Source organism: Massilia sp. LC238 (genome assembly GCF_000735635.1).
Lineage (GTDB): Bacteria > Pseudomonadota > Gammaproteobacteria > Burkholderiales > Burkholderiaceae_D > Telluria > Telluria varians.
In genome coordinates this window covers 1-227800 of record NZ_JNNN01000030.1, presented here as the reverse complement: position 1 = coordinate 227800, position 227800 = coordinate 1, and the positions used below count along the sequence as shown (strand labels likewise).

Sequence of the window (227800 nt, the reverse complement as noted above, 5' to 3'; positions counted from 1 at the left end):
TCCTGGCCGTGGGTGGTGTAGGGATCGAGGGCGACGTCGGTCATGATGCCCAGTTCCGGGAAGCGGCGCTTCAGTTCGCGCACGGCGCGCGGCACCAGGCCTTCCGGATTGGTCGCCTCGACGCCGTCATAGGTCTTGAGCGAGGCATCGACCACCGGGAACAGCGCCAGCATCGGGATGCCCAGCGCCACGCATTCCTCGGCCACCGTCAAGAGCAGGTCTACCGACACCCGCTCCACGCCCGGCATCGAGGCCACCTGCTGGCGCTGGTTCTCGCCCTCGAGGATGAAGACCGGGTAGATCAGGTCGGAGGCGGTGACGACGTTTTCGCGCATCAGGGCGCGCGAGAACGGGTCGCGGCGCATGCGGCGCATGCGGGCAGCAGGATAGGTGGCGGGAGTGATGATGGTCATGTCAGTTCCAAGGTTGTCCCGGTGAGCCCGGGATTATTCCGAATCCGAATCTTCGTCAGCGTCGTCCAGGTCCGCGTCCTCGCGATCGAGTCCCAGCAGCTCGAGGATCTTGGCGTCCGCCTCCTCGATGCCGATGCGCTTGAGCGCCGAGAACAGCTGCACCGTGAAGGGGAAACCTTCGCCGTCCTCGTCGACGTAGCTGTCGAGGATCTTCTGCGCCTGGCGCAGGACGTTGGTCTTTTCGTTCTGGTTGAGCTTGTCGGCCTTGGTCAGGATGCAGTGGATCGGCTTGCCGGTCGGGGCGAACCATTCCAGCATCTGCACGTCGAGGTCGGTGAAGGGGCGGCGCGAGTCCATGATGAGGACCAGCGCGGCCAATTGCTCGCGGCGCTGGACGTAGTCGCCCAGCAGCTTCTGCCAGTGCAGCTTGGCCGTGCCCGACACTTCGGCATAGCCGTAGCCCGGCAGGTCGACCAGCAGGGCGCGGATCTCTTCGACGATGGTCGGGTCCTTGCGGTGCTGGGCCACGTGGGCGCCGCCGATCGAGAAGTAATTGATGTGCTGGGTGCGGCCAGGGGTCTTCGAGGCGAACGCCAGGCCCTTCTGGTTGGTGAGGATGTTGATCGCCGTGGATTTGCCCGCGTTCGAGCGCCCGGCGAAGGCGATTTCGGGCACGTGGGTGCCGGGAAGGTCGCGCAACTGGTTAACGGTCGTGAAGAACCGGGCCTGCCAAAGTTTGGACATAAGGGGAAGGTTTAAATGACAACGAAATGGCGATAGGGAAACAAAGCTATTGTACAATAAGGGGTTGAACCATGCTCCGCCCCGGGGGAGCGCCAGTAAGGCCGCTGCACTGTTTCACTGTAAATTCCAAAATCTGTTTTTGACTTTTTCAGGGTGCTTGTATGAATCGTTTGACGTTTCCGCTTTTGAAGTCCTTGTTGGTTGCAAGCCTGGTCCTGTGCGGTAGTGCCTCTGCGGCGCCGCAAACCGCCGTCGCCAAGGCCGACCCGGCCAAGGGCGGAACCCTCTACGATGCGGGCGATGCCGCGCGCGGCCTGCCGGCCTGCATGTCCTGCCACGGCGCCGCCGGCAACTCGACCATCGTCGCCAACCCCAAGCTGGCCGGCCAGATCGACGCCTATACACACAAGCAGCTGGTCGATTTCACCACCCCGAACCGCCAGAACCCGATCATGACGCCGTACTCGAAGATGCTGACCGAGGACGAGAAGCGCAACATCGCCGCCTACCTCTCCACGCAGAAGGCCAAGCCGGGCGCCGCCAAGAACAAGGACACCGTCGAGCTGGGCCGCAAGATCTACCGCGGCGGCATCGCCGAGAAGGGCGTCGCCGCCTGCGCCAGCTGCCACGGCGCCACCGGCAGCGGCATCCCGGCCCAGTACCCGCGCCTGTCGGGCCAGCACCAGGATTACACCTATGCCCAGCTGGACGCCTTCAAGACCGGCACCCGCAAGAACAGTGTCCAGATGACCACGCTGGCACAGCGCATGTCGCCGGAAGAAATGAAGGCGGTGTCCGACTATATCGCGGGCCTCAAGTAAGCAGCGCCACGATATGAAAAAGAAGGGGCGGCGGCGCTGAGCTGGCTGCCCTTTTTGCTGTATGCTCGGCAGGTTTGCCTGGTTTCCTGGGCGCTGTAGAAGATAGAACATGAGTACCACCGGAATTGAACTGAACACCCGCCGCCGCGGGTTCGCCGAAGCGGTCGAGCTGGTGTCGTCGATGCGCTTCGCCATCAGCCTGCTCACGATCGTCGCCATCGCCTCGGTCATCGGCACCGTTCTCAAGCAGAACGAGCCGATGCCGAACTACGTAAACCAGTTCGGCCCGTTCTGGTTCGAAGTGTTCGCCAAACTCGGCCTGTACAACGTGTACACGAGCTGGTGGTTCCTGCTGATCCTGGTCTTCCTGATCGTGTCCACCGCCCTGTGCGTGGTGCGCAATGCGCCGAAGATGGTGCGCGACATGCGCAGCTGGCGCGAGCACGTGCGCGAAGAATCGCTGCGCAACTTCCATCACAAGGCCGAGTGGACCGCGCCGGTGGCCCGCACCCTTCTTGCCGCCCAGACCGCCGAACGCCTGCGCCACGCCGGGTATGCGGTCAAGCTGGTCGAGAAGGATGGCGGCATGCTGGTGGCGGCGAAGAAGGGCGCCGGCAACAAGTTCGGTTACATCTTCGCGCACACCGCCATCATCGTGATCCTGCTGGGCGGCATGCTCGACTCGGAGATGCCGGTCAAGTTCCAGCAGTGGTTCTTCGGCAAGACGCCGTTCGGCGGCAGCGGCGTGATCGCCGACATCCCGGCCCAGCACCGCCTCGGCATTTCGAACCCGACCTTCCGCGGCAATACCCTGATCGCCGAAGGCCAGACCAGCGATACGGCCCTGCTGCCGCAGGCCTCCGGCGTGCTGGTGCAGGAATTGCCGTTCTCGATCAAGCTCGAAAAATTCCACATCGATTTCTACTCGACCGGCATGCCCAAGCTGTTTGCCAGCGACGTCACGGTGCGCGACCATGAAACCGGCAAGACCTTCCCGGCTTCCATCAGAGTCAACCACCCGCTGATCTACAAGGGCATCGCCGTCTACCAGTCGAGCTTCGACGACGGCGGCAGCAAGCTCAAGCTCACCGGCTTCCCGATGAGCGGCACGGCCGACAAGGCCTTCCAGATCGAAGGCACGGTCGGATCCAGTACCGAGCTCAAGCAGGGGGACGAGACCTGGTCGGTGGAATGGTCGGGCTTCCGTCCCTTCAACGTCGAGAACATCGCGGCCAACCAGGACGCCCGTGCGGTGGCGAAGAACACCTCGTTCAACGAGCAGCTCAGCGCCACCCTCGGCAAGGCCTCCGGTTCGGCGGCCAGGACCGACCATGCCAAGGACCTGAAGAACGTCGGCCCGAGCGTGCAGTACAAGCTGCGCGACAAGACCGGCCAGGCGCGCGAGTTCATGAACTACATGCAGCCGCTCACGCTCGACGGCGCCCAGGTCTACCTGGCCGGCGTGCGCAACAATCCGCAGGAAAACTTCAGCTTCCTGCGCATCCCGGCGGACGCCGACTACAGCGTGCGCACCTGGATGCGCCTGCGCGCGGCGCTGGCCGACGCCTCGCTGCGGCAGGATGCGGCCCGGCGCTACGCGGCGCGTGCGCTGGCGCCGGAACAGCAGGCGGGCCTGGGCGGCCAGCTGGAAGAGTCCGCGGCGCGTACCCTGGCCATCTTCGCCGGCGAGAGCGGGGGGCGCGGCGGCTTCCTCGGCGTGTCGCAGTTCCTGGAAAAGATTCCCCAGGCCGAGCAGGAGAAGGCGGCCAACATCTTCATGAAGATGCTCAACGGCGCCCTGTGGGAGCTGTGGCAGGCCGCCAACGCACGCGCCGGCCTGCCGGCCGTCGAGGCGAGCGAGGCCAACGGCCGCTTCCTGCAGCTGGCCACCAATGCGCTGTCGGACAGCGTGTTCTACGGCGCCCCGGTCTACCTGCAGCTGGAAGAGTTCACCGAAGTGAAAGCCTCGGTGCTGCAGCTGACCCGGTCGCCGGGCAAGAACATCGTCTACCTCGGCTGCCTGCTGCTGGTAGCGGGCGTGTTCGCAATGTTTTATATTCGTGAACGGCGCATGTGGGTGTGGGTGCGCGATACCGAGCATGGCGCGCATGCGCTGATGGCAATGAGCACCCAGCGCAAGACGCTCGACTTCGAGCGCGAATTCGACGATTTGAAAGTAAAACTGCCGCAGCCGGCCTGAGCCCGCGGCAAGGAGACCAAGATGGAACTGTCGCAAGCCGGCCAGCCCAAGGCCTATACCCCGGAGCCGGGCTTTTTCCGCAGCCTGAACGCCTTCGACTGGCTGTACGGCGCCGCTCTCTTGGTGGGGGCGCTGTTTGCGCTGAACCGCTACGCCCACCACATGGACATCTACGAGCAGGTGATCCTGGTGCTCACCGCGCCCACCTTCGCGCTGCTGGGCTGGTACTGGAAACCGATGCGCTGGCTGCTGCCGCTGGTGGCGGTGCTGTCGCTGTGGGCGATTTCCATGTACGGCGGCGCCATCGATGCGGCGAACCAGAAATTCTTCCTGAAGTACATGCTGTCGAGCCAGTCCGCCATCCTGTGGATGAGCGCACTGTTCGTGTTCTCGACCGTGTTCTACTGGCTCGGCCTGGCCGGCCGCTCGGAATTCGGCGGCTCGGTCGGCAGCAAGCTGTGCTGGGCCGGCGTGGTGCTCGGTTCGGTCGGCATGATGGTGCGCTGGTACGAGTCCTACCTGATGGGCCCCGACGTCGGCCACATCCCGGTGTCGAACCTGTATGAAGTGTTCATCCTGTTCGCCATCATCACCGCGCTGTTCTACCTCTACTACGAAGGCCGCTACGCGACCCGCCAGCTGGGCCCCTTCGTGCTGCTGATCATCGCGGCCGCGGTCGCCTTCCTGCTGTGGTACACGGTCTCGCGCGACGCCGCCCAGATCCAGCCGCTGGTGCCGGCCCTGCAGAGCTGGTGGATGAAGATCCACGTGCCGGCCAACTTCATCGGCTACGGCACCTTCGCTCTGGCCGCGATGGTCGGCTGCGCCTATCTGCTGAAATCCCACGGCATCCTGGCCGACCGCCTGCCAAGCCTGGAAGTGCTGGACGACGTGATGTACAAGTCGATCTCGGTCGGCTTCGCCTTCTTCACCGTCGCCACCATCCTCGGCGCGCTGTGGGCGGCCGAAGCCTGGGGCGGCTACTGGTCCTGGGACCCGAAGGAAACCTGGGCCCTGATCGTCTGGCTCAACTACGCGGCCTGGCTGCACATGCGCCTCATGTCGGGCCTGCGCGGCCGCGTGGCGGCCTGGTGGTCGGTGGTGGGCCTGTTGGTCACGACCTTCGCCTTCCTGGGCGTGAACATGTTCCTGTCGGGGCTGCACTCCTACGGCGAGCTGTAAACCTCAATTGCCCCGGTAGGTCGAGTAGCCGAAGGGGCTCAGCAGCAGCGGGACGTGGTAATGCTGCGTGGGCGCATTCACGGTGAACTCGACCGGAATCTGCGGGAAGAAGCTGGCCTGTCCCTTGCGCTTGTAGTGTTCGCCGGTCTTGAACACGATGCGGTAGTCGGCCGGCTTCATCGCTTGACCTTCCGGATACAGGGCAGGGATGCGTCCCTGCTCGTTGGTGACGCCGCGCGCCAGTTCGCGCCACCCGCTGCCGGCGCGCTGTTCCAGCGTGACCTCGATGCCTGCGGTGGGCTGGCCGCTCTGCAGGTCGAGCACGTGGACGCTGAGCGGATTCTGCGCGGCGCTTGCCGCGATGCTGGCGAAGCCCAGCAGGCTGGCAAGGGCGAGTCGGTGGTTGGTGTGCATGGTGTTCTCCTAAGTTAAGGCAACAATATTCAAGGGGTGGGTTGGTCGAGCTCGGGCACGGCGCCGACGGCGCGCTCCGCGCAGGCATGGTCGTTCAGCGGCCCGCCGCCGCCGGCCACGCCGATGGCGCCGACGACCTGTTTGTGCGCCAGCAGCGGTACGCCCCCGCCGAGCAGCAGGAGTTCGGGCAGGGTGGCCAGGTTGCGGGTGTCCGGGGCGGACTGCGCGTCGCGTGCCAGCAGCAGCGTCGGCTTGCGCGTCGACAGCGCGGTATAGGCCTTGCGCCGGCTGGCCTCGGTATTGTGCGGACCGACGCCGTCGTCGCGCTGCACGACCACCAGGTTGCCGCCCTGGTCGACCACGGCCACGACGATCGCGCGGCCTTCACTGCGGCAGGACTGGATGGCGCGCTCCGCCAGGCGCTTGGCCGCTTCCAGGCCGAGTGCCGGCTGCTGGCGCAGCTGTGCGCCGGCAGGGGCCGCGGCCAGCGCTGCGAGAAGCATGATGAGATTTCTGGACATGGTCTTCCTTCGACATGGGATGGCAGCCATCTTGTCATGCGCCTGCCGACGCCAGGCTGACCGCCGGATGACAGTTTCGTCATGTTTGGCCGCATCCCTTCGGCATAGAATGCGCTTATGAGCATTCTCGTAATCGAAGACGAGCCGAAGACCGGCGATTACCTCCAGCGCGGCCTGGCCGAGTCGGGCTTTGCGGTGCGGCTCGCGCGCAATGGACGCGACGGCCTGGCGATCGCCCGCGAGGAAGAGATCGAGCTGGTGGTGCTGGACGTGATGCTGCCGCGCATGGATGGCTGGCAGGTGCTCGCCTCCCTGCGCGCCGACCCGGATACCGAACAGATCCCGGTGCTGTTCCTGACGGCGCGCGACGAGGTCGAGGACCGCGTGCGCGGGCTGGAACTGGGGGCCGACGATTACCTGGTCAAGCCTTTCGCGTTCGTCGAGCTGGTGGCGCGCATCCGCACCCTGTTGCGGCGCGGGCCGGTGCGCGAGGAAGAACTGATCCGCATCGCCGACCTCGAAATCGACGTGCTGCGCCGCCGCGTGCGGCGCGGCGCCGAGACCATTGCGCTCACGGCCCAGGAGTTCGCGCTGCTGCACCTGCTGGCGCGGCGCCAGGGCCAGGTGCTGTCGCGCGCCCTGATCGCATCCCAGGTCTGGGACATGAATTTCGACAGCGATACCAACGTCATCGATGCCGCCGTGCGCCGCCTGCGGCGCAAGATCGACGACCCCTTCACGCAGAAACTGATCCATACCCGGCGCGGCATGGGCTACGTCTGCGAGGCGCAGGCCCCGGCATGAAACCCTCCTGGCGCCATTCCCTGACCCTGCGCGTGACGCTCGCCTTCGTGCTGATCGTCGCGCTTATCGCGGCGGGCCTGGGCATCTACCTGTACCGCGCCTTTGTGGCCGAGATCGCGCGCCGCGACGACCTGCAATTGCTGGGCAAGCTGCGCCAGGTGCAGATCGTGCTAGGCCGTCCGGGCGCGGCCGAACTGCTGGCGGCGCAGCCCGATTTTTTTCGCGACACCATGAGCGGCCAGGAGAACTCGCTGGTGCGCATCGTCGCGCCGGGCGGCGCGGTGCTGGCCGACATCAACCCGCGTGGCGAGCGCTATCCCGTGCCGCCGGAGGCCGGGCCGGCACCTGGCCGCGACGCCATCGCCGGCTGGACGGCGCAGGACGGCACGCCCGGCCGGGTGGTCGCGGGCAGCGCGCGCCTGGGCGCGAATCAGGTGACGGTGGTGGTGGCGCGCGCCTATGCCGAACGCACCGCCATGTTCGCGCGCTATCGCGCCCGTATCCTGGCCGCCTGCGCGGTCGGCGCCCTGCTGGCTGCCGCGCTGGCGGCCCTGATGCTGCGCCGCGGCCTGCGGCCCCTGCGCACGGTCGCCGAGCATGCGGCCCTCATCAAGCCGGGCACCCTGGCGCAACGCCTCGACATCGGCGCTGCGCCGTCCGAGCTGCGGCCGCTGATCGATGCCTTCAACGCCATGCTGCAACGCCTGCAGGATGGCTATGCGCGCCTGTCCGGCTTCTCGGCCGACCTGGCGCACGAGTTCAGGACGCCGGTGACGAACATGATCGGGCAAAGCCAGGTCGCGCTCGGGCAGGGCCGCAGCCGCGAAGAATATGAAACCCTGCTGGCCTCGAACATCGAGGAGCTCGAGCGCCTGGCGCGCATGATCGAGAGCATGCTGTTCCTCGCCCGCGCCGGCCAGGACGAGGTGGTGCTGGCGCGCCAGCCGCTGGCGGCACTGGATGAGCTGGAGCGGGTGGCGGATTTCTTCGAGGGCATGGCCGAGGAACGCGGCCTGCGCCTGGAATGCAGCGGGGAAGGGCGCTTCGCCGCCGATCCCGCGCTGGTGCGGAGGGCACTCGCCAACCTGGTCTCGAACGCGGTGCGCCATGCGGATGCGGGCAGCACCATCAGGCTGCATGCCGAACCGCGCCCCGGCATGCTGGAGCTGAGCGTGAGCAACGTGGGCGCGGCGATTCCACGCGAGCACCTTGACCATTTGTTCGACCGCTTCTACCGCGCCGACAGCGCCCGCAGCGATGCGGAAGGCTCCACGGGACTGGGCCTGTCCATCGTCAGCGCCATCTTGAACCTGCACGGCGGCAAAGCGATCGTGCAGTCGAACGGTCCCGACACCCGTTTCATCCTCGCCTTTCCCACCGGGTAGGGCGCCGGGCGGGGCCTGACGCGCTTTTGTCCAGCATGCCGCGCCCCATCCTTGCCGGACGGCAGCCGGCGCTAACGTGCGCCCAAGCCGTCTGGTGTAACCTGAAGTCTCTCTCTGTAGCGGAGTCAGCCATGCTTTTCAAACGCAGTCCGAACGGGATCGACCTCCCGTATCCGTCCGAGATCACGCCGCGCGAAGTGTATGAAGGCCGGCGCCAGTTTATCGCCCGTATCGCCGCCACGGCAGCCGTGGGCAGCGGTATCTGGGAGATGGCCAACCGCGAGGCTTTCGCACAAGGCGTGAAGCTCGCCGTCACCCGCAATGCGGCCCTGTCGACGCAGGAGCAGCAGACCTCGTTCAAGGACGCCAGCTCGTACAACAACTTCTACGAATTCGGCACCGACAAGGGCGACCCGGTCGAGAACGCGCACACGCTGCGCACCCGGCCGTGGACGGTGACGATCGAGGGCGAGGTGAAAAAACCGGTCACGCTCGACATCGACCGCATCCTCAAGCTGGCGCCGCTGGAAGAGCGCGTCTACCGCCTGCGCTGCGTCGAGGGCTGGTCGATGGTGATTCCCTGGGTCGGCTATTCGCTGTCGAACCTGCTCAAGCAGGTCGAGCCTACCGCCAATGCCAAGTACGTCGAGTTCACCACCCTGGCCGACCGCAAGCAGATGCCGGGCCTGCGCAGCGGCGTGCTCGACTGGCCCTATGTGGAAGGCCTGCGCATGGACGAGGCCATGCATCCGCTCACGCTGCTCACCGTCGGCATGTACGGCCAGGTGCTGCCGAACCAGAACGGCGCGCCGGTGCGCCTGATCGTGCCCTGGAAGTACGGCTTCAAGTCGGCCAAGTCGATCGTCCGGATCCGCCTGGTGAGCCGCCAGCCGCGCACCGCCTGGAACGACTCGGCGCCGAGCGAATACGGTTTTTATTCGAACGTGAACCCGAACGTGGACCACCCGCGCTGGTCGCAGGCCACCGAGCGCCGCATCGGCGAGGACGGCTTCTTCCAGCGCAAGCGCAAGACCCTGATGTTCAACGGCTACGACCAGGTCGCCTCGCTGTACAGCGGCATGGACCTGAAGAAGTTCTACTGATGGCGTTCACTCCGTCCAACAAGCAGGTCGGCGCGATCAAGGCGGTGGTGTTCGTGCTGGCGCTGCTGCCTTTCCTGCGCATGGCCTGGCTGGTATTCCAGGGCGTGCCGGTCGAGCCGCTCGAATTCCTCACCCGCGGCACCGGCGACTGGACCCTGTACTTCCTGTGCATCACGCTGGCGGTGACGCCACTGCGCCGTTTCACCGGCTGGAACTGGGTCGTGCGGCTGCGGCGCATGCTGGGGCTGTTCGCCTTCTTCTATGCGCTGCTGCACTTCACCTGCTTCTTCTGGTTCGACCATTTCTTCGACGTCGCCGGGATGCTCAAGGACGTGGTGAAACGGCCCTTCATCACGGTGGGCTTCATCGCCTTCGTGCTCCTGATTCCGCTGGCGGCGACCAGCACCAATGCGATGGTCAGGCGCCTGGGCGGCAAACGCTGGCAGTGGCTGCACCGCCTGATCTACGTGGTGGCGCCGCTGGGCATCCTGCATTTCTGGTGGATGAAGGCGGGGAAGAACGACTTCCAGGAGCCGATCATTTTTGGGCTGGTCGTGGCGGCGCTGCTGGGATTGCGCGTGTACTGGAGCGCGGCCAGGAAGACGCATAAAGCCGCGGTGTCGTAGGGTGGGCGGGTCTCCCGCCCACGCGGTCAACCAGCAGCAAGATCAGCGCGCGCGGCTTTTCAATCGCTAACTATCACCGCGTGGGCAGGAAACCTGCCCACCCTACAGATTATTTCAGCATCGATTCCAGCGCGAACAGATCGGCCGGATTCTCGCGCTGGCGGATCACGTGGACCTGGCCGCCGTCGATGATCACCTCGGCCGCGCGGCCGCGGGTGTTGTAGTTCGAGGCCATGGTCATGCCGTAGGCGCCGGCGGTCATGATCGCCAGCAGGTCGCCCGGCTCGACGGCGAGATCGCGCTCGCGCGCCAACCAGTCGCCCGATTCGCACACCGGACCCACCACGTCATAGGTCAGCTTGGCGCCTTCGCGCGGGCTGACCGGCTGCACGCCCATCCAGGCCTGGTACAGGGTCGGACGCATCAGGTCGTTCATGGCCGCGTCGACGATGGCGAAGTTCTTTTCCACGCCCGGCTTGAGGTACTCGATTTTGGTCAGCAGCACGCCGGTATCGGCCACGATCGAGCGGCCCGGTTCGAAGATCACCTTGACCGGCTTGCCCTCGTATTTCTCGGCACGCCAGGCGTCGATGCGGGCGAACAGGCGGCCCAGGTAGTCGCCCACCGGCACCGGCGGCTTGTCGCCCTCGGCGCCGTAGTTCACGCCCAGGCCGCCGCCGATGTCGAGGTGGTGCAGCACGATGCCTTCAGCGGCCAGGGTGTCGATCAGCTCGATCAGCTTGTCCAGCGCTTCCAGCAGCGGCGCGTCGTCAAGCAGCTGCGAGCCGATGTGGCAATCGATGCCGACCACGTCCAGGTTCGGCAGCGAGGCCGCGGTGCGGTAGGTGTCCAGGGCATCGTCGAACGCCACGCCGAACTTGTTGGCCTTCAGGCCGGTGGCGATGTAGGGGTGGGTCTTGGCGTCCACGTTCGGGTTCACGCGCAGCGACACCGGTGCGCGCTTGCCCATGCTGCCGGCCACCTCGTTGAGGCGGTGCAGCTCCGGGATCGATTCGACGTTGAAGCACAGGATGCCCTTTTCCAGCGCCAGCTGCATTTCCTCGACGGTCTTGCCGACGCCCGAGAAGATGGTCTTGCCCGGGTCGCCGCCGGCGGCGATCACGCGCAGCAGCTCGCCGCCCGAGACGATGTCGAAGCCGGCGCATTCGCGGTTCAGGAGGTCGAGGATGGCCAGGTTCGAGTTGGCCTTCATCGCGTAGCACACCAGTGCGTCGCGGCCGCGGCAGGCGTCGGAATAGGCGCGGAAGTTTTCCAGCAGCGCCGACTTCGAATAGACATAGGTCGGCGTGCCGAATTGTTCGGCGATGGCGGGCAGGGCAACGCTGTCGGCGTGCAGGACGCCGTTCTGGTACTGGAAGTGCGACATGGGTAAGCTTACTTGGTTGGGGCCGGGGTGGAGGCGTTATTCGATGGAACTGGCTGGGCTGGCTGCGGATTGGCCTCGGCAACGGCGGCTGCGGAGGGCTTGGCCGGCGGGTTCGGCATGTAGAGCGGACCCGTCTGGCCGCAGCCGGCGAGGAGCACGGCCACCAGGCCGGCACCGGAAAGACGTGCGATGGTGGAGTTCACGATTAGAATGGGGGTTTGATTAGCGAACTTTGGAGTGTAGCATGACCGAATCCGAATTTTTGGCGCTGGCCGAAAGCACCCTTGACCGCATCGAGGCCTGCCTCGACAAGCTGAACGACGACGACGTGGTCGACGTCGAGTGCAAGCGCAGCGGCAACGTGCTGGAAGTCGAATTCCTGGACAACGCGTCGAAGATCATCATCAACAGCCAGGCGCCGCTGCAGGAAATGTGGGTGGCGGCGCGCTCGGGCGGCTACCACTACAAGCGCGTCGGCGACCAGTGGCGCAATACCCGCGACGATACCGAGCTGTTCGCCTCGCTGTCGCAGTACGTGACGGAGCAGGGCGGGGCGCCCGTTTCGATGGGCTGATTCCCCTTGCGGCAGACGTAAAAATGGCGACCCGCGGGTCGCCATTTTTTTACCATTCGGTAAAAATCAGAACAGTTCGTTCCTGACCGCATCGCGCTGCTTCTGCTCGGCCGGCGCCGGCGGCGGGCCGACGTCCAGTGTCGCGACACCGGTGCCCGGCGGCATCTCGGCATAGTAGTACTCGCCGTTGGCCAGGATCAGCCCCGGCGGCACGTCGCGCTCGACGTTTTCCTCGCCTTTCAGCGCCTTGCCCATGTAGTTGATCCAGATCGGCAGGGCCAGGCCGCCGCCGGTCTCGCGGTTGCCGAGGTTCTTCGGCTGGTCGTAGCCGATCCAGGCCACGCCCACCAGCTTCGGGTTGTAGCCGGCGAACCAGGCGTCGACCGAATCGTTGGTGGTGCCGGTCTTGCCCGCGAGGTCGGTGCGCTTGAGCGCCATGGCCTTGGTCGCGGTACCGTAGCGCACCACGTCCTTGAGCATGCTGTCGACCAGGAAGGCGTTGCGCGCGTCGATCACGCGGTTGGCCTCGACGCCGGCGCGCTCCGGACGCGCTTCGGACAGCACCTTGCCGTCGCTGTCGGTCACCTTCGAGATGATGTAGGGGCTGATGCGGTAGCCGCCGTTGGCGAACACGGCATAGGCGCCGGCCATCTGCAGCGGCGTGGTCGAGCCGGCGCCCAGGGCCAGCGTCAGGTAGGCCGGGTTGCGCTCGGCGTCGAAGCCGAAGCGGGTCGCGAACTCCTGGCCGTAGCGCGCGCCGATCTTGTTCAGGATGCGGATCGAGACCATGTTCTTCGACTGCGTCAGGCCGCGCCGCATGGTGATTGGGCCCTCGTACCGGTTGTCGTAGTTCTTCGGCACCCAGGCCTGGCCGCCGGTCTGGCCGGCGTCGAAACTGATCGGGGCGTCGTTGACGATGGTCGCCGGCGACAGGCCGCGCTCGAGCGAAGCCGAATAGATGAAGGGCTTGAACGAGGAGCCGGGCTGGCGCCAGGCCTGCGTCACGTGGTTGAACTTGTTGCGGTTGAAGTCGAAGCCGCCGACCAGCGCGCGGATCGCGCCGTCCTCGGTGCTGGTCGCAACGAAGGCCGATTCCACTTCCGGCATCTGGGTGACGACCCATTTCGACTCGTCGTCCTGCATCACGCGGATCACCGCGCCGCGGCGCAGGCGGCGGTTCGGCGCCGCCTTCTCCGACAGCCAGGCCTTGGCGAAGGACAGGCCCGGGCCGGTCATCTTGATGGTCTCGCCCGAGGCGATGGTGGCGGTCACCTCGGTTGGCGAGGCCTTCAGCACGATGGCGGCGACGATGTTGTCGCTGTCCGGATGCTCGGCCAGCTCGGCCTCGATGGCTTCCTCGGCCTCGCCCTTGCTGCTGGGGATGTCGATATACGATTCCGGGCCGCGGTAGGGATGGCGGCGCTCGTACTCCATCACGCCGCGGCGCACCGCCAGGTAGGCCGCGTCCTGGTCGGCCTTGGTGATGGTGGTGAACACGTTCAGGCCGCGGGTGTAGGTGTCTTCCTTGAACTGCTCGTAGACCAGCTGGCGCGCCATCTCGGCCACGTACTCGGCGTGCACGCCGAAGGCGGTGCTGTCGGTCTTGATCGTGAGTCTTTCTTCCTTGGCCTGCGCGTACTGGGCTTCGGTGATGTAGCCGAGATCGCGCATGCGCTGCAGGATGTACTGCTGGCGGGTCTTGGCGCGGGTCGGGTTGACCACCGGGTTATACGCAGATGGCGCCTTCGGCAGGCCGGCCAGCATCGCGGCTTCGGCCACGCTGATGTCGCGCAGGTCCTTGCCGAAGTAGATCTGGGCCGCCGACTGGAAGCCGAAGGCGCGCTGGCCCAGGTAGATCTGGTTCATGTAGAGCTCGAGGATCTGGTCCTTGGAGAGGTTCTTCTCGATCTTCCAGGCCAGCATCGCCTCATAGGCCTTGCGCTTGAAGGTCTGCTCGGACGACAGGAAGAAGTTGCGAGCCACCTGCTGGGTGATGGTCGAGGCGCCCTGGCGCGTCGTCGTGGTGGCGTTGCGGAACGCCGCGCGCAGGATGCCCCAGTAGTCGATTCCGCTGTGCTCGTAGAAGCGGTCGTCCTCGATCGACAGCACTGCCTTCTTCATGACGTCCGGGATGTCCTTGAAACGCACCAGGGTGCGGCGCTCCTCGCCGAATTCGCCGATCAGGACGTTATCGGCGGTGAAGATCCGCAGCGGCATCTTGGGCCGGTAGTCGGTGATGGTGTCGAGCGCGGGCAGGTTCGGGTAGGCCATCGCAAGCGCGAACACGAGCACCAGCACGCCGATGGCGGCCAGGCCGGTGAGGGCCCCGAAGGCCATCAGGATCAGGCGCTTGGGACTGTACTTCGAGGCGCCCGATTTGGGCGATTGTTTCTCTTTCATGCTGGTTTTTACTCCCTTGAACCGTCCCATTATAAGTCAGGGCTTTCGGAGCTGACACACGGACTGCTGAGTCAGAACTTAAGGCTAAGCAAGCGGAACAATGGCAAGCTGGAAACGGTCGTGGCAGGGGTGATAACACTCCATGCCAGAGTGTGGCGCGCACGCGCCGGATTGATGTGTTCCCTCATAGAAATATCTTGTCTGGGTGCATCCTTTTAAGTACGATCTAACGCGGTGCCTCATAAATATGCACCAACTCATTGAGTAAACAGGACATACCCCCAAGCGGGCGTTCAACACAAGATCCTGCTTCAGGCGGGAAGGGCAGCCGAGGAGTACGCTCGTGATCAATCTAGGTTCCTTGTTCGGGAAATCGAGTCCGCCGCTGGCCGGGCTCGATATCAGCACGTCGGGCGTCCGCCTGGTCGAGCTGGAAAACGCCGGCAAGGGTGAACTGCGCCTGGAGCGCTATGCCGCCGAACCGCTGCCGCGTGGCGCGGTCGTGGACGGCAACATCGAAAACATCGAACAGGTGGCCGAGGCCGTGCGCCGCGTCTGGAAAAAGAGCGGCACCAAGGCCAAGCACGTGGCGCTCGGCATGCCGCCGGCCGCGGTCATCACCAAGAAGATCATCCTGCCGGCCGGCCTGTCGGAAGACCAGTTGGAAGTGCAGGTGGAGTCCGAGGCCAGCCAGTACATCCCGTTCGCGCTGGACGAAGTGAGCCTGGATTTCGACGTGATCGGCCAGGCCCCGAATTCGGCCGAAGACATGGAAGTCATGCTGGCTGCCGCGCGCCGCGAAAAGGTCGAGGACCGGGTGGCGATCGCCGAAGCGGCCGGCCTGACGGCCACCGTGATGGACATCGAATCCTATGCCGCGCGCGCCGCGCTGGTCAGAAGCGCGAATGCCAAGCCCGGGCAGATCGTGGCGCTGTTCCAGATCGGCGCCCAGGCCACCCATGTGTCGGTGCTGCAGGACGGCGAGACCATCTACGAGCGCGAGCAGCCCTTTGGCGGCAATACCCTGACCCAGGACATCGTGCGCGCCTACGGCCTGTCCTTCGAGGACGCCGAAACCCGCAAGCGCGCCGACGACCTGCCGGAGAACTACCGCGCCGAGCTGCTCCAGCCTTTCCTGGAAAGCGCCGCGCTGGAAGTCACGCGCGCGATCCAGTTCTTCTTCACCTCCACGCCGTACACCCGGATCGACCAGCTCTACCTGGCCGGCGGCTGCGCCGCACTGCCTGGCCTCCTCGAACTGATCGGCAGCCGCACCCGCATCCCGAGCAGTGTCGTGGCGCCTTTCCAGGGCATGTCCTACGGTCCCCTCGTGCGTGAACAGCAGCTGCGCCAGGAAGGCGCAGCCTACCTGGTTGCCTGCGGCCTGGCCCTGCGGAGGTTCGGCTGATGATCCGCATTAACCTCTTACCCCACCGCGAAGCCAAGCGCAAGCAGAAGCAGGCGGCGTTCGTGGCCATGCTGGCGGCGGGCGGCGTCGCCGGCGCCGCCGTGGTGGTGCTGGTCGGCGCCTGGAACGCCAGCCGCATCTCGGTCCAGAACGAACGCAACCTGGTGCTCAAGCAGGCCAGCGCGGAACTGGACAAGAAGATCGGCCAGATCAAGACCCTGAAGGAAGAAATCGAGGCCCTGAAGGCACGCCAGCAGGCCGTCGAGGACCTGCAGAGCGACCGCAACCAGCCCGTTTACGTGCTCGACGAACTGGTGCGCCAGACGCCGGAGGGCGTCTACCTGAAATCCTTCCGCCAGGACGGCCAGCGGGTGACGCTGAACGGCTATGCGCAGTCGCAGGAGCGGGTCGCCGAACTGCTGCGCAACGTGTCCGGATCCTCGCCCTGGCTGGAACGCCCGAACCTGACCGAGGTGCGGGTCTCCACCCTGGGCCAGGGCAAGGCGACGGCGCGCCGGGTCGTCGAGTTCCAGATGGACGTGGCGATCAAGCGCCCGCGCGAGCAGGAAGCGCAAGGCGACGGCAAGCCGGACGCCAAGTTGGCCAAGGCGGCAGGAACACCATGAATATCGATCTCAAAGACCTCGGCGCCCAGCTCGCCGCCCAGTTCCAGGACCTGCAGGGCCGCCAGCCCGGGCAGTGGCCGCTGGCCCCGCGCCTGCTGTGCGCAGCCGGCGTGATGGCGGCCGTCATCGGCCTCGGCTATTTCTTCTACTGGAGCGAGCAGTTCCAGGAACAGGAAAGGCTCGCCGCCCAGGAAGCCAGCCTGCGCGACGAATACAAGATCAAGATGGCCCAGGCGATCAACCTCGACGCCCTGCAGGCCCAGAAGGCCCAGGTCGACCAGTACGTGGTCCGTCTCGAGAAGCAACTGCCGAGCAAGTCGGAAATGGCGGACCTGCTGTCCGACATCAACCAGGCCGGCGTCGGCCGCGGCCTGCAGTTCGAGCTGTTCAAGCCGGGCCAGGAAGTGATCCGCGACTACTACGCCGAACTGCCGATCGACATCAAGGTGAGCGGCAAGTACAACGACGTCGGCGCCTTCGCCGCCGACATGGCCCATCTGCCGCGCATCGTCACGCTCAACAACATGATCCTCACGACGCGCGACGGCGCTCTGCAGCTGGAAGCGGTGGCCAAGACCTTCCGCTACCTCGACGCCGACGAGATCGGCGCGCAGAAGAAGGCGCGCAAGGACAAGAAGAAGGTCAAGGAAGGAGCGGCGAAATGACGCGCAAGCTGATGCAGACCGTTTGCGCGTTCGGCGCGGCAGCCCTGCTTGCCGGCTGCGGCGACGGCGACGTGCAGGAAGTGCGCGACTGGATGAAGCAGGTCGAGCGCGAGACCGTCCCCAAGGTGAAACCGCTGCCGGAACCGAAGGAATTCGTCCCCTACGCCTACAACCCGGGCGAAGCGGTCGAGCCCTTCAGCGAGGCCAAGCTGCTTAATGAAATGGCGCGAATGGCGGCGACCAGCACCAATCCGCTGCAGCCGGACGAGAGCCGGCCGCGCGAGGTGCTCGAGCATTACCCGCTCGACGTCATGCGCATGGTCGGCACCCTGCAGAAGGGCGGCGCCAGCTACGCGCTGGTGCAGATCGACGCGTCGATCTTCCAGGTCAAGGCGGGCCAGCGCATCGGACAGAATCACGGGTTGGTCACGCGCATCAGCGAAGGCGCGATCGACATCAGGGAAACAGTGCAGGACGCCACCGGCGACTGGGTCGAGCGCAAGGCGACGATCGAGCTGGCGGAAAGCAAGGAGACCGGGAAATGAGCCCAGGCATGAACACGCAAACCATTCGCACCCTCCGCATCACCGTGCCGGCCTGGCTGGCACGCTGCGGCGCTGCTGTCCTGATGACGCTTGCCGCGGGCGCCGCCGCGGCCCAGGGCAACGCCATCGAATCGATCACGGCCAACCAGCAGGGCGCCAACGTGGTCCTGAACATCGCCATGCGCGAAGCGCCGGCCAAGCCGCCGATCGGTTTCTCGATCACCAATCCGGCGCGCATCGCGCTGGACTTCGGCGCCACCAGCAACGCGACCGGCAAGACCTCGCAGGACATCAACCTCGGCGACGTGCGCAGCCTGAACGTGGTGCAGGCCGGCGCGCGCACCCGCCTGGTGCTGAACATGGCGCGCGCGCTGAACTATGCCACCGCCATCGACGGCAAGTCGGTGATCGTCACCGTCGAAGGCTCGGGCGGCGTGGCCCAGGCCGTGAACGCCTCCGGCATGCCGGTCGCATCGAACGCGCCCGCGGTTTCGGCTGGAAAGCACATGTTGCGCGACCTCGACTTCCGCCGCGGCAGCAACGGCGAAGGCCGCGTCGTGGTCGACCTGCCGAACGGCCAGGTCGGCGTCGACGTGCGCCAGGCCGGCAACCAGGTGATCGTCGACTTCCTGCGCACCGGCCTGCCGGAGACGCTGCGCCGCCGCCTCGACGTGACCGACTTCGGCACGCCGGTCTCGCGCATCACCACCGCGGCCCAGGGCGAGAACGTGCGCATGACCATCGATGCCCAAGGAGCATGGGAACAGTCGGTGTACCAGAGCGACACCCAGCTGATCGTCGACGTGCGTCCGGTCAAGGAAGACCCGAACCGTCCGGGCGGCAACGCCAGCGGCTACCGCGGCGAGAAGCTGTCCTTCAACTTCCAGAACGTGGAAGTGCGCGCCGCGCTGCAGGCGATCGCCGACATCTCGGGCCTGAATATCATCACCAGCGATTCCGTCACTGGCAACCTGACCCTGCGCCTGCGCGACGTGCCCTGGGACCAGGCTCTGGACGTGGTCCTGCAGGCCAAGGGCCTGGACATGCGCAAGAACGGCAACGTGCTGTGGATCGCGCCGCGCGAGGAACTGCTGACCAAGGAAAAGCTCGAGCTCGAGCAGCGCGCCCAGATCGCCGACCTCGAGCCGCTGCGCTCCGAGATCTTCCAGCTGAACTACCAGAAGGTCGAGGCCTTCCGCACCGTGTTCGGCCTGGATCCGGACGGCGGCGCTTCCGCCGACACCAGCAACCGGAACCGCGTGCTGTCCAAGCGCGGCAGCGCCATCATCGACCCGCGCACCAACCAGCTGTTCGTGACCGACATCGCCTCCAAGATCGAGGACATCCGCAAGCTGATCCAGAAGACCGACGTCGCCTCCAAGCAGGTGCTGATCGAGGCGCGCCTGGTGGAAGCGAACGACGGCTTCTCGCGCAACCTCGGCGCCAAGCTGGGCTTCGCCGACCTGCGCACCCTGCGCGGCGGCGATTCGGGCTGGCAGGTCAAGGGCAACGAGCGCGTCGCGATCGGCGGCAACCTGACCGGCGTGGGCCAGGTCACCGGCCAGACCCCGGACGAAGGCGACGGCTACACCAACACCACCATGGTCAACCTGCCGGCCGCGCCGATCGGCGGCACGCCGGCGTCCTCGCTGGCCTTCAGCCTGTTCTCCTCGGCCGCCAACCGCTTCCTCAACCTGGAACTGTCGGCGCTCGAAGCCGACGGCAAGGGCAAGATCATCTCGAGCCCGCGCGTGGTCACCGAAGACAAGCAGGTCGCCGTGATCGAGCAGGGCGTCGAGCTGCCGTTCCAGGTCGCCACCAGCAGCGGCGCGACCTCGATCACCTTCAAGAAGGCCAACCTGCGCCTGGAGGTGACGCCGCAGATCACCCCGGACGGCAACGTCGTGCTCGACGTCGACGTCAACAAGGACTCGAAGGGCGAGGAAACCCGCGCCGGCCCGGCGATCAATACGCAGCACGTGAAGACCAAGGTCATGGTCGAGAACGGCGGCACGGTGGTGCTGGGCGGTATCTACCAGCAGACCGAACGCAACAACGAAAGCAAGGTCCCGCTGCTGGGCGACGTGCCGGTGCTCGGCTACCTGTTCAAGACGACCGGACGCGAAAGCACCAAGACCGAACTGCTGGTGTTCATCACGCCGAAGATCGTGACCGACGCGGCGGCGGGACGCTGAGCGCGGCGCCCGAACGAGACATTACAACGACATAACAATAGAAAGAACAGAAGTCATGCCTTACTCTCCACAACATGATGTCCGGAGTACGATCGGCCGCTGGACCGCGATCGGCTTTGCCGCCGCCATGCTCGTTGCCTGCGGCGGCGGAGGCGGCAATCCGGGCGCCACGGGCGGCACCGGCTCGGGCGGCACGGGCACTGGAGGAACCGGTACCCCGACCGCCAGCGAGCCGAAGGTCAGCCTTGCGCTGAATGACGGCAGCGGCGCCGCCATCACCTCGCTGTCCGGCGGCCAGAGCGCCTCGGTCAAGGCGACCGTCCTGACCGCCGCCGGCAAGCCGGCCGCGAACGTCATCGTTCAGTTCAGCGCGAGCGCCGCCAGCCTCGTTACCTTCACTCCGGACACTGGCTCCGCCCTGACCGATGCCAACGGCGTGGCCGTGGTGTCGGTCAAGCCGGCGGGCACCACCTCGGCCGGCGCGACCGGGATCACCGCGACCTCGGTGGTCGAAGGCAAGACCGTGGCTGCTACCAGCAATATCGCCGTCGGCGCCGCGCCCCTGACGGTCGGCACCTTGAGCTTCGGTTCGACCCAGACCGGCCGCCTGCCGGCCTTCAGCACCGTGTCGCTGAACATCCCCGTGACCAGCGGCGGCCAGCCCGCAAGCTCGGTGTCGGGCCTGAACATGAGCTCGCTGTGCGTGGGCATGGGCAGCGCCACCCTGGTGCCGGGCGCCTTCGCCAACGGCGTCCAGGTTGCCACCTACACCAACAACGGCTGCACCCTGGGGCGCGACACCATCACCGTCTCGGTCGGCAACTCGAGCCAGACCATCGGTATCGACGTCGATGCCGCCAACATCGGCGCCATCCAGTTCACCGGCAGCAGCGCCACCGGCAACTCGATCGTCCTGAAGGGTTCGGGAGGCCTGGGCCGCCTGGAAACGGCCCAGCTGAGCTTCCGTGTCGTCGACCAGCAGGGCAACGGCCTGCGCGGCGTGAACGTGGACTTTACCCCGACCACCACCACCGGCGGCCTGGCCGTCTTGCCCAGGAACGCCACCACCGATGCGAGCGGCCTGGTCACGACCATGGTCTCGTCGGGCACGATTCCGACCCCGGTGCGTGTGCTGGCCGAGGCGACGCGCAATGGCGTCAAGATCAGCGGCCTGTCCGACACGCTGACCGTGTCCACCGGCCTGCCGATCCAGAAGTTCATGTCGATGAGCGCCGAGACCTACAACATCGAGGGATGGAACCGCGACGGCGAGGAAACCGAGGTCACGGTGATGATGGCTGACCAGTACGGCAACCCCGTGTCGGACAACACCGCGGTCAACTTCGTGACCGAAGGCGGTTCGATCGGCTCGGCGGCCCAGGGCGCCTGCCTGACCAAGGACGGTGCATGCACCGTGATCCTGCGCTCGCAGGAATTCCGCCCGCTGGACGCCCGCGTCACCGTGCTGGCCTACGCCCAGGGTATCGAGAACTTCGTGGACGCGAACGGCGACGGACAGTACACCTGCCTCTCCCCGGCCGCCACGCCCTACCGTCCGCTGGTCGACAAATGCCTCAGCGGCGGCGAAGAATTCCCGCAGCCCGCGACCGGGCAGCAGGGCGATATGGGCGACCCGTTCCTGGATGCCGACGGTGACGGTGTCTACAACGCGCAGAAGGGCGACCTGCCATTCCCCTACGGCGGTGGCGGCTACAAGGCGGAGGGTAACAAGGAATGGGGCCTGAACTACATCCGCCGCTCGATCGAGCTTGTGTTCAGCGGTTCCCATGCGCGCCTGATCCGGCAGTTCCGCGAAAGCGACGGCACCTGGCGCGACTGGACTGCGGCCGACGGTGAAGCGACTGACCTGAAGGGCAAGAACGGTGCGGCCTGCTCGGCGGTTGATCTGCACTTCCGCCTGACCGACAGCCTGAATAATCCAATGCCGAGGAACACGACGCTCGTGACGACCGATGCCACCAACGTGACGGTCTCAACCGTGGCCCCGGCATCGGTAGTCAATACCACGGCGCGCGGAGGAACGCTGCATGCCATCACGGTGACGCCGGACGCCAGCTGTAGTCCGGGCGCGTTTACCCTGGACGTCAAAACCCCGAGAAATACGGTGACCTCCTACAAGTTCAAGTACATCTAAGGGCGGATTTGACGCAAAAAGAGGCGGCCAGTCTATACTGGCCGTCTTTTTTCATTTCTGCGGACCTGGCAGTGCCTCATCCCAAGAACAACAACATCTTCCTGGTCGGTCTGATGGGGGCGGGAAAGACCACCATCGGCCGCCAGCTGGCGCGCAAGCTCGGCATGCGCTTCGTCGATTCCGACCACGAGATCGAAGCGCGCACCGGGGCTTCGATTCCCTGGATCTTCGAGATCGAGGGCGAGGCCAGTTTCCGCCGGCGCGAAGCGGACATGATCCGCGAGCTGAGCGCCCAGGACGGCCTGGTGCTGGCCACCGGCGGCGGCGCCGTGCTGAATCCCGCCAGCCGCGCGCTGCTGGCCGAGCGCGGCACCGTGGTCTACCTGCGCGCCTCGATCGGCAGCATCCTGCAGCGCACCGCGCACGACAAGAACCGCCCGCTGCTGCAGACCGCCGACCCGCGCGCCAAACTCGAGGAACTGCTGGCCCAGCGCGACCCGCTGTACCGCGAGATCGCGGACCTCGTCATCGATACCGGCCGACCTAACGTACAATCGATGGTACAGATCATTTTGGACCAGCTCGTCGCGCAGGATGCCGCTTATGCGTCCGCCCGCGCGCGCCGGCTGGCAAGCGACCCGATGAACGCAATGAACCAAGCGGCACCCACCATCCTCAACGTCGAACTGGGCGAGCGCAGCTACCCGATCACGATCGGCCCCCGCCTGCTGGACGACGGCGCGCTGCTGGCGCGCCACATCGACGGCGGCAAGGCCGCCATCGTCACCAACACCACCGTCGCGCCGCTGTACCTGGCGCGCGTCGCCGGCGCCCTGCGCGCCGCCGGCCGCGAGGTGGTCGAGATCATCCTGCCGGACGGCGAGGAGCACAAGAACTGGCAATCGCTGAACCTGGTGTTCGACGCGCTGCTCCAGCACAAGTGCGACCGCAAGACCACCGTCGTGGCGCTGGGCGGCGGCGTGATCGGCGACCTGGCCGGCTTCGCAGCAAGCAGCTACATGCGCGGCGTGCCCTTCGTGCAGGTGCCGACCACGCTGCTGTCGCAGGTCGATTCCTCGGTGGGCGGCAAGACCGGCATCAACCACCCGCTCGGCAAGAACATGATCGGCGCGTTCTACCAGCCGCGCGCCGTGATCGCCGACACCGCCACCCTCGACACCCTGCCGCCGCGTGAACTGGCGGCCGGCCTGGCCGAGGTGATCAAGCATGGCGCCATCCTCGATGCTGCCTATTTCGAGTGGATCGAGGCCAACATCGCCAAGCTGGTGGCGCGCGAGCCGGAAGCGATGGCCTACGCGATCGCGCGCTCCTGCGAGATCAAGGCGGAAGTCGTGCGCAAGGACGAGCGCGAAGGTGGCCTGCGCGCGGTGCTGAATTTCGGCCATACCTTCGGCCACGCGATCGAGGCCGGCCTGGGCTTCGGCACCTGGCTGCACGGCGAAGCCGTCGGCTGCGGCATGGTGATGGCGGCCGACCTGTCGGCGCGCCTCGGCCTGATCGACGCGGCGACCGTGGAGCGCGTGCGCAAGCTGGTGCAGGCGGCCGGCCTGCCGACCGTGGCGCCCGACCTCGGCCTTGATCGCTGGATCGAGCTGATGGCGGTGGACAAGAAGAACGAGGGCGGGGAGATCAAGTTCATCCTGCTCAAGCCCCTGGGCAGCCCGTCGATCACGACGGCGCCGCCGGAGGTCCTGCGGGCAACATTGGCCAACTGCGTGGCCGCCTGCCAGGAGTAAACGCCATGGACTTCGACGCACGCCTTGCCCCTTATGCAGCCCATTCGTCGAAGTCGCGCGGCCGGACCCACATCGAGCCGCCGGCAGGATCGCGCAGCGAGTTCCAGCGCGACCGCGACCGCATCATCCACTCGACCGCCTTCCGCCGGCTCGAGTACAAGACCCAGGTCTTCCTGAACCACGAGGGCGACCTGTTCCGCACCCGGCTCACGCACAGCATCGAGGTGGCCCAGATCGGCCGCACGCTGGCGCGCAGCCTGGGGCTGAACGAAGACCTGGTCGAAGCCACCGCGCTGGCGCACGACCTCGGGCACACGCCTTTCGGCCACGTCGGCCAGGACGTGCTCAACGAGTGCATGAAGGACTACGGCGGCTTCGAGCACAACCTGCAGAGCCTGCGCGTGGTGGACGAGCTGGAAGAGCACTACGGCGCCTTCGACGGCCTCAACCTCACCTTCGAAACCCGCGAGGGCATCCTCAAGCACTGCTCGCTGGCGAACGCCCGCCAGCTGGGCGAGCTCGGGCGCCGTTTCATGGAGCGCAGCCAGCCCAGCCTGGAAGCGCAGCTGACCAACCTGGCCGACGAGATCGCCTACAACAACCACGACATCGACGACGGCCTGCGCTCCGGCCTGCTCACGATGGCGCAGATGGAAGAAGTCGAGCTGTTCGCGCGCCACCGCCATACGGTCGAGACCCAGTATCCGGGCCTGCCGGGACGGCGCGCGCTGTACGAGACGATCCGCCTGATGATCACGGCGATGACGGCCGACCTGGTCGAGACCTCAAGGGCCTTGCTGGAGGAAGCGGCGCCGAAGGACATCGACGACGTGCGCGCCTCGCCGCCCCTGATCCGCTTCTCGCCGCAGATGCGCGCGGAGACCACGGCGCTGAAACGCTTCCTGTACGCGAACCTGTACCGGCACTTCCAGGTGAACCGCATGCGCGTGAAGGCCAGCCGCATCGTGCGCGAGCTGTTCGAGGCCTTCCTGAGCGATCCGGTGCTGTTGCCGAACGATTACCAGGTGGAAGGGGATCCGATGCGGCAGGCGAGGAAGATTGCGGATTACATTGCGGGGATGACGGACCGGTATGCGATCCGGGAGCATCGGCGCATCTTCTCGCTCGATCACTTCTGAGTCAACAGCCGCTGATTATCGTAGGGTGGGCGGCTCCACCCGGTCATGCGATCAGCAAGAGCAATATCGCCGCCCACGCGTTCAGCAGGTAGAAGAACAGGCGCACGGGCCGCGTCGCCGTAGTTTGAACGCGTGGGCGGCGCTCATGGAGCGTTCGGCATGTTCCCGGGTGGAGCCGCCCACCCTACGAACTTCTGAGGCCTAGTCGAACAGGCCCGGCGTCCCCAGCTCCTGCAGCAGCTTCTTCACCGGCGCCGGCAGCGGCGCCTCTCCGATCGCATGCAGGTCCCACCACAGGTGCCTGCCGGTTGCACTCCCACGTGCATCCAGCGTCACCTGCCACGGCGCGATATGCAGCTTGTAGTGGGTGAACACATGCACCAGCGGCCTGAGCGCCTGCACCTCGTCCACCGTCCCGAACTGCGCCGCGGCGGCGGCCACCTCCGGCGACGACACGGCATCCACATCCACCCCCAGGTGCCCGTCGACCTCCGGCAGCGACATCAGCCCGCCCCAGATCCCGGTGCCCGGGCGCTGCTCCAGCAGCACCTGCCCGCGGTCGATCACCACCAGCAGTGCGGCGCGCTTTTCCGGCGTGGCCTTCTTCGGCTTGCGTACCGGGAGTTCCGCCGTGCGCCCGGTCGCGTAGGCGACGCATCTCGCCTGCAGCGGGCAGCGCGGGCAATCCGGGCGGCTGCGGGTGCACAGCGTCGCGCCCAGGTCCATCAGGCCCTGCGTGTACGACTCGATCCCTTCCGCCGGCAGCAGCGCATCGGCGCGCCGCCACAGCGCATCCTCGACCCGTTTTTCGCCCGGATACTGGTCGATGCCGAACACCCGCGCGAACACGCGCTTGACGTTGCCGTCCAGGATCGCGGCGCGTGCGCCGCTGGAGAAGGCGGCAATCGCCGCGGCGGTCGAGCGGCCGATGCCGGGCAGCTCGGCCAGCAGCGCCGGGTCGCTCGGGAACACGCCGCCGTAGTCCTGGACCACGCGCTTGGCGCAGGCGTGCAGGTTGCGCGCGCGGGTGTAGTAACCCAGGCCGCTCCAGTGCGCCATCACGTCCTCGCTCGGCGCCTCGGCCAGCGCCTGCACGGTCGGGAAGCGCTCCAGGAAGCGCGCGTAGTAGCCGAGCACTGCCGCTACCTGGGTCTGCTGCAGCATGATCTCGGACAGCCAGATGCGGTAGGCGTCGGTGGTGTTCTGCCAGGGCAGGGTGTGGCGGCCGTGGCTGCGCTGCCAGTCGATTACCGCCTGCGAGAAGGTCGGGTCGGCCAGCTGGTCGAATTCGGTGAGGCGTTTCATGCTGCTTGTTTCTCCAATACTGCGGCGAGCTGCTCCGCCATGCCCGCCAGCTGCGCGCGGGTGCCGTCCCAGGCCTGCTGGCTGCTCTCGAAGGCGGCGATCTTCTGTTCCAGGCTGTCGGTGGCGTCGTGGATGCGCTGGATCGAAGCCTGGCGGTGGCGCAGCTGGTCGCGGTGCTGGCGGATCGCCGTCTCGAGCGGGGCCATGATCACCTTCAGCCAGGCTTCCGCATCGGTGTTGGCGGCGCGGAAGATGTGGCGCACGCGCGAGGCGATCGAGTCGAAGAAGCGCTCGAGCAGGGTGGCGCGGCTGGTCATGAGCAGGGTGGCGGTGCCGAACTGCTTCAGGAACAGCGCTTCCACCTCATCGATTTCGCGCCGGTAGCGCTCCAGCGACAGCGACATCGGGCTGCTCAGGGACAGGCCATGCTCGCTTGAAAACTTGCGGACCATGCTGTCCATCATGGCGCCGATCTCGCCGACCTTGCCCGATGACGCCTCCAGGTTGGCGCGCATCGCCTCGAAATAGCTGCGCACCGGCGCCCGCATGCCGGTCGCGAAGCGCGCCGCCTGCATGGCCGCGCGTACGGCCTCGGTGTGCTCCTGCACGGCGTCCATGCCCAGCGTCGAGTACAGCTCGGTGGACAGGCGCGCGAACACCGCGCGCGTGCCCTGCAGCTTGAACAGGCTGGCGTCGAATTCCTTCTTTTCCAGCTCGACGCGGCGCATCATGTGGGCGATCACGCCCTGGTTCTTGCCGCGCAGGCTTTTCAGTTCCTGCAACTGCTCGACCAGGTCGCGCATGCGCGCCGCGCCCAGCGCCTGCTGGCCGGCTGCCAGCTGCTCGAGGTCTGCGCGCAGCTGGCCCGCGATGATGGCGCGGCGTGCCGGGACCAGGTCGTGGAACAGCGCGGCTTCCAGCAGGCCCAGGCGGCTCTTCTCGAACAGGGCCATGTCGCCGTTGATCTTGCCGACCAGGGCCTTCTGCGCTGACACCGGGTGCACGCGTGCGGCATCCAGGCCGAGCAGCTGGGCGGCATCGTGCTGCTGGCGTGCGATCTCGGCCTCGTTTTCCTGCGGCGAGCGCAGTTCGTCCCACATGGCGTCGATCTTGTTCAGCACCGCCAGGCGTCCCGGCCCGGCGCCGATGTGGGTGCGCCAGACGTCGATGTCGCTCCTGGTCACGCCGGTGTCGGCGGCCAGCACGAACAGCACCGCGTGCGCGTTGGGGATCAGCTTGAGGGTCAGCTCGGGCTCGGTGCCGATCGCGTTCAGGCCGGGCGTGTCGAGGATCACCAGACCCTGTTTCAACAGCGGGTGGGGCAGGTTGATGATGGCGTGGCGCCATTGCGGGATCTCGACCGTGCCGTCCGCGCCCAGGCTAGAAGCGAGGTCCGGGTCTTCCGGATCCCACAGGCCGTATTCCTGCGCCTCGAGAGAGGGCACGCGGCGGGTCTGGCTCACCTGGCGGAAGGCCTCCGTCATGCGCTCCGGGGCGTCCAGTTCGAGCGGCAGCACGGTCCAGGCAGCGGCGTCCTCACGGAAATCGCTGGTGGACAGGTGCTGGCGCCGGGTCTCGATCGGCAGCAGGCGAATGCAGGGCGGCAGCGCCGGGTCGTACAGCAGTTCGGTCGGGCACATGGTGGTGCGCCCGGCACTGGACGGCAGGATGCGCTGGCCGTAGTCGGCGAAGAAGATCGCGTTGATCAGCTCGGTCTTCCCGCGCGAGAACTCGGCCACGAAGGCGACCGACAGGCGGTCGTCGCGCAGGCGCGCCAGGGCGCGCCCGAGCTGCTGCTCGCCGGCGCCGTCGATCAGCGCGGCCTCGCGCAGCGCGGCGCCATAGCCCTCCAGCTGCTGCGCGACGGCGGCGCGCCAGGCGCCATACTGTTGAAAATCCTGCATCTTTGTGGGTTCGTTACGTTCAGCGCTGGCATTGCACGCAGTAGAAGGTCGAACGCTGGCCCTGCTTGATCTGGCGGACCGGCGACCCACAGTTGCGGCAGGGCACTCCAGCACGATCATAGACGAAATATGTCTGCTGGAAATACCCAGATTGCCCGTTTACCGCAATAAAGTCGCGCAGCGTACTGCCGCCCTGCACGATGGCAGCCGCCAGGATGTCCTTGATGGCCTCGGCCAGGCGGTCGTAGCGGGCGCGGCTGATGCGCGCGGCCGGCGTCTTCGGGTTGATCCCGGCGCGGAACAGGCTTTCGCAGGCGTAGATGTTGCCGACGCCGACCACGATGTCGCCCGCCAGCAGCACCTGCTTGATCGGCGCATTGCGCTTGCGCGTCTCGCGCCACAGGAGTTCGCCCGAAAAGCCCTCGCCCAGCGGCTCCACGCCGAGCCCGCGCAGCAGCAGGTGTTCTTCGAGCTCGCCCTCGTCCTTGCCGTGCCAGAGCACGGCGCCGAAGCGGCGCGGGTCGTGCAGGCGCAGCACCTGCCGGCCCTCCGGACCGTTCACCACCAGGTCGAAGTGGTCGTGCTTGCGCGGCTCGATCCCGGGCGGCAGCACGCGCAGGTGGCCGGACATGCCGAGGTGGACGATCAGGGTGCCGTGCTCGAATTCGATCAGCAGGTACTTGCCGCGGCGGCCGGTAGCAAGGATGCGGCGTCCGGCCAGCAGCTCGGACAAGCCGGGCGGGAAGGGCCAGCGCAGGCCTTCGCGGCGCAAGACCGCCCCCTCGACGACGCGGCCTTCGATATGGGGCGCGACACCGCGCCGGGTGACTTCTACTTCTGGCAGTTCAGGCATGGGGTAAGGGGAGTGGTGTAAATTCTTAGGCAGCAATTAAGTAAACGCGCTGCAGTGCACGCGGGCGCATGCTTGAGCGTAGAATCAGAGACAACATCTCAGAATGGAATTGCCTTGAAAAACGCTTTCGTCATTGTAACCCTCTCCAGCATCCTGGCGGCATGCGCTGTCGCGCCCGGACAGCAAACCGCACAACAGGCCGCGCCCGGGGCCGCAAGCGCCACTTCGGACACGCCGCTGGCCGACGCCGAGGCGCAGTCCGGCGACGCCGACACCGCGCAGGCGGACGACGAGGAGGAGGCTGAGGCGAAAGCACGAGCCGAGGTGGAAGCGCGGCTGCCGAAGGTCGAGCTGACCAGCAGCATGCTGAACCAGTTACTTAAGGCCGAGTTTGCATTCCGCAAGGGCGACTGGCAGGGCCCGTATCTCACCATGCTGTCGCTGGCCCAGCAGACGCGCGACCCGCGCCTGGCGCGCCGCGCGGCCGAGATGGCCGTAACCGCGCGCCAGGCCGACGACACCCTGGCCGCCGTGCGCCTGTGGCGCGAGCTCGACCCGAAGTCGGACGAGGCAACCCAGTACTTCGTCGGCATGGTGGTCACCTCGGACAATATCGCCGACGTCGAACCGATCTTCGTGGAGCGCCTGAAGGAAGCGCCTGCGGACAAGCGCGGCGTGCTGCTGTTCCAGATCCAGCAACTGCTCGGCCGCGCCAAGGACAAGGACGCGGCCAATGCGATGCTCGAGCGCGTCATCGCTCCCTACAACGACACGTTCGAAGCGCACATCGTACGCGCCCAGGCGGCCCTGGCGCGCGGCGACCGGGAAGCGGCCCAGCGCGCAGCCCAGGCCGCGCTTGCCGTCAAGCCGGATTCCGAAATCGCGGTGCTCATAATGGCCCAGGTCATCGGGGACGACGCGAAGATCGCCCCGATGCTGGAAGCCTTCCTGAAAACCCATCCGGAGGCGCGCGAGGTGCGCGCCGCGCACGCCCGGGTACTGGTCAACCAGAAGCAGTACCCGCAGGCGCGCGCCCAGTTCGAGACCCTGCTCAAGGGACGCCCGGACGATGCCGGCAACCTGTACGCGCTGGGCGTGCTGGCCACCCAGATGAACGACGCCAAGGCCGCCGAAGGCTATTTCACCCGCTTCGTCGAGGTGCTCGGCCGCAATCCGGACGACGAGCGCGACCCGACCCGGGCGCTCTTGATCCTGGCCCAGATCGCGGACGAGCGCGGCGATGTCCCCGGCGCGCTGGCCTGGCTCGACAAGGTGCCCGCGGGCACCGACCCCGAGCTGCTGCTCAGCGCCCAGCTGCGCCGTGCCCAGTTGATGGCCAAGGGGGGCGACCTGGCGGGCGGGCGCAAGCTGCTGGCCGGCCTGAAACCCATCGAGCCGGCGCAGCAGGCCCAGGTGGCGGTGGCCGAGGTGCAGCTGCTGCGCGATGCCGGCCGCCTGCTGGAAGCCTATACGCTGATGGAAGCCGCCGCCAAGCGCTTCCCGAAGAACCCGGACCTGCTGTACGACTTCGCCCTGCTGGCCGAAAAGGTCGGCCGCGTCGAGGTGATGGAAAAGCTGCTGCGCGAGGTGATGGCGCTGGCGCCGGACAACCACCACGCCTACAACGCCCTCGGCTATTCGCTGGCCGAACGCAATGTCCGCCTGCAGGAAGCCTACACCCTGATCGCCAAGGCGCTCGAGATGGCGCCGGGCGACCCCTTCATCATGGACAGCATGGGCTGGGTCCAGTACCGCCTGGGCAAGCTGGACGAGGCCGAAAAATACCTGCGCAATGCCTATGCGCTGCGGCGCGATCCGGAAATCGCCGTGCACCTGGGCGAGGTGCTGTTCCAGAAGGGGCAGCAGGTCGCCGCGCAGGAGTTGTGGCGCGAGGCGCGCGCCAAGGACCCGCAGAACGACACCCTGCGCAGCACGCTGGCGCGCCTGCGCCAGAGCTTGTGAAATAATCCACGCTTTCGATTCCGACCCATTGCCGATGCCGATTACCCGACGCCTGTCCCTGCTCGCCCTCAGCGCTGCCTTCATCACCCTGGCCGGCTGCGCCACCACCAGCACCAATGTCGCCACCGTGGGCGCCTACCGCGACAGCATCGACCTGGACGGCCGCCTGTCGGTCAACTACCAGAAGAGCGGCAACCGCGAATCGATGACCGTCAATTTCGACTGGGCGCAGCGCCCGGGCCGTGTGGATGTCACCATCGCCAACCCGCTGGGCCAGACGGTCGCGACCATCGAGGTCACGCCCCAGTCGGCCACGCTGACCCAGGCCGGTCGCGCGCCGGTAACGGAAGCCGACGTCGACACCCTGAGCCAGCGCACGCTGGGCTGGCCGCTGCCGGTGTCCGGCCTGCGCGACTGGCTGCAGGGCTATGCCGTGGACGCGCAAGGGCAGCGCTTCAGCGCATCGCCGGCAGGCAACGAGGTCGTCACGCAGGACGGCTGGCGCCTGCGCTTCGTCGAATGGCAGGACCCGAATGCCGCCCAGCCGGCGCCGCGCGTCATTCACGCCACCCGGGCCGCGGTGGGCGACATCCAGGACCTCGAGATCCGCATTGTCATCAATCAGGCAGGGCAGGGATAAGCATCAATGCGTTCGCTTCACCATTGCCCGGCTCCGGCCAAACTGAATCTGTTCCTGCACGTGACCGGCCGCCGCGCCGACGGCTACCACCTGCTGCAAAGCGTGTTCCAGCTGATCGACCACGGCGACACCCTGCATTTCGACCTGCGCGAGGACGAACTCATCGTGCGCACCAACGAGGTGCCGGGCGTGCCGCAGGAGCAGGACCTGATCGTGCGCGCGCTGCGCCTGCTGCAGGCGGAGTACCAACGCCGCCACGGCCGCCTGCCGCCGGGCATCGATGTCGCCATCGAGAAGATCCTGCCGATGGGCGGCGGGCTGGGCGGCGGCTCGTCGGACGCGGCCACCGCGCTGATGGCGGCCAACCACCTGTGGCAGGCCGGATTGACGCAACAGGAACTGATGGACCTGGGTCTGCCGCTCGGCGCCGACATTCCGTTCTTCCTGTTCGGCGAGACCGCGTTTGCCGAAGGCGTGGGCGAAGCCCTGCAGGCCGTGCCGGGCCCGGATTGCTGGTACGTGGTGCTGGAGCCGGGCGTCGCGGTGCCGACCCCAGCAATTTTTTCCGCGCACGATTTGACGAGGGATACGAAGCCCGTTACAATAGCGGACTTTTCCAGCAGCCTCGCTGTTTCAGGCAAGCAGATTGGCTTCGGGAGAAATGATTTGCAGGACGTGGCTGAGCGCCTGTTCCCGCCGGTAGCAGAGGCGGTGAGATGGTTGAGCGGCTACGGCGATGCCAGGATGACTGGCTCTGGGGCATGTGTGTTCTGTGCCTTCTCCGGCGAGCGCGAAGCGGACCAGGTTCTGGCACAGGTGCCGGAGCGGTGGAAAGCCTGGAAAGCGCATTCGCTGGCGAGCCACCCGATGAAATCGCTCTTGCAAATCAACGAGTTGTAGAATAAAATTTTGCCTGTCGCGACGTTAGACGTTAAAATACGTAGAATGTAACGGCAAGCAGTTCAGTCGTGTAGGGGAATCGCCAAGTTGGTTAAGGCACCGGATTTTGATTCCGGCATTCCAAGGTTCGAATCCTTGTTCCCCTGCCAAAGTTTTCCAGGCTGTCGAGGCATGATCCTCCAGCGGGATAAGCAGCGGTGCAGCGTTCGGCCTGCATCCATAAGCTAATCAGCCGGCTCGACCGGCTGATTGTTTTTCCAGATTCAACAACGCATTTCTTGGGACTCCCTCCATGGCTTACGAAAACCTGATGGTTTTTACCGGCAACGCTAATCCGGCACTAGCAGAGGGGGTCGCCAAGAATCTCGGCATTCCTCTCGGTAAAGCAGTCGTCTCGAAATTCTCGGACGGCGAAGTCATGGTCGAGATCAACGAGAACGTGCGTGGCAAGGATGTCTTCGTCCTGCAATCGACCTGCGCACCGACCAACGACAACCTGATGGAAATCATCCTGATGGTTGACGCGCTCAAGCGCGCTTCGGCAGGCCGCATCACCGCCGCCATCCCTTACTTCGGCTACGCCCGCCAGGACCGCCGCCCGCGCTCGGCGCGCGTCGCGATCTCGGCCAAGGTGGTCGCCAACATGCTGGAAGAAGCCGGCGTCGAGCGCGTCCTGATCATGGACCTGCACGCCGACCAGATCCAGGGCTTCTTCGACATCCCGGTCGACAACATCTACGCATCGCCGATCCTGCTGGGCGACCTGCAGAAGCGTAACTACGACGACCTGCTGGTCGTGTCGCCGGACGTCGGCGGCGTGGTGCGCGCCCGTGCGCTGGCCAAGCGCCTCGGCTGCGACCTGGCGATCATCGACAAGCGCCGCCCGAAGGCGAACGTGTCGGAAGTCATGAACATCATCGGTGAAGTCGAAGGCCGCAACTGCGTGATCATGGACGACATGGTCGACACCGCCGGCACCCTGTGCAAGGCCGCCGAAGTGCTGAAAGAGCGCGGCGCCAAGAAAGTCGTCGCTTACTGCACCCACCCGGTCCTGTCGGGTCCGGCAATCGACCGCATCCAGAATTCCCCGCTCGACGAGCTGGTCGTCACCGACACCATCCCGCTGAGCCCGGCCGGCGCCGCCTGCACCAAGATCCGCCAGCTGACCAGCGCACCGCTGCTGGCCGAAACCTTCAAGCGCATCGTGAAGGGTGACTCGGTCATCTCGCTGTTCGCGGAATAAGCAACACATCGTCGTTTTTGACGGCGCGCCTGGCTGACATAGCCGGCGCGCCGTTGTAACATCTTGGGTTTGGTCGTTTGGACGCCGCATGGCGTCCGCCCACAAGTATCTTGAGCGCGCAGCATGGCGCTTGTTCACGACTCCCCTGGTCGCGGGGGAGTCACCACTGGGTTACCGGGCCAGGCGTTCCTGGCATTCGGACCCGTTCATTTTGGAGTTTCACATGAAAGTAGTCGCATTCAACCGCACTCAGCAGGGGACCGGAGCGAGCCGCCGCCTGCGCAACGCTGGCCAGACCCCGGGCATCATCTACGGTGGCGCCGACGCCCCGCAACTGATCGCTCTGGATGGCAACGCGCTGTTCCACGCGCTCAAGAAAGAAGCTTTCCACGGTTCGGTCCTGGACCTCGAAATCGAAGGCAAGACCCAGCAAGTCCTGCTGCGCGACTTCCAGATGCACGCATACAAGCAACTGGTCCTGCACGCTGACTTCCAGCGCGTCGACGCATCGAAGCCGATCCACACCAAGGTCACCCTGCACTTCGTCAACGCCGAGATCTCGCCAGCCGTCAAGCTGAGCAGCGCTGTCATCTCGCACGTCGCCAACGAACTGGAAGTGGCTTGCCTGCCGGGCAAACTGCCGGAGTTCATCGAAGTCGACCTGAGCAAGCTGGAAGCCGGCCAGTCGATCCACGTGAACGACCTGACCCTGCCGGAAGGCGTGACTGCGCTGACCCACGGCCAGAACCTGACCCTGGTGACCACCTCGATCCCGCGTGGCGCTGCTTCGGCTGAAGCCGCTGCTGAGTAATATCTTTCTTTGCCGGCCGCTTCGGCGGCTTGCTGGAATCGAAAACCCGCCGTGGCTTAGCCCGGCGGGTTTTTTGTTTTCCATCCTGGCGCCCTGCAACTCGTAGGGTGGGCGGCTCCACCCGGATGTCGGGATCAGCCGTGACGTCAGTGCCGCCCACGCGTTCAACAAGCGGGTGAGCAGACGCGCAGGCAGCAGCACCGTGATTTGGACGCGTGGGCGGCATTGGCGTACGGGCGGATCACATCGCCAGATGGAGCCGCCCACCCTACGTTTTTCAGCGATAATCCTGTTTTTCCCAGAATCAAAGTAGACAGCGCATGTCCATCCGTCTGATCGTCGGCCTCGGCAACCCGGGCCCGGAGTACGAACAAACCCGCCACAACGCCGGCTTCTGGCTGGTCGACAATCTCGCCAATTCGCTGCCGGGCTGCCGCCTGCAGCGCGAATCGCGCTTCAATGCGATGGTGGCGAAGACCCGGATCGCGGGCAACGAAGTCTGGCTGCTGGAACCGCTGACCTACATGAACCGTTCCGGCCAGTCGGTCGGCGCGCTGGCGCGCTTTTATAAAATCAATCCGGACGAGGTGCTGGTCGTGCACGACGAACTCGACATGCTGCCGGGCGTCGCCAAGCTCAAGAAGGGTGGCTCCTCGGGCGGGCACAACGGCCTGAAGGACATCACGTCCGCGCTCGGCACCCAGGAATACTGGCGCCTGCGCCTCGGCATCGGCCATCCGCGCAGCCTCAACCTCCAACAGGGCGTGGCCGACTTCGTGCTGCACCGCCCGCGCCGCGAAGAGCAGACGCTGATCGAGGAATCGATCGACAAGGCCCTGCGCATCATTCCGCTGTGCTGCGAAGGCAAGATGGACGTGGCGATGATGCAGTTGCATACCGCCTGAACCCGCGCTAGCGTCCCTGCACCACGACCTGTCCACGCAGGTCGCCCATCATGCGCTCGAGCGCGGGCCGCATGCTCCGGTAGTCTTCCGGCGTACAGGTAGCCGCCATATGCCGGAACTGCAGGCGGCGCTTCACCACCACCTCATTTCCCTGCCGCGCATACTGCGAGCGGTAGAAGAACCTGCCGTCATCCACCGTCACCCCTTTGGGCAGCGCCAGCACGCGGGTGCGCGGCGGCAGCGCATAGCGCAGCTCGTCCTCGGCATCGATGGCGGGGCAGACGAATTCCTGGCGCCGTTCCGGCTCGCGTCCCAGCTCGAATACCGCGTCGCCCAGTCCGCCCCAAAAATTGTAGGTGGTGGCCAGTGCGGCCGGACCCGGTAGTCGGACGAAACCGTCTGTCGCGCCCGAGAAACCCAGCGTGTAGTCGTCCCGGGGCGATCCTTTGCCGGCGCTGTCGGTCTCGCCCGGCTCGAACAGGCCGTCGCCCGTCTGCCCAAGCCCTGCCAGCATGCGCCTGACAAAACGCTCGCGCTCGGACTGGGGCGTGCCGTGCACGGCCTGGCGGTAGGGTTCGGCGATGGCGCCGCCGCTGGTGCGCCGGACATGGAAGCGGCTACTGCCGTCGCGCGCGATATCGAAACGCGTCAGGGTGCGGCTGCGTGCCGGCTGGTAGATGGGCGTGACCGCAAACCCGCCGGACTCCGCCAGCAGCACCGGTTTGCCGAGCAGGCTTGGGGGCAGGAAGCCGCCCGCGACCGTGCCGGCGGTCGGATCCAGGAAGAGCTGCAATTCTGGCACGTAGACGATCACGTGGTTCAGCACGCCCAGCGTCGGCACCGCGGGCAGGCGATAGGCATCGTCGCCGTTGACCAGCGCGGCGCTGGAGGGGATGCCGGCGGCGGCCAGCAGGGCCTGCAGCAGCACCGCGTGGTCCTTGCAGTCGCCATAGCGGTTCGCCAGCACCGACGAAGCCGGGTGCGGCACCACGCCGCCCGGCCCCAGGTAAACCGCGACGTAGCGGATGTTTCGCCGGACCCAGTCCGACAGCGCGATTGCGCGCGCCTGCACGTCGTCCAGTCCTTGCGTGAGCTGGCTTGCCAGCGCCGCGATGGCAGCGTCCGGCCTGGCTGCCGCGCTGGCACGCGCATGATAGGCCTGCGCGAAGGCCGGGTAGTCGGGGAAGGTGGAGACCGCCAGCCGCCGGCCATGGTCGAGGTAGCTCACCGAGCCCTGCTCGATGCGTGCGTTGTCGCCGTCCACATAGCGAAAGGCATGGCGGCGGCGGCCCGGCGCGCTGCTGGTGGCCACCGGCACGAAGCCGACGGCGTCCGCCTGCAGTGTCATCGAGGCCGGCAGATCGTAAGTGAGCCGGAAGTCCTTGTGGCGGTAGGGGCCGGCCACGGTGAAATCTTCGAACTGGCCGGGAAACAGGGGCGTATGACGCCGGAGAGAATAGCGCAGGGTGAGCGTGTCGCCGGCCTGCACGCCGGGGAAGATGAGGACTTTCAGGCGCGTGTCCTGGAACATGGGCGCCTCGAGCGAGGCCGCTTCGTGCTGGTCGCGGATCTGTTGCGGTTCAAGCTTCACGCGGCGTCCGTCGGGCTTGGTAGTCCAGGCTTCGATGGATTCCACCTTGTCGAGCGAGCCATTGAAGCTGATGAACTGCTCGGCATGCCGCTCGACGGCGGAGGGCGTGGCGATGGTTTTCACCAGCTCGACATCGAGGGTGTAGGCGCCGTCGGCATCCACCGTGAAGTGCTGGTGATGCCGCTCGATGACGACCGAACGGTCCGTTCCGCTGTCGGCTGCCGCCAGCCGGCCGCAGGAGAACAGCAGCATCAGGAACAAGGCAAGTCGAAAGGGCATGACGGGCTCCGCGAAAGCGAAAGACCCATGTTACGCAGCGCCTCCATGCCACCCTTGAGCCTGCGCAACGACGTTCTTCCTGCCATAATTTCGCCCCATGAAGGCACTTACATTCCATGCCGGGCCGGTGGCCCTGGCCCAGATCGGCGCGCAGGGCTTGCGCGCGCAGGACATTGCCATCGTGCCGGCCGCGGCCGGCGGCCCCAAGGGATTGATCTTCCAGGCGCTCGACCAGTGGATGTTCGGCGAATGGCTCCCTGGCGCGCCGCGCGAGCGCGTGCTCATCGGTTCCTCGATCGGCGCCTGGCGCATGGCCGCCGCCTGCCAGCGCGATCCCGTCAAGGCCTTCGCGCGCCTGGGCGAACTGTACGCCGGCCAGCGCTACACCAGCAAGAAGCCGACCCAGCAGCAGATCGACGAGGTGGTGCAAGGCCTGCTGGGCGAATTCGTGCGCGGCCACGAGGACGACATCGTCAGCCATCCGCACCACCGCCTGCACCTGCTGGCGGTGCGCGGCAAGGGCGGGCTAGCGGCGCCGCAGCACTCGCGCGCCGAGCTACGCGGCTTCGCCACGGCGGCGCTGCACAACGCCTGCTCGCGCGCCTGGCTGGGCCGCATGATGGAGCGTGTGGTGATCGGCGACGCGCGCGCCCAGGCGCCGTGGCTGCGCGAGCGCTTCGACGCCTTTACTACCCATTTTTCGTCGCTGACGCGCCAGAACCTGGCGGCCAGCCTGCTGGCGTCCGGTACGCTGCCGCTCATCATGAAGCCGGTCACCGGCATCGCCGACCTGCCGCCGGGCTGCTACTGGGACGGCGGCATCATCGACTATCACCTGGCCTTGCCCTATGCGAAGGTGGCGGGGGAGGGGAAGGGCGACCTGGTGCTGTACCCGCACTTCACCCAGCACATCGTGCCGGGCTGGCTCGACAAGGGCTTCCCGTGGCGCCGCGCGGGGCGGGCGCACCGCCATTGGCTCGACAACGTGCTGATCGTTTCGCCGTCAAGCGAATTCCTGCGCACCCTGCCGCGCGCCAAGCTGCCGGACCGGGCGGACTTCAAGTTCTATGGCCTCGACCATGACGAGCGCATCCGCAACTGGACGCGTGCGATGGGGGAAGGGCAGCGCCTGCGTGACGAGCTGGCCGCGTTCGTGGCCAAGCCTGACCTGTCGCTGATCAAGCCGATCTAGGACGCGCAGCCCTCGTAATCGGTATCGAACCATCCGTCGGGCGCGCAGCTGCCGAGCAGCAGCGCCTGGATGCGCCCTGCGCGCTCGTCCAGCGCCGCTGCGTTGCGCGAGGGGTGGTAGTGGTTGGGCGCCTTGATCATCGCTACCAGCCGGATGAATTCCTCGTCCGTCGTCGCCTCGAGCGGCTTGCCCAGGTAGCTGCGCGCGGCCTGCGCCAGCCCCTTGAGCTGCTGCCCTTCATGCGTGCCCATGTAGACGGTGGCGCTATAGCGCTGCAGCTGTTCGCGCTTGGACATCCTGGCGTCCAGCACCAGCGCCATCATGTCGCGGCCCAGGTCGATGCGCTTGCAGCAGTCGAACACGCCACGATAAAACGTCTGCATCATGCCGGGCACACCGTCGAGCCGGTCCTTGCCGAGGAATAGTTCACGCGCGAGCGCCGATGAAATGGTGGCCATGCCCTGGCCCTGGCCGAGGCTCAATCCATGATGTCCGTAGAAATCCGGGTCTTCGACGCGCAGCAGGACCGCGGCCTGGCGGTTGGACAGTTCAACTTCGTGCGTCAGCGGGACCAGGCGGCGCGCGTCGTCGAAGGCGCTCCATGCCCAAACGGCGGCCACCGCCAGGTAGGCCAGCAGGAGCAGCGCCAGCAGCATGGGCAGGCGCCACCAGGCCTTGCGCGCGCGGCTCATGGCAGCACTCCCGATGCGGGCAGGGTATCGATGGCGCGTGGCAGCGCGTGGTGTGGCATGGCATTCCAGGAAATGGTGGATTTTTGATCTTATCAGCAATAAACCCGGCAAAAATACGCGCTTTTACACCTATCCACTCTGTAATCGGACACAACAGCACGAGCGGCGCACGCCGTTTTTTTCGGCAACCCGGCCCGTCCGAGGTTACAATGTGGGGTTTTGGAGCAGGCAGCATTCGCGCTCCGCGTTCACCGAATAGAAAGAGTTCCCATGAGCCTCCAATGCGGCATCGTCGGCCTGCCGAACGTCGGCAAGTCCACCCTGTTCAACGCCCTGACCAAGGCCGGCATCCCGGCTGAAAACTACCCGTTCTGCACCATCGAGCCGAACGTCGGCGTGGTCGAGGTGCCGGATCCGCGCATGCAGGCGCTGGCTGACATCGTCAAGCCGGAACGCGTTGTGCCGGCCATCGTCGAATTCGTCGACATCGCAGGCCTGGTCGCCGGTGCGTCGAAGGGTGAAGGCCTGGGCAACCAGTTCCTGGCGCACATCCGCGAGACCGACGCCATCATCAACGTGGTGCGCTGCTTCGAAGACGACAACGTGGTCCACGTAGCGGGCAAAGTCAGCCCGATCGACGACATCGAAGTCATCCAGACCGAGCTGGCGCTGGCCGACCTGGGCGCCGTCGAGAAGGCGATCCACCGCGAGAACAAGAAGGCGCGCTCGGGCGACAAGGATGCCGCCAAGCTGGTGGCAATCTGCGAACGCATGCTGCCGCACCTGAACGAAGGCCAGCCGGTCCGCACCCTGGGCCTGGACGCCGACGAGATGGCCCTGATCCGCGAACTGCACCTGATCACCGCCAAGCCCGCGATGTATGTCGCCAACGTCTCGGACACCGGTTTCACCGACAACCCGCTGCTGGACAAGCTGACCGAGTTCGCGAAGAAGCAGAATGCGCCGATCGTGGCCATCTCCGCCGCAATCGAATCGGAAATTGCCGAGATGGACGACGCCGACAAGAAGGACTTCCTGGCCGACATGGGCATGGAAGAGCCGGGCCTGGACCGTCTGATCCGCGCCGCCTACAAGCTGCTGGGCCTGCAGACCTATTTCACCGCCGGCGTGAAGGAAGTGCGCGCCTGGACCGTGAAGGTCGGCGCTACCGCGCCGCAAGCGGCGGGCGTGATCCACACCGACTTCGAGCGCGGCTTCATCCGTGCCCAGACCATTTCCTACGATGACTACATTACCTACAAGGGTGAGGCGGGCGCCAAGGAAGCGGGCAAGATGCGGGCGGAAGGCAAGGAATACATCGTCAAGGATGGGGATGTGTTGAACTTCCTGTTCAACGTCTGAGCATGCGATCGGAATCTCCAGGATTCCAGTGACAATCAAAGCCCCGGTTTCTCTCCAGAACCGGGGTTTTTCCATGGGGCTGTCGCTCTCTACGGTTCACCGGAGACGGTTCGAGCCAATACAGGCTGGCCGGACTTCACGATGGCCTGGAAGTGCTGCATGAGTTCCTCCGCCACGTTGTCCCAGGTGTTCTCCAGTGCATAGCTTCGCAGCCGCGCCGGGTCCCATGTTTTCTCCAGGGCGAGACTGATAGCGTCAGCGAACGGCCTAGCCTCCCTGGTTTCCACCAGGATTCCCAAGTCCGGCCCGGTAATAATCTCCGGGACGCCCCAGGTACGATGCGCGACCACTGGCGTGGAGCAAGCCATTGCCTCAAGAATGACGTTGGGCCAGCCTTCCTTCTCGCTGGCGAGGCAGAAAACGTCGGCGGCGGAGTACCAGGCATGCAAGTCGGTGTTCAGCACCGCCCCGGCCCACACGACCTCGCCGGCTATCCCGAGTTCGGTTGCCAAGGCGCGAAGCCTGCTCTCGCAGTCGCCTTCCTCACCCCCTTTCCCCACGATGATCAGGCGTAGATCGGTGTGGGACTCGGCCCGCAGCAGGGCCAGGGATCGCAGCAGGATATCGACCCCTTTGCGTGGAACCAGATGGGAAACCGACAGCATATAGCGCTTGGTATGGTCCAAACCGAGCGCGCCGCGCGCCTCCTCCTTCGCGGTCGGGCGAAAGCGCGCCGCGTCCACGCCGTTGGTGGAGGCATAGCCCTTTTCCAAAGGCGCGCCTAGGCGCACGGCGCCGTCCACCAAAGCCCGGGCGACGCCGAAATAGCGCGCACTATTACGGAGGGCAAACAGCACCTGGCGAATCCGCACCGGAAACCGTGGAAGATCGTTGACATCGTGGCCGCGCAAGGTGACGACATAGGGCTTGCCAAGAACGCGGGACAACAAGGCGCCTGCAAACCCTTCCGGAAAGGCTAAATGGCAATCGAGTATATCGATTTTCCCTTTGAGGCCATGCGACCTGACGAAGCTCCAGAGCGCAAAAGCGAGGAATATTCCGTCGAGAGGCTTAAGTACCGCCGGGATGGAAAAGAACTTCGGAAAATAGGTCGGATACGCGTTTGCGCTTGTCTGTGACGGAATCCGGCTCCTGTTGGCATAACGCGGGAAGTACTGCTCGCCAGGGAACCAGGGTATGGGGGAGACCACAATCAGGTCGAGCTTTCTGGACAGCGCGTCCAGTCGTTGTTTCACGAACTGGGCATGCACCGGCATACGCGGATTGGGAAACATCGTGGAGATACAGAGAACACGCACACGGTCGGTCATAGACCCTCCATGACGTCGGACAGGAAGCGTTTGGCCTTCGCATCCCAGCTCTCACCCTGGAGGAAGTTATCGAGGCCAACGTGCACGTGCTTGCGCTTCGCGGAAGCACGCGATGCGATCGTCGTAAGGGCCGATGCCACCGTCCTGGGGAAGGCTTCCGAGTCAGCCAGGGTCAGGTATTCGGCGAGCCTGACCACCTCGGGAAGGGGCGATGCGATGACGGGTTTGCCCGTGGCAAGGTATTCCTTGAGCTTGAGAGGATTGATGCTGCGGGCGGAGTCATCGACCACATAAGGAAGGATGCAGAGGTCGAAGTGACAAACGTGCCCAGGCAAGTCGGAATAAGCTACTGGGCCCAGGAAGCGGAGATTGGGCACATCGCGGAATTCGTCCGGATCCCGGTCCACGACGGGGCCGATGACGACGAAGCTCGCCTGCGGTGACAGAAGGGCTGCGGCCTTGAGCGCCTCGCCGTCGACGCGCCGGTCGAAGAGGCCGAACATCCCGACGATAGGGTGGGGCAGGGCGGCAAGGGGACTGGCGGGGTCGGGAGTAGCCCGAGAGAAATGCGGCAGGTCCACGCCATGGGTAAGCAAGGCGGAGGCGCTCACGAACGCCGAACGTGATTCGAGAATGGAAGTCGAGGTGGCGATCATGAGATCGCAGGCACCCAGTGTTTCCTGCTCCAGGCGATGCATGGCTCGGCCGTTGATGCCGTGCCACTCAGTGAAATCGTCCACACAGTAATAGACCTTGCGCCGGAAGGTTTGATCGCGAAAGAGGCCGGATACCGTGGGCGTTGTACTCACCAGGATTGGATGTTTGTCGGGAGCTACATGCCGGAGGGTCTTGCGCACCGCGCGCGCAAGGAGGCGGTGATTGAGTGCCGAGAACGTGGGGCCCTGGAAAGAGGGCCACATGACCGGACTGAGAATATAGGGCAAAACGGCTTCCTCGCCAGGAGGCGCAGAAAGTGCGTTCATGGAGCGCCTTGCTGGATCTACCCCGGACCTTGCATTGAATCTGGCTTTAAGTCGAACCCACGAGCGGAGTACCTGTACGGATCTCTCGAAGTCATACAGGTTAATGCGAGGCGTTCGCAGTCCAATCGTATTTACCAAAATGACTTGGGCCTTGGGCATAATCCTGCGGAATAAATGTTGGCAGCTTGACGGGTGTCGGCCCCAATCGTCTGCAAACACCACAAACACGTATCGGGAAAGTTGATTTTCAAAGTCTGGCATTCCGGCCATTATTTCTCGCAGTGCGGCTTGGTAGAGAAGGGAATAACCAACAGGGAAGGGTTATGCGAATATCATAGTGTTATATCGAGCACAACAAAGCCTTCGTCATTCATCAGAAGTGACTATCAGATCATAGCATCCTGAGCTGGACTGAATAGCCAGGAATATTTTTGCGATCAGTTTGTTTTCCATCTTTGCTCAGCACGCATTCGCAAACCGGACGCCACTTTGTGGATCTCATCCGTCAATGGATGACCCGTCATCCGCAGCGAGAGATACCACAGACAGGCCAGCGGCAGGGCTGAGACGAGGAGAACGAAAATGGGAGCAAGCGACGCTGGCAGGGCCATTTTCAGCAAAGCTGCCCCGATCAGACAGATAATCGCCACAGCAGTACTAGGCCATAAAGCAGCCAGTACGGCAGTGAAGCCGCAATGAAAATAGATGCGCTGCTGGACAATCAACACTGGCGTCGCGACCAGGGTTGCGGCACAGATCACCCAGGAGAAGCTCCAAATACTGCCGTCAAACAGGGCAAATGCAAAGGCAATGCGCGAAAGAAGGGTGATTGCGGAAGGAAGCGCTGCCAGATATGGTTTGCCTATCGCGGCCATGGCGGCGGGATAGTAATTGAACATGGTTCCCACGGCGCAGGCGACAAGCAATCCATCCATTGCCGGTATTGAAGGCAGCCATTTCTCGCCATACAGCACGAGGATGATCTCCGTAGAGAAAACATACGTCAATGCCAGTGCTGTCCACGCAATACCGGTTAATAGTGCGGTTGCCTTGTTGACTAACGCACCAACGGGTTCGCCGCGATGGTGAGCTTGGGAAATGTAAGACACTGACCCGTAGTTTGCCGTGCTGCCGGCGATATGGAAAAAGATTGTAACGGTCGAGTTGGCGCGACTGAAAAGACCGACCTGGGTGGCATTTCCGAGTTTTCCCAGCAGGATATCGGGAATCGAATTATTGACCGCCCCCAGGCAATTCGTGAGCAGGGAGCTCATCCCAAAGTGCACGACATCGCGCCAATGGCGCAGGGATGGCAGCCACGGAAGATATTTGGGTCTGAAGGGAATAAGAGCAAGACAGCAGGCGATGATATTCGCAAGATAGGCCCAGGCCATGCTCATCGTGCCAAAACCCATGATGGCAAGGCTGATGCAGGTAAGCGATGACGCCACCGTGCTGACCGCGCTTACCCACGCCTGTTTGCCGGCGGCGAATTCCCTGGTGAGTAGCGCACTGCTAATGGATGCAAAGGGGAGAAGCGCAAAGCCAATTGCCAGCACCTTCATCACTGGCGTCATCTGGGGTTCGTTGAACCACCTGCCGAACCAGTCACCGCCGCTATACATGGCCGCAGCAATCAACCATGAGCTTGTAAAAAACACTCCCTTAGCAGCACGCAATTTTTCTTGCGTCAGTTCCTGTTCCCTCTGAAGATAGCTCGCCACGCCAAAATCCTGGAAGATGTGAGCGATATTGACGAACACGATCGTCATGGAATACACGCCAATTTCAGCGGGGCTCAGCAGACGTGCCAGGAATAAGTTGACGGCGAAATTCACCATCGTGCCGCCGCTTGAGGCAAAGAAATTAATGAAGAGGGAACGCCGAATGTCAGCCATAGGGGAGCCAAACTTTTCCAATGCTCAATAGTTCATTATGCCCGGTGTTGAGTGGATGGAAAGAATCTCGAACTACCGACCCATGCGTGAGGCGAGAGTTGCCTCCAGGACGGCTTTCGTCCCACAAGGACAGCAATTCGTCCCACAACAGTTTTCCGACCAAGGCTTCCGTGTTCAACTAATGCCGAGCAAGCAATTCCAACACACTCGATCAGTGAGCGAATCATGAAAACAAGCCTCGTCATTACCGCCCTCCTGCTGGCCGCAAACGGCGCGCTGGCGCAGGACGCAATCAACTGCGGTTCCTGCGCCGAGTGGAACCAGCCCGCCAAGCCCTTCAACATCCACGGCAACACGTACTACGTCGGCACTGCCGGCCTGTCCGCCCTCCTGGTCACCAGCCCGCAAGGCCACGTGCTGCTCGACGGCGCACTGCCCCAATCCGCTCCGCTGATCCAGAAGAACATCGAGTCCCTCGGCTTCAAGATGAAGGACGTCAAGCTGATCCTGAACTCGCACGCCCACTTCGACCACGCCGGCGGCATCGCCGCGCTGCAGAAGGCCAGCGGCGCCACGGTCGCCCACAGCCCGCACGGCGCCCAGGTACTGCGCGACGGCACGCCCGGGACCGACGACCCGCAGTACGACCCGAAAGAACGCGCCTACATTCCGAAGATCGCGCAGGTAAAGGAAGTCGCGGACGGCGAAACCCTCTCGGTAGGCCCGCTGCGTTTCACCGTCCACTACACGCCCGGCCACACGCCCGGCGGCACCACCTGGAGCTGGCAGTCCTGCGAGCAGGGCAAGTGCCTGGACATGGTCTACGCCGACAGCCTGACCGCGGTGTCCACCGATGGCTTCTACTACACCGGCGGCGCCGGCTACCCGGACCGCTCGGCCAGTTTCCGCCAGACGATCGACAAGGTCGCCAAGCTGAAGTGCGACATCGTGATCGCTGCCCATCCAGGCTTCAGCGATGCTTTCGACAAGGCCAAGCGCAAGACTGCGGACACGAACCCCTTCATCGATCCGGAAGGCTGCCGCAAGCTGGCCGCCGGCGCCGCCAAGAGCTTCGAGGCGCGCCTGCAGCGCGAGCGCATCGAAAAGGCCAAGGCCACCAAGGGCTGAGGACAAGGCTCTGGTTTGCTGCCATACTGTCGGCCTTCACTCGCGAGCTCCGACAGCATGGCCATCGTTACCGAACTCCTCATCTACCCGATCAAGTCCTGCGCCGGCATCCAGGTAGAGGAGGCGCAGTTCCTCGTCTCGGGCCTGGTCGCGCAGGGCGTGCACGACCGCGAGTGGATGCTGGTCACCCGCGAGGGCCAGTTCTTGACCCAGCGCGAATACCCGCGCATGGCGCTCCTCACCCCGCGTATCGACGGCGATGCCGTCGAGGTGACTGCACCCGGCATGCCGCCGCTGCGCCTGCCGCTGGCGCACGACCCCGCGGCAGCGAAAATCACCGTCCAGATCTGGGACCACAGCGTGGAAGCCGCCGACTGCGGCGATGCCGCCGCCGGCTGGTTCGCCGATGCCATCCAGGGGCCTTGCCGCCTGGTGCGCTTCCGCCCGGACGTGCAGCGTCCCACCAGCACCAAGTGGACCGGCGGCGTGCCCGCCGAAACCCGCTTCGCCGACGGCTATCCGATCCTGGTCATCGGCCAGGCCTCGCTCGACGACCTCAACGCCAGGTTGCAAGCTGCCGGCCGCACGCCGCTGCCGATGAACCGCTTCCGCCCCAACCTGGTGGTCGACGGCATCGAGGCCTTCGAGGAGGACTACGTGGAATCCTTCGCGCTTGATGCCCTGACGATCCGCCCGGTGAAACCCTGCGCACGCTGCCCGATCCCGGCGATCGACCAGGCCACCGGCATTCCCGGCCCCGACCCGCTCGACATCCTGCAAAGCTACCGCGCCAACCCGCGCATGGAAGGCGCGGTCTGCATGGGCATGAATTGCATCGTCACGAGAGGCGAGGACGCGTCCTTACGCGTCGGCCAGCAGCTCGATACCACCATCGCGTTCTGAACCCGCGCGGCCGCCCGCATGCGGAAAGCATAGGTGTTGCAGTGTCGTTAAATCGCCCACCCGGGCGATTTTTCGTTTCCAAGGCAAGAAAGATGGCGTAATGTTACGGTTATTGCTGAAAGGAATTTTCAATGCACGAGCCGGATGCGCAGACGCGAGAACTGATGCTGGAGAACGAGACCCTGCGTTCCCGCATGGCGTACCTGCTCGAGCAGGCCGAGCGCAACCACTCGATCATGACCCGGCACCAGGCTTTCGACCTGCAGATCGTGGGGGCGAGCTCGTTCCAGGAACTGGTGTCGACCATCTTCGGCACGCTGCCGATTATCTCCGAACTCGATACCGTGACGCTGTCGCTGGTCGATCCGGACGCCGACATCTACACCGTCATGCACAAGCTGGGCGTGGACTACGAACAGCTGCCCAACCTGCTGTTCTGCGAGCATGCCGATGAACTCGGGTTCAGGGCGGCGGAAGGGCGCCGCCCGCGTCCTGTGCTGGGGCCGTATGCGCCTTCGCGCCATGGCGCCATGTTCCCGCAGCCGCCGACCAACCTGCAGAGCGTGGCCCTGGTGCCGCTGCTGCGCAATACGCGGCTGATCGGCAGCCTGAACCTGGGCAGCGCGGACCCGAACCGCTTCACGGCGTCCCTCGGCACCGACTTCATCGAGCACATGGGCTCGATCGTCGCGATCTGCCTCGAGAACGTCATCAGCAACGAGATGCTGAAGTTTATCGGGCTGACCGATTCTCTCACCGGCGTCTACAACCGCCGCTACATCGACCGCCGCCTGGTGGAAGAGATCGCGCGGGCGCGCCGCCAGGGCTACCGCATCTCCTGCATGTACATCGACATCGATTACTTCAAGCAGGTCAACGACAGTGTGGGGCACCAGGGCGGCGACGAGGTGCTGCGCGAAGTGGCCAACCGCATCAAGGCCGAACTGCGCATCTCGGACGCGCTGGCGCGTTTCGGCGGCGAGGAGTTCGTGGTGCTGCTGATCGACGCGGACCTGGAAAGCGCCAGCATGGTGGCGCAGCGCATCCGCGCCAGCGTGGCCCTGAATCCGGTGCACCTGAGCACGGGCGAGGAGGTGCCGGTGACGGTGTCGATCGGCGTGGCCTCGCTGGATGATTTCGAGCGCGATCATGCGATCGAGGGTGTGGCGCAGGATCTGGTGGCGCAGGCGGATACGGCCTTGTATCAGGCGAAGGCCAACGGGCGCAATCGCGTGGTGTCGTTGTCGTAACCGATTACGTTTTTCGTAGGGTGGGCGGGTTCCCCGCCCACGCGGCGATAGTTAAATGCGAGATCATCGAGCACGACAACGGAGTCGGTAACAATCACCGCGTGGGCGGGAGACCCGCCCACCCTACAGTAAGCGGCTCTCGGCACGGCTGACTGCCTCTCCTTCACCCCGCAGCACCAGCACATCCCCCGCCAGCAGGGTCGTCTCCGGATCGAAGTGCAAACTCTGCCCGTTCCTGCGCAGCGTCGTCACCTCCGCCCCCACTTCCTCCAGCGCCAGCTCGCGCAGATGCTGCCCGATCGCCGCCGCGCCGCTGTGCAGGGTCACCGAATGCAGGCGCACGTAGCTGTGCTCCAGGTCGTCCGAGACGTCGCTCGCGCCGTGGAAGTAGCCGCGCAGCGAGGCGTAGCGTTCGTCGCGCGCCGCCTGCACCCGGTGCACCACGCGGCGCAGCGGCACGCCCATGGTCACCAGCGCGTGCGAGGCCAGCATCAGTGAGCTCTCCAGTGCTTCCGGCACCACCTCGGTGGCGCCGGCGCGCTTGAGCACGTCGAGGTCGCTGTCGTCGTGGCTGCGCACGATCACCGCCAGATTCGGGGCCAGCTCGTGCACCAGGTGCAGCACCTTCAGCGCCAGTCTCGTATCGGCGAAGGTGATCACCAGCGCGCTGGCGCGGTTGATGCCGGCCGCGATCAGGCTTTCGCGGCGCGCCGCGTCGCCGTAGGAGACGTTGGCGCCGGCGCGTTGGGCTTCCTGCACGCGCTCCGGGTCCAGGTCGAGGGCGTACCAGGGCAGCTTTTCTTCGCTCAGCAGGGTCGCCAGGCTCTGGCCGCTGCGCCCGAAGCCGGCGATGATCACGTGCTTCTGGGTCTTCATGGTGCGGCTGGCGATCTGGGTCAGCTGCAGCGACTGCATCATCCATTCGTTGGCCGCCAGCTTCATGACGATGCGGTCCATGTTGTCGATGATGAAGGGCGCGAGCAGCATCGACAGCACCATCGAGGCCAGCACCAGCTGGATCAGGAAGGGATCGACCAGCTTCGAGCCCATCGCCAGGTTGAGCAGCACGAAGCCGAACTCGCCCGCCTGCGCCAGCGCCAGGCCGGTGCGCATCGCCACGCCGTCGCTCGAGCCGAAGGCCTTGGCCAAGGCAGCGATGATGGCGAACTTGAGCAGCACCGGGAAGATCACCAGCGCCAGCACTACCCACCAGTGCTGCAGCACCAGCTGCAGGTTGAGCAGCATGCCCACCGTGATGAAGAACAGCCCGAGCAGCACGTCGCGGAAGGGTTTGATGTCTTCTTCTACCTGGTGCTTGTACTGGGTCTCGGAGATCAGCATGCCGGCGACGAAGGCGCCCAGCGCCAGCGACAGGCCGGCCTGCTCGGTGACCCAGGCCAGGCCGAGCGTCACCAGGAGCAGGTTGAGCATGAACAGCTCCTGTGAACGGCGCTTGGCGACGATGGTGAACCAGTTGCGCATCAGCTTCTGGCCGAAGATCAGCAGCAGGGCCAGCACGAAGGCGGCCTTGAGCGCCGCCCAGCCGAGCGTGATCGCCAGTTCCTCGGCCGGGCGTGCCAGCGAGGGAATCATGATCAGGAGCGGCACCACCGCCAGGTCCTGGAACAGCAGGATGCCGATGATGCGACGGCCGTGCTCGCTTTCCAGTTCGAGCCGTTCGGTGAGCATCTTGACCACGATCGCGGTCGAAGACATGGCGAGCGCTCCGCCCAGCGCGAAGGCGGCCTGCCAGCTGACGTGCAGTGCGGGTACCCACCAGGAAATGAACAAACCGAAAGCCATGGCGGCCACGATTGTCAATACGACTTGAGCCAGACCCAAGCCGAACACGATACGGCGCATCGACTTGAGCTGGGCAAGCGAAAATTCGAGCCCGATGGAAAACATCAGGAAGACGACGCCGAATTCTGCCAGCGCATGGGTGGCGGGACTGTCTTCGGCAAGGGCCAGCGCATGGGGGCCGATCAATACGCCGACCGCCAGATAGCCGAGCATCGGCGGCAGGTGCAGCATCCGGAAGGCGACCACGCCCAGCACGGCGCAGCCCAGCAGGAGCAGGGTCAGTTCAAGTCCGGAATGCATCTGCCACGGTTGTTTTTTCGTTATCGTTGTAGTGGTTTGTTACGACTGGCAAGTTTTTTGCTTATCCAATTCGGATATACTGCCACTATGAGTTTAACCGATGAAAAAATAATGCTGAAAAGTTTTGACGCGGACCAGGCCCGCCGTGTGCTGGAGCTGGGCCGCGAGACCCTCGCCATCGAAGCCGACGCGATCCGCGCCCTGCATGCGCGCCTCGGCGACGACGACAGTTTCGTGCGTGCCGTGCAGCTGCTGTACGGCTGCACCGGGCGCGTGGTCGTCTCCGGCATGGGCAAGTCCGGCCACATCGGCCGCAAGATTGCCGCCACCCTGGCCTCGACCGGCACCCCGGCCATGTTCGTGCACCCGGGCGAAGCCGCCCACGGCGACCTGGGCATGGTGACCACGCACGACGTGTTCATCGCCATTTCGAATTCCGGCGAATCGTCCGAGCTGCTCGAGATCCTGCCGGCCATCAAGCGCATGGGCACCCCCGTCATCTCGATGACCGGCAAGCCGCATTCGCGCCTGGCCAAGCTGTCCGAGATCCACCTGGACATCTCGGTGGCCAAGGAAGCCTGCACCCTCAACCTGGCGCCAACCACCAGCACCACCGTCACCCTGGCCATGGGCGACGCGCTGGCCGTGGCGCTGCTCGACGCGCGGGGTTTTCGCGAGGAAGACTTCGCCATGTCGCACCCGGGCGGCGCCCTGGGCCGCCGCCTGCTGACCCACGTGCGCGACGTGATGCGCAGCGGCGACGCCATCCCGGCGGTGTCCCCGGACACCCCGCTGACGCGCGCGTTGCTGGAAATCAGCCAGAAGGGCATGGGCATGACCGCCGTCGTCGACGAAGAGCGCCGCCCGGTCGGCGTGTTCACCGACGGCGACCTGCGCCGCCTGATCGAGCGCGTGACCGATTTTTCGAACATCAGCATCCGCGACGTGATGCACGCCAACCCGCGCCGCGTCCATCCGGAACAGCTGGCGGTGGATGCCGTCGCCGTCATGGAAGAATTCCGCATCAACCAGATGCTGGTCGTCGATGGTGAAGACCGCCTGGTCGGCGCACTGCACATCCACGACCTGACCCGCGCCAAGGTGATCTGATGACGCCAACCGAATTCATGCAGCGCGCGGCGCGCGTCAAAGTGATGATCTTCGACGTCGACGGCGTGCTCACCGACGGCAGCCTCACCTACAGCCCGGACGGCGAAGTCACCAAGACCTTCAACGTGCTCGACGGCCTCGGCATCCAGCTGCTGAACAAGACCGGCGTCAAGACCGCCATCATCAGCGCGCGCAAGTCGCCGATCGTTGTCAAGCGCGCCGCCGACCTCGGCATCTCCCACGTCTACCAGGGCATCCACGACAAGCGCGTCGGCTTCGCCGAGCTGCTTGCCGCCACCGGCGTCACGCCGGAGGAATGCGGCTACATCGGCGACGACGTGATCGACCTGCCGCTGTTCACCCGCGTCGGCTTCGCCGTCACCGTGCCCTCGGGCCACCCGGAAGTGCAGCACCGCGCCCACTACGTCACGAAGAATGCGGGCGGGCGCGGCGCCGTGCGCGAGGTCTGCGACCTCGTCATGCGCGCGCAGGGCACCTACGAACAGGCGCTGGCGCCGTATTTCGCGTAACACGGCGATATCGGACACGGGACACGACATGGTCACCTACAAGCGCACCGCCCACCGCTGGAAGCTCCTGACGATCATGATGATCGCGACCTTCTGCGCCTTCGGCAGCTTCTGGCTGGTGCAGGTGATGGAGCAGGAGGACGCCGGCGCCCGCCTCGGCGGGCCGGGGGACGAGCCGGACTACATCGTCGAGAACTTCTCCTTCGTGCGCATGACGGAAGAGGGCAAGCCGAGCTACGTGGTGTCGGGCAAGCGCCTGGCGCATACGCCGCTGAACGACGTGTCCCAGGTCGAGGCGCCGGTGATGCAGGGCATGACGCCCGGCCGGCCGCGCATGACCATCGTCGCCAACCGCGCCCAGCTCTACCATGAAGAGCACCGCGTCGAACTGCTCGGCAACGTCGACATCCAGCGCCCGGCCACGCCGACCAGCGAAGCGCTGCGCGTGCAGACGCAGGCGCTGACCGTGCTGCCCGACGAAGAAATCCTCAAGACCGACCGGCCGATCGAGATGCAGCTGGGGGCCGCCACCGTGACCGGCACCGGCATGGTGGCCAACAACGCGACCCAGAAGCTGCACCTGGCCAGCCGCGGCCAGATCGTCTATCCGCCACGCGCGCAGCGGCAGTAGCGCCGCGTCAACCCAGGACAAAGCAAGAACATGAAAAAAATCATCGCTGCCGTATTCCTCAGCCTGGCCGCCTTCGGCGCCTCGGCCGAGCGTGCCGATTCGCTCAAGCAGGCCGTGATCAACTTCGATTCCCTCGACGTCGACGAGGTCACGCAGACCCGCATCCTGACCGGCAACGTCGTGCTCACGCGCGGCACCCTGGTGCTGAAATCCGACCGCGCCCTGGTGAAGGAAACGCCGGAGGGCTACATGAGCGTGACCCTGACCGCCAACAACGGCAAGCTGGCGACTTTCCGCCAGAAACGCGACGGCGGTCCCGACCTGTGGGTCGAAGGCCAGGCCCAGCGCATCGAATACGACGAGCGCGCCGAACTGGTCAAGCTGTTCACCAGCGCCGAAGTGCGCGAGCTGGAGGGCGGCCGCATGACCAACGAGATCAAGGGTCCCTTCATCTCCTACGACAACCGCCGCGAGGTCGCGCAGGTGCGCAACGATCCTACCGGCCAGAGCAAGGTGGGCGGCGGCCGCGGCACCCTGATCATCGCGCCGCGCCGTACCACGGCGCCAGCCGAAGGTGCGAAGCAATGACGGCAGCCATGAGCGCAAGTACCGACGCAGCGGCGACCGCGGTCGAAGGCTGCAGCACCCTGATCGTCAAGGGCCTGCAGAAGAGCTACGGCAAGCGCCTGGTGGTGCGCGACGTGTCGCTGCAGGTCGAGTGCGGCGAAGTGGTGGGTCTGCTCGGCCCCAACGGCGCCGGCAAGACCACCTCCTTCTACATGATCGTCGGCCTGGTGCCCTCGGACGCCGGCACCATCGACATCAACGGCACCGACATCTCGAGCCTGCCGATCCACCGCCGTGCGGTGCTGGGCCTGTCCTACCTGCCGCAGGAAGCCTCGGTGTTCCGCAAGCTGACGGTGGAGGAGAACATCCGCGCCGTGCTGGAGCTGCAGCGCGTGGACGGCAAGCCGCTCACCCGCGACCAGATCAGCGAGCGCCTCGACACCCTGCTGGCCGAACTGCAGATCGAGAAGCTGCGCGAGAACCCGGCGCTGTCGCTGTCGGGCGGCGAACGGCGCCGCGTCGAGATCGCGCGCGCGCTCGCGACCAACCCGCGCTTCGTGCTGCTCGACGAACCCTTCGCCGGCGTCGACCCGATCGCGGTGATCGAGATCCAGCGCATCGTGCGCTTCCTGAAGGAGCGCAACATCGGCGTCCTGATCACCGACCACAACGTGCGCGAGACGCTCGGCATCTGCGACCGCGCCTACATCATCAACCAGGGGGCGGTGCTGGCCTCGGGCCGCCCTGACGACATCATCGCCAACGAATCCGTGCGGCGCGTGTACCTCGGCGAGCACTTCAGGATGTAATCAAGAGCACCAGGCATGAAACAGTCTCTCCAGCTACGCACTTCGCAGCACCTGGCGCTCACGCCGCAGCTGCAGCAGTCGATCCGCCTGCTGCAGCTCTCCACGCTCGAACTGCACCAGGAGATCGAGCAGATCCTGCACGACAACCCGCTGCTCGAACGGCTCGACGATCCGCTCGACCGCTCGGTGCGGCTGCTGGCGGACGGCGCGATCAATACCGCGCCGGCGAATGGCGAAGCGCCGGCGCCCCAGCCGGGGCAGGAAGGGCAGGAGGGCGCGAAGGCCGAGCCCGAGGGCGCGGACGGCGAAGACCATGGGGAGCGTGGCGATGCCGATGCGGATTGGGGCGGCGAAGGCGGCGGCGCGCGCAGCGGCGACGACGAGGACGGCCGTCCGCAGCTGGAAGCCGACGGCATCACGCTGCGCGAGCACCTGACGGAACAGATCCGCCTGAGCTGCTGCAGCCTGCGCGACCGCGCGCTGGCCGAGCTGGTGATCGATGCGCTCGACGACAACGGCTACCTGGAAGAGCCGCTCGACGACATCCATGCGCGCCTGCCGGCAGAACTCGAGATCGAGATGGACGAGCTGCGCTGCGCGCTGGCGCTGGTGCAGAGCCTGGACCCGGTGGGCGTGGGCGCGCGCAGCGCGGCCGAATGCCTGGCCCTGCAGATCCGCCGCATGCCGGGCGTGCCCCTGGTGACGCGGCGCCTCGCCTTGAAGATCGTCGAAGGCTACCTGACCTGGTTCGCGCAGCGCGAATACACCAAGCTGAAAAAGGCGCTCGACTGCGACGACGAAGACCTGCGCGAAGTGCAGGCCGTGGTCCGCCAATGCAATCCACATCCCGGCGCGGCCTTCGGCTCGGGCACGTCCGACTACGTGGTGCCGGACGTGATCGTGCGCCGCGCCAAGGACGGCTGGGCCGTCTCGCTGAACCCGGAAGTGATGCCGAAGCTGCGCGTGAACAGCCTGTACGCGAACCTGCTCAAGCAGGGCAAAAGCGAAAGCCAGATGGGCGCGCAGCTGCAGGAAGCCAAGTGGCTCATCAAGAACATGCGCCAGCGCTTCGACACGATCCTGCGTGTTGCCGAGGCAATCGTCGAGCGCCAGCGCAACTTTTTCAGCCACGGCGCGGTTGCCATGCGCCCTCTTGTTTTGCGTGAGATAGCTGATACACTAGGCCTACACGAGAGCACGATCTCGCGTGTAACCACGCAGAAATACATGCTGACCCCGCACGGCATGTTCGAGCTGAAGTACTTCTTCGGAAGCCACGTCGCCACCGAAGCGGGGGGAGAAGCCTCCTCGACGGCGATCCGCGCGCTTATTGCGCAATTGACAGGAGCAGAAGACCCTAGGAATCCTCTATCCGACAGCAAGATCGCGGAGATGCTCGGGGAACAAGGTATGGTCATTGCGCGCCGGACGGTTGCCAAATACCGCGAAGCGCTCAAGATTCCTCCCGTCAGCCTCCGTAAATCCCTGTAAAGCACTGCCCACTCTCACCTTGTGGCGCGGGCAGGGCACCTTCCCAAAGGAGTGTGTATGAACCTCACAATCAGCGGCCACCATCTCGAAGTCACACCCGCCATCCGTGAATACGTTCAGAATAAGCTCGAGCGCATCACCCGCCATTTCGACCACGTGATCGACACCCACGTGTTCCTCGCCATCGATAACCTCACTGAAAAAGAAAAACGGCAAAAGGCCGAGATCAACCTACAGGTATCGGGCAAGATTCTGCATGTGGCGAGTGCTGCGCAAGATCTGTATGCGGCCATCGACACCTTGATGGACAGGTTGGACAGGCAGGTTCTGAAACACAAATCCATGCTGCAAAATCATAATCACGTGGCGCACAAGCGCCTTCCGGACAACGGAGAAGCCGCTGCCGCGTAACTATTACGGGTAGCCGCAAAACACAGCAAGGGCGTCTGAGGGGACGCCCTTTTTGCTTTTGTACAATACCTGTTACTTTTCTACGCTTCCGTTTGTACAAATGTTCTGTAGAATGCATGTCTTTTCGATCACAGAATACCATCATGACCGATACCGTCCTGACCCGCGTTGCCAACCGCACCGGCGTCATCACGCTCGACCGGCCGAAGGCGCTGAACTCCCTCTCGCTCGACATGGTGCGCGCCCTGAGCGCCATCTTGCTGGAATGGAAGGATGACGCGGGCATCGACGCGGTGGTCATCACCAGCAGCAGCGAGAAGGCCTTGTGCGCCGGCGGCGATATCCGCTTCTTCCATGAGATGGGCCACGTCGGCCCGATGGGCGGCAGCGCGCTGCTGGAAGACTTCTTCACCGAAGAATACGCACTGAACCACCTGATCCACTTCTACCCGAAGTCCTACGTCGCCGTGATGGATGGCGTGGTGATGGGCGGCGGCATGGGCATCGCCCAGGGCGGACCTGGCTGCGGCCTGCGCATCGTGACCGACCGCACCAAGATGGCGATGCCCGAGGTGAACATCGGCCTGTTCCCGGACGTCGGCGGCAGCCACTTCCTGTCGCATGCGCCGGGCCAGCTGGGCCAGTACCTGGGCCTGACCGGCCTGACCATCGGCGCGGCAGATGCGCTGTACGTGGGGCTGGCGGACGTGTACGTGCCGGGGGCGGAACTGGCCGGTTTGATGGCGCTGGTCGACACGACCCCGGGCGCGCAGCTGCCGGCGGCGATCCGCAGCTATGCGGCGCAATTCGCGGGCCAACTGGGGCCGAGCGAACTGCAGGCGCAGCGCGGCGTGATCGATGCGCACTTCGGCGCCGCCAGCGTGGCGATGATCATGGCTTCGCTGGGTCGTGACGAGAACCCGTTCGCGCAGAAGGCGCTGAAGGCGATGCGCCAGCGCTCGCCCCTGATGATGTGCGTGACCCACGAACTGCTGCTGCGCGGCGCCTCGCTGGACGTGGCGGACTGCCTGCGCATGGAGCGCAACCTGGTGCGCCGCAATTTCGAGCATGGCGAAGTGCTGGAAGGCGTGCGGGCGCTGGTGATCGACAAGGACAACCAGCCGAAGTGGAATCCGCCGACGCTGGAGGACGTGAAGCCCGAGATGGTGGCGCGCTTCTTCGAGCCGGTGTGGCCGGAGTATGCGCACCCGCTGCGCCACCTCACCTGAGACCTGTTTTTCGTAGGGTGGGCGGGTCTCCCGCCCACGCGGCGATAGTTAACGGTGAATGAGCCGAGCTGGCAAATCTGATGCTAGTTGAACGCGTGGGCGGGGAACCCGCCCACGCTACGATTCGCGGCAGAGCAACAGCCGCGGGCCGTATCACCCCGCAGCGTGCTTCGGCTGCTCGCGGTGACGAATGATCACCCGCTCTGTCTGCCCAAAGTAGGCCCCCAGCCTTTCCGCCATGTAGACCGAACGGTGCTGCCCGCCGGTACAGCCCACCGCCACGGTGAGATAGGACCGGCTGTCCGTCTTGAACGAGGGCAGCCACTTTGCAACAAAAGCGCGGATATCTTCCAGCATCGCCACTGCGCTCGGCTGGGCGTCGAGGAAGGCGATCACCGGCGCGTCCTTGCCCGTGAGCGGGCGCAGCGCCAGGTCGTAGTAGGGGTTGGGAACCGCACGCACGTCGAATACGAAGTCGGCATCCAGCGGCACGCCCACCTTGAAGGCGAAGGATTCGAAGAACAGGGTCAGCGGGGCATGCTCGAGGTCGGCCAGTTCCTTGACCCAGGCGCGCAGCTTGTTGGCGGACAGTTCCGAAGTGTCGATCACGTGGCCCAGGTTCTCGATCGCCGACAGGCGCTCGCGTTCCTCGGCGATGCATTCGATCAGGGTGCGGCGCGAGGCCGGATTCTCGCCCGGGCGCAGCTCGTGCGACAGCGGGTGGCTGCGCCGCGTCTCGGAGAAACGCGCCACCAGCGAGTGCGTGCTCGAGGTCAGGAACATCACCTTGACGTTGTGGCCTTCCTCTTTCAGGTGGCGCACGCTCACCGGCAGTTCGACCAGCGATTCGGCACTGCGCGCATCGACCGCGACGGCGATTTTCTCCGTGCCTTTTTCACTGACCGCATACACCAGGGCCGGCAGCAGGGCCGGCGGCAGGTTGTCGACGCAGTAGTAGCCTGCGTCTTCCATGACATTCAGGGCAACCGACTTGCCCGAGCCGGAAATACCGGTAATGAGGACGATGTGCATGCTTGGGATGATACCCCAAATGGCGAAGTGATCGTACCTCAGTCGCCGCTCATGGCCTGGCGCTGGCGCTCCATGAATTCCTGCAGCGTATCGATGCCGCGCAGCTGCAGGATGGTGTTGCGCACGGCAGCCTCGAGCAGCACCGCGATGTTGCGGCCGGCCGCCACCGGAATGACCACCTTGCGGATCGGCAGGCCCAGCACGTCCTCGGTCGGGTGGTGGAAAGGCAGGCGCTCGACCTCTTCGTCGAGCGCGCCGCGCTTGACCAGGTGGACGATGAGCTTGAGGCGCATCTTGCGGCGCACCGCGGTCTCACCAAAGATCGCCTTGATGTCCAGGAGGCCCAGGCCGCGCACTTCCAGCAGGTTCTGCAGCAGCGGCGGGCAGCGGCCTTCGATCATGTTCGGCGCGATGCGCGAGAATTCCACCGCGTCGTCGGCCACCAGGCCATGCGAACGCGAGATCAGTTCCAGGCCCAGCTCGCTCTTGCCCAGGCCCGAGTCGCCGGTGATCAGGACGCCCACGCCCAGCACGTCCATGAACACGCCGTGCATGATGACGCGCTGCGCCAGCTTCTTGGACAGATATACGCGCAGGAAGTCGATCACCTGCGCCGCCGGCAGCGGGGTCGAGAACAGGGGGATGTTCTGCTCGTCGCAGATGGCGAGGATGTCGGGCGGGGTTTCCAGACCCTGGGCGATGATCAGGGCCGGCGGACCACCACCGATCAGCTCGCCGATCACGTGGGTGCGCGAGCTGGATTTCAGGCGGTGGTAATAGTTCAGTTCCTGGTGTCCAAAGACCTGGATGCGGCCCGGGTGGATCAGGTTCAGGTGGCCGACCTGGTCGGCGGCCGAGGCCGCGTCGCCCGCGATCTGCCGCTCGCCGCCTGGGAAACCCGCGAACCAGCCCAACTGGAGGCTGTCGCGGTTGTCATCGTACAAACGCTGGATGGTCAGCGGAGTCTGCAGCATGGGCATATCGTTCCGTACGCGGCGAATTGCCGCGTAGACAGTTTAGCCCAAAGCTTGCAGGCTTGGCTGCCAGTTGATGATGCGTTCGTGGACCGACTTCGGATCCGGATCGGTGGCCAGCGCGTTGCGCACAGCTTCGTCCGAGAACAGCTCGGCGATTTCCGATAGGATTTCGAGGTGCTGCTGGGTCACGTGATCCGGGATCAGGAGGAAGAACAGCAGGCTGACCGGCTGGCCGTCGGGCGATTCGAAGGGAATCGGTTCCTTCAGTCGCACGAAGGCCGCCAGCGGAGACTTCAGGCTCTTGGAGCCCTTGATCCGCCCGTGCGGCACGGCGACGCCATGGCCGAGACCAGTGGAGCCGAGGCGCTCGCGTGCGAACAGGTTGTCCGACACGGTGGAACGGGCGATGCCGCAGTTGTTCTCGAAAATCAGGCCAGCCTGTTCGAATGCACGCTTTTTGCTGGAAACTTCCAGATCCAACTGCACGTTCTCGAGCGAGAGGATTTTGCTAAGGTTCGTCATAACTTGTATGCCATGCACAGGGTGGGGTGTGCTTGCGAGGCGGAATTATAGGCCTGTTTCAGGACGGTGACATTCGATTTCGCATCTGTACAGGCATACAGTCACCTACATGGGGACGGTATGGCGAAAGCGTAGTGTTTTGCCATGAAATCGGCTTAGCAATTAAACGCAATTTCCTAAGCGAAATCGCAGGGAAAGCGGCGCAAATGGAGGTGCGAAAGCCTTCGCACCATCTTTTCCATGCATTGTGCCCGTTTTTTGAGCACGACGTTCGGATGCCGTTTTTGTATCAAAAACTTGCGCCGAGTGTGGCTGAAAACGCACAGCCGGCTTGCAAGCGTACACGGTTTCAGGTTATTGACGCGCGGTGCGCAGGTTGGACGGCTTGCAGGTGCTGAAATTGGCGCGCCATGGATTGATGTCGAGTCCGCCGCGGCGGGTATAGCGTGCATACACCGCCAGCTTGGTCGGCTTGCACTGGCGCAGCACGTCCATGAAGATGCGCTCGACGCATTGCTCGTGGAATTCGTTGTGCTCGCGGAAGCCGATCAGGTACTTGAGCAGGCCTTCCTGGTCGATCTGCGGACCGACATAGCGGATCTGCACGGTGCCCCAGTCCGGCTGGCCGGTGACGAGGCAGTTCGACTTCAGCAGGTGCGACACCAGGGTTTCCTCGACCGGCGCTTCCGTCTGGTTGGCGCTCAGGAGTTCGGGCGAGGGCACGTACTGGTCGATTTCCACGTCGAGGCGGTCGAGCAGGCTGCCTTCCAGTTCGCCCATTGCCAGGCTGCCGAAGGCGTCGGGCGTGGTGATCGTCACGTGCACCGGCGCGCCGAAAGCTGCGGACAGGTCCTGGCGCAGCAGTTCGGCCAGCGCATCGGTACCCGCCAGGCGGGTCTGGTTGAAGGAATTCAGGTAGAGCTTGAACGACTTCGATTCGACGATGTTGGGCGAATCGGCGGGCGCCGTGATGGTGGCGATCGCCACCTGCGGCTTGCCGCGCATGTTCAGCCACGACAGTTCGTAGGCATTCCAGATGTCGACGCCGAAGAAGGGCAGGGTCTTGCCCGCTCCCAGGCCGATCTCTTCGCGCTTCTGCAGGCGCGGGATCGGGAACAGGAGTTCGGGGGCGTACTGGCTCTGGTACGCGGAGGTTTTGCCAAGTGGCGATTGATCAGGAGTATTCATAGGAAACATGAACGCTTTTGACGTTCGTAGGGTGGGCGGCTTTGCCGCCCACGCGGTCAACTAAAGTTTGCGTACTCGCGGCGTGGATAACACTGCGGTACGAAATTGGGCACCGGCCTTCGCCGGTGCGACGTGCATAAGCTTGGGGTGAAATCAGCCGAATTCTAGGCGCCGAGGAACAGCTTATAAACGGGATTGCTGCTCTCGTCCCAATACCGGTACCCCAGCGTCGCCAGGAACTGCCGGAACTCCTCCATCTCCGCCGCCGGCACCTGCAGGCCGACCAGGATGCGTCCCACGTCGCCGCCCTGGTTCCGGTAGTGGAACAGCGAGATGTTCCAGTTCGGCGCCATGCTGTCGAGGAAGCGCATCAAGGCCCCCGGCCGTTCGGGAAACTCGAAACGATACAGCAATTCGTCCTGGGCCTGTGCGCTTTTCCCGCCCACCAGGTGGCGGATGTGCAGCTTGGCCAGTTCGTCGTGGGTCAGGTCGAGGGTGCGGAAGTCGTGTTCCTCGAAGGTGCGCGCCAAGAGGCCGGACTCGCTGCGGCTGCCCACCTGCACGCCGACGAAAATGTGCGCCTCGCGCGAATCGGCCATGCGGTAGTTGAACTCGGTGACGTTGCGCGGGCCGACCAGGGCGCAGAAGCGGCGGAAGCTCCCGCGCTGCTCGGGGATGGTCACCGCGAACACGGCCTCGCGCGATTCGCCCAGTTCCGCGCGCTCGGCCACGAAGCGCAGGCGGTCGAAGTTCATGTTGGCGCCGCAGGCTACCGCCACCAGGGTCTCGCCCTTGACCGGATTCTTTGCCATCTGCGAGCGTTCCACATAGGCCTTGGCGCCGGCGACCGCCAGCGCGCCGGCCGGCTCTAGGATGCTGCGGGTGTCCTGGAACACGTCCTGGATCGCGGCGCAGATCGCGTCGGTGTCGACGATGATGATCTCGTCCACCACCTGCTGCGCCACGCGGAAGGTTTCCTCGCCCACCAGGCGCACCGCGGTGCCGTCCGAGAACAGGCCGACGTCGTTCAGGGTCACGCGCTGGCCGGCCTTCAGGCTTCTTGCCATCGCATCCGAATCGATGGTCTGCACGCCGATCACCTTGATGTCCGGGCGCACCGCCTTCACGTAGGCGCCCACGCCCGCCACCAGGCCGCCGCCGCCAATGGCGACAAAAATCGCGTGGATCGGGCCGGAATGCTGGCGCAGGATCTCCATGCCGATGGTGCCCTGGCCGGCGATGACGTCGGGATCGTCGAAAGGATGGACGAAAGTCAGGCGCTGTTCCTTTTCCAGCAGCAGCGCGTGGTTGTAGGCGTCGGTGTACGAGTCGCCATGCAGCACCACTTCCACGCTGGCGCCGCCGCGCGCCTTCACCGCGTCGACCTTCACCTGCGGGGTGGTGGTCGGCATCACGACCAGGGCGCGGCAGCCGAGGCGCGCCGCGGACAGAGCCACACCCTGCGCATGGTTGCCGGCCGAAGCGCAGATCACGCCGCGCTTCAGTTGCTCGGGCGTGAGGTTGGCCATCTTGTTGTAGGCGCCGCGCAGCTTGAAGCTGAACACGCTCTGCATGTCTTCGCGTTTGAAGTAGATGCGGTTGCCGAAGCGGTTCGACAGGGTGGGCGCGTATTCGAGCGGGGTTTCTTCGGCGACGTCGTAGACGCGGGCGGTCAGGATTCTCTTGAGGTAGTCGGTAGTCATGGTCGGCAATCGGGTAACTGCAATGCCGGCAATGGATAGGGGCCGGCGGTCCGGACGACGCACACTTTTCCTCGCGGAGGGTGACCGGGGCGGAGTGGCGATACGACGTGCTGGATAGCAGGCTCGGCGTATCGTGTCGTTACGATAGGTGATCCTCATTATAATGGACACCTATCGCAATTGCTCACTGCCCCCTTTCCCGATGATCGAAAACGCCGTCCTCTGGCTGCTGAACGTCCTTGCCGCGCCGACCGTCGGGCTTACTTCCATCTTCATCATCAGCTTCGTCTCGGCCACGCTGCTGCCGCTCGGCTCCGAGCCGGCCGTCTTCGCCGTGGTGAAAGCCAACCCGGCCATGTTCTGGCCGGCCATCCTGGTGGGCACGGTGGGCAATACGCTGGGCGGGGCGGTGGATTATTTCATCGGCTACCGCGCCAAGATCGCCTTCGCCAAGGAGCGCCAGAGCCGCTGGTTCGGCTGGCTCAAGAAGTACGGCGCCAAGACCATGCTGCTGTCCTGGGTGCCGGGCGTGGGCGACCCGCTGTGCACCCTGGCCGGCTGGCTGCACCTGCCGTTCTGGCCGAGCGTGATGTACATGGCAATCGGCAAGTTCGCACGCTATGTCACCATGACCGCGATCCTGCTGTACATCCCGGACGGGTTCTGGAAGACCGTGGGCGACTTCTTCGAGCGCCTGATCGGCTGACGGAAATGGACCGCAGCGAACTGCAAGCCTACCTCGGCGCCAGCACCCATATCGATGCCGACCATCCGGCTGTAGCGGCCACCGCCCGCCGCCTGGCGGCAGGCGCGCGCTCGGAAGCCGACATCGTGCGCGCCTGCTTCGAATTCGTCCGCGACGAGATCGCGCACAGCGCCGATTTCCGGCGCAATCCGGTCACCTGCCGCGCATCAAGCGTGCTGCAACACGGTACCGGCTTCTGCTACGCCAAGAGCCACCTGCTGGCGGCCCTGCTCAGGGCCAATGGCATCCCGGCGGGCCTGTGCTACCAGCGCCTGGCAACCGGGGATAGGGCCGCGCCGTATTGCCTGCACGGGCTGAACGCGGTCTGGCTGGCGGACCTTGGCTGGTACCGGCTCGACCCGCGCGGCAACAAGCCCGGCATCGATGCTCGCTTCGACCCGCCGCGCGAGCTGCTCGCCTTCAGCCTGAGCGATCCGCAGGAGCGCGACTTGCCCGGCGTGCTGGCCGAACCGCTGCCGGTCGTGGTCGAGGTGCTGGAGCGCTGCGACACGGTCGAGCAGGTGCTGGCCGGTCTGCCCGACCTGGCCGGCGATCCGCCCTGACGCCGAGTCGGGTATCATGCGGGCCATGAACAAGCCCCCAAGCCTTCTTTCCCTGCTCCTCGTCCTGGTCGCCCTGGCAGTGTTCGGTGTCATCGGCGCCAAATACATGCTGAGCTCGCACAAGGAGTCCACCAACGAGCAACTCGGCCTGGTCTGGCCGGGCATCGCCGCCATGCCGGAAGGGGACCGCAACTTTCTCGTCGAACTCGCCCATACCTGCAACCTGACCATGCGCGAGCCGGTGCGTGCCGAGGTCGTCGACTGCCTGCGCTCGGTCCAGATGAACGAGGAAGCAAAGGCCCGTCTGGACCGCCTGATCGGCCAGGCGCCGGCGCAGCAGCGCTGAAGCACCCTTATGCAATATGCCGTTTCCGGGCGGGATGCAAACGAATGATGCATCTGGGCAGCTTTTTGCAAACGTAATTTGCATCTTTTGCCCGCTGTTGGAATTTTCTTGCGCACCCTTTCTTTTAATTCTAGCCAGCGTCCAGCGTGGTGCAGCGCAATAAGCTAGAATGAACGTCCTTCGGACCCGTCCGACCGACGCCCTGCATCTCATGAACGCGCCCGCACATATCCATACCCTGCTCGCCGACAATGCTCCTGCACGACTGCGCGAGATCCCCTACAACTACACCTCGTTCTCCGATCGCGAGATCGTGATCCGCCTGCTGGGCGAGTCCTCGTGGCGCCTGCTCGACGAACTGCGCGGGGCGCGCCAGACCGGCCGCTCGGCGCGCATGCTGTACGAAGTGCTGGGCGATATCTGGGTGGTGCGCCGCAACCCCTACCTGCAGGACGACCTGCTGGACAACCCGAAGCGCCGCCAGAAGCTGATCGACGCCTTGCACCACCGCCTGGGCGAAGTCGACAAGCGCCGCCTGAGCGTGGACGCCGCCGAAGGCGATGCCGAAGCCTCCGCGTCGCGCAGCGCCGCGGTCGAACAGCTCCTGGCCGCCGCCCGCAAGGCCGTCGACGATTTCGCGCGCGAGTTCCGCGAGACCTACGACCTGCGCAAGCGCGCAAGGCAGGTGCTCGGCGCCTACACCGACAAGCGCAACATCCGCTTCGACGGCATGCACCGGACCTCGCACGTCACCGACGCCACCGACTGGCGCGTCGAGTACCCCTTCCTGGTCCTGCTGCCCGACAGCGAAGAGGAGATGGCCGGCCTGGTCAAGGGCTGCATCGAACTGGGCCTGACCATCATCCCGCGCGGCGGCGGCACCGGTTACACCGGCGGCGCCATTCCGCTCACGCCGATGTCGGCCGTGATCAACACCGAAAAGCTGATCGGCATCGGTGAAGTCGAATTGAGCCGCCTGCCGGGCGTGGACCGCGAATACGCGACCATCCACACCTACGCCGGCGTGGTCACCCAGCGCGTGTCGCAGGCGGCGGAAAAGGCTGGCTTCGTGTTCGCGGTGGACCCGACCTCGGCCCACGCGTCCTGCATCGGCGGGAACATCGCCATGAACGCGGGCGGCAAGAAGGCCGTCCTGTGGGGCACCGCGCTCGACAACCTGGCTTCCTGGCGCATGGTCGACCCGAACGGCGACTGGCTGGAAGTCACGCGCATGGACCACAACCTGTCGAAGATCCACGACGCCCCGGTCGCCACTTTTAAACTCGAATGGACCCATCCGACGCCGCGCGGCGGCGCCAAGGGCGCGCCGTTCCGCACCGAGACGCTCACCATCGAAGGCCGCCGCTTCCGCAAGGAAGGCCTGGGCAAGGACGTCACCGACAAATTCCTGGCCGGCCTGCCGGGCATCCAGAAAGAGGGCACCGATGGCTTGATCACCTCGGCGCGCTGGATCCTGCACAAGATGCCGAAGTTCACCCGCACCGTGGCGCTGGAATTCTTCGGCCAGGCGCGCGATGCGATTCCGTCGATCGTCGAGATCAAGGACTACCTCGACGGCCTGCCGAAGAACGGCGACCCGGCCTTCTCGACGATCCGCCTGGCGGGCCTGGAGCACCTGGACGAGCGCTACCTGCGCGCGGTCGGCTACGCCACCAAGTCCAAGCGCGGCGTGCTGCCCAAGATGGCGCTGTTCGGCGACATCGTCGGCGACGACGAGAACGCGGTCGCCATCGCCGCTTCGGAAGTGGTGCGCCTGGCGAATACCCGCGTCGGCGAAGGTTTCGTGGCGGTGAGCGCGGAAGCGCGCAAGAAATTCTGGCTCGACCGCGCCCGCACCGCGGCCATCGCGCGCCACACCAACGCCTTCAAGATCAACGAAGACGTGGTGATCCCGCTGAACCGCATGGGCGAGTACACCGACGGCATCGAGCGCATCAACGTCGAGCTGTCGATCAAGAACAAGCTGCAGCTGGCCCGCGAGCTGCGCCAGTACCTCGCCAACGAGCACCTGCCGATCGAGAAGAGCGACGACGCCACCGGCGACACGGTCGACCGCAACGAGATCCTGGGCGACCGCCCGCAACAGGCGGTGGCGCTGGTGGAACTGGTCCATGCACGCTGGGGCTTCATCCTCGCCAACCTCGACCAGAAGCTGGTCGACGTGCGCGGCAAGCTGGACGAGCTGGGCCTGGACGGGCTGTCGTCGACCCTGGACCAGCGCATCGGCGCCCAGCCGGACGCGCTGCTGTTCGACGTGGTGCAGGACCACACCATCCGCGTCTCCTGGAAGCAGGAACTGCGTGCGCAGCTGCGCCAGATCTTCAACGGCGCGGCCTACAAATGCATCCTCGACGAATGCACGGCCATCCACAAGCGCGTGCTGCGCTCGCGCGTGTTCGTGGCCCTGCACATGCACGCCGGCGACGGCAACGTGCACACCAACCTGCCGGTGAACTCGGACGACTATGCGATGCTGCAGGATGCGCATGCCGCGGTCGAGCACATCATGAAGCTCGCCCGTTCGCTGGACGGCGTGATCTCGGGCGAGCACGGCATCGGCATCACCAAGCTCGAATTCCTCACCGACGACGAGATCCGCGAATTCCGCGACTACAAGGAACGGGTCGACCCGGAAGGCCGTTTCAACAAGGGCAAGCTGCTCAACACGACGGCGGTATCGGCCGACCTGCGCAACGCTTACACGCCGTCCTTCGGCCTGATGGGCCACGAATCGCTCATCATGCAGCAGAGCGACATCGGCGAGATCGCCAACAGCATCAAGGACTGCCTGCGCTGCGGCAAGTGCAAGCCGGTCTGCACCACCCACGTGCCGCAGTCGAACCTGCTGTATTCGCCGCGCGACAAGATCCTGGCCACCTCGGCGCTGATCGAAGCCTTTTTGTACGAGGAGCAGACCCGCCGCGGCGTCTCGATCCGCCACTGGGAGGAATTCGAGGACGTGTCCGACCACTGCACCGTGTGTCACAAGTGCGTGACGCCGTGCCCGGTCAACATCGACTTCGGCGACGTCTCGATGAACATGCGTAACCTGCTGCGCAAGATGGACAAGCGCAGCTTCAAGCCGGCCCAGCGCGCTGGCATGTTCTTCCTGAACGCGACCGACCCGACCACCATCAACGCCACCCGCAAGGTGATGGTCGACTGGGGCTACAAGGCCCAGCGCCTGGGCAACCAGCTACTGCGCGGCCTGGCCAAGCCGCAGGTGGAAGCACCGCCCCCGACCACCGGCAAGGCGCCGGTGCGCGAGCAGGTGATCCACTTCATCAACAAGAAAATGCCGGGCAACCTGCCGAAGAAGACGGCGCGCGCGCTGCTCGACATCGAGGACGACAAGGTCATCCCGATCATCCGCAACCCGCAAGCGACCAACGCCGACACCGAAGCCGTGTTCTACTTCCCGGGCTGCGGCTCGGAGCGCCTGTTCTCGCAGGTGGGCCTGGCGACCCAGGCGATGCTGTGGGAGGTGGGCGTGCAGACCGTGCTGCCGCCGGGCTACCTGTGCTGCGGCTATCCCCAGCGCGGCGCCGGCCAGTACGACAAGGCCGACAAGATGGTGACGGACAACCGCGTGCTGTTCCACCGCATGGCCAACACGCTGAACTACCTCGACATCAAGACGGTCGTGGTGTCGTGCGGCACCTGCTACGACTCGCTGGCGAACTACGAGTTCGACAAGATCTTCCCGGGCTGCCGCCTCATCGACATCCACGAATACCTGATGGAGAAAGGGGTGAAGCTGGAAGGCGTCACCGGTACCCGCTACATGTACCACGACCCCTGCCACACCCCGATGAAGATGCAGGATTCGCTCAAGACCGTCAACGCGCTAGTTTCCACCGTGGATAACGTGAAGATCGAGAAGAACGATCGCTGCTGCGGCGAATCCGGTACCTTCGCCGTGAGCCGTCCGGACATCGCTACCCAGGTCCGCTCGCGCAAGCAGGGCGAGATGGAGAAGGGCGCGGATAAACTGCGCGACGACGGCTTCAAGGGCGACGTCAAGATCCTGACCAGCTGCCCATCCTGCCTGCAGGGCCTGTCGCGCTACAACCATGATTCCGGCACCACCGCCGACTACATCGTGGTCGAGATGGCCAGGCACCTGCTGGGCGAGAACTGGATGCCCGACTACGTCGCCCGCGCCAACAACGGCGGCATCGAAAGGGTGCTGGTATGAAGGAAAGAATGAAAGAAGTGCGGCGCGAAACCGGCTGCGAGCTATGCCACCTGACGGTGCCCGTGGTCTGGCAGGACGAGAAGCTCTCGGTCATCCTGGTCGACGACGCCGCCTACCCGGGCTTTTGCCGCGTGATCTGGCGCGAGCACGTGCGCGAGATGAGCGACCTGTCGCATGACGATCGCCAGTTGCTCAATGAGGCGGTGTACCAGGTGGAGCAGGCGGTGCGCGAAGTGATGCAGCCGCTGAAAGTCAACGTGGCCAGCCTCGGCAACGTGGTGCCGCACCTGCACTGGCATATCATTCCGCGCTATGCGGACGATGCGCACTTCCCGGCGCCGGTGTGGGCCCAGGCCGCGCGCGGAACCGACGACGAGGTCCTGGCTGCGCGCCGCGCACTGCTGCCGGACCTGGCTGCAGCGATCGCGAAGCACTTCAACGAATAAGAGGAGACACCATGCCCAACCCACTTGATATCGCCGTGCGCCAGAAATCGCGCGTGCTGGAAATCGCTTTCGATGACGGCAACAGCTTTTCCATTCCCTTCGAACTGATGCGCGTGTATTCGCCCTCGGCCGAAGTCAAAGGCCACGGCCCGGGCCAGGAAGTGCTTCAGGTCGGCAAGCGCGAAGTCGGCATTACCGGCGTGGAGCCGGTCGGCAACTACGCGATCAAGCCGCTGTTCGACGACGGTCACGGCAGCGGCATCTTCACCTGGGATTACCTGTACAAGCTGGGCAGCGAGCAGGCTTCGCTGTGGCAGCAATACCTGGACCGCCTGCATGCGGCCGGCTTCGCGGGCGACAGCGGCCGCGAGCCGGGCACCGAAGTGCCGGGCGCGGCGCCGAAGTCGGGCTGCGGGCATCATCACTGACCGCTGCCTGAATTGGGCCCACAAAAACAAAGAGCACGTCTGTCGACGTGCTCTTTGTTTTTGGCGCGCTCCCTGGGGGAGCGCAGCAGTGGTGTCTCAGGCCTGTGGCTGGATGTTCGCAGCCTGCTTGCCCTTCGGGCCGGCAGTGATGTCGAAGCTCACGCGCTGGTTTTCCGCCAGCGACTTGAAGCCTTGGGTGTTGATGGCCGAGAAGTGTGCAAAGACGTCTTCGCCACCGCCGTCCGGGGTGATGAAGCCGAAACCTTTTGCATCGTTAAACCACTTTACAGTGCCAGTCGCCATGGTAATTCCCTCAATGAAGTTTATCTATGTTATTGCTTTGTCGGACGTCAGGAGGTAGTGGATCCAGCGGCGTGCTCAACATTGCAAAAATGATTATAGAGACAATTTTTTAAAAGGGAAGGAACTTTTTTCAATCGTGCGCCTCCCTTTTTTTAGTGTGGGCCGCCGGTCTCCGGCAGTGGCCCATCAGCTATCAGAAACCTAGTAGAAACCCATCAGAAACTGAGCGGCATCCGTATCGTCAGCGACACGTCCGGGGTATCACGCGTCACGCCGGCGCCGACTGCCACCGACAGCGAGCGCTTCTCATTGAAGCGGTAGGAATAGCCGATCAGCAAGGTGCCGAGCTGGGTCCGCACCGAGCCCGGTACCGTGCGGCCGTTCTGCTTCATGCGCGCCACCGTGCTGTGGTCGTAGCCGAGGCTGAGCGAGGCCTTGTCGTTCAGCGCCAGGCCCATGCCGAAGTTGAAGCCGATGATCGCGCCCGGCGCCAGCTCGCCCAGCGGTTCGCGGATGCCGTTGCGCACCAGGCGCTGCACATTGCTGCGCTTGAAGTTGTGCAGATAGCTGAGGTTGCCGAAGAAGACCGCCGGGTCGGACGGGAACAGCCAGGTCAGGCTGCCCTGCAGCGAGTGGAAGCCCGAGCCGGTCGGCAGCGACAGCGGCAGGCCGGTGCCGGTCACGTTCTCGCCGATGCAGCGGGTCTGGCAGTCGGTGACGACTTCGAACGGGTCCTTGCCGGTGGTCGACTTGTAGCGCAGGCCGCCGATGTAATAGGCCTTGTCCGGGCCGCCGTTGTTCAGCTGGTAGCGGCCGGCGATTTCGACGTCGCCCAGGGCCTTGCCGCTGGTGTCGAACACGCGCTCGACCGCGGTGCCGGTGAAGATCTCGCGGCTGACGGTGGCGTCCGAGCGGTACACATAGGGCACCTTGACCTCGACTTCCATCCGGTTGTTCAGGCCGGTGCGGCCGGTGAGCGAGCCGGTGAAGGTATTGCGCTTGACCTCGCGCACATCGACCAGGCCGATCAGCAGGGCCGGGATCACGGTGTAGCCGACCAGGGCCACCCGGTTGCTCGACGAGTAGCCGAACTGCAGGGCGGGTTCGAGGATGTACTTGCCGCGCGGCGTCAGCACACCCGGGGCTTCGAACAGCGGCGCCACTTCGGGCGGGCGCTGGTCCTTCTGGTTGTTCTGGATACGGCTGGCGGCGACTGCCTGGGCCGGGGGACGGGCGGCCGCCGGGGCCGGGCCGGGCACGACCGGCGCCGGGGTCGAGGGCGGCCGGCCGTTGTTCGGCGCGTTGCCGTTCTGCGCGGTGCGCGGGGCGTTGTTCTGCGCCGGGGCCGGCTGGTTGTTCTGGGTGGTGTTCTGGGGCGCCGGAGTGCCGCCGTTCTGGCCGCCGGTACCGCGCTGCTCGGACAGCAGCAGGTCGTCGACACGCGGGGGCAGTTCCAGGTTCTCGGCCAGCACCGGGCGGGTGTCGTCGCGTCTTTCCTCGATGCGGTCGATCTTGGCGCGCTGCGCCTGCAGTTCGCGCATCAGGCGGTCGACCAGCTCGCGCTGGGCGGCCAGTTCGGCCTTCAGCGTGGCCAGTTCGGCAGCCTTGTCCGGTTCGGCGGCAGGCGTCCCCTGGGCCTGGGCGACAGGGGCCAGCAGCATTGCCGCGAGGCTCGCGGCGCCTAGGCGCGCGACGTGGGTGGGCATGCGTTTCTCCATCGGCAAATTAATAATATTGCAATGTTACAGGCTTCCTGCCGAGCGCACGATTGCATCCCGAATTGTTGAGTGAAAATTGAGGTCTTTGATGAGCGCCATGCTGTTGACCGTCGAGCTGATGGTCGTCTGGGCCATGATGGCCTGGTGGTCCAGGCTGTTCTGGACCAGGGTGGCGCCGCTGCCCAGGCCGATGTCGTTGGGCGCGAAGTTGCTGCCGCCGATCTGGATCAGGCGCGCCGTGCCGAGCGCGTCGCGCGCCTGCATCAGCTGCTCCGCGTTCATCGAGGCCACGTCGGGAATGGCGACGTTGGTGCGCGACAGGATCTCGCCGTTGACGGACACCACGCGCTCGATCCCGAGTGAGATGTTGAGGCCGCCCGGCATCTCGAAGCCGCCGCGGTTGGCGTCGAGCGTCTGTTCGTCGACCGGCGCCCATTCCTCGGCGGCGATCAAGGCCACCTTCCCCTGGGCGAGCGCTGCACCGCAGGCTCCGGCCAGCAGCGTGGCCGCGAGGGCCCGGCATGCGAATTTCGGCCAGCTGATGAGCCAGTCCATGGCATTCCTCTCAAAAATCGCCGGGGCCGAACTTCGGCAGGCCCTGGCTGTATTGTTCCTGGTTGATGCCGGTGCCGAGCGGCGCGCGCGGCGCGGCGCGCCAGTCGTCGGCGCCGTTGAAGCCGGCTTTGGCGATCGTGTTCGGGTAGCGGTGCACCACGAACAGCAGCTTGTTGGCCCACAGTTCCATGAAGCGTTCGCGCGTCACCGAGCGGGCCCCGCTGGACGGATCGCCCAGCAGGATGCGGCCATCCTCGGCGCCCTTGATCACCACGAAGTGGTTGTAGCCGCGGTCGCTGATCAGGACGATCGCCGGCAGTTTCGCCTCGAGCAGCTTGTCGAGCGGCTGCTGGAAGCCGTCGCCGACGAAGCCGCGGGTGGCCAGGTAGCGCTTCATGTCGAGCATGGAGAAGCCCTGCTGGCGGATCTTGGCCTGGTCGCCGGTGAGGAACATCTTCTCGAAGACTTCCTTCTCGGTCACCGGGGTGTCGTAGTGGTAGGTCAGCAGCGTGGCCAGGGCGGCCGAGCCGCAGCTGAAGTCGAACTGCTGGCGGGTGGTCTTGCGAAACTTGATCTCTTTGAGAGAGGTGACCGGCACCGTGGCGCGCTGGCCGACGGCCAGCTCGATGCTCGATGCCAGGCACCCGGGTGCCAGCAAGATGCCGCCCACGGCGGCACAGATGGCGACGTACGTTTTCATAAAGCCTTCATGCCTATTGCAGGCGCAGGTTGATGACGGTGGCGTTCTGGATCAGCACGTTCGAACCGCTGTTCTGGATCACCATCGGCAGGCCTTGCGCGTTCGCGAACGAACCGCTGTCGATGACGTTGTTGCCGCTGACCGTATTCACGGCGGTGTTGTTGCCCACCGTACCGCCCAGCACCGCTTCAGTGTGCATGGTGTCGTCCTTGCCGGAAGTGCGTCCCAGGCGCTCGCTGGTGACGGCTTCGCCCCAGATGCCGGCTTCGCTGCGTGTTGCCGGGGCCACGTTCACTTCGGCCAGGAAGTCGAGCTTGATCGGCAGCTTCTCCTGGTCGGCGGCCTGGACCGCCAGCGGGAGCGCGACAAGCGCCGCCAGCACAAATCGGTTCACAGGTTTCATAAGCACTCTCCTCGATTCCGAAAAACCGCCGCGCGGCGGATGCCGCGCGGCGGTGACTGCTGGTCTTACTGGCCGCTGCCCACCGTCATGTTCGACTGAACGTTGACGCTTTGCTGGATCAGCGAGGAGAAGCCGTTGTTCTGGCTGATCACCGAGACGCCGGCTGCCGACTGGGCGATGTTCGACATGGTGTTCGACATGTCGAAGGCGCCGGTGGTCACCGACTGGGTGCCGCCGTTGCCGCCGGTACCGTTGCCGCCGTTGCCGGCCATGGCTTCGCCGCCGGTGGTGGTGCCGCCCGCGCCGCCGGCGCCGCCGGTCGAGGTGCCGCCCATGCCGCCTTCGCCGCCGTTACCGCCGGTGCTGGCGCCCGAGGTGCCGCTGCCGCTGGTCGAATCGCCGTTGGTGGCGTCGCCGGCTGCTGCGCCGCTGCCGCTGGAGTTCGAGGCTGCGCCGCTGGCCGCGCCCGAACCGCCTGCGCCGCCTGCAGCACCCGAACCGCCTGCCGCGCCGGCGCCGCCGTCGCCGCCCGAGCCGCCTGCGCCGCCCATGCCGCCTTCACCGCCCGCTGCGCCTGCGCCGCCGGTCGAGGTGCCCGAAGCGCCCGCGCCGCCGGTCGAGGTGCCCGAAGCGCCTGCGCCGCCGGTCGAGGTGCCTGCTGCGCCTGCGCCGCCTGCGCCGCCTTCACCGCCGGTGCCCGAAGCGCCGGCGCCGCCGGTGCCCGAGCCAGCTGCACCGCCGGTGCCGCTCAGGGCTGCGCCGGCACCGCCGGTGCCGCCGGTTGCTGCGCCGCCGGCTGCGCCTGCGCCGCCGGTCGAGGTGCCCGAAGCGCCCGAGCCGCCTGCGCCGCCTGCTGCGCCTGCGCCGCCGGCGCCCGAGGTCGAATCGCCGCCGGTGTTCATGGTGTCGCCGTTGGTGCCGGCGCCCGAGGTCACCGAACCAGCGGTGCCGTTGGCAGCGCCGCTGGTGCCGCCTGCGCCGCCTTCGGTGCCAGGCATCACCGCGCCGCTCGAGGCGCCGTTGTCGCCCTGGCCTGCGCCGCCGGTGCCGGCGCCGCTCGATGCGTTCTGGGTCGAACCCGACGAGGAGCCGCCTGCGCCGCCCATGCCGCCGAAGCCGCCGGCTGCGCCTGCGCCGCCGGTGGCGCCCGAGCCGCCGCCGAAGCCGCCGTTACCTGCGGTTGCGCCGCCGTTGTTGCCGCCGTTGCCGCCGTCGAGGGCGCCGGTTGCGCCGCCTGCGCCGCCGGTTGCGTCGCCGCCCAGGCCGCCGGTGCCTGCGCCGCCCGAAGCGCCTGCGCCGCCCATGCCGCCGTTTGCGGACGAAGCGCCGCCCAGGCCGCCGGTAGCGCCCGAAGCGCCACCCAGGCCGCCGGTTGCGGTCGAGCCGCCGCCGAAGCCGCCCGCGCCGCCAGCTGCGCCTGCGCCGCCGGCGTTGCCGCCTGCGCCTGCACCGCCCATGCCGCCGGCTGCACCCGCGCCGCCCATGCCGCCCGCTGCGCCCGAGCCGCCCATGCCGCTCGATGCGTTGCCGGTGTTGCCGCCTGCGCCGCCTGCGCCGCCGGCTGCGTTGCCGACCGAGGCTGCGCCGCTCGAGGCCGCGCCGCTGATGCCCTGGCCGCCTGCGCCGGCCGATGCGCCGTTAGCGCTACCGGCTGCACCGCCGGCTGCACCGGCAGCACCATTCGCCTCGCCGCCGGTGGCCACGCCGCCTGCCGCGCCATAGCCTGCCGCGCCGTTGGCGTTGCCACTGCTGTTGGCAACGTTGCCGATGTTGTTGATACGGTTGCCGCTGACTTCACCGGTCAGGTTGCTGATCGAGTTGGCGGCCGAGGTGTTGTAGGAGTTGCTCATGCTGGAGGTCGCGTTGCCGCCATTGTTGGCGGCAGCTGCGCCGGCAGCGGAAGCGGAAGCGTTGCCCGAGCTGCGGTTCTGGCCCGAGGCGTCGCGCGAGTTGTTGGTGTTGGTGGTGTTCGTGTTGGTGCTGTTGTTCGAACGGTCGCTATTGTCCGACGCGTCGGTGTTGGTCGTGGTCGTGTTCGTGCGGCTGCTGTTGTCCGAGTTGTCGCTGTTGTTCGAACGGTCGCTGTTGTCCGAGCGGTCGGTGTTGGTCGTGTTCGTGGTCGTGCGGGTGCTGTTGTCCGAGTTGTCGCTGTTATTCGAACGATCGCTGTTGTCGGTATTGGTCGTGGTGTTGGTACGGGTGCTGTTGTTGGTGTTGTCGGTCGTGTTCGTGCTGTTGTTTGAACGGTCGATGCTGGTGGTTTGCGTGTTGTCTCCACGGACACGGTCAACAGTGGTGTTGCCGTCTTGTGCGTGGGCCAGACCAAATGCCGAAGCGATCGCGATCGCCAGAATAGTGCGCTTCATCTGTTACTCCCCTATGTGTGTCACTGAAAAAGTTGAGATGCCCGGCGTTCCATGCCACCGGTCCATCTTCCCATTAGCAGTTTGCGTGCCAGCTCTTTAATATTTTGCAAGTCCTTGATTAATCTGATGATTTTTATGCTGAGCAAGCTTGTAGGACTAGGTTGATGAGGCAGTTCAATAACTTTGAAAAAAGCTGTCTCAAAACTGTGACAGTTGTAACAGGATTGTCACCAGACTGTATCAGCCTGTAACAGCGCACAGAGACGTTGCAGAAGCAAGCGCGGAGGCCGCGCTTGCTTCGAACATGTAGGAAAAAATGAAGGGGAAAAGCGCCTGGAGAGGAGTGGTCAGGGCGCGATCGAGTGCTTGGCCATCAGGCGGTACAGCGTCATGCGCGAGACACCGAGTTCGCGCGCCGCCTGGCTGATGTTGTTGCCGCACTTGGCCAGGCTGTTCCAGATGGCGGTACGTTCCGCGCTGCCGCGCGAGTGGTCGAGGTCGTCACGCAGGATGATGGCGTCGTCCTGGGGCGCCAGCTCGAGGTCTTCCGGCATGATGAGACGGTGCTCGGCGAGCACCATGGCGCGCCGCATGCGGTTGATCAGCTCGCGAATATTGCCCGGCCAGTCGTGCTGGGCCATGGCGCGCAGGGCCTGCTTGCTGATGCCCTTGAGCTGCGGGCTCTTCTCATCGGCAAATTTGTTAAAAATGATCTCGGTGAGCAGGGGCAGGTCTTCCTTGCGCTCGCGCAGCGGCGGCACCCGGATCGGGAACACGCTGAGGCGGTAATACAGGTCTTCGCGGAAGCGACCCGTGGCCACCGCCTTGGGCAGGTCGACGTGGGTGGCGGTGATCACGCGCGCATCGACCGCCACCGTGCGGGTGCCGCCGACCCGGTAGATGGTGCGTTCCTGCAGGAAGCGCAGCAGGCTGGCCTGCAGGTCGAGCGGCAGGTCGCCGATCTCGTCCAGGAAGATGCTGCCGCCGGAAGCTGCTTCGATCAGGCCCGGCTTGTCCTTTGCCGCGCCGGTGAAGGCGCCGCGCTCGTAGCCGAACAGCTCGGAGTGGATCAGCGAGGGCGGAATCGCGGCGCAATTGATGGCGATGAAAGGCCCGCCGGCGCGCGGCGACTGCGCGTGGATTTCCTGCGCCGCCAGTTCCTTGCCGCTGCCGCTTTCTCCCGAGATCAGCACTGGCGCATCGACTGCGGCGATCTTGTCGATGTGGGCGCGCAGACGCCGGATCGCCACCGAGTTGCCGTCGATGTGGCGCGCGCTGGAAGCGCGCTGGTGCGGCGGCGTGGACCTGGCCAGCATGGCCATGCCATGCGCGTGGCCGAGCGAATGGTGCAGGCGCACGGTGTCGACCGGACGGGTATGGAAATCGCACAGGTGGGTGGCGATGGCCTGGCGCAGCTGCGGACGGTGCAGCAGGTCGGGGCCGAACACGCCGATCCAGCGCATGTGATGGTGCTGCTGCAGGAAGCGTTCGGTGTCGTCGTGCTCGAGGCTGCCGTCGCCGTCGAGCAACAGCCCGACTGCATAGTGCTGCTGTGCCAGCACCTTGCGCGCGGCCGCGATACTGTCGACCGTGCACACGTCCCAGCCCCGCAAGTCACCGCAGGCGGCGCGTACGCCGGCATTCCCCTCATTCGTGATGCATAAGAGTCGTTTGACCGACACATTGACCTCGTTCTTATTCGTTATTACTGGTAATGCAGGCGACGTTGTCGGCGGAATCCGGAAGTCCTGTAAGGAAAACGCCGGGTGGTAAATGCCGGATTCGTCCGACAAAAGCCTTGACTGTCATTTAACCAGAAATAGCCACTTTTCGGCGCACAAATATTGCCGAGTTGGTAATCTGCATCGCGAAAATTCCTACGGGAATCAATGCTTTACAGTAATACCTCCGTTTCTTCTCTATGCGGTGACGCTGGCCAGCAGGCTGACCAGGCGCTCGATCGGATAAGGTTTGGCGAGCACCCGCACGCCGGGAATCGCCGGTTGGCGTTCGGTATAGCCGGTGGCCAGCACCACCGGCAAGCCGGGGTCGCGCTGGCGCACGATGCCGGCCAGGTCGATGCCGCTCACGCTGCCCGGCATGACGATGTCGGAGAACACCACGGCGGGACGGGCGCCGCCCTCGAGCAGGGCCACGGCCTGCTCGCCGTCATGCGCGACCAGCACCTCGAAGCCGGCGTCCCGCAGCGCCTGCGAGACCGCTTCGCGCACCAGCGGGTCGTCTTCGACGAACAGTACGGTGCCGCGGCCGCGCGGCAGTGGGGCTCCCGTCGGCGCAGGCGCCGGCGCTTGCGCCGGCTGTTGCGCGCGCGGCAGCCAGATGTCCACCCGCGTGCCCTTGCCGGGTTCGCTGTCGAGCAGCAGGAGACCTTGCGACTGCAGCGCGAAGGCGTAAGCCTGCGGCAGCCCGAGGCCGGTACCCTGGCCCTGGCCCTTGGTGGTATAGAAGGGATCGAGCGCGCGCGCCTGCACCTCGGGCGCCATGCCCTTGCCGGTGTCGCTGACGGTCAGGCGCACGTAGTCGCCGGGCGCCAGCGCATCGAGGACGGAACCTGCGGACGGATGGGCGAGGGCGACATTGCGCGCCTCGATGCGCAGCACGCCGCCGTGCGGCATGGCGTCGCGCGCATTGACGGCCAGGTTCAGCAGCGCCAGGTCGAACTGCAGGGGCTCGACCTTGATCGGCCAGGCCGGCTCGTCGCAATCGATCTGCAGCGCGATGTCGGCGCGCAGGGCGCCGCTAATCAGCTGGCGCGCGCTGCGCAGCTGCTGGCAGGCATCCACCGTTTCCTGGCGCGCTTCCTGGATCCGGCCGAAGGAGCCGAGCTGGCCGGTGAGGGCGGCGGCGCGCTGCACGGTCTTCTTGCAGGTCTGCAGAAGGCCGCCCACCTTGACGTCCTTGTTCCTGAATTCGGCCAGCTGCAGCGCCGTGCTCAGGGTCTGCAGCAGGTTGTTGAACTCATGGGCGATGCCGCCGGTCAGGCGGCCCAGCGCCTCCAGCTTCTGCGACTTGAGCAGGGCGCCCTGCGCCCGTTCGGTGGCGGCGACGGCTTCGGCCACGCGCTGCTCGAGGTCCTGCTGCGCCTGGCGGATTTGCCGTCCGGCATCGAGCATGCGCTGCGCCACGTTGTCGATTTCGACGATGCCCTGTGGGCGGTAACTCGGTTCCTTGCCCTGGCCGAGTTCGTCGGCGGCAAGGCCAAGATGTTCGATCGGCCCGATCGCGCGCCGCGCCAGCCAGCGCGCCGCCAGCACGCCGGCGGCGAGCAAAGCCGCCATCAGCCCGGCCAGCATGGCCGCGGCTTCCAGCGGCACGCGCCGGATCTCGCTCACCGGGATGCTGACCAACACCTTCCAGTCCGACATCGGCACCGTGCTGAAGAAGGCGCGCACGGCGATCCGGTCGAGCGTGCGGCTGTCGTACACGCCTTCGTGCGTCCGGGCCAGCAGTTCGCGGCTGTAGGCGCTCACCGGCTTGCCGATGAACTCCCGGGGCGTGCGTGAACGGGCCAGCACCACGCCCTTGCGGTCGACGATGGTGGCAATCCATTCGGTACGGAAATGCTGGCGCTCCACCAGCTTTTGCAGGCTCGCCACGCTGACGTCCAGCAGCAGGTGGTAGCGCACGGCACCGTCCACCATCACCGGCACCTGCACGGTGTAGTCGTAGGTCTTGCCGATCGGCGCCATGAAGACATCGGACACGTAGGTCGCCGCGGGGCCGCCACGCTGCATCAGTTCGCCGACGTTGGACGAGCGCCGCGTCGGCAGCGCCGCGCCGAAGGGCTTGCGTGTGTTGATCAGCTGCTTTCCGTCCAGGTCGGCCAGCACGATCACGGTGTCCCATGCCGGCGCCATGCCGCGTGCATGCTCGTAGAACTCGCGCAGGTCGCCCCGGTGCAGGGAGGGGGCGACGGCCAGGGTGCGCAGGACCGCGGTACGCGCCTGCAGTTCGTTGTCGACCATCAGGGCAAAGGCGCGGGTGGCCTCGCTCACGCTCTGCACCTGCGATTTCTGCTCTTCCCGATAGACGTAGCTGACCGCCAGCGCGGCTGCGATGAAGGAGGGCACCAGGATGGCCAGGACCAGGATCAGGAGACGGCTGCGGATACGCATGGGATGGCGATTATACAAGAGCTGAAATGTTGCCAGGAACGCTATCGAAGCGTGCTCGGCCCGCCAAACGGCGCCGGCGCGGCCAGCTTGTATAATGTTGGCAACCCTTCACCGCAAGCACATATGACCAATACTACCCACTTCGGCTACAAGACCGTCGCCGAGGACCAGAAGGTCCAGGAAGTCGCCAAGGTCTTCCATTCGGTCGCATCGAAATACGACGTCATGAACGACCTGATGTCGGCCGGCCTGCACCGCGCCTGGAAGATGTTCACGATCGCCCAGGCTGGCGTGCGTCCGGGCTTCAAGGTGCTCGACATCGCCGGCGGCACCGGCGACCTGGCCAAGGCCTTCGCCAAGCAGGCGGGCCGCACCGGCGAGGTCTGGCTCACCGACATCAACGAATCGATGCTGCGCGTGGGCCGGGATAGACTATTGAATAAGGGCCTGGTGACCCCAACTTTGCTGTGTGATGCAGAGAAGCTGCCCTTCCCGGACAATTATTTCGACCGGGTCAGCGTGGCCTTCGGCTTGCGCAACATGACGCACAAGGACCAGGCGCTGGCGGAAATGCGCCGCGTGCTCAAGCCGGGCGGCAAGCTGCTGGTGCTGGAATTCTCGAAAGTCATCGAGCCGCTGCAGAAGCCCTACGACTTGTATTCGTTCTCGGTGCTGCCGTGGTTGGGCCAGAAGATCGCGGGCGATGCCGAGAGCTATCGCTACCTGGCGGAATCGATCCGCATGCATCCGGACCAGGAAACCCTGAAGTCCATGATGCTCGACGCGGGACTGGAGCGGGTCCAGTACCACAACCTGACAGCGGGTGTGGCTGCATTGCACACCGGTATCAAACTGTAGGATGACAGAGGAAGCAAAGATGAAAAAATTCGTGGCAACCATGGTTCTGGCGATCACCGCGGTCTCGATGATCGCGGAAGCCACTGCACGCCCGATGGGCGGCAAGCGCTCGATCGGCCGCCAGTCGCAGCCCGTGAAGCAGATGCAGGCCCCGGCCCCGGCGCCGACCCCGGGCATGCAGCCGCAGCGCGCGCCTGCCGCGGCACCGGCTGCCGCCGGTGCCGCAGGTGCGGCCGCTGCCCAGGCCAAGCGCCCGAGCATGTGGAAGGGCATCCTCGGCGGCGCCCTGCTGGGCCTCGGCCTGGGTGCGCTGCTGTCGCACTTCGGCATCGGCGGCGCCCTGGCGAGCGCGATCTCGGCGATCCTCATGATCGGCCTCTTGGTGCTGGCCGTGCTGTTCATCGTGCGCATGTTCCGCCGCAAGGACACCCCGGCCAACCCGGCCTTCGGCGGCGGCTACACCAACCCGGTGCCGGCCGGCGCTTCGCCGAATCCGGCTGCCGGTGCGGTCGCGACCCCGGAAATCGGTTCCGGCCTGCGCCAGCCTGCGGGTTTCCAGAGCCAGAGCCAGTTCGGCGGCGTCTCGCTGGGCAAGCCTGATGCGGCAGTGCCTGCGGCGCACCAGCAGTGGGGAGTGCCGGCCGACTTCGACCAGGACGCCTTCCTGCGCCATGCGAAAGCGTCCTTCATCCGCATGCAGGCTGCGTGGGATCGTGGCGACACCAACGACCTGCGCGAGTTCACCTCGCCGGAAGTATTCGCCGAGCTGAAGATGCAGATCCAGGAACGCAACGGCGCCACCGACTTCACCGACGTGGTGACGATCGACGGCCAGCTGCTGGGCATCGAGACCACCGCTACCGACTACCTGGCCAGCGTGCAGTTCAACGGCATGATCCGCACCGCACCGAACGCGCCGGCCGAGCCCTTCGTGGAAGTCTGGAACATGTCCAAGCCGCTGTCGGGCCAGGGCGGCTGGGTCTTGGCTGGCATCCAGCAGCTTGCTTAATATTTTCCAGTTAAGTTCCGTGCTGCCGGGTTTGCGCCCGGCAAACTGGTAAGATCGAACCGCCCGCTAACACCGGGCGGTTTTTTTATAACTTGTGCTGCCAATGATCCCGAGTTCTTCCATGCTGGCGACGCCTGCCGTTGCCACGATCAACCACCTGCTGGCCCAGGAAGCCTGGGCGCGCGAATCGCTCCTGCGTCACGCCGGCAAGGAAGCCTGCATTGATACGGGCCACCTCCAGCTGCGCCTGCGCGTGGCGCGCGATGGCATGCTCGAGCCCGGCACGGCCGAAGGCCCGGCAAACGTGACCATCCGCGTGAAGCTGACCGACCTGCCGCTGATCGCCCAGAACCGCGACCGTGCTTTTTCCTACGTGAAAATCGAAGGCGACGCCGAGTTCGCCAACACCATTTCCTCGCTGTCGAAAAGCCTGCGCTGGGATGCCGAGTACGACCTGGAGCGCATCGTCGGCCCGCTCGGCGCGCGCGGCCTGGTGCAGGGTGCGCGTGGGGCGGCCACCGGGGTGCTGGGTGCCGGTCGCCGGCTGGCCGAGAACATGGCCGAGTTCCTGCTGGAAGAGCGGCCCGTGCTGGTGCGTCCGACGGCCGTCGACGAATTCGCCGCCGACGTGGTGCGCCTGCGCGACGACGTCGAGCGTACCGCCAAGCGCATTGCAAAACTGGAGCAGCGCCTGGCGCAGAGCGCTGCTCCGACGAGAGCGTGATATTGAGTCCGGATAACTGATGATATTGAAATTCCTGCGCCTGCTGAAAATCCTCGCTGTCGCGACCAAGTACGGTCTCGACGAAATCGCGGTCACAAGCCTGCATGCTCCGCGCACCGCGCGTGTCATGAGCACCCTGTTCTTCTGGCGCCGCATCACGTCGCCGCGCGCCATCCGCCTGCGCCAGGCGCTCGAAGAGCTGGGGCCGATCTTCATCAAGTTCGGCCAGGTGCTGTCGACCCGGCGCGACCTGATGCCGCAGGATATTGCCGACGAGCTGTCGCTGCTGCAGGACCGCGTGCCGCCCTTCGATTCCGACCTGGCGATCGCCCAGATCACCGAAGCGCTCGGCGCCCACCCCGATCAACTGTTCGGCAGCTTCGACCGGGTGCCGGTGGCCTCGGCATCGATTGCCCAGGTGCACTTCGCGACCATGAAGAACGGCGCCGAGGTGGCGGTGAAAGTGCTGCGTCCCGGCATGCGCAAGACCATCGACGAAGACCTGGCCCTGATGGACATGGCGGCCGGCCTGATCGAGAAGGTCTGGGCCGAAAGCCGCCGCCTGAAACCGCGCGAAGTCGTCGCCGAGTTCGACAAGTACCTGCATGACGAGCTCGACCTGATGCGCGAGGCCGCCAACGCCAGCCAGCTGCGCCGCAACTTCGCCGAGTCGAACCTGCTGATGGTGCCGGAGATGCACTGGGACTACTGCTCGAGCAGCGTGATCGTGATGGAGCGCATGCGCGGCATCCCGGTGTCGCAGATCGACCGCCTGGCGGCCGAGGGCGTGGACCTCAAGAAGCTGTCGAGCGATGGCGTGGAGATCTTCTTCACCCAGGTGTTCCGTGACGGCTTCTTCCACGCCGACATGCACCCAGGGAACATCCTGGTATCGGTCGAGAAGGAAACCTTCGGCCGCTACATCGCCCTCGACTTCGGCATCGTCGGCACCCTGAACGATTTCGACAAGGATTACCTGTCGCAGAACTTCCTGGCCTTCTTCCGCCGCGACTACAAGCGCGTGGCCGAGGCCCACATCGAATCGGGCTGGGCGCCGCGCGATACGCGCGTTGACGAACTCGAATCGGCAGTGCGCGCCTGCTGCGAGCCGATCTTCGACCGTCCGCTGAAGGACATTTCCTTCGGCCAGATCCTGCTGCGCCTGTTCCAGACCTCGCGCCGCTTCAACGTCGAGGTGCAGCCGCAGCTGGTGCTACTGCAGAAGACCCTGCTCAACATCGAAGGCCTGGGGCGCCAGCTCGACCCCGAGCTCGACCTGTGGAAGACCGCCAAGCCTTACCTGGAACGCTGGATGAGCGAGCAGGTGGGCTGGCAGGGCATGGTCGAGCGCCTGCGCGCCGAAGCGCCGCGCTACGCCCACATCTTCCCGCAGCTGCCGCGCCTGCTGCACCAGACCCTCGAGCGTCACGCGCATTCGGGCATGGCGACGCAGCACGGGCACCCGGTCGGGAATGCCGACCTGCTGGCGGCCGTGCTGGTCGAGCAGCGCCGCACCAACCGCCTGCTGGTCTTCCTGGGCGCCGTGGTGGTGCTGGTGGGCAGCCTGGCGGCCGGCTACGTCGTGCTGCATGGCGGCGGCTGACCCGCCGAGCTTTGCCAGCCGCGATCCGCTCAGCCCGCAGTTCTGGGACGAGCGTTTCGCCAAATCCTTCACGCCCTGGGATCGCGGCGGCGTGCCGCAAGCCTTGCGCGACTTCGTGGCGCGCAGCCCGGCGCCGCTGCCCACCCTGCTTCCCGGCTGCGGCAGTGCCTACGAACTGGTGTTCCTGCGCCAGGCCGGCTGGGATGCCACCGCGATCGATTTCGCACCGGAGGCCGTGGCGCGCGCCAGGGCGCTGGCGGGGCAGTGGGGCGATCGCGTCGTGGAAGCGGATTTCTTTGCCTGGCAGCCGCGGCAGGCGCTCGGATTCATCTACGAATGCGCCTTCCTGTGCGCCTTGCCGCCGGCCATGCGGCCACGCGTGGCGGCGCGCTGGGCCGAACTGCTGCCGCCGGGCGGCCTGCTGGGCGGCTTCTTCTTTTTTGACCAAACGGTAAAAGGTCCGCCCTTCGGCATCGACAGGGCAGGGCTGGAAGCGCTGCTGGCGCCGTGCTTCGACCTGCTCGAGGATGCGCCGGTGGCCGACTCGATTCCCGTGTTTGCCGGCAAGGAGCGCTGGATGCTCTGGCAGCGCCGCTCAATCTAAATCGGGGTCAGGTCTAATCTAAATCGGGGTCAGGTCTGACATTCGGACACGGCCTCAAGCGAGATAAAGCAGAGCTCGTGTCTAAATGTCAGACCTGACCCCCCAAAAAAGAAAAGCCCGCATCAGCGGGCTTCCAAGTGCAGCGTTCTTTTACGGACCAGCGGCGGTGCAGCACCGCGCAAAATCTTCTGTTTCTTCTTAACTGTGGGCAGCAGAGCTTGCCTGCTGCCATCATGTTCTTAAGAAAGATGCTATTTAATCACCCACCCCTGTTCTTGCGCAAACGAAACAGCATCCGACGATGACGAAAAACAACACCTCGGGCGCCGTCCGGAACCGTCCCGGCCCGCCTGCTGCGGCCAAAACAGGCAAGGCCTCCCGTAAAAGCTTTATAATTCAGGGTTTTGAAGATTTTTGCGGAGTATCAGATGCCGATCTACGCCTACCGCTGCGACGAATGCGGTTTTACCAAAGATGTACTGCAAAAAATTTCTGACCCAGTGCTGACGGTCTGCCCGTCGTGCAGCAAGGAAGCCTTCAAAAAACAGGTGACCGCTGCCGGCTTCCAGCTCAAGGGCACGGGTTGGTATGTGACCGACTTCCGCGGCGGTACCCCGCCGGCCACTGGTACTGCCGCGGGAGCTGCCGCTCCCGCCGCTGCAGCCCCAGCGGCCACCCCGGCGCCGGCGCCGGCGCCCGCTGCCAGCGGCGGCGACAAGAGCAGTACCTGAGCAGTCAGCAAATAAGAACAAGAGAATTCGATGCGCAAATATTTCCTGACCGGCCTGCTGGTGCTGGTGCCCCTCGTGATCACGGCCTGGGTCCTGAGTGCCATCATCAGCACCCTGGACCAGTCGCTGCTGTTCGTGCCGGAAGCCTGGCAGCCGCGCAGACTGTTCGGCATGGACATGCCCGGCTTCGGCGCAGTCCTGACGCTTGCCATCGTCTTTCTCACCGGCCTGCTGACCAATAACCTGGTCGGCCGCTACATCGTACGCGTGGGTGACCGCATCATGAAGCGGATTCCGGTGGTCAGCTCGCTGTACGGCAGCGTCAAGCAGGTGTCGGACACGCTGTTCTCGTCCTCGGGCAACGCGTTCCGCACGCCGGTGCTGATCCCGTACCCGCACGCGGATTCCTATACCATCGCATTCCTGACCGGCGTGCCGGGCGGCGACGTGAAGAACCACCTGGTGGGCGACTACGTGAGCGTGTACGTGCCGACCACCCCGAACCCGACCTCGGGCTTCTTCCTGATGATGGAACGCAGCAAGGTCGTGGAGCTGAACATGTCCGTGGACGCGGCCCTGAAGCACATCGTCTCGATGGGCGTCGTCGCTCCGGAATAAAGAACAAAGAACGCAGCAAGCAAAGAACAGAGGGCCGCCGCATGCGGGGCGCCTTTCACGAATCAACCAACCTGGAACGAAAACCATGACCTCCATGCGTACTCACTACTGCGGCCTCGTCACCGAGGAACTGCTGGGCCAAACCGTCAGCCTGTGCGGCTGGGTGCACCGTCGCCGCGACCACGGCGGCGTGATCTTCATCGACCTGCGCGACCGCGAAGGCCTGGTGCAGGTGGTCTGCCACCCGGATAACGCCGAGGTGTTCAAGGCTGCGGAACACGTGCGCAACGAGTACTGCCTGCGCATCACCGGCACCGTCGTGAACCGCCTGGAAGGCACCGCCAACGCCAACCTGAAGTCGGGCAAGATCGAGATCAACACCACCAATCTGGAAGTGCTGAACGCCTCGGTGCCGGTGCCGTTCCAGCTGGACGACGACAACCTGTCGGAAACCACCCGCCTGACCCACCGCGTGCTCGACCTGCGCCGCCAGCAGATGCAGCACAACCTGCGCCTGCGCTACAAGGTGTCGATGGAAGTGCGCAAGTACCTGGACAACTTGGGCTTCATCGACATCGAGACCCCGATGCTGACCAAGTCGACCCCGGAAGGCGCGCGCGACTACCTGGTGCCGTCGCGCGTCAACCCGGGCAACTTCTTCGCGCTGCCGCAGTCGCCGCAGCTGTTCAAGCAGCTGCTGATGGTCGCCAACTTCGACCGCTACTACCAGATCACCAAGTGCTTCCGCGACGAAGACCTGCGCGCCGACCGCCAGCCGGAATTCACCCAGATCGACTGCGAAACCTCGTTCCTGACCGAACAGGAAATCCGTGACCTGTTCGAAGACATGATGCGCGTCGTCTTCAAGAACGCGGCCGGCATCGACCTGCCGAACCCGTTCCCGGTGATGGACTTCGCCACCGCCATGGGCTCCTACGGTTCGGACAAGCCGGACATGCGCGTGAAGCTGCAGTTCACCGAACTGACTGAGCTGATGAAGTCGGTCGAGTTCAAGGTGTTCAACAGCGCCGCCAACATGGCCGGCGGCCGCGTGGTCGGCCTGCGCGTGCCGCAGGGCGCTTCGATGCCGCGTTCGGAAATCGACGCGTACACCCAGTTCGTCGCCATCTACGGCGCCAAGGGCCTGGCCTACATCAAGGTCAACGAGAAGGCCAAGGGCCGTGACGGCCTGCAGTCGCCGATCGTCAAGAACATCTCGGACGAGGTGCTGACCCAGATCCTGGAGCTGACCGGGGCCGAGGACGGCGACCTGATCTTCTTCGGCGCCGACAAAGCTAAGGTCGTCAACGACGCCATCGGCGCACTGCGCGTGAAGATCGGCCACTCGGAATTCGGCAAGAAGGCCGGCCTGTTCGACGACGTCTGGGCCCCGCTGTGGGTCATCGACTTCCCGATGTTCGAGTACGACGAAGACGGCGACCGCTGGAACGCCACCCACCACCCGTTCACCGCACCGAAGGACGGCCACGAAGACATGTTGGAAACCAACCCGGGCGCCTGCGTCGCCAAGGCCTACGACATGGTCCTGAACGGCTGGGAACTGGGCGGCGGCTCGATCCGTATCCACCGCGAAGAAGTGCAGAGCAAGGTGTTCCGCGCCCTGAAGATCGACGCCGAAGAAGCCCAGCTGAAGTTCGGCTTCCTGCTCGACGCCCTGCAGTACGGCGCGCCGCCGCACGGTGGCCTGGCCTTCGGCCTGGACCGCCTCATCACCCTGATGACCGGCTCCGAGTCGATCCGCGACGTGATCGCCTTCCCGAAGACCCAGCGCGCCCAGGACCTCCTGACCAACGCGCCGTCGGAAGTCGACGAGAAGCAGCTCAAGGAACTGCACATCCGCCTGCGTAACGAGCCTAAGGTTGCCTAAGTAGGGTGGTCGGCTTTGCCGACCGCGCGTTCAACTCACGCGGGCCTGGCCACACATCGGCCATGCCCGCGTTTGTTTTATCTGACCCATGCCCCATAAAATCCCCGAATCGGTCCTGGTCGTCATCCACACCTCCGCCATGGAGGTGCTGCTGATTGAACGCGCCGACCGCCCGGGTTTCTGGCAATCGGTCACCGGCTCGCTCGACTTTCATGCCGAACCGCTGATCCAGACCGCCACCCGCGAACTGTTCGAGGAAACCGGCATCGTGGCCGACGGCGACCGGATCCGCCTGCACGACTGGGCTCTGGCCAACGTCTACGAGATCTACCCGGTCTGGCGCCACCGCTACGCTCCCGGCGTCACCCACAATACCGAGCACGTGTTCTCGGTCTGCGTGCCGCGCGACATCCCCGTGATCCTGAGCCCGCGCGAGCACACGCAATACGCCTGGCTGCCTTATCTCGAGGCCGCCGACCGCTGCTTTTCCTCCTCGAACGCCGAAGCGATCCTGCAGCTGCCGCGCCACATCCTTGCCGAAAAGTAATTTTTGTGAATTTATCCCCCATTCATGGGACTACTATTAATTCCTGTCGGAAAATAAACTGTCGTCGCACCACAACAATGACCAAATTTTTTTTTGTGCACGGTTATTCACTTCCTTGACAATTTTTTATTCATCACCGTGCATTTGATGTCAAGTTCATCTCATAAACTGTTGTTTTTGCGGATATTGCTGAGTTATCCGAGATGATTTTGGTAATTAGTTTGCTGAAGGAAATTAGCTAATTTCCTATGCGCACGATAGATTCGTCGTTTGACAGTCGTCAATCTCTAGCATATCGTCGCTGAGGTCGCTTGTAACAATTTTCGCGACGCAACTCTAACTAGATAGATCTACAGGGAGAAAACATGGACCTCGAACTGAAGAACGACGATAAGGTAAAAGAGATCAGCATCGGCAACGGCTGCATCCAGATCGACCTGTTGTCCGGCCTGAGGTTGTCCGGACCTCTGCTGTCGAACGACGAAGTGGCCCGAACGTCCGCGCGCCCGCGCCGGATGATGGTGAGCGGTCACGAGGCTATTTCTAGCCAGATGGCATTTGTCTGAACACAGCGGGCTGGCCCCGCGACCAGATCACCCGGCAGCGCACAATTGGGCCTCGTTCCACGAGGACATCCGCCCGATGCGGTTAGAATGTTCCCATGAAAATTCGTGTGGCTACCTACAACATTCACAAGGGCGTCTCGTCATTGCGTAGTACGCCCCGGGTGATCGCTCTCAAGAAAGCAATTGCGGAATTCAACGCCGACGTCGTCTTCCTCCAGGAGGTACAAGGACGGCACGACCGCTTCCAGGCACGCTACGGCAAGGAAGATCTTGCGCACCGGCACTGGCCCGAGACGGCGCAATACGATTACTTCAAGAACGAGAAGCACCACAGCGCCTACGGCATGAACGCCGTATACGACCACGGCCACCATGGCAATGCGCTGCTGAGCGCCTTCCCGATCGAGAATTCGCACAACCACGACATTTCCGACCACGCCTACGAACAGCGCGGCATCCTGCACTGCGTGCTGAACACGCAGGCCGGCAAGGTGCACTGCTACGTGGTGCACCTGGGCCTGTTCGAAGGCAGCCGCGGGCGCCAGACCGACGCCCTGATCGAGCACGTCAACGGGTCCTCGCATGGCGAGCCGGTGATCATCGCCGGCGACTTCAACGACTGGCGCAACACCCTCAGCGACCGCCTGCGCAATGCGCTCGGCGTGAAGGAGGTGTTCGACGAGCTGGGGCCGAAGTCGCCGCTGGGCGACATGGTGCGCAGCTGGGCCGGCCGCCAGCCGCCGCCGCGCCGCCAGCCGCGGCTGGCGCCGGCGCGCACCTTTCCGGCCATGCTGCCCTGGTTCCGCCTCGACCGCATCTACGTGCGCGGCTTCAAGGTGGACAACGCTCAGGTGATGCATGGCCCGCTGTGGGCCAAGCTGTCCGACCATGCGCCGATCGTGGCGGAACTGCAGCTCTCGTAGGCCATGCGCCACGTCAGCTTCGTAGACAACAACGACGTCACCCTCCTGGAAAGCGGCACCGCCTACTTCCCGGCGCTGATCGCGGCGCTCGACGCGGCGCAGTACGAGGTCTTCTTCGAGACCTATATCTTCGGCGAGGACGACACCGCGCGCACCGTGCGCGACGCCTTGATCCGCGCCGCCGAACGGGGCGTCAAGGTGCGGGTGCTGGTCGACTGGATCGGTACCGAACACCTGCCCGCCAAGCGCCTCGGTGCGGCTTTCGCGGAAGCGGGCATCCAGTACCGCATCTTCAATCCCTGGTGCCGGCGCGGCATCGCGCGCTCGCACCGCAAGATCGCCGTGGTCGACCGCGAAGTCGCCTTCGTGGGCGGCATCAACGTCAACGACGACTGGCAGTGCGACCACGCCGACCGCCACCGCCTGCCGGCCCCGCGTTGGGATTTCACGGTGCGGGTAGCGGGGCCGCTGGTGGCCCAGATCCACGACGAGGCGCAAGGGCAGTGGCTGCGCGCGGGGCGCCTCAAGATCCGCCAGCGCATCGAGCTGTTCAAGGAAATGCGCAAGGATCCGCCGCAGTCCTGCGAATATCCGGCGCGCGCCGCCTTCGTGGTGCGCGACAACCTGCGCAACCGTTCCACGATCCAGCGCGCCTACCTGCAGGCCTTGGGCCGCGCGAAGCACAGCGTGCTGCTGGCCACGCCGTATTTTGCGCCGGGGCGCAAGTTCCGCAAGGCGCTGGCCCACGCGGCGCGGCGCGGCGTGCAGGTGACGCTGCTCATCGGGGTAGGGGAGTTCAAGATCCAGGACATGGTGGCGCACTCCTTCTATCCGAAACTGCTGGCCGACGGCATCCGGGTGGTCGAGTACCGCAAGACCCAGCTGCATGCCAAGGTCGCGGTGGTCGACGACGACTGGGCCACGGTCGGCTCGAGCAACTGCGACGGCCTGTCGCTGTTCCTGAACCAGGAAGCCAACGTGGTGGTGCTGGACGAGCGCTTCGCCGCCACCATGCGCGAGCACATCGAGCGCGGCATCGCGGACGGCGTGCCGATCCGTGCCGAGGAATTCGGCCACATCGGCTGGATCCGGCGTGCGAGCTATGGTCTGGCCTATATGGCGTATAAACTGGTCATGCGGATCTTCGCGATCGGCTATGCATGAATGGAAGCAAAAGGAACACCATGGAAAACGACAACGTACGCATCGACAAATGGCTGTGGGCCGCGCGCTTCTTTAAAACGCGTTCCATGGCGGCCGACGCGGTCGACCGCGGCCGCGTGCGCATCGGCGGCGAACCGGTCAAGCCGGCGCGCAACGTCAAGGTCAACGACAAGATCTTCATCGACAACGGCTCGGACCGCTGGGAAGTGATCGTGGCCGCCATCTCGGGCACGCGCGGTCCGGCACCGGTCGCGCGCACGCTCTATTTCGAAACCGATGAGAGCATCGCCAAGCGCGAAAACGACAAGACGGCGCGCCGCCTGTTCCCCGAACCGAGCGCCGACATCAAGGGCCGCCCGACCAAGCGCGACCGCCGCGCCATGACGCGCATCGGGGACGAATAAAACCGGGGTCAGGTCTGACATTTGGACACGGCCTCTACTGTAAAAGGCTCTTCAGCGCGGTGATTCCAGTTTTTCGAAGGCAGCCACTGCGCGGCTCACGGTTTTGGTCGACACACCGAAGGCGTGAGCAATCTGCGGCATCGTGAAGGCGGTCGAGCGGTAGGCGCGCGCCATTGCTTCAGCCCTGTCGGCGTAGATGGCCTGATATTCGGTCAATGGCAGCGCGACCGCCCGGCGCTCGACCCTTGGCGCTTCCACGAAGGCTTCTGCAAGTTGCAATCGCTGGTGCGTTGAGACGAAGTTGTCTTCACCCAAAAGAACTTGATGGCGGACAGCGGCAAGCGGGCTGGCCTTGCCCAAGCCCGCCAGTACAAACGCCCGATATGCGGACACCGCGGTTGCATGCGCATCGCCGAATTGGCTGAGCAGCCAGTCGCGTTCGAACCAGGCAGGTGCAGACTTGGCACCAGTCAGGTAGTGATGGCTGCTCCATTGCCATTCATCTAGCGAGGACACCATCGCCGCGCGTAAGGGATTCAGCACGATATATCGGCTGAGTTCCAGTAGATGGCTCTCTTTCTGTACCAGGATCGCGTGATACCGGCCCTGGAAAAGATGTCCGACGAGTTGATGGCGCCGGTTGATGTGCTGCGCATACAGGCCATTGAGTTGGCGCATTCCTTGCGAAAGGTTCGCCTCCATCGTCTCCACGAGCAAGTGATAGTGATTCGTCATCTGGCAAAAAGCGTAGATGACAAACTTGTGGCGTTCGCATACGTGCGTCAGCACGTCCAGCCATAGGTGGCGATCGGCGTCGTGGTGATAGATCGGCTTGTGCCGGTTGCCGCGCGCTGTCACGTGGTAAAGCGCGTGGGCGAATTCGAGTCGGAGTGGTCGTGTCATGCCGATCACGGTACCGGACGCGGCATTGCTGGCGCTGAGGTGGCGCAGCCGTTGGCAGGGTGGACGCGAAACGCCACGCTGTCGCGGCCAAAGCCGAGTATCCGACGCTTGAGCTCGTGTCCAAATGTCAGACCTGACCCCGAGGGTAGGTTCGGATCTTTGGCCTTCTTTGCTGTAGGGAATGTAGAATGCGATTTCCCGGCCGCAAGGATCGCTGAGGCGTAAAGACGCGCGAAGCGGCTTGGCGGTCTCCGCCAACCTCTTCGTGTCCTTTCCATGCAGACTGCTGTTCCCCTCGTCACCAATGATGCCGTCGTGCTCGGCATCCTCGCATCGATCCTCGGTTTCGTCTTCTGGTCCTCCTCGCGGGCCGATGGCTTCTGGAAGAAGTTCTATACCTATGTGCCGGCCCTGCTGCTGTGCTACCTGGTCCCGGCCATCCTGAACACGCTCGGCATCATCGACGGCAGCCTGTCCAGGCTGTACCCGGTGGCGCGCGACTACCTGCTGCCCAGCGCGCTGGTGCTGCTCTGTATCGCGATCGATTTCGGCGCCATCGTGCGGCTCGGCCCGAAGGCGATCATCATGTTCCTGACCGGCACCGTCGGCATCATGCTGGGCGCGCTCGTCTCGTTCGAGGCCATGCGCGTCATCCATCCGGAGACGGTGGCCGGCGAGACCTGGCGCGGCATGACCACCATCACCGGCGCCTGGATCGGCGGCGGCGCCAACCAGGCCGCGATGAAGGAAGTGTTCGAGGTCGACGCCACCCTGTTCGGCCAGTTCGTCGCCGTGGACGTGCTGGTGGCGAACGTCTGGATGGCCGTGCTGCTGTTCCTGGCCGGCCGCGCCCAGGCGTTTGACCGCTGGACCGGCGCCGACCTCTCCGCCATCAATGCCCTCAAGGCGCGCATCGAAACCTACCAGGCCGAGCATGCGCGCATGCCGACCCTGACCGACGTGATGGTGATCCTGGCCGTGGGCCTGGGCGTCACCGGCCTGTCCCATGCGCTGACCGGCCCCACCGTGGGCTGGATCGCCAGCCTGCCGCAAGAATGGCGCCTGCAGGACTACAGCCTGACCTCGTCCTTCTTCTGGATCGTGGTGTTCGCCACCACCTTCGGCATGCTGCTCAGCTTTACCCGCGCGCGCAGCCTGGAAGGCGCCGGCGCCTCGACCCTCGGTTCGGCCATGCTGTACTTCCTGGTGGCGACCATCGGCATGCAGATGGACCTGAACGCGCTGCTCGACCGCCCGTGGCTGTTCGTGCTGGGCCTGATCTGGATCTGCGTGCACGGCGGCCTGCTGCTGCTGGTGGCCAAGCTGATCCGCGCGCCGCTGTTCTTCATGGCGGTCGGCTCGCAGGCCAACGTCGGCGGCGCCGCCTCGGCGCCGGTGGTGGCCTCGGCCTTCCACCCGGCGCTGGCGCCGGTGGGCGTGCTGCTGGCGGTGCTCGGCTATGCGCTGGGGACCTACTGCGCCTATATCACCGGGCTGGTGCTGCGCAGCCTGGCGACCTGAGACTGCAAGGAGCGGGCGCAGGGCGCCCGCTCGACATGTCCGGCACACGCCCGCGACATACGCCACAAGCACGAAAAATGCTGTACCTTTACATCTGCGACAACGTTTCCCTCGCCAGGCCTGGCCGGGAACGCTCAGCAGGCGGCTTCACCTCGCTTGCCGTTGTCCTGCATCAATAGAATCTCGCCTCTAAGTTCCCGTTTGACATTTCATCTCTGGTAGATAATAGTACGAGCGTTCGGATTTTTTCGATTCAGGGGCAGCTATCACTACTTCAGCCAAATTCATGCGCAAGGGCGAACTCACGCGGGCAGCAATCCTGGACGTGGCGCTCGAGTTGTCGAGCCGCGACGGCCTCGAAGGCCTGACCATCGGCGTGCTGGCCGACCGGATGAACATGAGCAAATCCGGCGTGTTCGCCCATTTCGGTTCGCGCGAAGACCTGCAGCTCGAGGTGGTCAAGCTCTACCACCATCGCTTCGAGCAGGAAGTGTTCTTCCCGAGCGTACGCGAGCCGCGCGGCCTGCCGCGCCTGCAGTCGATGTTCGACCGCTGGCTGGCGCGCGTGTCGGTCGAGATCGCGTCCGGCTGCATCTACATCAGCGGCGCCGTCGAATACGACGACCGCCCGGGCCCGATCCGCGAGGAGCTGGTCAAGATGGTGCAGGACTGGCAGGACGCGCTGCGCCGCGCCGCGCGCCAGGCGATCGAGGTCGGCCACCTGCGTCCCGATGCCGATGCCGAGCAGCTGGTGTACGAAATGTACGGGCTGATCCTGGCCCTGCACCACGACGCCCGCTTCTTGCGCAATGCCGGCGCGGTCGAGCGCGCACGCCGCGGCTTCGAGCGGCTGGTCGAGAACTACCGCAACCCACATCCGCCGCAAGGCACCCCGGCTTAATCACAAGGCCGCAAGTCAAACAACACTTTACCTTCGTTCAGGAGAAAACCATGGGTCAGTACGTCGCGCCAATCCGGGATATGCAGTTCGTTCTGCACGAATTCCTCAATGTCAGCGAAGAGTTCAAGAACCTGCCTGCCTACCAGGAAATCGACGCCGACATCATCAACCAGGTGCTCGAAGAAGGTGCGAAGTTCACGCAGGAAGTGCTGTTCCCGCTGAATCACAGCGGTGACCGCGAAGGCTGCCATTTCGACGCCGCCACCAAGGCCGTGACCACCCCGAAGGGTTTCAAGGAAGCGTACAAGCAGTACGTCGAAGGCGGCTGGGCCGCGCTGGCGTGCGACCCGGAATACGGCGGCCAGGGCCTGCCGGTCTCGCTGAACAACTCCTTCTACGAGATGCTGAACTCGTCGAACCAGGCATGGACCATGTACCCGGGCCTGTCGCACGGCGCCTACGAGTGCCTGAAAGAGCACGGCACCGACGAGCAGAAGAAGCTGTACCTGCCGAAGCTGGTCTCGGGCGAGTGGACCGGCACCATGTGCCTGACCGAAGCGCATTGCGGCACCGACCTGGGTCTGTTGCGCACCAAGGCCGAACCGCAGGCCGACGGCACCTACAGCATCACCGGCTCCAAGATCTTCATCTCGGCCGGCGAACACGACATGGCCGAGAACATCGTCCACCTGGTGCTGGCGCGCCTGCCGGACGCACCCGAAGGCTCGAAGGGCATCTCGCTGTTCCTGGTGCCGAAGTTCAAGGTGAATGCCGACGGCTCGATCGGTGAGCGCAACGGCATCGCCTGCGGCGCCATCGAAGAGAAGATGGGCATCCACGGCAACGCCACCTGCCAGATGAACCTGGACGGCGCGATCGGCACCCTGATCGGCCAGCCGCACAAGGGCCTGCAGGCGATGTTCGTGTTCATGAACGCAGCCCGCCTGGGCGTCGGCATGCAGTCGCTGGGCCTGACCGAAGTCGCGTACCAGAATGCGCTGGTCTACGCCAAGGAACGCATCCAGATGCGTAGCCTGTCGGGCCCGAAGGCACCGGACAAGCCGGCCGACCCGATCATCGTGCACCCGGACGTGCGCCGCATGCTGCTCACCGCTAAAGCCTTCGCCGAAGGCGCGCGCGCCCTGACCTCGTACATCGCGCTGCAGATCGACCGCGAACTGAACCACCCGGACGAGGAAGTGCGCAAGGAAGCCGCCGGCGAAGTCGCGCTGCTGACCCCGATCGTGAAGGCCTTCATCACCGACAACGGCTGGATCGCGACCTCGGAAGCAATGCAGGTGTACGGCGGCCACGGCTACATCAGCGAGTGGGGCATGGAGCAGTACGTGCGCGACGCCCGCATCAACATGATCTACGAAGGCACCAACACCGTGCAGTCGCTGGACCTGCTGGGCCGTAAGATCCTGATGGACAACGGCGCCAAGCTGCGCGCCTTCGGCGAGAAGATCAAGGCTTTCGTCGAAGAGAACGGCCTGGACGAGTCGATGTCGGAATTCGTGACCCCGCTGGGCGAACTCGGCGAGAAAGTCACCAAGCTGACCATGGAAATCGGCATGAAGGCCTTCCAGAACCAGGACGAAGTGGGCGCCGCCGCCGTGCCTTACCTGCGCGTCGTGGGTCACCTGGTGTTCAGCTACTTCTTCGCCCAGATGGCGAAGATCGCGCTGGCCAAGCAGGATTCGGACGACAAGTTCTACGCGGCCAAGCTGCACACCGCGCGCTTCTACTTCGCCCGCCTGTATCCGGAAACCGCGATGCTGATCCGCCAGGCACGTTCGGGTGCATCGAACCTGCTGGCCATGGACGCAGACCTGTTCTAACACACCATCACGTGGCCTCCGCTCTAATGGCGGAGGCCACGACTTATCCAAGGAAATAAGAATGTCCAATTTCATCGTCAAGAAAGTCGCCGTGCTGGGCGCCGGCGTGATGGGCGCGCAGATCGCTGCGCACTGCGTGAACGCGAAAGTGCCGGTCGTGCTGTTCGACCTGCCCGCAAAGCCGGAGCAAAGCTCCGGCGGCAACAAGAACGCCATCGTCCTGAAGGCCATCGAAGGCCTGAAGAAGCTGTCGCCGGCCCCGCTGGGCAACAAGGATGACGCGGCCCTGATCGAAGTGGCCAACTACGAAGACAACCTCGACGTGCTGGCAGGCTGCGACCTGATCATCGAAGCCATCGCCGAACGCATGGACTGGAAGCATGACCTGTACAAGAAGGTCGCTCCGCACATCGGCGCCAACGCCATCTTCGCCTCGAACACCTCGGGCCTGTCGATCAACAAGCTGGCCGAAGGTTTCGACGACGAGCTGAAGGCGCGCTTCTGCGGCGTGCACTTCTTCAACCCGCCGCGCTACATGCACCTGGTGGAACTGATCCCGACCGCGGCCACCCGTCCGGAAATCCTGGACCAGCTGGAAACCTTCCTGACCTCGACCCTGGGCAAGGGCGTGGTGCGTGCAAAAGACACCCCGAACTTCATCGCCAACCGAGTCGGCATCTTCGGCATGCTGGCCACCATCCACGAAGCCGAGAAGTTCGGCCTGAGCGTGGACGTGGTCGACGACCTGACCGGCGCCAAGCTGGGCCGCGCGAAATCCGGCACCTTCCGTACCGCCGACGTCGTGGGCCTGGACACCATGGGCCATGTGATCAAGACCATGCAGGACACCCTGCAGGATGATCCGTTCTTCAGCCTGTACAAGACCCCGGACGTGCTGGCCAAGCTGATCGAGAAGGGCGCGCTGGGCCAGAAGACCGGCGGCGGTTTCTACAAGAAGGTCGGCAAGGAGATCCAGCGCCTCGACTTCGCCACCGGCGAATACGTGCCGAGCGGCGCCAAGGCCGCCGACATCGTCGGCCGCATCCTGAAAGAGAAAGACCCGGTCAAGAAGTTCAAGGCCATGCGCGAATCGACCAACCCGCAGGCGCAGTTCCTGTGGGCGATCTTCCGCGACGCCTTCCACTACATCGCGTTCCACCTGGATACGATTGCCGACAACGCGCGCGACGTCGACTTCGCGATGCGCTGGGGCTTCGGCTGGAGCGTCGGCCCGTTCGAGACCTGGCAGGCCGCCGGCTGGACCCAGATCGCCCAGTGGGTGAAGGAAGATATCGACGCCGGCAAGGCACTGGTCAACGCACCGCTGCCAAGCTGGGTCTTCGAAGGCCCGGTCGCCGAAAAAGGCGTGCACACCGCGGAAGGCTCGTACTCGGCCTCGAAGAACGCCTACGTTCCTGCATCCGACCTGCCGGTGTACCAGCGCCAGCAGTTCCGCGCGCCGGTGCTCGGCTCGACCACCATCGATCCGAAGACCTTCGGCATCACCGTGTTCGAGGACGACTCGGTGCGCCTGTGGCACTCGGACGACGAAGTGCTGGTCATCTCGCTCAAGACCAAGATGCATGTTATCGGCGAAGGCGTGGTGAAGGGCCTGCAGCGTGGCATGGAAGAAGCGGAGAAGGGCTACAAGGGCCTGGTGATCTGGAATACCGACGCGGCCGAAGGCGGCGCCTTCTCGGCCGGCGCCGACCTGCAGTCGGCCCTGCCGGCCTTCATGATGGGCGGCGCCAAGGCCATGGAACCGATGGTGCGCCAGCTGCAGGACGTGTTCATGCAGATGAAATACTCGAACATCCCGGTGGTGGCTGCTGTCGCGGGCCTGGCCCTGGGCGGCGGCTGCGAGCTGGCGCTGCACGCGTCGAAGCGCGTGGCCTCGATCGAGTCCTACATCGGCCTGGTCGAAGTCGGCGTCGGCCTGGTGCCGGCCGGCGGCGGCCTGAAGGAAGCGGCCGTGCGCGCCTTCACCGAAGCCAAGGGCAACGACATCCTGCAATTCCTGAAGACCGGCTTCACCAACGCGGCCACCGCGCAGGTGTCGAAGTCGGCCCTGGAAGCCAAGGCCATGGGCTACCTGAAGGAAGACGACATCATCGTCTTCAATCCCTACGAACTGCTGCACGTGGCCAAGACCACCGCGCGCGCCATGTTCGACGCCGGCTACCGCGCCCCGGCGCGCCGCCCGATCACCGTCACCGGCCGCTACGGCTGGGCGACCATCCGCGGCCAGCTGGTCAACATGCGTGACGGCGGCTTCATCTCGGCCTACGACTACCACCTGGGCGACACCATCGCCGAGATCGTGACCGGCGGCGACATCGACCAGGGCAGCGTGGTGTCCGAGCAGTGGCTGCTCGACATGGAACGCAAGGCCTTCATCGCGCTGCTGAGCAATCCGAAGACCCAGGAGCGCATCATGGGCATGATGCAAAACGGTAAGCCGGTGCGCAACTAAAGCGACGACAGAACAGGACGACAAATCATGAGCAAACAACTTCAAGACGCATACATCGTCGCAGCGACCCGTACCCCGATCGGCAAGGCGCCGCGCGGCTTCTTCAACAAGACCCGCCCGGACGACCTGCTGGTGCACGCCATCCGCGGCGCCATGGCAGCCGTGCCGAACCTGGACCCGGCGCTGATCGTCGACGCCATCGTCGGCTGCTCGTTCCCGGAAGCGGAGCAGGGCTTCAACGTGGCCCGTAACGCGGTGGTGCTGGCAGGCCTGCCGAACACCGTGGGCGGCGTCACCGTCAACCGCTACTGCGCCTCGGGCATCACCGCCCTGGCGATGGCGGCCGACCGCATCCGCGTGGGCGAAGCCGACGTGATGATCGCCGGCGGCGTCGAATCGATGTCGATGGTCCCGATGATGGGCCACCACCCGTCGATCAACATGGAGACCTTCAAGGACGAGAACGTGGGCCTGGCCTACGGCATGGGCCTGACCGCCGAGAAGGTGGCCGAGCAGTGGAAGGTGTCGCGCGAAGACCAGGACGCCTTCGGCCTGGAATCGCACCGCCGCGCCATCGCCGCCCAGCAGGCCGGCTACTTCAAGGACGAGATCACCCCGGTGGAAATCGTCACCCGTACGCCGAACCTGGCTACCGGTGAGATCACCGTCAAGCGCCGCACCGTGGACCTGGACGAAGGCCCGCGCGCCGACGCCAGCATGGAAGGCATGGCCAAGCTGAAGCCCGTGTTCGCCGCCAAGGGCAGCGTAACCGCCGCCACCTCGTCGCAGATGTCGGACGGCGCCGGTGCGCTGATCGTCGTCAGCGAGAAGATCCTGAAGGAGCACAACCTGACTCCGCTGGCCAAGTTCTCCTCGTTCGCCGTGCGCGGCGTGCCGCCGGAGATCATGGGCATCGGCCCGAAGGTCGCGATTCCCGCAGCGCTGGCAGCCGCCGGCATCAGCCAGGACCAGCTGGACTGGATCGAGCTGAACGAAGCGTTTGCAGCGCAGGCGCTGGCCGTGATCCGCGACCTGGGCCTCGACACCTCTAAAGTGAACCCGATGGGCGGCGCGATCGCCCTGGGCCACCCGCTGGGCGCGACCGGCGCGATCCGCGCCGCGACCGTGGTGCACGCACTGCGCCGCAACAACCTGAAGTACGGCATGGTGACGATGTGCGTCGGCGCCGGCATGGGCGCAGCCGGTATCATCGAGCGCGTTTAATCATCAAGTAAGCAATGACCGCGTGGGCGGGAGAACCGTTTGCCCTGGTAGGGTGGGAGGGGTAATTCCGGGCAATGCCCGGAATTACGAACGCCCACGCGTCCAACCAGCCCAAGAATATCCGGAGACCCTGAAACATGGACATGCTGATCAACAAGGCCAACGGCCTCCTGACCATCGAATTCAACCGCCTCGAGCGCAAGAACGCGATCACCGCCACGATGTACCAGGCTATGGCCGACGCGCTGCTGGACGCGGAAAGCGACACCGCCGTGCGCGCCATCCTCATTGCCGGCAAACCGGAGATCTTCACCGCCGGTAACGACCTCGACGACTTCATGAAGAACTCGGCCCCGGTGCCAGGCGTGCCGGCCGAAAGCCGCCCGGTCTTCCAGTTCATGCGCGCCCTGCACGGTTCGACCAAGCCGGTGATCGCCGCAGTAAGCGGCGCCGCCATCGGCATCGGCACCACCATGTTGATGCACTGCGACCTGGTGTACGCCGCCGATAATGCGAAATTCTCGGTGCCCTTCACCCAGCTCGGCCTGTGTCCCGAATTCGGCTCCTCGCTGCTGCTGCCGCAACTCGCGGGCTACCCGCGCGCCGCCGAGAAGCTGCTGCTGGGCGAAGCCTTCGGCGCGCAGGAAGCGTTCGAGATGGGCCTGATCACCCGCGTGCTGCCGGCCGCCGAGCTGCGCGCTTTCGCCGAGCAGCAGGCCGCCAAGCTGGTGGCGCTGCCTGCCGCGTCGATCCGCACCACCAAGGCGCTGATGAAGCGTCCGCGCATCGAAGGCATCGAAGCCGCCATCGCCGCCGAGAACGAACGCTTCGCCGCCATGCTGCTGGCGCCGGAAGCGAAGGAAGCCTTCACCGCCTTTTTCGAAAAACGCAAACCCGACTTCAGCAAGTTCGACTAGGCAGTCTGGAGCAAGGCCGTGCTTGCCTGGGCGGCAATCGAAACACGGTTGCGCCCCAGCCGCTTTGCCTCGTACAGCTGGCAGTCGGCTTGTTCCACAAGCGCTTCCGGCGCTGGCGGAGAGTCGGCGTCGATGAGTGCAGTGCAGACGCCGAGGCTGACCGTTACCACGCTTGCGGGATTGCCGGCGTGTTCGATGTTGAGGGCGCAGACTGACGAGCGGATGCGTTCCGCGACCTGGAACGCTCCGTGTCCACTGGTCTCCGGCAGCAGAACGATAAACTCCTCGCCACCGTAGCGTGCCGGAAAATCGCTCGGGCGGTCCAGGCTGACAGGCAGGGCGGCGGCAATCTGTTGCAGGCAATTGTCGCCTGCAACATGACCGTAATGGTCGTTGTACTTCTTGAAGTAGTCGACATCGAGCATGATCAGCGAGAGCGGCTTGCCGGAGCGCGCCGCCCGCGCGATCTCCCGTTGCAGGGCTTCCTCGAAATGACGGCGGTTCGATATGCCGGTCAGCCCGTCGCGCTCCGCAAGTTCGGTCAGCGCGGCGTTGCGCTCCTGGAGGCGTTCGCGCGCGCTCAGCAGTTCTTCCTCGAGCTCGTCGCGGATGCGGATCTGCCGCACCAGGCGCGTCCCGACCAGGGCGAGCATGAGTACGACCACGCCGATCCCGCCGAACAGCTGCCCAGCCGAGGAACGCCATCCCGAGAGGATGTCGTCCTTGGCCACGCCGACGATCACCAACAGCGGATAGCTGTCCATGCGGCGGTAGCTGTACAGGCGGACAATGCCGTCGAGCTGAGCCGGCAGGGTCGCGTTGCCAACCGGACCGGTGCGCTTGTACTGCTGGTAGACCAGCCCGCCGGCGATGCTCTTGCCGATCAGCGTGTCCTCGAATGGCCGCCGGTAGGCGAGCGTGCCGTCGTCACGCGCCAGCACGATGGTCCCCTGTTTTCCAATGTCGAAGCCTTCATACAATTTGGCGAAGTACGCGATCCGGATGGTAGCAACGACCACGCCGGCGAAGCTCCCGTCAGGGCGATTGATCCGGCGCGACACCGGCAGGACCCAGACGCCCGTCGAGCGGCTCAGGATGGGCAGCCCGACATGGGCGCTGCGCCGTCCACTGGCCTTGTGAAAGCGGAAATACTCGCGATCGGCATTATTACCCTGCATGGCGTGATCGAGGGAATTGACGACCCAGTTGCCGTCGGCGTCATAGACGAGCACGCCATGCACTTCCTTGGCCTCCGCGACGACGTCGCGCAGGTATTTCCCGAGACGTTCGCCAGGTGGACCCGACCAGCCCTCGCGTTCGACCTGTGTCACGACGCTGGAGAGCACGGTGTCCGTGACCCGGATCGCCGTTTCTCCCTGGGCCGACAGCGCATGGGCCATGTTGGCGGTGGCGACTTCCGCCTCGCGCAGGCGCAGGTCGCGCCCGCGCCAGGTTTCCATCGCCTGCAAGCCGATGATCAGCACGCTGACACCGGCAATGAGCAGTGCCGCAAAGCGTGCTGCGGGCTTGCGTGCGGCGCGCAGCAGCGAGATATGGGGATCTGCGATATCGGAACGTGGCATGGCGCACCTCTGCGGATGCAGCCAGCATAACATGGTGATTTGATGTCTCTCAGAAACGCCAAATTAAAAGGCAGCCTGTTGTGCGCTGATGACGATCAAACACAGGTCTTCAAAGCAGGCAGCTAGTGTGCCAGGGTGTCAGCGGTAAGCCAGCCTGCGCCGGATGGCCACCATGCTTCCGCGGCCGCGCCTTCCGTAGACGTGAATGCTGGCGCGGATGCTGGCGGCCCGCTCGCGCATGCCCTTCAGGCCCAGTGACGCCGCGTGATGCAGGCGTTCCCTCGGGATGCCGCTGCCGTTGTCGCATATCCTGACCAGCAGGGATGCGTTGCGCATCGCGACCTGGATGATGATCCGGGTCGCGCTGGCGTGGCGCAAGACGTTGGTCAGCGCTTCCTGGCACATGCGCAGCAGTTCCCCTGCCACGAAGGGCGGCTGTTCGACATAATTCGCCGGATCGTGCAGCACGCTGCATGCGATGCCGGTGCGGCGCTGCAGGTCCTCCGCCTGCCAGCGCAGCGCCGCCACCAATCCCCCTTCCTCGAGTTCGGGCGGCCGCAGCAGCGCCGCGATGTCCTGCACCGCGGCGATCGCCAGGTCGACGCTCGACAGTACCGCCTGCAGCTCTTCGAGTATGCCGGAGGCAGGCGGCAGCCTGTCGGGTCCCGCGACACGATCCTGTAGCAGGCGCAGGTCGATCTTTGCCGCCGTCAGGATCTGGCCGAGCTGGTCGTGCACCTCGCGTGCCAGCATGCGCCGCTCGTCGTCGCGCACCCGCTGGACGGTGTCGAGCAGGGTGCGCAGTTCCTGTTGCGACTGCCGCAGGCGCAGCAGCTCGCCCTGGCGCCACACCGCATCGCGCCGCAGCCGCACCAGGCGGACGTTGGCCTCGATCCTGGCCACCAGGTCTTTCGAACTGAAAGGCTTGACCACGAAATCGTCGGCGCCTTCGCCCAGGGCCGCGACCCGCGCCGCCTCGTCGGCCTGGCCGGACAGCATGATGACGGGGACGGTGCTGAGGACTTCGTTCCTGCGCATCATGCGCAGCAGGCCGATGCCGTCCATGTCGGGCATCACCTTGTCGATCAGGATCACGTCGGGCTGGATCGAGGTGGCCAGCTCGAAACCTTCCCGCGCGTTGTGCGCTGCGTGGAAGGCGAAGCCGGCCCGTTGCAGGATGCGCCTGACATGGGCAACCAGCAGCGCCTCGTCATCGACGAGCAATACCCGGGTCTTGCCTGCCTCGGGGCCAGCCTGGCCCAGGCTCGGCGCCGTGTCGCGCAGCAGCGCCTGGGACAGCTTGTGCACGGCCAGCTCGAGCAGCGCCGCAAGCGAAGCGACATGCTCGGTATTGCGGAGCATGAACAAGGCCAGACCGCGCGGATCCCTGGAACCGCCTCCGCCAAATGGGATTGCCGCCAGGGCGCAAGGGCGCGTGCCGATCCAGGCCGGGCGGTCCGGCCCGATCTCGATGATGCGCGCTTCCCCGCCCTGGATGGCTGGCTCGCCCAAGGCCACGCCGCAGAGCTGCGTCACGTCGCCGGCGTGTGCAGGCGGCGGCCGTGCGCACCCGGCGTGCAGCAGCAAGTCCAGGCCTTGGTCGTCGTTGACCCGGTAGATCGCGAGGGCCTCCAGCTCGTCACGCAAGGACGCCAGCATGTGATTGCCCAGCGCGGAAAGCGCGTTCGGGACGGCCAGGTGCTCGACAAGACTGGCGAAGGCCAGCATCCTGCGGGCCGCGGCGTCACGTTCGCGCTTGCCGTCCGCCGGCGAGCTCATGGCGCTTTCCCCACGCCGTCAAGCACCTCCGACAAGACCTGCGCCAGGACGGTCTTTCCATAGGGCTTGTTCAGGAAGCGGATGTCCGGTCCCAGCTCGTCCTGGTGCCGCATGGCCTCGAAGGTGTAGCCGGAGCTCAGCAGCATACGCAATCCCGGCCGCATCGCGCGTGCGCGCCGGACAAGCTCGATGCCGGACATGCCGGGCATGACGACATCCGTGAACAGCAGGTCGAAGCGCTGGCCGCCGGCCAGCCGCGCCAGCGCTTCTTCGGCCCTGGAAGCCTGCGTGACCTCGCAGCCGAGCTCGCGCAACAGGGCATGGATATGGGCGCGCACGATCGGATCGTCCTCGACCAGCAAGACGGCGCATCCGCACGGCGGCCGTGCGCCGGCGCCGGCTTCGGGCGTGGGATGGATCTCGGGTTCGGCGTGCGCGCGCGGCAGATAGAGCTTGACCTGCGTGCCGCGTCCCGGCTCCGAGTAGATCGTCACGTCGCCGTTCGACTGCTTGACGAAGCCATAAACCATGCTCAAACCGAGCCCGCTTCCGGACGCTTCGTCCTTGGTGGTGAAGAAGGGTTCGAACACATGGTCCATCACGTCATGGGCGATGCCATGGCCATTGTCCGCGACCGCGATCACGACGTATTCGCCGGCCGGCAGCGGCTTGTTCAACTCGTTGTTCCGTTCCTCGATCTCGACCAGCAGGAGCTGGATGATCAGTTTCCCGCCTTCCGGCATGGCATCGCGCGCATTGAGGCAAAGATTCACGATCGCGGCTTCGAGCTGGGCGCGGTCGGCGTACACGCACCAGCGGTGCCCCATGTCCAGCAACTGGAGCTCGATGTTCTCGGGCAGGCTGCGCGCGATCAGGGGACGGATCGAGGCGATGGTTTCGCCGACCGCGAATATCTGCGGTGTCAGCGGCTGCCTGCGCCCGAACGCCAGCAGGCGGCGTGTCAGTTCCGCCCCGCGCTCGCCGGCCAGCTGGATCATGTGGGCGATGTCGCGCAGGTCGGGCTGCGCCTCGAGTGCGTCCATCAGCTCCTCGGCGCTGCCGAGGATGACGGTCAGCCAGTTGTTGAAGTCGTGCGCCATGCCGCCGGTCAGCCGGCCGAGCGACTCGAGCTTCTGGATTTGCAGCAGGCGCTGCTCCAGCGCGACCTGCTCGCTCAGGTCGGTCACCACGGACAGGATCGCGCGCGGCGTCCCGTCCTCGCGGCGCACCAGGATCCAGTGGACGTGGACCACGAACTTGCGGCCGTCCGCCGCCGAGTGCACCATGCGGCCGGAATAGTCGCCGTGCCGCATTAAGACCTGCATCGCATGCTGGAAGTCGGATGGCGCGCATTGGGCATACAGGGTCTCGCTCACTGCGCGTCCGATGACCTCGTCGCTGCTCCAGCCGTAGCGCGCGGCCGCGGCCTGGTTCCAGTACAGCACCCGGTTGTCGAGGTCGCGCACCAGGATGGCGTCGGTCGCGTAGTCGAGCATTTCGGCCTGCATTCGCAGGCGCGCCTCCTGGCGCTTTTGCTCGGTCAGGTCGGTGATGCTGCCGACCATCCGCTGCGGCTTGCCCTGCTCGTCGATGACCATGAAGCAGCGATGCAGCACATGGCGCTCGACGTTTCCCGGCAGGCGCAGCCGGTATTCGGTGGCCCAGTTCTCGCGCCCGGCCGTTACGCCCGAGCGCAGGCTCGCGCCGACCCGCTCGCGATCCTCGGGGTGGATGCAGGCCTCCCAGTCCGCCAGGCGGGTGGAGCGCGCCAGCACGCTGCCGAGCGGTTCCAGCGCACTGCGGCTGCACCACAGGGCATCGTCGGCCATGTTCCAGTCCCAGACCACGTCGTTGGTGGCGCGTGTGACATAACGCAGCCGCTGCTCGCTCAGGGCCAGCGAATCGGCCATGCGCTTGAGCTCGTACGAACGCAGCACGATCTCCGCTTCCAGCCGGGTGGTCTTGGCCCGGGAGCCATCGGGATCCGACGGCCTGTGCGCCAGCACGTAATCGGTGATGTCTTCGACACGGTGGATGATGAACATGACGCGTCCATCGGCATCGAGGACGGGAGAGTTGACCGGGCTCCAATAGCGTACTTCGAAGCCGCCTCCCGGCCGGCGAATCGGGTAGCGCTGCACTGCCATCACGTCGAGCACGCGGGTCTGCCTGACACGCTGCAGCGAAGCATTCAGTGCGGCGACAGGGCTGTCGTCGTCGTCGGGATCGTCGGGGAACACGTCGAACAGGGGGCAGCCGACGATCTTCTCGCGCGTGACCATGGTCGCCTCGAGATAGGCATTGCTTGCCGCGACAATGCGGAAGCTGTCGGGAGCCAGCACCAGATAGAGCCCCGGAGCGGACTCGAACAGCAGGCGGAACTGCTCCTGCGCCTGCGCGGCCTCGTCGGGCGGGGCCACGGCGCCGGCAGCGGGATCGAATCCGAACATGGCGTCGCCGCCGCTTGTCGCGCCGGCGCGTGCCGATACGCCGTCCACGAACAGGTCGGCGATCGGGTCCAGCCCGTCTTCGCCGGCAGGATCGCGCGGGCGTGCACCGGCGACGGCCAGCACGAAACTGGCCTGTTCCGTTCCGTGCCTGAAGCTGCGCCGGACCGCCCGGTAACTGCGCAGGCCGGTATGCTCGGTCAGTTCGCGGCAGGCGGGGGGCAGGGGGCTGGTGCGCAGGTCCGGCAGCGCGTAATCGTCGGCGTCGACCTGGGCTTCGAGCGCTTCGAGCGCGGCGTGGACAGCCGGGTTGTCCCCCGTACAAAAACGTTGTGGAGCCTTGCCGTCAGGCAGGTATAGGCTGAGCATCGCCCAGTCGTCCCCGGACGTGGTCAGCGCCAGCCCTGCGGCTTTCTCCATCCTGGCTGCGTCGTTCGACATGCTCGTTCGTCTTCCTGGACGCTTTGCGTAAATGTCACTAATAATTTCACGATAGCACAAGGCTTGGAGCATGCACGTTACGACAGGATGCGCTCATGCGCGCAGCGCGGCCAGGATGTCGACGAGCGCGTCGACCCGCATCGGCTTGGTGAAGTGGTAGTCCATGCCCGCCTCGACAATGCAGCAAGGGATATCGCCGCCGCTCCATGCCGTCAGCGCGGCAATGCAGGCCTGCGGCCCCCAGGATTGTTCGCGCATGCGGCGCGCCGTTTCGCAACCGTCCATGCCCGGCATGTCAAGGTCGAGGATGACGAGCTGGGGGCGAAGCGCTTCGCCAAGGGCGAGCGCCTCGCTGCCCGAATAGGCAACCTGCACGGTGCAATCGAAGACCGACAACAGGGTCGCCAGGATATCGGCGGCGTCCACGTTGTCGTCGACGACGAGGACGCGGGGCGTTGGCTCATGCAGGAGCAGTTGGTCCAAGATGGTGTCCTGCTGGCGAAAGCATGGAATGAAACCGTGCAGCTTACCGGGACAAGGGCTGACGGCGAAGTCGAACAGATTGCGACTGCCGTGTCGTGAACACTGCCTTCGTTGGCGGCAGAAACAGGGGACTGGGCGGGAAATCGTCCAGGATTGCGGCAAGGTTCTTGCGGATTGGTATGCCGATGCGCCGTCATCGACAGCGTGTCGTATGGATTGCGTCACGATGTCACTACCTTGCTCATCGCGCCGCGCAGGCGGAATCCTTATCATCGCAATCTTTACAGTACGGGCGTCCGGCACAGGATTCGAATCAGGCAGCATGAGAATTTCATTTTTGATAACATCGTCGCACATGATATTTTCCTTACCTGGCGATCATCAATGATCAGAGTTGTCATCGCAGACGATCATCAGTTGGTGCGCGAAGGCGTCAAGAAGGTATTGTCGGTCGACCCGGACATCGTGCTCGTAGGGGAGGCTGCGGACCTGGAGTCGACGCTGGCCGTGCTCGAAAGCACGGAAGCCGACCTGCTGCTGCTCGACCTCACCCTCAGCCCCATCCACGAACTGGATGCATTGCGGACGGTCGTCGCGCGCTTTCCAGGCGTCCGGGTACTGGTGCTGAGTTCCCACAGCGAGGAACGTTTCGGCATTGCCGTCCTCAAGCTGGGCGCCGCAGGCTATATCCCGAAATCGCTGACCGTCGACGTGGTGCTGAAGGCCATTCATCGCGTCCATGCCGGCGGAAGCTACCTGAGTGACAAGCTGGCGGACATGCTTGTCCATGAAGTGTCTTCTTCCCAGCCCCGCCACGCCCACGAGCGCCTTACCGACCGCGAGCTGCAGGTCTTGCGCTTGCTGGCATTGGGGCATCCGGTCAAGCAGGTGGCGGCCAAACTCGACATCAGCATCAGCTCGGTCAATACCTACCGCAGCCGCATCTTCACAAAGCTCCTGATCAGGAGCAATGCCGAACTGATACGTTACGCAATCCATCACGGCCTGGTCAGCTGAGCCTGCCGACGACGCCTGTCGCACCAGCTGCCACATCCGCGTCAATTTTTTCGCAGTGATAAATATAAAGTCGAAGCGTTAAAATCGGCGATGCTCCATTTTGCAACTAGCCTTCTCCCTATCCACCTGCCGGCTGTTGCGATGACCGAACGCATACTCCAAGCACCTTCCATCCTCCTGATCGACGACGAATCCTTTTCCCGGGACATCGTTTCTCATGGCTTGGCGGCATGTGGGCCGCATAAATTCCAATTCACGCAAGCGCCGGCAATGGCTGTCGAGCTCGCCAAGGAGATGACCGCCACGGTGGTACTGGTCGACATGCGCATGCCGGAAATGGATGGCTTCGAAGTCACGCGCCGTCTTTGCGCGGACAAGGAGACGGCGCATGTTGCCGTGATTGTCTTGTCGTCGGAAGACAACCCGGACATGAAAGCCCAGGCCTTCGAGGCCGGCGCCAGCGACTATCTGGTCAAGTGGCCGGATCCACGCGAGCTGGTCGCACGTGTGCGCTACCACAGCAATGCCTGCATTGCCCGGCGCCAGCTCGATGCTGCGTATACGTCGCTATGTCGCAGTCAGGAGGAGCTGGCGGCAAGCCAGTCGGCCTTGCTCCAGTCACAAAAAATGGAAGCCATTGCCCAATTGACCGGCGGCGTGGCCCATGATTTCAATAATGTATTGCAGATCATTGGCGGCAATCTGCAGTTGCTAAAGCTGAGCAATGGCGTCAATGAACCTGGTCTGACCCGTGTGGAAGCGGCAATGTCAGGCGTAAAACGTGGAGCAGAGCTGGCCTCGCACTTGCTGGCTTTCGCGCGCCGCCAGCCGCTTCAAGCAGTCGCCACGAATCCCGAACATCTGCTGCTTGAGATGGGTGTCATGATGCGGAGGATGTTTGGATTGAGTCCAAATGTCATGACAGAAGTCTCCCATGGGCTGGGGAATATCATGGTAGATCCGAACCAGCTGCACAATGTCTTGCTGAACCTGTCCATCAACGCCCGCGATGCCATGGCTGGCCGCGGCACCTTGCGCATCCGGGCCGCCAATATCGGTCCGGAGGATAGCTTGCCTCCCGACGTGGCAGCCGGCTCCTGGGTGATGATCGAGGTTGCCGATAACGGCGCGGGCATGACGCCGCAAGTGATGGCTCGTGTCTTCGAGCCGTTTTTTACGACAAAACCGCCCGGGCAGGGCACTGGCCTGGGTTTGTCGATGGCCTACGGTTTCGTCAAGCAGTCGGGTGGAGAGATTGTCTTATCCAGCGTACTGGGAGAAGGTACGAGCGTCAGGATCTACCTGCCGCGGACCGATGTCGAGCCGATCATCCAGGAAGTGCCGGTGGCGACGCGACTGGAGGGCGGCCCGGAAACCATCCTGGTGGTCGAAGACGAGGAAAATGTACGCAAATCAACGTGCAGCAGTTTGTCGATACTGGGTTACCAGGTATTGCAGGCTTCCAGCGCCGCCGGTGCGCTGGAGATTATCGACAGCGGCCAGAATATCGACTTGGTGTTTACCGACGTGATCATGCCCGGGCCGGTGAGCAGCCTGCAATTGGGCGAGGCCGTGCGCACACGTCTGCCGCACGCACGGATCTTGTATACATCGGGATATGCCGAAGGCGTGCTCACCCATGAAGGCAGGCTGGATGCGAACGTCAATCTCTTGCCGAAACCCTATGACTTGAACGCACTCAGCGCGCACATCCGCCACCTTCTCAGGCATGAGAAGGATGCGCAGATGGAGCACACCTAAAAATCGTAGCGGATGCCGACAGCAATGGCGTGGCCGCCACTGATGTCGGCATCGAAATCGTCCAGGCCTCCGCGGCGTGGCGTGAGGACGGCGGTAGTGCCCTCACGGTAGTACTCGGCGAAGAACTTGAGATCGTCGCGGAGTTGATGGTCGACACCGACATGAACGATGTTGTCGCCATAATTTTCCACTCTTGCGAGCATCAGCTTGACGGCCGTCTTGGCCATGGCATAGCTGCCGAAGAGGTTGATGGCCTTGTTGCCGTCGCTGGAAAAGCTGCCGGGCTGACGATTTCCCGAATCGAATCGCTCGAACTTGGCTGCCAGGTAGAGCTTGCCGGCCTGGTGGCTGAGGGACAGCCCATACAAGCGGTTGCGCCCGTAACCGGCGTCGCCCCGGTCATCGATGCCTGCGGCAAGGCGGGTGTCGCCGAAGGTATAGGTAGCGGCGATTTGCCGGCGCCGCGCATCGATGCGCGAGGTCGAGCGTGCATTGCCGCTGCTGCCGGTATATCCCGCACTGAGCGAAAACCCGGCGACTTCCGGCGTCGAGTAGGAAAGCGTCTGGGCGACGCGAAAGACGGTATAGGTCGCAAAGCCGCTGTAATAGGTGCTGAACATGTCCACCGGCGCCGCGACTGCATTGTAATAGGGCATCCACTGCTGGCCCCAGGTGATCGTTCCGAACCTGCTGCGTAAGCCGAGGTGGGCGAGCCTGATCCGCTCCCCATGGGGACGCTGGGCATCGCCCTGGTCGTAGGGATCGCGCATCCTGAAGTTGGCCGAATCGACAGGCAGTTCCAGTTGTCCCGTCAGCGCCAGTTCGGCGCCCAGCGGATGGTCGATCTTGATGCCCACCCGCGAATAGGCATCCCTGACACCCGCATAACTGTCCAGGCGCGCGTCGCGATCCGGACGGACCGCTTCGACCTGGGTGCGCAGCGATGCGTAAAAGTCGATAGCGGGAGCATCCTGGGCCGCTGCCTGGGTCCAGGCCAGGCAGCCCGCCAGTCCAAGTGCCAGGCTTCCCGATAAAAAACGCGGTGTCGACATACGTGCTCTCCTAGGCTGCAACGAGGTGGGACGGCACGCTCATGACCTCGAGCAGCAGTTCGCTGACGCCATCCCACACGATCTGCACCCCAAGGCACAGCAGGATGAAGGCGGTCAGGCGCAGGAAGACGGCGGTGCCGGCTTCGCCGATCAGGCGCAGGAAGTGTTCCCCGTAGCGGAAGGCGAGATACAGCAGCACGCCGATGAGCGCCAGCGCCAGCAGGGCGCCGCCCATGCGCGCCAGCGACAGCACCATCCGGACATCGTGCAGGGAAACGCCCACGGTGATAGCGACCGAGATCGAGGCTGGACCGCAGCTGATGGGGAAGGTCAGCGGATAAAAGGCCTGGCGGTGCGCATGGTCGGGTGTGTACGCCTCGGCCAGGGCGGCGCGGCTGTCGGGCGTGGACGGGGTCGCCCCCAGCAGGCGCCAGGCCACCGAGGCGAGCAGCAGGCCGCCGCCGATGCGGACGATGGGCAGCGAGATGCTGAAGAAGTCGAGCACATAGGAACCGATCAGCATCGATCCCGTCATCAGCCAGAACATGTTGCGCGCGATACGGCGCGCCAACAAGGTGCGGGTCGCAGCCGAGGCGCCATCGGTCATGCTGAGGAAAATCGGCGCTGTGGCTGCCGGATTCAGGATCGGCAGCATGGTTGCCAGCACAAACAGGAAGCCCTTGGCTGCTGCCAGCAATAATTCGATTGTCATGACAATTTCTGCGAGTTACGACAAACCGCATCGCAACAAAGTCCAATACGCGAGTATAGGACGAAGGCAAAAATCGTGACGCCCCGCTGCCGGCTTACATTGGCTGCACCAGTCGGTCGCCGACGTACACGCGATAGCGCCGGATCCGGCCTGTTACGGTATCCGGCCCCTGGCGCGGCGTGTAGCGCAGTCCGGCAATATCGACCGCTGCGCCAAGATCGATGATCAGCCGCGCCGGCCCAGCGGGCGTCTCGCCCTTGCTGTAGGCCGTATGCCAGTAGTCGCTGGCCTGGCCGTTGATGGCATTCAGGGCGCCGCCGTCTTCCTTGTGCGCTTCTTCGCTGCTGGCGTAGGCAATGGTCCAGGTGCTCTGGTTCATCGGCTTGCCGTCCAGGCCGAGCAGGGCCAGTTCGGCGACGGCCGCATGCGGCTTGCCGTCGAAGGTATCGACCACTTCCAGGCATAGCTGGCGTCCGCGCGCCGGCTGTTCGAACCTGGCTTCCTGGGTGGCGGGGCCGCCGGCGAACTGCCCGGCATGCACCGGCGCCACGCCCGCCAGGCGCGGACGCGCCGTGCTGGCCGGACGCGCCAGGTCGCGCTCGGGGTGCAGTTCGTCGAGGATGGGCGTGGTGCGCCCTTCGATGCGGCTGGCGCGTGGTCCGGTGAGGTCGAGCACCACGACCTCGTTGCGGCCGGCCCTGATCCAGGGACCGGGCAGGTACATGGTCTGGGTCGGGCCGATGCTCCAGTAGCGGCCCAGGCAGCGGCCGTTGATCCAGACGATGCCCTGGCCCCAGCTCGACATGTCGAGGAAGGTGTCGGCCTGCTCCTTCACGTCGAAGCTGCCGCGCCAGAACGCCGGGCCGGCAACGCGCTTGGCCTGCCAGCGCAGCGGCGGCAGCTCGCCGTCGTCGCCGAAGTCGATGGCGCGGATGTCCCAGCCGCTCAGTTCCTGGGCGGCGCCGTCCTTGGTACGCAGCAGCACCGGGCCCTGCAGTCCCTTGCGGTCGTGGACCTCGACGCCGAAATTGACGCGGGCGATCGTGTACAGCAGGATCTCGACCCGGGTGGGCTGGGTGCGCGCCGGCAGGTCGACGCCGAAGCGGCGGTGGCGCGTGTCCATCGTGCCGACCAGGCGTCCGCCGGCGTAGACCCAGGCCAGGTCGCGCGCGTTCGCGGCTTCCAGCCTGGCCGCCGGGCCGGGCGGCAGCACGATGCTGTAGGCGACCAGGCCGCGGCTGATGTCGTACTGTTCGATGTTGCGCGGCGACGCGTCCCGAATCACCGCTGCCGGCAGGTTCGCGAACACGGGCGCGGTCTCCTTCAGCGCAAAAGCGGGGATCGCCATCACTGGAAGGTGTGCCGGCGCCTCGGGCAGGGTTTCGCCGGGCTCCAGGTGCCTGCCCAGGCATTCGCGGTAGGTACGGAATTTCTCGCCCAGCCATCCCGCCTCGCTGATCGGAGCATCGTAGTCGTAGCTGGTCGTGTCGGGACGGAAGGGGCGGTCGCAGCCGCCCCACAGGCCGAAGGTGGTGCCGCCGTGCGCCATGTACAGGCTGAACGAGCCGTTCGCCTTCAGCATGGTGTCGATGTCGCGGATGGCGCGTGCATTGTCGCCGCGCTTGTGCGGCGTGCCCCAGGTGTCGAACCAGCCGGAATAGTACTCGCCGCACATCAGGGGCCCTTGCTGCACCGCGGCCAGCGCCTTGAAGCCCCGTTCCGGGTCGCTGCCGAAGTTGGCCACCGAGAGCAGTTCCGGGATGTGGGTCTTGGCCACCGCATTGGTTGGATTGCACTGGAACAGCGGGACATCGAAGCGCGCGTCGAGCAAGGCCTGGCGCATGTCCCGCATGTAGTCGCGGTCGTCGCCGAAGAAACCGTATTCGTTCTCGACCTGCACCATCAGGATCGGGCCGCCCTGGCTCACCTGCATCGGCGCCAGCACCCGGCCAACCTCCTTCAGCCAGCGCCGCGCCGGCTCCACGAAGGCCGGGGCGCGGCTGCGCAAGAAGCTGTCGCCCGGGTGCTTCAGCAGCCACCAGGGCAGACCGCCCATTTCCCACTCGGCGCAGGCGTAAGGACCCGGACGCAGGATCACCCACAGGCCTTCCGCCTGCGCCATGCGGCAGAATTCGGTGGCATCGCGCTGGCCTTCCCAGCGGTAGCGACCTTCGCGCCATTCATGGTAGTTCCAGAACAGGTAGGCACAGACCGTATTCAGGCCCATCGCCTTGATCGCTTTCAGCCGGTGTCCCCAGTATTCACGCGGTACCCGGGCGAAATGCATCTCGCCGCAGCGGATCTGCAGCGGTTTCCCGTCCAGCAGGAAATCCTTGTCGCCGATGGCGAAACGGGGCGATGCGGCAGTGGTACTCGGCACGTTCAGTGCCAGGGCGGTGCCGGCGGCGGCGCCCAGAAAAGTGCGGCGCGATGGATGAAGGGGCATGGCGGGTCCTGGTCGAAGGCATGTGCCCTTCATGGTAGTGGAACGCGGCGTGCCGGAGCGCGGTCCGGCCACAATACTCATCAGCTTGATTCCGGCCACGCAGATTTGCAGTGTAAGGTAGCCGGATTCACGTGGAGAGATGATGAGAATCCTGCCGATCGGCGTATCGCTTGCCTGTTCCGTCCTGCTGTGCGCATGCGCAGGCTTGAAACAACAGCAGGCCGTGCGCGTCGTCGAGGTGGCGGACGGCTGGGCGGCCAATTCGGTCAATGCCGTGGTGTTTCGCAAGAACTCGCTCGTCACGCACGAGGGCAGCCAGTACATCGCCTTCTACGACGCCGCGGCCAGGCTGGTGCTGGGCAAGCGTGGCCTGGGCGAGCTTGCGTGGCAGCTGGCGCCCACCCAGTACCTGGGCAAGGCCAGCGACGCCCATAACAGCATCAGCATCATGGTCGACGGCGCAGGCTTCCTGCACGTGGCCTGGGACCACCACAACGGTCCCTTGCGCTACGCGCGCGGCACGGCGCCCGGCGCCTTGAGCCTCGGCCCCCAGCAGGCGATGACCGGGCGCGGCGAGAAGTCCGTGTCCTACCCGGAGTTCTACCGCATGCCGGACGGCGGCCTGCTGTTCCTCTACCGCGACGGCGGTTCCGGCCGCGGCAACCTAGTGATCAACCGCTTCGATCCGCACATCCAGTCCTGGCAGCGCCTGCAGGACAATCTCCTGAGCGGGGAAGGCCAGCGCAACGCCTACTGGCAGGCTTTTGTCGACAGGGCGGGGACGCTGCACCTGTCCTGGGTATGGCGCGAGTCGCCCGACGTCGCCAGCAACCATGACCTGGCCTATGCCCGTTCGCGCGACGGCGGCCGCACCTGGGAGCGCAGCAAGGGCGAGCCTTACCGATTGCCGATCACGGCAGGCACGGCGGAAGTGGCGGCGCATATCCCGCAACGGAGCGAATTGATCAACCAGACCGCCATGGCCGCCGACGGCGACGGTAATCCGGTCATCGCCAGCTACTGGCGCGACGCCGGCAGCGCCGTTCCGCAATACCGCGTGGTGCGCCACGATGGCCAGGGCTGGCAGTCGCAGGACCTCGCCTTTCGGCGGACGGCCTTCTCGCTGTCCGGCCTCGGGACCAAGGCGATCCCGATCTCGCGTCCGCAGATCCTGGTCGGCAGCAGCGGTGCTGCCTGGCTCGTGTTCCGCGATGCGGAGCGCGGCCACAAGCTGTCCGTGGCCTGCACGCCCGATTTGCGCGGTGGCCGCTGGCAGGTGAGCGAGCTGCTCGAGCGCGCCATGGGGGGCTGGGAGCCGAGCTTCGACACCGAATTGTGGCGCGGCGCCGGCCAGCTCAACCTCTACCTACAAACCGTCCACCAGCTGGACGCCGAAGGCGTCGTCGCTACCGCTCCGACCAGGGTCGGCGTCCTCGAATGGACGCCGGTCTGCCCACCCACACCATGAACGACATGAATACAAAAAAATACTTCACCGGCATGCTGCTTGCGCTGGGCCTGGTTCTGGGCGGCTGTGCGACCCCGCAGAAATCCGACACCGGCGTCAAGCGCGGCGAAGTGCTCGCCATCATCGACAAGGTCAACACCCATTGGCAGGCGAAGACGCCGGCCAAACAGTGGGCCTTCTGGGACGTGGCGGCCTACCACACCGGCAATATCGAAGCCTATCGCGTGACCGGCAACGAGCGCTATCGCCGCTATTCCGAGGAATGGGCCGAGCACAATGCCTGGATGGGCGCGAAGTCGCCGGACAAAGCCAGGTGGAAGTACAACTATGGCGAAACCGATGAACACGTCCTGTTCGGCGACTGGCAGATCGCCTTCCAGACCTATGCGGACCTGTACCAACTGGATAAAGACCCCCGCAAAATCGCGCGCGCCCGCGAGGTGATGGAATACCAGATGAGCACCCCCAACAAGGATTACTGGTGGTGGGCGGACGGCCTGTACATGGTGATGCCGGTCATGACCAAGCTATACAAGATCACCGGCAATCCCCAGTACCTCGCGAAGCTGCACGAGTACTACAGCTATGCCAACAGCATCATGTACGACCCGCAGGAACAGCTGTACTACCGCGACGCCAAGTACGTCTACCCGAAGCACAAGAGCGCCAGTGGCAAGAAGGATTTCTGGGCGCGCGGCGACGGCTGGGTGTTCGCAGGGCTGGCCAAGGTGCTGGCCGAACTGCCGGCAAGCGACCCGCATCGCGCCGAGTATGTCGAGCGCTTCCAGGCGATGGCGAGGGCCGTGGCGCGCAGCCAGCAGCCGGAGGGCTACTGGACCCGCAGCATGCTCGACCCGGCCCACGCGCCCGGACCGGAGACCAGCGGCACCGCCTTCTTCACCTACGGGATGCTATGGGGGATCAACAACGGCCTGCTGGCGCGCGACGCCTACCTGCCGGTCGCGCAGCGCGGCTGGCACTACCTGAGCACCGTCGCCCTGCAAGCGGACGGCAAGGTCGGCCACGTCCAGCCGATCGGCGAGCGCGCGATCCCGGGGCAGATCGTGAACCAGGACTCGACCACGCCTTTCGGGGTGGGGGCCTTCCTGCTGGCCGCGGCGGAGATGGCGCGCCTGGCCGACCGATAAGCAGAGGCGAACATGGAACGACGACATTTCATGCGGGCGCTGGCTGCCGCGCCGGCCCTGGGCGCGGCGGCAGCGGCACCGGCGGCGGCGCCGGCCGGCGACGAACGCGCCTACCTGCTGCGCCTGCTGCAGCGGATGGCCGAGCCGGTGCTGACGCTCATGGCAAAGGGGGAGCTGAAAAAGACCTTCCCGCTCGAGCTGAGCCCGACCTGGGATGGGCGCGACCGCGCGGTGGCCTACCTCGAATGCTTCGGCCGGCTGATGTCGGGCATCGCGCCCTGGCTGGCCTTGCCGGCGGACGCGACACCGGAAGGGAGCTTGCGCCGGCGCCTGCAGGAGATGGCCCTGCAAAGCTATGCCAACGCGGTCGATCCGCGCAGCCCGGACTACCTGAAGTGGAAGGGAGAGGGCCAGGCGCTGGTCGATTCCGCTTATTTCACCGATGCCCTGCTGCGTGCGCCCAAGGTGCTGTGGGAGCCGCTCGACGCTGCGACCAAGGCGCGCATCGTTGCCGAAATCAAGGGCCTGCGCCGGGTCGAGCCGCCGAACACCAACTGGCTGCTGTTCGCCGCGATGAACGAGGCCTGGCTGCTGTCGATCGGGGAAGAGTACGACCCGATGCGCATGAACGGCGCAATCCGCAAGATCAACGAGTGGTACGTCGGCGACGGCTGGATCAGGGATGGTAAAGACTTCCACTTCGATTACTACAACTCCTACGTCATGTACCCGATGCTGCTGGAGGTGCTCGACGTGCTGGCGGCGAAGAAGGCTCCCTTCTGGCAGGCCAGGCCGCAGGAACTGCTGGCCCAGGCATGCAAACGCGCGCAGCGCTACTGCGAGCACCTGGAGCGCTTCGTCGGCCCGGACGGCAGCTTCCCGCCGATCGGCCGCTCGCTCACCTACCGCACCGCAGCCTTCCAGCCGCTGGCGCTGCTGGCCTGGCGCAAGCAGCTGCCGGCTTCGCTGCCGGAAGGGCAGGTGCGCGCCGCGCTGCATGCGGTGCACCGTGCCATCTGGGATGCGCCGGGCAACTTCACGGACGATGGTTTTCTCACCATCGGCTTTCGCGGCCACCAGCCCGAACTGGGGGACTGGTACTCGAACAACGGCAGCATGTACATCGCTTCCAGCAGCCTGTTGGCGCTGGGGCTGCCCGCCAGCGACAGCTTCTGGACCGCGCCCGCCCAGGACTGGACCCAGAAGAAGGCCTTCGGCGGCCGTGGGTTCCCGAAGGACTATCCGGTGAGCTACTAGACCCATGGCGGGCACCGCGGCGGCCGACGACGCGTTCCGGCCGCGCGGTGTACACTGGCAAGGCTTTCCACCGTGCTTTCCTCCATGTCCACAACATCGCCACAAGCATCCGCCGCACCGCCGGCAGTCGTGATGCAGATCCTGTTTTCGGTCGCCTTTGTCCACCTGCTGAACGATTGCGTGCAGGCGGTCCTGCCCGCCATCTACCCGCTGCTCAAGGACGAATTCGCGCTCAGCTTCACCCAGATCGGCCTGATCACGCTGACTTTCCAGTGCACCGCCTCGCTGCTGCAGCCCTGGATCGGCCTGCACACCGACCGGCGTCCGATTCCCTTCCTGCTGCCGGCCGGAATGTGCGTCACGCTGGGCGGCGTCGCCCTGCTGGCGACGGCCGGCAGCTTCGCCATGCTGCTGCTGGCGGCCGGCCTGATCGGCATCGGCTCCTCGACCTTCCACCCGGAAGCCTCGCGCGTGGCGCGGCTGGCTTCGGGCGGGCGCTTCGGCTTCGCGCAGTCGCTGTTCCAGGTGGGCGGGAATCTAGGGTCGGCGTTCGGCCCGCTGCTGGCCGCCGCCATCATCGTGGGGCAGGGCCAGGGCAGGATCGCCTGGCTGATGCTGCTGGTGCTGCTGGCGGTCGCGGTGCTGGTCGGCGTCAGCCGCTGGTACGCGGGCCACCTGCGCACCGTCACGCGCAGGTTGGCCGTCCATGCCGGACCGGGCCTGTCGCGCGGACGGGTCATCTGGGCATTGACCGTGCTGGCGCTGCTGGTGTTCTCCAAGTACATCTACATGGCCAGCCTGTCGAGCTACTACACCTTCTACCTGATCGAGCGCTTCCACGTTTCGGTGGAGGCGGCGCAGATGTACCTGTTCCTGTTCCTGGCGGCGGTGGCGGCGGGCACCTTCGCGGGCGGCCCGATCGGCGACCGCATCGGCCGCAAGCGCGTGATCTGGTTCTCGATCCTGGGCGCCGCGCCCTTTGCGCTGGCGCTGCCCTATGCAAGCCTGTTCTGGACCGCCGTGCTGTCGGTGGTGATCGGGCTGGTGATGTCGTCCGCCTTCTCGGCCATCGTGGTGTTCGCGCAGGAACTGGTGCCGGACAAGGTGGGCATGATCGCCGGCCTGTTCTTCGGCCTGATGTTCGGCATCAGCGGCATCGGCGCCGCCGTCATGGGCGCGGTCGCCGACACCAACGGCATCGAGTACGTGTACCGGATCGCTTCCTTCCTGCCGCTGCTGGGCATCCTGGCCGTGCTCCTGCCGCGGATGCCGTCGCAGCGGACCTAAGTACGTAGATGCGCTAGCATTGCCTTGCCCCTTCCGGGCAATGGAGGATGCGATGCGTATTACTGCACTGGTGGACAATTCGCCCGCGGCCCATCGGGCCGAGGTGGACACCGACGGAAGCCGCCAGGCGCTGGCGGTGCCGGCCAAGGCCTCCGGCCCCGGTTCCGGCGTGAACGGCGGCGAGTTCCTGATGCTGGCATTGGCCACCTGTTATTGCAACGACTTGTACCGCGAAGCGCGGCGGCTCGGCATCCCGATCGACGGCGTACAGGTCGAGGCCAGCGCCGAATTCCCCGGCATCGGACTGGCCGCCACCGATATCCGCTACCGCGCCACGGTGCGCTCGGCGGCACCGGCGCAGGACATCGCCCGCCTGTTGGCCGAGACCGACGCGGTGGCCGAGGTGCATAACACCCTGCGGGCCGGATGCGCGGTCGCGTTCGAGCATCCATAGCCGGTAAAGCGGGCGCGAGTCCCGGCGCAAGGTTTTTCAGCCAGCCGGCGTCGCGCCTGCGGAATTGACGCGCGGGCGCGTCACAGCGCGCCGATCATCGCCTTCAGCTGGGCCAGCCGTTCCGGGCGTACGCAATAGCAGACCCGCTGCACGTCGGACGAGCCTTCGATCAGGCCGGCTTCCTTCAGGATCGAGACGTGCTTCGAAATGGTGGAGGCGGCGAGCGGCAGCACGTCGGCCAGGCTGCCGAAGTAGCAGTCGCCATGCTTGATCAGGTGCCGCAGCAGCTGCAGGCGCGCGGGGTGGCCGATCGCCTTGCATAGCGCGGCAAGGTCGTCGGTGTCGATGGCGGCCGCAGGCAGGGCAGCCGGGGCGCAGCAGGAACTGGTCATGGATGCTTTCGATCTGGTGTTGGACGACGAGGATAGGAAGCGCTTGCCGCGCCGTCAAGCCTGTGCGGTATCCGGCACGTCCGCCGCGCGCACCGGCTTGACGGCCGACAGGTAAAGCAGCAGCGAGGCCAGCGCACAGCCGAACAGCGCCAGCGGCAGGACCACTTGGCCGGCGGCGCCTGACAGGATGGCGGCACCGATCAGGGGACCGGCCGCTTTCGACAGCAGCGAGGGCGCAGCCAGTGCGCCGGTGATGGCGCCGTAGTGGCGGGGACCGAACAGCGCGCGCGGCAGGGTGCCGCGGATGATCGTCAGCACCCCGTTGCTCATCCCGTACAGCACGCAGAACAGCGCTACCGCCCAGGCCCGCGTGCCCAGCAGCGCCAGGGCCAGCAGGCCGAAGGGCAGGGTGGCGAACACGAAGCGCCCCACTACCTGCGGCGCCCGGTCGCGCGCCAGCGTGCGCTCGCCGATGCGGCCGGCCACCTGCATCGGTCCTACCAGGGCGGCCAGCAGCACGGCGGTGCTCGCGCTGTGGCCGAGCAAGCGCAGCAGCGGGATCAGGTGCGCCGCCAGCGCCGAAAAGATGAACACGTTGGCCGAGAAGGCCAGCGCCAATTTCCAGAACACCCGGTGGCGGATGGCTTCGGCCAGCGTGTGGCTGTCGCGCGGCGCATCGGCGTACACGGGAGGGCGCGGTGCATCGCGCCCCAGCCACAGGTGCAGGGGCAGGCATGCCGCCAGCTGCAGCGCCGCATACAGCAGGAAGGTGTCGCGCCAGCCCAGCCGTGCGTCGATGGCCAGGGTCAGCGGCCAGAAGATGGTGCTGGCGAAACCGGCGAACAAGGTCAATGTCGAGATGGCGCGCGGCGCCCCGGCCTCGATCTTGCGGTTGATGGTGGCGAAGGCCGCTTCATACAGGGTCAGGGCCATCGCGAGTCCGATCAGGGTCCAGGCGCCGAAATAGGAGGCGGGCGTGGCACAGCTCGCCAGCCAGGCCAGGCCGAGCGCGCTGGCGAGCGAGCCGGCCGCCATCACGTAGCGTCCGCCGTGGCGGTCGACCAGCGCGCCGACCGGCGTCGCCGCCACGCCTGCCACCAGCAGGCTCCACGAGAAGGCGGCAAAGGCGGTCTCGGCACCGATGCCGAGTTCGCGCTGGATGGCCGGCGCCAGGACGGCGAAGGCGTAGTACAGCGATCCCCACGATGCGATCTGGGTGAAGGCGAGGATGCCGATGGTCTTGCGTGCGGGCGACAACATGATCTCCTGGAGCGATGGCGCGGACGTTCAGCAGCAGGTGGCGTTCGCAGCCTTCACTGTACAGCAGCTCGACGCCGGCTGCTGGTAGACCCTGCGGGTATTGCAGACACCCGTTTCCGGCAAATCGAGCTGGACGTCGTCGGCGCCGGCGAGGTCGCCGGCGAGCGCCGCCACCACCGAGCGCACCTGCTCGTAGCCGGCGGCCAGCAGGAAGTTGGGCGCGCGGCCGTAGCTCTTGGCGCCGACCGCGTAGTAACCGGTCTCGGGATGGGCCAGTTCGCGGTGGCCGTGCGGACGTACGCTGCCGCAGCTGTGCTCGTTGGGGTCGATCAGCGGGGCCAGCGCATCGGTGCTCTCCAACCACGGATCGTGGCGCGTGCGCAGCTCGCGCGTCATGTCCAGGTCGGGCCGCGCGCCGGTGGCGCAGACGATTTCGTCGATGCCGCCGATGCTGTTGCCGTCCGCATCGAGGGCAGTGATGCGGCCGTGCGCTTCCTGCAGCGCATGGATCGGGAAGGACTGGCGCATCTCGAGTTGTCCGGAGTCGCGCAGCGCCTGCAGGCGCTGCCCCAGCTGGCCGCGCGCGGGCAGGCCGTCCGCATCGCCACCGCCGAACACGCGCGCCAGCTGGCTGCCGCGCGTCGCCCAGACCAGCTGCGTGTCCCGATGCTCGGCGGCGAGCTGCGCCAGCGCCAGCAGGGTGCCGGCGGCGGAGTGGCCGGCGCCGACCACCAGCACCCGTTTGTTTGCATAGCGCGCACGCTGGGCGCCCAGCACGTCCGGCATGCCGTAGGCGATGCGCGCCGCCAGCGCCGCTTCGCCGATCGCGGGGATGCCGTTGGCGCCGAGGGGATTCGGCTGCGACCAGGTGCCGGTGGCGTCGATCACCGCACGGGCGAGGTAGTCGCGCGGGCCGTCCGGCGTCTCGGCGCGGACCAGGAAGGGCGATTCGGCGCGGCCGCGGGTCTTCACCTTGTCGGCATCGACGCGGGTGATGGCGCTGACGCGGTGGCGCAGGTGCAGCACGTCGGCGATCGCGGGCAGGGCCGCCAGGGGCGCGAGGTAGCCGTCAAGCAGCTCGCCGGCGCTCGGCAGCGCGTCCGGATCGGGCATGGTCCAGCCGGCGCCCTCGAGCAGGCGGCCCGCCGCCTTGTCGACGTTGTACCGCCAGGGCGAGAACAGCCGCACGTGGCGGAAGCTGTCGAGGTTGGCGCCGACGGCCGCGCCGGCCTCCAGCAGCAGGGGCGTCAGGCCAGATGCGCGCAGGTGCGCGGCGGCGGCAAGTCCGACGGGGCCGGCGCCCAGGACGGCGACGGGCAGGGTGGCATCGATCTGGTTCATGGCTGTTCTCCGGTGGTTATTCGCTATTCGTCGTTTGACGAAAATAGAATAATCGCCTTGTCATCAAGCTGTCAAATTATTTCGATAAAATTCGAAGGGTCGTCAAACAGGCTTATAATTCGAGATATCTAGAAATGACACGGGACACCACCATGGATACCAAGGCCGCCATCGCAGCGCTGGCCGCACTGGCCCAGGAATCGCGCCTGGCCACCTACCGCCTGCTGGTGCAGGCCGGACCTGCCGGAATGGCCGCCAGCAAAATCGCCGAGGCGCTCGGCATGCCGGCGTCTTCGCTTTCTTTCCACCTGAAAGAGCTGAGCCACGCGGGCCTGATCACGCCGCGCCAGGAGGGGCGCTTCATCATTTACGCAGCCCAGTTCGACACCATGAATGCCTTGCTGGCCTACCTGACCGAAAACTGCTGCGGGGGCAACCCGTGTACGCCCGCCGGCAATGCCTGCGGCAGCGCCAGCGCCTGATTCTTCCCGCATTTCCATCAAGGCTTTCCCATGAACGTACTTTTCCTTTGCACCGGCAATTCCTGCCGTTCCCTCATCAGTGAAGCGGTCTTCAACCACCTGGCGCCGGCAGGCTGGCATGCCATCAGCGCTGGGAGCCAGCCGACCGGCAAGCTGAACGACAAGGCGCTTGCCCTGCTCGCCGCCAAAGGGATCTCCACCGAGGGCTATTACAGCAAGTCCTGGGACGCGCTGCCGCTGCCGCCTGATGTGGTGGTCACCGTGTGCGCCAGCGCCGCAGGCGAAACCTGCCCGGCCTATCTCGGCCCGGTCCTGCGTACGCATTGGGGCGTGGAAGACCCAAGCCATGTGGTCGGCACGGAACAGGAAATCGATGTCGCCTTCGAACAGGCTTACGCGACGCTGCGCGCACGGATCGAGGCTTTCCTGGCGTTGCCGCTGGAAGAGCTGAAGTCCGACCGTGCGCGCTTCAAGGTGGAACTCGACCGGATCGGCCTGATCGGCGCCTGAAGGACTCCTGTGCTGATCGCCTTTCTCATATTCCTCGCCACACTCGCACTCGTCATCTGGCAGCCGCGCGGTCTCGGCATCGGCTGGAGCGCCTCGGCCGGTGCGCTCGTGGCCCTGCTGGCCGGCGTGATCCAGGTGGGAGACATCCCGGTCGTCTGGAACATCGTCTGGAATGCCACCGGGGCTTTCGTTGCCGTGATCATCATCAGCCTGCTGCTGGACAAGGCCGGCTTCTTCGAATGGGCGGCCCTGCACGTTGCGCGCTGGGGCCAGGGCAATGGCAGGCTGCTGTTCATCCTGCTGGTCCTGCTGGGGGCAGCCGTTGCGGCGCTGTTTGCCAATGATGGCGCGGCACTGATCCTCACGCCCATCGTCATCGCCATGCTGGCGGCACTGCGGTTTACTGCCCGTGCCATGCTGGCCTTCGTCATGGCCGCCGGCTTCATTGCCGACACCGCGAGCCTGCCGCTGGTGGTATCGAACCTGGTCAACATCGTCTCGGCGGACTACTTCGGCATCGGCTTCGCGCGCTACGCCGCCGTGATGGCGCCGGTCAACCTGGTCTCGGTCGCGGCGACGCTCGCGGCACTGGTCTGGTTCTTCCGCAAGGACATCCCGGCCGCCTACGACCTGGCGCAGCTCAAGCGCCCGCAGGAGGCGATCCATGATCGCGCCACCTTCCTTACCGGCTGGTGGGTGCTGCTCATGCTGCTCGTGGGCTTCTTCTGGCTGGACGACGCGGGCATCCCGATCAGCGCGGTCGCCGCCGCCGGCGCGCTATTGCTGCTGGCAGTTGCAGCACGCGGCCACCGCATTTCGACGCGCGAGGTATTGCGTGGCGCCCCATGGCAGGTCGTCGTGTTTTCTCTCGGGATGTACCTGGTGGTGTACGGCCTGCGCAATGCCGGCCTTACCGACTACCTGACCGCGCTGCTGGACCGCTGCGCCGAGTACGGCGTGTGGGGAGCGGCGCTCGGTACCGGTTTCATGACGGCCATCCTGTCGTCCATCATGAACAACATGCCGACCGTACTGATCGGGGCGCTGGCGATCGACGCCACCTCAGCCCAGGGTGTGATTCGCGAAGCGATGGTCTACGCGAACGTGATCGGAGCCGACCTCGGCCCGAAGATCACGCCGATCGGCAGCCTGGCAACGCTCCTGTGGCTGCACGTGCTGTCCGCGAAGAACATCGAGATCTCCTGGGGCTATTACTTCCGTGTGGGTATCGTGCTGACGCTGCCCATCCTGTTCCTTACCCTGTGCTCGCTGGCACTGCGCCTGAGCTGAAGAGCCATGATCATGAACCAGACAAACGATCCGGGCCGGATTCCCGGCCTGCCCAACATCAACGCCGAGCAGCTCGACATGCCCAGCATGGACAAGCTCGCCCCCGTCGGCGACCTGAACCATCCGCCGCGCATCCTGATGCTGTATGGCTCGCTGCGCGAGCGCTCCTTCAGCCGCTTCCTGACCTACGAGGCAGCGCGCATCCTCGAGCACTTCGGCGCCGAGGTGAAAATCTTCGACCCCATGGAGCTGCCGATGGTCGGCAGCGTGCCCGAGACGCATCCGAAGGTGGTCGAGCTGCGCGCGCTGTCGCTGTGGTCGGAAGGGCAGGTGTGGTGCAGCCCCGAGCGCCACGGCGCGATCACGGCAGTGATGAAGAACCAGATCGACTGGATTCCGCTGGAGCAGGGCGCGTTGCGGCCGAGCCAGGGCCGCACGCTCGCCGTGATGCAGGTATGCGGCGGCTCGCAGTCCTTCAATGTGGTCAACACGATGCGGCTGCTGGGACGCTGGATGCGCATGTTCACGATCCCGAACCAGTCCTCGGTGCCGATGGCCTACAAGGAGTTCGACGAGGCGGGCCGGATGCGGCCCTCGGCCTATTACGACCGCGTGGTGGACGTGATGGAGGAACTCTTCAAGATCACCCTGCTCATGCGCGGGCGCCTTGAATACCTGACGGACCGGTATAGTGAGCGCAGCGAGCGCGCGCTGAAGAAAATCGACGCGCAGATCGCACAACTATAGGGGAAGCGATGAAACCGGTACGCGTCCAACTGAGCAGGAAGAAGGGCTGGAAGCTGCCCCCGAACACGGTGTCGGTGGCGCGTCCCGGGCGCTGGGGCAATCCGTTCTCGGTGGCGCCGGATGCGGTGCCGGGCACGCCGGTGGGTACGAGATACACGGCGATGCCAAGCGTGGCCGAAGCGGTGGCCGCCTACCGGCGCTGGTTGGAGGCGAGCCCGGAAGGACAGCAGCTGGCCGCGCAGGCGCGCGAAGCGCTGCGCGGCAAGAACCTGTCCTGCTGGTGCCCGCTCGACGGTCCTTGCCATGCCGAAGTCTTATTGGATATCGCTAACCGCTGAGCGGCTTATTTGGCCGCCACCACGCTGCCGATGCCCGACACCGACTTGTTCACCACGCGCGGGTTGCCGTAATAAGTCAGGTCGCCCATGCCGCGCACGTTGGCGTTCAGCTTGTCCTTGGCGTAGATCTTGACCGCGCCGATGCCTTCGAAGCTGACGTTGGCGTCCTGCGCGATCAGGCTCTTGGTGTCGACCTCTCCCACGCCCTGGGCGGACAGGCGCAGTTCGCGCACCTCGCCGTCGATGGCCAGGCGGCCGGCGCCGCGGTAATTGACGTCCAGGCGCTCGCCGCGCACCTTGGTCAGGCGCATCTCCCCGGCGCCTTCGCCCTTGAAGGTCTGCAGCGAAGGCAGGGTCACGACCACGCGGTCGCTGCTTTTCAGGCTGTTGCGCGTGCTGTCCTTCATGTCCAGGCGCAGTTCGCCGTCCACCACCTCGCTGGTGACGCGCTCGATGAAGCGCGGGTCGCCCTGTACCTTGAGCGAAAACGATTTACCGGCTTCCACCACCAGGCTGACCGGGCCGTGCACGGCGATGCCCTTGAAAGGCGTCACGCTACGTACTTGCTCGTCGGCATTAGCCGTGATCGAAGCGAGGGACAGGACTGCGGCAAGGATCAGGCGTTGCATGGTGGTCTCCGGTAAGTGGTATGAATCTATTGTAGGGAGACGGAACGGGCCTGGGTGCCGTTTGCGACGAACTGCAAAAATGCGAGGGTGGACGGTTGCGAAGCTGGAATGTGCGTACTGCGCGCCCGGCGTCAATACGCCTGTGTGCGCTGTTGCACATTCGTCCTGCCAGATCATGAAAAATAGGTGCGCACGATTGATTCCGTGACAATATTGTCGAGGAGTTAAGGCTATAATTTTCTTCGTCCACTTGCGTAGCCGATACCATGCACATCTCCACTGTTACCTTACCTGAAATGAAGCTCGCCGGACTGCCGCTTGCAGGTCCGCTCTCGGAATTGGAAGCGGATATGCCGGACATCTGGAGCAGCTTCCTGGAACGCGAAAGCGAACTGGGCGAAACCAATGGGCTGCGCTACGGCGTCAGTCTGCAAGACAAGCAGGGCGTGCGCATTGAGTGCATCGCCGCCGAGGTCAGCGACCTCAATGCGCTGCCGCCGGGCATGATCGGCATCCGCATTCCGGAACGCCGCTATGCGATGCTGACGCACCGCGGACCCGTCACGCGGGTGCAGGCCACCTACCTGACCGGCCATGCCGCCATCGAGCAGCTGGGCATGGTGCAGGACGAGGAAGGCTGGCGCATCGAGCGTTACGACCGCCGCTACACGCCGACGCTCCACGACGGCAACCGTCCGGACAACGCCTACGACATCCTGATCCCGCTGCTGTGATGCTGCTGCCCTGCGTGCTCGCAGGGCAATGAATTGGTGCCGGTATATTTCCCGACCGCCGGCGCCGGTAGGGCGGCTTGCGCCGCCAGGATCCCTTCCCAAGGACAAGCGTATCTTGCCTGCCGATTGTGACAGGCGTTTGACGAGCTTCTCTCGTTTCCGTTCTCGTTTTTACCCCGTATAACAGCGCAATTGCTATACGGCTAACGTGCGCTACCTGTGAATACGCGGCGCTACACTCAAACGCGCTCGACATCGCCCGATGTCAGAAGGAGACGCCCGCCCGGCGATCCCGAGCGGCAGCCCATACCATCGAATAACAGGAGAACGTCATGCAGAAGAAACAGGCCCTCAAGCAGTTGCTCGCAGTTGGTGCCGTGGCCGCCATGTTTAGCGCTGTCGGCGTGCAGGCCCAGACCACCGGCCAGAGCGCCCAGTCGATGACCAACCAGAGCGCGACGGGCACCCCTAACCTGACCGGCAAGACCGCCGCCGACGGCACCGTCAACAACACCAGCAGCCAGGGCAAGGAAGACCGCAGCGCGCAGATGGGCGCCTCCGGCAGCCAGGGCACCACCCGTGCCGAAGGCGCCAAGTCGCACACCGCCGATACCATGCAGTCCACCTCGGGCGCGTCGGGCGCCGCCGGCGCCACCGGTTCCGGTGCGGCCAAGCTGAGCAACGCCGACAAGAAGGCGATGACGGACATGGCCATCGCCAACATGGCCGAAGTCGAAACCGGCAAGCTGGCGCTGAGCAAGAGCCAGAACGCCGAAGTGAAGACCTTCGCCCAGCAGATGATCGACGACCACGGCAAGGCCCTGTCCGAACTGCAGACCCTGGCCCAGACCAAGGGCGTGACCCTGCCGACCGAACTCGACGCCAAGCACAAGTCGATGGCGGCCAAGCTGGAAAAGCTCAGCGGCGATGCCTTCGACAAGGAATACATGAAGATGGCTGGCCTGAAAGACCACAAGGACACCCACGCCAAGCTGCAGAGAATCAGCAAGAGCGCCAAGGATCCTGACGTGAAGGCGGCCGCCGAGAAGACCATCCCGACGGTCGAGCAGCACCTGAAGGCGGCCCAGCAGATGTCGTCGGCCAAATCCGGCACGACCTCGGGCAAGTAAAAATAAGCACGCGGGCTGCCGGCCAGGCAGCCACGCCTCACCTGCCGGCGGTCGTGCATCGCGTCCGCCGGCCTACACGCAAGTGTCAAGGAGAATCCCATGCAGAAAACACTGCGTATCCACCGTGTTCTGGCGCTGTCGATCGCGGGCGCCCTGTTCGCCGCCGGCGCCAGCCAGGCCCAGGCCCAGGCGGTCACCCAGGGTACGGCGCCGGCCGCCGCAGCCGCCGCCGGCGCGCCTGCGGCCCCGGCAAGCACCACGAGCAAGCTGGATCGTTCGGACCGTAAGGTGCTCGAAATGATGGCTGAGGCCAATATTGCTGAAATCAACGCCGGCAAGCTGGCGCTGACCAAGGCAAGCAATCCCGAGGTCAAAGCCTATGCCCAGCGCATGGTCGACGAACATACCAAGTCCTTGGCCGAAGTACAGGCACTGGCCCAGGCCAAGGGCGTCGAGCTGCCGAAAGAATCAAACGTCAAGCACAAGGCCAAGGAATCGATGCTCAAGGCGCTGAGCGGCGACATCTTCGACCGCACTTATGTGAAGCAGTCGGGCCGGCGCGACCACCGCGTCACGCACGAGCAGCTGCGCGACAACATGGACAAGATCAAGGACCCGGACATCAAGGCCCTGGCCATGAAGATGCGGCCGGTCGTCGAGCAGCACCTGCTGGCGGCGGACGAGCTCATCGCCCGCACCGCGCGCGGCGCCACCGGCACGGCCGGCACGCCGGGCAACGACACCAGCACCGCCACCGGCAAGGAACCGATCCCGAACAAGAAGTGAGTGTGAATCTGGTCCACCGGACCAGATCACCCTTTCCACTTCCCTTCGATGCGCGCGATGTCGATCTCGATCCCGACGATCGCCTTGAGCATGCCGTCGATGTAAGCTGGCGGCGCATCCGTCACCGACCACGGCTGCGGCTGGTCCGCTTCGTGGTGCCGCGTCTGGCCATGCAGGAAGTCCAGCAGCCAGCCCGGATCCTCGATCGCACGCAGGCGCCCGTGCACGTGCACCACGTTGTAGTCCCAGGTCGGCACCACCTTGCCGCCGCTGGCGATTTTTTGCTGCTGGTCCGGCGGCACGTAGCCGGCGGGGCCGCGAAAGACGGCCAGCACCTGCTGGCCGGCGCGGCGCCACACCGGGTTGGCGCGCGCCACGTGGGCGCGCAGCAGGCCCAGGCCTTCGCTGCCGCCCTCGGCGAATTCGAAGGGCAGGTGATCGGCATCCGGCAGTCCCCCATGCTGGGTGACGAGCATGCCCAGGGCATGCTCCCTGATGAGCAAGCGCATTGCCCGCGGGTCCTGCTGGCGGTCTCGGGTCGGCAGGTACATCAGCGCACCCGCATGACGACGACCTCGGTCTTGAGCGAGTTCGCGATGTAGCAGCGCGCGTGGGCGGCGTGGTGCAGGGCGTCCAGCTCGTCGGCGCAGGGCTGGCGCTCGCCGCCGAACACGATGGCCGGGCGCAGTTCGATGCGCGTCATCGCGACGCGGCCCGCTTCGTCTTCGCCGAGGTAGCCCACGGCCCCATCCACATAGCTGTCCACCACGAAGCCCTGCTGCTGCGCCAGCGACAGGAAGAACAGCATGTGGCAGCTCGACGCCGCAGCCACCAGCGCTTCCTCGGGATCGAGCGCCGCCGGGTCGGACATCGGCAGCGGCACCGACAGGGGCGAGGATGAGGCCCGCAGCTGCAGGCCCCCGTCGAACTGCCAGTCATGGGCGCGGCTGTAGCGCCCGTCCAGGAAAGCCTGGCCGGCGCGCTGCCATGCCACCCGTGCTTCGAACTTTTTCATGCTTCCTCCGTGATGGACTGGTCTTATCTTAAGAGACCACTTGGCTTGTCCAAAGTGCCAATCCGCGCGAAGATGGGCGTACCAATGCACATCGACGACCTGATCGCCGCCGCGCCGCTCGAGCGCGCCGCCACTACCCCGCTGTTCCGCCAGCTCTATGCGCGGCTGAAGGAGGCCATCCTGCACGGACGCCTGGCGCCCGGCACGCGCCTGCCGGCCACGCGCGAGCTGGCGCGGCAATTGCAGGTGTCGCGCCAGACCGTGCTGGCCGCCTACGAGCAGCTGACGGCCGAAGGCTACCTGCGCGGCGGGGTGGGACAGGGCACTTTCGTGGACGCCAGCCTGCCCGCCGCGCGTCCGGCGCCAGACTCTGCCGGCACCGCGCCCGGCATGCCGCGGCCGCTGCCGGCACGCGGCCTGGCGATGGCCTCCAGCATGGCGCGGGTACGGCATCACCAGGGCCCCTTGCGGGCCTTCAGGCCGAGCATGCCGGGCCTGGACCTGTTCCCCTTCGAGGTCTGGCGCAAGCTGGAAGCGCGCCACTGGCGCCGCCGCGAGCTGCCGCTGGGCTATGGCGCCGCCGCCGGCTACCCGCTGCTCCGGGAGCTGCTGTGCGCCTACCTGAATGCCTCGCGCGGGGTACGCTGCACGCCCGAGCAGATCATCGTCACCACCGGATCGCAGCAGGCCTTGTACCTGCTGGCGCAGCTGCTGCTGGCGCCGGGCGAGGGCGTGTGGCTGGAGTCACCCGGCTACCAGGGCGCCGCCGCGCCCTTCGAAGTGGCTGGCGCGCGCATGTGCCTGGTGCCGGTCGACGCCGAAGGCATGGACGTCGCCCATGCCGCCGCCCACCATCCGGATGCCGCGATGGTGTTCGCCACCCCGTCGCACCAGTTACCGCTGGGTGTCACCATGAGCCTGGGCCGGCGCCTCGAGCTGCTGCGCTGGGCCGAGGCGAAGCGCGCCTGGATCGTCGAGGACGACTACGACAGCGAGTACCGCTACACCGGCCCGCCGCTCGCTTCGCTGCAAAGCCTCGACCGCGCCGGCTGCGTGATCTACGTCGGCACCCTGTCCAAGGTGCTGTTCCCGGGCCTGCGCCTGGGCTATGTGGTGGCGCCGCCGGCGCTGGTCGAACCCTTGACGCAGGCGAAGGCGGTGGTCGACCGCCACAGCCCGGTGGTGCCGCAGGCGGTGCTGGCCGACTTCATCCAGCAAGGCCATTTTGCGCGCCACATCCGGCGCACCCGCGACGCTTATGCCGAGCGCCGCGGCGCGATGATGGAGGCTTTGGCAAGCCGCATGGACGGCATGCTGGCCTGCGGCCCGGCGGACACCGGCCTGGACGTCTGCGTGCGCATCACCGGCGCGCTGGGCGAAGCCGAGGCCGTGGCGCGCGCCTTGGCTGCCGGCGTCGACCTGCGCCCGCTGTCCTACTACGTCCACCCGCAGGCCGGCCCGGCATGCGCGGCGCCGCCCGGGATGCTGCTGGGCTTTTCGGCCTTCACGCCGGCCGAGATCCGCGCCGGCGTGGCCCGTCTTGCACAGGCCCTGGCGCCATGAGGCGGGAATGGCATTTCAGGAAACCTTGTCCTTTGATCAGCTAGAATTGGCGTTTTGCTTGCACACGAGAGTCATATGGCGACGCAGGGGGAGTACGAGTATTTCAAGAGGATCGGCGAAGCGGGCATGCAGCATTCGACGCATAAGCCCTGGTCCGACGCCCATTGCGGCCTGTACATGATGGAACTGGGCGCCATGCTCGGCCTGATGCCCGAAGGGGGCCGCCTGCTCGACATGGGATGCGGCACCGGTTGGACCAGCGTGCTGTTCGCCAAGCGCGGCTATGACGTGACCGGCACCGACCTGGTGCCCGAGGCCATCGACGCCGGGCGCCGGCTCAGGGACAAGGAAGGCTTGCCGAACCTCGACTTCGTGGTCGGCGACTATGAGTCGCTTTCCTTTCGCGAAGAATTCGACGTGGTGGTGTTCTTCGATTGCCTGCACCATGCGGTGGACGAGGTCAGCGCCCTGCAGAGCGCCTGGCGCGCCCTGAAACCGGGCGGCATCTGCATCACTTCCGAGCCCGGCCTGGGTCACGAGCGCCGTTCGGCCGCCATCATGGCGGAGTTCGGCACGACCGAGCGCGACATGCACCCGGCGAAGATCATCCGCGCCGGCAAGAAAGTCGGATTCCGCAGCTTCAGCGTGCATCCGCATGCTTCCTACCTGTATATCGCCCTGTACCGCAAGCAGGCCGACAACCTGATAGGCAAGCTGCTGCGCATCCCCGGCATGCGCGCCCTGGCGGGCCTGGCCACCCTGCTGTTCTCGAAACACCAGGCAGGCATCGTCGTGTTGCGCAAATAAGCGCCGGCACACCAGGTGCCTGTCGCTTTTGCACCTCAGCGGTTGTATTGCAGGTAAGAACATGTAAAGATGGGGTCACCATGCATTACGTCTGCAGTTTTTGGATCAATGAAGGGAGCGGCCCGGCTCGGCCAGGCGCAGACTCCCGGAAGTCTTTCGGAAAACCGTTTCATGCATCTTGCCCTGTCTCGCATTCTGATCTGCCGCACGGATAACATCGGCGATGTCGTCCTCACCCTGCCGCTGGCAGGCTTCCTGAAAGGGGCGATCCCGGGCGTCCAGGTCGACATGGTGTGCCGCGCCTATGCCGCGCCGGTGGTGCGCTGCTGCCGCCACGTCGACCGCGTGCTGGCGCTGGAAGAACTGGACATCGACCGCCTGTTCCAGGACCGGGAATACGACACCGTCATCTTCGCCTTCCCGCACCGTGCCATCGGCCGCGCGGCGCGGCGCGCCCACGTGCCGAACCGCGTGGGCAGCAGCCACCGCCTGCACCACTGGATCAGCTGCAACCGGCTGGCGCACTTCAGCCGGGCGCGCTCCAACCTGCACGAAGCCCAGCTGAACTTTGCCCTGCTCAAGCCGCTCGGCATCGACCGCCAGCCTGCCCTGGACGAGATCTGGCCCCTGTACGGCCTGCAGGCGCCTGGCGAGGCCGCCGTCGGCCAACTCTTCGATCCGACGCGCTTCAACCTGATCCTGCACCCCAAGTCGAACGGCAACGGCCGCGAGTGGCCGCTGGCGCGCTACACCGAACTGGCCGCGCTGCTGAGCAAGGATCCCGGCATCGCCGTCTGGATCACGGGCAGCCGCGCCGAAGGCGAACTGCTGGCGCGCGCGGCGCCCGAATTGTTGGCCAGCCCGAACGTGCGCAACCTGTGCGGCCAGGTGGACCTGGATGGCCTGGTCGCGCTGATCGGCATGGCGGACGGCCTGGTCGCCAGCGGCACCGGACCGCTGCACGTCGCGGCGGCACTGGGAAGGCCGACGCTCGGCCTGTTCCCGCCGATCAAGCCGATCGACATCGCCCGCTGGGGGGCGCTCGGCCAGCGTGCCCAGTCGCTCTGCGGCGCGCAGGCCTGCGGCAACTGCACCGACGCCGCGCACTGCCGCTGCATGGAGGCGATCACTGCGCGCCAGGTGGCGCAAGTGGTTGCCGGTTGGCGCAGCACGGCGGCGCAGCAGCGCGGCCAACGCATGGAAGAAGCGGCCGCGTGAGGCCGAAGCTCCTGATCACGCTCGATTCCATGCGTTTCGAGAACACCGGCCTGCACACCTTCGGCGACAGCCTGACGAAGGAGCTGGCCAGGCAGGGGCAGGGCAGCGTCGACCTGAGCGCCTATACCTATCCCGCGCAGCACGGCTTCCTGGGCGAGGAGGCATCCTACGTCGGCCACCGCAGGTATCACCGCTGGCTGTTTCCGCGCAAGCGCGAGTTCGACCTGGTCCACTTCGCCGACCAGTACTGCCGCTTCGGCCCGGAGCGCGTGCGCGCCCGGACCGTGATGACAGTCCACGACCTCAACCAGGTGCACGAACGCACGCCGGGCACGGCAAAATACCAGCGCTACCTGCGGAGAATGCGCCGCAAGATCCGCGGCGTCGACCGCATCGTGGCGATCTCGGAGTTCGTCAAGAGCGACATCCTGCGCTTCTTCCCGGAGGCGCAGGACAAGATCTCGGTCATCTACAACGGCACCAATCCGGGCCGGGCGCCCGAGGGACACCAGCCGCGCTTCGTGCCGCAAGGGCCCTTCCTGTTCGCGGTCGGGATGGTCTGTCCGAAGAAGAATTTCCACGTGCTCGTGCCTCTGCTGCGCGCGAACGCTATGAGCCTGGTGATCGCCGGCGTGGTCAAGGAAGCCTACCGGGACAGGATCATGCAGGAAGCGGCGCGCTTCGGCGTGGCCGACCGGGTGGTGGTGACCGGTCCGGTCAGCGGGTTCGACAAGGATTGGTACTACGCGCGTTGCGAGGCCTTCCTGTTCCCCTCGCTCGCCGAAGGCTTCGGCCTGCCAGTGATCGAGGCGATGCATCACGGCCGCCCGGTGTTCCTGTCGCGCTTCACCAGCCTGCCGGAAGTCGGCGGCGACGCCGCCTTCTACTTCGACAGCTTCGAACCGGACCACATGGCCGAGGTCCTGAACAAGGGGCTGGCCCGCTTCGCCCGCGAGGATGGCGCCCGGCGTGCCCGCGAGCATGCGAGCCGCTTCAGCTGGGAGAAGGCCGGGGCGGCCTACCTCGACCTGTACCGGCAGGTCCTCAGCTAGGGGACACGGGTTTATACTGCGGGGATGAACCAGACCCGCTGCTCCTGGGCCAACATGGCCAATCCTCGCTACATCGCCTATCACGACCACGAGTGGGGCGTGCCCTGCCACGACGAGACGACCTTGTTCGAGATGCTGAACCTGGAGGGTGCGCAGGCCGGCCTGTCGTGGGAGACCATCCTGAACAAGCGCGACAGCTACCGCCTGGCCTTCGACAACTGGGATGCACAAACAATCGCCGCCTATGACGAGGGCAAGGTGGCCGAGCTGCTGGCCAACCCGGGCATCGTGCGCAACCGCCTGAAGGTGGCGGCGGCGATCACCAACGCGAAAGCCTACCTGGCGATGCGCGAACAGGGGCTCACGCTGGACGCCTACCTGTGGGGCTGGGTCGACGGCAAGCCGCTCGTCAACGACTGGCCGGACGGATCGCGCCCCGCCAAGACCGCGCTGTCGGACCGCATCTCGAAAGACTTGTCGAAACGCGGCTTCAAGTTCGTCGGCTCGACCATCATCTACGCTTACCTGCAGGGCGTCGGCGTCGTAAACGACCACGACAAGGCCTGCTTCCGTTTCGCAGGGGCTTGATGTGGACCTGCGCGCACACTGGCGCAGCCGCGAACGCTACACCGTGTTCGACACGCACTACGGCGATGGCGCCCGGGTGCGTGCGGTGCAGGAGGCCTGGCGCGCCGACCCCGACGCTCCCGCGCGGCTGCACGTCGTGGCCCTTTCCGATGGCCTGCTGCCGGGCTTTCACCGCATTCCGCAGGACGACCCGCGGCTGACGCTGACCCTGCTTGCCGCGCCGCTTGATGCGGCGCTGGCGCAGCTGGGCGCGCAGCCTGATTATTTTTTCCTGCAAGAAGTCGCCGGCGCCGCTTTCGCGCGGCCATTGGCGCGCATCGCAGCGAGTGGGGCGCAGCTGGAAGCCGATGGACTGGTGGACGAGCAGCGTGCGGCGCTGCAGGCGCAGGGTTTCGTCTTTGACGATGACGGCAGGCGTGCGGTCTTTGCCAGCCGCAAGCCGCGCCTGCCGCTGCCGCCGCTGCTGCCGCAAGCGCACAAGCGCGCCCTGGTCATCGGCGCAGGGCTGGCCGGCTCCGCCGCCTGCGCCAGCCTGTGTGCGCGCGGCTGGCAGGTCACCCTGGTCGAGCGCCACCCGGCGCCGGCGATGGAAGCATCGGGCAACCTGGCCGGCATCTTCATGCCGCTGCTGTCGCGCGACGACAATATCCCGACCCGCCTGACCCGCGCCGCCTACCTGTATGCGCTGCGCGCCTGGCGCAAGCTGGGCGGCATCGGCGGCGCCATCGAAGGGCAGGCCTGCGGCGTGCTGCAATTGGCGCGCGACCCTGGCCACGCCGAGGTCTCGCGCGCCATCGCGCGCGAGGCGCATTACCCGGCGGATTTCGCGCGCTGGCTCGAGGCTCCCGAAGCCGAGGCCTTGCTCGGACTGCCGGCACCAAGCGGTGGCTGGCTGTTCCCGCAGGGCGGCTGGGCCCGTCCCGGCAGCGTGTGCGAGGCGATGCTGCAGTCCTGCGGCGAGCGGCTGGTGCGCCGCTTCGGCGCCGGCAGCATCGCCCTGGAACGCAGCGGCGACGAATGGCTGGCGCGCGCCGCGGACGGTGCCGTGGTCGCGCAGGCGCCGACCGTGGTGCTGGCGAGCGGCGCCGGCGCGCGCAGCCTGGCGCAATCGCGCGAGCTGCCGCTGGCGGCCCTGCGCGGGCAGGTCAGTCACCTGGACAGCGGCAGCCTGCCCGCCTTGCCCCTGGTGCTGTGCCGCGAAGCCTACCTGACCCCGGCGGCCGGCGGCATCGCCTGCGCCGGCGCCACCTACGACCTCGACGCCGACCCGCAGCTGCGCCTGTCGAGCCACGAAGAGAACCTCGAGCGCCTGCGCGGCCTGGTGTCCGACCCGCTGGCTGCCGCAGGGGCGCCGCTGGCCGGCCGCGTGGGCTTCCGCTGCGTGGCGCCGGACCGCCTGCCGCTGGTCGGCCGCCTGCCGGACTTCGGCGCCGCAGGCAGGACCGAGCGCCTGCGCGACGTGCCGCGCCACCCCGGCCTGCATGCGCTGCTCGGCTATGCCTCGCGCGGCCTGATCTGGGCGCCGCTGGCGGCGGAACTGCTGGCGGCCCAGCTCGAAGGCGAACCGCTGCCGCTGGAGACCAGTCTGGTCGATGCGCTCGACCCGGCGCGCTTCGTCCTGCGGTCTCGCCGGGCGCCACGTGGACCCGTTTTGGCGGATGAGTAACGTGTTGCGTTAGCGCAATAAGTTACATTCCGCCAGAAAGTGTCAAATCGCCGGCGGTATAATTGACTTACGGTAATTTTTAGGCTGGAAGCCGGCCAATTCGATGGAAGACCCACACTCGCCCCTGTCCATGTTCCTCGCGTCGACTGCGCACGACATGAAGAATTCGATCAGCGTCCTGTCCGGCACGCTCGAGCGCTTGCTCGACGACGCCTCGCCCGAGACCGAGAAGGCCTATCCGCAAATGGCGCAGATGCTGTACCAGACGCGCCGCCTGAACGACAACCTGATGCAGCTGCTGGCGCTGTACAAGCACGTCGGCACGCCGGAGTATCCCTTCGACGTGCAGCCGCTCGAAGTCGGCCAGCTGGCCGAGCAGGTGGTCGCCCTCGAACGGGTGCTGCTGGAGTCGCGCGGCATCGCGCTGGAGCTCGACGTCGATCCCGAGCTGGTCTGGCACTTCGACGAGGACCTGATCGTCGGCGTGGTCTCGCATGCCGTCAACAACGCCGTGCACTACACGCGCGACCGCATCTTCCTGAGCGCGCGCGAGCGCGATGGCTGGCTCGAGATCCGCGTCGAAGACAATGGCGCGGGTTTTCCGGCCACGCTGCTCGAGGCGGGGAGCGCGGCCATGAACGGCATGGCGGCCGGCGTCAACTTCCTGACCAACAGCGCCGGCCTGGGCCTGCATTTCTCGCGTGAAGTCGCGCGCATGCACCGCCACCGCGAGCGCAGCGGCGCCGTGCGCCTCGAGAACGGCGGCCGGCTGGGCGGCGGCTGCTTCATCCTGACCCTGCCATGAACGCCGTGATCAACGCCGTGGCGGCGCCGAGCGCCGAACAGGTGGACTGGGCGTCCAAGACCTACCTCGTGGTCGACGACTTCATCGGCGTGCGCCAGCTGCTGCGCGAAGCCTTGCGCAGCCTGGGGGCGCGCAACATCGACCAGGCCTCCAGCGGCGGCGAGGCCATGGGCCTGCTCAACAAGACCCGCTACGACGTGGTGCTGTGCGACTTCAACCTCGGCGAGGGCAAGAACGGCCAGCAGGTGCTGGAAGAAGCGCGCATGCGCAACCTGCTGCTGCCCTCGAGCGTGTTCCTGATGGTGTCGGCCGAGAAGAGCGTGGAGTCGGTGATGGGGGCGGCCGAGCACCAGCCGGACGCCTACCTGGTCAAGCCGATCACCGAAGGCGTGCTGCTCAGCCGCCTGAACCGGGTGTGGCGCAAGAAGCAGGTGTTCAGCCTGATCGACCAGGCCTATGCCGAGAAGGACTACCTGCGCGCCGCCCGCCTGTGCGACGAGCAGATCGCGCTGAGCAAGGCGCACGAGATCGACCTGCTGCGCATGAAGGCGCGCCTGATGGAGAAAAGCGGCGAGCCGGGCAAGGCGCGCGAGACCTACGAGCGCGTGCTGGCGCAGCGCGAGTACCAGTGGGCGCGCTCCGGCCTGGCCAAGATCCGCATGGCGGACGGCGACTATGAGCAGGCGCGCCAGATGTTCCAGACCGTGATCGCCGAGAACCGCTACTACATCGATGCCTACGACCAGCTGGCGCTGGCCTGGCAAAAAATGGGCAAGCACGAGGAAGCGCTGAACGTGCTGGAGCGCGCGGCCAAGCTGTCGCCGAATTCCGTGCCGCGCCAGCGCAACCTCGGCCAGGCCAGCCTGAAGCTGGGCAACGTCGGCATGGCCGAGAAGGCCTTCCGCAAGTGCATCTCGATCGGCGAGTACTCGATCCGCAAGACGCCGGACGCCTATCTGGGACTGGCGCGCGTGTGCGGCCTGAAGAACGATCCGAAGGAGGCGCTGCAACTCCTGATCGCGGCGCAGCGCGAGTTCGGCGCCGACCATCCGGACATGGAACTGCGCACCAAGATCACCGAAGGCCTGGTGTACCACGAGAGCGGCGACTACCGCCGCGCGCGCAAGGCCGGCGACGAGCTGGAAGCGCTGCTGCAGTCGACCGGGGAACGGCCCGACGTGCCGACCTGCCTCGAGATGGCGATCCTGCTGTTCGCGGTGGGCGTCAAGGAAGCGCCGGTCGACCTGCTGTGCTACGTGATCCGCAACAACCATGACAACAGCTTCCTGCAGGACGAGGTGCAGCAGATCTTCGAGAAGGCGCGCATGGGCGAGGAGGGCGAAAAGCTGATCCGCGGCGCGCGCAAGGAAGCGATCGACCTGATGAACCAGGGCGTGCTGCTGTGGAAGACCGGCAAGCTGCCGCAAGCGGTCGAGTGGATGCGCAATGCCAGGGCAGCGCTGCCGCACAACGTGCGCATCCTGTTCAACTCGGCGCAGATCCTGATCTCGCACATGCAGCAGCGCGGCTACAGCGCCGAGCTGATGGAAGAAGCGCACGGGGTGCTGGCCCACGTCGACCGGGTGCAGCCCGGGCAGCAGCGCTTTGCCCAGCTGATGGAGCAGTTGATGGCGCTGGTGCCGAAGGTGGAAGAGGACGCTGCACAGGAGGCGGCCGGCCCGGCTGCCGCCGGCCAGGCTGCCGCCGCCTGAGTCAGCGCCAGTTTCCCCGCACGTCTTCGCAACGCTGTCCCTGCGCGGCATTGCCGTGCCGCCGCGCCAGCTCCGCGCACAATACCGCGACATCGAGCCCCCCATCGCGCGCGCGCGCCGCTTCCACCGCGCCGTCCAGCGCGCACTCGCCGATGTACTGCCCCAGCGCCCGGTAGCTCTAAAACTGGGTCTCGTCGAACCACTGGTCCACCGAGCTTTCGTGCGGATAGGCGGGGTGCACCTTGCGGTAGTTGAGCAGGTCGGCGTTCTCGCGGCCGACGATGGCCGGCTTGATGTACAGCAGCGTGCCGTCCACGCCGCCCTGGTCCACCTGGCTGTAGCGCACCGTGCCGACCGCGCAGCTGGCGCCGCACAGGCCGCCGTCCAGTTGCGCCAGTTTCGAGACGTCGAGGTCGATGCGCACGTGCAGGTCGGTGCCGACCTTGCGGATCGCATTGCCGAGGTCCGCGAAGGCCAGCGCCCCGTCGCTGGCCACGTCCACCGCGATGATCAGGCGGCAGCGCCGCCGCACCAGTTCGTAGATGCCGAGGTTGTCGAAATGCCCGCCGTCGGACAGGTAGACGTAGGTGGCGTCGGCATTGGTCAGGCCGAACAGCTCGGCCAGCAGGCTGAACAGGCCGACGCGCGGCGAGGACTGCTGCCAGGCCGCCTTGCGCGGATTGGGACACCAGCGCCCCAGGCGCACGTTGAACATCGTCATCAGGAAGTTCAGCGGCGGCGAAGAGTGCGCGCCCATGTTCGGGCTGGCCGCCGCGCCGGACACCGCGACCGCCATCCCGAGCCGCACGCCGGCATCGTCGTCGGCCCCGGCGCCCGAGCGCGCGCCGTAGGCGCCGGTAGGGCGGTAGCAGCCGCGCGCGGCGTCCAGCGACTGCGCGCTGCCGGCCACGCCGTGCACCGCGGCGCTTTCCACCGATCCGGCCGGCAGTTCGAAGCCGCAGTAGCGCGGCGTGAAGGTGAACGAGGCCGCCTTGCGGGTGCGCCAGGCCAGCTCTTCGCCGCCGACCAGGTTGAGCGAGGTATTGATGATGTGGCAGGGGCGCTGCTGCTTCAGGTCGGCCAGCAGCGGGTCGTCGCCGGGATCGAAGCCGGTGAAGGGGTGGGGCTTGCGCGCACGGCTGCTGGCGCCGAAGTAGGCGCGCACCAGGCGGTTCCGGTACAGCATGTAGAGCGAGAACTTGTTGATGTCGACGCGCCAGCCGAGCAGCAGCGCGGCGCCCAGGAAGAGCGCGAAGGCCCAGGCCAGCCGGCTGCCGCTGGTGGCCAGGGTGGCGTTGGCATGTGCGCCATAGACGCAGGTCAGCGTGATCGGCTCGGGGCAGGCGATGCGCGGCGGCGCCACCGCCGCCTGCACCAGTGCGCTCAGCAGGGCGAACACGCCGGCGGTGAACACGTAGGGCGCGATCCGCGCCGCCACCTCGAAGCGCGTGTCGCCCGCGCGCAGGCTGCCGGCCCAGGTGCCGGTCCGGCTGCCGCTGCCGGCCTTCAGGCCGAACCAGGTCACGAGCAGCCAGCTGGCCGCAGTAGTGATGTGCGACCACACGTTCTGGGTCAGCCAGGCCCAGTGCAGCAAGGGGGCCAGGAAGAAGGAGACGCCGAACATCGAGACCCAGGCGAGCGCGAAGATCCAGGTCCAGGCGCCCTGGCGGCTCCACCATTCGCGGCTGGCGTCGCTGTACAGGCGGCCGATCAGGCCGATCATCAGCGTCATGGTGCCGGCGAACAGCGCCATCATCAGCGGCATGCCGAAGGTGGTCAGGGCGATCGCGTTGTTCAGCACCGGGTGCGTCTTCGGGGCGGGCAGCAGCGACAGCCCGGCCAGCAGCAGCAAGGTGCCGATCCCGAGGGCGCCGAGGGCGCAGGCCAGGTGCGACAGGCCCTCGAACATCTCGGCGCGCGTCAGGTCGGCCGATGGCGGATGCGGATGCAGCAGGCGCGGCACCACGGCGAGGGCGGTGGCCACCATTAGCAGCACCACGAACAAGGCCAGCAGGCCGTTGACCAGCAGGTCGCAGGTCTCGCGTGCCATGAAGCGCATCATCGTTTCGGGGGCGAAGGTGCGCGCCGCCGCGCACAGCACCGCCAGTACGGCCACGATGAATGCGCCGCACACCACGTAGCCGGCGCGCCGGTAGATGCTGGTGCGGTCGTGCGCCAGGTACCAGCCGCAGGCCCACACCACGAAGTAGGCGAAGCCGGGCGCCAGCAGCCAGTGGGCGCGTCCCGCCAGCTGCGCCGGCAGCGCAGTCCATTCCCAGAAGGGCGTTTCGCCGCCGTGCCGCCACAGGCCCAGGCTGCCGAGGAAGCCCGCCAGCAGCAGCGGCAGGTTGATCCACCACAGCACCGCGCCCTGCGACAGCGGGAAGCGGCGCCGCCCGCGCGAGCCGGTGGGCTTGCTGGAGACGCTCAGGGCGATGCAGAACACGGCGAACAGGAACAGCAGCACACCGGCCATCCAGCACAGGTCGGCATACACGGCCCACGGTCCGCCGGGGTCGACGATACGGTGCACGGCCCACACGGCGGCGCGCGGCAATAGGAGCAGGGCGCACAGCCAGGCCACCAGCATCGTCAGGTTCAGGCCGGTGTTGCGGGCATAGGTGCCGATCAGGGTCCAGGTGTCGGCGCTGAACATGCCGCCGCGCGGCGACAGGTAGTTGCAGTACTGGCGCAGGAAGCGGATCGCCGGCGCCTCGGCGCGGCCGGCTGCATTTGTCCCCCCTGGCGCTAGCATCTCCTCGACCTTGCGCACGTCGCCGCCCTGTTCGTGGATGCACTTGGACAGCCAGCCGCCGATGAAGCCGCCGCCGGAAACGGTCGACAGGTAGTCGAGGTGGCGCAGCAGCCGCTGGTTCGCCAGTGCCTGCAGCACGCCGAGGCCGAAGGTGGCGCTGCGCACGCCGCCGCCGGACAGCGCCAGCCCGACCATCCCGGCCTTGTGGGCGCGGGCGGCAAGGTCGGCGCCCGGTGCGGCGTCGGGGTCCGGGTGCAGCAGCTCGAGTTCGTCGCGGAACACGTCCTGGAAGGTCGCGCCGCTGACTTCGTCGAGGCGCTGCAGGGTTGCGTCGTCGAGCACGCCGCGTCCGGCGATGCCTTCGCGCCGGCGGAATTCGACGATCGCCTCGGCCAGCTCACCCAGCGTGCAGGCATGGGCCGGCGGGCGGCAGCCGGCTGCTTCCAGTTTGCGGCGCAGGTCGGCGATTTGCGCCGGAACCAGGCTGGCTGGGTCGAACGAGGACACGGGCACTCCTCTTGATGAGGGGCGGGATCGGAAACCGGTCCCGCTGAGTCCAGTTCAGCACGCCAGGTAAGCGGACGCTACCGAATAGATCAAGAGTGCGCCCTCCAGTAAGTCTGGTAATCTTGCTTATGGTAAAAGCAATGATGTGAAATATGGAAAGCTCATGGCCAACATCTACCTGTTCATCGGCGTGCTCTTCCTGGGCATCGCCGCCTTGCTCTATTTCGTACCGAAGCGCAGGATCCTGAATTTCGTCGACTACGATGGGCAGGCATCGATCGTCCGCATCAACCGCTATGCGGCGCCGCGGCTGCTCCTTCCCGTGGCCGTGAGTGCCGGATGTGCCTATATCGTCGAGACGCGGCCGGAACTCGCCGTGCCGCTCCTGTTCCCGACCATTATTTCCATCCTGGCCGCCGTGGTCTGGATTTCTGCCGGCCTCACGCGCCTGAAGGATCGTTGAGGGAATCCTCCACAGGGCCGCAAGCCTCGCGATTGCGCAGGTAGTGTTTGTCGAGCGGAAACGGCGGCAACCAGGACTCGCGCCGTACGGTCCAGTTCTCGTAGGTCGGCATCAACTGGTCCGGCGCATCGAGCGTGCCCAGGTGCACCTCGATCTCGTCCCCGCTGCGCGCGAACACCGAGGACCCGCAGCGCGGACAGAAGTGGCGGCCGCAATAATCGCGGGTGTCGCCGCTGACCGTTACCGCATCCTGCGGGAAGATCGCGGCGGCGTAGAACAGGGCGCCGTGGTGCTTGCGGCAGTCGAGGCAGTGGCACAGGCCTACCCGGTGCGGCCGCCCCGAGGCCAGCAGCCGCACGTCGCCGCACAGGCAGCCGCCGCTGACATCCATCTCAGCCCTTGTCGGCTTTGACGCGCGGATTGCGGCCCACCCGGCCGGAACCGCCCGGGCTGGCAGGCGCCGCCGGCTCCGCGCCGCCGGACACGTCCAGCGGCGAGCCGCCGCGCGCTTTCGGTTCGGCCGGGGGCGGGTTTGCCGCACCATCGTTGCCGCCGGAGGGCGCTTCCGGGGTGGCGCCGGCTGCCGGCATGGCGCTGCTGACTGCCTGGCGGAATTGATCCTGCAACAAATTCCACCACGCGACCGCAGCCGGCATGGCGCTGTTCGCGGCCGACTGGGCTGCCGATTCCGCCTGGCCGGAAGAAGCGTCGGCCTTCGGCTCCGGCGCCGGCGGCGGGGGAGGTGTCGGGGCGCCGCCGGCCTGCTGCGCAAAGAACTGCGTGAAGGGCGCCGCCATGGCCGGGTCGCTGCCGGCGCGCTGCATGGCCTGCGCCATGCTGTCGCCCATTGCTTTCAGGGTGGCAAGGGTGCCGCGCTGGACTTCGAGCGCCTGGATGGTTCCGCGTAGCATGCCCAGGTTCAGGTTGAGCCAGGATTCGACCGCCTTGAGGTCGGCGATCTTCTTGTCCAGTTCGTCCACGGACAGGCTGGAGCCGGTCATGCCCGGCATGCCGACGCCGGGGATGTTCATGCTTCCCCAGAGGTTTTTCACGAATTCGAGCGTATCGGGCATTCCGGCAGCATTGGGCGGCTTGAGCATCGTTTTCTCCTTGGGTAGACACCTAAGCGTAGCAGATAAATAACACGCGACAAAGCTGGTACCGCAAAGGGCCCAATGTGCCGCGCCCCTGCACCCCGGCTGCGCTCAGGCTACACTAGCGGCATGAGTTCCGCTTTTCCTCCTCAGCGGCTGCGCGCCCTGGTGCTGGGCACGCTCATCGTGCTGCTGCACTGGCTGGTGCTGGGCTGGCTCACCGCGGGCACGCAGGGCATCGCGCTGCCGGGACGTGAGGGCGAGGCTGCGATCACGCTGGCGCAGCTGCTGCCGCCGGCGCCGTTTGAAACGCCGGTGGCCGAGCCCGTGCCGCCGCCGGCGCCGAAGCTGATGCAGCCGCCCCTGCCGGACTTCGTACCGCTGCCCACGATTACGGTGACGGAGGACGTGGTGGGCGAGCCGGTGCGACCCGGTCCACCGGCGCAGGCGACCACGCTTCCCGCCGAGCCCGCTCCGGCGCCGCAGGTCGCTGCTGCCGCCGAACCCGCTCCGGCCGAACCCGACCCTGGCCCGGCGCCTATCGTGCACACGATGCGCCGCTACAAGGTGGACGTGCCGCCGCCGGCCGAGCTCAGCTACAAGGTGGCGCGCACCGATGCCGACGGCACGACATGGAGTGGCCAGGCCCTGCTGTCCTGGAAGCGCAACGACCAGTCTTACCGGATGCGCTTCGAGGCCGGCATCAAGATCGTGTTCGCACGGGTGAACCTGGCGGTGCTCACCAGCGAAGGCCATCTCGGCAACACCGGCCTGGCGCCGGTGAAAATGACGGAAAAGCGCCGCGGCCGTTCGCTCACCGCGACCCATTTCGACTGGCCCGGCAACAAGCTGACCTTCTCGGCCTCCGAGGGCAACTATGCCTTGCAGCCCGGGGCGCAGGACAAGGCCACGGTGCCGCTGCAGCTGGCGGCCATCGCGCGCGGCGACCAGGCCCAGCTGAGCGGCGACATCGACATCTTTGTCGGCGAAGAACGCTTTGGCGCTGTGTACACCTTCAAGGTCGTGGGACCGGAGGAAATCGACACCCCGCTCGGCCGCCTGCAGACCGTGCGCATTACGCGCCCGCCGAAACCGGGCTCGTACAAATCGCGGCTGGACATCTGGCTCTCGCCCGCGCATGGCTGGCTGCCGGTGCAGATCCGCAGCAGCGAAGCCAACGGCGCGGTAACCACACAAACGGCGAACGACATCGCCATGACCCAACCAGGATTCTAGATATGCAACATTCTGCCCTACGACACGCCGGCTGCGGCCTGCTGCTGGCGCTCACCCTGGGCACTGCCGGCGCACAGGATGCCCCGGCCGCCATCAAGCGCAAGTTCGAACTGCCGCCCTCGGCCGATCTGCACTATGAACTGCAGGCCCGCCAGCGCGGCTTCGGCCTGAAAGGCGAGGCCATCGTCACCTGGCGCGCCGGAGACGGCAAATACGCCGTGAGCGCCGAATCCAAGGTGCCGGTGCTGGGCACCATCACCCATGACCGCAGCAGCGGCACGATCGACGCCTTCGGCCTGGCCCCTGCCGAATTCACCGAAAAGCGCATGCGCAAGGACCCGACCACGGCTACCTTCGACCGCGAGGCGCGCGCGCTGCGCTTCAGCGAAAGCAAGCAGGTCTATCCGCTCAAGGGCGGCGAACAGGACCGGGTGTCGATCACCTGGCAGCTGGCCGCCGTGGCGCGCGGCGCCGGCGAGCGCTTCAAGCCGGGCAGCGAATGGCCCTTTTTCGTGGCCGGCCGCCGCGATGCGGAAACCTGGGTGTTCAAGGTGATCAAGCGCGAAAAAGTGCAGACCGGCCTGGGCGAGGTCGAGGCCGTGCTGGTGTCGCGCCAGCCGGTGGCGGACAAGAAGGACCAGGTGCTGGAGGTCTGGCTGGCGCCGCAGCACGAGTGGTATCCGGTCAAGCTGCGCTATGCGGACGGCGACAAGGAACAGATCGAACAGACGCTGAAAACTGTGACAAAACCGTAAACTGGATTTCACAAAGCACAATATTGCCTTGTTTTCAAGGCAATGGATGGGTGTGTCTTTCCTGCAATCAGGGGCCCCCGCGGAAGCTAGTTGCCGATCCTAAACTGTTATACTGGCGCCCCCGCGGACCGGTTGAGCCTGTCCGCGCCAGAGAACGGTACTTATATGATCGACCACCTTGGCAGCGCGGCGCTCGCCGTAGAATCCCTTTCGACACCCCTGGAAGACGACCCGCTGCAGGCGCACTTCCAGAACGGCGTCGCGCCCGACGAGATCGAGCAGGTTTACCACCTCAAGCGCGCCCAGCCCATGCTGTCGGCCTTCACGGCGCTATTCCACGGCACCCAGGACGGCGTGCTGGTGCGCCTGCTGGTGCTGCGCGAGCTGGCCAGCGATACCGGCGCGTCAAGCTTTTCGCGCGCCGACATCAACAACAAGCTGGCCTACCTGACCGCGGAAAGCCTGGAGACGGTCCTGAACCGCCTGCGCGGCCACGGCCTGCTGGCCTGGGACGGTCCCAGCGCCGTCTACCGCATCACGCCGCTGGCGCGCAACGTGCTGTCCGCGCTCGACACCCTGATCGCGCTGGGCAAACCGGAAGAAGACGATGCCGAGATGGGCTTCCTGCTGTCGCAGGTGGCCGGCGCCCAGGCCGTGGGCGGGGTCACCGTGGAGCAGCTGCGCCACCTGCTGGGCCGCCTGGTGGAACTGACCGAGGAGTTCCGCGACGCCATCGCCTCCGGTTCCGAATTCCGCCTGCGCACCTCGCAGGCGAAGTGGCACATGGCCTGCGACTGGGTCGAGAAGGGTTCCGTCATCCTGCGGGCGATTACCCAGGATCCCGCCGCCGATTCCGCCACCCACAAGGCGGCGCAGGCCATCGGCCGCGCCCAGAGCGCGCTCTTGAACATGCAGGGCATGTTCTCGCGCGCCCTGAACCAGATCGAGCGCCAGCGCGTGCACCTGGGCCAGTCCGGCCTGTCGACCACCGACGTGAAACGCTGGCTGCTGGCCCACGAAGACCTGGCCAGCCTGGCCGAGGAGGCGATCGACCGCCCGGTGGTGCCGCTGTTCGGCACCCCGGCCGAGATGATCGACGTGGCCGAGACCGAGCTGCTGCTCGAGCGCGTGGTCTCGACCGGCCCCAAGGGCCTGCCGACCGGCACCGACGCGCCCTTGACGGTCAACGACAACCCGGCGATGCAGGCGGAGCTGAACGACTGGATCAACAAGCTGGCCGACTTCGCCAACCTCGGCAACTTCCCCGAGTTCTCGGACAGCGGCCCGAAGAAGGTGGCGCTGCACGAGTCGCTGCTGCCGGCCAGCTTCGCCGTGGCGTCCTACCGCGCCTCGCTGCTGCCGCTGCTGGGCGATGCATCCGAGGCCAGCCTGCAGGGCGCGACCGCCGAGCTGGCGCGCCTGCCCGTGAAATTCGAACCGACGGACGAGATGATCCAGCTCGACGACCCGGAAGTGGCGGCGATGTCGATCGCCTCCCTCTCACTGAATCTTGAAAGCGGAACACCCGATGAATGACGACGCACAAATCCTGATCGCGCGCCTGCTGACGCACCAGACCCTGCGCCGCGACGACAAGATGGTCAAGCGCGCGCTGTCGGACGAAGCCTTCCGCATCGAAGTCGACAAGCGCCTGCTGGAATCCGGCCTGAAGCTGCTCGACAACGTCTACGCCGACCACGTGACGATCGCCCTGCACCGCAACGTCGAGCCGAAGATCTTCGGCGCCAAGGACATCTGGCAGAACAACAACTTCGGCCTGACCCGCGACGGCGTGGCCCTCCTGGTGGTGCTGTGGGCGCAGATCATCCTGCCCAAGCGCGAGCGCCAGGAAACCCACGTCACGGTGGCGGACGACCAGACCGACATGTTCGGGCAGGACACGCCGATCCCGCGCGCCGAGGATACCTCGATCGGCATCTCCTATACCGCGCTGCTGTCCGACTTCGGCGACAAGCTGGGCAAGAAGACCCGCATGGACATGAACCTGGGCGTGCTCTCCAAGCTCGGCTTCATCGAGCGCCGCGGCGACGTGATCCTGGAAGGCCCGCTGCTGGACCTGATGATGGACACCGACCTGCTGAAGGAACGCATCATCAACGGCGCCCTGGCCGACGTGTTCAAGCGCGCGCCGCTGGCCGCGGCCCCGCGCAAGATCGAAGCCGCCAACGACGAAGTGGCCGACGCTGCAACCGACGCCGCCGATGCCACCCAACTGAGCCCGAACTGAGATAGCCCATGTTCCACATCAAATCACTCGAACTGGTCCACTGGGATTACTGGCAGCGGATCAAGAACATCCCGCTGGACGCCAAGATCATCACGATCGCCGGCCAGAACGGTTCCGGCAAGACCACGCTGCTCGACGCCCTGCGCACCCTGTTCGGCCTGGACTGCTCGATGGGCCGCACCTATAAACACTATGCGCGCCACTCGGGCCAGCAGAGCGCCTGGCTGCGCGCCGTGGTCGACAACAAGCCGTCTGGCCGCCAGCTGTCGAACCGTCCGTTCCGTCATTCCGGCTTCTTCGCCGACGACGAGGTGACCCTATTCTGCCAGGTGCAGAAGAACGGCGGCGACTGGAAGCGCCAGTACCTGATGCGTCCGGGGAACGTCGAGATCGAGGAAGTCACCGACGCCACCGACTGGCTGGGCGTGGAGAACTACAAGAAGCGCCTGGCCTCGGCCGGCCTGTCGCCGGCCATGTCGAAGGTGCTGGCGCTGGAGCAGGGCGAGACCGATAAACTGTGCGAATACGCGCCGCGCCAGCTGCTGGACCTGGTGTTCCAGGTCTTCGGCGACAAGGAAGTGCTGGACGCCTACGACGAAGCCAAGCGCCACCAGCGCGACACCGAGACGGAACTGAAGCGCTTCGAGGCGGAACTGGAAACCTCGCGCATCAACCTGGAAGGCTTGCGCCTGCGCGTGGCCAACTACCACCAGTGGGAAGACCTGCACAAGGAAAAGCGCGAGCTGCAGGAAGACGTGCTGCCGGCCCTCGAATACCACGAGGCCCGTGAAAAGGCGGCCACCATCAGCCGCAATCTCAAGGAAGCGCGCAAGCCGCTGCTTGCCGCCGATTCGATCCTGGCCGAGAAGCGCCAGCAGCTGGCAGCCCAGCAGCGTGCCCTGACGGAAGCGCAGAAGCAGGAAACCCAGCTGGAGCAGGAAGCCACCGAGCTGGCGAGCCGCCTCACCCAGGTCAACCAGAAGCTCAAGCCGCTGGAAAGCCTGCTGGAACAGAAGGAGCGCCTGCAGAAGCTGGCCGCGGACGCAGGCGCCGACCTGGCGGAAGTCGCCAACCAGCTGAACGAAAAAGAAGCGGAACTCGCCAAGCAAAAGCAGCAGCGCGACAACATCGCCGCAAAAATCGCCGGCGAGCTGGCCACCATCTCGGCGCTGCAGGGCAAGAGCGCGATGCCGGAGCCGGAAGCCCAGCGCCAGATGCGCCGTGCGCTGCGCGACGAGGGCATTCCCCACGCCATGCTGTCGGACATCGTGGAAGTGACCGATCCGAAATGGCAGGGCGCGGTCGAGGGTGTGCTGGGCGGTTACGCCTCGGTGGTGCTGCTGGAGAAAGCCAAGGATGCGCCGGCGGCCTACCGCCTGGCCGAGAAGGAGCGCTATCGCCACTTCATCGTGCCCGATTGCGTCGAGGCGCCGGTGGTCAAGGACGCCAGCCTGCTGTCGGTGGTGCGTTTCTCCGGCAAGGCGCCGGGCTGGCTGATCGACCAGCTGGAACGCATCGAGCGCGTCGATTCGGTGGACGCCGGCTTCAAGTCGGATTGCGACGAATGGATCACCCCGGACGCCTACCACCGCGAACGCCGCGGCGGCCGTTCGCTGTTCGTGGAACCTTCGCGCTACCGCTTCGGTTCCGCCGGCAAGACCCAGCGCCTGGAAGCGATCCAGAAGTCGCTCCCGGCCCTGGAAGCGCAGGAAGACGCGCTGACTCTCGCCATCAGCAAGCTGGCGGCCGAAGTGGGTGCGCTGAAGGGCCGCATCGCCGGCGTCGACGCTGCCAAGGAACTGGCGGCGCGCCAGGCCGAGTTCGAGGAAGCCACGCGCGCACTGCAGCCGCTCAAGGCCGAGCGCCTGGAAGTAGGCGCGCGCCTGGGCGAGCTGTCGATGCTGACCAAGAACGCGACGGTGGCGCGCACCCGTGCCGACACCGTGTGGCAGAACGCGCGCATGGCCCTGTCCGAAGCGGAAGCGGGCATGCGCCTGAACAACCGCCGTACCATCGAGCAGCGCACCGAGCATGCGAAAGCCCTGCTGGCATTGCGCAAGGGCTGGCGCGACCTGCCGAAGAACTGGAAGAACGCCGGCTGGCGCGGCGCCCTGGTTGCCAAGCACCAGAACGCGCACCAGGTCAACCTGCGCCTGTCCTCGCTGGAGCACGCCCTGGCGCGCGACGACTGGGAACAGGACAACACCGTCATCGACCAGTACGCGCGCCTGAACGACCAGCTGTCGGGCCGCCAGAGCGAGACCGAGGAGCGCCGCTACCAGAACAACCGCGCGATCGAGGCCACCGCCAACGCGCGCGGCGCCTACATCGAGCGCCTGCGCTACACCATCAAGACCTACTCCAAGAACATCAAGGAGCTGGGCGAGCTGGCGGGCATCGACGTCCAGGCCGATCCGGTGCGCCTGGAGAACGACGACGTGCAACTTGCCCAGGCCGGCCTGCACGTGCGCTTCAAGTTCGACGGCAAGGACCAGATCGGCATGAATGACGGCGAAGCCTCCGGCGGCCAGCAGGTGATGAAGTCGCTGGTGCTCTTGATCGGCCTGCTGAAGTCGGAAGAAGGCTCGGGCGGCTTCGTGTTCATCGACGAACCGTTCGCCCACCTGGACATCCGCAACATCCAGCTGGTCGGCGAGTTCCTGAAGAACACCGACGCCCAGTACCTGATGACCACGCCGCTGACGCACAACACCGACGTGTACGATCCGTCGGAGCTGACCTTGATCACCAGCAAGAAGAAGAAGGACGTGCAATGGGCGCAGCCGATCTTCGTGCTGCAGCGAAGGAAGGACGAGGCGAAGGCCGCGTAAAAACGAATGGGGCCGATGGCCCCATTTCTCATTCGAACTCCGGGGTCAGGTCTGACATTCGGACACGGACTGAGCAATACAATCGAAGTAATGCTCGAGCTCGTGTCTAAATGTCAGACCTGACCCCAATCTTCAAAAGAATGGGGCCGATGGCCCCATTTTTCATTCGGCGTCGATCGCCTTGCGCAGCTTGCGCCGCCACAGCAACAGGCCGGCAGAGTAGCGTCCGAAATAGCCCGCGGTCAGCCCCACGCACAGCATGGTCAGCATGTCGTCCGTCAGCTTCGGCGCCGGGATACCTTTGCCCTGGTTGGCATAGATCTCGACCCCGAGGTAGAGGATGCGCGCCACCAGGATCATCGCGAACAGGATGCCCAGCTGCGCCGGCGGGGTGAAGTAGTAGCCCTGTGCGGTGTCCTCGAAGCGGGTGCGCTTCAGGGCGTAGTGGCCCCAGCCGAGGCCGAAGGCCGCACCGGCCAGCAGCGCAGCCAGGTGGGTCGGGCGGTCGAACAGCTGCGCCAGCGGCACCAGGATCATGGCGCCGAACACCAGTACGCCGGTGTAGTGGCGCGAGACGATCGAGCGCTGGCGGACCATGCGGGCCTTGATGCGGTTGTAGACGCGCCAGACCAGCAACGGGGTCAGGACGAGCAGGGCGAGGGTGGTGATCGAAAGTTCTTGCATGGCGCGATGAGTTGGTTCAAGCCTGCCATTGTAGCCGCCTCGCACGCGAGAGGCAGCAAACGGCGGCCTGCGGGCCATCATGGTAAGGTGTCCGCTCCGCTTTGACGAGGAGATTCCCGCCATGAATGCAGAGCTGTTCGCGAATGTTCCTGCCCGGTTTCCTGTACAGGCGCACCGCGCACCGGACCCGGCCCCGATCGAGGAACCGGCGCCCGATCCTTTCGACACGCCCCATCCGCACCACCAGCCCGGTCACCCCCATCTGCCGCAGGGCGAGGAGGAGCCGGTGCCCGACCCCAAGCCGAGCCTGTTCTCCTGAGCCTTATCCCAGCAACGCGCCGGCCAGCCAGGCATAGGCGGGAATGCCCAGCAGGATGTTCAGGGGGAAGGTGACCCCGAGCGACATGCTGAAGTACACGGACGGGTTGGCTTCCGGGATCGCATAACGCAGCGCTGCCGGGACGGCAATGTACGAGGCGCTGCCGGCCAGCACCATCAGCAGGGTCGCGTTGCCCGCCGACAGGCCGAGCAGGGCCGCCAGGCCCAGGGCAAGGCCGGCATGCACGACCGGCGCAGCGGCCGCGTAGGCCAGCAGCCAGCGCGACTGGCCGCGCAGCTTGCCCAGGTTGCGTGCGGTGTGCAAGCCCATGTCGAGCAGGAAGAAGGCCAGCATGCCCTTGAACAGGTCGATCGAGAACGGCGCCATGGCCGCCTTGCCGGCCTCGCCCGTCAGGATGCCCACGGCCATGGCGCCGATCAGCAGCAGCTGGGTGCCGTCGGTAAAGGATTCGTGCAGGATTTTCCCCAGGCCGACGCGCGGGCCCGGCGCTCCCAGCGTGGCCGTGCCGTTCGCACCCGGCTGCACGGCCGGCACTCCGGCCTGGCGCAAGGAATTGGCCAGCACCACGGCGATCACGATGGCGGGCGATTCCATCAGGGCCATTGCCGCCGCCATGTGCCCGCCATAGGCGATCTGGTGGACGTCCAGGTATTGGGTCGCCGTGATGAAGGTGACCGCGCTGACCGAACCGTAGGTGGCCGCGACCGCGGCCGCGTCGAAACCGGACACGAAGCGCTTCAGCAAGGGATAGGCGGCCAGCGGAATCGCGACCGCCAGCAGTACGGCGGCGCCCAGGCTGGCCGCGACTTCGGCGGTGAGGCCGGTTTGCGCGAGGGCGAAACCGCCTTTCAGGCCGAGCGCCATCAGGAGGTAGAGCGACAGGAAGCGCGCGATCGGCTGGGGGATCTCGAGGTTTGATTTCACGCAGCCGGCCAGGATGCCGAAGGCAAAAAACAGGATGGCAGGATCGAGGAAGTTGTTCATGTGTTCGGACTCAACAGAAGGTCCTGCATCCTAAGCGCTCACGGCAATAAAGAAAAATCGATTATTATGATGCGTGGTATAGATAAATCTCTATGAACGCGACCTTTCGCCAGCTGCGCCTCTTTCTTGCCTTTGCCGAACACTTGAGCGTGACGGCGGCCGCCCGTGCCTGCCACGTGACCCAGCCGACCGCGTCGATGCAGTTGCGCGAACTGGCCGAGGGGATCGGCATGCCGCTCTACGAGCAGGTCGGCAAGCGCTTGTACCTGACCGCGGCCGGGGAGGCCCTGGCGCGCACGGCGCGCGCCATGATGGACGAGTGGACGGCCTTCGAGCAGCACATGGACGGCATCCAGGGCATGACCCGCGGCCGCCTGCGGCTGTCGGTGGTCAGTACGGCGAAATACTTCGTGCCCCGTCTTCTCGGAACCTTCTGCGCCGCTTTTCCGGACATCGACATCGCGCTCGAAGTGCTCAACCGCGATGGCGTGCTCAGGCGCCTGCACGAGAATCTCGACGACCTCTACATCATGTCGATGCCACCAAGCGACCTGGAGCTCGAGCGCCACGCCTTCCTGGCCAACCCTCTCGACGTGATCGCTTCCGCGTCGCATCCGCTGGTCGGGCGCGAGCGTATCGCACTGGCCGAGCTGGGGCCGCTGCGCTTCATTCTCCGTGAAAAAGGATCCGGCACCCGGCTCGCCTGTGACAGGCATTTCAGGGCGCTGGGTTTTCGGGCAGACATACGCATGGAGCTGGGCAGCAACGAAGCGATCAAGCAGGCAGTGGCGGCCAGCCTGGGTCTGGGTGTCATTTCACGCCATGCGCTGGGCGAGCGGCCAGAAGAAGAGCAGCTTGTCACGCTTCCGGTCGAGGGCTTTCCCGTGCAGTCGAACTGGTGGACGCTGTACCGGAAAGGGAAGAGGCTGTCGCCAGTCGCCACCGCCTTCCTGCATCATCTCGAGCATGCCGGCCAGGCGGAAGTCCGGAAATCCTAGTTGCGCCGCGCCGGACAGCGGTAGCGGACCAGGGGCGGGGTGCTCGTGACGTCAGTGAGCGTACGTCCGTTGCGCGACAACTGGAAGTGCGCGGCATGCAGCCGTGTTTCACCTTCACCCTGCAGTTCAGCAACCAGGACCAGTTCCTTGCCGCGCGTGACCGCGGTCTTTACCGGCCCCGTGCTTTCGAAATAGGCGATGCTGTCGGGGCGAAGGCGCAGCGTGGAGTCGTTGCGCGAGGTGCCGCAGTCCTTCACGCGCATGTTCCATTCTCCCTGGTAGACGCGCGGGATCTGCTGCTGGGTCTGGGCCTGGACCGGCGCCCGGGGCTGGGCCTGGGCTGGGCTGTCGAGGCTGGCAAGCATCAGCAGCAGGGGATATACAAGTTGTTCCGTCATCGTGTCCCCCTCCGGTTGCGTCCAGTTCTGTCAGTCGAAAGCCCAGGCGTACAGCACGTCCAGCGCGGTATTGGTGCCGGTCTGGAACTGCAGCGTGATGCGCGGGGTCCACTTGTAACGCAGGCGCACCAGGCTCGAGGCGGTGGTCGCGCCCTGTTCGAAGCTGAGGTAGGTGCGCGACGAGATGCGCTTGCCGACCGTCACCACCGTGTCCGCCAGGCCGCCGTTTCCGCCGTTGGCCTGCTTCAGCCCCAGTTCGTCCACGCCGAGCGAGGTCGCCAGCTTTTGCGTGATGCCGCCGGTGCCGCCCTTGCCGCCGAGCAGGGCGCCGGCGGCCGCCGCCAGCACGTCCTTCTCGTTGCCGCTGGTGCCTTCCATGCCGTGGCCGAGCACCAGCCAGGACAGTTTTTCACTGTCCGGCACGTTGGGCGTCGACACCAGCCGCGCTTCCGGCGCCTGGGCCGTGCCGCGCACCTGCACGCCGGCTTCCACGTTGGTGTCCGACAGCTGCTCGCCCTCGGGGCGCGCGCGCACCGCGAGCACGTCCAGCGCCGGATTGTCGTGAGGGCCGCTGAAGGTGATGACGGCGCGCCGGATTTCGAGCTTCTGGCCATAGGCGGCGTAGTCGCCTTCAACGGCGCGGATGGTGCCGTTCACGCGCGGCGCGCCGGCGCCGACCTTGCGCATGCGCACATTGCCGGCCAGCGTGGCGTCGATGCCCAGGCCGCGCAGCCTGAATTCCTCGCCCAGGTCGGCCCGCAGGTCGATGGTGAGCGGCAGCTCTTCCTTCTTGTTCGAGGGCTGCGGCCTGGTGCCGCCCTGGCCCAGCACGATGACGTCGTCGGACATGGTCGGCCGGCCCTGCGGCGCGAATTCGATCAGGGCGCGGTCGGCACGCACGTTGCCCTCGATCGCGAAGCGCTCGGCGTCGCGCACCAGCGAGGCCTTGCCGCTGAGGACCACGGTGCGGTCCGGGCGCGACAGCGCTTCGAGCTTGTCCAGCGTCAGGCGCAGGTCGGCCGCGGCCAGGCCGCTGGAAAAGCGCAGGAAGCCGTCGGCCGAAGCGCTGCCCTGGCGGCCCTGGAAGTACAGGCGTTGCAGCTGCAGCTGGTCGCCGGCCAGGCTGGCGCGCAGCTCGCCGTTTTGCAGGCGCACGCCCTGTTCGGGCCAGCGCACCGCCAGCCTGTCGCCCTGCACCCTGCCGTCCAGGCGCGGCGTGCCGATCGTGCCGGATCCTGTCAGGGCCAGGCGCAGCGCGCCGTCCAGCTCGAGCCCGGACTGGCCGGCGAACGAGGCCAGCCAGGCGATCGAGCCCATGTCGGCCCTGGCCGTCATGCGCAGCGGGCTGTCGCCGTCCAGGCGGCCCTGCAGCAGCTGGGCGGTGGCGTCGACCTCGACGCTGCCGGTGCGGGCGCCGTCGAGGTCGAGGCCGACCTTCAGCGAGCTGCCGACGACGTCGGCGCGCGCCTCGAAGGTGCGCAGGCCGAGCGGCACCGGCCGGTCGCCGCCGGCGATCACGTCGCCCTTTTCGCGGAAGACGTGGACCATGCCGTCCAGTGCCGGCGCGCCGCCAGTGGCGGTCGCGGTACGCAGGTCGAGTTCCCACTTGGCGCCCAGGGTCAGGTCGCCGCGCGCGTTGTCGCGGATGGCCGGCGAGAACTGCGACAGGTAGGTGAGCGGTACGTTGTCCGCATGGCCGCGGCTGGCCCAGCGCGGGCCGTTCTTGACCAGCGAGTCGACCGTGATGCTGCCGGCCGGTAGGCGAATGACGGCGCCGTTGAAGGCGATGCTCTGCGGCTTGGCCAGGCCCATGAATCCGCTGCCGGGCGCGCCGCTGATGCGTAGCGGCACCGGCGCCTGCAGCGTCATCGCGTAGCGGCCGCGGTTCTGCAGCGCGGCCAGGGTGCCGCTCCAGGTGTCGCGCGCGAAGCCGCCGCGCACCTCGAGGTTGGCATCGAAGGCGTCGCCGACCGCGGCCGCGCGCAGGGTGTGGGCGCCGCGCGTGCCTTCGGTCTTCAGGCTGGCCGACGCCACGCGCGTATCGCCGCTGGCGTATTCGGTGACCTGGATGTCGGTTGCCAGCGCGTCGTTGGCGCCGCGGCCGGAGGCCAGGTTGGCGTTGGCGCGCAAGGCGCGGATGCTGTGGGTGCCGAGCAGGCGCAGGTTCTGGCCTTCCAGCGCGGCGCTGAAGGACGGCGCATCCATGGTGCCCGACAGCGTGCCCTGGCCGCGCAGCACGCCGGCGAAGTCGGGCCCGAGCGCGGCCAGCTGCGGGGCGTCGATGCGCCAGCCCAGTTGGTCCTTGACGGCGCCGAAGCTGCCCTTGGCGGCGAGCACGTTGGCGCCCACGTGCAGGTCGACGTCGGCGTTCGAAACGTGACGGCGGTCGGCCGTGAGTTTGGCGTGGCCCCACAGCGGCGAATTCGACAGGGTCGAGTCCTGCACCCGCAGGTCGACCGCGCCGCGCCAGTCGGCGCCGCTGCGGCCGCTGGCGTCAAAAGCGCCGTTGATCGATCCGGCCAGGGGCGAACCGAAGGCAGCCGGATTGAAGCGCTGCATCGCGCCGCTCATCTTCGCTTCCACGAAGCGCGCGCCTTCGCTGCCGGCCAGCCAGGCGTCGCCGCTGGCGCGCAGGCTGCCGTTGGCGTTCTTGCGCTGGGCGGCCACCCAGCCCAGGCCATTCGCATTCACCTCGAAGCTGGTGCGCAAGGTGGGAGAAGGGGCCATGGTGCCGGTGGCGACGCCGTTGGCGGTGATCGCGCCGTACAGGTCGCTGCGCAGCGCCGACAGCTGGCGTCCGTCGACGCGCCATTGCAGGCGGTCATTGGGGCCACCGAAGGCGCCGTTCAAGGCCACCGTGTTCTGGCCCAGCGCCAGGTCGGCGTCGATGCCGCTGATGCGCTTGGCGTCGGCGTGCAGTTTGCCGGCGCCCGACAGCGCCTGGTTCAGCAGGCGGCTGCGGCGCACCGCGAAGTCGGCATCTACACGCCAGGCCGGGGCGAGCGCACCGGCCACGTTGACGCTGGCGTTGATGTCGGCTGCCGGGAAGTCGCCGAAATCGGCCGGGTTGAAGCGGCTGGCGTTGGCGCTGGCCTTGAAGGCTTTGTCGTCCAGCAGGTTCATGTTGCCGCTGACGTCCACGCGGCTGCTGCCGCTGGACAGGCGCGCTTCGCGCATCGTGACCACGTTGTTCTGCAGCGTCGCCAGCGCGGCCAGGCGCAGGGACTTGTCGGCCAGGTTGGCCTGCAGGGTTTGCGTATCGCCGGCATTCGTCACCTGGATGTCGCCACGGATCGCGGTCGGTTTCATGGTGGAGTAGATGCCCTTCAGGTCGAAGCGGTCGGTGTGCAGGGTGAAGCGCGCAGTCCCCAGACCTTCCTCGTCCTTGTCGCGCTGCACGCCGCCGGTGCCGGTGAAGCGGCCGGCGGCGCCGAAATCCATCAGCACGTCGGACACCTGCAGGGCGTCCAGGTTGCCGCCCAGCTGCCCGCGCATCAGGCGCAGCGGCAGGCGTTGCTGGTCGATCGTGCCTTCCGGGCCGTCGTTGCTGATGTCGACCCGGCCGCTGATGTTGCGCTTGTCGTCCAGCTTGCCGGCGATGGCGAAAGTCAGGTCGGCGGTCGGCAGCGCCGGGTTGAAGAAGCCCGGGTCGACATTGCGGCCGTTGATGCGCATTTCGCGCAGCGGGATCTCGGCATAGGGCGAGAGCACGAAGTGGGCGTCGCCCACGGCGCGGCCGGCCTGGCCGGTGGCGTCCACCAGGGTGGTCTGCAGGTCGCCGCCGAGCTTGAGGCGCAGCTGCGCGGCGCGCGAAGTTACCCCACCTTCGGCTTTCGCCTGCGACTGGGTCAGGCTGGCGGTGGCGTCCAGCTTGAACGGGCGCTGGGCGCCGATCGTGCCGGCGCCGGCAACAATGCCCCAGGGCGTCACGGCGGCGGCGTCGCGCAGTTGCCAGCGCTGCTTGTTGCCCTCGACGCGCAGGCGGATGTTGTCGATGTGGGTTTCCGCGCCCTGGTTGACGAAGGTGGCGCGGTTCAGGCGCGCATCGTCGATCGAGACCGTGAAGGGCGGCGCGAGTTTCGCCGGCATCGGCGAGCGCTCCTCGGTTTCCTTGAGGGTCTCGACGCGCAGGTTGGCCGCGTGCAGCTTGTCCACCAGGATGCCGCGCGAGACGATCTGCGCGGGCGACCAGTGCAGGTTGATCTTGTTGGCGATGACCAGCTGCTCGTCGGTGCGCCACACCGCGCGTTCGATGTACATGGCGCCGTACAGGGAGCCGCGCACGCCGGTCAGGGTGAGCTTGCCGCCGGTGGAGGCGGCGACCTTCTGCGCGATCATCTGCAGCGTGGTTTCGCGGCCCAGGTACCAGAGCGTGCCGCCGACGATCACGCCGGTGACGACCACGCCGATGGCGACGCGGCGCGGCCAGCGGCGCTTGTGCGGTGCTGGTGCCGGCGCCTGGGGCGGGGTGTTGTCGTTCGTGTCCATCAGAAGGTGAATCCCAGGGAGAAGTGCAGGCGCGCCTTTTTCACGGCATGGCCGTAGGCCAGGTCGACGTTGATCGGGCCAACCGGGCTGCGCCAGCGCGCGCCGACGCCGAAGCCGGATTTCGGTTTCAGGTCGCCGACCTTGTCGGCGGCGTTGCCGACGTCATAGAACACGGCCACGCCCCAGGGCGGGCGGAAGAAATACTGGTATTCGGCGCTCGCGGTGAGCAGGTACTTGCCGCCGACGATGGCGCCGTTCTCGCGCACGCCCAGTTCGCGGTAGCCGTAGCCGCGCACCGACTGGTCGCCGCCGGCGCGGAACAGGAAGGTGGACGGCACGCCCAGCTTTTCCTTGGCCGCTACCCCGCCGAACTCGCCGCGCAGCACCAGGGTGCCGGCTTCGCCGAGCGGCTTGAACATCTGGCCGCGCAGGTAGAGGCGCAGGAATTTTTCGTCGGTCAGGATCGGCAGCAGCGCGCCGCCCAGCTGGCCCTGCAGCACGTAGCCGTTGGTCGGTTGGATCAGGCTGTCGAGCTTGCGCTTGGTGATGGCGTAGGTGAGCGGCAGGCTGCGCGTCGTGGTCGGCTCGCTCGGCGGCACTTCGCGTTTTTCGACCAGCGCTTCGAGCGTCAGGCTGCGCTCGAGCAGGGGCGAGCCCCACTGGCGGCGCGCCGCGACCGTGGCCAGGGTGGTGATCTCGCCGCGCACGTCGTTGCGCTCGACGCCGGCGCCGACGCTGTCGTTGTAGCCCTTGGGCGTGGTCGGCCAGAAGAAGTCGACGCGCGCGGTCTGGCGCTTCTGTTCATAAATGAGGTCGCTCTTCATGCGCTTGCCGAGCACGTTCAGGTCGTCGTAGCTGGCCTGGACGCGGGCGCCGGTGTCGGTCGAGAAGCCGACGCCGACCTCGACGTTCTTGCGCTTGTTCTCGACCACGCGCACCAGCACCGGCAGCACGGTGGGGCCGGTGGGCGGTTCCGGCGTGGCCGGGTTGGCGTCCGCGTCGTCGTCGCCTTCCTTCAGTTCCTGCAGCTCGGCGTTGAGCACCTGGCGCATGTCGGCGCTCACCTCGACGCTGCTGAAGTAGCCGGTGTCCTGCAGGCGCGACTGCAGGGCGGTCAGCGCCGCCTCGCTGTACTGGTCGCCCGGATTGATCTTGTTCAGGTTGGTGATGACCTCGCGCGGATAGCGCTTCAGGCCGCGGATGCGCAGCTCGCCGAAGCGCATTTCCGGGCCGCTGTCGATGACCACGCGCAGCAGGGCGCGTTGTTCTTCCGGGTCGACGGTGGCGCTGGTTTCCACCAGGCGGGCGCGCGGGAAGCGCGTCTGTGACACTTCGCGCAGCAGGCCGCGCTTGGCGGCTTCCCAATCCTCCTGGCGGAAGCGCGCGCCGACCGGCAGCGACCAGCGTTGGCGCAGGGCGCCGGCGTCGAACGGGACGCTGCCCTCGTCGATCGGGGCGAAGCCCTGCAGCACCAGGTCGACGTCGCCGACCACGGTAGCCGGGCCCGGATCGACGATGATGCGCGCCACCGGCTGGCCGCCGCTGGTATCCAGGCCGGCCGAGATCTTGGGCGAGTAATAGCCCTCGGTAGCGATGAAGGTCTTGGCCTGTTCCGGGGCTTCCTTGACCAGGCGTTGCAGCTGTTCCATATCCACGCGCGAGTTGCCGCGCCAGCGCATCAGGTCGAGGTTTTCCTCGAGCATGTTCTCGATCTGGCGCGGGGCGTCGATGCGGACCTGGTAATCGATTCCCTGTGCATGCAGTGTCGTTGCAAATAGCAATGCGCCCATGCCGGCCAGGAGACGGGGCAGGGGGCGCAAACGGCGCGGGATCGATCTTGCAGGAAACATAACACTCCGTGGATAAAATTCATGGCAATCTTAACGGATTGGCAAAAACGATGACGGACTCTTGGCCCAGCAGTGCGGCCAATGCCGGTTCACGCAAGCGTCTCTTTTATGCCAGAATTCGCGGTTTCTTCCGTCCACGGACTACGATCATGCAAACCAACGATAGCGCCCTCGTCCTCTTCAGCGGCGGCCAGGACTCCACCACTTGCCTCGCGTGGGCGCTGCAGCGCTATGCTCGCGTGGAGACGATCGGCTTCGATTATGGCCAGCGCCACGCCATCGAGCTGGACGTACGGCTGCCGCTGCTCGCGAAAATGCGCGCATTGAGGCCGGACTGGGATGCGCGCCTGGGCGAGGACCACATGATCGACCTGTCCCTGATCGGCAAGATATCGGATACCGCCCTGACCAGCAACGTGGCGATCGCGATGCAGGAAAACGGCCTGCCCAACACCTTCGTGCCGGGCCGGAACCTGATGTTCATGATGGTGGCGGCCACGGTGGCCTACCGGCGCGGCCTGAATGTGCTGGTGGGCGGCATGTGCGAGACCGATTTCTCGGGCTACCCGGACTGCCGCGACGACACCATGAAGGCGCTGCAGGTGGCCCTGAACCTCGGCATGGCCACGCGCCTGAAGGTGGAGACGCCGCTGATGTGGATCGACAAGGCCCAGACCTGGCAGCTGGCCCAGGATTGCGGCGGCGACGCGCTGGTGGACCTGATCCGCTTCGATACCCATACCTGCTACCTGGGCGAGCGCGGGGAGGCACATGCCTGGGGCCACGGTTGCGGCACCTGCCCGGCGTGCGCGCTGCGGGCGCGCGGCTACGAGCAGTACGTGGCGGGCAAGGCCGCCTGATTATGGGCTGTTGCGCAAGAGCTCCGCTTCCTGCCTGCCGTCCATGAGCAGCTGTTCCGGAATACGGCTGACCCTGAGGATTCTTCCCTCTTTAGCGTAGACAAGAAAGGTCTGGCCGACGTCTTTCACCGTCGGCAAGCTGTCCCGAATGTTGCTCTGGCAATTGACCACGACCCGGGTCTGGTTGGTCCGGAAGCCCAGCGCCAGGCCTGTCGGGTACTTGCCTTTGATTTCAGTGGGATGGAGGAAGCTTGCCTGGTGTGCCCGCATGACGGTGGGCGAGGCGGAATCGGCATCGACGGTCATGTCATGGTGCGTCAGTTTCTGCAGGTAGCCGACAAACACCAGGTCGGCTTCGTCCGTGAGCGCCAGCACCTTTGCTTGCATCCTGCGCAGGGCATCCTCGCGGCCGCGGGCGACTTCCTCTTCGGAGTACAGCCGGCATGCCGAGGCCGGGATGGCCGCGCTACCGGCCAGGATGAGCAATACGGCAACGAAGGTCGGTATCGAAGCAGGCATGGGATGAAGGATGGCGGATGGTATGTCGCCATCATGCCCGATTCCGCGCGGCCGAAAATGCGCGGAAGATCACATCGCCGGCCTGCGCGTCATTCCGGTATCCGGGCGATCGCCTTGATCTCGAACTGGAAGCCGTACAGCCAGGTCACGCCGACCGCCGTGATGTTGGGGTAGGGGGCCTCGCCCCAGTATTCGCGCGCCACTTCCCAGATGCGTTCGAACTTCGCTTCCGGATCGACGATGAAGATGGTCACGTCGACCACGTCCCCAAAAGTACAGCCGGCCGCATCCAGCACGGCATTCAGGTTCTGGAAGGCCCTGCGTACCTGGGCGTCCAGTTCCGGTTCGGGCGAGCCGTCCTCGCGGCTACCCACCTGGCCGGATACGAACAGGAAGCCGCCCGAGCGCACGGCCGGGGAATAGCGGTTCTTCTCATACAAGGCCTGGCGGCCGGCGGGGAAAACGACGTCACGGGTAGTCATCAAGGCACTCCTTGCTGTTGGTGGATGCCTGCACTGTAGCGCTCTGATTTGCACAAATAAACCGTCAAATGGCGTCAAGACTGTTTGTATAATCTGCACAATTCTGGAGTGGGGGCGACATGGACAGGTTTGACGGCATGCGGGCATTCGTCCGGGTAGTCGAGGCGGGCAGCTTCACCAAGGCGGCCGAGACCCTCGGCATGAGCCGCACCAGCGTCACCCAGCTGGTGCAGCAGTTGGAAGCCCACCTGCGCCTCAAGCTGCTCAACCGCACCACACGCAAGGTGAATGTCACCGCCGATGGCGCCGCCTACTACGAACGCGTGGTGCGCCTGCTGGCCGAGCTGCACGACATCGAGAACAACCTCCCCGGTTCATCCACAGCGCCGCGCGGCCTGCTGCGAGTGGACGTGCCCAGTCCGTTCGCCAACATGATCCTGGTGCCGGCGCTGCCGGCCTTCCACGCGCGCTATCCGGAGATCCAGTTCGACCTCGGCGCCAGCGACCGCAAGGTCGACCTGATCGGCGAGAACGTCGACTGCGTGGTGCGCGGCGGCCAGGTGTCCGACCTGTCGCTGGTGGCGCGCCACGTCGGCGACCTGCAGCTGGGCGTGTACGCGGCGCCTTCCTACCTGACGCAGGCCGGCACGCCACTGCACCCCAATGAACTGCAGGACCCGCGCCACCGCATCGTGCGCTTCCGCTGGGCCAACGGCCTGCCCTACGCCATGCACAGGGACGGCGAGACGGTGAAGATCGGCGGGCGCTACGTGCTGGCGATCGACGACGGCAACGCCTACCTGACGGCCGGGGTGGCGGGACTGGGCGTGCTGTGGCTGCCCGACTACATGGTGCGCGAGCATGCGGCCAGGGGCGATCTGGTGCGCTTGTTCGCGGACTGGGAGATCGATCCGATGCCGCTGTACGTGGCCTATCCGCCCAACCGTTACCTGGGCAAGGCGCTGCGGGTGTTTATCGACTGGATCGTGGAGTTGATGGGGCAGCATGCGCCGGTGGCGGGAAAGCGCGAGAACGATCGGTACGGCTGATACGAACGGCGGTTTGTGCTTCGATCGACAAGCTTTTCCACCAAGCATCTTCAACTGCGCGCGATCGGGCAGGGGCGGATGCAATTTGCTGCCGTCGAATTCGCCGGCATGCCATTTCCAGTTCGGCGCTATCGACGCTCGCAGGATAGCCATCGCCGGTTTTACTGCGAACGTGTTTTCGCAGTCCGCTTTTGGCACTGGTTCTACCGCAGTAACTGCCTTCGCGGCACTTTCTCGATGTGTTTGCTAACTGGACCGGCATGATTCCTCGGCGCTGTACAAGTTAGCTACATCGTAGTCCTTGGGTGCTCGACAATAGTGCCAGCAGGCGGAGCGTTTCCTTGTCGGAATTGTCGTACTCACTATGACTGGCAGCTGGACAGGTCAATCCAGCTCTCACTTCCCCGCACAGTCATCGTCGATTGACGCTGAGCCAGCGAAACTGCATGGCGGACCGATCACGGCGGACAGCGAGGGCGTTGCCGTGGCTGCTGATTCTCGATTTCGCTTCCATTGGCGCAGGGCGGACACACGGCCTTGCACTTCGTGCATTCCCGGTTGGTGCAATGACTACTGGTGCGGCTGTCCGTTAGAAGCCATCAAGCCGGCATCCACCGGCAGGTTCACCCCCGTGATCAGGCGCGCATCCTCGCTCGCCAGGAAGGCCATCGCCGCCGCCACCCCCTCCGGATCCTCGGGCGCGCCGAGCGGCATGCGCTTGTTGAATTCGGCGACCAGCTCGGGATCGTTCACCATGTCCTCGGTCATCCGGGATACCGTGAAGCTCGGATTGACGGCGTTCACCCGCACCCCATCCTTGGCCGCATCCATGGCCATCGCGCGCACCATGTTGCTGACGGCGCCCTTCGAGGTGTTGCAGGCGAACAGCTCCCAGTCGCCGCCCAGCCCCGACCTGGGGGCGGTGCCGCTGCGCGAACTGATGCGCCGCAACCCGGGCGTGGACTGGCGCGCCGTCGACGACGTGATTCTCGGCTGCGCCAACCAGGCCGGCGAGGACAACCGCAACGTGGCGCGCATGTCGCTCCTGCTGGCGGGCCTGCCCCAGGAGGTGCCGGGTTCCACCGTCAACCGCCTGTGCGGCTCGGGGCTGGACGCGGTCGGCAGCGCCGCGCGCGCCATCCGCAGCGGCGAAGCGCGCCTGATGATCGCCGGCGGCGTCGAATCGATGACGCGCGCGCCTTTCGTCATGGGCAAGGCCGACAGCGCCTTCTCGCGCAATGCGGCGATCTACGACACGACCATCGGCTGGCGCTTCCCGAACCCGCGCATGAAGGAGCTGCACGGCCTCGATGCGATGCCGGAGACGGCGGAAAACGTCGCCGTCGACTACGGCGTCTCGCGGGCCGACCAGGACCTGTTCGCCCTCAGGAGCCAGCAGAAGGCGGCCCAGGCGCAGCGCGACGGCCTGTTTGCGGAAGAGATCGTGCCGGTGCTGGTGCCGCAAAGTCGCCGCGCAGCGGGGACGGCGCAGGCACTGACTTTCGACCGTGACGAGCACCCGCGCGAGACCAGCCTGGAAGCGCTGGGCCGGCTCAAGGGCGTGGTGCGTGCGGACGGCAGCGTCACCGCCGGCAACGCTTCGGGCGTGAACGACGGCGCCTGCGCGCTGCTGCTGGCGAACGCGGAAGCCGCGCAGGCCTACGGCCTGGTCCCGCGCGCCCGCATCGTCGGCATGGCCGCGAGCGGCGTGGCGCCGCGCGTGATGGGCATCGGTCCGGCGCCGGCGGCGCAGAAACTGCTGCGCCAGCTGGGCATGACGCTCGACCAGGTCGATCTCATCGAACTGAACGAGGCGTTTGCTTCCCAGGGCCTGGCCGTGCTGCGCGAACTGGGTGTCGCCGACGACGATCCGCGCGTGAATCCCTACGGCGGCGCGATCGCGCTCGGCCATCCGCTCGGCATGTCGGGCGCGCGCCTGGTGACGACCGCGACCTACCAGCTGCAGCGCACCAAGGGCCGCTTCGCGCTGTGCACCATGTGCGTCGGGGTCGGCCAGGGCATCGCCCTGATGATCGAACGCGTGTAGATCACGCAGGGGCGCTCAGGCCGGGCGCCCCAGCAGCGCCTCCACATCGGCGCTTTCCAGCGGTTTGCTGAACAGGAAACCCTGGTATTCGTCGCAGGCCATCTCGCGCAGCATCGCCAGCTGGGCCTCGGTCTCGACGCCCTCGGCCACCACCTGCAGCTTCAGGCCGCGCGCCAGGTTGACGATCGACAGTGCAATCGCGGCGCTGTCCTCGTCGCGCCCGAGGTCGCGGATAAACGCTCGGTCCACCTTCAGGCGCGACACCGGAAAACGCTTCAGGTAGGCCAGGCTCGAGTAACCGGTGCCGAAATCGTCGATCGCCAGGTCCACGCCCAGCCGGCGGATCTCGCGCATCAGCCGGTCCACTTCCTGCTCACGGCTCATCAGGGCGGTCTCGGTGATCTCCAGTTCCAGGCTGCCTTCAGGCACCCGGTACTGGCTCAGGCAACGCCGGATGGTGTCGAGCAGGGACTTCTGATGGAACTGGCGCGGAGACAGGTTGACCGCCACCTTCACGGGACGGCCGAAGCGCGCCGCCCAGTCCTGCATCTGGCGGCAGGCCTGCTCCAGCACCCAGGCGCCGATCGGGATGATCAGGCCAGTGCGTTCCGCGATCGGCACGAAGTCGAGCGGCGAGACGGCGCCCAGTTCGGGATTGGTCCAGCGCAGCAGGGCTTCGAAACCGACCAGCTGCTGCTCGCGCACCGTCACCTTGGGCTGGTAGACCAGGCGCAGCTCGCCGCGCTCGAGCGCGCGGCGCAGGTGCGCCTCGACGGTGAGGCGCTGCCCGAGTTCGGTGTGCCGGCTGGCCGAGAAGAAGTGCACCGCTTCGTCGAGCTCGATGCCGGCGCCGCTGGCGGCGCCTTGCGCGCTGCGGTACAGCGCGTCCGCGTTGCGGCCGTCGCGCGGATACAGGGCCACGCCCAGCACCGGCTCGAGGAAGAAATCGCGCCCATCCACGTGCAGCGGTCCCGACATCAGCGCGTGCAGCTTCAGGGCGAAGCTTTCCACCTGCCGGCGCCCGCCGCCGGCATCGAGCACGAAGGCGAACTCGCTGCCGCGGATGCGCGCCGCCACGGCGCCTTCGTCACCCTCACCGCAGGCCCCGCGCAGCAAATCGGCCACCTGGCGCAGGGCGCGGTCGCCGGCCTCGTGGCCGAGCAGGTCGACGATCTCGTGCAGGCGCTCGAGCACCAGCGCGACCACGGCCAGTCCGCGCCCGCCCTCCGCGGCGGCCGCATCGGCCGAGATGCGTCCTTCCAGCAGGCGCCAGAACTGGGCCTGGTTCGGCAGGCCGGTGATGGCGTCGAATTCGGCCAGCTAGGCCAGGCGCGCCTCGGCGCGTTCGCGCTCGGTGATATCGGTCAGCACGTTGACCAGGTGGGCCGTGCCGTCGTCGCCGGCAAGGCGCGAAGTCAGCTGGATCACGGTGCGGCTTTCGCCGCTGCCGTCGTGCATGGTGCCGGTCGCGTCCACGGTGCCGCCATGCGCCAGCACCGCGGCGTAGCGGCGCTCGCGCTCGGCGGCGGCGCCATCGAGCACCGCGCTTTCGTCCAGACCCGGCAGGCTCTCGCGCGGGCGTCCGACCAGGCGCGCGAAGGCCTCGTTGGCCAGCACGATGCGGCGCGCGCCGTCCAGCACCCAGATCGGCGCGCCCACCGCGTTCACGATCGAGGCCAGGTAGTCGAAGCTCTTGGCCAGCCGCGCCTCGCTGCTGGATACCATGTCGATCAGGCCGAACTGGCGGCGGGGGGCGCGCGCCACCCGCCAGGCCAGCAGCGACAGCACGAGCGCGAGCAGCAGGTAGAAGGCCAGGGCTGTCCACAGCCGCCCGTACCATGCTTCCAGCGCGACCGAGCGTGCCATGCCGGTGATGATCACCAGGTCGAAGCCCTCCACCACGTCGTAGCCGTACAGGCCGGCCGTGCCGTTGATCGGGCTGGTTGCCTCGAAGCTGCCCCGGCTGGCGCGCGGCAGCTGCACGCGGAACAGCGGCGTGTCGGCGAAGGAGCGGCCGATGCCGGCCGGGAAGCCGGGGCCGCGTACCAGCATGGTGCCGTCGCGGTGCAGCAGGGTGACCGAGCCGCCGTTGCCGAGTTCCACCAGGTTGTACAGCTGCTCGAAACGCACCGAGTCGACCTGCGCCACCACGGTGCCGATGCGCCGGCCGCTGCGGTCGCGCACCGGGTGCACGAAATTCAGGATGCCGCGCCCGGTGCTGCGATCGATGTCGGTGATCGTGATGCGGCGCGGGATGTCGCCGGCGGGCGGCTTGATGGGGGGCAGGTCACGCGAACTGCTGCCCGGCATGACGCTGCCGACTGTTTGGCCGGCGGTGTCGAACAGGACGATGCGTGCCAGGTAGGGGTGGGCCAGGCCATCGCGGCCGTCGGCTATCCCGGAAGAGGGTGGCGCGTCCTGTACCAGCAGCATGCGCGCCGCCTGCTGTGCGGCGCTGTCGATCGCCTGGGCCACGCCCGCGGTCTGCGCGGCGAAGGCGATGGCGACGTTGCGCAGGGTGACCTGCTGTTCGCGCAGCGCGTCCTGGTAGCTGGCGTACAGCATCGCACCGGTAATCAGGCCCAGTGCGGCGATCAGCCCGGCCGTGACGATCACGAGCCGCGACAGCGGAGTAGGGCGGATCGTGCGGACGGCGGGCGGGGGCCGGACTTGCATCTTGGAACAGGCGTAGTGGTCTTACGCCGATTTTACCTGTTCCGTATTGACGGGCGCCGCACGTCGCACCGCCAAGTAAAACGGCCGGGAAGTTCCCGGCCGTCCTGGACTCGCGCTGCGGAGATCAGGCCGCCTTGTGCACCGGCTCGGCGACCGGGGCCTTGCGGCTGCGGCTGACCAGGTACCAGATGATCGCCACCGGCACCAGCAGCGGCAGCAGCAGCGGCGACAGTGCCAGCGCGACGGCCACCGCGGCAAAGCCGAGCGCGCCGACGACGATCACGCCCACGCCGGCGAACACCACCGCCAGTACTGCGCCCACCACCAGCATGACCACGCCGGCAATCACCAAGCCGCCGCCGGCGAAGATCACGGCCAGCAGGGCGCCCAGCGGACCATCGACCTCGTCGCCGTCGATGTTGAAGCTCATGAAGTCGGCGGCATCGAAGGCGATGTCCAGCAGCAGGACGGCAAACAGGAACAGGATGGCGATCTTGGCAAAGTTTTTCATGGTGGTCCTCTTCAGTGGGCTGGTTTTCGGGTGCGCTTTTCGTCGCGGCATGGTTGAACTGTAAGAGCCCGCGCCGGCTGCGGCCACGGCTTTGCGACAAACTGCATAATTGACGCGCCGGGACGCGTGCAGACGCGATAAGTGGATGAAGACAGTACAACCGCGCGGCAACAAACGTGGTCGATTTGGCCTTGTAATGAACGTATCCTTTCCTATACTGACAGCCTGTTCCTGAAGCAGGGGGATCCTATGCACGCTGTCATCCAGAAAATGGGGGACCACCTGGCCGTTCTGCATCCCGCGTTGGCCAACAGCGGTCCCAAAGGCCCGCCATCGGCGCCACCTACCATCCCGCCGATCATCATCAATCCGTTCAATCGGGAGACGCCCTCTCCCGCGGTCGATCCGCGCCCGACCCCGGTGCGCCCGCCGGTACGGCCGCCACGCGGTCCCGACTGGCGCTGCCCCCGTTATGCCTGAGGCTTAAGCCAAACGGGCTTCTTCCTGGGGCCGGTTTCCTCTATGATCTCTGCTTTGAGGCATAGGGAAACACGACCATGAACGAACACGACGAACACGAGCACGAAGGCGAAGAGAACGCCCTGGTGCAGGAACCCCGCCTGTGGCAGGGGAACGGCTGGACCGCGCGCGTGATCAAGAACGACGACGACGAAGGCTGGGCGGTTGCCATGTACAAGGATGGCGAGCGGGAACCGGCCCTGGTCGGCCCCTGGACCATGGGACGCGACAAGAAGAACCCGAAGCCGCTCGACGTCAATGCCTTCAACACGCTGATCAAGACGGCGTCCGAAGTGATCCGCCGCCATGAGCAGCACCTGCACGCGATCCTGCACAAGAAGACCACGGTCTCCACCGAGAACGGCGAACTGAAGGTGACGCTGGACATCGTGCCGGACGACGACGACCCCTACGCCATCCTGGCCGCCACCGACGAAATGGGCGAGCAGGTGGCCAAGGTGCGGGTGCCGGCCAGCTTCAAGCTGACCCCGGCCTCGGCTTACGCCTGGATCGAGAACGATTTCCGCGCCCCGCGCGCATAAGAGCGCTTTGCGCCACACTTCGCGAATAAGGCTTCGGCTGGACGGTCTGAACTGCTAATATTTCCCATTGGAATTAATTACCTTGGGGGAAGCAATGGACCGTCTCGCCCGGCTGGAAGCAGTCCAGTCGATGCTGCTCGAAATCGGGGAGCTGTCGACCAGCTGCAACGACATCGTCGACTTCATCGGCGCGGTGCACCGCGCGCTCGGCCGCATCATGTATGCGGCCAACTTTTATGTGGCCTTGTGCGACCGCGAGGAGGGGACGATCTGGTTCCCGTACTTCGTCGACGAAGCCGACGCCGAGGTGCCGGTAAGCGGGCAAAAGGTGCGGCTGGCGGCGCCGGAAGAGTCGCCGACCTCGTGGGTGGTGGTGAACAAGCGCCGCCTGATGATCACCGCCGACGACTTCCTGGCGCGCGAGCGCGAAGGCATGCAGTGGGGCCACGGCGCCGCCGCCGAACACTGGATGGGCGCGCCCCTGCTCGACCGCCACCACCAGGCGCTGGGCGCGATGGTCATCCAGAGTTATACGCAGGGCGTCACCTACAGCGAGGAAGACCAGGCGCTGTTCTCGGAAATCGCCAACCACGTGTCGAATGCGCTGCAGGGCCTGCAGAGCATGGACCGGCTGGAGCGCGCGGTGCAGGAGCGCACCGCGGCGCTGGCGGTCGAAGTGGCCGAGCGCCGCCGCGCCGAGCAGGTGCAGCACGCGCTGTACCAGATCGCCAGCCTGTCGGCCCAGGCGCTGGACACCGCCACCCTGACCACCAGCCTGCATGACATCATCGGCGAGCTGATGGTGGCGAAGAACTTCCTGATCGCGCTGCACCATCCGGATACCCAGGAAATCAGCATTCCCTACTTCGTGGACGAGAAGGACGGTACGGCCCCGGTGACGCGCTTCCCGGTGGGGCAGGGCATGTGCTCTTACGTCCTGACGAGCAAGCAGGCCCAGCTCCACGACGCCACCAGCGTCAAGCACCTGGTCGCCAACGGCCTGGTCAGGGCGCCCTTCGGGAACCCCGACATCGCCAGCTGGATGGGCGCGCCGATGCTGGTGCATGACCAGCCCTACGGCGTGCTGGTGGTGCAGAGCTACGACCCGTCGGTGACCTATACCAAGGCGGAACTGGACCTGCTGGCCTTCATGGCCAGCCATGTCGCGGTGGCGCTGGCGCGCATGCAGGCCGACCGCAAGATCCGCAAGACCAAGGAGGCGCTGGAAGTGCAGAACGCGGCGCTGAACGAAGCCCTGCACAAGCTGCAGGTGGCGCAGGGCGAACTGGTACGCCAGGAGAAGATGGCGTCGCTGGGCGGCCTGGTGGCCGGCGTGGCCCACGAGATCAATACCCCGCTGGGCATCTGCGTGACCGCCACCAGCCACCTGGTGCAGGAACTCAAGCTCACGCGCGAAGAGCTGGCCGCGGGCACGATGACCGAGGACAGCTTGAACAGCTTCCTGGACATCGTCGACCAGTCGCTGCGCATCATGACCACCAACACCCAGCGCGCGGCGAGCCTGGTGCGCAGTTTCAAGCAGGTGGCGGTGGACCAATCCTCGGGCGACATCCGTAACTTCAAGCTGTGCAGCTACGTGCAGGAAGTGCTGCTGTCGCTGCAGCCCAAGCTCAAGGGGCGGCCGATCAAGGTGGAACTGGACTGCCCGCTGGACCTGGTGCTGGACAGCTCGCCGGGCGCGGTCTCGCAGATCGTCACCAACATGGTCGTGAACTCGCTGCTGCACGGCTTCGAGCGCGACCAGCCGGGACGCATCACGATCCGCGTGGCGCAGGAGGGGGAGCAGGTGCTGTTCGACTATGCGGACGACGGCGTGGGAATGGACCAGGAGACGCTGGGCAAGCTGTTCGACCCCTTCTTCACCACCAAGCGCGGCACAGGGGGCAGCGGACTGGGGGCGCACATCCTGTACAACCTGGTGACGGGGGCGCTGGGCGGGACGGTGACGGCGGAGAGTGCGCCGGGGCAGGGGCTGCGGTATCAGCTGCGCTTCCCGCGCTCGCTGAAGAAGTAAGAGTGGATCGGTACCAGGCTTATTGCAGACGCCTCTAGCCGCCCGCGCCTTTGGCACGTCATTCCGGCGAAGGCCGGAATCCAATTTTGCATGCATACCGACTGCGATCGTTCTGGTGGTACGCGACGGAATTGGATCCCGGCCTATGCCGGGATGACGGTTCAACTGATAAGGGTAAGAATGTTGGATGGAGGCTGTTCATGTTGCGAGAGCAGCCCGCGCATTCAATCCGGCCACTGCGCATTGATCTCCAGCGCCTTGTCCATGTTCTTGATGAGCAGATCCACGTAATACGGATCCAGGTGGTGCCCCGCCACCTCGCGCAGGTGCTCGGTCACCTTGGCGGCCGGCCAGGCGTCCTTGTAGCAGCGCTTGTGGCTCAGGGCGTCGAACACGTCGGCCACCGCCACGATGCGGGCATAGGGGTGGATGGCCTCGCCGCGCAAACCCTGCGGGTAACCGCTGCCGTCGAACTTCTCGTGGTGCTGGTGGGCGATCACGGCGGCGGCCTTCAGGATCGGGCGCTGCGAGCCGTCCAGGATCTGCAGGCCGACGGTCGGGTGCTGCTTCATCACTTCCCACTCGTCCTCGGTCAGCTTGCCCGGCTTGAGCAGCACCGCGTCCGGGGTGGCGATCTTGCCTACGTCGTGCATCGGCGCGGCGTGCATCAGGGTCGCGACTTCGTCTTCCGGCATGCCGGAAGCCTGGGCCAGCAGGTGGCAGACCTGGGCCATGCGGCGCACGTGGTTGCCGGCTTCGTTCGAGCGCGACTCGACCACGTCGCCGAGGCGCAGGATCAGCTCCGCCTGGGTATCGGTGATCTCCTGGTTCAGCAGGATGTTGTCGAAGGCGATCGCCACGCCCGAGCAGAACACCTCGAGCAGCTGGGCGTCGATCTCCGCGATCTCTTCCACGCCCTTGAGCACCAGCAGCGAGGCCTTGCCGGTGCGGTTCGGGAAGTAGCCGACATAGGTGTCGCCGTGCAGGCGCGAAATGCGGTTGTGGCGCGCGTCGTCCAGCTGGGCCACCAGCTCGTGGCCGATCTCGTGGCCTTCCATGTCGCCGATCTGGGCCAGCACTTCGTACTGGCTCTCGCCCGTGATCACGCTCGCGCCCTTCAGGCGCAGCAGCATGCTCTGCTCCAGGCGCAGCAGCGCCACCACCTGCTGCAGCAGGCCGTTGGCGAAATCCTTCAGGCTGCGCTGTTGGAAGATGTGGGTCGAGGCGGCGATCACGCGTTCCAGGCCTTCGCGGTAGGTCTGCTGCGCGCGGCGCGCATCCTCGACCTTCATGATGTCGCGGTAGGCGCGCAGGGCGGCGAAGGTGGTGGTGAACAGCTTGGTGCGATCGAGCTCGGTCTTTTCCTTGTAATCGTTGATGTCGTAATCGACGATCACGCGCTCTTCCGGCGCCTGGCCCGGCTGGCCGGTGCGCAGCACGATGCGGGTGAACTGGTTGTCCAGGTCCTGGCGCATCCAGCGCGCCACTTCCAGGCCGCTGTCCTCGCGCTCCATCACCACGTCCAGGAACACCAGGGCGACGTCCTTCTCGCGTGCCAGCACCGCCTTGGCCTCCTCGCCGCTGTAGGCGTGCAGGAACTGCAGCGCGCGGCCGTCGAGGCGGAAGCGGGACAGGGTCAGCTTGGTGATGTCATGGATGTCGGGCTCGTCGTCGACCAGCAGGACTTTCCATGGAGCCAGCTTTGGCGCCGCGTTGGAGAGGAAGGACATAGGCTTACCGTTTGCTCGAGTTGATCAATCGCAACATTTGGCGGCGGGAAACGTATAAGACATAGCCGCAAGTCAAAACGATTGTAGTACGACCATCAGTCCTTAACAACAGGCAACATTAAAAGTGTTGGTTAACGATGTCACATAGCCGGAAACCATGTCCTAGTGGTAGCGTTTCTGACAGCGCTCGCAGTAGAAACTGCGGCGGTTGCTGCGGCCGAGGTTGGCTTTCAGGAAGGGAATGTTGCAGCGCGGGCAAATGCGTTTTGCATGGGCCAGCCAGTGCTGCTTGAGTACGTATTGACGCTTCCATTCCAGGAAATCGAAGGAGTATTGGCGGGCTTCGTCGACCAGTAGACGAAGCTTGGGCGCGGGCAAGGCGCCGACCGTCGACAGCGGATGCACGCGGATGCGGAACAGGACTTCGTTCTTGATGATGTTGCCGACGCCCGAAAAGATGTCCTGGTCGAGCAGGGCGTCGCAGGCCAGCATGTCGGGCTGGGCGCGCAACTTCTTGCGCGCTCGCTTCGGGTCCCAGGCGTCCGACATGACATCGGCACTGAAATCGTAGGCCTCATACGTGGCGCGGTCGATCTCCCGGACCTGGCAGGCATAGAGGTTGAGCTCGTTGCCGTTGGCGGTTTCGATGGACAGGCGCGGGGTCTTCTCCTCGCGCCGCTCGTTGATGCGGTAGGTGCCGAACAACAGGAAGTGGACGCGCACCACCATGCCCGGCGTCTCGATCAGCAGGTGCTTGCCCCAGGTGTGGATGGCCTCGATCTGCTGGCCCACCAGGCGCGCCGGGTCGATGGCGCGCACGTTGCCGTCGGCGCGGACGATCTCCTGGCCGGTGAAATCCCTGACCAGCTCCTTCAAGATATATAGCGACGGTCCTTCGGGCATGGTTCGACCTCCTCCCCCTCATTGTCGGCCAGGCCCGGCATATGCCCTGTGCGTAATCTAACTCTTGGATGCAAAACTTCCACAAAAGAGGCGTGGCAAGCGGACACAAAGGGCGTATATTTATTGATGGGTAAGAATATTGAACAGTAAAAGCGGCTAACAAAACCTTCAGGGCAAGGCGTAAGGTCGAAGACAGTACACCTGTACGGCAAGACCTTACAACTCAGCCATGGAGGTTTTATTAGCCGCTTTAAAAGGGAGGGGGAGAAATGAAAGAAATGGTGAGTAAAGCAGCTTTCGCGGTCGCACTCGCACTGGGCGCCGCCACCGCCTCGGCGGAAGTGACCGTTAACTACGTCAACATGGAGCAGTTCGCGGACCTCCCGAGCGGCGACTGGGAACGCAAGGATGTCCTGAACAAGCTGGCGGACTACATCAAGAAGCTGGGCGAGGACCTGCCGGCCGGTACCGACCTGACCGTCAATATCTACAACGTCGACCTGGCCGGCCGCGAATACCCTGGCCAGCGTGCCAGCGGCGACATGCGCGTCCTCGAGGGCAAGTCCGACTGGCCGCTGATCGAGCTGCAGTACGCGCTGAGCAGCAAGGGCCAGGTGTTCGACAGCGGCACCGCCCAGATTTCCGACGTGGGCTACATGAACCGCAAGGTGAAGATGTCCATGGAAATGGACAACCTGCGCTACGAGAAGCGCATGCTGCAGGACTGGTTCAAGAAGACCATCCTGACCAAGAAGCCTGGCTGAACCGCCATACCGGCAGGGGGAAATGCGGCGCCGCAAGGCGCCGTTTCCATTTGCCGAAGCCATTTGTCTTGCGGACCTAACATTTCGATACAAAACGCCGACAATCCGGCACTGAAAAGGCGGCGCAAAGGGCGTATATTCGGAACATGAAGGGGTCCGGAACAATGAAAGGGAAAGCAATGAAAACGCTGGTTGGCAAAGTGGCCCTCGCGGCCCTGCTCGCGCTGGGTGCCGGCGCCGCCTCGGCGGGCGTGACCGTCAATTACGTGGAGTCCGACAAGTTCTCCGACTTGCCGTTCGCGCCATGGGAGCGCAAGGAAGTGCTGGAAGACCTGGCGGATTATTTTGTCGAACTGGGCAAGTCGCTGCCGGCCGGTCAGGAGCTGACGGTGGACGTGACCGACATCGACCTCGCCGGCCGTGAATACCCGAACACGCGCGGCGGGAACGACCTGCGCGTGCTGAAAGGCATGGCGGACTGGCCGGTCATGGAATTGCGCTACACCCTGAGCGCCAACGGCCAGGTGATCCAGACCGGCAAGGCCAAGCTGTCGGACATGAACTACCTGCAGCGCGGCAGCCGCCTGCACGACAGCGAACCCCGGCGCTTCGAGAAGCGCATGATCCAGGAGTGGTTCGACAAGACCATCCTGCAGAAGAAGTCCTAATCGTTTCCTGATCCACTCAACCGGCGCCTCGGTGAACCGAGGCGCCGTTTTATTTCGTAGGCCGATCAGCCGTTCCTGCCGGCCTTCGCACGCGCCGCAGCCGCTTTCTCGGCCGCTTCCCTGGCCAGCGCCGCCGAATCCTTCACCGTGTAGTCCGAGGGCACGGTGAACAGGGCCGCGGCAGGCTCCTCGCGCTTCAGGTTGTCGGCGCGGTAGACGAATTCGCCGCTGCGCGGGTCGCTGCGCTTCTGGTACACCACGGCCTGCAGTTCCGGCGCGGTCCAGGTCTCGGTGCTGACGACGATCGGGCTGCGGTTGCCGATCTCGCCGGCGGGGATCTCGTAGCTGCGCTGCACGCCGGTGGCCTTCACGCCGTTGAATTCGCGGGTGCCGAGGTCTTTGGTTTCCGCCTTGCCGGCCCATTTGTGGTCGCCGAGCGCGCCGGCGAGCACCGGCGCCACGCGCGCCGCCGCCTGCGGTCCCGCCACCTGGGCGATGCGGATCTGCACGTCCTTGTGTTCGCCGGCCTTGCTGCCGGAGCGCTCGACCTGCTTGATGATGAAACGTTCGCCTTCCGGCAGCTTGCCTTCGCGGCGCAATTCCTCGATCCTGGTGCGCGCCTGGTCGGCGGCGAGGCGGGCCTGGGCGCCGGCCACGCGCGCCTCGGCGGCCGAGGCAGCGGCGGCCGCGCGGGCCTGTTCACGCACGGCGGCCATCGCCGCGCCGTTCGGCGCCGAGACCTTGATCGCGGTCTTGTCGCGCGGACGCAGGACATAGCGCACCCCTTCCACCGGATCGTGGATCGTCACGGTGCGCAGTTCGCCGTCTTCGCCGCGCACCTCGGTGCGGGTGCGGCCGGCGCTGTCGCGGTAGCTCATCGTGCTGGTCTTGCGCACGATCTGGTTGCCGTCGCCCAGGGTCTGGGTGCGCTCCGACACCATCTCGGCGCTGTAGGGCGCATTCTTGATCATGCGGGCACGCGACATGTGCACCATCGTGGCGCCGCCGCCCACGGCATCGACGAAGTTCATGGCGTCCGGGTGGCCGGCCTGCAGTTCGCCGCCGGTGCGGGTGACGATGCGGCGCTCGACGACCTGTTCTTCGTCGAAGCCCATCTCACCGGCCAGGGCCGGGGCGAAGGCGCAGGCCAGCAGTGCTGCAAGCAGAATCTTCTTGTTCATGTCATGTCCTCTTGTGGGTAAAGATCGTTGGTCCTAGTTGGTGGAACTGAGCCGCACGGCCAGCGGATGGCCGTCGGCGGCGACAAGCATCTCGGCCCGCACGGTGTCGGCCGCGTTTTCCGGGCTGACCGGCACGCCGAGCGGCGCCAGCGCGGTGCGCGGCACCTCGGTCTCGACCAGCCGCGCATCGGGTTCGGCCTCGATCCGCTCGAGCGAATCGAGGGCGACGAAGGCGCCGCCGCTGTCGAAGCTGACCAGGGGCTGGCTGCTCACGCTCACGGCCTGGTGCGGCGAATGCGCCAGCAGCAGCACGACCACCGTCAGCGAGCACAGGGCGCCGGCGGTGCCCCATTGGGGCAGGCTCAGGGCCTGGTACCAGCGGCGCTTCGTCGGTGCAAACTGGCGCTCGAAGGCCTGCAGCAGTTCCTTCTCGACGCAGCGCGGGGTGTCGATGCCGGCCAGCTCGCTGCGCAGCGCGGCAAAGCAGGGGGCCAGTTCGTCTTGCTTGTCCTTGGTATCCATCATCTACTCCATCAATTCGCGAGGCATGCGCTTGGTGCGTGCGCCTGCAGGCGCTTGGCCAGGGCCGCCCGGCCGCGCGACAGGCGCGAGCGCACGGTGCCGATATCCACCTGGCAGACCGCGGCGATCTCCTGGTACGACAGTTCATGCAGTTCAAACAGGATGACCACGTCGCGGTAGTGCGCCGGCAGCAGGCTGAGTGCGCGCCGCACTTCCTCGGCTGCCTCGTTGCCCAGCAGGCGGGCGAGCGGCTCGGCGCCCTCGCAGGCGAGGTCGAGCTCCAGCTCGCCGTCTCCGTCCTCTTCCACCCGCGGCTCCGGCAGCGCCACGTGGCGCCGTCGCGCTTCCTCCAGCTTCAGGATCACATTGCGCGCTACGCCGAACAGGAAATGCTGCAGCTGGCCGCGCAGCGGATCGAAGCCGAAACGCTTCGTGAGCAGGCCCATGAAGGCTTCCTGCACCACGTCGGCCGCCATGTCCGCGGACCCGCAGCGCATCAGCGCGTAGCGGTACAGCGGACCCTGGTGGCGTCGGTACAGCGTCGTGAAGGCGGCGGCGCGGCCCGCATGCGTCAGGCGCAGCAGTTCGTGGTCGGCGGTGTCGGGGGTGATCGTGGTCATGGTCGTCATCTCTTGCCTGTATTCCGCCGAGGCAGCGGAAAAGTTCCAACTATTTTGGAAAATGACGACGAGCCCTGGCAGGCCAGGCTCGGAAAGGGGGTAGGCCGGGAGAGCCCCGGCCCGAAAAGCTGGGCCCGATTGCCGGGCCAGCCTTCTCAGTCGATCCAGTTGACCCGGTCGAACTTGCCGCGGAACTCTTCCGGCATCATCACGACCTGGCTGGACTTGTAGTTGAAGAAGACGAAGCCCTGCTTGGCCATGGCGATCAGCTTGCGGTCGCGCGGGCGCGTGATGCGGAAGATGATGTCGCCGCCGTACTTGTTGAAGTCCATGACGCCCACCTCGAACAGCAGCTGGTCGCGCGCATGCGCTTCGGCGCGGTAGGTCGTGGCCAGGTCGGTGACGATGATGCCGGTGCCGTCGCGCTCGGTCTCGGCGACGCCGAACTCGAACAGGAAGCGCGCCCGTGCCTCGGAGATCATCGAGATCATCGAGTCGTTGCCGAGGTGGTTGCCCGCATTGATGTCGGTCACGCGTACCGACATCGGGGTGGAATAGTAGAACTGGTCTTCGGGGAAGGTAAGTTGTAAGCGTGCCATCTCTCTATTTTAAGCGCATGAATCGCTCATGGGTTGGCGGAAGGTCCAATTCTATAGACGATGCCGCGCGACGTCATGAGGTACAACTCGCCCTGGCCGTCCTGCCCGAAGGAGACCACGTTGCCGATGTCGCCCACGCTCCAGTCGCGCTGCTCGCTGACACTGGCGCCGCCGGCGAGGAAACTCTTCAGGAATCCGCGGCAGTAATCGGAATAGAAATAGCGTCCCTGCAGCCCGGGAATGGCACTGCCGCGGTAGACGAAGCCGCCCGTGATCGAGCAACCGTTGGCGTCGTTGCTGCCATGGTCGTATTCGAAGACCGGCAGGGTCAGGCCGCTGCGCTCGCAGCTGGCGGCGTTGTAGCACAGCGTGCCTTCCTTCGTGTTCCAGCCGTAGTTGAGTCCTGCCGCGGACACCGGGCCGATATTGACCTCTTCGCGCCGGTCCTGGCCGACGTCGCTCAGGTAGAGCTGGCTGCCATCGAAAGCGAAGCGCCAGGGATTGCGCAGCCCGGCCGCCCAGATCTCGGCGCGCCGCCCCGCCTGGTTGATATATGGATTGCCGGCCGGGATCGCGTAGGGCTGGGCGGCACTTGCGTTGCGCACGTCGATCCGCAGCAGCTTGCCGAGCAGGGAGTTCAGGTTCTGGCCGTTGCGGTTCGGGTCGCCCGCGCCGCCGCCGTCGCCGGTGGCCAGGTACAGGTTGCCGTCCGGGCCGAAGGCGACCTGGCCGCCGAAATGGTTGGTGAAACCGGGGTGCGGGATGCGGATGATGACCAGACCCGAGGTCGGATCGGCCAGGTTGGGATTGGCGCCCAGGCTGAAGCGCTCGATGACGATGTTCTGCTGCGGGTCGGTGTAGTAGAGGTAGAAGTAGCGGTTGCTGGAAAACTGCGGGTCGAAGGCCATCGACAGCAGGCCGCCTTCGCCGCCGGTGAAGACGCGGCCGCTGATGTCGAGGAAGGGGGCGGTGAGCGTAGTGCCGTTGTCGACGATGCGGATGCGTCCGGCCCGCTCGACGATGAACAGGCGCGTGTCGCCCGCCGGGGCGGTGAGGTAGGTTGGGTTGTCGAGGTTGGCCACCACCTGGCTCAGCGCGATGTTCACCGGCGCGTTCGCATACGCCACCGTGGCGCTGGCAGTGGCGCCGGCGCTGACGACGGCGCTTTGCGAGGAGGGCGAGGGCGTGTAGGTTACGCCGCCGGCGGTCACGGGTGCGGCGGCGAGGTTGTAGCTGCCGGGCGCGAGATTCGACAGGGTTTGTGAGCCAGTCAGATCTTGCTGGTAACTGGCGGGGCCGTTGACGCGCACCGAGGCGTTCACGCCGGCGGGCAGGCCGCTGGTGGTGATCGCCAGCGAACCGGTGGTGGCGGTCGGCGGCGTCGGGGTGGGGCCGGTGGTGCCGGGGTTGCCGCCCCCTCCGCCGCAGGCGCTCATGCAGAAGGAAATAAGGATCAGCAGATATGTCCACGCACGCATGACAGCCTCCTGGATGGTCGCGAATGCTCCGGCAAGCCTATTCTGCAGCGAAGCGGCTGGCTTTGCCATCGAATTTCGCCAGCCGTGCGGGGCATCTATCGCGTCAGGCGATACATCAACAGTGCGGCGCGGATCGCCGAGCGCTCCAGCGAAGTGAGGTCGACGCGCTCGTTGGGCGAATGGGCCGCGCCGCCGCTGGCGCCCAGGCCATCGAGGCTGTCGATGATGGGGGCGACGAACTGGATGTCGCCGGCGCCGCGCATGGTGGCCGGCACCGCGCCGACCGCGCCCAGGCCGGCGTCCAGGCTGGCCTGCGAATACAAGTCGAGCAGCTTCAGGTTGCCCGGCGTGACCGCCATCGGCGGATAGGAATCGCGGAAAGCGATCGTGGCGCCGGCGCCCGGCAGGCTTTGCGCGACGATCTCGCGCATGCGCGCGTGGGCGCGGTCGCGCTGGGCGTAGTCGAGGTAGCGCAGGTCGCCGCGCACGGTCACCGTGTTGGCGACGACGTTGGTCTTGCCGGCGGCCGTGCCTTTCGCATTGGCCTCGTCGAGCGTGACGTCGGTGCCGCCCAGGATCACGCCCGGATTGAAGGTCAGGCCCGGCTCCACCACCTGCTGGCGGAAGCCGTCGAGGATGCGCGCGGCCTCGTACACGGCGCCGTAGCCGGCGGGACCGAACACGCCCTGCGAGTGGCCTTGCCGGCCCTTGACGTCGAGGTCGAAGAAGGCGGTGGCGCGGCGCCCGACGGTCGCCATCGGCTGGCCATCGGGACCGGTGACGGCGCCTTCGAAGCTGAGCGCCACGTCGCTCAGCTTGGCCAGCTCGATCATGTCGCGGCGCGAGACTTCGCGCGGGTGGCCGGCTTCTTCCTCGTCGCCGGTGAACACCACGGTGATGGTGGTGTTCTCGAGCGCCCCGGCGCGGTGCAGGGCGCGCAGGGCCGCAATCGCGACCACGTTCCCGCCCTTCATGTCGGCCACGCCCTGGCCGCGCGCCGTGGTGGCGTTCTCGCGCTCCCACAGCGGGGTGGAAGCGTCAGGTTCGAACACGGTGTCGAGGTGGCCGAGCAGCAGCAGGCGCTTGCCCTGCTTGCCCATGCGGTTGGCGACCAGGTGGCCGGCACGCCCCATTTCGCGCGGCATGTCGATCCAGACGGTCTTGAAGCCCAGGGCTTCCAGCTCCTTGCGAAACACTTCGCCGGTGGCGCGCACGCCGGCCAAGTTGAAGGTACCGCTGTTGATGCGGGCGCTGCGTTCGAGCAGATGGATGGCCTCGGGCTGCCAGGCCTTGACCTCCTCGAGGATGCGCTGTTCGGTGGCGGACAGGCCGTGGGCCTGGGCGGAGGCTGCGAGCAGGAGGCTCAGTACGAGGGAGAGGGCAGGCTGGCGCGGCATGTCGGCATTCGGTCATCGGGACATGCAACTCTACTACGCTTGCACGATGTCATAAAGCTTGTCGGAATTGCTTGACAATAATTTCTAGTGATCCTAAAGTGATATCACTTTGATGTTACTTTCTGAGGGGAGTCGAGCATGCACGCAGCACATACGCGCCACGAAAAGGCGTTCTCATCCGTGAATGGTTACCTGGCAGCCGCTGCCGGCGTTGTCCTGCTCCTGGCTGCCCTCTCCCTGTTTGGGACAGGGGAGTTTCCCTCGATCCTGCTGAGTTTCGCGATGGGCCTGTTCTCTGCCGTCTGCCTGGGCGGCCTGTTCATGCTCCAGCCGAACGAAAGCGCCATCCTGACCCTGTTCGGCAAGTACATCGGCACCGACCGCAGCGAAGGCCTGCGCTGGGCCTTTCCGCTCTATAAGAAGCGGCGCCTGTCGCTGCGCGCCCGCAATTTCAACGCCCCGACGCTGAAGGTCAACGACAAGCGCGGCAACCCGGTCGAGATCAGCGCGGCCGTTGTCTGGCGGGTGCGCGACACCGCCCAGGCCGTGTTCGACGTGGATGACTTCGAGCGCTACGTCTCGATCCAGGCGGAAGCCGCGCTGCGCCACCTGGCCTCGCAATATGCCTACGACGAAGGCGAGGACCTGCCGGAAGGCGAAACCACGCTGCGCGCCGGCATGGACGTGGTGGCCGACGCCCTCCAGCGCGAGCTGCAGGCGCGTTTCGAGGCGGCGGGTGTGGAGGTGCTCGATGCAAAGCTCACCCATTTGGCATATGCTGCCGAGATTGCGCAGGTCATGCTGCGTCGCCAGCAGGCCGAGGCGATCATCAGCGCCCGCGCCAAGATCGTGCACGGCGCCGTCAGCATGGTCGAAGCGGCGCTGAGGGGATTGTCCGAGCGGGGCATCGTCGAGCTCGACGACGAACGCAAGGCGGCCATGGTCAGCAACCTGCTCGTGGTGCTGTGTTCGGACAAGGAAACCCAGCCGATCGTCAACACGGGCACACTGTATAACTAGCACCCGAAAAGCATGGCAAGTCCTGGCAAAAAAGCGTTTCCTCTACGGATAGACCCGGCCTTGTGGGAGGAGTTGCAACGCCTCGCCGCCCGCGATCTGCGCAGCGTGAACGCGGAAATCGAATTCCTGCTGAGGGAGGGCCTTGCTAGGCGCGGCATCAAGCATGTCGAGGCCAGGGGCAAGGGTGGTGACGAGGTAGGCGAAAAAGTATCAGGCAAGATTTAACAATATGGTGTCGGACTTCTTTACACTAATGAATTTTTCATAGGGGCACTAATTCTTTCCTCATAGTAGAAATTATTTGGTGGCATGGATGTTGCTTGATAAGGGATATTCACCATCAATAATTATGAGGTAACTAGTCCATGAAACAATTCTTCAAGGTTGCTGTCGCAACCGCCGCCTTCGCCGCCAGCGCCTTTGCACAGGCAGCCCTGATCGACATCAATCCAGTCTATACGTCGAATACCAAACTATCGGGTTCGAAAACCAGCGCCGGTTTCGAGTTCAACCTCAACCAGCTGACCTTCGATGGCTTCGCTTTCAAGAAAGGCGTCGATACGATCGAGTCGGCACTGCTGACCTTCAGGCTGAGCGACAATGGCAACGACAAAGGCAGCAACAATATGGAGTCGTATGCAGTCCAGGTATACTTCGATACCATCTATTCGAGCCCGTCGATCAACGTTCCCAACGGTGGCGCCAACTATCCGTTCCAGCTGCTGAGCAGTGATCTTCTGACCTTTAGCACCACTGGTCTGCTGTCCGGTAACGTGACCCGCCTTACCGGCGATTTCACTTTCAACACCGTCACCCTCAACGCCAGCATCCGCCAAGGCCAGGAAGGCTCGTCCGGCGAAGTCCCTGAACCGCTCGGCGTCACGCTGTTTGGTATCGGCATGGTGGGACTGCTCGCGGCACGCCGTAAAGCAAAGGCCTGAACCGCTTTTTGCTCATCAAATAGCTGCGCTTGCGGGCTATTTTTTTATGCAGGCATTGTCCGGATTGCCTTAGCGTGAGGGCTGGGCGGCCGGGCCTGTTCGCGTCTTTGCAACCATGCCGGCGGGATCGATAAGAACGACAAATTCGAAAAATCGTCCTGCGCCGCTTGCGGCCTGATACAACCAGGCCTCGTAGCCGCTGTCGAACACGACGCTCTTGGTCGGCCCGAACGCCGCCAGCAATTGCGCCTTGGTGGTCGTGCCTGGAACGACGGTCTGCAGCCGCTCGGCCGGCACCTGGGTACCCGGCGGGGCCGGCGTGGTAGCGCAGCCGGCCAGCAGGAGCGCCGCGAACAGGGCCCGCTTCATGGCGCATCCTCCATGTACTCGAACTCCACCAGCGTGTCGTCCGGCCAGGACTTGTCCCAGATCGGCGCATAGAAGGTACGGTCCAGCATGACCTGGCAGTCGCAGTACAGCAAGTCGGCCTTGCTCTGTTCCCCACCCGCATACAGCATGTTGAAGGGCAGGGTTTCGACCCGCTCGTTTGCCCCATTCACGGCGCGCAGACGCACCGAAAACACCGGCCGTTCGGCGAAGAACAGGTAATTGCCATTCGGGCTGTTGCACACCTGCTCGGGCGTGGTCAGGGCGTTAGCGATCCAGCCGAATAGCGGAGAGCTGTTGGACACCAGTCCGGCCTCGACGCCCACCAGGCATTCGAGGCGCATGTCGCCCAGGCGCCGCGTGCCGGCGGGCAGGCCGGGCGTGATGATCTGCGCGCGCCAGGTCATGCTGGTGGTCTTGCGGTTGGCGACCACGGCCGCGTCCTCGCGCAAGGCTTGCTCGTTACGGGGCAGGACGAAGCTGTTGTCCGGCGCCACCTCGACCGGTACGCTGAGCGTATCGCCCGCGATCCGCAGGCTGATGCCCGTCATGTCGACGGTCGGCAGGCGCGGCAGCAGCTGGAAGCGCAGCGGCGCCGTGGGTGCCAGGGCACGCTCGCGTTCGAAGCGTTCCATGCCCTTGATCATTTTTCTGTAGGATTTGTCGACCGGGTCGCGGGTGGATTGCACCTTGACCGTCGCGGGCTGCCCGGCAGCTTGTGCGTGGGCAGCCTGGTGCCCGGCCAGAGCGGCCAGGCCGAGGACGACGCGGACCAGGAGCCGCGTCATGGCCTTACCAGTAACGGACGCGGCCGGTGTCCATGTGGACGAACTGCGAGCTGGCGTAGTAGCCGACGCCGCCGCCCTTGAGGGACATGGCCGCCTTGTGCAGCATCTTCAGGTCCTTGCCAGGCAGGCGGATGTCGATCGCCTTGGCATCCATGTGCAGGCTGCGCTTGGCGACGCCGCCGCTGGCGGCGTGCAGCTTGGCGTTCGACTCCGGCGAGCGGTAGCCGGAAATGATGTGCAGTTCACGGTTGTTCTCCAGCCTGTCGTTGAGCTGGGTGAGCAGCAGCAGGAGTTCCGGGTCCATCTGGGCGACCTTGTTGTTGCGATGGTCGCGCAGCACCTTGTTGATGTCCTTCATCGCATCGGGGATGAACTCGCCCTCGGCCCAGAAGGTGCTCTTCAGCTTTTCGCCGGTATGCGTGTTATACAGACGCAGGACACGTTCGCCGGTGGCGGGTTGTGCCGTTTTGGCAAGAGCTGGGATGCTGAGGGTGGGTGCTGCGAGGAGGAGGGAGGACTTCAGGAATGCGCGGCGTTGCATCATCGTGGGAGATCCTTATGGTGAGTTTCTCTCAAACGTAAATTCTACGCCTCTTGTGTTAAACGTGCAGAGAAAATGCAGGAAAATGCGGTAAAAAGGCCACTTTATTAATGCTTTGACCAATCCCGGGAGATATTTTAATGACGACTTATCAAGCTTATGCCGTGTCCGTTGCCACCCTGATCACCTTGGCATGCTCCAGTAGCGTGGCGCAGGAAGTCGAACCGGTGGCGGAGCCGCCGGCCGCCAAGGGCTGGAAAGTCGAGACCGTGGCGGATAGCCTGCCGCAGCCATGGGGCATGGCCTGGCTGGCCGATGGCCGCATGCTGGTCACCGGCAAGAAGGGCACGCTGCACCTGGTCGACGGCAAGCGTGTCCAGGCCATCCCGGTCGAAGGCCTGCCCGCGCTGTTCACGGAGGGGCAGGGCGGTCTGCTCGACATCGCCGTGCACCCGTCCGACAAGGGCCCGAACCCGCGCATCTACATGACCATGGCCAGCGGCACCGCGGACGCGAATTCGACGGCACTGGTGCAGGGTGTCTTCGACGGCAAGCGCGTCCACGCCATCAAGACGATCTTCAAGGCCTCGCCCACCAAGAGCGGCGGCCAGCACTTCGGCTCGCGCATCGTGTTCCTGAAGGACGGCACGATCCTGATGAGCATCGGCGATGGCGGCAACCCGCCCGCGCGCGTCGGCAACATGCTGGCGCGCGACCAGGCCCAGAACGTGGGCAGCCACAATGGTTCGATCCTGCGCCTGACAAGCGAGGGCCAGGCGGCGCCGAACAATCCGCTGGCCGCGCAGAAGGGCGCGCTGCCCGAGCTGTGGAGCATCGGCCACCGCAACATCCAGGGCATGACCGTCGACCCGCAGGGCCGCGTGTGGGCCAGCGAGCATGGCCCGCGCGGCGGCGACGAGATCAACCTGATCGAAGGCGGCAAGAACTACGGCTGGCCGCTGCAAAGCTATGGCCTGGACTACAAGACCCGCGAACCGATCGGCAAGCGCGTGGTCGCGGGCATGGTGAATCCGCTGGTCGTGTGGACGCCGTCGACCGGCGCCTCGGGCCTCACCTGGTACACCGGTTCGGCCTTCCCGGCCTGGCACGGCAGCCTGTTCTCGGGCGGGCTGGCCACCGAGGACATCCGCCGCGTGGCATTCGATGCTAAGGGCAAGGTGGTCAAGCAGGAGCGCCTGGACATCGGCAAGCGCGTGCGCGACGTGCGCCAGGGACCGGACGGGCACCTGTATGCGATCACCGACGAGGCTAAGGGCAGTCTGCTGCGGATCGTGCCGCAGTAAACATCCCACAGCGTGATGCAGTGCGCATGGATTCCTCCTCCATGCGCAATTAGTTCTTTGTTGCAATAACAAAAGCTGCCTAAAATGCAAGGATCGGCAACCCGCCGTTTCCTTTGGAGGAGTAGCAATGGCAGTATCCGTTCGTCGCACTCTCCAGATGGCCGTCGCGCTCGCGCTGGCCACTGGCGTATCCGCCACCCAGGCAGCCCCGGCCCCAGGCAAGTCCGCGGCCAGCACGCCCGACATCCCGATCCCCGACATCAAGTACACCAAGTTCACCCTGAAGAACGGGCTGACGGTGCTGGTCCACGAGGACCGCAAGACCCCGGTGGTGGCGATCAACACCTGGTACCACGTCGGGTCCAAGAATGAAAAGCCGGGCAAGACCGGCTTCGCGCACCTGTTCGAACACCTGATGTTCGGCGGCAGCGACAACTTCAAGAGGACCTACCTGAGCGCGCTGCAGGGCATCGGTGCGACCGACCTGAACGGCACCACAAACCAGGACCGCACCAACTACTTCCAGAACGTGCCGACCTCGATGCTGGACTATGCGCTGTTCGCCGAAAGCGACCGCATGGGCCACCTGCTCGGCACCGTCGACAAGAAGACGCTCGACCTGCAGCGCGGCGTCGTGCAGAACGAGAAGCGCCAGCGCGAGAACCAGCCCTACGGCCTGGCCTACGAACTGCTGGTGACCAATACCTACCCGGTTGGCCACCCGTATTCCTGGACCGTGATCGGCAAGATGGAAGACCTGGACGCGGCCTCGATGACCGATGTGCAGGACTGGTTCAAGACCAACTACGGCCCGAACAACACGGTGCTGGTGCTGTCCGGCGACATCAGCCCGGAAGTGGCGCGCCAGAAGGTCGAACAGTACTACGGCCACATTCCGCCGGGCCCGCCGCTGGCCAAGCACCAGGCCTGGATCGCCAAGCGCACCGGCACCCACCGCACGGTGGCGCAGGACCGCGTGACGCAGACGCGCATCTACCGCACCTGGAACGTGCCGGGCGCGCACACGCCGGAAGAAGCGCAGCTCGACCTGGCGGCCCTGGTGCTGGGTGGCGGCAAGACTTCGCGCCTGTACAAGCGCCTGGTCTACAAGGACCAGCTGGCCACCAGCGCATCCGCCAGCGACGACGCCTCGGAAATCGGCGGCCAGTTCGATATCACCCTGACCGCGCGTCCGGGCGCCGACGTGGCGAAGATGGAGCGCATCGCCGACGAAGAACTGCAGGCATTGATGAAGAACGGTCCGACGGAAAGCGAACTGCGCCTGGCCAAGACCACCATCCTGGCCCAGTACACCCGCATGATCGAGCGGGTCGGCGGCTTCGGCGGCAAGAGCGACCTGCTGGCCTCGTGCCAGACCTATACCGGCAATCCGGACTGCTACAAGGTTTACCTGGAACGCATCAAGGCCGCCACCCCGGCAAGCGTGAAGAAGGCCATGAACGACTGGCTCAGCACCGGCGACTTCGTCCTGCAGGTCGATCCCTACCCGACCGGCCTGGCCGCGGGCACGCCGGGCGTGGACCGCAGCAAGGAGCCGGCCATCGGCAAGCCGATGGCGCTGAAGCTGCCGGAAATGCAGAAGGCCACCCTGTCGAACGGCCTGAAGATCGTGCTGGCAGAACGCCATGACGCGCCGGTGGTGAACTTCCAGATGCTGGTGGACAGCGGTTATGCCTCGGACGCGGCGGACAAGCCTGGCGTTGCCAGCCTGGCCATGCGCATGCTCGAAGAGGGCACCAAAACCCGCAAGTCGCTCGAGATCGGCGAAGCCTTCGAGAGCCTGGGCACGAACTTCGGCGCCGGCGCCAACCTGGACAGCGGCATCGTGTACATGAACACGCTCAAGGCCACCATGCCGCAGGCGCTGAGCTTGTACGCGGACCTGGTGCTGAATCCGTCCTTCCCGCAGAACGAGTTCGAGCGCCTGCAGAAGGACCGCCTGGCCGCGATCGCACGCGAGAAGACCGTGCCGCAGACGATGGCGATGCGCGTGCTGCCGAGCATCCTGTACGGCCAGGACCACCCGTATGCCAAGCCGTTTACCGGCACCGGCACTGAGGAAGCGGTCAAGCGCATGACCCGCGATGACCTGGTCAAGTACCACGCCACCTGGTTCAAGCCGAACAACGCCACCTTGCTGGTGGTGGGCGACACCACGCTGGCCGAGGTCAAGCCGATGCTGGAGAAAGCCTTCGCCTCTTGGCGCGCGGGCGAGGTGCCGAAGAAGGTGCTGAACGAGGTCGCCGCACCTGGCAAGAACGTGGTCTACCTGGTCGACCGTCCGGGCGCGCTGCAGAGCGTGATCGTCGGCGCCCAGCTGGCCGTGCCGCGCAAGCACGAGGACGCGCTGCCGCTGGAAATCGTCAACCACCTGTTCGGCGGTTCCTTCAATTCGCGCATCAACATGAACCTGCGCGAAGACAAGCACTGGTCCTATGGTGTGCGCAGCTCGCTGCAGCCGGCGATCGGCCAGCGTGCGTTCATGAGCGTCTCGCCGGTGCAGACCGACAAGACCCGTGAAGCGATGCAGGAACTGGTGCGCGAGTACCGCGACATCGCCGGCGGCAAGCCGATCACGGTGGAAGAACTGAAGGCGGCGGTCGACAACAACACCCTCGGCCTGCCGGGCGGCTTCGAGACGGCCGGCCAGCTGACCAGCGCCTACACCAACATCGTGCAGTACGGCCTGCCGGAAGACTACTACAACACCTACACCCAGAAGGTCTTGTCGCTGTCCCCGGAGCAGGCTAATGCACTAGCGGCGCGCAGCTTCACGCCGGACCGCCTGGTATGGGTGGTGGTCGGTGACCTGAGCAAGATCGAGCCGGGCATCCGTGCGCTGAACATCGGCGAGGTCCGCAAGATCGACGTGGACGGCAAGCCGATTCAGTAAAGAGCGCTCTAAGCCTTACATGTCCTGGAACAGCGCAGTGGCGATCCTCGCCTGTTCCGACTGCGGCATGTCGGTGTTGTTCAGCAGGACCACGACCCGGCCGTCCGCCGGGTCGTAGGCCAGCAGCGTCTTGTAGGCCCCGATGGCGCCCGCTTCCCACGCAAGGGAGCGGGCGCCGTTTTTCGTGCTCACGGTTTTCACCTTCCCACCCAGCGCATAGTCTTCCGCCGGCACCACCACGGTGGACAGCGCCTTGCGCGCCTTGTCCGACAGCAGCTTGCCGCGGTAGACTGTGTCCGCGATCGCGACCAGGTCGCCCGCGGTGCTGTACAGGGTGCCGCTGGCCGCGATCATCGGCGGCACGGACGAGGTCTTGCGCTGGCCTTCGGCGTTATAGGCAACGGCCATGCCCACTTCGTCCTCGTAGCCGGTGGCGGCGAAACTGGTGTCCTTCACGCCGCTCGGCGCCAGCACCAGTTCCTCCACGGTTTCCGTGAACGGCTCCTTGCGGGCGCGTTCGACGACCGCCGCGACCAGGATCCAGTTGGTGAACGAATAATCCCATTTCTCGCCCGGGGCCGCGCTGGGGGTGCCGGCGCCGAAGCGCAGGGCCGCCTCGACCGGGCCGATCTCGAGCTTTTCAACCGCTCTGTCCTTGCGCAAGGCTTCCGCCAGGCCGTTCGGAATGCCGCTGCGGTTCGACATCAGCTGGCGCAGGGTGACGGCGCCGTTCGCCGCCGGCAGTTCCGGCAGGTGGCGGGAAATCGGCGCATCGAGGTCGAGCGTGCCCATGTCGGCCAGGCGCAGCACGGTGACGGCGGTGATCCATTTCGTCATCGAGCCGACCAGGAAGCGGGTGTCCTTGGTGACGGGCTGCTTTTCTTCGCGCAGGGCCAGGCCGCTGGCATGGATCACCAGGGGCGATGCCGCATCCTTGCGCACGGCGACCACGCCGCTGTAATCCTTGGGGACGTGGCGCGCGATCAGCGGGCCGGTGCTCAGGTTCGCGATGGCGGCGCAGCCGGATAACAGGACGGCGCCCGCAGCGAGCGATGAAAGGCGGATGAAGTGGCGACGGTGCATGCTTTCTCCAGATGGATGGGTTCGGGCCATTGTAGCCCTGTGCGCCGGAGCGGGCGCAATTCAGGAATACTGCGCTGAATACTGCACGCAGGAGGATGCCATGACCGAACAATCCCTGAACCTGGCGCGCACGGCCCTGGTGTTGATCGATTTGCAGAACAGCAATGTCAGGCGCGAGCTGGCCCCTTATACCGCCGAGCAGGCCGTCGGCAACTGCGTGCTGCTGGCGCAGGAAATGCGCAACCGCGGTGCGATGATCGTGTACGTGCGGGTGCTGGTGAACGAATTGCCGTCGCCGCTGGCCGACGCCCCGATGCGCCCGCCCGGCGCCGCCGCGCCGCCCTACGATGCGTCGGAGCTGGCCCCGATGGCCGACGTGGAGGCGAGCGACATCGTGGTCATCAAGCGCCAGTGGGGCGCCTTCTACGGCACCGAGCTCGACCAGCTGCTGCGGCGGCGCGCGATCGATACCCTGGTGCTGGGCGGTATTGCGACCAACTTCGGCGTCGAATCGACGGCGCGTGCGGCTTTTGATCGCAATTACAAGCTGGTGTTCGCGGAAGATGCGATGACCAGCATGGAAGCCGAGGCGCACCACTTCGCCTGCAAGCACATCTTCCCGCGCATGGGGAGAGTCAGGTCGACGCGGGCGCTGATCGACATGCTGCAGGCGGGGACGGGCGACGCTTGATTTGCCGCGGTTGGTAGGGTGGGCGGCTCCACCTCGCAAGTGGATCATCCGGTCCATGAGCGCCGCCCACGCGTTCAACTCCCTGTCGAGCAGCCAGCGCGGCTATTCATAGCCTGGTTGAACGCGTGGGCGGCGTTACGGTCGCAGGCAAACCTGCCTGCCGGGTATAGCCGCCCACCCTACGTACATCAGCCCTTCTTGTTGATCTCGGCCGTGATTTCGTAGGCCCGCAGGCGCGCCGCGTGGTCGAAGACCTGCGAGGTGATCATCAGCTCGTCCGGTTTGGTGCGCGCGATGAAGCTGCGCAGCTGGCTTTCCACCGTGGCCGGCGAGCCAATCGCGGTGCAGGACAGCACGCTGTCGAGCATCATGCGCTCGGCCGTTCCCAGGCTTTCCAGGTAGCCCGGCACGGGCGGCTGCAGCTTGGTCGGGCGGCCGCTGCGCAGGTTCACGAAGGCCTGCTGCATCGAGGTGGCCAGCACCTGCGCCTCCGCGTCGGTGTCGGCGGCGAACACGTTAAAGCCGAGCATCACATAGGGCTTGTCGAGCTCCTTCGACGGCCGGAAGGTCGAACGGTAGATCTCGATGGCCTGCATCATCATCTGCGGCGCGAAGTGCGAGGCGAACGCGTAGGGCAGGCCGAGCGCCGCCGCCAGCTGGGCGCCGAACAGGCTGGAGCCGAGGATCCAGACCGGCACGTCCAGGCCTGCGCCCGGCACCGCGCGCACGGAGCGGCGCGGCGAGTCGGCAAAATAGTCCATCAGCTCGACGACGTCCTGCGGGAACTCGTCGGCATCCGAGGCCAGGTTGCGGCGCAGGGCGCGTGCGGTGGTGTGGTCCGAGCCGGGCGCGCGGCCCAGGCCGAGGTCGATGCGACCCGGATAGAGCGACTCGAGCGTGCCGAACTGCTCGGCGATCACCAGCGGCGAGTGATTCGGCAGCATGATGCCGCCGGCGCCGACGCGGATGGTCCTGGTGCCGGCCGCCACATGGCCGATCAGCACCGCAGTGGCCGCGCTGGCAATGCCCGGCATGCCGTGGTGCTCGGCCAGCCAGAAACGCCCGTAGCCCCAGCGCTCGCCGTGCTGGGCGAGGTCTAGTGAACGGTGGAAAGAAGTTGCCGCATCGCTGCCTTCAACGATGGGCGAGAGGTCGAGAATCGAAAATGGAATCATCCATTTATCATACGCCGATGTGACATTTGGCGTGCGCGGCCCAACAGGAATTGCTGCTCGTAAAGATTGACCCGTGGCGGACCCGTCCTTATGATCGGACCGGACAACCGAGCCACCCCACACCCCAGCCTCTCCGCCCATGTCCCGATTCCCGACCTTGCCACGCCGCCGCACGGCCCTCCTCACCGCTCTCTGCGTCGCCCTGCTGGGCGCCGGCTGCGCGCAGCTGCCGGGGCAGGGAAGTGCGATGCGGGCTGAAGCGCGGCTGGATGGCACGCGGCTGGCGGAGATCGACCGCGCCATCCTGGACAACATCGCCGCACGCAAGCTGCCGGGCGCCGTGTTCCACCTGGAGCGCGACGGCGCGGTCTACGAGAAGGCCTATGGCCGTCATACCTATGAGGAAGGCGCCAGCCCCGTCACGCCGGATACCGTGTTCGATGCCGCCTCGCTGAGCAAGGTGCTGTCGACGGCGCCCTCGGTGCTGCTGCTGGCCGAGGAGGGCAAGCTCGACCTCGAAGCGCCGCTGGTGCGCTATTTCCCTGAATGCGCCAACGGCGGCAAGGAAGCGATCACGGTGCGCCAGCTCCTGACCCATTCGTCCGGGCTGCCGGCGGGCCTGCCCGCCAGGCCCGCGTGGGAAGGCAAGGAGGCATCCCTGACGCTGGCCTGCACCCAGACGCCGACGCATGCGCCGGGGAGCCTGTTCCGTTACTCGGACATCAATTACGTCCTGCTTGGCCACCTGGTCGAGCGGGTCGCCGGCATGCCGCTGGAACGCTTCGCGCAGCAGCGCATTTTCACGCCGCTCGGCATGGCGGATACCGGCTACCTGCCGCTGGCGCGCACCCCGGCGGCGCGCATCGCGCCGACCCAGCGCGGCCCGGACGCGGTGGATGCGTCCTTGCATGCGGACCTGGCGCCGGGCCAGATGCTGGCCGGCGTGGTGCACGACCCGACCGTGCGGCGCATGGGGGGCGTGGGCGGTTCCGCCGGCGTGTTCTCCACCGCGCGCGACGTGGCGCGCTTCGGCCGCATGCTGGTGGGTGGAGGGGAACTCGATGGCGTGCGCGTGTTGAGCAGGGAAAGCGTGCGCCTGTTGACCACCGTGCAGTCGCCGCCCGGCCTGGCCCTGCGCGGCATGGGCATGGACATCGACTCGCCTTACGCGCAGCGCCCGCGCGGCACCGTTTTCCCGGTGGGGTCGTATGGGCATACCGGCTTCACGGGCTGCATCCTGTGGGTCGATCCGCACTCGCGCACCTTCTACGTGCTGCTGTCGAACCGCGTCTACCCGGACGACAAGAGCAACGTGCTGGCGCTGTACACCCAGCTCGGCACGCTGTCGGCCCAGGCTGCCGATGCCGGGGCGCCGGCTCGGCCTTAGGTAACCCTCGGTATTTTCCGGGAGGCTACCGTGCGCCTCCCCCACATCGGCGTCTCTACACTCGGAACCCTGAATTCAATATCTTATTGATATTGTTGAGCATTTCAGCCCCGAAGACAAATTGAGGAGATCGACCATGAAACTGAATAAGCTACTGAAAGGCCTGCTGGGCGCTTCCGTTGCCGCTGCCATGTTCGGCGCCACCACCGTCCATGCACAATCGTCGGACGGCACCCAGAATACCCGCGGCGCGGGCACCAGCGGAAGCAGCAGCATGAGCGACCAGAGCAGCGGCACCTCGTCGGCAGCGGCCACCACCGACACCTCGAAACACAAGCGCAGCAAGAAAGGCGCCCACCACAAGAGCGGCAGCAGCGCGGGCCAGACCGGCAGCTCGATGAGCGACCAGAGCGGTTCGTCGGGCAGCAGCGGCGCGATGGGTACCAGCAGCTCGGGCAGCATGAACGATAGCCAGAGCGGCTCCAGCAGCTCGGGCGTCGAGGCCGGCCGCACCAGCACCGGCCGTTCGAGCGAGCCGGAAACCCGCAGCTCGACCAGCGGTTCGTCGGGCACCAGCGGCTCCTCGGGTTCGGGAAGCTCGATGGGCACCAGCGGTTCGTCGGGCAGCACCGGCACCAGCTCGATGGGCACCAGCGGCACCACCAGCGGCTCGATGGGCACCGGCACTTCCGGCACCTCGGGTGCGACCGGCACCATGGGCACCAGCGGTTCGACCGGCACCATGGACGCCACCGGCCGTAGCGGCACCACCGGCACCACCGGCACCTCCGGCACTGGGACTTCCGGCACCTCCGGCACCTCCGGCACTGGGACTTCCGGCACCAGTGGCACCAGTGGCACCGGCTGGAGCACCGGAGGCACGGGCGGCACCACTGGCGGCACCATCGGTGGCGGTACCGGCGCGGCTACTGGCGGCGCTGCTTCCGCCACCAGCGGCTCCAGCACCACCAGCGGCGGCACCGGCGGCGGCACCACCGGCCGCGGCTACTGATCCGCGTCGATTCGCGGAATACGCCTGATGCGGCCCTTGCGGCCGCACGCGACACCAGCCTGCGGGCTGGTGTCATCGTATACACGCGCTGTCTCAGGCGGCGAGGGCGGGCCGTGCCTGCGCCACGCGGCGCGGCTGTGCCGCTACGGCCGGCGCCGCTGCGGCTTCGCGCTCGTCGAGGCGGAAGGTGGACACCAGCTGCGACAGGGCGTGCGCCTGTTCGCGCAGCGCGTCCGATGCGGCCGCCGCTTCCTCGACCAGGGCCGCATTCTCCTGCGTCACCTGGTCCATCTGCGTCACCGCCTGGTTGACCTGCTCGATGCCGAGCGACTGCTCGCCGCTGGCCGCCGCGATCTCCGCCATGATCGTCGACACGCCGGCGATGCCGGCCACGATTTCTTCCATGGTGGCCCCGGCCTGCGCCACCAGGCGGCTGCCTTCCTCGACCTTGCCGGCCGAATCGCCGATGAGAAGCTTGATTTCCTTGGCCGCGGTGGCCGAGCGCTGCGCCAGCGCGCGCACTTCGGACGCCACCACCGCGAAGCCGCGGCCCTGCTCGCCGGCGCGCGCCGCTTCCACCGCCGCGTTCAGCGCCAGGATATTGGTCTGGAAGGCGATGCCGTCGATGACGCCGACGATCTCGCCGATCTTGTTCGAGGCGCTGCTGATGTCGGCCATGGTGCGCACCACTTCACCCACGGTCGCGCCGCCGCGCGCCGCGCTGGTCGAAGCCGCGCGCGCCAGGGTATTGGCCTGCTGGGCATTGTCGGCGTTCTGGCGCACGGTCGAGGTGAGTTCTTCCATCGAGGCAGCAGTTTCCTCCAGCGAGCCGGCCTGCTCCTCGGTACGCGCCGATAGTTCCAGGTTGCCGCCCGAGATCTGCTGCGAGGCGCTGGCGATGGTGTCGGTGCCGCGCCGTACTTCGCCGACGATGCCGCGCAGGCTGTCGCGCATGTCCTTCAGCGCCGCCATCAGCTGGCCGGTCTCGTTGCGCGCGTCCGCCTCGATGTGGCCGGACAGGTCGCCGCGCGCGACCTGCCGGGCCACGTCCAGCGCCCCCTGCAGCGGACGCGCGATGGCGCGCATGATCAGGAAGGCGAAGGCGAGGCCGGTGGCGGCGGCGGCGCCGCTCAGCGCGAGCTGCAGCGTGTGGCTGGTGGCGACATAGGCATCGATGGCTTCGCCCTGGCTGGCCACCGCGCGCTTCTGGTAGGCCACCATGGCTTCCAGGCTGCCCACGTAGTCGTTCACCTTCGGCATCATGTCGGTCTCGAAGAAGCGCGCGGCCGATTCCAGCTGGCCCTCCTTCTTCTGCCTGAAGGCTTCGGCGCGCGCCTTGCGATAGGCTTCGCGGCTGGCGACGATGCGCTCGAACAGGCGCTTGCCTTCCGGGTCGTTGGCCGTCGCTTCCTCTACCAGCTTCTGCAGCTGGTTGGCGCGCTCGGAAGACTTGTTGACGGCGTCGAGGAAGAACTGTTCGGTCGCCGGATCGCTCGCCTTGGCGACGGAAATGGTGCGCGCCGCATTGACCTCGATGACCGCCTTCCATTCCTGCAGCAGGTTCGACTTGCGGATGCCGTCGCGGGTCAGCTGGTGGGTCATCTCATTGGCGGTATGGGTGGTGGACAGCGCCACCGCCACCAGCACCAGCATCAGGGCCAGCACGGCCCCGAAACCCAGGGCCAGCAAGCTGCGGATCTTCATCTTCTCGAGTTTCATGGATAGTCTCATCTCATCAGGCAAGGATAGTGGCATGCGCTGGGCATGCCTGGGCCGCCGGCTGGGGCCGGTCTTTACTGATGAGTATCCTGTTTCCGCACGGCATGTAAATGCCTGGGCGGTTTATGCGTGATAAATACAACGCTTCGTTAGCGCGGCCTTAACGACAGTTGGTGTCCGGCCTGTGACAGTCGGTTAACGCGCATTACGGCCGCGCGTGCCGGCACGCGGCGAGCGCGGCGGCGGGGTCTGGTCGGCCAGTTCGACCTTTTCCAGCGGTTCGGGCGCCGGTCCGTGCAGCACCTTGCCCTCGATATCGAAGCGCGAGGCGTGGCAGGGGCAGTCCCAGGAACGCTCGGCCGAGTTCCAGTGCACGGCGCAGCCGAGGTGGGTGCACTTGGCCGAGACCGCGTGCAGGCCGCCCTGGGCGTCACGGTAGACCGCGATCTTGCGCAGGCCGTCGCGCACCACCGCGCCTTCGCCGGCGGCGATTTCCTGGACCGAGTCGACGTCGCCGCCGGTCAGCCATTCGCCGTAGCGCGCCATGGTATTGGCCTGCTCGTTCGCGAAGTCGGCCAGGCCGTGCACTGGTTTGCGCGAAGGGTCGTAGAGCGCGGTCCACGGATTCTCGCGGCCGCCGATCAGGTCGGTGACGAGCATGGCGCCGATGGTGCAGTGGGTCATGCCGTTGCCGGAGTCGCCCGTGATCAGGTAGACGTTGTCGTCGTCCATCGGGTTGCGGCCGAGGTAGGCCAGGCCGTCGGACGGCTCCATCACCTCGCCCGACCAGCGGTAGGCGACCGCCTGCGCCATCGGGAAGTGCTCGCGGGTCCAGCGTTCGATCTCGTCGTAGCGGTGCTCGGGATGGTCGTCCTGGCCGGTCTTGTGGTCGGCGCCGCCGACCACCAGGATGTCGTGGTCCGCCGCCGCATCCGGGGTTTCCAGGCGCACGTAGTAGTACGGGTCACCGGTGTCCCACAGCAGAATGCGCGGCAGCGCGCCGCGCGGCACCCGCATGCCGACCACGTAGGTGCGGTAGCCGGCCTGCTTAGTGTGCATCACCACGCGGTCGTTGAAGGGCGTGTGGGTGGCCAGCACCACGTGGCGGGCGCGGATCTCGCCGTGGTCGGTGGAGACGGTCTGCTGCTCCTGGTCGCCGCGCACGCGGTGCGCGTGGGTGGAACCGTGGATCCGGCCGCCGAGGCGCTCGATGGCCCGCGCCAGGCCGGCCAGGTATTTGAGCGGGTGGAACTGGGCCTGGTTGGCGTAACGCACGGCGGGGCCGGTATCGAAAGGCAGGCCGGGCACGCCGGGCAGGAATTCCGTCGCCACGCCGGCGCGCCGGGCGCTCTGGTATTCCTTCTCGAGGTCCTTGAAGCCGTTGCCGGGCAGGGCGTACAGGTAGCCGTCGAGGCGCTCGAATTCGCAGTCGATGTTCTCCTGCACCGCGATCGATTCGACCAGGTCGATGGCGCGGGCATGACTGTCCGCCACCAGGCGCGCCTTGGCGGCGCCGAACTTGTCTTCGATGTAGGTGTACCACTCGTCCGGCGGGAACAGGTGGGCGGTGGTGCGCCCGGTCTCGCCGGCGCCGATGCCGAGGGCATCGATCACCGCGACGCTGCGGCCCTCCCTGGCGAGCAGGTAGGCGGTGGTGAGGCCGGCGATGCCGGCGCCGATCACGCAGACCTCGGTATCGAGGTCACCGGACAGGGGAGGGCAGGCCGGGACTTCGGCGGTGTCGAGCCAGACCGATACCGAAGCGCCGTTGGTGGAAGCAGTCATGTCGCATCCTTTCTGAGCAGGGGCGCCGCAGGAAGGCATAACGGCGGCGCGCGTCGATCAATCCGGGAACAGTCTACTGTGCCGTGCAAAAGCTCGTAGCACGATGGCAGACCCCGGACCTTGCATTGCCGTCCTGCTCATCGGCAGCACCGCCGAATTCTCGTGGCAAACGTCTTTATGTGGCGTAGAATCAATTTTAATTGCCAAAAAGAATCTAGTTCCGGAGCCGACCATGGACCTCACCCTCCCGCCCGAAGTGCGCGCGCCGAGCGCCATGAAACTGTCCGAACTGATCGGCTCGCTGAGCTATGCGCTCGACATCACCGAAGGCCAGCCGCCGGGCCATTGTGTGCGCGTATGCTGGATCGGCATGCACATCGGCCGCGCCGCCGGCCTGCCCGAGGAGCAGCTGTGGGAGCTCTACTACACCCTGCTGCTGAAGGACCTCGGCTGCAGCAGCAATGCAGCGCGCATCTGTGAGCTCTACCTTACCGACGACTTGCGTTTCAAGCGCGACTTCAAGACTGTCGGCGACAGCCTGCCGCAAGTGCTGTCCTTCGTGCTGAGCCATACGGGCCTGAAGGCGGGCCTGGCCGAGCGCTTCCGCAGCGTGATGACGATCCTGCGCGACGGTCCCGCGATTGCCCAGGACCTGATTGCCACCCGCTGCCAGCGCGGCGCGGAAATCGCGCGGCTGCTGCGCTTTCCCACCGGCGTCTCGTGCGGCATCTACTCGCTCGACGAACACTTCGACGGCAAGGGCAAGCCCGATCGCCTGGCGGGCGAAGCGATTCCCGTGTACGCGCGCATCGCGCTGCTGGCCCAGGTGATCGACGTATTCCACACGGCCGCGGGCCGCGACCAGGCGTTGTGCGAAGCACGCGGCCGTGCCGGCAGCTGGTTCGATCCTCGCCTGGTACGCGCCTTCGAGGAGGTGGCGGCCGAGCCGAGGTTCTGGCAGGTGCTGGCTTCGCAGGAGGTCGACCGGGCCGTGTTCGCGCTCGAACCGGCGGGACGCGAAGTCGCACTCGACGACGACTACCTGGACGACATCGCGACCGCCTTCGGCCAGGTCGTGGACGCCAAAAGTCCGTACACGAGCGGGCACAGCGCGCGGGTGGCGCTCTACACCGATATGATCGCCGAATCGCTTGGCTTGAGCAGCCAGCGCCGCCGCTGGCTCAAGCGTGGCGCGCTGCTGCACGATGTTGGCAAACTGGGCGTCAGCAACAGCGTGCTGGACAAGGCCGGCACGCTCGACCGCGACGAATGGGCGGCGGTGCGCCAGCATGCCGCCTATACCGAGACCATCCTCGGCCGCATCGGCGCGTTTTCCGAACTGGCTGCCATCGCCGGCGCCCACCACGAGCGCCTGGACGGCACCGGATATCCGCGCGGTTTGAAGGAAGACGCAATCCCGATCGAAACCCGCATCATCACCACCGCCGACATCTTCGATGCGATCACGGCGGAACGCCCCTACCGCGGCGCGATCCCGCTGGAGCAGGCGCTGGGCATGATGGAAAAGACGGTGGGCAGCGCGCTCGACCCGGCCTGCTTTGCCGCCCTGAAGAGCGCCATTGCGCGCACGCCTTTCCCGCTTTAGATCCATCAGCCTTGCTGATAGATGACCCGATCGGCGGCAACGTCGGCCGCCCCAGCAGCTTCTCGCTGCTGCCTTCCGAACTGGTAGGCTCGATCGTCGTGCGGAAAAGCCTGTGCAACACCAGCGCAACATATGCATATCCTCAAGCACCGAAGGGCTGGTAGGCCACTCCGTTGGCGATCAGCTCGGCCACCGCCGCGCGGTTCTCGGCGCTCTCGCTGAACTGGGCCAGCAGCGATGGCACATCGACCAGTTTCCTGTCGAGGGCATTGAGCCAGAACTCGTAACCGGCCTGCTCCGGATCGCGATCGAGGATGTTGCGGTACAGCCTGGTGACCAGCTCGGCATTGCTCGGCGCTGCCCCATACAGCTGGACGAATTCCTGCGAGCGCACAAAGTTGTCGGCAATCTCGGCCAGGCTGCTGCCGCGGTCCATCGCCGCGATCCAGAATCCCAGTCCGCCTTCGTCGGCCGCACGGTCGAAGGCGGCGCGGTAGATGCGGTAGGCCTGGCCGGCGATGCCGTCCGGCCCGGTGTCGAGGGCGAGGGCGCCGTCGGCGAACACCAGGCGCTCGATGCCGAGCAGGCGGTCCCTGCCTTCGTTGACGCCGGGGCGCAGGTCGGACACGACCATCTCCTGGGCGTCCGGCGACAGGCGTTCCACCTTGTACTGGCTGCGCGTGCCGCCGAACAGCGCGGCGTCGATACCGTCGCCGCCGTCGAGCACGTCATAGCCGCCGCCCCCGTTCAGCACGTCGTTGCCGGCGCCGCCGCGTAGCATGTCCTCGTGCATGGTGCCGGTCAAGCGATCGGCGCCATCGCCGCCCCGGGTGCTCTGTCCGAGAGTGCCGCCTTGCGGATCGAAATTGAACACGATGTTCTCGCGCGTCAGCGCGGACTTGGCGACGTCGCGCAGGGTCAGCACGTCCTGGAAGGAAGATGCGCCGTCCGTGCCCGCGCGGACCTGCAGGACGGTGTCGGCGCCGCGCTGCACGAATTGCAGGCTGCCGCCCGGTGCGAACGGATTGCCGGACGGGATCGCGACCAGCTGGTCGACCCGGAGCAAGTCGCCTTCGGCGCCGGCCGCGAAATCGGTGATCGTCACCGAGGCGCCGGTCGCGGCCCGGGACAGCTCATAGGAGTCGCGCCCGCTGCCCCCGGTCAGCTGCAGGGTGGCCGTCGAGGCGCCGTCCAGCGCGAGGAAGAAGGCGTCGTCGCCCTCGCCGCCATCGAAGCGGCCGCCGCCTGCGATGAACAGCAGGTCGTTCCCGGCCTCGCCGAACACCTCGTCGCTGCCGTTCCCGCCGGTATGGATCTGGTCGTCGCCGTCGTCGCCGCGCAGGATGTTGTTCCCGAAACGGTCTACCATGGTGTCGTTGCCGGCGCCGCCGAGCAGTTCGTCGTCGCCCGCTTCGCCGTTCAGGACGTCGTTGCCGCTGCCGCCTTCGAGGCGGTCGCCGCCGTCGCCCCCGAACAGGTAATCGTTGCCCCCGTCGCCATGCAGCTGGTCGGCGCCGCCACCGCCGAACAGCTGGTCGTCGCCGTCGCCGCCGCGCAGGATGTCGTCGAGCGCCCCGCCCGCCAGCACGTCGCCGGCCGCGGTCCCGCTCAACACCAGGCCGGGTCCGGCGGAGTCAAGCACGGGACGGGCAGCGTCAGTGAAATTCGCGGCCGTGAAGTCGGCCACGCGGCGGTTCTCGAACACCACCCGGCTTGCCCAGGCCTGGGGGCCGGCGGCGCCGTCCGCATCGAACTGGAGCACGGCGTGGCTGCCCTCCTGGACCAGGCGCGCATGGCCGGAGGCGCCAAAGGGATTGCTGCTGCGATCGCCGTTGTAGAACGAGTACAGGTCCACCACGTCGCCGCCGGCGCCGGTCTGGAAGTCGGTGATCGTGAGGAGCGGCCACTTGCTGCCGCCCCAGACGAACCCGTAAGTGTCGATGCCGGCGCCGCCGCTCACCTGCAGCGGACGGCCATCGACGGCGAGGGAGCGGACAATCAGCCGGTCGTTGCCGCCGCCCATGTCGACCAGCAGCGGCGCCCCGTTGGCGGGGCTGCCGGAGGCGTCGACCGTTACTTCGTCATCACCCAGGCCGCCCAGCGCGGTCCGGACCGCGCTGCCGGCCAGCAGCCGGTCATTGCCGTCGCCCCCGTCGAGGGTGCTTCCTGCCGGCCGGTCCAGCAGGGGCCGCATGCCGTCCAGCAGGTCGTCGCCGTCGCCGCCGCTCAGGTAGTCGTCGCCGGCGGCGTCGCTCAGGCTGTCGTTGCCGGCGCCGCCCTCGAGCCGATCGTTGCCGGCGCCGCCTTCCAGCACGTCGTCGCCCGCCTCACCATACAGCAGGTCGTCGCCGCTGCCGCCGAGCAGACGGTCGTTGCCGCCGCCGCCGCGCAGCGTATCCCTGCCGTCGCCGCCGAAGATCTCGTCGCCGATGCCGGGCGTGCTCTCGTCGCCCCCGATCAGCAGGTCGTCGCCGGCGCCGCCATCGATGCGGTCGGCGCCGTCGCCGCCGTCGATGACGTCGTCGAGCGCGCCGCCGAACAGGACGTCGGCGCCCGCGGTGCCGGTCAGGTTCAGGCCCCTGGTGCCGCCCTGCGGATCGAATCCTCCCGTGAAGCTGGCGGAAGTCAGGGAAGCGAGCGATACATTGGCGAGCGTGAGCGCCAGCCGGGCGCCCTCGGGGCCGGCGGCGCCATCGCGGTCGACATGGATGGTGACATCGGCGCCTTGTTGCGCCGCCTTCAGGTAGCCGGCCTTGAACGGATTGCCGCTGAAATTTTGGGGCAGCAATTTGCGCAGGTCGAGCTGGTCGCCCGCGCCGAAATCCAGGATCCTCACCGCCGCGCCCTGCGAGAAGTAGCCGAACTCGAAGATGTCGGCGCCTTCTCCGCCGCTGGCGAGCACGTCGATCGGCTGGCCTGCTTCCCTGATGACGATGGTGTCGTTGCCGGCATCGCCGGACAGGGTGACGGTGTGGCCGGCGCTGGCGTAGCTCGGCATCTCGAGCACCAGGGTATCGTCGCCGGCCCCCCCGAACAGGCGGTCGTTGCCGCGTCCGCCGCTGACCAGGAGATCCTTGCCCGCGCCGCCTTCGAGCAGGGCATTGCCGAAGCTGCCGGCCGACAACTGGTCGTTGCCTTCTCCGCCGCGCAGGATGTCTTCGCCGCCGCCGCTGCTCAAGCTGTCGTCGCCATCGCCGCCCTCGAGCAGGTCGTTGCCCTCGCCGCCGGACAGCTTGTCGTCGCCGCCGAGCCCGCGCAGGGTATCGTCGAAGGAGGTGCCGGCCATGATGTCCGCGCCGGCCGTCCCGCTCCAGACCAGACCGATTGTCCCGCCGAGCGGATTGTAGCCATCGACGAAATTGGCCTGAACCAGCTGCGCGGGCGTGACGCCGGCCAGCGTCACCACGGTGAGATAACTGCCGCTCGTCTCGTGGCGTAGCTGAAGCAGGGTGTCGGCGCCCGACGCCAGCAGGCGGAGACTGCCGTCATCGAAGGGGTTGCGGGTCGCGTAGCGGGCGGCGATCGCCCTGAGGTCGATCAGGTCGCCGCCGGCGCCGGGCGTGAAATCCGTGATGGTGACGTCGGGGATGCGGTCATGCGAAGCGCCGCTCAGGATGAAGATGTCGCTGCCGGCGCCACCGGAGACCGTGCTGGTTCCGGTATGCGTGCCGGACAGGGCCAGGGTGATCTTGTCCGTGCCGTCGCCGCCGTTGATGCGGGTCGCTCCATTCGTGCCGAAGCGGTAGTCGACGGTGATCGAATCGTCTCCCGCACCGCCGATGAACTCGCTGCCGGCGTTGCCGACCAGCCGGTCGTTGCCGGCGCCGCCATCGAGCAGGTCGACGCCAGCTGCCAGGTCGCTGAGCAGGTAGTCGTTGCCTTCTCCGCCGCGCAGAATGTTGTTGCCGGTGTTCCCGGACAGTCTGTCGTCGCCGTCCCCACCCTCGAGCAGGTCGTCGCCTTCTCCTCCTGCCAGGCGGTCGTCGCCGGCGTCGCCGTACAGCTGGTCGTTGCCGCCACGACCGTCGAGTGTGTCGTCGCCTTCGCCTCCCCACAGCTTGTCGTCGCCGGCGCCGCCGTCGATCCGGTCCAAACCCGCGCCGCCGTACAGCATGTCGTTGCCGTCATAGCCATTGAGCGTGTCATCGCCGGCGCCGCCGTCGATGGTGTCGTCCAGCTTGCTGCCGTGCAAGGTGTCGTCCTCGTCCGTGCCTGTCAGGTTCAACGCGACCGGGCTGAAGTAAAAGAATGATCTGAACAAGGGCGTGCCGTCGCCGGCCAGGTTGCCTGAAAGGTCAGCGACGGCGCCGGGGCTGAACGCGACCTCGTAGTAGCGGCCGTAGGGCAGCCCAGGCGGCAGCTGGATGCCGATGGTGGCTCCCGCATGGGTGACCGCGGGATTGCCGACCAGGGCAATCGTGACGATGTGCTGGCCGTTGCTGCTGAGTGTCACGCTGGCATCCGGCGCCAGCTTGATGGCTTCGCTGAAGGTGTAGTTCAGCAGACCATTTACCGGAGCGCCGTTCTCCGGCGTCGGCAACAGCGTGGGCGCGGTGGTGTCGGCCGTGTCGGCGGCGCTGCCCGACATCGTTCCGGTATGAAGGAGTGCGGACGGGCGGGCGAATGGACGCATGGCTCGAGAAATGAATGTGAAGCGGTAAATATGGACGAGTTGACAGTGCCTGTCCATACCACATGCATAAGTCCTGCGGCCGGATAGGCTTCCGTTGTTTCCCCGGTTTGCTATGCTAGCGGCTTCGCCTGGCGGCGCCGTGCCGCCCGGCCACCCATGCAATCAAGGAGCAGAACGATGGTCTCGCTGCAGGAGCAGTTGCTGAAAGCCGGCCTGGTGGACAAGAAGAAGGTCCAGAAGGTCAACCAGGACAAGAGCAAGCAGAAAAAGATCGAGCGCCGTACCGGCACCGAGTCGGTCAACGAAGCGCGTGAGGCGGCGCTGGAAATGCAGCGCAAGAATGCCGAACGGGCGCGCGAGCTGAATGCCCAGCGCGACGCCGAGGCCGCGCAGAAGGCGGTGAAGGCGCAGATCGCCCAGCTGGTGGAGCAGAACCGCCAGCCGCGCGCCAGGAACGGCAAGGGCGAGATCGCCTACAACTTCACGCACGGCAGCAAGATCGAGCGCATCTACGTCTCCGAACAGGTGCAGCAGCACCTGGTGGCGGGCCGGCTGGTGATCGTGTTCCTGAAGGGGAACTACGAGCTGGTGCCGAAGGTGATCGGCGAGAAGATCGCCGAGCGCGACCCGGGCAGCGTCATCCAGGTCAAGCAGGCTGCTACCCCCGTGGAGGAGGACGATCCCTACGCGGACTTCAAGATCCCGGACGACTTTACCTGGTAAGCACCCGTGAATCGCTATTGAACAGCTATATTTGATGATTTTGAGTTAAACTAGCAATGTCTCGCAATTGTAGCGGGATACTCATCAGATCACTGTTCAACGGCGGGTCATATGAACGACAGAATGCATCAAGAGCGGGGCGAGGGCCGCGAAGTCACCTATCGCAGCGGGGTCGCGGCACGCCTGGCGGGCTTGCCCGTGGAGACGCTGCGCGTCTGGGAGCGGCGCTATGCGCTGTCGGACACCCAGCGTTCGGCGCATGGCCAGCGCCTCTACACGGCCGAGCAGGTAAGGCGCCTCGGCCTGCTGAAGCAGCTGGTCGACCTGGGACACCCGATCGGCGTCCTGACCGGGCTGCCGGTCGAGCGGCTGGAAGAGATGATCGCCCCGAACGCGGCGCGTGCGGCCGAAGTCAGCGGGCCGATGCGCACGCTGGTGGTCGGCGAGAGCCTGGTGCGCCGCATCGCCGCCAGCGGCCGCGACGGACGCGCGCTGCAGGTGCAGCGCCACTGCGCCAGGCTCGACCAGGTGCCCTCGCTGGGAGACGGCATGGCGCTGGACGTGCTGCTGATCGAAGCCTCGGAACTCGACGAAGCCTCGGTGGCGCAGGTGGCGGCGGCGCGCGACATCACCCGTCCGCAAGCGACCGTGGTGCTGTACCGCTTCTGCGGCAGCGCCACCATCCGCGCACTGCGCGCCCAGGGCTGCCTGGTGGCGCGCGTGCCGGCCGAGATCGGCGAGCTGGTGCTGCTGTGCCGTTCCGCGCTGGCGGGGCAGGGCCTGCCGGCGTCCGAACCCGCGGGCGAACCGGTGGCGCCGCGCCGCTTCGACGACCAGGCGCTGGCGGCCATCCCGGCGGCCGGCAACCGCCTGTCCTGCGAATGCCCGCGCCACCTGTCGGACATCCTGATGATGGTCGGCAGCTTCGAGCGCTACAGCGCGCAATGCGCCGCCCGCAACCAGGAAGACGCACGCCTGCACCGCGAACTCGAGCTGGCCTCGGGCCGCGCCCGCATGGTGCTGGAAACGGCGATGGAAAGGCTGGCGCTGGCGGAAGGCTTGCCCATGCCGGGCAAGCCCTGAATCTGCCGCAAAAGCTTTTGGCGCAGTAAGGTGCGCAGCGGTGGCGGCGATCCGTGTTCCAATACGCATCGCGGGTCATGCCCGTCCTGGTGCGGTACATTGCCGGGACGTGGCTGGCCCTTCCGTTCAAAGGAGCCCAGCATGGCAGACGCGTTCAAAGCCGGCGACAAGGTGCAATGGCAATCGTCGCAAGGGACGGTACACGGCACCGTCAAGAAGAAACTGACATCCCCCACCGAGATCAAGGGCCACCACGTGGCCGCCTCGCGCGAGCACCCCGAATACCTGGTCGTCAGCGACAAGACCGGCGCCGAGGCGGCGCACAAGGCGGACGCGCTCAAGAAGGCTTGACGCCCGGGCGGCGCTTCCGGCAGGAGTGGATCGGGCGGCTATAATCGTCCTTTTCCTGTCCTGTTCGATGACGATCGATTGGTTCTCTCCGGCGCAGTGCGTCGGCTACGCTGCGTTCGCCCTCGGCGTCGCTTCCTTCCTGCAGAGGAACGACCGCCGCTTCAAGATCTTCATGGCGGCCGAGTGCCTCGCCTACATCGTCCATTTCGCGCTGCTCGGCAGGCCGACGGCGGTCGCCAGTTCGACCATGTCGCTGTTGCGCTCGGTGCTCTCGCTGTACACGCGCTCGATCTGGGTGGCCCTGTTCGTCGTCGCCGCCAACCTGGCCCTGGGCCTGGCGCTGGCCACGCGCCCCAGCGACTGGCTGCCGCTGGGGGCCTCCTGCATCGGCACCCTGGCCCTGTTCCTGCTGGAAGGCGTGCGCATGCGCCTGGCGATGCTGTGCGGGACCGTGCTGTGGATCGTGAACAACGTGATCGCCGGTTCGGTCGGCGGCACGGCGCTGGAAGTGGTGATCGCCGCGGTGAACATCATGACGATCCGGCGCATGTTGCGCGAGGCGCAGGCAGCGCCGGACGCCTGAACGATGGCGCCGCCGTTCAGTGCGGCGGCGAGCTGCTTGCGCCGGCGCTGCCCGCCCGGCCACTCATGGGAAGCTGTTCGGGCGGCGTGCCGTCCTTGAACAACTGGCGCAGTTGCTGGCGCAGCTCGGGCGTATCGCTGTGGTGGTGCACCGACACCGCGTGTTGCACCGCGGCCTGCAACAGCTCGTCCTCGCTGTCGGCCGAGATGGCGACCGAACAATGCATGTCGCTCGGGAACTCCCGGCAATCGATGAATTTGCGTGTCATGATCGACTCCTGTCGTGAGAATGAGCGCGTTCAGGCGGCAGCGCTCGCGGCCGGACGGATGTTCTGGTTGGCGCGGAACACATTGTCGGGATCGTATTTCTGCTTGATCTCGGCCAGCCGCTGGTAGTTGGCGCCGTAGGCATCGGGCGTGCGCTCGCTCTCGTCCTGCGGCATGAAATTGACGTAGACGCCCCCGCTTGCGTAGGGCGCGGCATCCCTGAAGAAATCGCGGGCCCAGGCAATGCAGCGCGCGTCGTCGGCGGGATCGTCCCAGCGGGTGTGCACGTTCATCACATACAAGGCGTCGCGGTGCGGATAGGCCATCGCTTGCGGCGGTGGCGCCGACGCCTGCGCGCCCAGCAATCCGAGGAAGATCTCGCACTGCGGCGTGGGCAGCATGCCGGCATAGCGCATGACGACGTCGATGGCCTCATCGCTCAGCCGGGCGAAATTATGCGATTTCCAGTAATTGCGCGCACCCGGCGTCAGCAAGGGGTCGAAGATCTGCTGCCATGCGGTGTAAGGCATGGGGCCGACGTGCATGCCCAGCGGCTCCCCCAGCTTGCCGATGCGCGCGATTGCCGCATCCACCGATGCGCCGCGCGACGGCGAGAACACCGGCAGCACCAGCACGTCCTGGCCGTGCGCCTCGGTCGGCAGGAAGGGCAGCGGGGGCGCCTTGCGCAGCACCGCCCACACCGTCATGTCGGCGGGCATGGCGTCGACGGCATCGCGGTATTGCATCAGGATCGCCCTGGCCTGGGCGGACGGGAACACGATCAGCCCGGCCGTGATCTCCGGCCCCACCGGGTGCAGCCGGAATTCGAAGCGCGTGACCACGCCGAAGTTGCCGCCGCCTCCACGGATGGCCCAGAACAGGTCCGGGTACTCGGTCTCGCTTACGTGCAGGCGCTGGGCGTCGGCCGTGACCATCTCGGCCGACAGCAGGTTGTCGGCCGCCAGGCCCAGCGTGCGGCTGAGCCAGCCGAAGCCCCCTCCCAGCGTCAGCCCGGCCACCCCGGTGGTGGAATTGATTCCCAACGGCGTGGCCAGCCCATAGGACTGGGCTTCGTGGTCGAAATCGCGCAGGCTGGCCCCGCCTTCCACCCAGGCGCGACGCTGCCTGGCGTCGACCTGGACCGAGCGCATGCCGGACAGGTCGATTACCAGTCCGTCCTCGCACAGGGCGCTGCCGGCAATGTTGTGCCCGCCGCCGCGCACCGCAAGGGGAAGCCCGTGCTTGCGCGCGTAGTCCAGCGCGGCGCGTACGTCCGCCGTGCCGGCGCAGCGCACGATGATGGCCGGATGCCGGTCGATCATCGCGTTCCAGACCGTGCGGGCGGCGTCGTAACCCGCGTCGCCCGCTTGCAGGATGTCTCCTCGAATCGCCCCCTTCAGCTCATTGAATTGCCCATTCGTCAGCGTATTCATCGCATCTCCCGGACGCTTGGTTGAAAGCCTTCCATTCATGATAGGAAGGCGGGGCGGGCTGACGCAAGCAGAGCAGGCCAGCTTATGTCCGCGGCCCCAGGATCACCAGCGCAATGCCGCCGATGATGGCGATCGATGCGGACAGCAGCCGCAGCGTGAGCGGCTCGTCCAGGAAGGCGACGCCGCCCAGGGCGGCAATCACGGGAACGCTCAGTTGCACCGCCGCCGCGCTGGTCGACTTCAGGAAGGGCAGCGCCGTGTACCAGATCGCATAGCCGATGTCCGATGTCAGCGCGCCGGACAGGAAGGCATACCCGCTTCCCGCCGGGTCGAACGCGGCCTCGCGCAGCAGCAGCAGGCTCAGCGCCAGCGCCATCGGTACGGCAAGCAGGAAGTTCCCCGCGGTGACCTGGAGGGCGTCGCCCGCGCCCTTGCCGCGCACCGAATAGGTGCCCCAGGCCGCGCCGGCGCCCAGCATGAGCAGGGCGCTTGCCAACGGGGGCGCGGACAGGCCGGGCAGCAGCAGGCCGACCAGGCCGGCGCCGGCGAGCAGCAAGCCGGCCAGCTGCGCCGGGCGCAGGCGCTCGCCCAACCACAGCCCGTAAGCGATCATCGTCGTCTGCACGGCGCCGAACAGGATCAGTGCGCCTGCCGCGGCGGGCAAGTGAAGGTAGGCGAAGGAAAAGCCGGCTGCATAGGCGAACAGGGCCAGCGCGGACAGCAAGCTGCCCTTGCCCGCCCTGGCGCCGCCGCGCAGCCTGACCAGCACCCAGAGCATGAGCGCGCCCGACAGCAGGCGCACGGTCGTGAAACTGGCGGCATCGATATGCGAGCGGGATAGGGCGGCCCGGCACAGCAGGGAGTTGCCCGCGAATGCGGCCAGTGCCAGTACCGTCAGGACGACGACGCGCGCATGCGACATGGAGAAGCTCCTGCTGTGGAGTGGTTATACTGGACGAAGCCAGCTTAGCGCGCAAGGCATGTGCTGCGCCGACGCTGGCCCAGCTGGATTGTCCAGTGGTAAGCTATTCATGTTGTCACTTCCCACCTGAAGGAATCCTATGAAACCGCTGTTCTCCTCCGACGAAGAAGCGAACGCAGCACCCACCGCGCCTGCACCCACGCTGGCACCGCTGCTGGATCCTGCACCCATGCCGGACGCGCTGCCGGCATTGCGTCCGGAGGTGAATGCGGCCCCCATCGTCCGGGTCGATGTCTCCGGCATCGACGACAAGGCCATCGAGGCCCTGGGCGGCTCCACCGGCGCTGGCGTGGCCAAGGTCTCGGCCAAGCTGCTCGGCACCGTGCGTGCATCGGATGCCGATGTGTTCGGCACGCAGCTGAACGAACTGATCGCCACCTCCAAGGGCCTGGACCCGGCCAAGCTTCGGTCCGGCGGCCTGGTGTCGCGCCTGACGAACATGTTCGGTTCGGTCAAGGAAAAGATGCTGTCGCAGTACCAAGTGGTCGAATCGCGCATGGACACCCTGGTCACGGAGATGACGCGGCATGCCAACGTGCACCGGGCGCGGATCCAGGATTTCGACGAGATGTACAAGGGCCTGGAACAGTACTACCAGGGCCTGGATGCCGACGTGAAGAAGGGCGAGGAATGGGCTTCGCGCCTGCGCCAGGCGGTCGCGCAGCAGGCCGCGCCGGCCAATGCCTTCGAGGCGCAGCAGGCCACCGAGCTCAAGCGTCGTCTGGAGCGCCTCGAAAAGCGCATCGACGACCTGAAGCGCGCCATGCTGATGGCCACGCAGATGGTGCCGCAGATCCGCCTGTCGCAAGACAATGCACGCGCCCTGACGGACACCTTCACGGACATCGTCAACGTCTCGATTCCGGCCTGGCGCAACGTGTTCTCGCTCTACCTGCTGCAACTGGAGGCCAAGCAGAGCGCCGCGGTCGCCAACGCCGCCTACGACGCCACCGACGCGGCCTTCCGCGCCCAGGCCGACATGCTGCTGGAAAATACCGAGACCGTGGCCCGCGCCAAGCAGCGCTCTCTGGTCAGCCTGGAAACCGCCCAGCACGTGCAGACGCAGCTGGTGACCGCTTTCGACAAGCTCGAGCAGATCTCGAACGAAGGCCAGCAGCGCCGCCAGGCCGAGCTGCCGAAACTGCAGGAGCTGGAGCGCGAGCTGATTGCGCGCTTTTCGCCCACCGGCGCTTGAATCCCATGTTCACCCCATAAGGAAAAGGAAAGTCCATGTCGACGACGCTCCACACTGGCCACCGCATCAACCTCGAAAAAACCGCGCCGGGCCTGAAGCGCGTGCGTATCGGCCTCGGATGGAAGGTCAACGCGGTCGAGGGGCAGCCATTCGACCTCGACGCGTCGGTATTCCTGTGCAGGCGGGATGCGAGCGACCATCCGGTCATGATCAGTAACGCCCACTTCGTGTACTACAACCACGCCACCTCTCCGGACGGCGCCGTCGTGCACTCGGGCGACAACCGGACCGGCGACAAGGATGGCGACGACGAAGTCATCACCGTCGACCTGGCCAAGGTCGAGACGGAAGTGGTGGAGATGCCGATCGTCGTGACCATCCACGATGCCGAAATACGCAAGCAGACCTTCGGCATGGTCACCGACGCCTACGTCAAGGTGTACAACGACGAGACCGGCGAGACGATCGCGGAATACGACCTCGACGAAGACTATGCGGACAAGACCGCGCTGCAGTTCGGCTCGCTGTACCGCAAGGATGGCGAATGGCGCTTCCAGGCCGTCGGCGCCGGCTTCAAGCTGAACCTGGCGACCTTCATCCGCAAGCTCGGCGGCACCGTCTGAGGAGCACGCGCTCCTGCTCGATGCCGGGTAGCCGATGACACAGCAAACGCCCAAGGCATTCGACTTCGGCGCGGAGCCCGAGCTTCCCGCCGAGCCGGCCGGCGCTGCGCCCGTGCCGCAGGCCTTCGATTTCGGCGATGCCGGGCAGCCTGCTGCCGCGCCGCCGGCCGGCAACAACCCACCCAGGGCGCTGTCCTTCGACGATCTTCCCGCGGCGCCGGCCTCCGCCGTGCCCCCGAAAGCCGCGGCCAGGGTGTTGTTCGAGAGCGAGGATCATCCGGCGGTGCGCGATGCGCTGGCGATCGCGCACGCCGATTATCCGGCCTTGTCCGAACACGCCGGCCAGCGCCTGGCCGCGCTGTTTCGCCGCATCCTGCCGCTGAAGCTGCCGGTGGTCACGGAGTGGGCGGAAGGGCCATTGATGGAGCAGGCCGCGCTGCTCCAGCCCATCACCGAGCTGGTATTGAGATTCACCCAGATGGCGGTGCCCGCGCAGCTCGAGGCCGCACTGGAGAGCACCCGGGCGCCGGCAGGCGTGTTCGACAAGCTGTTCCGCCGTCCGAAGTCGCCCGCCCAGTACAAGATGGAGCTGGCTTCGAGCCGTGCGCAGCTGCTGCAGCTCATCGCCGACAGCGACGCCGCCGTGCGCGGGCTGGAGGAGTCGGCGCGCAAGCTGGGCCTGTATGCGGCGGTGCTCGCCGTCGTGTCGAAGCTCGCGGGTGGCGCGACGGACGCGAGCCTGTCGGACGCGCTGGTGCAGCGCCGCACCCTGATCCAGCAGGCGGTGCGCCAGGCCGAGCTGTCGATCCTGCAGATGGGACAGGTGCGCCAGCAGGCCGCCGAGCTGGTCGGCCAGGTGTCGTCTTTCCTGACGGTGACCTTGCCGGCGCTGGAGATGGCGCAGGCGCAGGGCGGCGCCGGGAAAAATAGTAGCTAGCAAGCAACACTAGGGTGGTCCGAGTCATGGCGCGTGCTAGCATTGGCAGGCCACTCGTCCATCGTTCGCGGTCCTGACGGCCGCCCGCCGACATGCCCCGACTCGCCGTCTTATTGCTGTTGAGCTTGTTTTTCCTGTCGTCCGTGCCGGGGCGCGCCGCCACGTATGTTTATCTACGTCCGGAGTGGGGGGATACCGGGCGTGATCCCTACGGTGTCGCCTTGCTGAAACTGGCATTTGCCAAGGCGGGTGTCTGCCATACGCTGGTGTACAGCGAGCAGCCCATGAAGCAGGCGCGTGCATTGGCGGAACTTGCACGCGATTCCGGCAAGCTCGATATCATGATTACGATGACCGCACCGGACCGCAAAGCCTCCCTGCTGGAAGTCCCGGTGCCGTTGACCAAGGGCATGCTCGGCTGGCGCATCGCGCTGGTGCGCAAGGACCGCCTGCATCAGTTCGCCGACGTACACTCGGCCGAGCAACTGAAGCGATTCGTCGCGGGGCAGGGCCACGACTGGCCGGATACCGCGATCCTGCGCGCCAGCGGTTTGCCGGTGGAAACCTCTTCGACCTATCCAGGCATGTTCAAGATGCTCGACGCCGGGCGCATCGATTATTTTCCGCGCGCGGTGCAACAGGTCTTCGACGAGCACGAGGCCTATCCGGCCCTGGCGGTCGAACCGCATATCGTCCTGCGTTATCCGACCGACGCCTACTTTTTCGTCAACCCGCGCAAGCGTGGCCTGGCGGACGAGGTGCGGCGCGGGCTGGAAACGGCACAGGCCGACGGTTCCTTCGATCGTTTGTTCTACAGCTATTTCGCAGCGCAGATCGCCGCTGCCGACCTGGAGCGGCGGCGGGTCATCGACCTGCCCAATCCCATGCACGCCAGCGCGCTGGCGCCGGCGCGCGGCAGCCAGTGGTTCTCGCTCGCGGAGTTGCGCAAGCCCGCCTTCCTCGCCGCGGCCCGCGGACGGGCGCGGCCGCCGGCGCTTGCCGATGCCTGCCCGGCGCTGCACCGGCCCTTGCGATAACGCCGCCAGTCGTGTGGCTGGTCGCGGCCAAGCGGCGCTATCATCACCGATAAATACTGATGAGCTTTCGGAGGGACCGGTGAAACCGTCCAAGTCCTATATTGCCCCGCTCGCCCTGGCGCTGGCCTGCTGCGCCGTGCTGCCGGTGCGGGCGCAGCAGAGCGCCGCCCTCGACTATGGCGAGGCGTGGCGCCGGTTGCAGGCGCGTTCGGGCGCGGTGCGCGGCGCCGAGCTCGACCATCAAGCCAGGCAATTGCAGACCGAGGCGCTGCGCCGCATCGACGGACCGGACCTGCGCCTGAACGGATTCGCCGGACGGCTCTCGACCTCGCTGAATATCGATACCGGCCGCCTGGCGCAATCCCTGGAGCCGGCCCTGCAACCGGTGCTCGAGGTGCTGCCGCCGCTGCCCGGGCTGGTCTTGCCGGAACTGCCCGCCAGCCTGGAGACCGAGCGCACCTTCACGGTCCGCTCGCTCGGCCTGGCCTCGGTCTGGCCCCTGTACACCGGCGGACGCCTGGACGCGCTCAAGGAGGTGGCCGCCGGCCGCGCCGCCGAGGCCGCCGCTGGCGTGCAGACGGCGCAGGACGAGGCGGCGCTGCTGCTGGCGCAGCGCTACTTCGGCGTCCAGCTGGCGCGCCATGCGGTCCGCCTGCGCCGCGCGGCGCTGGCGGTGGCGCACGAACACCAGGATATGGCGCGCAAGCTCGAGCGGACCGGCTTGATCGCACGTGTCGAACGCCTGAAGGCCGACGTCGCCGTCGACAAGGCCGCGCGCGAGGCGGCCAAGGCCGCCAGCGACGCCGAGGTCGCCGAGCTGGCCCTGCGCCGCCTGCTGGGCGAGGAGCAGGCGGTCGAGCCCGCAACGCCGCTGTTCGTGCACGCGCAGCCCGTCGGTTCGCTGGCCTCGTTCGTGGAGGCCGCCATGCACGCGAATGCCGCCTGGAAGCAGATCGACAGCAAGCGTGCCCAGGCGGCCGCCAATCTCAAGCTGCAGGGCAAGGCCTTCAGCCCGACCCTGGTTGGCATCGCCAACTACAACCTGAACCGCGGCGGGGCGGCGCGCGCCAACTGGCTGGTGGGGGTGGCCCTGAGCATGCCGCTGGTGGACCGGGTCGATCGTGCGCGCCTGACGGCCGCCGCCCGGCTCGAACAGCAGCGCGTCGAAGCGGCCGCGGAACAGGCCGGACGCGACATCCCGACCCTGGCCGAAACCCAGTGGCGCGCCATGGAAGATGCGCGCCAGCACTACCTGGCCATGGCCTCGACGATCGAGCTGGCGCGCGAAAGCCTGAGGCTGGCGCAGGTGTCGTTCCGCAACGGCCAGGCGACCACGGCCGACGTCGACGACGCTTCCCTGAACCTGACCAAGGCCGGGATCGAGCGGACCCAGGCGGCCCACGATTATGTGCTCGCGCTGGCGCGCCTGCTCGCCACCGCCGGCCGGCCCGAACGGCTGGCCGAGCATGCGCGCTCCGCACCCCACCAGCTCGATCCCGCGAAGGAGTCCACCCGATGAGCGAGGCAAGCCGCAAGAAACGTGTGCCGGCCATACTGTCCGGCGTGCTGGTCCTGGCCCTGCTGGCCTGGGGCCTGGTACGCGCATTCCAGCCGGTGCCCGAAGCGCTGCAAGGGCAGATTGAAGCGCAAGAAGTGAACGTGTCGTCCAAGGTGCCCGGGCGCGTCGGCCGGGTGCACGTGCAGCTGGGACAGGCGGTGAGCCGTGGCCAGCTGCTGTTCGAGCTGGACAGTCCCGAAGTTCGCGCCAAGCTCGATCAGGCGCAGGCGGCGCGCGACGCCGCCGCCGCCGTGGCGCGCAAGGCGCAGGCGGGCGCACGGCCCGAGGAGGTCGTCGCCGCGCGCGCCAACTGGGAGCGCGCCGAGGCCGGTGCGCGGCTGGCCGAGCTGACCGACAGGCGGGTGGCGGCCATGGTGGCCGAAGGCGTGCTGGCGCGCCAGAAAGGCGACGACGCCCGCGCCCAGGCGCGCTCGGCGCGCGAGCTGGCGACCGCCGCGCGCGCCCAGTACGAGCTGGCGCGCCAGGGCGCGCGGCCTGAGGACAAGCAGGCGGCGCAGGCCCAGGCGCGCCAGGTGGACGGGGTGGTGGCGGAAGCCGATGCGGCACTGGCCGAGACGCGCATTCTGGCGCCGGCCGCCGGCGAGGTGAGCAAGCTGGCGATCCAGGCCGGCGAACTGGCGCCGCAGGGCTTTCCGGTGGTGACCCTGGTCAACCTCGACGACGTCTGGGCCGTACTGGCGGTGCGCGAGGACATGTTCAAGCCCTTCGCCAAGGGAAGCCTGCACCGCGGTTATGTACCGGCGCTGAAGGCGGGCGCCGATTTCAAGGTCGAGACCGTATCTGCCTTGCCGGCCTTCGCCACCTGGCGCGCCGCGCGCCCCGGCGGCGCCGACCTGCGCACCTTCGAGCTGCGGCTGCGGCCCACGGCGCCGCTGCCGGGCCTGCGCCCCGGGATGACGGTGGTGTTCGAGCGCTGAGCCGCCCATGCCCGCTCCCGCCGCTCCCGCCGCTTCCGCCTGGTCGGCCTCGCTCGCGCGCGAGTGGGCGCGCCTGCGCGCCGACCGCTGGGACCTGGCGATGCTGGGCTGGATTCCCTTGGCCTTGTACTTCCTGACCTGGTGGATTTTTTCCGCCGGCATCGCCCGCGACTTGCCGCTGGCGGTGCGCGACCTCGACCAGTCCGCGCAGTCGCGCAGCCTGGTGCGCATGCTGGACCAGTCGCCGGGGCTGCGGCCGCTGCCGGTTGCCAGCGATGCCGAGGCACTGGCGGCGCTGCGCGCCGGCGAGGTGTTCGGCATCGTCTCGATCCCGGCGCGGATGGGAGAGCGCCTGCTGCGCGGCGAAGCACTCGGCCTGCAATGGGCCTACAACGCCCAGTACCCATCCCATACCGGCGCGATGACGCGCGACGTGCGCGCCGTGGTGGCGACCATGTCCGCCGGCGCCGAACTGCAGGGGCGCGCCAGGCGCGGCGCCGGCCCGGTGCAGGCCGCCCAGCAGGTCGAGCCGGTCGCCACCCGCGCGGTGGCGCTGTTCAACGAGAACGGCAGCATGGTCCCGGCGCTGGCGCTGCCGGCCGTGTGGAGCCTGCTGCACATCTGCGCCACCCTGGCCGCGCTGACCGCGATCGGGCGCGAACTGCGCGCCGCCAGCGTGCCCGACTGGCTGGCCACGGCCCAGGGGCGGCCGTCGGTGGCCTTGCTGTCCAAGCTGGCGATCCCGGCAGTGGTCTTCCTGCTGCACGCGGTCCTGGTGGTCGCCGGTTTCGGCGCGCTGCTGGGCTGGCCGGTGCTGGGCAGCATCCCAGCGATGACGCTCGGCACCGTCCTGTTCGTCGCGGCCTGCCTGGCCCTGGGCACCTGCATCGTCGCCTTCTCCGGCTCGCTGCGCTCGGCGCTGTCGGCCTGCGCCTTCGTCACCGCGCCGGCCTTCGCTTTTTCCGGCCAGGGCTTTCCGACCCTGGCGATGCCGGCCGCGGCGCGCCTGTGGGCCGAAGCGCTGCCGCTGACCCATTTCCTAGGTTTGGTGAACAACACTTGGCTGGCGGGCGCGCCGCTGCGCTTCAGCGCCGGCGCGCTGGCGGCGCTGGCCGGCTTCAGTGCCGTGCTGGGTGCGGCCGGCTACCTGCGGCTGGCCGCGCGCATGCGCCAGCCCGACAGCTGGGGCAAGACATGAGCGGCCTGGCGTCCGCGTACCAGGCCTGGCGCCTCACCTGGCGCGCGATCCTGGGCGACAAGGCGGCGCTGCTGCTGCTGTTCATCTCGGGCATCGTGTATTCCTTCTTCTATCCCTGGCCCTACAGCGGCGAAACGGTGCGTCGGGTGCCAGTGGCGGTGGTCGACCAGGATGGCTCGGCCCTGTCGCGCCAGCTGATCCGTTGGACCGGGGCCCATCCGGGCTTGAGCGTGGCCGGCGTCACCACCCGCCCCGAGCAGGCCCAGGAATGGATCTGGCGCGGCGACGCCGCGGGCGTGATGATCATTCCCGCCGATTTCAGCGGCAAGCTGCTGGCCGGCAGGCAGCCGGAGGTCGAGGTGGGCGGCAGCGGCGCCTATCCGCTGCTGAACAAGGTGGCCCTCAACGGCCTGGCCGAAGTGGTGGGTACGCTGTCGGCCGGCATCGAGCTCAAGCGCCTGGGCGCGGGCACGCCGTCGGCGCAGCAGGCGGCCGCGCAGCGCCAGCCCTTGTCGGTCGAGCCCCTGCCGATGTTCAATGTCAGCGAAGGCTATGCCTCGTACATCGTCCCGGGCGTGGTGGTGCTGCTGATGCAGCAGACCTTCCTGCTCGGGATCGGCCTGTTGTTCGGCAGCTGGGCCAGCGCCAGGGCCTTCCCCTATGCGGCGGGCACCGCCGCCTATGCCGGCGCGCTCGCCGCGTTTGCCAGCGTCGTGCTGCTCAATGCCGCGTACTATTTCGGCTTCGTGTTCTGGTGGCAGGACTATCCGCGCGGCGGCAACCCGTTGGCCACCCTGGTGCTGAGCCTGCTGTACAGCGTCTGCGTGGCCGCGCTCGGGATCTTCATGGGCCTGTTCTTCCGTACCCGCGAGCGCAGCGTCCAGCTGCTGGTGGCCAGCTCGATGCCGGTGCTGTTCCTGGCGGGCCTGGCCTGGCCCGCCAGCGCCTTGCCGTGGCCGCTGCAAGGGCTGCGCTGGCTGCTGCCCTCGACCGCCGCGATCCAGGGTTTCATCGCGGCCAACCAGATGGGCGCTTCGCTGGCCGAACTGCGCCGTGAAGTGCTGGCCCTGGCGGGCCTGGCGCTGCTGTTCATCGTGCTGGGCCTGCGCAGCTGGCGCCGGCGCGGGCAGGGGATGACCTAGGCTACCAGGGTAATACGCTGCCGTCCCAGGACCGGAAGCTGCCACTGTCGGCAGGCGTGAGCGCATCGAGCACGCGCAGCAGATCGGCGGCGGCGTCCTGCGCCGGGCGTCCGATGCTGTCGCCGCGGAAGGGCCGCGACAGGTTTGAAGCGACCGTTCCCGGGTGCAGCGCTACCAGCACCGCGTCCTTGTGGCTGCGCGCCACTTCGATGGCGGCGGTCCTGACCAGCATGTTGAGGGCGGCCTTTGACGCCCGGTAGCTGTACCAGCCGCCAAGCCGGTTGTCGCCGATGCTGCCCACCTTCGCCGACAGCATGGCCACGATGGCGCGTTCCTTCGCCAGCAGCGGGACAAAGTGGCGCATCAGCAGGGCGGGCCCGAAGGCGTTGGCCTGGAAGGTCGCCAGCAGCTGCGCATAATGCAGGTCGGCCAGGCGTTTTTCTGGCATGAAGTCGGCGCCGTGAAGGAGTCCAGCCGCATTGATGATCAGGTGGTAGCGCGGCCCGTCCGCCAGCACGCGCGCCGCCTGCGCGATGCTGTCCTCGTCGGCGAAATCGAGGGGCGGCGTCGAGTGGCGGTGCAGGGCGCGCACCGAGGCGCAGCGCGGGGTAGCGCCGAGCAAATCGACAAAGGCGGCCCCGATCGCCCCGGAAGCGCCTACCACCAGGGCATGGAAGCCGTCGGGAAGGCTGTTCATCGCCATGCGCTCAATCGAGCGCCAGCCAGATCTCGTTGCGCCGCATGAACCAGGGCGTCATCGGGCCGTCGTAGCGGGACAGCACCGGCTCGCCCTGCCAGGCAATCCCGGCCTCCCGCATGGCTTCCTGGAGCCTGGCCAGGTGCTGGTCATAGTTCGACTGGGACCAGAAGCCGGAATAGCGGATCACCGCGATCCGCTTGGGCGGCATGTCGCGCAACCTGATGCGCGAATCGAGGGGTTCGGGCGCGTTCGCCGCGCTGACGCCCGCCGGCAGGACGAGCTGGACCAGGAAGCCGTCCTGGCTGGCACTTTGCGTCACCGGCGCCGTCATCTCCAGCTTGACGGGCGTGGCAGACTGGGTCACCGGCGCGGTCATGGCCAGCTTGCGCTCGCCCTTGTTCTTGCCGAAGATATAGCCGGCCAGGATGGGAAAGGCGCGGTCGCCGGCGTCGCTCCCGGGACCCGGCACCACCACCTCGGCGACGGCATAGCCGGCATATTGCCGGATCTCGGAAGCAGGGAAACGCTGCACTATCGTGTAGGAGGGTTCTTCGACCGCGTGGCTGGTCGCCGGCCATATTGCCAGCGCGAGCAGGGCCACCGAGCCGATCAGCCATGCCGCCTGCCCGGGCAGGGCACGGCGGCGGACGTGTGAAACGCGTTTCATGGAAGGCCTCCAGCGCCTGGTGATCGATTGACTACCCAGCTTCATCTTCCGGCGAAACCAGAGGGGTGACAAGCCCGTTCCGGGACCAGGGTAAGCCTGGAGCGGGTCTTGTACGGGTCAAGGTGGGCGCAAAGGCAGAGGTGGAACTCAGATCACGCCCTGGGCCAGCATGGCGTCGGCCACTTTGACGAACCCGGCAATGTTCGCCCCATCCACATAGCTGATGCTGCCGTCGGCGCGTTTGCCGTATTTCAGGCACGACGCATGGATGCCCTGCATGATTTGCAGCAGGCGGCCGTCGACTTCCTCGCTCGGCCAGGACAGGCGCGCCGCATTCTGGCTCATTTCCAGTCCGGAGGTCGCGACACCGCCGGCGTTGCTGGCCTTGCCCGGCGCGTACAGCACGCCGGCCGCTTCAAATGCTTTTGCGGCCTCGATGGTCGAGGGCATGTTCGCCCCTTCGGCCACGCACAGGACGCCATTGCGGATCAGGACGGCGGCGTCGTCGGCATCCAGCTCGTTCTGGGTAGCGCAGGGCAGCGCCACGTCGACCGGCACATGCCAGGGGCGCACACCGGCTTCGAAGCGGGTGCCGGTGCGCTGGGCGTAATCGCCGACGCGGCCGTACAGGTGGTTTTTCACCTCCATCAGCACGGCCAGCTTTTCGGTGGTAAAGCCATCCATGTCGATGACCGTGCCGCTCGAGTCGGACACGGTGACGACCCTGGCGCCCAGGGACATTGCCTTTTCCACCGCGTACTGCGCCACGTTGCCCGAGCCGGACACGCTCACGCGCAAGCCCTCGAAGGAACGGCCGCGCGTCTTGAGCATCTCCTCGGCAAAGTACACGGTCCCGTAGCCGGTGGCTTCGGGGCGCATCAGCGAACCGCCGAAGCTCAGGCCCTTGCCGGTAAACACGCAGTCGGCGCGATTGCTCAGCTTTTTCATCATGCCGGCCATGTAGCCGACTTCGCGCCCGCCGACGCCGATGTCGCCGGCCGGAACGTCCGTGTCGGCGCCGACATGGCGGAACAGCTCGCTCACGAAGGCCTGGCAGAAGCGCATGACTTCGCCCGGACTCTTGCCCTTGGGGTCGAAGTCGGAACCGCCCTTGCCGCCGCCCATGGGCAGGGTGGTCAAGGCGTTCTTGAAGGTCTGCTCAAAAGCGAGGAACTTCAGTACCGACAGGTTGACGGAAGGGTGGAAACGCAGGCCCCCTTTGTACGGGCCGATCGCCATGCTGTGCTGGATCCGGTAGCCGCGGTTCACCTGCACCTGTCCATGGTCGTCCACCCACGAGACCCGGAACATCACCACACGATCAGGCTCGACCAGGCGGTCGAGCAGGCCTTGCTCGGCATATCGGGGATGCTGTTCGATGAAGGGCCACAGGCTCTCCATGACTTCGGTGACGGCCTGCAGGAATTCAGGCTGGCCGGGATTGCGGTCGGCAACGTGCTGCAAAAATTGGTGTACGGACAGGTATTTCATGTGGTTTCCAAGATCGAGAATGTCTGAGTCCAGGCAGCTCCATCGACGACCAGCGTCGACGTGATGCACGGGAGCGGCGAGCGCGACGAAGCTCCGGCGCATTGCCGGTGGCGCGTCGTAGTGCGGCAGGCGTCACCTCGTGGGATCCGCCTCGCCGTATGGAGGGGTGGGTTGGCTACCCGAAGACAGAAACACCGATTTCATGGATCGGTGTCTCGATGTTGTTGTCGGCGCATGCGATGGATGCTCGCGCGCCAGGGGACTATGGTAGCAGAAGCGGCTGCGCGGAGCGATGGGGGCAAGGGCAAGGTCGAGCGCCGGGCAGGAACCTGCCTGAACAGCCCCGACGCCAGAGAGTATTGTTAAAATTCGCTTTGGCTTCTTAACGTCCCTCTGCAGGAGTACACAAATCCTACGTCTTTTGATCAATGCGGCAATACGTACGCCCAAGCTAACGCTCGCCATTGCCTTGCTGCTGCTGGCAGCCCTGGCCGGTACGATGACCTATACCGGTTTCCTGGTGGTCGGGGTGCTGGCCGCTCATCTCGACACGAGCCGGTTCCTGGCGGGACTTCTGCTTGCGGCCCTGTTTGCACGATTCCCCTGGATCAGCAAGGGCAAGCTGCGCATCGTCGGCCTCTTGCCCAAACCTGTGCGCCGGCCAATCCTCGCCGGCATTCTCGCACTGTGCTTGCTGAACTTCGTGTGGCTGGGCGACAGCGTGTCCGCGATATTCACGGGCTTTACCCTGGCGTTTCTTCTCGGCTATCCCTGGTTGAGGCGAGTGATGTTCGATCGGATCGTCGCGTCCGTCTCCAGGTTCACCGGCCGACAGCCGGTCAACAAGACCGATGACATGGTGATCGAGGGTGAATTCAGGGAAAAGAAAGATTGAAGGTCTGAAACAAAAACGCCACCCGAAGGTGGCGCTTATTGCAGTACGTGCAGTACGGCTAGACAGCACTACAGCGCCATGTCAGACACTTTTTTCACTTTCCCAGGTTGAACGATGGCAGCCGCGCCTGGAACGAAGTTCTCCAGGCTTGGCGGCGCGATCGCCAGCTGCAGTGTTTCAGTAGTGCTTGCCCAGGTGTCCGCCAGCAGCTGCACATTTTCATTCAGCTTTTTCCCATAGGACGGGACGATGTCGCGAATTTTTTCCTGCCAGGCGGCGGTCTTCATTTGATCCGGGAAAACTTTCTCCAGCAGCGACAGCATGATCGCCGGCGATGTAGAGCCACCTGGTGACGCTCCCAGCAACGCAGACACCGAGCGGTCTTCGGAAACCACCACTTCCGTACCAAGCTTCAGTACGCCGCCCTTGCCGGGCACGTTCTTGATGATCTGCACACGCTGGCCAGCTTGCCATAGACGCCAGTCGTCGTCCTTTGCCTCGGGCATGTAGTGGCGCAGCGCCGCCATTTTTTCTTCCTTGGACAGCTGCAACTGCTGCGCGAGATATTTTACAAGTGCAAACTCATGGGCGCCGACTTGAAGTTGCGGAATGATATTGGAGGGCGTGGTCGCCTTCACGATATCGGAATACGCCCCATTCTTGAGCAATCTGGTGGACCAGGTGGCGAATGGCCCGAACAGCAGTACGGTTTTACCGTCCAGCACGCGGGTATCCAGATGCGGTACCGACATCGGTGGCGAACCCGTATCCGCCAGGCCGTACACTTTGGCCAGATGGCGCGAGGCAATTGCCGGATTCTCGGTGACGAGGAATTCGCCGCCGACCGGGAAGCCAGCATACTGCTTCGCTTCAGCAATGCCTGTTAACTGCAGCAGCGGCAATGCTGCACCGCCTGCACCGATAAAGACGTGGCGCGCATCGACCGTCTGGACCTTGGAACTGTCCTTGACGTCGAACGCCGACACGCGCCAGGATCCATCCTCGTTGCGCGTGATCGAGCGGACCTCGTACCCGGTCGAGATCTTGCTGCCCACAGTCTGGCCGAGATGCTTGTAGAACTGGCGGGTAATCGCGCCCAGGTTGACGTCGGTGCCGAGCGGCGAACGGGTGGCGGTCACCATGTCGTCCGGTTTGCGGCCTTCCATCATGAGCGGAATCCACTCGGTAATCTTGGCCGGATCGGTCGTCAATTCCATGCCGGCGAACAGCGGCGATGCCTTCAAGGCCGCAACGCGCTTGTGCATGAAGTCCCGGTTCTCCTTGCCAAAGACCAGGTTCATGTGAGGCGTCGAGTTGATGAATTCGCGCGGATTGCCCAGCACGCCCTTGCGCACCTGATGCGACCAGAATTGGCGTGAGATCTGGAAGTTCTCGTTGATCTCGATCGCCTTGGTAATCTGCACTTGCCCTTTATCGTCCATCGGGGTGTAGTTCAATTCGCAGAGTGCCGAGTGACCCGTGCCCGCGTTGTTCCAGCCATTGGAACTTTCCTCGGCAACTTTGTCCAAACGTTCGAACACTTCGAAGGTCCATGTTGGCTCCAGTTCGGACAGATAGACACCAAGCGTCGCGCTCATGATGCCACCGCCGATCAGCAGCACGTCAACCGTGCGATCTGCCTTGGCGGCACGGAACTGCCCCCCGAATGCGAGCGAGTAGCCGCCGGCCAGGGCTGCGGCGCCGACAGCAGTTCCCATGAACTTGCGCCGGGAGAAGCGCTTGCTGCTGGCAGGCGCTGCTGGATTCTTGCTGGTTTCTTGACTCATTGCGATGAGTCCTCCTGAGAAAGTGAATGCGACAGGCAGCCGTCGATCAAGGACGGTGCGCAGACGCGAGCTGACGTATTCGGGTTGACTTTTCTATCAATGGCGAAGTGGTGCTTGTATTCCCTGTTCCTGGAAACTACTGTTTCGCATTGAGCAGAATTCTTTCCAGCGCATGCTTGAAGGCCAGCGCTTCCTGTTCACTGAACCCATTGAGCAACTGCGCGTAGACCTTGTGGAGCGCCGCGTTGATCTGCGGGCAGAGCGCGACGCCTTTATCGGTCAGGGCAACATTGACCTGGCGACGGTCTTCCAAGTCGCGCACCCTGCGGACGATCCCCTTGGCTTCCAGGCGGTCCAGTAGACGCGACATTGGGCCAGGCTCGATTCTGGCCAGCTGACAAAACTCGTTGACGGTGCGGGCGCCATGGCGCATCGCACTGATGACCACAACAAACTGCGACGCGGTCAGGTCCAGCGGCAGCATTTCCTTATCGAGCGCTGCAAACAAGGCGTTGCGAGCTTGGCTGATCAGGTAGCCAAGCTGTTCATTGTTGGATTCTTCAAATGCAGCCATGGTCTGAAAACGGTTGAACTATATTTGCCTAGGCAAATATGGTCTATTGTGGATTCTCCGTAGGCAATAGTTAACGACCCTGGAGGCCGAAAAACGGGTAGTCAAGCGGAGATGCATGCCTGAACTTGGGAAGTTCGACACGACAGCACGGGGAGCAGGCGTCGAGAGCCGCTGTCTGGGGAGGGAGGAGATCGACACCGGTGAAGAACGATCCCGGAAACCAAAACGCCCACTTGCATGAGTGGGCGTTTCGTGAAGCAAATTCTTGGTGGCCCGGGGCGGAATCGAACCACCGACACAAGGATTTTCAATCCTCTGCTCTACCAACTGAGCTACCAGGCCAAGGGCTCGCATTCTAGCACATGGCTTGGCGCGGCGGTAGTGCCTGATTGAAATCAGGCTCATTCGCCCTGTTTGGTCGGCACCAGCCGGTTCATGTCCAGCCCCTGGGCGCGCAGCCGGCCCAGCAGGGCGTCGTAGGCGGCCGGGTCGACCTTCGGCGTGCGCGACAGGATCCACAGGTATTCGCGTTTCGGTTCGCTGACCGCGGCCAGCTGGTAGTCGGGGTCGAGGTCGATCACCCAGTAGTCGCCCCACACCATCGGCAGCCAGGACACGATGGCCGGCGCGAAGCGCACTTCCAGCTTCGGCGAAGTGGCCTCGCCTACCTGGCGCGCCACGGCCTTGGCGTCGTCGGTACTGCCGTCGGCGCGCCGGCAGCGGTTGAGCACGTCCACGCGGCCGTCTTCGCGCAGGCTGTAGGTGGCGGTGGTGAAACCGACGCACTTCTTCTGGAAGTCGTTTGGAAACTTCGCGATCTCGTACCAGGTGCCCATGTAGCGCTTGACGTCGAGCGCGGGAATCGTGGCCAGCGGTTTGGCGCCATCGGCCGCCTGCCCCGCGGCCTGGGCAGGGGATACGGACAAGATCAGCAGGGACAGGATCGGAGCAAGCAGGGAGGTTTTCATCAGCGTTCCCGTGAATGGTCGAGCTCCGATGGTAGCCGAAGGAGGCGCAGCCCCGCCGTACGCCAACGCACGGAACCGGCTAAGCGCGCGCGGCGGCGCGCTCGGCGTGGCGGCGTTCGAGTTCCAGCCGCGCGGCCTTGCGCCCCTTGGCTTCCTCGAAGCGGCGGTGTTCGTCGTCGTTAGCGGGCTGCAAGGGCGGCACCGCCACCGGCTTGCGGTCGTCGCCCACCGCCACCATCGTGAAGAAGCAGCTGTTCACGTGGCGCACCACCTTCGAACGGATGTCCTCGGCGATCACCTTGATCCCGATCTCCATCGAGCTGCGGCCGGCATAGTTCACCGAGGCCAGGAAGGTCACCAGCTCACCGACGTGGATCGGCTGGCGGAAGGTGACCTGGTCCACGCTCATCGTGACCACGTAGCGGCCGGCATAGCGGCTGGCGCAGGCATAGGCCACCTGGTCGAGCAGCTTGAGGATGGTGCCGCCGTGGACGTTACCGGAGAAGTTGGCCGTGTCAGGGGTCATCAGGACCGTCATCGACAGCTGGTGGGAAGGCAGGTTCATGCAGGACTCGACAGAAGTAAGGATGGCGCTATGGTGCGCCAGAATCGCCGGGCCGGCAATGCCGGCCGGCGGGGTTCAGAACTCTTCCCACTCCTCTTCGGCGGCCTTGCGCTCTGCACCCGGGGGCGGGGCAGGGCGC

203 protein-coding genes and 2 tRNA genes (1 of these 205 cut by a window edge) are annotated in these 227800 nt (G+C 66.0%); 121 read left to right on the top strand and 84 right to left on the bottom strand.

Features of this window, described 5'->3' with window-relative positions:
- Together hemB and yihA are read right to left on the bottom strand one after the other, a co-directional pair.
- Positions 1–413 carry the beginning of a porphobilinogen synthase gene (hemB, locus tag FG94_RS06980; RefSeq protein ID WP_036208905.1) on the bottom strand. Its footprint begins 595 nt before the window's first position, so 413 of the gene's 1008 nt are visible here — the first part of the coding sequence; it begins with the start codon at positions 411–413; the stop codon falls past the left edge of the window.
- Between the two features lie 33 nt (positions 414–446).
- On the bottom strand, positions 447–1157 hold the full coding sequence (gene yihA / locus FG94_RS06975) for a ribosome biogenesis GTP-binding protein YihA/YsxC (RefSeq protein WP_036208902.1): 711 nt from the start codon (positions 1155–1157) through the stop codon (positions 447–449).
- Between the two features lie 161 nt (positions 1158–1318).
- On the opposite strand from yihA, the gene FG94_RS06970 reads away from it, so the two are divergent.
- From FG94_RS06970 to ccsB, 3 genes are all read left to right on the top strand, one after another.
- Positions 1319–1978 (top strand): cytochrome c, encoded by a 660-nt coding sequence (locus FG94_RS06970; protein WP_036208899.1) that lies wholly within the window; start codon positions 1319–1321, stop codon positions 1976–1978.
- A gap of 109 nt (positions 1979–2087) precedes the next feature.
- Positions 2088–4178: a cytochrome c biogenesis protein ResB gene (locus FG94_RS06965; protein ID WP_036208896.1), complete on the top strand. Its 2091-nt coding sequence runs from the start codon at positions 2088–2090 to the stop codon at positions 4176–4178.
- Between the two features lie 21 nt (positions 4179–4199).
- Positions 4200–5360, top strand: coding sequence for a c-type cytochrome biogenesis protein CcsB (gene ccsB / locus FG94_RS06960; protein WP_036208893.1), 1161 nt, complete (start codon positions 4200–4202; stop codon positions 5358–5360).
- 3 nt (positions 5361–5363) lie between these two features.
- Here the strand turns inward: ccsB and uraH are convergent, their stop codons facing one another.
- Together uraH and FG94_RS06950 are read right to left on the bottom strand one after the other, a co-directional pair.
- Positions 5364–5774 carry a hydroxyisourate hydrolase gene (uraH, locus tag FG94_RS06955; RefSeq protein WP_036208890.1) on the bottom strand — a complete coding sequence of 137 codons (411 nt, stop codon included), beginning with the start codon at positions 5772–5774 and terminating at the stop codon, positions 5364–5366.
- Positions 5775–5803: 29 nt separating this feature from the next.
- Positions 5804–6295 carry a heme-binding protein gene (locus tag FG94_RS06950; RefSeq protein ID WP_036208887.1) on the bottom strand — a complete coding sequence of 164 codons (492 nt, stop codon included), beginning with the start codon at positions 6293–6295 and terminating at the stop codon, positions 5804–5806.
- A gap of 117 nt (positions 6296–6412) precedes the next feature.
- Here FG94_RS06950 and FG94_RS06945 point away from each other — a divergent pair, with 117 nt between their 5' ends.
- The 4 genes from FG94_RS06945 to FG94_RS06930 all read left to right on the top strand — a co-directional run bounded on the left by FG94_RS06945 (position 6413) and on the right by FG94_RS06930 (position 10213).
- A complete protein-coding gene (locus tag FG94_RS06945) occupies positions 6413–7099 on the top strand; it encodes a heavy metal response regulator transcription factor (protein WP_036208884.1) in 687 nt (228 codons plus the stop codon).
- The gene (locus FG94_RS06940; protein ID WP_036208881.1) at positions 7096–8484 is read left to right on the top strand and encodes a heavy metal sensor histidine kinase; all 1389 of its coding nucleotides are present in this window, start codon (positions 7096–7098) and stop codon (positions 8482–8484) included. The genes FG94_RS06945 and FG94_RS06940 overlap by 4 nt, the downstream gene beginning before the upstream one ends.
- Before the next feature lie 131 nt (positions 8485–8615).
- A complete protein-coding gene (gene msrP / locus FG94_RS06935) occupies positions 8616–9587 on the top strand; it encodes a protein-methionine-sulfoxide reductase catalytic subunit MsrP (protein WP_036208878.1) in 972 nt (323 codons plus the stop codon).
- Positions 9587–10213: a sulfite oxidase heme-binding subunit YedZ gene (locus tag FG94_RS06930; RefSeq protein ID WP_036208875.1), complete on the top strand. Its 627-nt coding sequence runs from the start codon at positions 9587–9589 to the stop codon at positions 10211–10213. The genes msrP and FG94_RS06930 overlap by 1 nt, the downstream gene beginning before the upstream one ends.
- Positions 10214–10322: 109 nt before the next feature.
- On the opposite strand, the gene lysA is transcribed toward FG94_RS06930, so the two are convergent.
- Together lysA and FG94_RS26480 are read right to left on the bottom strand one after the other, a co-directional pair.
- Positions 10323–11600, bottom strand: coding sequence for a diaminopimelate decarboxylase (lysA, locus tag FG94_RS06925; RefSeq protein WP_036208872.1), 1278 nt, complete (start codon positions 11598–11600; stop codon positions 10323–10325).
- Positions 11601–11608: 8 nt separating this feature from the next.
- Complete coding sequence (locus tag FG94_RS26480; RefSeq protein WP_200879954.1) at positions 11609–11803, bottom strand: lipoprotein; 195 nt, start codon at positions 11801–11803, stop codon at positions 11609–11611.
- 41 nt (positions 11804–11844) lie between these two features.
- Between FG94_RS26480 and cyaY the strand changes: the two genes are divergently transcribed.
- A complete protein-coding gene (gene cyaY, locus FG94_RS06920; protein ID WP_027867221.1) occupies positions 11845–12174 on the top strand; it encodes an iron donor protein CyaY in 330 nt (109 codons plus the stop codon).
- Positions 12175–12240: 66 nt separating this feature from the next.
- Here cyaY and FG94_RS06915 read toward each other — a convergent pair whose 3' ends face one another.
- Positions 12241–14574 (bottom strand): penicillin-binding protein 1A, encoded by a 2334-nt coding sequence (locus tag FG94_RS06915; protein WP_036208868.1) that lies wholly within the window; start codon positions 14572–14574, stop codon positions 12241–12243.
- A gap of 343 nt (positions 14575–14917) precedes the next feature.
- Here FG94_RS06915 and FG94_RS06910 point away from each other — a divergent pair, with 343 nt between their 5' ends.
- The 8 genes from FG94_RS06910 (at position 14918) to FG94_RS06875 (ending at position 25064) form a co-directional block, all read left to right on the top strand.
- On the top strand, positions 14918–15982 hold the full coding sequence (locus FG94_RS06910) for a pilus assembly protein PilM (protein ID WP_036208864.1): 1065 nt from the start codon (positions 14918–14920) through the stop codon (positions 15980–15982).
- A complete protein-coding gene (locus tag FG94_RS06905) occupies positions 15982–16608 on the top strand; it encodes a PilN domain-containing protein (protein WP_036208862.1) in 627 nt (208 codons plus the stop codon). Before FG94_RS06910 ends, FG94_RS06905 begins: the two co-directional genes overlap by 1 nt.
- Positions 16605–17273, top strand: coding sequence for a type 4a pilus biogenesis protein PilO (locus tag FG94_RS06900; protein ID WP_036208859.1), 669 nt, complete (start codon positions 16605–16607; stop codon positions 17271–17273). The genes FG94_RS06905 and FG94_RS06900 overlap by 4 nt, the downstream gene beginning before the upstream one ends.
- Positions 17270–17818: a pilus assembly protein PilP gene (locus FG94_RS06895; RefSeq protein WP_229445881.1), complete on the top strand. Its 549-nt coding sequence runs from the start codon at positions 17270–17272 to the stop codon at positions 17816–17818. The genes FG94_RS06900 and FG94_RS06895 overlap by 4 nt, the downstream gene beginning before the upstream one ends.
- A gap of 8 nt (positions 17819–17826) precedes the next feature.
- Positions 17827–20013 carry a type IV pilus secretin PilQ gene (gene pilQ / locus FG94_RS06890; RefSeq protein WP_036208856.1) on the top strand — a complete coding sequence of 729 codons (2187 nt, stop codon included), beginning with the start codon at positions 17827–17829 and terminating at the stop codon, positions 20011–20013.
- Positions 20014–20068: 55 nt separating this feature from the next.
- The gene (locus FG94_RS06885; protein WP_152570875.1) at positions 20069–22168 is read left to right on the top strand and encodes an Ig-like domain-containing protein; all 2100 of its coding nucleotides are present in this window, start codon (positions 20069–20071) and stop codon (positions 22166–22168) included.
- A 113-nt stretch (positions 22169–22281) separates the two neighbouring features.
- A complete protein-coding gene (aroKB, locus tag FG94_RS06880; protein ID WP_036209319.1) occupies positions 22282–23925 on the top strand; it encodes a bifunctional shikimate kinase/3-dehydroquinate synthase AroKB in 1644 nt (547 codons plus the stop codon).
- A gap of 5 nt (positions 23926–23930) precedes the next feature.
- A complete protein-coding gene (locus tag FG94_RS06875) occupies positions 23931–25064 on the top strand; it encodes a deoxyguanosinetriphosphate triphosphohydrolase (protein WP_036208850.1) in 1134 nt (377 codons plus the stop codon).
- A gap of 201 nt (positions 25065–25265) precedes the next feature.
- Here the strand turns inward: FG94_RS06875 and mutY are convergent, their stop codons facing one another.
- Genes mutY through mutM form a run of 3 tightly spaced genes read right to left on the bottom strand, consistent with a single transcriptional unit; the run spans position 25266 to position 29126 of the window.
- Complete coding sequence (gene mutY / locus FG94_RS06870; RefSeq protein WP_036208846.1) at positions 25266–26369, bottom strand: A/G-specific adenine glycosylase; 1104 nt, start codon at positions 26367–26369, stop codon at positions 25266–25268.
- Entirely contained in the window at positions 26366–28273 is a 1908-nt protein-coding gene (locus tag FG94_RS06865; protein ID WP_036208843.1) for a dynamin family protein, read from the bottom strand. The genes mutY and FG94_RS06865 overlap by 4 nt, the downstream gene beginning before the upstream one ends.
- Before the next feature lie 19 nt (positions 28274–28292).
- On the bottom strand, positions 28293–29126 hold the full coding sequence (mutM, locus tag FG94_RS06860) for a bifunctional DNA-formamidopyrimidine glycosylase/DNA-(apurinic or apyrimidinic site) lyase (RefSeq protein ID WP_036208840.1): 834 nt from the start codon (positions 29124–29126) through the stop codon (positions 28293–28295).
- A 114-nt stretch (positions 29127–29240) separates the two neighbouring features.
- On the opposite strand from mutM, the gene FG94_RS06855 reads away from it, so the two are divergent.
- From FG94_RS06855 to pth, 7 genes are all read left to right on the top strand, one after another.
- Positions 29241–31088 (top strand): tetratricopeptide repeat protein, encoded by a 1848-nt coding sequence (locus FG94_RS06855; protein WP_036208838.1) that lies wholly within the window; start codon positions 29241–29243, stop codon positions 31086–31088.
- Between the two features lie 34 nt (positions 31089–31122).
- Entirely contained in the window at positions 31123–31728 is a 606-nt protein-coding gene (locus FG94_RS06850; RefSeq protein WP_036208835.1) for an outer membrane lipoprotein LolB, read from the top strand.
- Positions 31729–31734: 6 nt separating this feature from the next.
- Positions 31735–32628, top strand: a complete 894-nt coding sequence (gene ispE / locus FG94_RS06845; protein WP_036208833.1) for a 4-(cytidine 5'-diphospho)-2-C-methyl-D-erythritol kinase — start codon at positions 31735–31737, stop codon at positions 32626–32628.
- A 72-nt stretch (positions 32629–32700) separates the two neighbouring features.
- A tRNA-Gln gene (locus tag FG94_RS06840) sits at positions 32701–32777 on the top strand.
- Positions 32778–32920: 143 nt separating this feature from the next.
- Entirely contained in the window at positions 32921–33871 is a 951-nt protein-coding gene (locus FG94_RS06835; RefSeq protein ID WP_036208830.1) for a ribose-phosphate pyrophosphokinase, read from the top strand.
- 223 nt (positions 33872–34094) lie between these two features.
- Entirely contained in the window at positions 34095–34682 is a 588-nt protein-coding gene (locus FG94_RS06830) for a 50S ribosomal protein L25/general stress protein Ctc (protein WP_027867205.1), read from the top strand.
- A 320-nt stretch (positions 34683–35002) separates the two neighbouring features.
- A complete protein-coding gene (pth, locus tag FG94_RS06825; protein WP_027867204.1) occupies positions 35003–35587 on the top strand; it encodes an aminoacyl-tRNA hydrolase in 585 nt (194 codons plus the stop codon).
- A 7-nt stretch (positions 35588–35594) separates the two neighbouring features.
- Here pth and FG94_RS06820 read toward each other — a convergent pair whose 3' ends face one another.
- Positions 35595–37457, bottom strand: coding sequence for a DUF3857 domain-containing transglutaminase family protein (locus FG94_RS06820; RefSeq protein WP_036208827.1), 1863 nt, complete (start codon positions 37455–37457; stop codon positions 35595–35597).
- Positions 37458–37554: 97 nt separating this feature from the next.
- On the opposite strand from FG94_RS06820, the gene FG94_RS06815 reads away from it, so the two are divergent.
- Complete coding sequence (locus FG94_RS06815; RefSeq protein WP_036208824.1) at positions 37555–38649, top strand: patatin-like phospholipase family protein; 1095 nt, start codon at positions 37555–37557, stop codon at positions 38647–38649.
- On the opposite strand, the gene FG94_RS06810 is transcribed toward FG94_RS06815, so the two are convergent.
- Entirely contained in the window at positions 38646–39341 is a 696-nt protein-coding gene (locus FG94_RS06810; RefSeq protein WP_036208821.1) for a transglycosylase domain-containing protein, read from the bottom strand. The two genes, FG94_RS06815 and FG94_RS06810, sit on opposite strands and share 4 nt — an antisense overlap.
- A gap of 270 nt (positions 39342–39611) precedes the next feature.
- On the opposite strand from FG94_RS06810, the gene ychF reads away from it, so the two are divergent.
- The gene (gene ychF / locus FG94_RS06805; protein ID WP_036208816.1) at positions 39612–40703 is read left to right on the top strand and encodes a redox-regulated ATPase YchF; all 1092 of its coding nucleotides are present in this window, start codon (positions 39612–39614) and stop codon (positions 40701–40703) included.
- Between the two features lie 89 nt (positions 40704–40792).
- On the opposite strand, the gene FG94_RS25885 is transcribed toward ychF, so the two are convergent.
- The 3 genes from FG94_RS25885 to FG94_RS06790 form a co-directional block, all read right to left on the bottom strand.
- Positions 40793–42034 (bottom strand): glycosyltransferase, encoded by a 1242-nt coding sequence (locus FG94_RS25885; RefSeq protein ID WP_051996299.1) that lies wholly within the window; start codon positions 42032–42034, stop codon positions 40793–40795.
- Positions 42031–43017 carry a glycosyltransferase gene (locus tag FG94_RS06795; protein WP_161783947.1) on the bottom strand — a complete coding sequence of 329 codons (987 nt, stop codon included), beginning with the start codon at positions 43015–43017 and terminating at the stop codon, positions 42031–42033. The genes FG94_RS25885 and FG94_RS06795 overlap by 4 nt, the downstream gene beginning before the upstream one ends.
- Positions 43018–43454: 437 nt before the next feature.
- Positions 43455–44915, bottom strand: coding sequence for an oligosaccharide flippase family protein (locus FG94_RS06790; RefSeq protein WP_036208810.1), 1461 nt, complete (start codon positions 44913–44915; stop codon positions 43455–43457).
- A 225-nt stretch (positions 44916–45140) separates the two neighbouring features.
- Here FG94_RS06790 and bla point away from each other — a divergent pair, with 225 nt between their 5' ends.
- The 3 genes from bla (at position 45141) to FG94_RS06775 (ending at position 48196) form a co-directional block, all read left to right on the top strand.
- On the top strand, positions 45141–46043 hold the full coding sequence (bla, locus tag FG94_RS06785) for a subclass B3 metallo-beta-lactamase (protein WP_036208807.1): 903 nt from the start codon (positions 45141–45143) through the stop codon (positions 46041–46043).
- A 57-nt stretch (positions 46044–46100) separates the two neighbouring features.
- A complete protein-coding gene (locus FG94_RS06780) occupies positions 46101–46946 on the top strand; it encodes an MOSC domain-containing protein (protein ID WP_036208803.1) in 846 nt (281 codons plus the stop codon).
- A gap of 131 nt (positions 46947–47077) precedes the next feature.
- Entirely contained in the window at positions 47078–48196 is a 1119-nt protein-coding gene (locus tag FG94_RS06775) for a diguanylate cyclase (protein ID WP_036208800.1), read from the top strand.
- A gap of 123 nt (positions 48197–48319) precedes the next feature.
- Here FG94_RS06775 and FG94_RS06770 read toward each other — a convergent pair whose 3' ends face one another.
- Complete coding sequence (locus tag FG94_RS06770) at positions 48320–50299, bottom strand: monovalent cation:proton antiporter family protein (RefSeq protein WP_036208797.1); 1980 nt, start codon at positions 50297–50299, stop codon at positions 48320–48322.
- Positions 50300–50386: 87 nt separating this feature from the next.
- Here FG94_RS06770 and FG94_RS06765 point away from each other — a divergent pair, with 87 nt between their 5' ends.
- From FG94_RS06765 to FG94_RS06730, 8 genes are all read left to right on the top strand, one after another.
- Entirely contained in the window at positions 50387–51409 is a 1023-nt protein-coding gene (locus FG94_RS06765) for an SIS domain-containing protein (RefSeq protein ID WP_036208794.1), read from the top strand.
- Positions 51409–51939 (top strand): HAD family hydrolase, encoded by a 531-nt coding sequence (locus FG94_RS06760; protein ID WP_036208791.1) that lies wholly within the window; start codon positions 51409–51411, stop codon positions 51937–51939. Before FG94_RS06765 ends, FG94_RS06760 begins: the two co-directional genes overlap by 1 nt.
- Before the next feature lie 28 nt (positions 51940–51967).
- Complete coding sequence (gene lptC / locus FG94_RS06755) at positions 51968–52570, top strand: LPS export ABC transporter periplasmic protein LptC (protein ID WP_036208789.1); 603 nt, start codon at positions 51968–51970, stop codon at positions 52568–52570.
- Positions 52571–52600: 30 nt separating this feature from the next.
- Positions 52601–53158 carry a lipopolysaccharide transport periplasmic protein LptA gene (gene lptA / locus FG94_RS06750; RefSeq protein ID WP_036208787.1) on the top strand — a complete coding sequence of 186 codons (558 nt, stop codon included), beginning with the start codon at positions 52601–52603 and terminating at the stop codon, positions 53156–53158.
- Positions 53159–53166: 8 nt separating this feature from the next.
- The gene (gene lptB, locus FG94_RS06745; protein ID WP_051996298.1) at positions 53167–53946 is read left to right on the top strand and encodes an LPS export ABC transporter ATP-binding protein; all 780 of its coding nucleotides are present in this window, start codon (positions 53167–53169) and stop codon (positions 53944–53946) included.
- Positions 53947–53961: 15 nt separating this feature from the next.
- On the top strand, positions 53962–55437 hold the full coding sequence (locus FG94_RS06740; protein ID WP_036208785.1) for an RNA polymerase factor sigma-54: 1476 nt from the start codon (positions 53962–53964) through the stop codon (positions 55435–55437).
- A 57-nt stretch (positions 55438–55494) separates the two neighbouring features.
- Positions 55495–55848, top strand: a complete 354-nt coding sequence (gene hpf / locus FG94_RS06735; protein ID WP_027865734.1) for a ribosome hibernation-promoting factor, HPF/YfiA family — start codon at positions 55495–55497, stop codon at positions 55846–55848.
- Between the two features lie 143 nt (positions 55849–55991).
- The gene (locus tag FG94_RS06730; protein ID WP_036208782.1) at positions 55992–57077 is read left to right on the top strand and encodes an enoyl-CoA hydratase/isomerase family protein; all 1086 of its coding nucleotides are present in this window, start codon (positions 55992–55994) and stop codon (positions 57075–57077) included.
- Positions 57078–57230: 153 nt separating this feature from the next.
- Here FG94_RS06730 and rapZ read toward each other — a convergent pair whose 3' ends face one another.
- The 5 genes from rapZ to ilvA all read right to left on the bottom strand — a co-directional run bounded on the left by rapZ (position 57231) and on the right by ilvA (position 62499).
- Positions 57231–58109, bottom strand: a complete 879-nt coding sequence (rapZ, locus tag FG94_RS06725; protein WP_036208779.1) for an RNase adapter RapZ — start codon at positions 58107–58109, stop codon at positions 57231–57233.
- Between the two features lie 38 nt (positions 58110–58147).
- On the bottom strand, positions 58148–59083 hold the full coding sequence (gene hprK, locus FG94_RS06720) for an HPr(Ser) kinase/phosphatase (RefSeq protein WP_036208776.1): 936 nt from the start codon (positions 59081–59083) through the stop codon (positions 58148–58150).
- Between the two features lie 42 nt (positions 59084–59125).
- On the bottom strand, positions 59126–59608 hold the full coding sequence (locus FG94_RS06715; RefSeq protein WP_027865730.1) for a PTS sugar transporter subunit IIA: 483 nt from the start codon (positions 59606–59608) through the stop codon (positions 59126–59128).
- A gap of 354 nt (positions 59609–59962) precedes the next feature.
- Positions 59963–60796, bottom strand: coding sequence for an NADPH-dependent 7-cyano-7-deazaguanine reductase QueF (gene queF, locus FG94_RS06710; protein ID WP_081925848.1), 834 nt, complete (start codon positions 60794–60796; stop codon positions 59963–59965).
- A 164-nt stretch (positions 60797–60960) separates the two neighbouring features.
- Positions 60961–62499: a threonine ammonia-lyase, biosynthetic gene (gene ilvA / locus FG94_RS06705; protein WP_036208746.1), complete on the bottom strand. Its 1539-nt coding sequence runs from the start codon at positions 62497–62499 to the stop codon at positions 60961–60963.
- A gap of 202 nt (positions 62500–62701) precedes the next feature.
- Between ilvA and FG94_RS06700 the strand changes: the two genes are divergently transcribed.
- From FG94_RS06700 to FG94_RS06675, 6 genes are all read left to right on the top strand, one after another.
- Positions 62702–63205, top strand: coding sequence for a YqaA family protein (locus FG94_RS06700; protein WP_036208743.1), 504 nt, complete (start codon positions 62702–62704; stop codon positions 63203–63205).
- Between the two features lie 5 nt (positions 63206–63210).
- A complete protein-coding gene (locus tag FG94_RS06695) occupies positions 63211–63807 on the top strand; it encodes a transglutaminase family protein (RefSeq protein WP_036208739.1) in 597 nt (198 codons plus the stop codon).
- Positions 63808–63832: 25 nt separating this feature from the next.
- Positions 63833–64153, top strand: a complete 321-nt coding sequence (locus FG94_RS06690) for a hypothetical protein (protein WP_036208736.1) — start codon at positions 63833–63835, stop codon at positions 64151–64153.
- A 211-nt stretch (positions 64154–64364) separates the two neighbouring features.
- Positions 64365–68372 carry an FAD/FMN-binding oxidoreductase gene (locus tag FG94_RS06685; RefSeq protein WP_036209311.1) on the top strand — a complete coding sequence of 1336 codons (4008 nt, stop codon included), beginning with the start codon at positions 64365–64367 and terminating at the stop codon, positions 68370–68372.
- Positions 68373–68380: 8 nt separating this feature from the next.
- Positions 68381–68818, top strand: coding sequence for an HIT family protein (locus FG94_RS06680; RefSeq protein ID WP_036208734.1), 438 nt, complete (start codon positions 68381–68383; stop codon positions 68816–68818).
- Between the two features lie 11 nt (positions 68819–68829).
- Positions 68830–69246 (top strand): gamma-butyrobetaine hydroxylase-like domain-containing protein, encoded by a 417-nt coding sequence (locus FG94_RS06675; RefSeq protein WP_036208731.1) that lies wholly within the window; start codon positions 68830–68832, stop codon positions 69244–69246.
- Between the two features lie 96 nt (positions 69247–69342).
- Here FG94_RS06675 and FG94_RS06670 read toward each other — a convergent pair whose 3' ends face one another.
- The 8 genes from FG94_RS06670 to FG94_RS25880 all read right to left on the bottom strand — a co-directional run bounded on the left by FG94_RS06670 (position 69343) and on the right by FG94_RS25880 (position 79427).
- Positions 69343–69549: a cold-shock protein gene (locus FG94_RS06670; protein ID WP_027865721.1), complete on the bottom strand. Its 207-nt coding sequence runs from the start codon at positions 69547–69549 to the stop codon at positions 69343–69345.
- A gap of 215 nt (positions 69550–69764) precedes the next feature.
- Positions 69765–71255: a hypothetical protein gene (locus tag FG94_RS06665; protein ID WP_036209308.1), complete on the bottom strand. Its 1491-nt coding sequence runs from the start codon at positions 71253–71255 to the stop codon at positions 69765–69767.
- 36 nt (positions 71256–71291) lie between these two features.
- Positions 71292–71822, bottom strand: coding sequence for a hypothetical protein (locus tag FG94_RS06660; protein ID WP_051996297.1), 531 nt, complete (start codon positions 71820–71822; stop codon positions 71292–71294).
- Positions 71823–71832: 10 nt separating this feature from the next.
- Positions 71833–72522: a C39 family peptidase gene (locus FG94_RS06655; protein ID WP_036208728.1), complete on the bottom strand. Its 690-nt coding sequence runs from the start codon at positions 72520–72522 to the stop codon at positions 71833–71835.
- 13 nt (positions 72523–72535) lie between these two features.
- Positions 72536–72925, bottom strand: a complete 390-nt coding sequence (locus tag FG94_RS06650; RefSeq protein ID WP_036208725.1) for a hypothetical protein — start codon at positions 72923–72925, stop codon at positions 72536–72538.
- Positions 72926–72990: 65 nt separating this feature from the next.
- A complete protein-coding gene (locus FG94_RS27615; protein WP_036208722.1) occupies positions 72991–75291 on the bottom strand; it encodes a hypothetical protein in 2301 nt (766 codons plus the stop codon).
- A 347-nt stretch (positions 75292–75638) separates the two neighbouring features.
- A complete protein-coding gene (locus tag FG94_RS06640) occupies positions 75639–76973 on the bottom strand; it encodes a sigma-54 dependent transcriptional regulator (protein WP_036208719.1) in 1335 nt (444 codons plus the stop codon).
- A gap of 237 nt (positions 76974–77210) precedes the next feature.
- Positions 77211–79427, bottom strand: coding sequence for an ATP-binding protein (locus tag FG94_RS25880; protein WP_051996296.1), 2217 nt, complete (start codon positions 79425–79427; stop codon positions 77211–77213).
- A 123-nt stretch (positions 79428–79550) separates the two neighbouring features.
- Here FG94_RS25880 and ubiE point away from each other — a divergent pair, with 123 nt between their 5' ends.
- From ubiE to FG94_RS06565, 13 genes are all read left to right on the top strand, one after another.
- Positions 79551–80285, top strand: coding sequence for a bifunctional demethylmenaquinone methyltransferase/2-methoxy-6-polyprenyl-1,4-benzoquinol methylase UbiE (ubiE, locus tag FG94_RS06625; protein ID WP_036208714.1), 735 nt, complete (start codon positions 79551–79553; stop codon positions 80283–80285).
- A 19-nt stretch (positions 80286–80304) separates the two neighbouring features.
- The gene (locus tag FG94_RS06620) at positions 80305–81294 is read left to right on the top strand and encodes a Tim44 domain-containing protein (protein WP_036209298.1); all 990 of its coding nucleotides are present in this window, start codon (positions 80305–80307) and stop codon (positions 81292–81294) included.
- 121 nt (positions 81295–81415) lie between these two features.
- The gene (locus FG94_RS06615; RefSeq protein ID WP_229445879.1) at positions 81416–82018 is read left to right on the top strand and encodes an SCP2 domain-containing protein; all 603 of its coding nucleotides are present in this window, start codon (positions 81416–81418) and stop codon (positions 82016–82018) included.
- 19 nt (positions 82019–82037) lie between these two features.
- A complete protein-coding gene (ubiB, locus tag FG94_RS06610; RefSeq protein ID WP_036208712.1) occupies positions 82038–83621 on the top strand; it encodes a ubiquinone biosynthesis regulatory protein kinase UbiB in 1584 nt (527 codons plus the stop codon).
- Positions 83608–84225, top strand: coding sequence for a methyltransferase domain-containing protein (locus FG94_RS06605; RefSeq protein ID WP_036208709.1), 618 nt, complete (start codon positions 83608–83610; stop codon positions 84223–84225). The genes ubiB and FG94_RS06605 overlap by 14 nt, the downstream gene beginning before the upstream one ends.
- A gap of 428 nt (positions 84226–84653) precedes the next feature.
- Positions 84654–84956 (top strand): FmdB family zinc ribbon protein, encoded by a 303-nt coding sequence (locus tag FG94_RS06600; RefSeq protein WP_036209292.1) that lies wholly within the window; start codon positions 84654–84656, stop codon positions 84954–84956.
- A gap of 30 nt (positions 84957–84986) precedes the next feature.
- Positions 84987–85574: a DUF502 domain-containing protein gene (locus FG94_RS06595; RefSeq protein WP_027865709.1), complete on the top strand. Its 588-nt coding sequence runs from the start codon at positions 84987–84989 to the stop codon at positions 85572–85574.
- 85 nt (positions 85575–85659) lie between these two features.
- On the top strand, positions 85660–87462 hold the full coding sequence (gene aspS, locus FG94_RS06590; RefSeq protein ID WP_036208706.1) for an aspartate--tRNA ligase: 1803 nt from the start codon (positions 85660–85662) through the stop codon (positions 87460–87462).
- A gap of 88 nt (positions 87463–87550) precedes the next feature.
- Positions 87551–88009: a dihydroneopterin triphosphate diphosphatase gene (nudB, locus tag FG94_RS06585; RefSeq protein ID WP_036208703.1), complete on the top strand. Its 459-nt coding sequence runs from the start codon at positions 87551–87553 to the stop codon at positions 88007–88009.
- A 365-nt stretch (positions 88010–88374) separates the two neighbouring features.
- Positions 88375–88575 (top strand): hypothetical protein, encoded by a 201-nt coding sequence (locus FG94_RS06580; protein ID WP_027865706.1) that lies wholly within the window; start codon positions 88375–88377, stop codon positions 88573–88575.
- 95 nt (positions 88576–88670) lie between these two features.
- A complete protein-coding gene (locus tag FG94_RS06575) occupies positions 88671–89498 on the top strand; it encodes an endonuclease/exonuclease/phosphatase family protein (RefSeq protein ID WP_036208700.1) in 828 nt (275 codons plus the stop codon).
- 3 nt (positions 89499–89501) lie between these two features.
- Complete coding sequence (clsB, locus tag FG94_RS06570; RefSeq protein WP_036208698.1) at positions 89502–90662, top strand: cardiolipin synthase ClsB; 1161 nt, start codon at positions 89502–89504, stop codon at positions 90660–90662.
- A gap of 20 nt (positions 90663–90682) precedes the next feature.
- Entirely contained in the window at positions 90683–91066 is a 384-nt protein-coding gene (locus FG94_RS06565) for an RNA-binding S4 domain-containing protein (RefSeq protein ID WP_027865703.1), read from the top strand.
- A gap of 51 nt (positions 91067–91117) precedes the next feature.
- On the opposite strand, the gene FG94_RS06560 is transcribed toward FG94_RS06565, so the two are convergent.
- Positions 91118–91969 carry a transposase gene (locus FG94_RS06560; RefSeq protein ID WP_036208696.1) on the bottom strand — a complete coding sequence of 284 codons (852 nt, stop codon included), beginning with the start codon at positions 91967–91969 and terminating at the stop codon, positions 91118–91120.
- Between the two features lie 276 nt (positions 91970–92245).
- On the opposite strand from FG94_RS06560, the gene FG94_RS06555 reads away from it, so the two are divergent.
- The 6 genes from FG94_RS06555 to FG94_RS06530 all read left to right on the top strand — a co-directional run bounded on the left by FG94_RS06555 (position 92246) and on the right by FG94_RS06530 (position 100846).
- Positions 92246–93490: a DUF819 domain-containing protein gene (locus tag FG94_RS06555; protein ID WP_036208694.1), complete on the top strand. Its 1245-nt coding sequence runs from the start codon at positions 92246–92248 to the stop codon at positions 93488–93490.
- A 286-nt stretch (positions 93491–93776) separates the two neighbouring features.
- Positions 93777–94391 carry a TetR/AcrR family transcriptional regulator gene (locus FG94_RS06550; protein WP_036208690.1) on the top strand — a complete coding sequence of 205 codons (615 nt, stop codon included), beginning with the start codon at positions 93777–93779 and terminating at the stop codon, positions 94389–94391.
- A gap of 50 nt (positions 94392–94441) precedes the next feature.
- The gene (locus tag FG94_RS06545; protein WP_036208687.1) at positions 94442–96232 is read left to right on the top strand and encodes an acyl-CoA dehydrogenase C-terminal domain-containing protein; all 1791 of its coding nucleotides are present in this window, start codon (positions 94442–94444) and stop codon (positions 96230–96232) included.
- Between the two features lie 61 nt (positions 96233–96293).
- Complete coding sequence (locus FG94_RS06540) at positions 96294–98705, top strand: 3-hydroxyacyl-CoA dehydrogenase/enoyl-CoA hydratase family protein (RefSeq protein WP_036208684.1); 2412 nt, start codon at positions 96294–96296, stop codon at positions 98703–98705.
- Between the two features lie 27 nt (positions 98706–98732).
- Positions 98733–99929 carry an acetyl-CoA C-acyltransferase gene (locus FG94_RS06535; protein WP_036208681.1) on the top strand — a complete coding sequence of 399 codons (1197 nt, stop codon included), beginning with the start codon at positions 98733–98735 and terminating at the stop codon, positions 99927–99929.
- Between the two features lie 137 nt (positions 99930–100066).
- Positions 100067–100846 (top strand): enoyl-CoA hydratase, encoded by a 780-nt coding sequence (locus FG94_RS06530; protein WP_036208678.1) that lies wholly within the window; start codon positions 100067–100069, stop codon positions 100844–100846.
- On the opposite strand, the gene FG94_RS06525 is transcribed toward FG94_RS06530, so the two are convergent.
- The 4 genes from FG94_RS06525 to FG94_RS26475 form a co-directional block, all read right to left on the bottom strand.
- Positions 100843–102429: a sensor domain-containing diguanylate cyclase gene (locus tag FG94_RS06525; protein ID WP_036208675.1), complete on the bottom strand. Its 1587-nt coding sequence runs from the start codon at positions 102427–102429 to the stop codon at positions 100843–100845. The two genes, FG94_RS06530 and FG94_RS06525, sit on opposite strands and share 4 nt — an antisense overlap.
- Before the next feature lie 138 nt (positions 102430–102567).
- On the bottom strand, positions 102568–104208 hold the full coding sequence (locus tag FG94_RS25875) for a response regulator (RefSeq protein WP_051996295.1): 1641 nt from the start codon (positions 104206–104208) through the stop codon (positions 102568–102570).
- Positions 104205–107096, bottom strand: a complete 2892-nt coding sequence (locus FG94_RS25870) for a PAS domain-containing hybrid sensor histidine kinase/response regulator (RefSeq protein WP_051996294.1) — start codon at positions 107094–107096, stop codon at positions 104205–104207. The genes FG94_RS25875 and FG94_RS25870 overlap by 4 nt, the downstream gene beginning before the upstream one ends.
- Positions 107097–107189: 93 nt before the next feature.
- A complete protein-coding gene (locus tag FG94_RS26475) occupies positions 107190–107936 on the bottom strand; it encodes a response regulator (RefSeq protein ID WP_081925847.1) in 747 nt (248 codons plus the stop codon).
- A gap of 27 nt (positions 107937–107963) precedes the next feature.
- Here FG94_RS26475 and FG94_RS06505 point away from each other — a divergent pair, with 27 nt between their 5' ends.
- Both FG94_RS06505 and FG94_RS06500 read left to right on the top strand, forming a co-directional pair.
- Positions 107964–108596, top strand: coding sequence for a response regulator transcription factor (locus tag FG94_RS06505; RefSeq protein WP_036208669.1), 633 nt, complete (start codon positions 107964–107966; stop codon positions 108594–108596).
- A 141-nt stretch (positions 108597–108737) separates the two neighbouring features.
- Positions 108738–110357: a response regulator gene (locus FG94_RS06500; protein ID WP_036209282.1), complete on the top strand. Its 1620-nt coding sequence runs from the start codon at positions 108738–108740 to the stop codon at positions 110355–110357.
- On the opposite strand, the gene FG94_RS06495 is transcribed toward FG94_RS06500, so the two are convergent.
- The 3 genes from FG94_RS06495 to FG94_RS06485 all read right to left on the bottom strand — a co-directional run bounded on the left by FG94_RS06495 (position 110354) and on the right by FG94_RS06485 (position 114567).
- Positions 110354–111409 carry a porin gene (locus tag FG94_RS06495; protein WP_036208662.1) on the bottom strand — a complete coding sequence of 352 codons (1056 nt, stop codon included), beginning with the start codon at positions 111407–111409 and terminating at the stop codon, positions 110354–110356. The genes FG94_RS06500 and FG94_RS06495 overlap by 4 nt on opposite strands.
- 10 nt (positions 111410–111419) lie before the next feature.
- Positions 111420–112121, bottom strand: a complete 702-nt coding sequence (locus FG94_RS06490; protein WP_051996292.1) for a MarC family protein — start codon at positions 112119–112121, stop codon at positions 111420–111422.
- 94 nt (positions 112122–112215) lie between these two features.
- Positions 112216–114567, bottom strand: coding sequence for a beta-galactosidase (locus FG94_RS06485; protein WP_036208659.1), 2352 nt, complete (start codon positions 114565–114567; stop codon positions 112216–112218).
- Between the two features lie 142 nt (positions 114568–114709).
- Between FG94_RS06485 and FG94_RS06480 the strand changes: the two genes are divergently transcribed.
- The 5 genes from FG94_RS06480 to FG94_RS06460 all read left to right on the top strand — a co-directional run bounded on the left by FG94_RS06480 (position 114710) and on the right by FG94_RS06460 (position 120181).
- Complete coding sequence (locus tag FG94_RS06480) at positions 114710–116035, top strand: BNR repeat-containing protein (protein WP_051996291.1); 1326 nt, start codon at positions 114710–114712, stop codon at positions 116033–116035.
- A gap of 5 nt (positions 116036–116040) precedes the next feature.
- Positions 116041–117183, top strand: a complete 1143-nt coding sequence (locus FG94_RS06475; protein WP_200879953.1) for a glycoside hydrolase family 88 protein — start codon at positions 116041–116043, stop codon at positions 117181–117183.
- Positions 117184–117195: 12 nt separating this feature from the next.
- The gene (locus FG94_RS06470; RefSeq protein ID WP_036208655.1) at positions 117196–118440 is read left to right on the top strand and encodes a DUF2264 domain-containing protein; all 1245 of its coding nucleotides are present in this window, start codon (positions 117196–117198) and stop codon (positions 118438–118440) included.
- A gap of 132 nt (positions 118441–118572) precedes the next feature.
- Positions 118573–119727 carry an MFS transporter gene (locus FG94_RS06465; protein ID WP_200879952.1) on the top strand — a complete coding sequence of 385 codons (1155 nt, stop codon included), beginning with the start codon at positions 118573–118575 and terminating at the stop codon, positions 119725–119727.
- A gap of 52 nt (positions 119728–119779) precedes the next feature.
- Positions 119780–120181, top strand: a complete 402-nt coding sequence (locus tag FG94_RS06460) for an OsmC family protein (RefSeq protein ID WP_036209268.1) — start codon at positions 119780–119782, stop codon at positions 120179–120181.
- An 80-nt stretch (positions 120182–120261) separates the two neighbouring features.
- Here FG94_RS06460 and FG94_RS06455 read toward each other — a convergent pair whose 3' ends face one another.
- The 3 genes from FG94_RS06455 to FG94_RS06445 are packed head-to-tail and all read right to left on the bottom strand — an operon-like array spanning position 120262 to position 123174.
- Positions 120262–120573, bottom strand: coding sequence for a helix-turn-helix transcriptional regulator (locus FG94_RS06455; RefSeq protein WP_036208649.1), 312 nt, complete (start codon positions 120571–120573; stop codon positions 120262–120264).
- 54 nt (positions 120574–120627) lie between these two features.
- Complete coding sequence (locus FG94_RS06450) at positions 120628–121833, bottom strand: MFS transporter (protein ID WP_051996290.1); 1206 nt, start codon at positions 121831–121833, stop codon at positions 120628–120630.
- A 27-nt stretch (positions 121834–121860) separates the two neighbouring features.
- Positions 121861–123174, bottom strand: a complete 1314-nt coding sequence (locus tag FG94_RS06445) for an NAD(P)-binding protein (RefSeq protein WP_036208646.1) — start codon at positions 123172–123174, stop codon at positions 121861–121863.
- Positions 123175–123326: 152 nt separating this feature from the next.
- Between FG94_RS06445 and FG94_RS06440 the strand changes: the two genes are divergently transcribed.
- Genes FG94_RS06440 through FG94_RS06420 form a run of 5 tightly spaced genes read left to right on the top strand, consistent with a single transcriptional unit; the run spans position 123327 to position 126541 of the window.
- The gene (locus tag FG94_RS06440; protein WP_036208641.1) at positions 123327–123656 is read left to right on the top strand and encodes a helix-turn-helix transcriptional regulator; all 330 of its coding nucleotides are present in this window, start codon (positions 123327–123329) and stop codon (positions 123654–123656) included.
- Positions 123657–123686: 30 nt separating this feature from the next.
- Positions 123687–124166 carry an arsenate reductase ArsC gene (locus FG94_RS06435; protein WP_036208640.1) on the top strand — a complete coding sequence of 160 codons (480 nt, stop codon included), beginning with the start codon at positions 123687–123689 and terminating at the stop codon, positions 124164–124166.
- Positions 124167–124175: 9 nt separating this feature from the next.
- Positions 124176–125456 carry an arsenic transporter gene (locus tag FG94_RS06430; protein WP_036208638.1) on the top strand — a complete coding sequence of 427 codons (1281 nt, stop codon included), beginning with the start codon at positions 124176–124178 and terminating at the stop codon, positions 125454–125456.
- 12 nt (positions 125457–125468) lie between these two features.
- A complete protein-coding gene (gene arsH, locus FG94_RS06425; protein ID WP_051996323.1) occupies positions 125469–126203 on the top strand; it encodes an arsenical resistance protein ArsH in 735 nt (244 codons plus the stop codon).
- Positions 126204–126211: 8 nt separating this feature from the next.
- On the top strand, positions 126212–126541 hold the full coding sequence (locus tag FG94_RS06420; RefSeq protein ID WP_036208636.1) for a DUF4326 domain-containing protein: 330 nt from the start codon (positions 126212–126214) through the stop codon (positions 126539–126541).
- Between the two features lie 5 nt (positions 126542–126546).
- On the opposite strand, the gene FG94_RS06415 is transcribed toward FG94_RS06420, so the two are convergent.
- Complete coding sequence (locus tag FG94_RS06415) at positions 126547–127170, bottom strand: GIN domain-containing protein (protein ID WP_036208634.1); 624 nt, start codon at positions 127168–127170, stop codon at positions 126547–126549.
- A gap of 266 nt (positions 127171–127436) precedes the next feature.
- On the opposite strand from FG94_RS06415, the gene FG94_RS06410 reads away from it, so the two are divergent.
- The 3 genes from FG94_RS06410 to FG94_RS06400 all read left to right on the top strand — a co-directional run bounded on the left by FG94_RS06410 (position 127437) and on the right by FG94_RS06400 (position 129820).
- Entirely contained in the window at positions 127437–127904 is a 468-nt protein-coding gene (locus FG94_RS06410; RefSeq protein ID WP_081925846.1) for a GyrI-like domain-containing protein, read from the top strand.
- A gap of 332 nt (positions 127905–128236) precedes the next feature.
- Positions 128237–129034 (top strand): DUF4142 domain-containing protein, encoded by a 798-nt coding sequence (locus FG94_RS06405; protein ID WP_036208631.1) that lies wholly within the window; start codon positions 128237–128239, stop codon positions 129032–129034.
- Between the two features lie 99 nt (positions 129035–129133).
- The gene (locus FG94_RS06400) at positions 129134–129820 is read left to right on the top strand and encodes a DUF4142 domain-containing protein (RefSeq protein ID WP_051996289.1); all 687 of its coding nucleotides are present in this window, start codon (positions 129134–129136) and stop codon (positions 129818–129820) included.
- 26 nt (positions 129821–129846) lie between these two features.
- On the opposite strand, the gene FG94_RS06395 is transcribed toward FG94_RS06400, so the two are convergent.
- A complete protein-coding gene (locus FG94_RS06395) occupies positions 129847–130371 on the bottom strand; it encodes an FMN-binding negative transcriptional regulator (RefSeq protein ID WP_051996288.1) in 525 nt (174 codons plus the stop codon).
- A complete protein-coding gene (locus FG94_RS06390) occupies positions 130371–130835 on the bottom strand; it encodes an OsmC family protein (protein WP_036208628.1) in 465 nt (154 codons plus the stop codon). The genes FG94_RS06395 and FG94_RS06390 overlap by 1 nt, the downstream gene beginning before the upstream one ends.
- Positions 130836–130889: 54 nt before the next feature.
- Between FG94_RS06390 and FG94_RS06385 the strand changes: the two genes are divergently transcribed.
- The 8 genes from FG94_RS06385 (at position 130890) to FG94_RS06350 (ending at position 140246) form a co-directional block, all read left to right on the top strand.
- The gene (locus tag FG94_RS06385) at positions 130890–132398 is read left to right on the top strand and encodes a PLP-dependent aminotransferase family protein (protein WP_229445886.1); all 1509 of its coding nucleotides are present in this window, start codon (positions 130890–130892) and stop codon (positions 132396–132398) included.
- Positions 132399–132473: 75 nt separating this feature from the next.
- On the top strand, positions 132474–133205 hold the full coding sequence (locus tag FG94_RS25865; protein ID WP_051996287.1) for a class I SAM-dependent methyltransferase: 732 nt from the start codon (positions 132474–132476) through the stop codon (positions 133203–133205).
- Between the two features lie 171 nt (positions 133206–133376).
- On the top strand, positions 133377–134423 hold the full coding sequence (locus tag FG94_RS06375; protein ID WP_036208621.1) for a glycosyltransferase family 9 protein: 1047 nt from the start codon (positions 133377–133379) through the stop codon (positions 134421–134423).
- Positions 134420–135475 (top strand): glycosyltransferase family 1 protein, encoded by a 1056-nt coding sequence (locus FG94_RS06370; protein ID WP_051996286.1) that lies wholly within the window; start codon positions 134420–134422, stop codon positions 135473–135475. The genes FG94_RS06375 and FG94_RS06370 overlap by 4 nt, the downstream gene beginning before the upstream one ends.
- 24 nt (positions 135476–135499) lie before the next feature.
- Positions 135500–136063: a DNA-3-methyladenine glycosylase I gene (locus tag FG94_RS06365; protein ID WP_036208619.1), complete on the top strand. Its 564-nt coding sequence runs from the start codon at positions 135500–135502 to the stop codon at positions 136061–136063.
- A 1-nt stretch (position 136064) separates the two neighbouring features.
- Positions 136065–137729, top strand: coding sequence for an FAD-dependent 5-carboxymethylaminomethyl-2-thiouridine(34) oxidoreductase MnmC (gene mnmC / locus FG94_RS06360; RefSeq protein ID WP_036208616.1), 1665 nt, complete (start codon positions 136065–136067; stop codon positions 137727–137729).
- 103 nt (positions 137730–137832) lie between these two features.
- Positions 137833–138534, top strand: a complete 702-nt coding sequence (locus FG94_RS06355) for a sensor histidine kinase KdpD (protein ID WP_036208612.1) — start codon at positions 137833–137835, stop codon at positions 138532–138534.
- On the top strand, positions 138531–140246 hold the full coding sequence (locus FG94_RS06350) for a tetratricopeptide repeat protein (protein WP_036208609.1): 1716 nt from the start codon (positions 138531–138533) through the stop codon (positions 140244–140246). The genes FG94_RS06355 and FG94_RS06350 overlap by 4 nt, the downstream gene beginning before the upstream one ends.
- A 178-nt stretch (positions 140247–140424) precedes the next feature.
- Here FG94_RS06350 and FG94_RS06345 read toward each other — a convergent pair whose 3' ends face one another.
- A complete protein-coding gene (locus tag FG94_RS06345) occupies positions 140425–143508 on the bottom strand; it encodes a patatin-like phospholipase family protein (RefSeq protein WP_081925845.1) in 3084 nt (1027 codons plus the stop codon).
- Positions 143509–143671: 163 nt separating this feature from the next.
- On the opposite strand from FG94_RS06345, the gene FG94_RS06340 reads away from it, so the two are divergent.
- The gene (locus FG94_RS06340; protein WP_036208605.1) at positions 143672–143971 is read left to right on the top strand and encodes a hypothetical protein; all 300 of its coding nucleotides are present in this window, start codon (positions 143672–143674) and stop codon (positions 143969–143971) included.
- Here the strand turns inward: FG94_RS06340 and FG94_RS06335 are convergent.
- The gene (locus FG94_RS06335; protein ID WP_036208603.1) at positions 143949–144362 is read right to left on the bottom strand and encodes a GFA family protein; all 414 of its coding nucleotides are present in this window, start codon (positions 144360–144362) and stop codon (positions 143949–143951) included. The genes FG94_RS06340 and FG94_RS06335 overlap by 23 nt on opposite strands.
- A gap of 1 nt (position 144363) precedes the next feature.
- Positions 144364–145071: a PhaM family polyhydroxyalkanoate granule multifunctional regulatory protein gene (locus tag FG94_RS27120; protein WP_051996285.1), complete on the bottom strand. Its 708-nt coding sequence runs from the start codon at positions 145069–145071 to the stop codon at positions 144364–144366.
- Positions 145072–145194: 123 nt separating this feature from the next.
- Here FG94_RS27120 and FG94_RS06325 point away from each other — a divergent pair, with 123 nt between their 5' ends.
- The 5 genes from FG94_RS06325 to FG94_RS06305 all read left to right on the top strand — a co-directional run bounded on the left by FG94_RS06325 (position 145195) and on the right by FG94_RS06305 (position 152135).
- Positions 145195–146301 carry a DUF3108 domain-containing protein gene (locus tag FG94_RS06325; protein WP_036208601.1) on the top strand — a complete coding sequence of 369 codons (1107 nt, stop codon included), beginning with the start codon at positions 145195–145197 and terminating at the stop codon, positions 146299–146301.
- Positions 146302–146303: 2 nt separating this feature from the next.
- Positions 146304–147056: a DUF3108 domain-containing protein gene (locus FG94_RS06320; protein ID WP_036208597.1), complete on the top strand. Its 753-nt coding sequence runs from the start codon at positions 146304–146306 to the stop codon at positions 147054–147056.
- Between the two features lie 165 nt (positions 147057–147221).
- Positions 147222–148592, top strand: a complete 1371-nt coding sequence (locus FG94_RS06315) for a hypothetical protein (protein ID WP_036208594.1) — start codon at positions 147222–147224, stop codon at positions 148590–148592.
- The gene (locus tag FG94_RS06310) at positions 148585–149304 is read left to right on the top strand and encodes a hypothetical protein (protein ID WP_036208591.1); all 720 of its coding nucleotides are present in this window, start codon (positions 148585–148587) and stop codon (positions 149302–149304) included. The genes FG94_RS06315 and FG94_RS06310 overlap by 8 nt, the downstream gene beginning before the upstream one ends.
- 8 nt (positions 149305–149312) lie before the next feature.
- On the top strand, positions 149313–152135 hold the full coding sequence (locus FG94_RS06305) for an ATP-binding protein (RefSeq protein ID WP_036208588.1): 2823 nt from the start codon (positions 149313–149315) through the stop codon (positions 152133–152135).
- A gap of 162 nt (positions 152136–152297) precedes the next feature.
- Here FG94_RS06305 and FG94_RS06300 read toward each other — a convergent pair whose 3' ends face one another.
- Entirely contained in the window at positions 152298–152819 is a 522-nt protein-coding gene (locus FG94_RS06300; protein WP_036208585.1) for a hypothetical protein, read from the bottom strand.
- Positions 152820–152940: 121 nt separating this feature from the next.
- Here FG94_RS06300 and FG94_RS06295 point away from each other — a divergent pair, with 121 nt between their 5' ends.
- The gene (locus FG94_RS06295) at positions 152941–153138 is read left to right on the top strand and encodes a hypothetical protein (RefSeq protein WP_051996322.1); all 198 of its coding nucleotides are present in this window, start codon (positions 152941–152943) and stop codon (positions 153136–153138) included.
- Between the two features lie 3 nt (positions 153139–153141).
- Here the strand turns inward: FG94_RS06295 and FG94_RS06290 are convergent, their stop codons facing one another.
- The gene (locus FG94_RS06290; protein WP_036208580.1) at positions 153142–154143 is read right to left on the bottom strand and encodes a sodium-dependent bicarbonate transport family permease; all 1002 of its coding nucleotides are present in this window, start codon (positions 154141–154143) and stop codon (positions 153142–153144) included.
- Positions 154144–154235: 92 nt separating this feature from the next.
- On the opposite strand from FG94_RS06290, the gene FG94_RS06285 reads away from it, so the two are divergent.
- On the top strand, positions 154236–155141 hold the full coding sequence (locus FG94_RS06285) for a LysR family transcriptional regulator (RefSeq protein ID WP_036208576.1): 906 nt from the start codon (positions 154236–154238) through the stop codon (positions 155139–155141).
- Here FG94_RS06285 and FG94_RS25860 read toward each other — a convergent pair.
- The 3 genes from FG94_RS25860 to FG94_RS06270 are packed head-to-tail and all read right to left on the bottom strand — an operon-like array spanning position 155138 to position 161877.
- The gene (locus FG94_RS25860; RefSeq protein ID WP_051996284.1) at positions 155138–155539 is read right to left on the bottom strand and encodes a hypothetical protein; all 402 of its coding nucleotides are present in this window, start codon (positions 155537–155539) and stop codon (positions 155138–155140) included. The genes FG94_RS06285 and FG94_RS25860 overlap by 4 nt on opposite strands.
- A 30-nt stretch (positions 155540–155569) precedes the next feature.
- The gene (locus FG94_RS06275) at positions 155570–160027 is read right to left on the bottom strand and encodes a translocation/assembly module TamB domain-containing protein (protein ID WP_036208574.1); all 4458 of its coding nucleotides are present in this window, start codon (positions 160025–160027) and stop codon (positions 155570–155572) included.
- Entirely contained in the window at positions 160027–161877 is a 1851-nt protein-coding gene (locus FG94_RS06270; RefSeq protein WP_036208572.1) for an autotransporter assembly complex family protein, read from the bottom strand. Before FG94_RS06270 ends, FG94_RS06275 begins: the two co-directional genes overlap by 1 nt.
- A 149-nt stretch (positions 161878–162026) precedes the next feature.
- On the opposite strand from FG94_RS06270, the gene queC reads away from it, so the two are divergent.
- Positions 162027–162737, top strand: coding sequence for a 7-cyano-7-deazaguanine synthase QueC (gene queC, locus FG94_RS06265; RefSeq protein WP_036208570.1), 711 nt, complete (start codon positions 162027–162029; stop codon positions 162735–162737).
- Here queC and FG94_RS06260 read toward each other — a convergent pair whose 3' ends face one another.
- Together FG94_RS06260 and FG94_RS06255 are read right to left on the bottom strand one after the other, a co-directional pair.
- A complete protein-coding gene (locus FG94_RS06260; protein WP_152570867.1) occupies positions 162738–163223 on the bottom strand; it encodes a hypothetical protein in 486 nt (161 codons plus the stop codon).
- 122 nt (positions 163224–163345) lie between these two features.
- Positions 163346–163738, bottom strand: a complete 393-nt coding sequence (locus tag FG94_RS06255; protein ID WP_036208565.1) for a RidA family protein — start codon at positions 163736–163738, stop codon at positions 163346–163348.
- Between the two features lie 119 nt (positions 163739–163857).
- On the opposite strand from FG94_RS06255, the gene FG94_RS06250 reads away from it, so the two are divergent.
- The gene (locus FG94_RS06250) at positions 163858–164787 is read left to right on the top strand and encodes a LysR family transcriptional regulator (RefSeq protein WP_036208562.1); all 930 of its coding nucleotides are present in this window, start codon (positions 163858–163860) and stop codon (positions 164785–164787) included.
- A 570-nt stretch (positions 164788–165357) separates the two neighbouring features.
- Here the strand turns inward: FG94_RS06250 and FG94_RS06245 are convergent.
- A complete protein-coding gene (locus FG94_RS06245; protein WP_081925859.1) occupies positions 165358–165636 on the bottom strand; it encodes an SDR family NAD(P)-dependent oxidoreductase in 279 nt (92 codons plus the stop codon).
- On the opposite strand from FG94_RS06245, the gene pcaF reads away from it, so the two are divergent.
- Positions 165617–166834 carry a 3-oxoadipyl-CoA thiolase gene (gene pcaF / locus FG94_RS06240; protein ID WP_081925858.1) on the top strand — a complete coding sequence of 406 codons (1218 nt, stop codon included), beginning with the start codon at positions 165617–165619 and terminating at the stop codon, positions 166832–166834. The genes FG94_RS06245 and pcaF overlap by 20 nt on opposite strands.
- 15 nt (positions 166835–166849) lie before the next feature.
- On the opposite strand, the gene FG94_RS06235 is transcribed toward pcaF, so the two are convergent.
- From FG94_RS06235 to FG94_RS06230, 3 genes are all read right to left on the bottom strand, one after another.
- Positions 166850–168154 (bottom strand): bifunctional diguanylate cyclase/phosphodiesterase, encoded by a 1305-nt coding sequence (locus FG94_RS06235; RefSeq protein WP_267872331.1) that lies wholly within the window; start codon positions 168152–168154, stop codon positions 166850–166852.
- The gene (locus FG94_RS25855) at positions 168155–169510 is read right to left on the bottom strand and encodes a PAS domain-containing protein (protein WP_081925842.1); all 1356 of its coding nucleotides are present in this window, start codon (positions 169508–169510) and stop codon (positions 168155–168157) included.
- 124 nt (positions 169511–169634) lie between these two features.
- Positions 169635–170021: a hypothetical protein gene (locus FG94_RS06230; protein ID WP_036208560.1), complete on the bottom strand. Its 387-nt coding sequence runs from the start codon at positions 170019–170021 to the stop codon at positions 169635–169637.
- Between the two features lie 557 nt (positions 170022–170578).
- On the opposite strand from FG94_RS06230, the gene FG94_RS06225 reads away from it, so the two are divergent.
- Both FG94_RS06225 and FG94_RS06220 read left to right on the top strand, forming a co-directional pair.
- A complete protein-coding gene (locus FG94_RS06225; protein ID WP_036208558.1) occupies positions 170579–171082 on the top strand; it encodes a hypothetical protein in 504 nt (167 codons plus the stop codon).
- 94 nt (positions 171083–171176) lie between these two features.
- Entirely contained in the window at positions 171177–173117 is a 1941-nt protein-coding gene (locus FG94_RS06220) for a GAF domain-containing protein (protein ID WP_036208556.1), read from the top strand.
- 224 nt (positions 173118–173341) lie between these two features.
- Here FG94_RS06220 and FG94_RS06215 read toward each other — a convergent pair whose 3' ends face one another.
- Both FG94_RS06215 and FG94_RS06210 read right to left on the bottom strand, forming a co-directional pair.
- The gene (locus FG94_RS06215; RefSeq protein ID WP_036208554.1) at positions 173342–174847 is read right to left on the bottom strand and encodes a response regulator; all 1506 of its coding nucleotides are present in this window, start codon (positions 174845–174847) and stop codon (positions 173342–173344) included.
- A gap of 162 nt (positions 174848–175009) precedes the next feature.
- Positions 175010–175750, bottom strand: a complete 741-nt coding sequence (locus FG94_RS06210) for a DNA-formamidopyrimidine glycosylase family protein (protein ID WP_036208552.1) — start codon at positions 175748–175750, stop codon at positions 175010–175012.
- 278 nt (positions 175751–176028) lie between these two features.
- Here FG94_RS06210 and FG94_RS06205 point away from each other — a divergent pair, with 278 nt between their 5' ends.
- Both FG94_RS06205 and FG94_RS06200 read left to right on the top strand, forming a co-directional pair.
- On the top strand, positions 176029–176514 hold the full coding sequence (locus FG94_RS06205) for a DUF3016 domain-containing protein (protein ID WP_229445877.1): 486 nt from the start codon (positions 176029–176031) through the stop codon (positions 176512–176514).
- A 179-nt stretch (positions 176515–176693) separates the two neighbouring features.
- Positions 176694–177182, top strand: a complete 489-nt coding sequence (locus FG94_RS06200) for a DUF3016 domain-containing protein (protein WP_036208547.1) — start codon at positions 176694–176696, stop codon at positions 177180–177182.
- Between the two features lie 65 nt (positions 177183–177247).
- Here FG94_RS06200 and FG94_RS06195 read toward each other — a convergent pair whose 3' ends face one another.
- The 6 genes from FG94_RS06195 to FG94_RS06170 form a co-directional block, all read right to left on the bottom strand.
- Positions 177248–178363, bottom strand: coding sequence for a hypothetical protein (locus FG94_RS06195; RefSeq protein ID WP_051996280.1), 1116 nt, complete (start codon positions 178361–178363; stop codon positions 177248–177250).
- 33 nt (positions 178364–178396) lie between these two features.
- Positions 178397–178885 carry a hypothetical protein gene (locus FG94_RS06190; protein WP_229445876.1) on the bottom strand — a complete coding sequence of 163 codons (489 nt, stop codon included), beginning with the start codon at positions 178883–178885 and terminating at the stop codon, positions 178397–178399.
- Between the two features lie 11 nt (positions 178886–178896).
- The gene (locus tag FG94_RS06185) at positions 178897–179505 is read right to left on the bottom strand and encodes an RNA polymerase sigma factor (RefSeq protein ID WP_229445875.1); all 609 of its coding nucleotides are present in this window, start codon (positions 179503–179505) and stop codon (positions 178897–178899) included.
- 155 nt (positions 179506–179660) lie between these two features.
- Positions 179661–180104: a thioesterase family protein gene (locus FG94_RS06180; protein WP_027865620.1), complete on the bottom strand. Its 444-nt coding sequence runs from the start codon at positions 180102–180104 to the stop codon at positions 179661–179663.
- A 26-nt stretch (positions 180105–180130) separates the two neighbouring features.
- Complete coding sequence (locus FG94_RS06175) at positions 180131–181582, bottom strand: sorbosone dehydrogenase family protein (protein ID WP_036208540.1); 1452 nt, start codon at positions 181580–181582, stop codon at positions 180131–180133.
- A gap of 95 nt (positions 181583–181677) precedes the next feature.
- The gene (locus tag FG94_RS06170; RefSeq protein WP_036208538.1) at positions 181678–182979 is read right to left on the bottom strand and encodes a M20/M25/M40 family metallo-hydrolase; all 1302 of its coding nucleotides are present in this window, start codon (positions 182977–182979) and stop codon (positions 181678–181680) included.
- 138 nt (positions 182980–183117) lie between these two features.
- Between FG94_RS06170 and FG94_RS06165 the strand changes: the two genes are divergently transcribed.
- The 3 genes from FG94_RS06165 to FG94_RS06155 all read left to right on the top strand — a co-directional run bounded on the left by FG94_RS06165 (position 183118) and on the right by FG94_RS06155 (position 184940).
- On the top strand, positions 183118–183999 hold the full coding sequence (locus FG94_RS06165) for an SPFH domain-containing protein (protein ID WP_036208536.1): 882 nt from the start codon (positions 183118–183120) through the stop codon (positions 183997–183999).
- Positions 184000–184011: 12 nt separating this feature from the next.
- Entirely contained in the window at positions 184012–184224 is a 213-nt protein-coding gene (locus FG94_RS06160) for a hypothetical protein (RefSeq protein WP_036208533.1), read from the top strand.
- A 140-nt stretch (positions 184225–184364) separates the two neighbouring features.
- Positions 184365–184940, top strand: a complete 576-nt coding sequence (locus FG94_RS06155) for a PEP-CTERM sorting domain-containing protein (RefSeq protein ID WP_036208530.1) — start codon at positions 184365–184367, stop codon at positions 184938–184940.
- Between the two features lie 69 nt (positions 184941–185009).
- On the opposite strand, the gene FG94_RS06150 is transcribed toward FG94_RS06155, so the two are convergent.
- From FG94_RS06150 to FG94_RS06140, 3 genes are read right to left on the bottom strand one after another with little or no spacing between them, the layout of a single operon-like run.
- A complete protein-coding gene (locus FG94_RS06150; protein ID WP_036208525.1) occupies positions 185010–185309 on the bottom strand; it encodes a hypothetical protein in 300 nt (99 codons plus the stop codon).
- Complete coding sequence (locus FG94_RS06145) at positions 185306–186115, bottom strand: hypothetical protein (RefSeq protein WP_036208522.1); 810 nt, start codon at positions 186113–186115, stop codon at positions 185306–185308. The genes FG94_RS06150 and FG94_RS06145 overlap by 4 nt, the downstream gene beginning before the upstream one ends.
- A 4-nt stretch (positions 186116–186119) precedes the next feature.
- Entirely contained in the window at positions 186120–186659 is a 540-nt protein-coding gene (locus FG94_RS06140; RefSeq protein ID WP_027865613.1) for a DUF882 domain-containing protein, read from the bottom strand.
- Positions 186660–186796: 137 nt separating this feature from the next.
- Between FG94_RS06140 and FG94_RS06135 the strand changes: the two genes are divergently transcribed.
- Together FG94_RS06135 and FG94_RS06130 are read left to right on the top strand one after the other, a co-directional pair.
- The gene (locus FG94_RS06135; RefSeq protein ID WP_036208519.1) at positions 186797–187960 is read left to right on the top strand and encodes a PQQ-dependent sugar dehydrogenase; all 1164 of its coding nucleotides are present in this window, start codon (positions 186797–186799) and stop codon (positions 187958–187960) included.
- A gap of 127 nt (positions 187961–188087) precedes the next feature.
- On the top strand, positions 188088–190874 hold the full coding sequence (locus FG94_RS06130; protein ID WP_081925841.1) for a pitrilysin family protein: 2787 nt from the start codon (positions 188088–188090) through the stop codon (positions 190872–190874).
- A 15-nt stretch (positions 190875–190889) separates the two neighbouring features.
- Here the strand turns inward: FG94_RS06130 and FG94_RS06125 are convergent, their stop codons facing one another.
- Positions 190890–191957, bottom strand: a complete 1068-nt coding sequence (locus tag FG94_RS06125; protein WP_051996278.1) for a serine hydrolase — start codon at positions 191955–191957, stop codon at positions 190890–190892.
- Between the two features lie 100 nt (positions 191958–192057).
- On the opposite strand from FG94_RS06125, the gene FG94_RS06120 reads away from it, so the two are divergent.
- Entirely contained in the window at positions 192058–192648 is a 591-nt protein-coding gene (locus tag FG94_RS06120) for an isochorismatase family protein (RefSeq protein WP_036208516.1), read from the top strand.
- Between the two features lie 188 nt (positions 192649–192836).
- On the opposite strand, the gene FG94_RS06115 is transcribed toward FG94_RS06120, so the two are convergent.
- Entirely contained in the window at positions 192837–193823 is a 987-nt protein-coding gene (locus FG94_RS06115; RefSeq protein ID WP_036208512.1) for an LLM class flavin-dependent oxidoreductase, read from the bottom strand.
- 139 nt (positions 193824–193962) lie between these two features.
- Here FG94_RS06115 and FG94_RS06110 point away from each other — a divergent pair, with 139 nt between their 5' ends.
- Positions 193963–195210, top strand: a complete 1248-nt coding sequence (locus FG94_RS06110) for a serine hydrolase (protein ID WP_229445874.1) — start codon at positions 193963–193965, stop codon at positions 195208–195210.
- A 136-nt stretch (positions 195211–195346) separates the two neighbouring features.
- Entirely contained in the window at positions 195347–196222 is an 876-nt protein-coding gene (locus FG94_RS06105; protein ID WP_051996277.1) for a hypothetical protein, read from the top strand.
- Positions 196223–196315: 93 nt separating this feature from the next.
- Here the strand turns inward: FG94_RS06105 and FG94_RS28420 are convergent, their stop codons facing one another.
- Both FG94_RS28420 and FG94_RS06095 read right to left on the bottom strand, forming a co-directional pair.
- Positions 196316–197941: a methyl-accepting chemotaxis protein gene (locus FG94_RS28420; RefSeq protein ID WP_051996276.1), complete on the bottom strand. Its 1626-nt coding sequence runs from the start codon at positions 197939–197941 to the stop codon at positions 196316–196318.
- A gap of 195 nt (positions 197942–198136) precedes the next feature.
- Positions 198137–199726 (bottom strand): FAD-dependent oxidoreductase, encoded by a 1590-nt coding sequence (locus tag FG94_RS06095; protein ID WP_036208506.1) that lies wholly within the window; start codon positions 199724–199726, stop codon positions 198137–198139.
- 232 nt (positions 199727–199958) lie between these two features.
- Here FG94_RS06095 and FG94_RS06090 point away from each other — a divergent pair, with 232 nt between their 5' ends.
- On the top strand, positions 199959–201332 hold the full coding sequence (locus FG94_RS06090) for an HD-GYP domain-containing protein (protein WP_051996275.1): 1374 nt from the start codon (positions 199959–199961) through the stop codon (positions 201330–201332).
- A gap of 142 nt (positions 201333–201474) precedes the next feature.
- Here FG94_RS06090 and FG94_RS28545 read toward each other — a convergent pair whose 3' ends face one another.
- Positions 201475–205965 carry a DUF4214 domain-containing protein gene (locus tag FG94_RS28545; protein WP_161783946.1) on the bottom strand — a complete coding sequence of 1497 codons (4491 nt, stop codon included), beginning with the start codon at positions 205963–205965 and terminating at the stop codon, positions 201475–201477.
- A 177-nt stretch (positions 205966–206142) separates the two neighbouring features.
- Between FG94_RS28545 and FG94_RS06080 the strand changes: the two genes are divergently transcribed.
- The 4 genes from FG94_RS06080 (at position 206143) to FG94_RS06065 (ending at position 208705) form a co-directional block, all read left to right on the top strand.
- Positions 206143–206688 carry a DUF2058 domain-containing protein gene (locus tag FG94_RS06080; protein WP_036208500.1) on the top strand — a complete coding sequence of 182 codons (546 nt, stop codon included), beginning with the start codon at positions 206143–206145 and terminating at the stop codon, positions 206686–206688.
- A 123-nt stretch (positions 206689–206811) separates the two neighbouring features.
- On the top strand, positions 206812–207771 hold the full coding sequence (locus tag FG94_RS06075) for a MerR family transcriptional regulator (protein WP_229445873.1): 960 nt from the start codon (positions 206812–206814) through the stop codon (positions 207769–207771).
- Positions 207772–207912: 141 nt separating this feature from the next.
- Positions 207913–208122 carry a DUF2945 domain-containing protein gene (locus tag FG94_RS06070; protein ID WP_027865603.1) on the top strand — a complete coding sequence of 70 codons (210 nt, stop codon included), beginning with the start codon at positions 207913–207915 and terminating at the stop codon, positions 208120–208122.
- A gap of 67 nt (positions 208123–208189) precedes the next feature.
- A complete protein-coding gene (locus FG94_RS06065) occupies positions 208190–208705 on the top strand; it encodes a YgjV family protein (RefSeq protein WP_036208496.1) in 516 nt (171 codons plus the stop codon).
- 16 nt (positions 208706–208721) lie between these two features.
- Here the strand turns inward: FG94_RS06065 and FG94_RS06060 are convergent, their stop codons facing one another.
- From FG94_RS06060 to FG94_RS06050, 3 genes are all read right to left on the bottom strand, one after another.
- Positions 208722–208973 carry a DUF1059 domain-containing protein gene (locus FG94_RS06060; protein WP_036208494.1) on the bottom strand — a complete coding sequence of 84 codons (252 nt, stop codon included), beginning with the start codon at positions 208971–208973 and terminating at the stop codon, positions 208722–208724.
- A 30-nt stretch (positions 208974–209003) separates the two neighbouring features.
- On the bottom strand, positions 209004–210404 hold the full coding sequence (locus FG94_RS06055) for an FAD-binding oxidoreductase (protein WP_036208492.1): 1401 nt from the start codon (positions 210402–210404) through the stop codon (positions 209004–209006).
- Positions 210405–210486: 82 nt separating this feature from the next.
- On the bottom strand, positions 210487–211326 hold the full coding sequence (locus FG94_RS06050) for a DMT family transporter (protein WP_036208490.1): 840 nt from the start codon (positions 211324–211326) through the stop codon (positions 210487–210489).
- A 139-nt stretch (positions 211327–211465) separates the two neighbouring features.
- Here FG94_RS06050 and FG94_RS06045 point away from each other — a divergent pair, with 139 nt between their 5' ends.
- The 8 genes from FG94_RS06045 (at position 211466) to FG94_RS06010 (ending at position 220014) form a co-directional block, all read left to right on the top strand.
- Positions 211466–212581 carry a toxic anion resistance protein gene (locus FG94_RS06045; RefSeq protein WP_036208487.1) on the top strand — a complete coding sequence of 372 codons (1116 nt, stop codon included), beginning with the start codon at positions 211466–211468 and terminating at the stop codon, positions 212579–212581.
- Positions 212582–212616: 35 nt separating this feature from the next.
- The gene (locus FG94_RS06040) at positions 212617–213204 is read left to right on the top strand and encodes a TerD family protein (RefSeq protein ID WP_036208483.1); all 588 of its coding nucleotides are present in this window, start codon (positions 212617–212619) and stop codon (positions 213202–213204) included.
- A gap of 34 nt (positions 213205–213238) precedes the next feature.
- A complete protein-coding gene (locus FG94_RS06035) occupies positions 213239–214141 on the top strand; it encodes a hypothetical protein (protein WP_036208480.1) in 903 nt (300 codons plus the stop codon).
- 92 nt (positions 214142–214233) lie between these two features.
- On the top strand, positions 214234–215178 hold the full coding sequence (locus FG94_RS06030; protein WP_081925838.1) for an ABC transporter substrate-binding protein: 945 nt from the start codon (positions 214234–214236) through the stop codon (positions 215176–215178).
- A 79-nt stretch (positions 215179–215257) separates the two neighbouring features.
- Complete coding sequence (locus tag FG94_RS06025; protein WP_051996273.1) at positions 215258–216697, top strand: TolC family protein; 1440 nt, start codon at positions 215258–215260, stop codon at positions 216695–216697.
- On the top strand, positions 216694–217674 hold the full coding sequence (locus tag FG94_RS06020) for an HlyD family secretion protein (RefSeq protein WP_036208477.1): 981 nt from the start codon (positions 216694–216696) through the stop codon (positions 217672–217674). Before FG94_RS06025 ends, FG94_RS06020 begins: the two co-directional genes overlap by 4 nt.
- A gap of 7 nt (positions 217675–217681) precedes the next feature.
- Positions 217682–218872, top strand: coding sequence for an ABC transporter permease (locus tag FG94_RS06015; protein ID WP_036208474.1), 1191 nt, complete (start codon positions 217682–217684; stop codon positions 218870–218872).
- A complete protein-coding gene (locus FG94_RS06010) occupies positions 218869–220014 on the top strand; it encodes an ABC transporter permease (RefSeq protein WP_036208471.1) in 1146 nt (381 codons plus the stop codon). The genes FG94_RS06015 and FG94_RS06010 overlap by 4 nt, the downstream gene beginning before the upstream one ends.
- Before the next feature lies 1 nt (position 220015).
- Here the strand turns inward: FG94_RS06010 and FG94_RS06005 are convergent, their stop codons facing one another.
- The 3 genes from FG94_RS06005 to gdhA form a co-directional block, all read right to left on the bottom strand.
- Positions 220016–220711 carry an SDR family NAD(P)-dependent oxidoreductase gene (locus FG94_RS06005; protein ID WP_200879951.1) on the bottom strand — a complete coding sequence of 232 codons (696 nt, stop codon included), beginning with the start codon at positions 220709–220711 and terminating at the stop codon, positions 220016–220018.
- A gap of 10 nt (positions 220712–220721) precedes the next feature.
- Positions 220722–221381 (bottom strand): heme-binding protein, encoded by a 660-nt coding sequence (locus FG94_RS06000; protein WP_161783945.1) that lies wholly within the window; start codon positions 221379–221381, stop codon positions 220722–220724.
- Positions 221382–221528: 147 nt separating this feature from the next.
- A complete protein-coding gene (gdhA, locus tag FG94_RS05995) occupies positions 221529–222872 on the bottom strand; it encodes an NADP-specific glutamate dehydrogenase (RefSeq protein ID WP_036208464.1) in 1344 nt (447 codons plus the stop codon).
- Between the two features lie 469 nt (positions 222873–223341).
- On the opposite strand from gdhA, the gene FG94_RS05990 reads away from it, so the two are divergent.
- On the top strand, positions 223342–223767 hold the full coding sequence (locus FG94_RS05990; RefSeq protein WP_152570866.1) for a hypothetical protein: 426 nt from the start codon (positions 223342–223344) through the stop codon (positions 223765–223767).
- Between the two features lie 68 nt (positions 223768–223835).
- Here the strand turns inward: FG94_RS05990 and mqo are convergent, their stop codons facing one another.
- The 5 genes from mqo to FG94_RS05965 all read right to left on the bottom strand — a co-directional run bounded on the left by mqo (position 223836) and on the right by FG94_RS05965 (position 227661).
- Positions 223836–225485 carry a malate dehydrogenase (quinone) gene (mqo, locus tag FG94_RS05985; protein ID WP_036209201.1) on the bottom strand — a complete coding sequence of 550 codons (1650 nt, stop codon included), beginning with the start codon at positions 225483–225485 and terminating at the stop codon, positions 223836–223838.
- 205 nt (positions 225486–225690) lie between these two features.
- Entirely contained in the window at positions 225691–226128 is a 438-nt protein-coding gene (locus tag FG94_RS05980) for a MarR family winged helix-turn-helix transcriptional regulator (RefSeq protein ID WP_036208458.1), read from the bottom strand.
- A gap of 266 nt (positions 226129–226394) precedes the next feature.
- Positions 226395–226470: transfer RNA gene (locus FG94_RS05975), tRNA-Phe, on the bottom strand.
- A gap of 59 nt (positions 226471–226529) precedes the next feature.
- Positions 226530–227096 (bottom strand): lipocalin family protein, encoded by a 567-nt coding sequence (locus FG94_RS05970; protein ID WP_036208455.1) that lies wholly within the window; start codon positions 227094–227096, stop codon positions 226530–226532.
- A 79-nt stretch (positions 227097–227175) separates the two neighbouring features.
- Positions 227176–227661 carry an acyl-CoA thioesterase gene (locus FG94_RS05965; protein ID WP_027865591.1) on the bottom strand — a complete coding sequence of 162 codons (486 nt, stop codon included), beginning with the start codon at positions 227659–227661 and terminating at the stop codon, positions 227176–227178.
- Between the last annotated feature and the right edge of the window lie 139 nt (positions 227662–227800).

Excerpts from the sequence above, each read along its gene's own strand:
- FG94_RS06655 (WP_036208728.1), bottom strand. The coding sequence starts at position 72,522 with ATGAAAACGTACGTCGCCATCTGTGCCGCCGTGGGCGGCATCTTGCTG.
- FG94_RS06970 (WP_036208899.1), top strand. The coding sequence starts at position 1,319 with ATGAATCGTTTGACGTTTCCGCTTTTGAAGTCCTTGTTGGTTGCAAGC.
- FG94_RS06010 (WP_036208471.1), top strand. The coding sequence starts at position 218,869 with ATGAGCGGCCTGGCGTCCGCGTACCAGGCCTGGCGCCTCACCTGGCGC.
- FG94_RS06205 (WP_229445877.1), top strand. The coding sequence starts at position 176,029 with ATGGTGAGTAAAGCAGCTTTCGCGGTCGCACTCGCACTGGGCGCCGCC.
- FG94_RS06830 (WP_027867205.1), top strand. The coding sequence starts at position 34,095 with ATGAAAGTAGTCGCATTCAACCGCACTCAGCAGGGGACCGGAGCGAGC.
- aroKB (WP_036209319.1), top strand. The coding sequence starts at position 22,282 with ATGGGGGCGGGAAAGACCACCATCGGCCGCCAGCTGGCGCGCAAGCTC.
- FG94_RS06125 (WP_051996278.1), bottom strand. The coding sequence starts at position 191,957 with ATGCACCGTCGCCACTTCATCCGCCTTTCATCGCTCGCTGCGGGCGCC.
- FG94_RS06090 (WP_051996275.1), top strand. The coding sequence starts at position 199,959 with ATGGACCTCACCCTCCCGCCCGAAGTGCGCGCGCCGAGCGCCATGAAA.
- FG94_RS06170 (WP_036208538.1), bottom strand. The coding sequence starts at position 182,979 with ATGCCGCGCCAGCCTGCCCTCTCCCTCGTACTGAGCCTCCTGCTCGCA.
- FG94_RS06435 (WP_036208640.1), top strand. The coding sequence starts at position 123,687 with ATGAACGTACTTTTCCTTTGCACCGGCAATTCCTGCCGTTCCCTCATC.
- FG94_RS06315 (WP_036208594.1), top strand. The coding sequence starts at position 147,222 with ATGATCGACCACCTTGGCAGCGCGGCGCTCGCCGTAGAATCCCTTTCG.
- mutM (WP_036208840.1), bottom strand. The coding sequence starts at position 29,126 with ATGCCTGAACTGCCAGAAGTAGAAGTCACCCGGCGCGGTGTCGCGCCC.
- rapZ (WP_036208779.1), bottom strand. The coding sequence starts at position 58,109 with ATGCACATCGTCCTCATTACCGGTATTTCCGGCTCGGGCAAGTCGGTT.
- FG94_RS06105 (WP_051996277.1), top strand. The coding sequence starts at position 195,347 with ATGAAACTGAATAAGCTACTGAAAGGCCTGCTGGGCGCTTCCGTTGCC.
- FG94_RS06145 (WP_036208522.1), bottom strand. The coding sequence starts at position 186,115 with ATGACGCGGCTCCTGGTCCGCGTCGTCCTCGGCCTGGCCGCTCTGGCC.
- FG94_RS06350 (WP_036208609.1), top strand. The coding sequence starts at position 138,531 with ATGAACGCCGTGATCAACGCCGTGGCGGCGCCGAGCGCCGAACAGGTG.
- FG94_RS06915 (WP_036208868.1), bottom strand. The coding sequence starts at position 14,574 with ATGAAAGAGAAACAATCGCCCAAATCGGGCGCCTCGAAGTACAGTCCC.
- FG94_RS06185 (WP_229445875.1), bottom strand. The coding sequence starts at position 179,505 with ATGACCACGATCACCCCCGACACCGCCGACCACGAACTGCTGCGCCTG.
- FG94_RS06295 (WP_051996322.1), top strand. The coding sequence starts at position 152,941 with ATGAATGCAGAGCTGTTCGCGAATGTTCCTGCCCGGTTTCCTGTACAG.
- FG94_RS06065 (WP_036208496.1), top strand. The coding sequence starts at position 208,190 with ATGACGATCGATTGGTTCTCTCCGGCGCAGTGCGTCGGCTACGCTGCG.
- FG94_RS06180 (WP_027865620.1), bottom strand. The coding sequence starts at position 180,104 with ATGGCACGCTTACAACTTACCTTCCCCGAAGACCAGTTCTACTATTCC.
- FG94_RS06470 (WP_036208655.1), top strand. The coding sequence starts at position 117,196 with ATGGAACGACGACATTTCATGCGGGCGCTGGCTGCCGCGCCGGCCCTG.
- FG94_RS06595 (WP_027865709.1), top strand. The coding sequence starts at position 84,987 with ATGCGCAAATATTTCCTGACCGGCCTGCTGGTGCTGGTGCCCCTCGTG.
- FG94_RS06290 (WP_036208580.1), bottom strand. The coding sequence starts at position 154,143 with ATGAACAACTTCCTCGATCCTGCCATCCTGTTTTTTGCCTTCGGCATC.
- FG94_RS06245 (WP_081925859.1), bottom strand. The coding sequence starts at position 165,636 with ATGGTGCGCGCGATGGCCATGGATGCGGCCAAGGATGGGGTGCGGGTG.
- bla (WP_036208807.1), top strand. The coding sequence starts at position 45,141 with ATGAAAACAAGCCTCGTCATTACCGCCCTCCTGCTGGCCGCAAACGGC.
- FG94_RS06550 (WP_036208690.1), top strand. The coding sequence starts at position 93,777 with ATGCGCAAGGGCGAACTCACGCGGGCAGCAATCCTGGACGTGGCGCTC.
- FG94_RS06270 (WP_036208572.1), bottom strand. The coding sequence starts at position 161,877 with ATGTTTCCTGCAAGATCGATCCCGCGCCGTTTGCGCCCCCTGCCCCGT.
- FG94_RS06495 (WP_036208662.1), bottom strand. The coding sequence starts at position 111,409 with ATGTCGACACCGCGTTTTTTATCGGGAAGCCTGGCACTTGGACTGGCG.
- FG94_RS06535 (WP_036208681.1), top strand. The coding sequence starts at position 98,733 with ATGAGCAAACAACTTCAAGACGCATACATCGTCGCAGCGACCCGTACC.
- ubiE (WP_036208714.1), top strand. The coding sequence starts at position 79,551 with ATGACCAATACTACCCACTTCGGCTACAAGACCGTCGCCGAGGACCAG.
- FG94_RS06715 (WP_027865730.1), bottom strand. The coding sequence starts at position 59,608 with ATGACGAACCTTAGCAAAATCCTCTCGCTCGAGAACGTGCAGTTGGAT.
- FG94_RS06155 (WP_036208530.1), top strand. The coding sequence starts at position 184,365 with ATGAAACAATTCTTCAAGGTTGCTGTCGCAACCGCCGCCTTCGCCGCC.
- mqo (WP_036209201.1), bottom strand. The coding sequence starts at position 225,485 with ATGGGAACTGCTGTCGGCGCCGCAGCCCTGGCCGGCGGCTACTCGCTC.
- FG94_RS06775 (WP_036208800.1), top strand. The coding sequence starts at position 47,078 with ATGCACGAGCCGGATGCGCAGACGCGAGAACTGATGCTGGAGAACGAG.
- FG94_RS06450 (WP_051996290.1), bottom strand. The coding sequence starts at position 121,833 with ATGTTGTCGCCCGCACGCAAGACCATCGGCATCCTCGCCTTCACCCAG.
- FG94_RS06765 (WP_036208794.1), top strand. The coding sequence starts at position 50,387 with ATGAGTTTAACCGATGAAAAAATAATGCTGAAAAGTTTTGACGCGGAC.
- FG94_RS06670 (WP_027865721.1), bottom strand. The coding sequence starts at position 69,549 with ATGGCGACTGGCACTGTAAAGTGGTTTAACGATGCAAAAGGTTTCGGC.
- FG94_RS06485 (WP_036208659.1), bottom strand. The coding sequence starts at position 114,567 with ATGCCCCTTCATCCATCGCGCCGCACTTTTCTGGGCGCCGCCGCCGGC.
- FG94_RS06700 (WP_036208743.1), top strand. The coding sequence starts at position 62,702 with ATGATCGAAAACGCCGTCCTCTGGCTGCTGAACGTCCTTGCCGCGCCG.
- FG94_RS06300 (WP_036208585.1), bottom strand. The coding sequence starts at position 152,819 with ATGCAAGAACTTTCGATCACCACCCTCGCCCTGCTCGTCCTGACCCCG.
- FG94_RS06255 (WP_036208565.1), bottom strand. The coding sequence starts at position 163,738 with ATGACTACCCGTGACGTCGTTTTCCCCGCCGGCCGCCAGGCCTTGTAT.
- gdhA (WP_036208464.1), bottom strand. The coding sequence starts at position 222,872 with ATGAAATACCTGTCCGTACACCAATTTTTGCAGCACGTTGCCGACCGC.
- FG94_RS06075 (WP_229445873.1), top strand. The coding sequence starts at position 206,812 with ATGCATCAAGAGCGGGGCGAGGGCCGCGAAGTCACCTATCGCAGCGGG.
- FG94_RS06200 (WP_036208547.1), top strand. The coding sequence starts at position 176,694 with ATGAAAACGCTGGTTGGCAAAGTGGCCCTCGCGGCCCTGCTCGCGCTG.
- FG94_RS28545 (WP_161783946.1), bottom strand. The coding sequence starts at position 205,965 with ATGCGTCCATTCGCCCGCCCGTCCGCACTCCTTCATACCGGAACGATG.
- FG94_RS06580 (WP_027865706.1), top strand. The coding sequence starts at position 88,375 with ATGGACCTCGAACTGAAGAACGACGATAAGGTAAAAGAGATCAGCATC.
- FG94_RS25885 (WP_051996299.1), bottom strand. The coding sequence starts at position 42,034 with ATGACCGACCGTGTGCGTGTTCTCTGTATCTCCACGATGTTTCCCAAT.
- FG94_RS06660 (WP_051996297.1), bottom strand. The coding sequence starts at position 71,822 with ATGGACTGGCTCATCAGCTGGCCGAAATTCGCATGCCGGGCCCTCGCG.
- uraH (WP_036208890.1), bottom strand. The coding sequence starts at position 5,774 with ATGCACACCAACCACCGACTCGCCCTTGCCAGCCTGCTGGGCTTCGCC.
- FG94_RS06690 (WP_036208736.1), top strand. The coding sequence starts at position 63,833 with ATGAACAAGCCCCCAAGCCTTCTTTCCCTGCTCCTCGTCCTGGTCGCC.
- FG94_RS06115 (WP_036208512.1), bottom strand. The coding sequence starts at position 193,823 with ATGATTCCATTTTCGATTCTCGACCTCTCGCCCATCGTTGAAGGCAGC.
- FG94_RS06045 (WP_036208487.1), top strand. The coding sequence starts at position 211,466 with ATGAAACCGCTGTTCTCCTCCGACGAAGAAGCGAACGCAGCACCCACC.
- FG94_RS06400 (WP_051996289.1), top strand. The coding sequence starts at position 129,134 with ATGCAGAAAACACTGCGTATCCACCGTGTTCTGGCGCTGTCGATCGCG.
- FG94_RS06130 (WP_081925841.1), top strand. The coding sequence starts at position 188,088 with ATGGCAGTATCCGTTCGTCGCACTCTCCAGATGGCCGTCGCGCTCGCG.
- FG94_RS06820 (WP_036208827.1), bottom strand. The coding sequence starts at position 37,457 with ATGCCCTTTCGACTTGCCTTGTTCCTGATGCTGCTGTTCTCCTGCGGC.
- FG94_RS06310 (WP_036208591.1), top strand. The coding sequence starts at position 148,585 with ATGAATGACGACGCACAAATCCTGATCGCGCGCCTGCTGACGCACCAG.
- clsB (WP_036208698.1), top strand. The coding sequence starts at position 89,502 with ATGCGCCACGTCAGCTTCGTAGACAACAACGACGTCACCCTCCTGGAA.
- FG94_RS06175 (WP_036208540.1), bottom strand. The coding sequence starts at position 181,582 with ATGCGTGCGTGGACATATCTGCTGATCCTTATTTCCTTCTGCATGAGC.
- FG94_RS06685 (WP_036209311.1), top strand. The coding sequence starts at position 64,365 with ATGAACGCGCCCGCACATATCCATACCCTGCTCGCCGACAATGCTCCT.
- FG94_RS06940 (WP_036208881.1), top strand. The coding sequence starts at position 7,096 with ATGAAACCCTCCTGGCGCCATTCCCTGACCCTGCGCGTGACGCTCGCC.
- FG94_RS06230 (WP_036208560.1), bottom strand. The coding sequence starts at position 170,021 with ATGAAAAACTTTGCCAAGATCGCCATCCTGTTCCTGTTTGCCGTCCTG.
- FG94_RS06405 (WP_036208631.1), top strand. The coding sequence starts at position 128,237 with ATGCAGAAGAAACAGGCCCTCAAGCAGTTGCTCGCAGTTGGTGCCGTG.
- FG94_RS06950 (WP_036208887.1), bottom strand. The coding sequence starts at position 6,295 with ATGTCCAGAAATCTCATCATGCTTCTCGCAGCGCTGGCCGCGGCCCCT.
- pth (WP_027867204.1), top strand. The coding sequence starts at position 35,003 with ATGTCCATCCGTCTGATCGTCGGCCTCGGCAACCCGGGCCCGGAGTAC.
- FG94_RS06875 (WP_036208850.1), top strand. The coding sequence starts at position 23,931 with ATGGACTTCGACGCACGCCTTGCCCCTTATGCAGCCCATTCGTCGAAG.
- FG94_RS06545 (WP_036208687.1), top strand. The coding sequence starts at position 94,442 with ATGGGTCAGTACGTCGCGCCAATCCGGGATATGCAGTTCGTTCTGCAC.
- FG94_RS06740 (WP_036208785.1), top strand. The coding sequence starts at position 53,962 with ATGAAACAGTCTCTCCAGCTACGCACTTCGCAGCACCTGGCGCTCACG.
- FG94_RS06695 (WP_036208739.1), top strand. The coding sequence starts at position 63,211 with ATGGACCGCAGCGAACTGCAAGCCTACCTCGGCGCCAGCACCCATATC.
- FG94_RS05965 (WP_027865591.1), bottom strand. The coding sequence starts at position 227,661 with ATGAACCTGCCTTCCCACCAGCTGTCGATGACGGTCCTGATGACCCCT.
- FG94_RS06275 (WP_036208574.1), bottom strand. The coding sequence starts at position 160,027 with ATGGACACGAACGACAACACCCCGCCCCAGGCGCCGGCACCAGCACCG.
- FG94_RS06020 (WP_036208477.1), top strand. The coding sequence starts at position 216,694 with ATGAGCGAGGCAAGCCGCAAGAAACGTGTGCCGGCCATACTGTCCGGC.
- FG94_RS06165 (WP_036208536.1), top strand. The coding sequence starts at position 183,118 with ATGCACGCAGCACATACGCGCCACGAAAAGGCGTTCTCATCCGTGAAT.
- FG94_RS27615 (WP_036208722.1), bottom strand. The coding sequence starts at position 75,291 with ATGAAGCGCACTATTCTGGCGATCGCGATCGCTTCGGCATTTGGTCTG.
- FG94_RS06555 (WP_036208694.1), top strand. The coding sequence starts at position 92,246 with ATGCAGACTGCTGTTCCCCTCGTCACCAATGATGCCGTCGTGCTCGGC.
- FG94_RS06440 (WP_036208641.1), top strand. The coding sequence starts at position 123,327 with ATGGATACCAAGGCCGCCATCGCAGCGCTGGCCGCACTGGCCCAGGAA.
- nudB (WP_036208703.1), top strand. The coding sequence starts at position 87,551 with ATGCCCCATAAAATCCCCGAATCGGTCCTGGTCGTCATCCACACCTCC.
- FG94_RS06285 (WP_036208576.1), top strand. The coding sequence starts at position 154,236 with ATGAACGCGACCTTTCGCCAGCTGCGCCTCTTTCTTGCCTTTGCCGAA.
- FG94_RS06465 (WP_200879952.1), top strand. The coding sequence starts at position 118,573 with ATGCAGATCCTGTTTTCGGTCGCCTTTGTCCACCTGCTGAACGATTGC.
- FG94_RS05980 (WP_036208458.1), bottom strand. The coding sequence starts at position 226,128 with ATGGCTGCATTTGAAGAATCCAACAATGAACAGCTTGGCTACCTGATC.
- FG94_RS06680 (WP_036208734.1), top strand. The coding sequence starts at position 68,381 with ATGAAAGAAGTGCGGCGCGAAACCGGCTGCGAGCTATGCCACCTGACG.
- msrP (WP_036208878.1), top strand. The coding sequence starts at position 8,616 with ATGCTTTTCAAACGCAGTCCGAACGGGATCGACCTCCCGTATCCGTCC.
- FG94_RS06220 (WP_036208556.1), top strand. The coding sequence starts at position 171,177 with ATGGACCGTCTCGCCCGGCTGGAAGCAGTCCAGTCGATGCTGCTCGAA.
- FG94_RS25880 (WP_051996296.1), bottom strand. The coding sequence starts at position 79,427 with ATGCGTATCCGCAGCCGTCTCCTGATCCTGGTCCTGGCCATCCTGGTG.
- FG94_RS06415 (WP_036208634.1), bottom strand. The coding sequence starts at position 127,170 with ATGCAACGCCTGATCCTTGCCGCAGTCCTGTCCCTCGCTTCGATCACG.
- FG94_RS06055 (WP_036208492.1), bottom strand. The coding sequence starts at position 210,404 with ATGAATACGCTGACGAATGGGCAATTCAATGAGCTGAAGGGGGCGATT.
- FG94_RS06885 (WP_152570875.1), top strand. The coding sequence starts at position 20,069 with ATGCCTTACTCTCCACAACATGATGTCCGGAGTACGATCGGCCGCTGG.
- FG94_RS06120 (WP_036208516.1), top strand. The coding sequence starts at position 192,058 with ATGACCGAACAATCCCTGAACCTGGCGCGCACGGCCCTGGTGTTGATC.
- FG94_RS06375 (WP_036208621.1), top strand. The coding sequence starts at position 133,377 with ATGCATCTTGCCCTGTCTCGCATTCTGATCTGCCGCACGGATAACATC.
- FG94_RS06490 (WP_051996292.1), bottom strand. The coding sequence starts at position 112,121 with ATGACAATCGAATTATTGCTGGCAGCAGCCAAGGGCTTCCTGTTTGTG.
- FG94_RS06395 (WP_051996288.1), bottom strand. The coding sequence starts at position 130,371 with ATGTACCTGCCGACCCGAGACCGCCAGCAGGACCCGCGGGCAATGCGC.
- lysA (WP_036208872.1), bottom strand. The coding sequence starts at position 11,600 with ATGTCGCACTTCCAGTACCAGAACGGCGTCCTGCACGCCGACAGCGTT.
- FG94_RS25865 (WP_051996287.1), top strand. The coding sequence starts at position 132,474 with ATGGCGACGCAGGGGGAGTACGAGTATTTCAAGAGGATCGGCGAAGCG.
- FG94_RS06390 (WP_036208628.1), bottom strand. The coding sequence starts at position 130,835 with ATGAAAAAGTTCGAAGCACGGGTGGCATGGCAGCGCGCCGGCCAGGCT.
- FG94_RS06895 (WP_229445881.1), top strand. The coding sequence starts at position 17,270 with ATGACGCGCAAGCTGATGCAGACCGTTTGCGCGTTCGGCGCGGCAGCC.
- FG94_RS06905 (WP_036208862.1), top strand. The coding sequence starts at position 15,982 with ATGATCCGCATTAACCTCTTACCCCACCGCGAAGCCAAGCGCAAGCAG.
- ilvA (WP_036208746.1), bottom strand. The coding sequence starts at position 62,499 with ATGACTACCGACTACCTCAAGAGAATCCTGACCGCCCGCGTCTACGAC.
- FG94_RS06600 (WP_036209292.1), top strand. The coding sequence starts at position 84,654 with ATGCCGATCTACGCCTACCGCTGCGACGAATGCGGTTTTACCAAAGAT.
- FG94_RS06325 (WP_036208601.1), top strand. The coding sequence starts at position 145,195 with ATGAGTTCCGCTTTTCCTCCTCAGCGGCTGCGCGCCCTGGTGCTGGGC.
- pilQ (WP_036208856.1), top strand. The coding sequence starts at position 17,827 with ATGAACACGCAAACCATTCGCACCCTCCGCATCACCGTGCCGGCCTGG.
- FG94_RS06850 (WP_036208835.1), top strand. The coding sequence starts at position 31,123 with ATGCCGATTACCCGACGCCTGTCCCTGCTCGCCCTCAGCGCTGCCTTC.
- lptA (WP_036208787.1), top strand. The coding sequence starts at position 52,601 with ATGAAAAAAATCATCGCTGCCGTATTCCTCAGCCTGGCCGCCTTCGGC.
- FG94_RS06815 (WP_036208824.1), top strand. The coding sequence starts at position 37,555 with ATGAAGGCACTTACATTCCATGCCGGGCCGGTGGCCCTGGCCCAGATC.
- FG94_RS06965 (WP_036208896.1), top strand. The coding sequence starts at position 2,088 with ATGAGTACCACCGGAATTGAACTGAACACCCGCCGCCGCGGGTTCGCC.
- FG94_RS06420 (WP_036208636.1), top strand. The coding sequence starts at position 126,212 with ATGAAACCGGTACGCGTCCAACTGAGCAGGAAGAAGGGCTGGAAGCTG.
- FG94_RS06340 (WP_036208605.1), top strand. The coding sequence starts at position 143,672 with ATGGCCAACATCTACCTGTTCATCGGCGTGCTCTTCCTGGGCATCGCC.
- FG94_RS06835 (WP_036208830.1), top strand. The coding sequence starts at position 32,921 with ATGGCTTACGAAAACCTGATGGTTTTTACCGGCAACGCTAATCCGGCA.
- FG94_RS06305 (WP_036208588.1), top strand. The coding sequence starts at position 149,313 with ATGTTCCACATCAAATCACTCGAACTGGTCCACTGGGATTACTGGCAG.
- FG94_RS06250 (WP_036208562.1), top strand. The coding sequence starts at position 163,858 with ATGGACAGGTTTGACGGCATGCGGGCATTCGTCCGGGTAGTCGAGGCG.
- hpf (WP_027865734.1), top strand. The coding sequence starts at position 55,495 with ATGAACCTCACAATCAGCGGCCACCATCTCGAAGTCACACCCGCCATC.
- FG94_RS06445 (WP_036208646.1), bottom strand. The coding sequence starts at position 123,174 with ATGAACCAGATCGATGCCACCCTGCCCGTCGCCGTCCTGGGCGCCGGC.
- cyaY (WP_027867221.1), top strand. The coding sequence starts at position 11,845 with ATGACCGAATCCGAATTTTTGGCGCTGGCCGAAAGCACCCTTGACCGC.
- FG94_RS06675 (WP_036208731.1), top strand. The coding sequence starts at position 68,830 with ATGCCCAACCCACTTGATATCGCCGTGCGCCAGAAATCGCGCGTGCTG.
- FG94_RS06945 (WP_036208884.1), top strand. The coding sequence starts at position 6,413 with ATGAGCATTCTCGTAATCGAAGACGAGCCGAAGACCGGCGATTACCTC.
- FG94_RS06575 (WP_036208700.1), top strand. The coding sequence starts at position 88,671 with ATGAAAATTCGTGTGGCTACCTACAACATTCACAAGGGCGTCTCGTCA.
- yihA (WP_036208902.1), bottom strand. The coding sequence starts at position 1,157 with ATGTCCAAACTTTGGCAGGCCCGGTTCTTCACGACCGTTAACCAGTTG.
- FG94_RS06160 (WP_036208533.1), top strand. The coding sequence starts at position 184,012 with ATGGCAAGTCCTGGCAAAAAAGCGTTTCCTCTACGGATAGACCCGGCC.
- FG94_RS06320 (WP_036208597.1), top strand. The coding sequence starts at position 146,304 with ATGCAACATTCTGCCCTACGACACGCCGGCTGCGGCCTGCTGCTGGCG.
- FG94_RS06225 (WP_036208558.1), top strand. The coding sequence starts at position 170,579 with ATGAACGAACACGACGAACACGAGCACGAAGGCGAAGAGAACGCCCTG.
- FG94_RS06620 (WP_036209298.1), top strand. The coding sequence starts at position 80,305 with ATGAAAAAATTCGTGGCAACCATGGTTCTGGCGATCACCGCGGTCTCG.
- FG94_RS06210 (WP_036208552.1), bottom strand. The coding sequence starts at position 175,750 with ATGCCCGAAGGACCGTCGCTATATATCTTGAAGGAGCTGGTCAGGGAT.
- FG94_RS06565 (WP_027865703.1), top strand. The coding sequence starts at position 90,683 with ATGGAAAACGACAACGTACGCATCGACAAATGGCTGTGGGCCGCGCGC.
- FG94_RS26475 (WP_081925847.1), bottom strand. The coding sequence starts at position 107,936 with ATGTGCGACGATGTTATCAAAAATGAAATTCTCATGCTGCCTGATTCG.
- FG94_RS25860 (WP_051996284.1), bottom strand. The coding sequence starts at position 155,539 with ATGACGGAACAACTTGTATATCCCCTGCTGCTGATGCTTGCCAGCCTC.
- FG94_RS06500 (WP_036209282.1), top strand. The coding sequence starts at position 108,738 with ATGACCGAACGCATACTCCAAGCACCTTCCATCCTCCTGATCGACGAC.
- FG94_RS05970 (WP_036208455.1), bottom strand. The coding sequence starts at position 227,096 with ATGAAAACCTCCCTGCTTGCTCCGATCCTGTCCCTGCTGATCTTGTCC.
- FG94_RS06900 (WP_036208859.1), top strand. The coding sequence starts at position 16,605 with ATGAATATCGATCTCAAAGACCTCGGCGCCCAGCTCGCCGCCCAGTTC.
- FG94_RS06355 (WP_036208612.1), top strand. The coding sequence starts at position 137,833 with ATGGAAGACCCACACTCGCCCCTGTCCATGTTCCTCGCGTCGACTGCG.
- FG94_RS06215 (WP_036208554.1), bottom strand. The coding sequence starts at position 174,847 with ATGTCCTTCCTCTCCAACGCGGCGCCAAAGCTGGCTCCATGGAAAGTC.
- FG94_RS06525 (WP_036208675.1), bottom strand. The coding sequence starts at position 102,429 with ATGCCACGTTCCGATATCGCAGATCCCCATATCTCGCTGCTGCGCGCC.
- FG94_RS06035 (WP_036208480.1), top strand. The coding sequence starts at position 213,239 with ATGACACAGCAAACGCCCAAGGCATTCGACTTCGGCGCGGAGCCCGAG.
- FG94_RS06070 (WP_027865603.1), top strand. The coding sequence starts at position 207,913 with ATGGCAGACGCGTTCAAAGCCGGCGACAAGGTGCAATGGCAATCGTCG.
- FG94_RS06110 (WP_229445874.1), top strand. The coding sequence starts at position 193,963 with ATGTCCCGATTCCCGACCTTGCCACGCCGCCGCACGGCCCTCCTCACC.
- FG94_RS06000 (WP_161783945.1), bottom strand. The coding sequence starts at position 221,381 with ATGAAACGCGTTTCACACGTCCGCCGCCGTGCCCTGCCCGGGCAGGCG.
- FG94_RS06080 (WP_036208500.1), top strand. The coding sequence starts at position 206,143 with ATGGTCTCGCTGCAGGAGCAGTTGCTGAAAGCCGGCCTGGTGGACAAG.
- FG94_RS06455 (WP_036208649.1), bottom strand. The coding sequence starts at position 120,573 with ATGACCAGTTCCTGCTGCGCCCCGGCTGCCCTGCCTGCGGCCGCCATC.
- queC (WP_036208570.1), top strand. The coding sequence starts at position 162,027 with ATGCAAACCAACGATAGCGCCCTCGTCCTCTTCAGCGGCGGCCAGGAC.
- ubiB (WP_036208712.1), top strand. The coding sequence starts at position 82,038 with ATGATATTGAAATTCCTGCGCCTGCTGAAAATCCTCGCTGTCGCGACC.
- FG94_RS06030 (WP_081925838.1), top strand. The coding sequence starts at position 214,234 with ATGCCCCGACTCGCCGTCTTATTGCTGTTGAGCTTGTTTTTCCTGTCG.
- FG94_RS06040 (WP_036208483.1), top strand. The coding sequence starts at position 212,617 with ATGTCGACGACGCTCCACACTGGCCACCGCATCAACCTCGAAAAAACC.
- FG94_RS06615 (WP_229445879.1), top strand. The coding sequence starts at position 81,416 with ATGCTGGCGACGCCTGCCGTTGCCACGATCAACCACCTGCTGGCCCAG.
- FG94_RS06790 (WP_036208810.1), bottom strand. The coding sequence starts at position 44,915 with ATGGCTGACATTCGGCGTTCCCTCTTCATTAATTTCTTTGCCTCAAGC.
- FG94_RS06060 (WP_036208494.1), bottom strand. The coding sequence starts at position 208,973 with ATGACACGCAAATTCATCGATTGCCGGGAGTTCCCGAGCGACATGCAT.
- FG94_RS06650 (WP_036208725.1), bottom strand. The coding sequence starts at position 72,925 with ATGAAACCTGTGAACCGATTTGTGCTGGCGGCGCTTGTCGCGCTCCCG.
- FG94_RS06460 (WP_036209268.1), top strand. The coding sequence starts at position 119,780 with ATGCGTATTACTGCACTGGTGGACAATTCGCCCGCGGCCCATCGGGCC.
- FG94_RS06730 (WP_036208782.1), top strand. The coding sequence starts at position 55,992 with ATGACCGATACCGTCCTGACCCGCGTTGCCAACCGCACCGGCGTCATC.
- FG94_RS06005 (WP_200879951.1), bottom strand. The coding sequence starts at position 220,711 with ATGAACAGCCTTCCCGACGGCTTCCATGCCCTGGTGGTAGGCGCTTCC.
- ychF (WP_036208816.1), top strand. The coding sequence starts at position 39,612 with ATGAGCCTCCAATGCGGCATCGTCGGCCTGCCGAACGTCGGCAAGTCC.
- FG94_RS06480 (WP_051996291.1), top strand. The coding sequence starts at position 114,710 with ATGAGAATCCTGCCGATCGGCGTATCGCTTGCCTGTTCCGTCCTGCTG.
- FG94_RS06195 (WP_051996280.1), bottom strand. The coding sequence starts at position 178,363 with ATGAACAAGAAGATTCTGCTTGCAGCACTGCTGGCCTGCGCCTTCGCC.
- queF (WP_081925848.1), bottom strand. The coding sequence starts at position 60,796 with ATGAATACTCCTGATCAATCGCCACTTGGCAAAACCTCCGCGTACCAG.
- FG94_RS06760 (WP_036208791.1), top strand. The coding sequence starts at position 51,409 with ATGACGCCAACCGAATTCATGCAGCGCGCGGCGCGCGTCAAAGTGATG.
- FG94_RS06135 (WP_036208519.1), top strand. The coding sequence starts at position 186,797 with ATGACGACTTATCAAGCTTATGCCGTGTCCGTTGCCACCCTGATCACC.
- FG94_RS25875 (WP_051996295.1), bottom strand. The coding sequence starts at position 104,208 with ATGAGCTCGCCGGCGGACGGCAAGCGCGAACGTGACGCCGCGGCCCGC.
- FG94_RS27120 (WP_051996285.1), bottom strand. The coding sequence starts at position 145,071 with ATGCTCAAGCCGCCCAATGCTGCCGGAATGCCCGATACGCTCGAATTC.
- hprK (WP_036208776.1), bottom strand. The coding sequence starts at position 59,083 with ATGCTGCAGACTCCGCTGACCATCCAGCGTTTGTACGATGACAACCGC.
- aspS (WP_036208706.1), top strand. The coding sequence starts at position 85,660 with ATGACCTCCATGCGTACTCACTACTGCGGCCTCGTCACCGAGGAACTG.
- FG94_RS06665 (WP_036209308.1), bottom strand. The coding sequence starts at position 71,255 with ATGCCCACCCACGTCGCGCGCCTAGGCGCCGCGAGCCTCGCGGCAATG.
- pcaF (WP_081925858.1), top strand. The coding sequence starts at position 165,617 with ATGGCCATCGCGCGCACCATGTTGCTGACGGCGCCCTTCGAGGTGTTG.
- FG94_RS06050 (WP_036208490.1), bottom strand. The coding sequence starts at position 211,326 with ATGTCGCATGCGCGCGTCGTCGTCCTGACGGTACTGGCACTGGCCGCA.
- FG94_RS06190 (WP_229445876.1), bottom strand. The coding sequence starts at position 178,885 with ATGGATACCAAGGACAAGCAAGACGAACTGGCCCCCTGCTTTGCCGCG.
- FG94_RS25855 (WP_081925842.1), bottom strand. The coding sequence starts at position 169,510 with ATGCAAGTCCGGCCCCCGCCCGCCGTCCGCACGATCCGCCCTACTCCG.
- FG94_RS06095 (WP_036208506.1), bottom strand. The coding sequence starts at position 199,726 with ATGACTGCTTCCACCAACGGCGCTTCGGTATCGGTCTGGCTCGACACC.
- lptB (WP_051996298.1), top strand. The coding sequence starts at position 53,167 with ATGAGCGCAAGTACCGACGCAGCGGCGACCGCGGTCGAAGGCTGCAGC.
- FG94_RS06865 (WP_036208843.1), bottom strand. The coding sequence starts at position 28,273 with ATGCAGGATTTTCAACAGTATGGCGCCTGGCGCGCCGCCGTCGCGCAG.
- FG94_RS06140 (WP_027865613.1), bottom strand. The coding sequence starts at position 186,659 with ATGATGCAACGCCGCGCATTCCTGAAGTCCTCCCTCCTCCTCGCAGCA.
- lptC (WP_036208789.1), top strand. The coding sequence starts at position 51,968 with ATGGTCACCTACAAGCGCACCGCCCACCGCTGGAAGCTCCTGACGATC.
- FG94_RS06780 (WP_036208803.1), top strand. The coding sequence starts at position 46,101 with ATGGCCATCGTTACCGAACTCCTCATCTACCCGATCAAGTCCTGCGCC.
- ccsB (WP_036208893.1), top strand. The coding sequence starts at position 4,200 with ATGGAACTGTCGCAAGCCGGCCAGCCCAAGGCCTATACCCCGGAGCCG.
- FG94_RS06475 (WP_200879953.1), top strand. The coding sequence starts at position 116,041 with ATGAATACAAAAAAATACTTCACCGGCATGCTGCTTGCGCTGGGCCTG.
- FG94_RS28420 (WP_051996276.1), bottom strand. The coding sequence starts at position 197,941 with ATGAAACTCGAGAAGATGAAGATCCGCAGCTTGCTGGCCCTGGGTTTC.
- FG94_RS06365 (WP_036208619.1), top strand. The coding sequence starts at position 135,500 with ATGAACCAGACCCGCTGCTCCTGGGCCAACATGGCCAATCCTCGCTAC.
- FG94_RS06770 (WP_036208797.1), bottom strand. The coding sequence starts at position 50,299 with ATGCATTCCGGACTTGAACTGACCCTGCTCCTGCTGGGCTGCGCCGTG.
- arsH (WP_051996323.1), top strand. The coding sequence starts at position 125,469 with ATGAACCAGACAAACGATCCGGGCCGGATTCCCGGCCTGCCCAACATC.
- FG94_RS06795 (WP_161783947.1), bottom strand. The coding sequence starts at position 43,017 with ATGAACGCACTTTCTGCGCCTCCTGGCGAGGAAGCCGTTTTGCCCTAT.
- FG94_RS06930 (WP_036208875.1), top strand. The coding sequence starts at position 9,587 with ATGGCGTTCACTCCGTCCAACAAGCAGGTCGGCGCGATCAAGGCGGTG.
- FG94_RS06505 (WP_036208669.1), top strand. The coding sequence starts at position 107,964 with ATGATCAGAGTTGTCATCGCAGACGATCATCAGTTGGTGCGCGAAGGC.
- FG94_RS06560 (WP_036208696.1), bottom strand. The coding sequence starts at position 91,969 with ATGACACGACCACTCCGACTCGAATTCGCCCACGCGCTTTACCACGTG.
- FG94_RS06540 (WP_036208684.1), top strand. The coding sequence starts at position 96,294 with ATGTCCAATTTCATCGTCAAGAAAGTCGCCGTGCTGGGCGCCGGCGTG.
- FG94_RS06530 (WP_036208678.1), top strand. The coding sequence starts at position 100,067 with ATGGACATGCTGATCAACAAGGCCAACGGCCTCCTGACCATCGAATTC.
- FG94_RS06150 (WP_036208525.1), bottom strand. The coding sequence starts at position 185,309 with ATGAAGCGGGCCCTGTTCGCGGCGCTCCTGCTGGCCGGCTGCGCTACC.
- FG94_RS06410 (WP_081925846.1), top strand. The coding sequence starts at position 127,437 with ATGCACATCTCCACTGTTACCTTACCTGAAATGAAGCTCGCCGGACTG.
- FG94_RS06605 (WP_036208709.1), top strand. The coding sequence starts at position 83,608 with ATGGCGGCGGCTGACCCGCCGAGCTTTGCCAGCCGCGATCCGCTCAGC.
- FG94_RS25870 (WP_051996294.1), bottom strand. The coding sequence starts at position 107,096 with ATGTCGAACGACGCAGCCAGGATGGAGAAAGCCGCAGGGCTGGCGCTG.
- mutY (WP_036208846.1), bottom strand. The coding sequence starts at position 26,369 with ATGAAACGCCTCACCGAATTCGACCAGCTGGCCGACCCGACCTTCTCG.
- ispE (WP_036208833.1), top strand. The coding sequence starts at position 31,735 with ATGCGTTCGCTTCACCATTGCCCGGCTCCGGCCAAACTGAATCTGTTC.
- FG94_RS06015 (WP_036208474.1), top strand. The coding sequence starts at position 217,682 with ATGCCCGCTCCCGCCGCTCCCGCCGCTTCCGCCTGGTCGGCCTCGCTC.
- FG94_RS06335 (WP_036208603.1), bottom strand. The coding sequence starts at position 144,362 with ATGGATGTCAGCGGCGGCTGCCTGTGCGGCGACGTGCGGCTGCTGGCC.
- FG94_RS06810 (WP_036208821.1), bottom strand. The coding sequence starts at position 39,341 with ATGAGCCGCGCGCGCAAGGCCTGGTGGCGCCTGCCCATGCTGCTGGCG.